At 69.8% G+C, this 230686-nt stretch carries 229 protein-coding genes, 4 pseudogenes and 3 riboswitches (2 of these 236 cut by a window edge); of the genes and pseudogenes, 97 read left to right on the forward strand and 136 right to left on the reverse strand.

Features of this window, described 5'->3' with window-relative positions:
- Positions 1-159: the end of a GTP-binding protein gene (locus tag EDD93_RS23095; protein ID WP_123526967.1), read on the forward strand. The gene continues 927 nt to the left of window position 1, outside the view; 159 of the gene's 1086 nt are visible here — the last part of the coding sequence; its start codon lies beyond the left edge, outside the window; the stop codon is at positions 157-159.
- 45 nt (positions 160-204) lie between these two features.
- On the opposite strand, the gene EDD93_RS23100 is transcribed toward EDD93_RS23095, so the two are convergent.
- The gene (locus tag EDD93_RS23100) at positions 205-2655 is read right to left on the reverse strand and encodes a DNA topoisomerase (ATP-hydrolyzing) subunit A (protein WP_123526968.1); all 2451 of its coding nucleotides are present in this window, start codon (positions 2653-2655) and stop codon (positions 205-207) included.
- A 271-nt stretch (positions 2656-2926) separates the two neighbouring features.
- Between EDD93_RS23100 and EDD93_RS23105 the strand changes: the two genes are divergently transcribed.
- The 4 genes from EDD93_RS23105 to EDD93_RS23120 all read left to right on the forward strand — a co-directional run bounded on the left by EDD93_RS23105 (position 2927) and on the right by EDD93_RS23120 (position 7831).
- The gene (locus tag EDD93_RS23105) at positions 2927-4303 is read left to right on the forward strand and encodes a pitrilysin family protein (protein ID WP_185092410.1); all 1377 of its coding nucleotides are present in this window, start codon (positions 2927-2929) and stop codon (positions 4301-4303) included.
- 26 nt (positions 4304-4329) lie between these two features.
- A complete protein-coding gene (locus EDD93_RS23110; protein ID WP_123526970.1) occupies positions 4330-5712 on the forward strand; it encodes a pitrilysin family protein in 1383 nt (460 codons plus the stop codon).
- A 211-nt stretch (positions 5713-5923) separates the two neighbouring features.
- Positions 5924-6090: riboswitch (cyclic di-AMP (ydaO/yuaA leader) on the forward strand.
- Positions 6091-6102: 12 nt separating this feature from the next.
- Positions 6103-6900 (forward strand): M23 family metallopeptidase, encoded by a 798-nt coding sequence (locus EDD93_RS23115; RefSeq protein WP_123526971.1) that lies wholly within the window; start codon positions 6103-6105, stop codon positions 6898-6900.
- Positions 6901-7120: 220 nt separating this feature from the next.
- Positions 7121-7831, forward strand: a complete 711-nt coding sequence (locus tag EDD93_RS23120) for a GntR family transcriptional regulator (protein WP_123526972.1) — start codon at positions 7121-7123, stop codon at positions 7829-7831.
- Positions 7832-8030: 199 nt separating this feature from the next.
- On the opposite strand, the gene EDD93_RS23125 is transcribed toward EDD93_RS23120, so the two are convergent.
- Positions 8031-8312: an HPr family phosphocarrier protein gene (locus EDD93_RS23125; RefSeq protein ID WP_123526973.1), complete on the reverse strand. Its 282-nt coding sequence runs from the start codon at positions 8310-8312 to the stop codon at positions 8031-8033.
- 172 nt (positions 8313-8484) lie between these two features.
- Here EDD93_RS23125 and EDD93_RS23130 point away from each other — a divergent pair, with 172 nt between their 5' ends.
- The 5 genes from EDD93_RS23130 (at position 8485) to EDD93_RS23150 (ending at position 15654) form a co-directional block, all read left to right on the forward strand.
- On the forward strand, positions 8485-11370 hold the full coding sequence (locus tag EDD93_RS23130) for a bifunctional GNAT family N-acetyltransferase/acetate--CoA ligase family protein (RefSeq protein ID WP_123526974.1): 2886 nt from the start codon (positions 8485-8487) through the stop codon (positions 11368-11370).
- A gap of 92 nt (positions 11371-11462) precedes the next feature.
- Complete coding sequence (locus tag EDD93_RS23135) at positions 11463-12059, forward strand: DUF5998 family protein (protein WP_123526975.1); 597 nt, start codon at positions 11463-11465, stop codon at positions 12057-12059.
- Positions 12059-13246 carry an alkaline phosphatase family protein gene (locus tag EDD93_RS23140; RefSeq protein ID WP_123526976.1) on the forward strand — a complete coding sequence of 396 codons (1188 nt, stop codon included), beginning with the start codon at positions 12059-12061 and terminating at the stop codon, positions 13244-13246. Before EDD93_RS23135 ends, EDD93_RS23140 begins: the two co-directional genes overlap by 1 nt.
- Positions 13247-13296: 50 nt before the next feature.
- Positions 13297-13947 (forward strand): thymidine kinase, encoded by a 651-nt coding sequence (locus EDD93_RS23145; protein WP_123526977.1) that lies wholly within the window; start codon positions 13297-13299, stop codon positions 13945-13947.
- Positions 13948-14220: 273 nt separating this feature from the next.
- Positions 14221-15654, forward strand: a complete 1434-nt coding sequence (locus EDD93_RS23150) for a LamG domain-containing protein (protein WP_185092411.1) — start codon at positions 14221-14223, stop codon at positions 15652-15654.
- Here the strand turns inward: EDD93_RS23150 and EDD93_RS23155 are convergent.
- Genes EDD93_RS23155 through EDD93_RS23210 form a run of 13 tightly spaced genes read right to left on the reverse strand, consistent with a single transcriptional unit; the run spans position 15641 to position 28825 of the window.
- Positions 15641-16390, reverse strand: a complete 750-nt coding sequence (locus tag EDD93_RS23155) for a DUF6390 family protein (RefSeq protein WP_185092412.1) — start codon at positions 16388-16390, stop codon at positions 15641-15643. The two genes, EDD93_RS23150 and EDD93_RS23155, sit on opposite strands and share 14 nt — an antisense overlap.
- Before the next feature lie 33 nt (positions 16391-16423).
- Complete coding sequence (gene hypE / locus EDD93_RS23160) at positions 16424-17533, reverse strand: hydrogenase expression/formation protein HypE (protein WP_123526979.1); 1110 nt, start codon at positions 17531-17533, stop codon at positions 16424-16426.
- 8 nt (positions 17534-17541) lie between these two features.
- Positions 17542-18645 carry a hydrogenase formation protein HypD gene (hypD, locus tag EDD93_RS23165; RefSeq protein WP_123526980.1) on the reverse strand — a complete coding sequence of 368 codons (1104 nt, stop codon included), beginning with the start codon at positions 18643-18645 and terminating at the stop codon, positions 17542-17544.
- Positions 18642-18938, reverse strand: a complete 297-nt coding sequence (locus EDD93_RS23170) for a HypC/HybG/HupF family hydrogenase formation chaperone (RefSeq protein ID WP_123526981.1) — start codon at positions 18936-18938, stop codon at positions 18642-18644. Before EDD93_RS23170 ends, hypD begins: the two co-directional genes overlap by 4 nt.
- A 48-nt stretch (positions 18939-18986) precedes the next feature.
- The gene (hypF, locus tag EDD93_RS23175) at positions 18987-21551 is read right to left on the reverse strand and encodes a carbamoyltransferase HypF (protein ID WP_123526982.1); all 2565 of its coding nucleotides are present in this window, start codon (positions 21549-21551) and stop codon (positions 18987-18989) included.
- A gap of 2 nt (positions 21552-21553) precedes the next feature.
- Positions 21554-22099, reverse strand: coding sequence for a hydrogenase maturation protease (locus EDD93_RS23180; protein ID WP_123526983.1), 546 nt, complete (start codon positions 22097-22099; stop codon positions 21554-21556).
- Positions 22100-22112: 13 nt separating this feature from the next.
- A complete protein-coding gene (locus tag EDD93_RS40835; RefSeq protein WP_393609240.1) occupies positions 22113-22232 on the reverse strand; it encodes a DUF6893 family small protein in 120 nt (39 codons plus the stop codon).
- Complete coding sequence (locus EDD93_RS23185) at positions 22229-23623, reverse strand: hypothetical protein (RefSeq protein ID WP_123526984.1); 1395 nt, start codon at positions 23621-23623, stop codon at positions 22229-22231. Before EDD93_RS23185 ends, EDD93_RS40835 begins: the two co-directional genes overlap by 4 nt.
- 34 nt (positions 23624-23657) lie before the next feature.
- Positions 23658-24341 carry a DUF6084 family protein gene (locus EDD93_RS23190; protein WP_123526985.1) on the reverse strand — a complete coding sequence of 228 codons (684 nt, stop codon included), beginning with the start codon at positions 24339-24341 and terminating at the stop codon, positions 23658-23660.
- On the reverse strand, positions 24338-24991 hold the full coding sequence (locus EDD93_RS23195; RefSeq protein WP_185092413.1) for a DUF5947 family protein: 654 nt from the start codon (positions 24989-24991) through the stop codon (positions 24338-24340). The genes EDD93_RS23190 and EDD93_RS23195 overlap by 4 nt, the downstream gene beginning before the upstream one ends.
- Positions 24988-25929 (reverse strand): NifU family protein, encoded by a 942-nt coding sequence (locus tag EDD93_RS23200; RefSeq protein ID WP_123526986.1) that lies wholly within the window; start codon positions 25927-25929, stop codon positions 24988-24990. The genes EDD93_RS23195 and EDD93_RS23200 overlap by 4 nt, the downstream gene beginning before the upstream one ends.
- Positions 25929-27722, reverse strand: a complete 1794-nt coding sequence (locus EDD93_RS23205) for a nickel-dependent hydrogenase large subunit (protein ID WP_123526987.1) — start codon at positions 27720-27722, stop codon at positions 25929-25931. Before EDD93_RS23205 ends, EDD93_RS23200 begins: the two co-directional genes overlap by 1 nt.
- A 47-nt stretch (positions 27723-27769) precedes the next feature.
- Positions 27770-28825, reverse strand: a complete 1056-nt coding sequence (locus tag EDD93_RS23210) for a hydrogenase expression protein HypE (RefSeq protein WP_123526988.1) — start codon at positions 28823-28825, stop codon at positions 27770-27772.
- A gap of 259 nt (positions 28826-29084) precedes the next feature.
- Between EDD93_RS23210 and EDD93_RS23215 the strand changes: the two genes are divergently transcribed.
- Positions 29085-29414, forward strand: coding sequence for a hydrogenase maturation nickel metallochaperone HypA (locus EDD93_RS23215; protein WP_123526989.1), 330 nt, complete (start codon positions 29085-29087; stop codon positions 29412-29414).
- 3 nt (positions 29415-29417) lie between these two features.
- Positions 29418-30188, forward strand: a complete 771-nt coding sequence (gene hypB, locus EDD93_RS23220) for a hydrogenase nickel incorporation protein HypB (protein WP_123526990.1) — start codon at positions 29418-29420, stop codon at positions 30186-30188.
- Between the two features lie 69 nt (positions 30189-30257).
- On the opposite strand, the gene EDD93_RS23225 is transcribed toward hypB, so the two are convergent.
- Entirely contained in the window at positions 30258-31034 is a 777-nt protein-coding gene (locus EDD93_RS23225) for a VOC family protein (RefSeq protein ID WP_185092414.1), read from the reverse strand.
- 232 nt (positions 31035-31266) lie between these two features.
- Between EDD93_RS23225 and EDD93_RS23230 the strand changes: the two genes are divergently transcribed.
- On the forward strand, positions 31267-32097 hold the full coding sequence (locus EDD93_RS23230; RefSeq protein WP_123526992.1) for a sulfurtransferase: 831 nt from the start codon (positions 31267-31269) through the stop codon (positions 32095-32097).
- Between the two features lie 94 nt (positions 32098-32191).
- Here EDD93_RS23230 and sepH read toward each other — a convergent pair whose 3' ends face one another.
- Positions 32192-33256, reverse strand: coding sequence for a septation protein SepH (sepH, locus tag EDD93_RS23235; RefSeq protein ID WP_123526993.1), 1065 nt, complete (start codon positions 33254-33256; stop codon positions 32192-32194).
- Between the two features lie 496 nt (positions 33257-33752).
- Here sepH and EDD93_RS23240 point away from each other — a divergent pair, with 496 nt between their 5' ends.
- On the forward strand, positions 33753-34871 hold the full coding sequence (locus EDD93_RS23240) for a hypothetical protein (protein ID WP_123526994.1): 1119 nt from the start codon (positions 33753-33755) through the stop codon (positions 34869-34871).
- A 13-nt stretch (positions 34872-34884) separates the two neighbouring features.
- On the opposite strand, the gene EDD93_RS23245 is transcribed toward EDD93_RS23240, so the two are convergent.
- Entirely contained in the window at positions 34885-36207 is a 1323-nt protein-coding gene (locus EDD93_RS23245) for a D-arabinono-1,4-lactone oxidase (RefSeq protein ID WP_123526995.1), read from the reverse strand.
- The gene (locus EDD93_RS23250; protein WP_123526996.1) at positions 36164-37411 is read right to left on the reverse strand and encodes an MFS transporter; all 1248 of its coding nucleotides are present in this window, start codon (positions 37409-37411) and stop codon (positions 36164-36166) included. Before EDD93_RS23250 ends, EDD93_RS23245 begins: the two co-directional genes overlap by 44 nt.
- A 196-nt stretch (positions 37412-37607) precedes the next feature.
- Between EDD93_RS23250 and EDD93_RS23255 the strand changes: the two genes are divergently transcribed.
- On the forward strand, positions 37608-38735 hold the full coding sequence (locus tag EDD93_RS23255; RefSeq protein ID WP_123526997.1) for a ferrochelatase: 1128 nt from the start codon (positions 37608-37610) through the stop codon (positions 38733-38735).
- Positions 38736-38769: 34 nt separating this feature from the next.
- Positions 38770-39588: an inositol monophosphatase family protein gene (locus EDD93_RS23260; RefSeq protein WP_123526998.1), complete on the forward strand. Its 819-nt coding sequence runs from the start codon at positions 38770-38772 to the stop codon at positions 39586-39588.
- A gap of 109 nt (positions 39589-39697) precedes the next feature.
- On the opposite strand, the gene EDD93_RS39670 is transcribed toward EDD93_RS23260, so the two are convergent.
- A complete protein-coding gene (locus EDD93_RS39670) occupies positions 39698-39871 on the reverse strand; it encodes a hypothetical protein (protein WP_185092415.1) in 174 nt (57 codons plus the stop codon).
- A gap of 394 nt (positions 39872-40265) precedes the next feature.
- Between EDD93_RS39670 and EDD93_RS23270 the strand changes: the two genes are divergently transcribed.
- The 4 genes from EDD93_RS23270 to EDD93_RS23285 all read left to right on the forward strand — a co-directional run bounded on the left by EDD93_RS23270 (position 40266) and on the right by EDD93_RS23285 (position 43852).
- Complete coding sequence (locus tag EDD93_RS23270; RefSeq protein ID WP_024490544.1) at positions 40266-40919, forward strand: response regulator transcription factor; 654 nt, start codon at positions 40266-40268, stop codon at positions 40917-40919.
- 5 nt (positions 40920-40924) lie between these two features.
- A complete protein-coding gene (locus tag EDD93_RS23275) occupies positions 40925-42160 on the forward strand; it encodes a HAMP domain-containing sensor histidine kinase (RefSeq protein WP_123526999.1) in 1236 nt (411 codons plus the stop codon).
- Positions 42161-42564: 404 nt separating this feature from the next.
- Entirely contained in the window at positions 42565-42861 is a 297-nt protein-coding gene (locus EDD93_RS23280) for a DUF4193 domain-containing protein (protein ID WP_003965732.1), read from the forward strand.
- 13 nt (positions 42862-42874) lie between these two features.
- Complete coding sequence (locus EDD93_RS23285; protein WP_123527000.1) at positions 42875-43852, forward strand: hypothetical protein; 978 nt, start codon at positions 42875-42877, stop codon at positions 43850-43852.
- Between the two features lie 4 nt (positions 43853-43856).
- Here the strand turns inward: EDD93_RS23285 and EDD93_RS23290 are convergent, their stop codons facing one another.
- Positions 43857-44315 (reverse strand): DUF3093 domain-containing protein, encoded by a 459-nt coding sequence (locus tag EDD93_RS23290; protein ID WP_123527001.1) that lies wholly within the window; start codon positions 44313-44315, stop codon positions 43857-43859.
- Positions 44316-44373: 58 nt separating this feature from the next.
- Between EDD93_RS23290 and EDD93_RS23295 the strand changes: the two genes are divergently transcribed.
- The 12 genes from EDD93_RS23295 (at position 44374) to EDD93_RS23350 (ending at position 56782) form a co-directional block, all read left to right on the forward strand.
- Positions 44374-44958: a PaaI family thioesterase gene (locus EDD93_RS23295; protein WP_123527002.1), complete on the forward strand. Its 585-nt coding sequence runs from the start codon at positions 44374-44376 to the stop codon at positions 44956-44958.
- Positions 44958-45491: a dUTP diphosphatase gene (gene dut / locus EDD93_RS23300; protein ID WP_123527003.1), complete on the forward strand. Its 534-nt coding sequence runs from the start codon at positions 44958-44960 to the stop codon at positions 45489-45491. The genes EDD93_RS23295 and dut overlap by 1 nt, the downstream gene beginning before the upstream one ends.
- A 1-nt stretch (position 45492) precedes the next feature.
- The gene (locus EDD93_RS23305; RefSeq protein ID WP_123527004.1) at positions 45493-46266 is read left to right on the forward strand and encodes a DUF3710 domain-containing protein; all 774 of its coding nucleotides are present in this window, start codon (positions 45493-45495) and stop codon (positions 46264-46266) included.
- A gap of 332 nt (positions 46267-46598) precedes the next feature.
- Positions 46599-46688, forward strand: a complete 90-nt coding sequence (gene kdpF / locus EDD93_RS23310; protein ID WP_037777601.1) for a K(+)-transporting ATPase subunit F — start codon at positions 46599-46601, stop codon at positions 46686-46688.
- Positions 46689-46695: 7 nt separating this feature from the next.
- Positions 46696-48360 carry a potassium-transporting ATPase subunit KdpA gene (gene kdpA / locus EDD93_RS23315; protein ID WP_123527005.1) on the forward strand — a complete coding sequence of 555 codons (1665 nt, stop codon included), beginning with the start codon at positions 46696-46698 and terminating at the stop codon, positions 48358-48360.
- A 26-nt stretch (positions 48361-48386) separates the two neighbouring features.
- Positions 48387-50483, forward strand: coding sequence for a potassium-transporting ATPase subunit KdpB (kdpB, locus tag EDD93_RS23320; RefSeq protein ID WP_123527933.1), 2097 nt, complete (start codon positions 48387-48389; stop codon positions 50481-50483).
- 6 nt (positions 50484-50489) lie between these two features.
- Entirely contained in the window at positions 50490-51167 is a 678-nt protein-coding gene (locus EDD93_RS23325; RefSeq protein WP_123527006.1) for a potassium-transporting ATPase subunit C, read from the forward strand.
- 111 nt (positions 51168-51278) lie between these two features.
- On the forward strand, positions 51279-52016 hold the full coding sequence (locus tag EDD93_RS23330) for an ABC transporter ATP-binding protein (protein ID WP_123527007.1): 738 nt from the start codon (positions 51279-51281) through the stop codon (positions 52014-52016).
- 181 nt (positions 52017-52197) lie between these two features.
- A complete protein-coding gene (locus tag EDD93_RS23335) occupies positions 52198-54741 on the forward strand; it encodes an ATP-binding protein (RefSeq protein ID WP_123527008.1) in 2544 nt (847 codons plus the stop codon).
- Positions 54742-54803: 62 nt separating this feature from the next.
- A complete protein-coding gene (locus tag EDD93_RS23340; RefSeq protein WP_123527934.1) occupies positions 54804-55496 on the forward strand; it encodes a response regulator in 693 nt (230 codons plus the stop codon).
- Positions 55497-55582: 86 nt separating this feature from the next.
- Complete coding sequence (locus EDD93_RS23345) at positions 55583-55999, forward strand: OB-fold nucleic acid binding domain-containing protein (RefSeq protein ID WP_073737652.1); 417 nt, start codon at positions 55583-55585, stop codon at positions 55997-55999.
- A 3-nt stretch (positions 56000-56002) separates the two neighbouring features.
- On the forward strand, positions 56003-56782 hold the full coding sequence (locus EDD93_RS23350) for a DUF3159 domain-containing protein (RefSeq protein ID WP_123527009.1): 780 nt from the start codon (positions 56003-56005) through the stop codon (positions 56780-56782).
- A 73-nt stretch (positions 56783-56855) separates the two neighbouring features.
- Here EDD93_RS23350 and EDD93_RS23355 read toward each other — a convergent pair whose 3' ends face one another.
- Both EDD93_RS23355 and EDD93_RS23360 read right to left on the reverse strand, forming a co-directional pair.
- Positions 56856-57533 (reverse strand): TrkA family potassium uptake protein, encoded by a 678-nt coding sequence (locus EDD93_RS23355; protein WP_123527010.1) that lies wholly within the window; start codon positions 57531-57533, stop codon positions 56856-56858.
- Positions 57533-58201 carry a TrkA family potassium uptake protein gene (locus EDD93_RS23360; RefSeq protein WP_024490560.1) on the reverse strand — a complete coding sequence of 223 codons (669 nt, stop codon included), beginning with the start codon at positions 58199-58201 and terminating at the stop codon, positions 57533-57535. Before EDD93_RS23360 ends, EDD93_RS23355 begins: the two co-directional genes overlap by 1 nt.
- A gap of 340 nt (positions 58202-58541) precedes the next feature.
- On the opposite strand from EDD93_RS23360, the gene EDD93_RS23365 reads away from it, so the two are divergent.
- From EDD93_RS23365 to EDD93_RS23400, 6 genes are all read left to right on the forward strand, one after another.
- Positions 58542-60590, forward strand: coding sequence for an APC family permease (locus EDD93_RS23365; protein ID WP_123527011.1), 2049 nt, complete (start codon positions 58542-58544; stop codon positions 60588-60590).
- Positions 60591-60738: 148 nt separating this feature from the next.
- A complete protein-coding gene (locus tag EDD93_RS23370) occupies positions 60739-62112 on the forward strand; it encodes a class I SAM-dependent RNA methyltransferase (protein WP_123527012.1) in 1374 nt (457 codons plus the stop codon).
- Between the two features lie 736 nt (positions 62113-62848).
- On the forward strand, positions 62849-63739 hold the full coding sequence (locus tag EDD93_RS23375) for a DUF5655 domain-containing protein (RefSeq protein WP_123527013.1): 891 nt from the start codon (positions 62849-62851) through the stop codon (positions 63737-63739).
- 1474 nt (positions 63740-65213) lie between these two features.
- Positions 65214-66071: a helix-turn-helix transcriptional regulator gene (locus tag EDD93_RS23390; RefSeq protein ID WP_260255821.1), complete on the forward strand. Its 858-nt coding sequence runs from the start codon at positions 65214-65216 to the stop codon at positions 66069-66071.
- 94 nt (positions 66072-66165) lie between these two features.
- Positions 66166-66576: a sigma factor-like helix-turn-helix DNA-binding protein gene (locus EDD93_RS23395; RefSeq protein ID WP_185092416.1), complete on the forward strand. Its 411-nt coding sequence runs from the start codon at positions 66166-66168 to the stop codon at positions 66574-66576.
- Positions 66577-66811: 235 nt separating this feature from the next.
- Positions 66812-67594, forward strand: coding sequence for an SAM-dependent methyltransferase (locus EDD93_RS23400; RefSeq protein ID WP_123527017.1), 783 nt, complete (start codon positions 66812-66814; stop codon positions 67592-67594).
- A gap of 3 nt (positions 67595-67597) precedes the next feature.
- Here EDD93_RS23400 and EDD93_RS23405 read toward each other — a convergent pair whose 3' ends face one another.
- The 55 genes and pseudogenes from EDD93_RS23405 to EDD93_RS23670 form a co-directional block, all read right to left on the reverse strand.
- A complete protein-coding gene (locus EDD93_RS23405; RefSeq protein ID WP_123527018.1) occupies positions 67598-68524 on the reverse strand; it encodes a helix-turn-helix transcriptional regulator in 927 nt (308 codons plus the stop codon).
- Between the two features lie 84 nt (positions 68525-68608).
- On the reverse strand, positions 68609-68848 hold the full coding sequence (locus EDD93_RS23410) for a DUF397 domain-containing protein (RefSeq protein WP_123527019.1): 240 nt from the start codon (positions 68846-68848) through the stop codon (positions 68609-68611).
- 926 nt (positions 68849-69774) lie between these two features.
- A complete protein-coding gene (locus tag EDD93_RS23415) occupies positions 69775-71124 on the reverse strand; it encodes a DUF317 domain-containing protein (RefSeq protein WP_123527020.1) in 1350 nt (449 codons plus the stop codon).
- A 49-nt stretch (positions 71125-71173) separates the two neighbouring features.
- Complete coding sequence (locus EDD93_RS23420) at positions 71174-72277, reverse strand: DnaB-like helicase N-terminal domain-containing protein (protein ID WP_123527021.1); 1104 nt, start codon at positions 72275-72277, stop codon at positions 71174-71176.
- On the reverse strand, positions 72278-73543 hold the full coding sequence (locus EDD93_RS23425) for a DNA cytosine methyltransferase (protein ID WP_260255822.1): 1266 nt from the start codon (positions 73541-73543) through the stop codon (positions 72278-72280).
- Positions 73540-74412 carry a hypothetical protein gene (locus EDD93_RS23430; protein WP_185092515.1) on the reverse strand — a complete coding sequence of 291 codons (873 nt, stop codon included), beginning with the start codon at positions 74410-74412 and terminating at the stop codon, positions 73540-73542. Before EDD93_RS23430 ends, EDD93_RS23425 begins: the two co-directional genes overlap by 4 nt.
- A 201-nt stretch (positions 74413-74613) precedes the next feature.
- On the reverse strand, positions 74614-74775 hold the full coding sequence (locus EDD93_RS39675; protein WP_185092417.1) for a hypothetical protein: 162 nt from the start codon (positions 74773-74775) through the stop codon (positions 74614-74616).
- Entirely contained in the window at positions 74768-75568 is an 801-nt protein-coding gene (trpA, locus tag EDD93_RS23435; protein WP_123527022.1) for a tryptophan synthase subunit alpha, read from the reverse strand. Before trpA ends, EDD93_RS39675 begins: the two co-directional genes overlap by 8 nt.
- 34 nt (positions 75569-75602) lie before the next feature.
- Positions 75603-75908, reverse strand: coding sequence for a hypothetical protein (locus EDD93_RS23440; RefSeq protein WP_123527023.1), 306 nt, complete (start codon positions 75906-75908; stop codon positions 75603-75605).
- A gap of 42 nt (positions 75909-75950) precedes the next feature.
- Positions 75951-76814 (reverse strand): hypothetical protein, encoded by an 864-nt coding sequence (locus EDD93_RS23445; protein ID WP_123527024.1) that lies wholly within the window; start codon positions 76812-76814, stop codon positions 75951-75953.
- A gap of 68 nt (positions 76815-76882) precedes the next feature.
- The gene (locus tag EDD93_RS23450; RefSeq protein ID WP_260255823.1) at positions 76883-77614 is read right to left on the reverse strand and encodes a hypothetical protein; all 732 of its coding nucleotides are present in this window, start codon (positions 77612-77614) and stop codon (positions 76883-76885) included.
- A 120-nt stretch (positions 77615-77734) separates the two neighbouring features.
- Positions 77735-78445: a DUF317 domain-containing protein gene (locus tag EDD93_RS23455; RefSeq protein ID WP_123527025.1), complete on the reverse strand. Its 711-nt coding sequence runs from the start codon at positions 78443-78445 to the stop codon at positions 77735-77737.
- A complete protein-coding gene (locus tag EDD93_RS23460; RefSeq protein WP_123527938.1) occupies positions 78442-79212 on the reverse strand; it encodes a hypothetical protein in 771 nt (256 codons plus the stop codon). Before EDD93_RS23460 ends, EDD93_RS23455 begins: the two co-directional genes overlap by 4 nt.
- 102 nt (positions 79213-79314) lie before the next feature.
- Positions 79315-80079 carry a hypothetical protein gene (locus tag EDD93_RS23465; RefSeq protein ID WP_123527026.1) on the reverse strand — a complete coding sequence of 255 codons (765 nt, stop codon included), beginning with the start codon at positions 80077-80079 and terminating at the stop codon, positions 79315-79317.
- Positions 80080-80159: 80 nt separating this feature from the next.
- The gene (locus tag EDD93_RS23470) at positions 80160-81953 is read right to left on the reverse strand and encodes a type IV secretory system conjugative DNA transfer family protein (protein ID WP_123527027.1); all 1794 of its coding nucleotides are present in this window, start codon (positions 81951-81953) and stop codon (positions 80160-80162) included.
- 42 nt (positions 81954-81995) lie between these two features.
- Entirely contained in the window at positions 81996-82787 is a 792-nt protein-coding gene (locus EDD93_RS23475) for a DUF317 domain-containing protein (protein WP_185092419.1), read from the reverse strand.
- A 5-nt stretch (positions 82788-82792) separates the two neighbouring features.
- A complete protein-coding gene (locus tag EDD93_RS23480) occupies positions 82793-83383 on the reverse strand; it encodes a hypothetical protein (protein WP_260255824.1) in 591 nt (196 codons plus the stop codon).
- A gap of 68 nt (positions 83384-83451) precedes the next feature.
- On the reverse strand, positions 83452-84264 hold the full coding sequence (locus EDD93_RS23485) for a DUF317 domain-containing protein (protein WP_123527029.1): 813 nt from the start codon (positions 84262-84264) through the stop codon (positions 83452-83454).
- Positions 84261-84611 (reverse strand): hypothetical protein, encoded by a 351-nt coding sequence (locus tag EDD93_RS23490; protein WP_123527030.1) that lies wholly within the window; start codon positions 84609-84611, stop codon positions 84261-84263. Before EDD93_RS23490 ends, EDD93_RS23485 begins: the two co-directional genes overlap by 4 nt.
- Before the next feature lie 354 nt (positions 84612-84965).
- Positions 84966-85772, reverse strand: coding sequence for a DUF317 domain-containing protein (locus EDD93_RS23495; protein WP_123527031.1), 807 nt, complete (start codon positions 85770-85772; stop codon positions 84966-84968).
- Entirely contained in the window at positions 85769-86158 is a 390-nt protein-coding gene (locus EDD93_RS23500; protein WP_123527032.1) for a hypothetical protein, read from the reverse strand. Before EDD93_RS23500 ends, EDD93_RS23495 begins: the two co-directional genes overlap by 4 nt.
- A gap of 29 nt (positions 86159-86187) precedes the next feature.
- A complete protein-coding gene (locus EDD93_RS40330; RefSeq protein WP_260255825.1) occupies positions 86188-86316 on the reverse strand; it encodes a hypothetical protein in 129 nt (42 codons plus the stop codon).
- Between the two features lie 220 nt (positions 86317-86536).
- On the reverse strand, positions 86537-86941 hold the full coding sequence (locus EDD93_RS23510) for a hypothetical protein (RefSeq protein ID WP_123527034.1): 405 nt from the start codon (positions 86939-86941) through the stop codon (positions 86537-86539).
- 13 nt (positions 86942-86954) lie between these two features.
- On the reverse strand, positions 86955-87287 hold the full coding sequence (locus tag EDD93_RS23515; protein WP_148083887.1) for a hypothetical protein: 333 nt from the start codon (positions 87285-87287) through the stop codon (positions 86955-86957).
- An 8-nt stretch (positions 87288-87295) separates the two neighbouring features.
- The gene (locus EDD93_RS23520; RefSeq protein ID WP_123527036.1) at positions 87296-88042 is read right to left on the reverse strand and encodes a hypothetical protein; all 747 of its coding nucleotides are present in this window, start codon (positions 88040-88042) and stop codon (positions 87296-87298) included.
- A 184-nt stretch (positions 88043-88226) separates the two neighbouring features.
- A complete protein-coding gene (locus EDD93_RS40700; RefSeq protein ID WP_311318326.1) occupies positions 88227-88400 on the reverse strand; it encodes a hypothetical protein in 174 nt (57 codons plus the stop codon).
- Positions 88401-88804: 404 nt separating this feature from the next.
- Positions 88805-89701 carry a hypothetical protein gene (locus tag EDD93_RS23530; protein WP_123527037.1) on the reverse strand — a complete coding sequence of 299 codons (897 nt, stop codon included), beginning with the start codon at positions 89699-89701 and terminating at the stop codon, positions 88805-88807.
- Positions 89698-90474, reverse strand: coding sequence for a hypothetical protein (locus tag EDD93_RS23535; RefSeq protein ID WP_185092420.1), 777 nt, complete (start codon positions 90472-90474; stop codon positions 89698-89700). Before EDD93_RS23535 ends, EDD93_RS23530 begins: the two co-directional genes overlap by 4 nt.
- The gene (locus EDD93_RS23540) at positions 90471-90887 is read right to left on the reverse strand and encodes a hypothetical protein (protein WP_123527038.1); all 417 of its coding nucleotides are present in this window, start codon (positions 90885-90887) and stop codon (positions 90471-90473) included. The genes EDD93_RS23535 and EDD93_RS23540 overlap by 4 nt, the downstream gene beginning before the upstream one ends.
- A gap of 109 nt (positions 90888-90996) precedes the next feature.
- Entirely contained in the window at positions 90997-91446 is a 450-nt protein-coding gene (locus EDD93_RS23545) for a hypothetical protein (protein ID WP_123527039.1), read from the reverse strand.
- 240 nt (positions 91447-91686) lie between these two features.
- The gene (locus tag EDD93_RS23550) at positions 91687-93486 is read right to left on the reverse strand and encodes a hypothetical protein (RefSeq protein WP_123527040.1); all 1800 of its coding nucleotides are present in this window, start codon (positions 93484-93486) and stop codon (positions 91687-91689) included.
- Positions 93483-94637, reverse strand: coding sequence for an AAA family ATPase (locus tag EDD93_RS23555; RefSeq protein WP_185092516.1), 1155 nt, complete (start codon positions 94635-94637; stop codon positions 93483-93485). The genes EDD93_RS23550 and EDD93_RS23555 overlap by 4 nt, the downstream gene beginning before the upstream one ends.
- A 160-nt stretch (positions 94638-94797) precedes the next feature.
- A complete protein-coding gene (locus tag EDD93_RS23560) occupies positions 94798-95016 on the reverse strand; it encodes a hypothetical protein (RefSeq protein WP_123527042.1) in 219 nt (72 codons plus the stop codon).
- Between the two features lie 230 nt (positions 95017-95246).
- Complete coding sequence (locus EDD93_RS23565; RefSeq protein ID WP_123527043.1) at positions 95247-95954, reverse strand: hypothetical protein; 708 nt, start codon at positions 95952-95954, stop codon at positions 95247-95249.
- Positions 95955-96011: 57 nt separating this feature from the next.
- A complete protein-coding gene (locus EDD93_RS23570; protein ID WP_123527044.1) occupies positions 96012-96497 on the reverse strand; it encodes an MFS transporter in 486 nt (161 codons plus the stop codon).
- A 49-nt stretch (positions 96498-96546) separates the two neighbouring features.
- Positions 96547-97281 (reverse strand): hypothetical protein, encoded by a 735-nt coding sequence (locus EDD93_RS23575; RefSeq protein ID WP_148083889.1) that lies wholly within the window; start codon positions 97279-97281, stop codon positions 96547-96549.
- 331 nt (positions 97282-97612) lie between these two features.
- Positions 97613-97963, reverse strand: a complete 351-nt coding sequence (locus EDD93_RS23580; protein WP_123527046.1) for a hypothetical protein — start codon at positions 97961-97963, stop codon at positions 97613-97615.
- Positions 97960-98361: a hypothetical protein gene (locus EDD93_RS23585; RefSeq protein ID WP_123527047.1), complete on the reverse strand. Its 402-nt coding sequence runs from the start codon at positions 98359-98361 to the stop codon at positions 97960-97962. The genes EDD93_RS23580 and EDD93_RS23585 overlap by 4 nt, the downstream gene beginning before the upstream one ends.
- Positions 98362-98429: 68 nt before the next feature.
- The gene (locus EDD93_RS23590; protein WP_123527048.1) at positions 98430-99614 is read right to left on the reverse strand and encodes a hypothetical protein; all 1185 of its coding nucleotides are present in this window, start codon (positions 99612-99614) and stop codon (positions 98430-98432) included.
- Positions 99615-99668: 54 nt separating this feature from the next.
- Positions 99669-100478, reverse strand: coding sequence for a DUF317 domain-containing protein (locus tag EDD93_RS23595; RefSeq protein ID WP_123527049.1), 810 nt, complete (start codon positions 100476-100478; stop codon positions 99669-99671).
- Positions 100479-100537: 59 nt separating this feature from the next.
- Positions 100538-100672 (reverse strand): annotated as a pseudogene (locus tag EDD93_RS40335) (glycosyltransferase); the annotation flags it as partial.
- A 130-nt stretch (positions 100673-100802) separates the two neighbouring features.
- Positions 100803-101240 carry a hypothetical protein gene (locus EDD93_RS23605; protein ID WP_260255826.1) on the reverse strand — a complete coding sequence of 146 codons (438 nt, stop codon included), beginning with the start codon at positions 101238-101240 and terminating at the stop codon, positions 100803-100805.
- Between the two features lie 882 nt (positions 101241-102122).
- A complete protein-coding gene (locus tag EDD93_RS23610) occupies positions 102123-102518 on the reverse strand; it encodes a hypothetical protein (RefSeq protein ID WP_260255827.1) in 396 nt (131 codons plus the stop codon).
- Between the two features lie 17 nt (positions 102519-102535).
- Positions 102536-103333 (reverse strand): hypothetical protein, encoded by a 798-nt coding sequence (locus EDD93_RS23615; protein WP_260255828.1) that lies wholly within the window; start codon positions 103331-103333, stop codon positions 102536-102538.
- Positions 103334-103625: 292 nt separating this feature from the next.
- Positions 103626-104222: a hypothetical protein gene (locus tag EDD93_RS23620; protein ID WP_260255829.1), complete on the reverse strand. Its 597-nt coding sequence runs from the start codon at positions 104220-104222 to the stop codon at positions 103626-103628.
- Complete coding sequence (locus EDD93_RS23625) at positions 104219-104986, reverse strand: hypothetical protein (RefSeq protein WP_123527051.1); 768 nt, start codon at positions 104984-104986, stop codon at positions 104219-104221. The genes EDD93_RS23620 and EDD93_RS23625 overlap by 4 nt, the downstream gene beginning before the upstream one ends.
- 28 nt (positions 104987-105014) lie before the next feature.
- Positions 105015-105467, reverse strand: a complete 453-nt coding sequence (locus tag EDD93_RS23630) for a hypothetical protein (protein WP_148083890.1) — start codon at positions 105465-105467, stop codon at positions 105015-105017.
- Positions 105468-105518: 51 nt separating this feature from the next.
- On the reverse strand, positions 105519-107024 hold the full coding sequence (locus EDD93_RS23635; RefSeq protein WP_123527053.1) for an ATP-binding protein: 1506 nt from the start codon (positions 107022-107024) through the stop codon (positions 105519-105521).
- Positions 107025-107069: 45 nt separating this feature from the next.
- On the reverse strand, positions 107070-107612 hold the full coding sequence (locus EDD93_RS23640; protein WP_123527054.1) for a hypothetical protein: 543 nt from the start codon (positions 107610-107612) through the stop codon (positions 107070-107072).
- 23 nt (positions 107613-107635) lie between these two features.
- Positions 107636-108106, reverse strand: a complete 471-nt coding sequence (locus EDD93_RS23645) for a DUF6238 family protein (protein ID WP_123527055.1) — start codon at positions 108104-108106, stop codon at positions 107636-107638.
- A 60-nt stretch (positions 108107-108166) separates the two neighbouring features.
- Positions 108167-109639, reverse strand: coding sequence for an SCO6880 family protein (locus EDD93_RS23650; protein WP_123527056.1), 1473 nt, complete (start codon positions 109637-109639; stop codon positions 108167-108169).
- An 86-nt stretch (positions 109640-109725) separates the two neighbouring features.
- Entirely contained in the window at positions 109726-111096 is a 1371-nt protein-coding gene (locus EDD93_RS23655; RefSeq protein ID WP_123527057.1) for an ATP-binding protein, read from the reverse strand.
- A gap of 36 nt (positions 111097-111132) precedes the next feature.
- Positions 111133-111813: a hypothetical protein gene (locus EDD93_RS23660; protein WP_123527058.1), complete on the reverse strand. Its 681-nt coding sequence runs from the start codon at positions 111811-111813 to the stop codon at positions 111133-111135.
- A complete protein-coding gene (locus tag EDD93_RS23665) occupies positions 111813-112130 on the reverse strand; it encodes a DUF6112 family protein (protein ID WP_123527059.1) in 318 nt (105 codons plus the stop codon). The genes EDD93_RS23660 and EDD93_RS23665 overlap by 1 nt, the downstream gene beginning before the upstream one ends.
- A gap of 140 nt (positions 112131-112270) precedes the next feature.
- Positions 112271-113395 (reverse strand): C40 family peptidase, encoded by a 1125-nt coding sequence (locus tag EDD93_RS23670; protein ID WP_123527060.1) that lies wholly within the window; start codon positions 113393-113395, stop codon positions 112271-112273.
- A gap of 524 nt (positions 113396-113919) precedes the next feature.
- Here EDD93_RS23670 and EDD93_RS23675 point away from each other — a divergent pair.
- The 19 genes from EDD93_RS23675 (at position 113920) to EDD93_RS23760 (ending at position 127322) form a co-directional block, all read left to right on the forward strand.
- Positions 113920-114675 (forward strand): site-specific DNA-methyltransferase, encoded by a 756-nt coding sequence (locus EDD93_RS23675; protein WP_123527061.1) that lies wholly within the window; start codon positions 113920-113922, stop codon positions 114673-114675.
- 172 nt (positions 114676-114847) lie between these two features.
- Positions 114848-115507, forward strand: a complete 660-nt coding sequence (locus EDD93_RS23680) for a DUF4913 domain-containing protein (protein ID WP_123527062.1) — start codon at positions 114848-114850, stop codon at positions 115505-115507.
- Complete coding sequence (locus EDD93_RS23685; protein WP_123527063.1) at positions 115504-115989, forward strand: hypothetical protein; 486 nt, start codon at positions 115504-115506, stop codon at positions 115987-115989. Before EDD93_RS23680 ends, EDD93_RS23685 begins: the two co-directional genes overlap by 4 nt.
- A complete protein-coding gene (locus EDD93_RS23690) occupies positions 115986-116690 on the forward strand; it encodes a DUF3631 domain-containing protein (RefSeq protein ID WP_123527064.1) in 705 nt (234 codons plus the stop codon). The genes EDD93_RS23685 and EDD93_RS23690 overlap by 4 nt, the downstream gene beginning before the upstream one ends.
- Before the next feature lie 38 nt (positions 116691-116728).
- On the forward strand, positions 116729-117190 hold the full coding sequence (locus tag EDD93_RS23695; protein WP_123527065.1) for a GNAT family N-acetyltransferase: 462 nt from the start codon (positions 116729-116731) through the stop codon (positions 117188-117190).
- A 143-nt stretch (positions 117191-117333) separates the two neighbouring features.
- A complete protein-coding gene (locus EDD93_RS23700) occupies positions 117334-118053 on the forward strand; it encodes a hypothetical protein (protein WP_260255830.1) in 720 nt (239 codons plus the stop codon).
- Between the two features lie 195 nt (positions 118054-118248).
- Entirely contained in the window at positions 118249-118596 is a 348-nt protein-coding gene (locus EDD93_RS23705) for an SH3 domain-containing protein (RefSeq protein WP_123527066.1), read from the forward strand.
- A 60-nt stretch (positions 118597-118656) separates the two neighbouring features.
- Entirely contained in the window at positions 118657-119115 is a 459-nt protein-coding gene (locus EDD93_RS23710; RefSeq protein ID WP_123527067.1) for a hypothetical protein, read from the forward strand.
- A complete protein-coding gene (locus EDD93_RS23715) occupies positions 119112-119540 on the forward strand; it encodes a hypothetical protein (protein ID WP_123527068.1) in 429 nt (142 codons plus the stop codon). The genes EDD93_RS23710 and EDD93_RS23715 overlap by 4 nt, the downstream gene beginning before the upstream one ends.
- 12 nt (positions 119541-119552) lie before the next feature.
- Positions 119553-119972 carry a hypothetical protein gene (locus EDD93_RS23720; protein ID WP_123527069.1) on the forward strand — a complete coding sequence of 140 codons (420 nt, stop codon included), beginning with the start codon at positions 119553-119555 and terminating at the stop codon, positions 119970-119972.
- A gap of 30 nt (positions 119973-120002) precedes the next feature.
- Positions 120003-120896 (forward strand): helix-turn-helix domain-containing protein, encoded by an 894-nt coding sequence (locus EDD93_RS23725; RefSeq protein ID WP_123527070.1) that lies wholly within the window; start codon positions 120003-120005, stop codon positions 120894-120896.
- Positions 120893-121408: a hypothetical protein gene (locus EDD93_RS23730; protein WP_123527071.1), complete on the forward strand. Its 516-nt coding sequence runs from the start codon at positions 120893-120895 to the stop codon at positions 121406-121408. The genes EDD93_RS23725 and EDD93_RS23730 overlap by 4 nt, the downstream gene beginning before the upstream one ends.
- Positions 121405-122646, forward strand: a complete 1242-nt coding sequence (locus EDD93_RS23735) for an MFS transporter (RefSeq protein ID WP_260255831.1) — start codon at positions 121405-121407, stop codon at positions 122644-122646. The genes EDD93_RS23730 and EDD93_RS23735 overlap by 4 nt, the downstream gene beginning before the upstream one ends.
- Before the next feature lie 40 nt (positions 122647-122686).
- The gene (locus tag EDD93_RS23740) at positions 122687-123025 is read left to right on the forward strand and encodes a hypothetical protein (RefSeq protein ID WP_123527072.1); all 339 of its coding nucleotides are present in this window, start codon (positions 122687-122689) and stop codon (positions 123023-123025) included.
- 54 nt (positions 123026-123079) lie between these two features.
- Positions 123080-124303: an ATP-grasp domain-containing protein gene (locus EDD93_RS23745; protein WP_260255832.1), complete on the forward strand. Its 1224-nt coding sequence runs from the start codon at positions 123080-123082 to the stop codon at positions 124301-124303.
- A 42-nt stretch (positions 124304-124345) separates the two neighbouring features.
- A complete protein-coding gene (locus EDD93_RS23750) occupies positions 124346-125230 on the forward strand; it encodes a DUF317 domain-containing protein (protein WP_123527073.1) in 885 nt (294 codons plus the stop codon).
- A 31-nt stretch (positions 125231-125261) separates the two neighbouring features.
- The gene (locus EDD93_RS23755) at positions 125262-125738 is read left to right on the forward strand and encodes a hypothetical protein (RefSeq protein WP_123527074.1); all 477 of its coding nucleotides are present in this window, start codon (positions 125262-125264) and stop codon (positions 125736-125738) included.
- A gap of 212 nt (positions 125739-125950) precedes the next feature.
- A complete protein-coding gene (locus EDD93_RS39440) occupies positions 125951-126262 on the forward strand; it encodes a hypothetical protein (protein WP_148083891.1) in 312 nt (103 codons plus the stop codon).
- A 49-nt stretch (positions 126263-126311) separates the two neighbouring features.
- Positions 126312-127322, forward strand: a complete 1011-nt coding sequence (locus tag EDD93_RS23760; RefSeq protein ID WP_123527075.1) for a SpaA isopeptide-forming pilin-related protein — start codon at positions 126312-126314, stop codon at positions 127320-127322.
- 117 nt (positions 127323-127439) lie between these two features.
- On the opposite strand, the gene EDD93_RS23765 is transcribed toward EDD93_RS23760, so the two are convergent.
- On the reverse strand, positions 127440-128417 hold the full coding sequence (locus EDD93_RS23765) for a twin-arginine translocation signal domain-containing protein (protein ID WP_260255833.1): 978 nt from the start codon (positions 128415-128417) through the stop codon (positions 127440-127442).
- Positions 128418-128884: 467 nt separating this feature from the next.
- On the opposite strand from EDD93_RS23765, the gene EDD93_RS23770 reads away from it, so the two are divergent.
- The 8 genes from EDD93_RS23770 (at position 128885) to EDD93_RS23805 (ending at position 136890) form a co-directional block, all read left to right on the forward strand.
- Positions 128885-128998: a lasso RiPP family leader peptide-containing protein gene (locus EDD93_RS23770; RefSeq protein WP_123527077.1), complete on the forward strand. Its 114-nt coding sequence runs from the start codon at positions 128885-128887 to the stop codon at positions 128996-128998.
- Between the two features lie 189 nt (positions 128999-129187).
- A complete protein-coding gene (locus tag EDD93_RS23775; RefSeq protein ID WP_148083892.1) occupies positions 129188-130951 on the forward strand; it encodes an asparagine synthase-related protein in 1764 nt (587 codons plus the stop codon).
- Positions 130948-131664, forward strand: a complete 717-nt coding sequence (locus EDD93_RS23780; RefSeq protein WP_123527079.1) for a lasso peptide biosynthesis B2 protein — start codon at positions 130948-130950, stop codon at positions 131662-131664. The genes EDD93_RS23775 and EDD93_RS23780 overlap by 4 nt, the downstream gene beginning before the upstream one ends.
- Positions 131665-131720: 56 nt before the next feature.
- The gene (locus EDD93_RS23785) at positions 131721-133667 is read left to right on the forward strand and encodes an ABC transporter ATP-binding protein (RefSeq protein ID WP_123527080.1); all 1947 of its coding nucleotides are present in this window, start codon (positions 131721-131723) and stop codon (positions 133665-133667) included.
- 465 nt (positions 133668-134132) lie between these two features.
- Positions 134133-134504: a DUF317 domain-containing protein gene (locus EDD93_RS23790; protein WP_123527081.1), complete on the forward strand. Its 372-nt coding sequence runs from the start codon at positions 134133-134135 to the stop codon at positions 134502-134504.
- A gap of 92 nt (positions 134505-134596) precedes the next feature.
- A complete protein-coding gene (locus EDD93_RS23795) occupies positions 134597-134878 on the forward strand; it encodes a hypothetical protein (protein WP_123527082.1) in 282 nt (93 codons plus the stop codon).
- Positions 134879-134956: 78 nt separating this feature from the next.
- The gene (locus EDD93_RS23800; protein ID WP_123527083.1) at positions 134957-135643 is read left to right on the forward strand and encodes a DUF317 domain-containing protein; all 687 of its coding nucleotides are present in this window, start codon (positions 134957-134959) and stop codon (positions 135641-135643) included.
- Positions 135644-135816: 173 nt separating this feature from the next.
- Positions 135817-136890: a hypothetical protein gene (locus tag EDD93_RS23805; RefSeq protein WP_185092421.1), complete on the forward strand. Its 1074-nt coding sequence runs from the start codon at positions 135817-135819 to the stop codon at positions 136888-136890.
- Between the two features lie 82 nt (positions 136891-136972).
- On the opposite strand, the gene EDD93_RS23810 is transcribed toward EDD93_RS23805, so the two are convergent.
- From EDD93_RS23810 to EDD93_RS23855, 10 genes are all read right to left on the reverse strand, one after another.
- Positions 136973-137662, reverse strand: coding sequence for a hypothetical protein (locus EDD93_RS23810; RefSeq protein WP_123527084.1), 690 nt, complete (start codon positions 137660-137662; stop codon positions 136973-136975).
- A gap of 93 nt (positions 137663-137755) precedes the next feature.
- Positions 137756-138199: a hypothetical protein gene (locus tag EDD93_RS23815; RefSeq protein ID WP_123527085.1), complete on the reverse strand. Its 444-nt coding sequence runs from the start codon at positions 138197-138199 to the stop codon at positions 137756-137758.
- A gap of 426 nt (positions 138200-138625) precedes the next feature.
- Positions 138626-140377: a relaxase/mobilization nuclease domain-containing protein gene (locus tag EDD93_RS23820; protein WP_123527086.1), complete on the reverse strand. Its 1752-nt coding sequence runs from the start codon at positions 140375-140377 to the stop codon at positions 138626-138628.
- A complete protein-coding gene (locus EDD93_RS40340) occupies positions 140374-140730 on the reverse strand; it encodes a plasmid mobilization protein (protein ID WP_260255834.1) in 357 nt (118 codons plus the stop codon). The genes EDD93_RS23820 and EDD93_RS40340 overlap by 4 nt, the downstream gene beginning before the upstream one ends.
- 302 nt (positions 140731-141032) lie before the next feature.
- Positions 141033-141305 carry a hypothetical protein gene (locus EDD93_RS23830; protein ID WP_123527946.1) on the reverse strand — a complete coding sequence of 91 codons (273 nt, stop codon included), beginning with the start codon at positions 141303-141305 and terminating at the stop codon, positions 141033-141035.
- 58 nt (positions 141306-141363) lie between these two features.
- Complete coding sequence (locus EDD93_RS23835) at positions 141364-141555, reverse strand: hypothetical protein (protein WP_123527088.1); 192 nt, start codon at positions 141553-141555, stop codon at positions 141364-141366.
- Complete coding sequence (locus EDD93_RS23840; RefSeq protein ID WP_260255835.1) at positions 141552-143192, reverse strand: hypothetical protein; 1641 nt, start codon at positions 143190-143192, stop codon at positions 141552-141554. The genes EDD93_RS23835 and EDD93_RS23840 overlap by 4 nt, the downstream gene beginning before the upstream one ends.
- A 125-nt stretch (positions 143193-143317) precedes the next feature.
- Positions 143318-143947 carry a WhiB family transcriptional regulator gene (locus EDD93_RS23845; RefSeq protein ID WP_123527090.1) on the reverse strand — a complete coding sequence of 210 codons (630 nt, stop codon included), beginning with the start codon at positions 143945-143947 and terminating at the stop codon, positions 143318-143320.
- 148 nt (positions 143948-144095) lie between these two features.
- Complete coding sequence (locus EDD93_RS23850) at positions 144096-144782, reverse strand: hypothetical protein (protein ID WP_123527091.1); 687 nt, start codon at positions 144780-144782, stop codon at positions 144096-144098.
- 5 nt (positions 144783-144787) lie between these two features.
- A complete protein-coding gene (locus EDD93_RS23855; RefSeq protein WP_123527092.1) occupies positions 144788-145693 on the reverse strand; it encodes a helix-turn-helix domain-containing protein in 906 nt (301 codons plus the stop codon).
- A gap of 858 nt (positions 145694-146551) precedes the next feature.
- On the opposite strand from EDD93_RS23855, the gene EDD93_RS23860 reads away from it, so the two are divergent.
- The gene (locus tag EDD93_RS23860; RefSeq protein ID WP_148083893.1) at positions 146552-147379 is read left to right on the forward strand and encodes a helix-turn-helix transcriptional regulator; all 828 of its coding nucleotides are present in this window, start codon (positions 146552-146554) and stop codon (positions 147377-147379) included.
- A 17-nt stretch (positions 147380-147396) separates the two neighbouring features.
- On the opposite strand, the gene EDD93_RS23865 is transcribed toward EDD93_RS23860, so the two are convergent.
- Entirely contained in the window at positions 147397-148659 is a 1263-nt protein-coding gene (locus EDD93_RS23865; RefSeq protein ID WP_221217329.1) for an MAB_1171c family putative transporter, read from the reverse strand.
- A gap of 9 nt (positions 148660-148668) precedes the next feature.
- A complete protein-coding gene (locus EDD93_RS23870; protein ID WP_123527095.1) occupies positions 148669-149253 on the reverse strand; it encodes a hypothetical protein in 585 nt (194 codons plus the stop codon).
- A gap of 409 nt (positions 149254-149662) precedes the next feature.
- Here EDD93_RS23870 and EDD93_RS23875 point away from each other — a divergent pair, with 409 nt between their 5' ends.
- From EDD93_RS23875 to EDD93_RS23895, 5 genes are all read left to right on the forward strand, one after another.
- Positions 149663-149977 (forward strand): hypothetical protein, encoded by a 315-nt coding sequence (locus EDD93_RS23875; protein ID WP_123527096.1) that lies wholly within the window; start codon positions 149663-149665, stop codon positions 149975-149977.
- A 1636-nt stretch (positions 149978-151613) separates the two neighbouring features.
- Positions 151614-151868: an amidase family protein gene (locus EDD93_RS40345; protein ID WP_260255945.1), complete on the forward strand. Its 255-nt coding sequence runs from the start codon at positions 151614-151616 to the stop codon at positions 151866-151868.
- 250 nt (positions 151869-152118) lie between these two features.
- On the forward strand, positions 152119-152775 hold the full coding sequence (locus tag EDD93_RS23885; protein ID WP_148083894.1) for a 2'-5' RNA ligase family protein: 657 nt from the start codon (positions 152119-152121) through the stop codon (positions 152773-152775).
- A 296-nt stretch (positions 152776-153071) separates the two neighbouring features.
- On the forward strand, positions 153072-153494 hold the full coding sequence (locus tag EDD93_RS23890; RefSeq protein WP_123527098.1) for a hypothetical protein: 423 nt from the start codon (positions 153072-153074) through the stop codon (positions 153492-153494).
- Positions 153495-153743: 249 nt separating this feature from the next.
- Positions 153744-154154 carry an NUDIX hydrolase gene (locus EDD93_RS23895; protein WP_123527099.1) on the forward strand — a complete coding sequence of 137 codons (411 nt, stop codon included), beginning with the start codon at positions 153744-153746 and terminating at the stop codon, positions 154152-154154.
- A gap of 108 nt (positions 154155-154262) precedes the next feature.
- Here EDD93_RS23895 and EDD93_RS23900 read toward each other — a convergent pair whose 3' ends face one another.
- The 31 genes from EDD93_RS23900 to EDD93_RS24060 form a co-directional block, all read right to left on the reverse strand.
- On the reverse strand, positions 154263-155075 hold the full coding sequence (locus EDD93_RS23900; RefSeq protein WP_123527100.1) for a methyltransferase domain-containing protein: 813 nt from the start codon (positions 155073-155075) through the stop codon (positions 154263-154265).
- Positions 155076-155136: 61 nt separating this feature from the next.
- Entirely contained in the window at positions 155137-155988 is an 852-nt protein-coding gene (locus EDD93_RS23905) for a phytanoyl-CoA dioxygenase family protein (protein ID WP_123527101.1), read from the reverse strand.
- Positions 155985-158102: a phosphoketolase gene (locus tag EDD93_RS23910; RefSeq protein ID WP_123527102.1), complete on the reverse strand. Its 2118-nt coding sequence runs from the start codon at positions 158100-158102 to the stop codon at positions 155985-155987. Before EDD93_RS23910 ends, EDD93_RS23905 begins: the two co-directional genes overlap by 4 nt.
- A complete protein-coding gene (locus EDD93_RS23915; RefSeq protein ID WP_123527103.1) occupies positions 158092-158745 on the reverse strand; it encodes an L-threonylcarbamoyladenylate synthase in 654 nt (217 codons plus the stop codon). Before EDD93_RS23915 ends, EDD93_RS23910 begins: the two co-directional genes overlap by 11 nt.
- 14 nt (positions 158746-158759) lie before the next feature.
- On the reverse strand, positions 158760-159530 hold the full coding sequence (locus EDD93_RS23920; protein WP_123527104.1) for a phytanoyl-CoA dioxygenase family protein: 771 nt from the start codon (positions 159528-159530) through the stop codon (positions 158760-158762).
- Positions 159531-159606: 76 nt separating this feature from the next.
- Positions 159607-160386 carry a trans-aconitate 2-methyltransferase gene (locus EDD93_RS23925; protein ID WP_123527105.1) on the reverse strand — a complete coding sequence of 260 codons (780 nt, stop codon included), beginning with the start codon at positions 160384-160386 and terminating at the stop codon, positions 159607-159609.
- On the reverse strand, positions 160383-161084 hold the full coding sequence (locus EDD93_RS23930) for an HAD family hydrolase (RefSeq protein WP_260255836.1): 702 nt from the start codon (positions 161082-161084) through the stop codon (positions 160383-160385). The genes EDD93_RS23925 and EDD93_RS23930 overlap by 4 nt, the downstream gene beginning before the upstream one ends.
- Complete coding sequence (locus tag EDD93_RS23935) at positions 161081-161533, reverse strand: hypothetical protein (RefSeq protein ID WP_123527106.1); 453 nt, start codon at positions 161531-161533, stop codon at positions 161081-161083. Before EDD93_RS23935 ends, EDD93_RS23930 begins: the two co-directional genes overlap by 4 nt.
- The gene (locus EDD93_RS23940; RefSeq protein WP_123527107.1) at positions 161533-162582 is read right to left on the reverse strand and encodes an enolase C-terminal domain-like protein; all 1050 of its coding nucleotides are present in this window, start codon (positions 162580-162582) and stop codon (positions 161533-161535) included. The genes EDD93_RS23935 and EDD93_RS23940 overlap by 1 nt, the downstream gene beginning before the upstream one ends.
- The gene (locus tag EDD93_RS23945) at positions 162569-163687 is read right to left on the reverse strand and encodes a hypothetical protein (protein WP_123527108.1); all 1119 of its coding nucleotides are present in this window, start codon (positions 163685-163687) and stop codon (positions 162569-162571) included. The genes EDD93_RS23940 and EDD93_RS23945 overlap by 14 nt, the downstream gene beginning before the upstream one ends.
- 101 nt (positions 163688-163788) lie before the next feature.
- Positions 163789-164961, reverse strand: coding sequence for a bifunctional class I SAM-dependent methyltransferase/NUDIX hydrolase (locus tag EDD93_RS23950; protein ID WP_123527109.1), 1173 nt, complete (start codon positions 164959-164961; stop codon positions 163789-163791).
- A 325-nt stretch (positions 164962-165286) separates the two neighbouring features.
- Positions 165287-166777, reverse strand: coding sequence for an NUDIX domain-containing protein (locus EDD93_RS23960; RefSeq protein WP_123527110.1), 1491 nt, complete (start codon positions 166775-166777; stop codon positions 165287-165289).
- Between the two features lie 57 nt (positions 166778-166834).
- The gene (locus tag EDD93_RS23965) at positions 166835-167974 is read right to left on the reverse strand and encodes an NUDIX hydrolase (protein WP_123527111.1); all 1140 of its coding nucleotides are present in this window, start codon (positions 167972-167974) and stop codon (positions 166835-166837) included.
- A 25-nt stretch (positions 167975-167999) separates the two neighbouring features.
- Positions 168000-169988 (reverse strand): ABC transporter ATP-binding protein, encoded by a 1989-nt coding sequence (locus tag EDD93_RS23970; RefSeq protein WP_123527112.1) that lies wholly within the window; start codon positions 169986-169988, stop codon positions 168000-168002.
- The gene (locus EDD93_RS23975) at positions 169985-170455 is read right to left on the reverse strand and encodes an NUDIX domain-containing protein (protein WP_123527113.1); all 471 of its coding nucleotides are present in this window, start codon (positions 170453-170455) and stop codon (positions 169985-169987) included. Before EDD93_RS23975 ends, EDD93_RS23970 begins: the two co-directional genes overlap by 4 nt.
- Positions 170452-171327, reverse strand: coding sequence for an aminoglycoside phosphotransferase family protein (locus EDD93_RS23980; RefSeq protein WP_123527114.1), 876 nt, complete (start codon positions 171325-171327; stop codon positions 170452-170454). Before EDD93_RS23980 ends, EDD93_RS23975 begins: the two co-directional genes overlap by 4 nt.
- Before the next feature lie 464 nt (positions 171328-171791).
- Positions 171792-172043 (reverse strand): helix-turn-helix domain-containing protein, encoded by a 252-nt coding sequence (locus tag EDD93_RS23990; RefSeq protein WP_123527115.1) that lies wholly within the window; start codon positions 172041-172043, stop codon positions 171792-171794.
- Positions 172044-172076: 33 nt separating this feature from the next.
- On the reverse strand, positions 172077-172895 hold the full coding sequence (locus EDD93_RS23995; RefSeq protein WP_123527116.1) for an endonuclease/exonuclease/phosphatase family protein: 819 nt from the start codon (positions 172893-172895) through the stop codon (positions 172077-172079).
- Positions 172892-173101, reverse strand: a complete 210-nt coding sequence (locus EDD93_RS24000; protein WP_123527117.1) for a DUF5999 family protein — start codon at positions 173099-173101, stop codon at positions 172892-172894. The genes EDD93_RS23995 and EDD93_RS24000 overlap by 4 nt, the downstream gene beginning before the upstream one ends.
- A gap of 87 nt (positions 173102-173188) precedes the next feature.
- Positions 173189-173764, reverse strand: coding sequence for a DUF6624 domain-containing protein (locus tag EDD93_RS24005; protein ID WP_123527118.1), 576 nt, complete (start codon positions 173762-173764; stop codon positions 173189-173191).
- Positions 173761-174402: a hypothetical protein gene (locus EDD93_RS24010; RefSeq protein WP_260255837.1), complete on the reverse strand. Its 642-nt coding sequence runs from the start codon at positions 174400-174402 to the stop codon at positions 173761-173763. The genes EDD93_RS24005 and EDD93_RS24010 overlap by 4 nt, the downstream gene beginning before the upstream one ends.
- Positions 174399-174947, reverse strand: a complete 549-nt coding sequence (locus EDD93_RS24015; RefSeq protein ID WP_260255838.1) for a DNA-binding protein — start codon at positions 174945-174947, stop codon at positions 174399-174401. The genes EDD93_RS24010 and EDD93_RS24015 overlap by 4 nt, the downstream gene beginning before the upstream one ends.
- Positions 174948-174955: 8 nt before the next feature.
- Positions 174956-175471, reverse strand: coding sequence for a LuxR C-terminal-related transcriptional regulator (locus tag EDD93_RS24020; RefSeq protein ID WP_185092422.1), 516 nt, complete (start codon positions 175469-175471; stop codon positions 174956-174958).
- A 51-nt stretch (positions 175472-175522) separates the two neighbouring features.
- Positions 175523-176788: an acyl-CoA dehydrogenase family protein gene (locus tag EDD93_RS24025; protein ID WP_123527120.1), complete on the reverse strand. Its 1266-nt coding sequence runs from the start codon at positions 176786-176788 to the stop codon at positions 175523-175525.
- Between the two features lie 81 nt (positions 176789-176869).
- Positions 176870-177508, reverse strand: a complete 639-nt coding sequence (locus EDD93_RS24030; RefSeq protein ID WP_123527121.1) for a GAF domain-containing protein — start codon at positions 177506-177508, stop codon at positions 176870-176872.
- Entirely contained in the window at positions 177508-178173 is a 666-nt protein-coding gene (locus EDD93_RS24035; protein ID WP_185092423.1) for an ATP/GTP-binding protein, read from the reverse strand. The genes EDD93_RS24030 and EDD93_RS24035 overlap by 1 nt, the downstream gene beginning before the upstream one ends.
- On the reverse strand, positions 178145-178558 hold the full coding sequence (locus tag EDD93_RS24040) for a DUF742 domain-containing protein (protein WP_123527122.1): 414 nt from the start codon (positions 178556-178558) through the stop codon (positions 178145-178147). Before EDD93_RS24040 ends, EDD93_RS24035 begins: the two co-directional genes overlap by 29 nt.
- Positions 178555-179061, reverse strand: coding sequence for a roadblock/LC7 domain-containing protein (locus EDD93_RS24045; RefSeq protein ID WP_123527123.1), 507 nt, complete (start codon positions 179059-179061; stop codon positions 178555-178557). Before EDD93_RS24045 ends, EDD93_RS24040 begins: the two co-directional genes overlap by 4 nt.
- 74 nt (positions 179062-179135) lie before the next feature.
- Positions 179136-180656, reverse strand: a complete 1521-nt coding sequence (locus EDD93_RS24050) for a sensor histidine kinase KdpD (RefSeq protein ID WP_123527124.1) — start codon at positions 180654-180656, stop codon at positions 179136-179138.
- A gap of 27 nt (positions 180657-180683) precedes the next feature.
- Positions 180684-182579 carry a glycoside hydrolase family 15 protein gene (locus EDD93_RS24055; RefSeq protein ID WP_123527125.1) on the reverse strand — a complete coding sequence of 632 codons (1896 nt, stop codon included), beginning with the start codon at positions 182577-182579 and terminating at the stop codon, positions 180684-180686.
- 221 nt (positions 182580-182800) lie between these two features.
- On the reverse strand, positions 182801-183178 hold the full coding sequence (locus tag EDD93_RS24060) for a DUF6415 family natural product biosynthesis protein (protein ID WP_260255839.1): 378 nt from the start codon (positions 183176-183178) through the stop codon (positions 182801-182803).
- Between the two features lie 311 nt (positions 183179-183489).
- Here EDD93_RS24060 and EDD93_RS24065 point away from each other — a divergent pair, with 311 nt between their 5' ends.
- The 3 genes from EDD93_RS24065 (at position 183490) to EDD93_RS24075 (ending at position 185895) form a co-directional block, all read left to right on the forward strand.
- On the forward strand, positions 183490-184878 hold the full coding sequence (locus EDD93_RS24065) for a Tat pathway signal protein (RefSeq protein ID WP_185092518.1): 1389 nt from the start codon (positions 183490-183492) through the stop codon (positions 184876-184878).
- Positions 184879-184950: 72 nt separating this feature from the next.
- Positions 184951-185433 carry an SAM-dependent methyltransferase gene (locus tag EDD93_RS24070; protein ID WP_123527126.1) on the forward strand — a complete coding sequence of 161 codons (483 nt, stop codon included), beginning with the start codon at positions 184951-184953 and terminating at the stop codon, positions 185431-185433.
- A gap of 63 nt (positions 185434-185496) precedes the next feature.
- Positions 185497-185895, forward strand: a complete 399-nt coding sequence (locus tag EDD93_RS24075) for a formylglycine-generating enzyme family protein (RefSeq protein ID WP_260255840.1) — start codon at positions 185497-185499, stop codon at positions 185893-185895.
- 119 nt (positions 185896-186014) lie between these two features.
- On the opposite strand, the gene EDD93_RS24080 is transcribed toward EDD93_RS24075, so the two are convergent.
- The gene (locus tag EDD93_RS24080; RefSeq protein WP_260255841.1) at positions 186015-186431 is read right to left on the reverse strand and encodes an ATP-binding protein; all 417 of its coding nucleotides are present in this window, start codon (positions 186429-186431) and stop codon (positions 186015-186017) included.
- Between the two features lie 1173 nt (positions 186432-187604).
- Here EDD93_RS24080 and EDD93_RS24090 point away from each other — a divergent pair.
- The 5 genes from EDD93_RS24090 to EDD93_RS40360 all read left to right on the forward strand — a co-directional run bounded on the left by EDD93_RS24090 (position 187605) and on the right by EDD93_RS40360 (position 192543).
- Positions 187605-188645: a hypothetical protein gene (locus tag EDD93_RS24090; RefSeq protein ID WP_148083895.1), complete on the forward strand. Its 1041-nt coding sequence runs from the start codon at positions 187605-187607 to the stop codon at positions 188643-188645.
- A 16-nt stretch (positions 188646-188661) separates the two neighbouring features.
- Positions 188662-189216 (forward strand): GNAT family N-acetyltransferase, encoded by a 555-nt coding sequence (locus tag EDD93_RS24095; RefSeq protein ID WP_123527129.1) that lies wholly within the window; start codon positions 188662-188664, stop codon positions 189214-189216.
- A 14-nt stretch (positions 189217-189230) separates the two neighbouring features.
- On the forward strand, positions 189231-189716 hold the full coding sequence (locus EDD93_RS24100; protein ID WP_185092424.1) for a gamma-glutamylcyclotransferase family protein: 486 nt from the start codon (positions 189231-189233) through the stop codon (positions 189714-189716).
- 1428 nt (positions 189717-191144) lie between these two features.
- On the forward strand, positions 191145-191366 hold the full coding sequence (locus EDD93_RS24105; RefSeq protein ID WP_123527131.1) for a helix-turn-helix domain-containing protein: 222 nt from the start codon (positions 191145-191147) through the stop codon (positions 191364-191366).
- A 439-nt stretch (positions 191367-191805) separates the two neighbouring features.
- Positions 191806-192543: a site-specific integrase gene (locus EDD93_RS40360; RefSeq protein WP_260255947.1), complete on the forward strand. Its 738-nt coding sequence runs from the start codon at positions 191806-191808 to the stop codon at positions 192541-192543.
- 1001 nt (positions 192544-193544) lie between these two features.
- On the opposite strand, the pseudogene EDD93_RS24115 reads toward EDD93_RS40360, so the two are convergent.
- Positions 193545-194426: pseudogene (locus EDD93_RS24115) on the reverse strand (IS5 family transposase).
- Positions 194427-194479: 53 nt separating this feature from the next.
- A complete protein-coding gene (locus EDD93_RS24120; RefSeq protein WP_123527133.1) occupies positions 194480-196015 on the reverse strand; it encodes a gamma-glutamyltransferase in 1536 nt (511 codons plus the stop codon).
- A gap of 849 nt (positions 196016-196864) precedes the next feature.
- Between EDD93_RS24120 and EDD93_RS24130 the strand changes: the two genes are divergently transcribed.
- From EDD93_RS24130 to EDD93_RS40365, 5 genes and pseudogenes are all read left to right on the forward strand, one after another.
- Positions 196865-197818: an IS481 family transposase gene (locus tag EDD93_RS24130; protein WP_123527135.1), complete on the forward strand. Its 954-nt coding sequence runs from the start codon at positions 196865-196867 to the stop codon at positions 197816-197818.
- Positions 197739-198113 carry a transposase gene (locus tag EDD93_RS24135; RefSeq protein WP_398905133.1) on the forward strand — a complete coding sequence of 125 codons (375 nt, stop codon included), beginning with the start codon at positions 197739-197741 and terminating at the stop codon, positions 198111-198113. Before EDD93_RS24130 ends, EDD93_RS24135 begins: the two co-directional genes overlap by 80 nt.
- A 12-nt stretch (positions 198114-198125) precedes the next feature.
- Positions 198126-199372, forward strand: a pseudogene (locus EDD93_RS24140) (IS3 family transposase).
- A 77-nt stretch (positions 199373-199449) separates the two neighbouring features.
- Complete coding sequence (locus EDD93_RS24145) at positions 199450-199845, forward strand: type II toxin-antitoxin system death-on-curing family toxin (protein WP_123527136.1); 396 nt, start codon at positions 199450-199452, stop codon at positions 199843-199845.
- Positions 199846-200378: 533 nt separating this feature from the next.
- Positions 200379-200720, forward strand: coding sequence for a hypothetical protein (locus EDD93_RS40365; RefSeq protein WP_260255842.1), 342 nt, complete (start codon positions 200379-200381; stop codon positions 200718-200720).
- A gap of 376 nt (positions 200721-201096) precedes the next feature.
- Here the strand turns inward: EDD93_RS40365 and EDD93_RS24155 are convergent, their stop codons facing one another.
- The 3 genes from EDD93_RS24155 to EDD93_RS39680 all read right to left on the reverse strand — a co-directional run bounded on the left by EDD93_RS24155 (position 201097) and on the right by EDD93_RS39680 (position 202585).
- A complete protein-coding gene (locus EDD93_RS24155) occupies positions 201097-201333 on the reverse strand; it encodes a helix-turn-helix domain-containing protein (RefSeq protein ID WP_078992515.1) in 237 nt (78 codons plus the stop codon).
- 35 nt (positions 201334-201368) lie between these two features.
- Positions 201369-202136, reverse strand: a complete 768-nt coding sequence (locus EDD93_RS24160) for a hypothetical protein (protein WP_148083897.1) — start codon at positions 202134-202136, stop codon at positions 201369-201371.
- Positions 202137-202426: 290 nt separating this feature from the next.
- Complete coding sequence (locus EDD93_RS39680; protein WP_157854403.1) at positions 202427-202585, reverse strand: hypothetical protein; 159 nt, start codon at positions 202583-202585, stop codon at positions 202427-202429.
- A gap of 246 nt (positions 202586-202831) precedes the next feature.
- On the opposite strand from EDD93_RS39680, the gene EDD93_RS24165 reads away from it, so the two are divergent.
- Entirely contained in the window at positions 202832-205591 is a 2760-nt protein-coding gene (locus EDD93_RS24165; RefSeq protein ID WP_185092425.1) for a tetratricopeptide repeat protein, read from the forward strand.
- Between the two features lie 30 nt (positions 205592-205621).
- On the opposite strand, the gene EDD93_RS24170 is transcribed toward EDD93_RS24165, so the two are convergent.
- The gene (locus tag EDD93_RS24170; protein WP_185092426.1) at positions 205622-206524 is read right to left on the reverse strand and encodes a serine/threonine-protein kinase; all 903 of its coding nucleotides are present in this window, start codon (positions 206522-206524) and stop codon (positions 205622-205624) included.
- Between the two features lie 39 nt (positions 206525-206563).
- Here EDD93_RS24170 and EDD93_RS24175 point away from each other — a divergent pair, with 39 nt between their 5' ends.
- The 7 genes from EDD93_RS24175 to EDD93_RS24205 all read left to right on the forward strand — a co-directional run bounded on the left by EDD93_RS24175 (position 206564) and on the right by EDD93_RS24205 (position 218126).
- The gene (locus EDD93_RS24175; protein WP_123527140.1) at positions 206564-208126 is read left to right on the forward strand and encodes a PD-(D/E)XK nuclease family protein; all 1563 of its coding nucleotides are present in this window, start codon (positions 206564-206566) and stop codon (positions 208124-208126) included.
- Between the two features lie 56 nt (positions 208127-208182).
- On the forward strand, positions 208183-209268 hold the full coding sequence (locus EDD93_RS24180) for a hypothetical protein (RefSeq protein WP_148083898.1): 1086 nt from the start codon (positions 208183-208185) through the stop codon (positions 209266-209268).
- A gap of 58 nt (positions 209269-209326) precedes the next feature.
- Positions 209327-212767, forward strand: coding sequence for a hypothetical protein (locus EDD93_RS24185; RefSeq protein WP_260255843.1), 3441 nt, complete (start codon positions 209327-209329; stop codon positions 212765-212767).
- A 32-nt stretch (positions 212768-212799) separates the two neighbouring features.
- The gene (locus tag EDD93_RS24190; protein ID WP_185092427.1) at positions 212800-215568 is read left to right on the forward strand and encodes a pPIWI_RE module domain-containing protein; all 2769 of its coding nucleotides are present in this window, start codon (positions 212800-212802) and stop codon (positions 215566-215568) included.
- Positions 215569-216082: 514 nt separating this feature from the next.
- Positions 216083-216748, forward strand: coding sequence for a deoxynucleoside kinase (locus EDD93_RS24195; protein WP_123527143.1), 666 nt, complete (start codon positions 216083-216085; stop codon positions 216746-216748).
- Positions 216749-216857: 109 nt separating this feature from the next.
- A riboswitch (cobalamin riboswitch) is annotated at positions 216858-216980 on the forward strand.
- Positions 216981-217041: 61 nt separating this feature from the next.
- Positions 217042-217434, forward strand: a complete 393-nt coding sequence (locus EDD93_RS24200) for a (2Fe-2S) ferredoxin domain-containing protein (RefSeq protein WP_123527144.1) — start codon at positions 217042-217044, stop codon at positions 217432-217434.
- Positions 217431-218126 carry a (2Fe-2S)-binding protein gene (locus tag EDD93_RS24205; RefSeq protein ID WP_123527145.1) on the forward strand — a complete coding sequence of 232 codons (696 nt, stop codon included), beginning with the start codon at positions 217431-217433 and terminating at the stop codon, positions 218124-218126. The genes EDD93_RS24200 and EDD93_RS24205 overlap by 4 nt, the downstream gene beginning before the upstream one ends.
- A 180-nt stretch (positions 218127-218306) precedes the next feature.
- Here EDD93_RS24205 and EDD93_RS24210 read toward each other — a convergent pair whose 3' ends face one another.
- From EDD93_RS24210 to EDD93_RS24220, 3 genes are read right to left on the reverse strand one after another with little or no spacing between them, the layout of a single operon-like run.
- On the reverse strand, positions 218307-219107 hold the full coding sequence (locus tag EDD93_RS24210) for an ABC transporter ATP-binding protein (protein WP_123527146.1): 801 nt from the start codon (positions 219105-219107) through the stop codon (positions 218307-218309).
- On the reverse strand, positions 219104-220195 hold the full coding sequence (locus tag EDD93_RS24215) for an iron ABC transporter permease (protein WP_123527147.1): 1092 nt from the start codon (positions 220193-220195) through the stop codon (positions 219104-219106). Before EDD93_RS24215 ends, EDD93_RS24210 begins: the two co-directional genes overlap by 4 nt.
- Positions 220192-221259, reverse strand: coding sequence for an ABC transporter substrate-binding protein (locus tag EDD93_RS24220; protein ID WP_123527148.1), 1068 nt, complete (start codon positions 221257-221259; stop codon positions 220192-220194). Before EDD93_RS24220 ends, EDD93_RS24215 begins: the two co-directional genes overlap by 4 nt.
- Positions 221260-221288: 29 nt before the next feature.
- A riboswitch (cobalamin riboswitch) is annotated at positions 221289-221431 on the reverse strand.
- 567 nt (positions 221432-221998) lie between these two features.
- On the opposite strand from EDD93_RS24220, the gene EDD93_RS24230 reads away from it, so the two are divergent.
- Positions 221999-222511 (forward strand): transposase, encoded by a 513-nt coding sequence (locus tag EDD93_RS24230; protein WP_260255844.1) that lies wholly within the window; start codon positions 221999-222001, stop codon positions 222509-222511.
- Positions 222512-222808: 297 nt separating this feature from the next.
- Here the strand turns inward: EDD93_RS24230 and EDD93_RS24235 are convergent, their stop codons facing one another.
- Both EDD93_RS24235 and EDD93_RS39445 read right to left on the reverse strand, forming a co-directional pair.
- Positions 222809-223705, reverse strand: a complete 897-nt coding sequence (locus tag EDD93_RS24235; RefSeq protein WP_123527149.1) for an alpha/beta fold hydrolase — start codon at positions 223703-223705, stop codon at positions 222809-222811.
- A gap of 740 nt (positions 223706-224445) precedes the next feature.
- Positions 224446-225000: a hypothetical protein gene (locus tag EDD93_RS39445; protein WP_148083899.1), complete on the reverse strand. Its 555-nt coding sequence runs from the start codon at positions 224998-225000 to the stop codon at positions 224446-224448.
- Between the two features lie 885 nt (positions 225001-225885).
- Between EDD93_RS39445 and EDD93_RS24245 the strand changes: the two genes are divergently transcribed.
- The 4 genes from EDD93_RS24245 (at position 225886) to EDD93_RS24260 (ending at position 229561) form a co-directional block, all read left to right on the forward strand.
- Positions 225886-226695, forward strand: coding sequence for an alpha/beta fold hydrolase (locus EDD93_RS24245; protein ID WP_123527151.1), 810 nt, complete (start codon positions 225886-225888; stop codon positions 226693-226695).
- Positions 226695-227954, forward strand: a complete 1260-nt coding sequence (locus EDD93_RS24250) for a SpoIIE family protein phosphatase (protein ID WP_123527152.1) — start codon at positions 226695-226697, stop codon at positions 227952-227954. The genes EDD93_RS24245 and EDD93_RS24250 overlap by 1 nt, the downstream gene beginning before the upstream one ends.
- A complete protein-coding gene (locus EDD93_RS24255) occupies positions 227951-228307 on the forward strand; it encodes an STAS domain-containing protein (protein ID WP_123527153.1) in 357 nt (118 codons plus the stop codon). The genes EDD93_RS24250 and EDD93_RS24255 overlap by 4 nt, the downstream gene beginning before the upstream one ends.
- A gap of 171 nt (positions 228308-228478) precedes the next feature.
- Positions 228479-229561, forward strand: a complete 1083-nt coding sequence (locus EDD93_RS24260) for a beta family protein (protein ID WP_123527154.1) — start codon at positions 228479-228481, stop codon at positions 229559-229561.
- Positions 229562-229670: 109 nt separating this feature from the next.
- Here EDD93_RS24260 and EDD93_RS40370 read toward each other — a convergent pair.
- Positions 229671-229795 (reverse strand): annotated as a pseudogene (locus EDD93_RS40370) (aminopeptidase); the annotation flags it as partial.
- A gap of 177 nt (positions 229796-229972) precedes the next feature.
- Positions 229973-230686: the 3' portion of an agmatine/peptidylarginine deiminase gene (locus tag EDD93_RS24270; RefSeq protein ID WP_123527155.1), read on the reverse strand. The gene runs 444 nt beyond the window's last position; 714 of the gene's 1158 nt are visible here — the last part of the coding sequence; its start codon lies off the right edge, out of view — the gene reads right to left on this strand; its stop codon occupies positions 229973-229975.

Consider the following 230686-nt stretch of genomic DNA (forward strand, 5'->3'; position numbering starts at 1 on the left):
CTGACCCGGCTCGTGCTGATCGGCTCCGGGATCGACGCCCGCGCCCTGCGCAAGGAACTGGAGGACTGTCGCACATCGGGGGAGGCACAGGACGCCGCACACGAGCGGTCCATGTGGGGCGTCCTGCGGTACGTGCAACAGCCCGGCGACGACGCGTAGGGCCTGTCCGCCAGACAGGCCCTACGCGTCGTCGCCGGGCCGGGCCTACACGGGGCCGGCGATCACCGCGACCGGGGACTCCAGCGGCGTCCCCGAACCGTCGCGCCGGGGGTCGGGCTCGGGCAGCGTGGCGGGTGTGCCGTTCTTCTGCGCGGCGCGGGCGGGAACCGGGCCCGCCCAGGCGAACGTCAGCACGTCCTCGCCCTTGAGGAACCGCTGACAGCGCACCCCACCGGTGGCCCGGCCCTTGCGCGGGTACTGGTCGAACGGGGTGAACTTGCAGGTCAGCGCGGAGTCGTCGAGCGTGCCGTGCGAACCGGCGACGGTGAACACCATGGCGTCCGAGGCCGGATCCACCGCGGCGAAGGAGAGCACCTCCGCGCCGTCCGTGAGCTTCACGCCCGCCATCCCGCCGGCCGGACGTCCCTGCGGGCGCACCTGCGCCGCCGGATAGCGCAGCAGCTGGGCGTCCGAGGTGATGAAGACCAGGTCCTCCTCGCCGGTGCGCAGTTCCATCGCGCCGGCGATCCGGTCACCGTCCTTGAGGGCGATGACCTCCAGCTCGTCCTTGTTGGCCGGATAGTCGGGCACCACGCGCTTCACGACGCCCTGCACGGTGCCGATCGCCAGCCCCGGCGAGGACTCGTCGAGGGTGGTGAGGCAGACGACCTCCTCGTCCGCGTCCAGAGTCAGGAACTCCGCGACCATGGCCCCGCCCGAGAGGTTGGGCGCCGCGTGGGTGTCAGGCAGCTGCGGCAGATCGATCACCGCGAGCCGCAGCAGCCGTCCCGTCGACGTCACCACGCCGACATCGCCGCGTGCCGTGGCCGGCACGGCCGACACGATCACGTCGTGCTTGGCGCGCTTGGCACCCTCGTCGAAGACGATCGGCTCGCCGTTGGCCGTACGGGCCAGCAGACCGGTCGAGGACAGCAGCACCCGGCACGGGTCGTCCGCGACCTCCAGCGGCACCGCGGCGATCTGCGAACCGGCCGACTCCAGCAGCACCGTACGCCGGTCGGTGCCGAACTTCTTGGCGACCGCGGCCAGTTCCGTGGAGACCAGCTTGCGCAGCTCGGTGTCCGATTCGAGGATCGCGGTCAGCTCGTCGATCTCGGTGTTGAGCCGGTCCTGCTCGCTCTCCAGCTCGACCCGGTCGAACCGGGTGAGCCGGCGCAGCGGGGTGTCCAGGATGTACTGCGTCTGGACCTCGCTCAGCGAGAAGTGCTCGATGAGCCGGTCCTTGGCCTGCGCCGAGTTGTCGCTGGACCGGATGAGCCGGATGACCTCGTCGATGTCGATCAGCGCGACGAGGAGGCCCTCGACCAGGTGCAGCCGGTTGCGGCGCTTGGTCCGGCGGAACTCGCTGCGCCGGCGCACCACGTCGAAGCGGTGGTCGAGGTAGACCTCCAGAAGCTCCTTGAGGCCCAGGGTGAGCGGCTGTCCGTCGACCAGCGCCACGTTGTTGATGCCGAAGGACTCCTCCATCGGCGTCAGCTTGTAGAGCTGTTCCAGTACGGCCTCGGGCACGAAGCCGTTCTTGACCTCGATGACCAGGCGCAGTCCGTGCGCGCGGTCGGTGAGGTCCTTGACGTCCGCGATGCCCTGGAGCTTCTTCGCCGAGACCAGGTCCTTGATCTTGGCGATCACCTTCTCCGGACCGACGCTGAAGGGCAGTTCGGTGACGACCAGGCCCTTGCGGCGTGCCGTGACGTTCTCCACGGCGACGGTGGCGCGGATCTTGAACGAGCCGCGCCCCTTGGCGTAGGCGTCCTTGATGCCGCCGAGTCCCACGATCCGGCCACCGGTCGGCAGGTCGGGACCGGGGACGAACCGCATCAGGGTGTCCAGGTCCGCGCCCGGATGCTTGATCAGGTGGCGGGCGGCGGCGATGACCTCGCCCAGGTTGTGCGGCGGCATATTGGTCGCCATGCCGACGGCGATCCCGGTCGTGCCGTTGACCAGGAGGTTCGGATAGGCGGCCGGGAGGACCACCGGCTCCTGCTCCTGGCCGTCGTAATTCGACTGGAAAGCGACGGTCTCCTCGTCGATCGACTCCGTCATCAACGACGTCGCGTCGGCCATCCGGCACTCGGTGTACCGCATGGCGGCCGGCGGGTCGTCGTTGCCGAGCGAGCCGAAGTTCCCGTGCCCGTCGACGAGGGGGAGCCGCATGGAGAACGGCTGTGCCATCCGCACCAGCGCGTCGTAGATCGACGCGTCGCCGTGCGGGTGCAGCTTACCCATGACCTCGCCGACGACACGGGCGCACTTCACATAGCCGCGGTCCGGACGCAGGCCCATCTCGTTCATCTGGTACACGATGCGTCGGTGCACCGGCTTCAAGCCGTCACGGGCGTCCGGCAGGGCCCGTGAGTAGATCACCGAGTACGCGTACTCAAGGAAGGAGCCCTGCATTTCGTCGACGACGTCGATGTCGAGGATCTTCTCCTCGAAGTCGTCCGGCGGCGGGGTCTTCGTGCTGCGGCGGGCCATCGCGGCTGCGACTCCTTCACGGATTCAAGTTCGGGCAACCTCAGGTTCTGACGCGGACCATTGTGGACCGCCGCACTGACAACTCCGACCTCGACCCGTCCCAAAGGCGGTTCCCGACCCGTTCCGAGGAGGGTTCGGGGCCCGCCCCGAGGGGGCGGGGACCATCTTTTCCGATGACTTGCGCGGCACGGGAACTTCGCCAGGCGTCGGTGCGCTTGCTTACAGTGGCAGGTCTCGCATCACATCCAGTATCGCGATCGAAGGGACGTACATGCCCATGGGTCACACGGCCACAGCCCAGGCCGGCTCCGGCGGCTTGACAGCGACCGAGCACCGTCTGGCCAACGGCCTGCGCGTGGTGCTCTCCGAGGACCATCTGACCCCGGTCGCCGCGGTGTGCCTCTGGTACGACGTCGGCTCGCGCCACGAGGTCAAGGGACGCACCGGTCTGGCTCACCTCTTCGAGCACCTGATGTTCCAGGGCTCGGGCCAGGTCAAGGGGAACGGCCACTTCGAGCTGGTGCAGGGCGCCGGCGGCTCGCTCAACGGCACCACCAGCTTCGAGCGGACCAACTACTTCGAGACGATGCCCACGCACCAGCTGGAGCTGGCCCTGTGGCTCGAGGCCGACCGGATGGGCTCGCTGCTCGCCGCGCTCGACGAGGAGTCCATGGAGAACCAGCGCGACGTCGTCAAGAACGAGCGCCGCCAGCGCTACGACAACGTCCCGTACGGCACCGCCTTCGAGAAGCTGACCGCCCTCGCCTACCCGGAGGGCCACCCGTACCACCACACCCCGATCGGGTCGATGGCGGACCTGGACGCGGCGACCCTCGACGACGCGCGGGCCTTCTTCCGTACGAACTACGCGCCCAACAACGCGGTGCTCTCGGTCGTCGGTGACATCGACCCCGAGCAGACCCTCGCCTGGATCGAGAAGTACTTCGGCACCATTCCGTCGCACGACGGCAAGCAGCCGCCGCGGGACGGCACGCTGCCCGAGGTGATCGGCGGTGAGCTGCGCGAGGAGGTCCGCGAGGAGGTCCCGGCGCGTGCGCTGATGGCCGCCTACCGGCTCCCGCACGACGGCACCCGCGAGTGCGACGCGGCGGATCTCGCGCTGACCGTGCTGGGCGGCGGCGAGTCGTCCCGGCTGCACAACCGGCTGGTCCGCCGCGACCGGACGGCCGTCGCGGCCGGATTCGGGCTGCTGCGGCTGGCCGGCGCGCCCTCGCTCGGCTGGCTGGACGTCAAGACGTCCGGCGGCGTCGAGGTGGCGCGGATCGAGACCGCGGTCGACGAGGAGCTCGCCCGGTTCGCCGAGGAGGGCCCCTCGCCCGAGGAGATGGAGCGCGCCCAGGCACAGTTGGAGCGCGAGTGGCTGGACCGGCTCGGTACGGTCGCGGGCCGCGCCGACGAACTGTGCCGGTTCGCCGTGCTGTTCGGTGACCCGCAGCTCGCCCTGACCGCCGTGCACCGGGTGCTCGACGTCACCGCCGAGGAGGTCCGGGCGGCCGCCAGGGCCCAGCTGCGGCCCGACAACCGGGCGGTGCTGGTCTACGAGCCCGTCGAGTCTGCGGAGCCCGCAGAAGAGGCGGGGACGGACGCCGCCACCGACACCGACGCGCACGAAGGGGCGGACAAGTGAGCGACACTGCCGCGACTGGAGTTTCGATGGAGTACCACCCCCAGCCCGCCCCCGGGACGGCCAGGCCCTGGGCCTTCCCCGCCCCCGAGCGCGGCGCCCTGCCCAACGGGCTCACGGTGCTGCGCTGCCACCGCCCCGGCCAGCAGGTCGTCGCCGTCGAGGTCTTCCTGGAGGCCCCGCTCGACGCCGAGCCCGAGGGCCTGGACGGGGTTGCCACGATCATGTCGCGCGCCCTGTCCGAGGGCACCGACAAGCACAGCGCCGAGGAGTTCGCCGCCGAGCTGGAGCGGTGCGGAGCCACTCTGGACGCCCACGCCGACCACCCCGGCGTCCGGGTCTCCCTGGAGGTTCCCGCCTCCCGGCTCGCCAAGGCGCTCGGCCTGGTCGCCGAGGCCCTGCGGGCACCGGCCTTCGCGGACAGCGAGATCGAGCGGCTGGTGAACAACCGGCTCGACGAGATCCCGCACGAGCAGGCGAACCCCGCCCGGCGCGCGGCCAAGCAGCTCTCCAAGGAGCTCTTCCCGGCCACGGCCCGCATGTCGCGCCCGCGTCAGGGCACCGAGAAGACCGTCGAGCGGATCGACTCCGCGGCCGTGCGCGCCTTCTACGACGCCCACGTCCGCCCGTCCACCGCGACCGCGGTGGTCGTCGGTGACCTCACCGGCATCGACCTGGACGCCCTGCTCGCCGACACCCTGGGCGATTGGTCGGGCAACACCGCCGCGTCCCGGCCGGTCCCGCCGATCACCGCCGACGACACCGGCCGGGTGGTGATCGTGGACCGCCCCGGAGCGGTGCAGACCCAGCTGCTGATCGGGCGGATCGGCGCCGACCGGCACGACAGCGTCTGGCCGGCCCAGGTGCTCGGCACCTACTGCCTGGGCGGCACGCTGACCTCCCGGCTCGACCGGGTGCTGCGCGAGGAGAAGGGCTACACCTACGGCGTACGCGCCTTCGCCCAGGTGCTGCGCTCCTCGGCCCGGGACTCCGCCTCGGGGTCGACCGGCGCCGCGATGCTCGCCATCAGCGGCTCGGTGGACACGGAGTCCACCGGACCGGCGCTGGACGACCTGTGGAAGGTGCTGCGGACCCTGGCCGCCGAAGGCCTGACGGACGCCGAGCGCGAGACGGCCGTGCAGAACCTCGTGGGCGTGGCACCGCTGAAGTTCGAGACGGCCGCGTCCGTCGCGGCCACCCTCGCCGACCAGGTCGAGCAGCACCTCGCCGACGACTACCAGGCGCAGCTGTACGCGCGCCTCGCCGAGACCGGCACGGTCGAGGCGACGGCAGCCGTGGTCAACGCCTTCCCGGAGGACCGCCTCGTCACGGTCCTGGTCGGGGACGCCGCGCAGATCGAGGAGCCGGTCAGGGCTCTCGGCATCGGAGAGGTCTCGGTCGTCACCGGCTGAGCCGCCACCGCCCCCGACTGCGGGGCGGGAGCGGGGCCCTGGCGGGTCGTCTGCCGCCAGGGCCTTCCTTTTTGCCCGCTTTGGTGGAGAGGTTGCCTGTCTGCCCTGTGGGATGCGCTACAAAACCGCCTGTCCGTTTGGTGCGCGGAAGTGCCCCCGCTTAGCGTCGGCCCGGCTGTCCGTCACTCGTATGCCGCATCCGCGACGTACCGGGCAGTCATCGCCGAGTCCCCGTCAGGCGCGAGCCCGGGGAGCCGGGGACCCACACAGTCCCTGGGGTGAATCGGATGACCGTGCCTCCATGGGGCCGGGGATCCGTAGGAGACCTTCCTGCTCCGAACCCGTCAGCTAACCCGGTAGGCGAGAAGGAAGGAAAGGACCAGCCACTTCATGGCGTTCACCCGTGCCACGGGGAAGCACCGTGCCCCGAGCCGTATGACGTGCCGGGGCGCGAAGGCCGTCGGCATCGCGACCCTCGCCACCGCCGGTGTCATCGGCTCCCTGGCCTCCCCGGCCCTCGCCGCGGACACCGAGGCCCCTGCCGCAGGCGACACCGGCCTCTCCCAGATCATCGCCATCGAGGGCGGCCTGGCCGCCCGGATCGAGGCCCAGGCCGACGCGCAGCGGCACCAGGCCGCCGAGGCGAAGGCGGAAGCCGAGGCGAAGGCGAAGGCCAGGAAGAAGGCCGAAGCGAAGAAGAAGGCCGAGGCCGCCGCCAGGGCCGAGGAGGCCCGCGAGAGCCGGGCGCGCGCCGCCCGCTCCGCCGAGCGCGCCCGGCTGGGCACCTTCCGGCTGCCCGTCGCGGGCTCCTACGTGAGCACCGGCTACGAGTCCAGCGGATCCCTGTGGTCCTCCGGCAGCCACTCCGGCATCGACTTCCACGCCGCCTCCGGCACCCCCGTCGTCGCCGTCGGCGGCGGTACGGTCGTCGAGGCGGGCTGGGGCGGCGCGTACGGAAACAACATCGTGCTCCGGATGTCGGACGGCACGTACACCCAGTACGGCCACCTCTCCTCGATCGACGTCTCCGTCGGCCAGAGCGTCGACGTGGGACACCGGATCGGGCTCTCCGGCGCCACCGGCAACGCCACCGGGCCGCACCTCCACTTCGAGGCCCGCACCACCCCCTCGTACGGCTCCGACATGGACCCGGTCGCGTATCTGCGCGCCCACGGCGTCAGCGTCTGACCGGTACACCGCACCCCACCGAAGGCCCCGGCAGCGCGCCGGGGCCTTCGGCCGTACCCGGCCGCCGGACCGCCGCCGGCACCCGTTCCCGAACGTCTCCGGGGCCGGCAGATATTCATGAATTTCGGCCCGGCATCGGAAATGCGTCCGCATTGCAATAGAGTCACAGGGCAGGCGTCGATCGGCCGCGTTTCGCGGGGATTAAGGCGGAGGTTCGGACATGCGCATTCCGGCGCATTCGGTATGCACGGCAATCCGTGACGACATCGTCTCCGGTGTCTTCGAACGCGGCAGCCGGCTCACCGAGGAAGTGCTCGCACGCCGTTACGGGGTCTCTCGCGTCCCGGTGCGCGAAGCGCTGCGCACCCTGGAGTCCGAAGGCTTCGTGGTCACCCGCAGGCACGCCGGGGCCTGCGTCGCCGAGCCCGACGAGCAGGAGGCGGCGGACCTCCTGGAGGTCCGCATGCTCCTGGAGCCGCTCGGTGCGGCACGGGCCGCCCAGCGCCGCACCGACGCCCACCTCAAGGTCCTGCGCGGGCTGGTCAGATTGGGCCAGGAGCGGGCCCGCCGGGGCGAGGGCGAGGACCTGCGCTCACTGGGCGGCTGGTTCCACGAGACCCTCGCCCAGGCCTCCGGCAGCCCCGGCCTGATCGCGCTGCTCACCCAGCTCCGGCACAAGATCGCCTGGATGTACGCGGTCGAGCAGCCGGCCCGCCCCGCAGAGGCCTGGGCCGAGTACGGGGCCATCGTGGACGCCGTGGCGCGCGGCGACGCCGAACGGGCGAGGGCGCTCGCCGCCCAGCACGCCGAGCGGGCCACCGCCGCGCACCGGCTGCGCCGCCCCGGCCGGCCGGGCGCCGCCGCCGTACCCCCGGCCGCCCGGGTGAGGACTTCGCAACATGCCGTAAACACCCCCGGCGGCCGTCATTAACAATTACGCCGTATACAAGGAGCAGTTATTCGGCGGGGCATTCTTTCTGCTGCCCGTTTCGTCGAATATTCGCCGCCCTGCATTGTTCTCGGCGGTCTGCCCGATGGAAAGCTTTCCCGTGAAAACGAAAGAGCCGCGGCACCCGGTCGGGGGTGCCGCGGCTCTTTCGCGGGAAATCCTGGCGGTCGTGACCGCTGGGTCAGACGGTCTCCGGGAGCTCGTCGAGCCCCTCGGCGACCAGCTTGGACAGACGGTCCAGAGCGGCCTCGGCGTCGTCGGCGTCGGACGCGAGGATGATCTCCTCGCCGCCCTGGGCGCCGAGCCCGAGCACCGCGAGCATGGACGCGGCGTTCACCGGGTTGCCGTCGGCCTTGGCGATGGTCACGGGGACGCCGGAGGCCGTGGCGGCACGGACGAAGATGGATGCGGGGCGGGCGTGCAGGCCCTCGGCCCAACCGACGTTGACGCGGCGCTCAGCCATGGTTCTGCCCTTCACGAATCAATGGTTGTCTAGACCAGTCTCTCATGCAGTGCGCGATGCTACGGCCGACCCGCAGACCCTCCGCGGCCCGGTCCCGCCGGCGGCCGGCCACCCCCAGACTGCCCCGGCCCCGCCCCCCACGCGACCGCTGACGGAGCCGTAGGCTTTGCCCATGGAGCCCTCTGTGGAGCAGAGCCCGCATCACGCCTACCCCGGTCACTGGGAGGCCGACGTGGTGCTCCGCGACGGCGGCACCGCCCGGATCAGGCCGATCACCACGGACGACGCCGAACGGCTGGTCAGCTTCTACGAGCAGGTCTCCCCGGAGTCGAAGTACTACCGCTTCTTCGCGCCCTACCCCCGGCTCTCCGCCAAGGACGTCCACCGCTTCACCCATCACGACTACGTCGACCGGGTGGGACTCGCCGTCACGGTGGGCGGCGAGTTCATCGCCACCGTCCGCTACGACCGGATCGACGCCACGGGCCGGCCCGCCTCCGCCCCGGCCGACGAGGCCGAGGTCGCCTTCCTCGTCCAGGACGCGCACCAGGGCCGGGGCGTCGCCTCCACGCTGCTCGAACACATCGCGGCCGTCGCCCGCGAGCGCGGCATCAGGCGCTTCGCCGCCGAAGTGCTGCCCGCCAACAACAAGATGATCAAGGTGTTCCGGGACGCCGGGTACACCCAGCAGCGCAGCTTCGAGGACGGCTCCGTCCACCTCACCCTGGACCTCGAACCCACCGCCGAGTCGCTCGCCGTCCAGCGCGCCCGTGAACAGCGGGCCGAGGCGCGGTCCGTGCAGCGGCTGCTCGCCCCCGGCTCCGTCGCCGTCATCGGCGCCGGGCGCAACCCCGGCGGGGTCGGCCGCACGGTCCTGCGCAACCTCCTGGGCGCGGGCTACACCGGCCGCACCTACGCGGTGAACAGCGCCTACGCAGCCGATCAGGCCACCATCGACGGGGTACCCGCCCACCGCTCCCTCGGCGGGATCGGCGAACCGGTCGACCTCGCCGTCGTCGCCGTACCCGCCGAGCGGGTGCCCGAGGCCGTCGCGGACTGCGGGGAACACGGCGTCCAGGGGCTCGTCGTCCTGTCCGCCGGATACGCCGAGTGGGGCGCCGAGGGCCGCGAACGCCAGCGCGAACTGGTGCGCCAGGCCCGCTCGTACGGCATGCGCATCATCGGCCCGAACGCCTTCGGGGTCATCAACAACTCCGAGGCGGTCCGGCTGAACGCCTCGCTCGCCCCGGAACGGCCCGCGTCCGGGCGCATCGGCCTGTTCACCCAGTCCGGCGCGATCGGCATCGCGCTGCTCTCCGGGCTCTACCGGCGCGGAGCGGGACTCTCCACCTTCATCTCGGCCGGGAACCGCGCCGACATCTCCGGCAACGACTTCCTCCAGTACTGGTACGAGGACCCGGACACCGATGTCGCCCTGCTGTACCTCGAATCGCTCGGCAACCCCCGCAAGTTCACCCGCCTCGCCCGGCGTACCGCCGCCGTGAAGCCGGTGGTCGTGGTGAAGGGCGCCCGGCACAGCGGCTCCACCCCGCCGGGCCACGCCGTACCCATCAGCCGGATCCCGGACGCCACCGTCTCCGCGCTGATGCGGCAGGCGGGCGTGATCCGCGTCGACACGGTGACCGAGATGGTCGACGCGGGCCTGCTCCTCGCGGACCAGCCGCTCCCGGCGGGCGGCCGCGTCGCGATCCTCGGCAACTCCGAGTCCCTCGGGCTGCTCACGTACGACGCCTGCCTGGCCGAGGGGCTCCGCCCGCGTCCGCCGCGCGACCTCACCACCGCCGCCACCCCGCAGGACTTCCGGGACGCGCTGGCCGAGGCGCTGGCCGACGAGGGCTGCGACGCGGTGATCGTGACGGCGATCCCCTGGGTGGGCGAGGACGGCGAGGCCGAGCAGGGCGACGGCGAGGTGCTGGCCACCGCCCTGCACACGGCGGCCGCCGCGGGACCGGCCAAGCCGGTGGCCGTCGTCCACGTGGAGATCGGCGGCCTCGCGGAGGCCCTTGCCGCGGCCACCAGCACGGTGGCCCAGCAGCGCCCCGGCCAGGCGCCGCCCCCGGCCACGACACCGCTCACCACAGCGCCCCCGGCGGACCCCGCGCCGCCCGGCGGACCGGACACCGAGCCTGCGGCGACCGCCCCCGGGGGAGCCCGCGCCACCGGCCGGATCCCCGCGTACCCGGCCGCCGAACGCGCCGTCCGCGCGCTCTCGGAAGCCGTCAAGTACGCCCAGTGGCGACGCCAGGCGGCGGTCCCCGGCAAGGTGCCCGAGTTCCTCGACGACACCATCGACGAGCCGGGCGCCGCAGCCCATATCGAGGCCCTGCTCGGCGAGGACCCCGATCCGCGCGGCAGGCCGCTGTCGCCCGACGAGGCCCGCGAGCTGCTGGCCCGCTACGGCATCACCGTCCGGCCGACGCTGCCCGCCCCCGACGCCGAGGCGGCCGTCGCCGCCGCAGCGCGACTCGGCTACCCGGTCGCGCTGAAGACCACCGCACCCCACCTGCGCCACCGCGCCGACCTCGGCGGTGTCCGGCTGGACCTCGCCAACGAGGCGGCACTGCGCCGCGCCTACGGCGAGCTGACCGAACTGCTGGGCAAGCCAGCCGAGCTCCGGCCCGTGGTGCAGGCCATGGCGCCGCGCGGGGTCGACACCGTCGTACGGGCAACGATCGACCCGGCCGCGGGCGCCGTCCTCTCCTTCGGCCTGGCGGGCGCGCCCTCCGAGCTGCTGGGCGACACCGCCCACCGGCTGGTCCCGGCCACCGACCGGGACGCCGCCGAGCTGATCCGCTCGATCCGGGCCGCCCCGGTCCTCTTCGGCTGGCGCGGCTCGGCGCCCGTGGACACCGCGGCCCTGGAAGAACTCCTGCTCAGGGTCTCGCTGCTGGTCGACGACCACCCCGAGGTGGTCGCCGTCGCCCTGGAGCCCGTCGTGGTCGCCACCCAGGGGCTGACGGTCCTCGGGGCGAGCGTCCGGCTCTCGCCGCCCCCGGCCCGTACCGACCTCGGCCCCCGCCGGCTCTCCAACTACTGACCAGCCCCGGTCCGCGCCGCCCCCGGACGCCGTCCGGCGCGGGGCGGGCGGGACGTCCCCGGCAGCCACCAGCCCCCCGTAGGATGGTCCGTATGGCTAAGACCGGTACGACGACCCAGGGGCTGCGCGCGGCGATCGAGCGCAGTGGCTACTACCCGGCCCTCGTGGCCGAGGCGGTGGAGGCCGCCGTCGGCGGGGAGCCGGTCGCTTCGTACCTGGTGCACCAGGAGACCACCTTCGACTCCAACGAGGTGCGCCGGCACGTCACCGTCCTGGTGCTCACGGACAACCGTTTCGTCGTCAGCCACACCGACGAGCAGAACGCCGACACCAGCTCCCCGACGCCCTACGCCACCACCTCGACCGAGTCGGTCAAGCTCGACCGGATCTCCTCGGTCGTGGTGAGCCGCGTCGTGGCCAACCCGGAGAAGTACGTCCCCGGCACGCTGCCCCGCGAGGTCGTCCTGACCATCGGCTGGGGCGCGGTCTCCCGGATCGACCTGGAGCCCGCCGCCTGCGGTGACCCCAACTGCGAGGCGGACCACGGCTACACCGGCAGCTCCACCGCCGACGACCTGAGCCTGCGGGTCAGCGAGGCCGGCGACGGCCCCGACACCGTGCGCCAGACCCTCGCCTTCGCGCAGGCGCTCTCGGAGGCCACGGCCGCGACCGCCTCGGCCGACCGCTGATGGCCCAGCCGGCCTGGCAGGACCCGGAGCCGCTGGGCGTCGACACCGCCCCCGTGCCCGAGTACGGCAGCGGCTCGCTGGCCGATCTGCTGCCCACGCTCGTCGCGGGACAGGGTGTGCCGGGGTTCACGCAGGCGATCGCGGAGCTCACGCCCGCCGACCGCAACTGCGTCTTCCTGATCGACGGCCTCGGCTGGGAGCAGATCAGGGCCCATCCCGACGAGGCGCCCTTCCTGTACTCGCTGCTGCCCACCTCGCGCGGCGGCACCGGCCGCCCGATAACAGCCGGTTTCCCGGCCACCACGGCGACCTCGCTGGCCTCGGTCGGTACCGGGCTGCCCCCGGGCGAGCACGGCCTGCCCGGGTACACCGTGCGCAATCCGGCGACCGGCGCGCTGATGAACCAGCTGCGCTGGCGGCCCTGGGCGGAGCCCAAGGTCTGGCAGCCGCATCCCACCGTCTTCACGCTGGCCGACGCGGCCGGAGTGCGTACCGCGCAGGTGTCCGCGCCCTCCTTCGAGCAGACCCCGCTCACCAAGGTCGCGCTCAGCGGCGGCTCGTTCCTCGGCCGGCTGACCGGCGAGGACCGGATGGACGTCGCGGCCCAGCGGCTGGCCGCCGGTGACCGCTCGCTCGTCTACACCTACTACAGCGAGGTCGACGGCATGGGGCACCGCTTCGGCGTCGACTCCGACGCCTGGCGCGGCCAGCTGATGCACGTCGACGGACTGGCCAGGCGGCTGGCGGAACAGCTCCCGCCGCGCTCGGCCCTGTACATCACCGCCGACCACGGCATGATCGACATCCCGTTCGACGAGCAGTCCCGGATCGACTTCGACGAGGACTGGGAGCTGCGCGCCGGTGTCGCGCTGCTCGGCGGCGAGGGCCGCGCCCGCCATGTGTACGCCGTCCCGGGTGCCGAGGCCGATGTGCTGACGGTCTGGCGCGAGGTGCTCGGCGAGCAGTTCTGGGTGGCGAGCCGGGACGAGGCGGTGGCGGCGGGCTGGTTCGGTCCCCGCGTCGACGACCGGGTCGTCGGCCGGATCGGTGACGTGGTCGCCGCGGCCCACGACGACGTGGTGATCATCGCTTCCGACAACGAGCCCCACGAGTCCGCGATGGTGGGCATGCACGGTTCGATGACCCCCGTCGAGCAGCTCGTCCCGCTCCTCGAAGTACGCTCCTGAACTCGGTCCTCCGACCCTCCACGCCCGTCCCGAAAGGTGCTCGACCCCTCATGCCCGAGCTGGTCTTCTTCTCCGGAACCATGGACTGCGGGAAGAGCACACTCGCACTCCAGATCGGGCACAACCGGTCGGCACGGGGCCTCCAGGGCGTGATCTTCACCCGGGACGACCGGGCGGGGGAGGGGAAACTGTCCTCCCGGCTGGGCCTGGTGACGGACGCGGTCGAGGCGGACGAAGGGATGGACCTGTACGCGTACGTGGTGGCCCGGCTGTCCAAGGGCGCCAGGGTCGACTACGCGATCGTGGACGAGGCGCAGTTCCTGGCCCCGGACCAGATCGACCAGCTGGCCCGCGTCGTGGACGACCTGGAGATGGACGTCTTCGCGTTCGGGATCACCACGGACTTCCGTACGAAGCTGTTCCCCGGTTCGCAGCGGCTGATCGAGCTGGCGGACCGGGTCGAGCAGCTTCAGGTCGAGGCCCTGTGCTGGTGCGGGGCCCGTGCGACGCACAACGCCCGGACGATAGAGGGCGAGATGGTCGTCGAGGGCGCCCAGGTCGTGGTCGGTGACGTGAACCGCGCGGCGGGCGAGGTCGGTTACGAGGTCCTGTGCCGCCGCCACCACTCGCGCCGGGTGACCGCCGCGTCCGCGAGGGCCGGGGCGCTGTCGCCCGACGTCCTGCCGGTGTCGCCCTCCTGACTCCGGGTGCGGCTGCTCCGTGCGGTGACCTGCGGCGGCGCCGATGGCTGATTTTCGGCCGGTTTCGCCGTGCTCGGCGCGCGGAGTGATCCGTGGCATAACGGTTCCGGAAATCGCTGGCCGAAAACCGCCGTGCGACCCCTCTCGTAGTGCCGAACTCCTGTTCTAGAGTCGCGGGTTGTACGGGGGGTGGCCGGGCCGGTGCCGGGACGGGGGATGTGTGTCGGGGAGAGCTCTGCCCACCCTCATCACACACTGGGAGGGACCTTGCACGTGCGATTCGTGGCTCGTACCGCTCTGGTCGTCGCACTGCTGTCGGCGACCGTCACCGCGACCCCCTCGGCGTCGGCCGCCGAGCACCTGACACCCCGGCCACCCGCCGGGGCGCCGTCCGCCGCCGTCACCGAGACCCAGCCGGTGGCCGCCTGGCGGCTCGACGACCGCAACGGCTCGGCGTACGCGGCGCAATGGGCGGGGATCTTCCGGGGCCTGCCCGGCCCCGGCGTCCGCTTCGGGGACGAGGGCCCCGACGGCAGGACGCCGGGCACCGCGCACTTCGACGGGGGCTACTTCAGCTACGTGAACACGGACGCCGGGGCCGTGGATACCCGACAGGCCTTCACCGCCGGCGTATGGGTGCGCCCCGATGACACCGGGCGGGACATGACGGCCATCAACCAGGCCGGTATTTCGACCGTGCCCAACTTCTCCCTCGGCACGACCACCGACGACGCGGGGAAGCCCGCCTTCGCCTTCACGCTGCCGTCGGCCGACGGTGGCCGCACCGTCGTCACCGGCGGTACCCCGCAGGCGGGCGAGTGGGCTTACCTCGCCGGGGTCTACGACCCCGCGAACGGCACCGCGCGGCTCTACGTCGACGGCGCTCAGGCGGCCGCCGGGGACGCGGCGGTGCCCGAGGACACCGTCCTGTGGAACTTCGTGATGGGGCGCGACGGCAACGACCGCTCGAAGCAGTGGGAGGGCTATCTCGCGGACGTCAGGCTGTGGGACTCCGTCATCGATCCGGCCGAGCTCGCCGAGCTCGGCCGCCGCAAGCCGCGGCTCAGGGCCTACTGGCCGCTGGAGGGCGCCGAGGACTGGGGCGACGGGCAGCCGGTTTTCCCCGAAGTGAACCACCGCGCGCACTTCCTGGCCGGCGGCGACGCCCATGTCATCACTGATGACGCGCTGGCGGGAGGCGGCAGCGTCTCGCTGGACGGCGACGGTGACTTCCTCGAAAGCGACATCCCGCCGTTCGACACGTCCAGGAGCTGGGCCGTCTCCGCGAAGGTCCGGCTGCACGGAACTCCCGACCGGGACATGGCCGTGCTCTCGCAGATCGGCTGGCAGGCGGACGCCTTCACCCTCCGCTACCGGGCGGCGGACCGGACCTGGCAGGCCGTCCTCGCCCACGCCGACGAGCCGGACGCCACCACGACGCGGATCGGCGCGCCCGCCCGGGGCGGCATCCAGACGCTGCTGCTGCAGTACGACGAGAGGGCCGGCAACGTCCAGCTCTGGATCGACGGCACCCTCGCCGGCAGTGCGCCGTACGCGGCGGCCGACGCCTGGGAGGCCGCGAGGTACCTCCAGGCAGGCCGGGACTCGGCGGCCGACGGGGTCGGCGCCCACTACCTCGACGGCGACATCGACGAGGTGCACACCTGGGCCGGAGTGCTCTCGCAGGGGGAGATCAACGCGCTCTGACCGAGGCGTGGGGCAGCGCCTGCCCCGCGAGCAGGCCCAGCCCGCCACGCGTGCGCGCCTCGAAGGACTCGATGCGCCGGGCCTGTTCGTCGCTGAGCACGTCGCACACCCAGTCCCAGTGCAGCGCCACCCGGTCACCGGGGCGGACGCCGTCGATCAGCGTCCGCCCGCCGGCCGCGAGGCGCACCGTCTCCTCCCGCCAGTCACCGGCGGCGGTCCCGCTCCCGTCCCAGACCAGCGGGCGGGACCGGACGGTCGCCACCTCGCCGCCGCCCGTGAGCACCACGCCCGTCCGGATGCGGCACCGGTCCAGGACGGACAGCGCCGTCGGGTTCCCGTCCGGCCCGAGCATCCGCGCCCACGGGTACACCTCGAACACCTGGAAGCTGTGGTGGGCCAGCGCCCGCCCCGCCGCCTCCCGCCAGGTGCCGCCCAGCTGGCCGCGGAACCGGTCGGACAGCCGCTCGACCAGGGCGGCCGGATCGGCGAGGTCCAGCAGCTCGTTGCCGATCCAGTAGGCCTCGACCACCCGCACATCGAGCGGGTCCGGGATCCCGGCCGCCTCCGCGAGGAACTGGAGATAGCACCAGGCCCCCTCGAACTGCCGGGCCCGCCGCTCGATGCCCGCGGTCTCCTCCCGGCGCAGGAGCGCGGCGGCGTCGGCGGGCCCGCAGTAGCCGAGCTCGTTGGGCGGGTAGGCGTATCGCGCGAACAGCAGCGCGCCCTCAGCACTCACTCGGCCGGTCCTCGGTAGTCGTCCGCCACGGTCTCAGCAGATCCTCGGCAGTTGCTCACCGATCGGCAGCCCGATCACCCGGCTCCCGCCCAGGCCCGTCCGCGCCACCACCATCCCCGCGTGGTCCGGCACGCAACTGCCGATCGAGCACGCGGACCGCCCCAGCGGATGAGCCCGCATCGCCGCCAGTACCCGGTCCGCGTCCTCGGCGGGAACGAGGGCGATCAGTTTGCCCTCGTTGGCCACCTGGAGCGGGTCGAGCCCGAGCAGACTGCACGCGTCCCGGACCTCGGACGGCACCGGCAGCAGCCGTTCCACCAGCTCGATGCCCACCTCCGAGGCGCGGGCGATCTCGTTCAGCGAGGCGGAGACGCCCCCGCGCGTGGGGTCCCGCAGCACATGGACGTCGGCCCCCGTGGCGAGCATGGCGGCGACCAGCCCGTGCAGCGCGGCCGTGTCGCTCTCGACCGCCGTACCGAACTCCAGGCCCTCGCGGCAGCTCATCACCGCCACTCCGTGCACCCCGATGTCGCCGCTGACGAGCACGGCGTCGCCGGGGCGGGCCCGGCGCGCGTTGATGTCGACGCCGGCCGGCACGACACCGATGCCCGAGGTGTTGAGGTAGACACCGTCACCGCTGGCGCGTTCCACGACCTTGGTGTCCCCGGTGACCAGGCGCACGCCGGCGTCCTCGGCGGCCCGGCCCACGGCCTGCGCGATCCGGCCGAGGACGCTCAGTTCGGTGCCCTCCGCCAGGATGAAGGCGGTCGACAGGAACAGCGGCGTCGCACCGGACATCGCCAGGTCGTTCACCGTCCCGTTCACCGCCAGGTCACCGATCGACCCGCCGGGGAAGAACATCGGCTTCACCACGAACGAGTCCGTCGAGAACGCGAGCCGGGTGCCGGCGCCGACCGACAGAACGGCCGAGTCTCCGAGGTCGGTGGCGGCCGCGGCCCCGTACGCGGGCAGGAACAGGTGCTCGATCAGCTCGCCGGACATCGCGCCGCCGCCGCCGTGGCCCATCACGACCGTCGGGACGTCCCGCAGCGGTACCGGGCACGACCACCCCTCGAAGTCCAGCCCGGCCTGTCCCGGCAGCGCGCCGGGAACGCCGCTCGCCACGTCCGTCAGGTCCTGCATCGCGTCAGTCACTTCGCATCGACCAGTTCCAGGCGGCGGTGGGTGTAGTACGCGGCGCAGGCGCCCTCGGACGACACCATGGTCGCGCCGAGCGGGTTGCGCGGCGTGCACTCCTTGCCGAACGCCTCGCACAGGTGAGGCTTGATCAGGCCCTGGAGGACCTCGCCCGAGCGGCAGAGCGACGACTCTGCGGTGTGGATGCCCGTCACGTCGAAGCGCTGCTCCGCGTCGAACTCGCGGTACTTCTCCGAGAGCCGCCAGCCGCTGCGGGGGATCTCCCCGATGCCGCGCCAGGTCCGGTCCGTCACCTCGAAGACGTCCGCGAGCATCTTCATGGCGGGCGCGTTGCCCTCGTCGCGCACCGCCCGGGGGTAGGCGTTCTCCATCTCGTGGCGGCCCGATTCGAGCTGGAGGACGGTCCGGCGGACGCCTTCGAGGATGTCCAGCGGTTCGAAGCCGGTGACCACGATCGGCACCTTGTACTTCTGCGCCAGCGGCGGGTATTCGGCCGTTCCCATCACACTGCACACATGGCCGGCGGCGAGGAACGCCTGCACCCGGCAGGCCGGGGACTCCATGATCGCGGCGATCGCGGGCGGCACCAGGACGTGGGACACCAGCAGCGAGAAGTTCCGCACGCCGAGCTGCTTGGCCTGGTACACCGTCATGGCGTTGGCGGGGGCGGTGGTCTCGAACCCGATCCCGAAGAAGACGACCTCGCGGTCCGGGTTCTCGCGGGCCAGCTTCAGCGCGTCCAGGGGCGAGTACACGACGCGCACGTCGCCGCCGGCGCTCTTGACGGAGAACAGGTCCTGGCTGCTGCCGGGCACCCGCAGCATGTCACCGAACGAGCAGAAGATGACGCCGGGGCGGGCGGCGATCGCCAGCGCGCGGTCGATCATCTCCAGCGGGGTGACGCAGACGGGACACCCCGGGCCGTGGATCATCTCCACGCTCTCGGGCAGGAGCTGGTCGATGCCGTGCCGGATGATCGAGTGGGTCTGACCGCCGCAGACCTCCATCATCGCCCACTTCCGTGTGGTGGCCGCGTGGATCTGGTCGACCAGCTTCTTCGCGAGGTCGGGGTCGCTGAACTCTTCGAGGTACTTCACCGGCCGGCTCCTTCGGGTGACGTGCTCTGCTGTGCGGCGAGTTCGAAGCCGTCCCCGAACTCCTCGGCGAGGATGCCGAGCCGTTCGAAGTTGGCCAGGGTGTCCAGGGCGGAGGCCTCGTCGAGGCGCTGGATGGCGAAGCCGACGTGCACGATGACGTACTCACCGACGGTCACATCGGGGATGTACTGGAGGCAGACCTCCTTGCGCACGCCGCCGAAGTCGACCTCGGCCATCACGGTGCCGTCGACTTCCGCGGTACTGAGGACACGCCCCGGAACAGCCAGACACATGGTTCCTCTTCTCTGTGGGTCCCCCGGGGTACGGGAGGTGCGAGGCGGTCAGCCCGCCGCGGCGATCATGAGCTGGCCGAGCGCGATCCCGCCGTCGTTCGGCGGCAGCAGCCTCGGCCGCAGGACGGTGAAACCTCTCTCGGCCAGACCGTGTTGCGCCGCTTCGAGCAGTACCGCGTTCTGGAAGACACCGCCGCCCAGAGCCACGGTGCCGAGACCGGTCTGCGTGCGGCAGCGGTCCGCGAGTTCGGTGATCAGCGTGGCGACGGACGCGTGGAAGCGTGCGGCGACCAGCCCGGCGGGGACGCCCGCCCGTACGTCGGACACCACGGCCCGCACGACCGGGCCCGGGTCCGCGACCGAGGGCTCCTCGCCCGCGCCGGGCCGGATCCCGAAGCGGTAGCCGTCCTCGGGGGCCACCGGGGAACCGGCTGCGCCGCGGGCCGCGCCCTCCAGCTCCATGGCGGCCTCCGCCTCGTACGCCACCTCGTGCCGGAGGCCGGCCAGGGACGCGACGGCGTCGAAGAGCCGGCCCATGCCCGACGTGGGCACACAGCCGAACCCGGTGGCGAACTGATGCGCCAGCACCTCGCGTTCGGCGGGCGGGCACGCGGCGACCGGCGGAATGTCCCCGTCCCAGGGGATGCCGGCCGTGTGCAGGTGGGCGAGGGCCATCCGGTACGGGCGCAGCACACTCGCGTCGCCCCCGGCCAGCGGTACGTAACCCAGGTGCGCGGCCCTGCGGAAGGAGGCGTAACCCGCCACCAGGACCTCACCGCCCCAGGCCGCCCCGTCGTCGCCGTGCCCGGTGCCGTCGAAGGCGATGCCGATCACGCGCTCGTCCTTGCCCAGCCCGTGCTCGGCCATCACGGAGGCGATGTGCGCGTGGTGGTGCTGGACCGTGCGGACCGGCCGCCCGGCCGCGTGCGCGCGGGCCCAGCCGGCGGAGTGGTAGCCGGGGTGCCGGTCGGCCACCAGCTGGGCGGGCGCCACCCCGGTGAGGTCTTCCAGGTGCTTCTCGGTCCTGGTCAGCGCGTCCACCGTGGCCAGGTCGTCCATGTCGCCGATGTGCTGGCTGAGCCAGGCGTAGCGGCCCTCGCCCAGCGCGCAGGTGTTCTTGAGGTCGGCGCCCACGGCGAGCGTCGGCTCCACCTCGAAGGGCAGCGCGATCGGCAGGGGCGCGTATCCGCGAGAGCGGCGGACCGGCAGTTCGGCGCCGGCCACCCAGCGGCTGACCGAGTCGTCGCACGGCACGTGGATGCGCCGGTCGTGCCGCAGCCAGCCGTCCACCAGCGGGGCCAGCCGGGTCAGCGCGTCCGCGTCGTCCGTGACGATCGGCTCGCCCGAGAGATTGGCCGACGTCATCACCAGCGCGTCCGGCCCCGGCCGGTCGTCCCCGAGGCCGAAGAGCAGCACGTGCAGGGGGGTGTACGGAAGCAGCAGCCCGAGGTCGGGGCTCCCGGGCGCCACGGCGGCAGACACCCCGGAGCCGTCCCCGGCCCCGTCCCCGGAGAGCCGGGGCAGCAGAACGATGGGCCGGCGGCCGCCGGTCAGGAGTTCCTCGTCCTCGGCCGTCACGGTCACCAGCTCCCGCGCCACGTCGAGCCCCGGCACCATCACCGCGAAGGGCTTGCCGCCGCGCCGCTTGCGCCGGCGCAGCTCGGCCACGGCCGCGTCGTCGCGGGCGTCGCACACCAGGTGGTAGCCGCCGAGCCCCTTGACCGCGAGGATCCCGCCGTCGGCGAGCAACTCCCGGGCACGGCGCAGCGCGTCCTCGTCGCGGCAGCGGGACACCCCGTCGCCGCCGACCAGTTCGAGCCGGGGCCCGCAGTCGGGGCACGCGATCGGCTGGGCGTGGAAGCGCCGGTCGCCCGGGTCCTCGTACTCCGCCCGGCAGGCCCCGCACATCTCGAAGTCCGCCATCGTGGTGGCGGCCCGGTCGTACGGGAGGCCGGTGACGATCGTGAAGCGGGGGCCGCAGTGCGTACAGGTGATGAACGGGTGGCGGTGGCGCCGGTTCGCCGGGTCGGCCAGCTCGTCCAGGCACTCCCGGCAGGTCGCGGTGTCCGGCGAGACGAGCGTCCTGGCCCGGCCGCCGTCACCGCCGGACACCTTGATGGTGAAGCCCGTACCGCCGCGCGTCGGCTGCTCGCTGGTGCGCACGTCCACGACGACCGCGAGCGGCGGGGCGTCGGCACGGAGCCGGCGGCCGAACTCCTCCACCGCGTCGGCGTCGCCCTCGACCTCGGCGAGCACCCCGTCGCCGGTGTTCGTCACCGTGCCCGTGAGCAGCAGCTCGGACGCGGTGACGTAGACGAAGGGCCTGAAGCCCACGCCCTGCACGACCCCGCACACCTCGAACCTGCGTCGGACGCGCTCGGCCCGGCCCCGGCCCATCATCTCCAGGCCCGACAGCGCCTCGCGGGCCTTCGCCCGGTCGATCAGCTCGACGGCGAAGCCCATGTGCAGAAGCACCCAGTCGTCGCGGCCGGGTGCCTCGTCGAGCATGCCGATGTTGACGCGGCGCCTGGCGCCCTCCACATCGACCAGAGCCAGCTGGCCCGCATACCCGTCCACGATCTCCACGACGCGACCAGGAATGCCCAGGCACATGATCAGGATCTCCGGGGTTCGGCGCCTTTCACGGACGCGGTGGGTACGGGCGGCCGGTCCGGCACGAGCTGTCGGACCAGGGTGTGCACTGTCTGTACGGCCTCGGGCAGCGCGTTCTCGACGGCTTCGCTGAGCCCGATGCCCTCCTCGACTCCGGCGGGTGTGCAGCCGACGAGGTAGGTGAGCGGAAGAGTACCGCCCAATTGATCCAGGTTTGCAAGGACAGCGACCGGATTCATCCCATGGGCATCGAATTCACCCGTACCGAGGTCCTCCGCGCCGATGCGCAGCACGGTCAGCTCCCCGGGCGCTCCGCCACCCGGGTAGGCGTCGACCAGCACCAGCGCGTCGTACCCGTCCAGCAGGTCGTACGCGAGGTGCATGCCGCGGATGCCGTAGTCCACCACCCGTGCCTGCGGCGGCAGTCCGCCGTCCCGGGCCAGCCGGCGGACGGCCTCCGGGCCGAACCCGTCGTCGCCGAGGAACAGATTGCCGATGCCGGCCACCAGTACCCGCTGGGCCGTGCCCGGTTCGCTTGTCGTCGTCATCGGTGCCGGCGGCTCACATCGAGCGGATGCGCAGATAGCGGCGGACGTCGGGGATCGACTTGACGCCGACGCACACGGCGACCAGCGCCACGGCCGCCGCCACGCCGGCGGTGATGATGCCCAGGGTCTTCACGATCGGTTCTCCTCTCGGTGCCGCGCCGTCTCCTCGACGGTCAGCGGGGTCAGTTCGTCGGGTGCGAAGTAGAAGTAGCGGCCGTACCAGTCGTGCAGGTCCGACGCCGGGTCGTCGACGAGGACCAGGGCGACGTGCGTGCCGCCGTCCACGTCCGAGAGCACCGCGGTCACCCGGGCCACCTGGCCGGCGAAGAACAGGTCCTGCGCGTCGGCGCGCCGGGACGGATGTACGCGCACCAGGCTGTCCTTGGCCACCCGGACCCCGTCGATCACCACCGCGTCGCTGTCCGGCCGCACCGAGGCATCGGCCGCCGGGTCCCACCACGGGGCGCCCGCGGTGTCGAAGGCGGCGGACCCCACGTCGTCCGGGGGGCGCACCTCGGCTTCGGGACGCGGCAGGTGCGGGTCGCGCAGCAGCCCGTGCAGCTCCTGGAGCGCGGAGGGCGACATGCCGTCGCACCGGTCGATGATCTCCCGGGCGCGCGGGTCGGTGGCCCGCGCCTCCGCCTTCTCCGCCTCCGTCATGGTCATCACCCGGAGGGTCAGGATCTCGTCGATCTCGGTCGAGTCGAACAGGGCGCCGGGGCTCTGCTCGGCGACCTCCGGGTAGTCGTACAGGATGATCGGCGCCCCGAGCAGGACGTCCGTCGTCCCCTTCGGGCCGGCGAGCACCGGCCAGCACCTGTTCTGCCGGCAGCGCCCCGCGGCGGCCGCCGCCCCGGCGGGCGGTTCGAGCAGCGAGACGAACTCCGCGTCGTGCGCCCGCAGCAGCAGATGCGCGCCGATCAGCGAGGACCGGATCGCGGCGTCCTTGGTGTCCACCGGCTCCTGGTGCTCGTTGCTCACCGCCACCGTGAGTCGCGTGCAGCCGTCGTCCACGACGGCCTCCGTACGGATGCGGACCGCCAGCGGCAGCCGCCGCCGCACGATCCGGCCCACCACCGCGCCATGCGCGTCGGTGAGCGGCTCGCTGTCCTCCCCGCCGGAGACCTCGTGGACGGTGTCCACCGCCTCACCCAACGGCAGCGCGGCCAGCACGATCTCCCGCTCGACCGCCTCGTCCCACGACATCACTTCGGCCCCGTCCACGGTCAGCCGCTCGACCGGCTCCTCCACCCCGTCCGCGTCCCGGCTCCGCACTTCGCGGACCTGGAGCTGGAGGAAGCGCAGATGCACGGTGACGGCGGCGGGTCCCTCGTGCGGTGCCAGCAGGACCTGGGTCTCCATCCCCGGCCGCTCACCGAAGCTCGCCGCCGAGGCGTTCGGCGGGCCGAGCACCCCGAACTGCCAGCGCGAGCGGTTCTTGTGCGAGCTCGCGCGGTACGGGTAGAGCAGATAGCCCTCGTACAGGACGGCGTCCGCGATCGAACGCACCTGGTCAAGGCTCACAGGACCACCTCTTCCGAACCCGCCCGGTCAGGGCTCATCGTGGGACCGCCTCGTCCGGGAGCGCCGGTCCGACGCCCACCGGACCCATCTCGTCGTGTCCGGCCAGGAGTGCCTGGACCGTCTCGTCCCAGCTGATCAGCCCGCGCCGGGCCCGGAAGTCCGCGAAGCGCGCCAGCACCTCGTGGTCCAGCCTGATCCACCCGGTGTTCGGGAAGTGCGCGGCCACCATTTGCCGCCACACCTCGACCGGCATGGCGTAGCGGGCCTCGCAGTCCCACGGCACCTGCTCGACCCCGAAGCCCTTGCTGCCGCGGGTGAAGACCGTGCCGGAGAACATCAGGGCGAGCGGCACCGAACCCTCGCCCAGGGCGTGCAGATAGCGGGAGCCGATCACATCGAAGTCGTAGGTGCAGGGCAGCGCGAGATCGACCTCAGCCGACCCGCTGAACCCCTGCACCGTGGTGTCGCAGCTCATCCACTGGAACGGTTTCAGGGTGTCCGTCCAGCGCTCCCGGCCGCCGAACAGGGCGTGCAGACCGCTCTGTTCGGCATCGTCGTAGTGGCGCCGCTGCGGCTCGATGCGGACCTGGCAGTGCAGCGCGACGGCGTGGATGCGCCGGCCCGTCCGCTCCTCGATCCGCAGCCTCGCCGTCAGCTGCGGCGATGCCGCGTACGGCTCGGCGAACATGTCGAGCACGGAGAACGCGAAGTCGTTCACGGCGCCCCGATCCCCTCGGCCGGCCGGCTGCGGTCCGCCACCCGGGCGAAGAAGGCGTCCATCGCGGTGCGTGCCTCGGAGCCGCCGTCGAAGCCGCGCCACAGCGTGCGCAGCTGCCCCACCAGCTCGTAACAGGCGTCGATCGGCACCAGGTGGCACGAGCCGCCGCCCCCGGCCGTGCGCCGGATCAGCAGCGCCTCGACATCGGGGCGCAGGCCGGCCAGCTCCGGGCTCGCCTCGACGACGGCCTCCCAGGCGTCCAGCGGCAGTTCCGACTCGGTGGCCCCGGCCGGACCCGGGTAGAACGCGACCATCCGGTCCTGCACGGAGTTGCGGAAGAGGAAGGCGAGCCCGACCGGGATCTGCAGCTCGTCCCAGGCCCGCCCGTCGACCGTCAGACCGGCGAAGTGCAGATAGCGCTCGGGCACCGCCCGGTAGCGCAGCTGCGCCCCCTCGTCGGTGAACAGCAGGTAGCAGGCCCGGCAGCCGCACATCAGGGCGCGGCTGTCGAGGTTCACCACATGCGAGTGCTCCTGGCCGATCGGCTCGGCGCACATCTCGCAGCGCTCCCCGGCGGCCGGCTGCGGCCGGTTCCGGCTGAGCCGCAGCAGCGTCGACGCCGGGGACGCGGAACGCCCTGCCGCGATCACGGCGCCACCGTCACGGGCACCGAAACGGAGACCTCGCCGCCCTCCGACAGCAGCGGCAGCGGGGCCAGGTGGGCGCCGTCCTCGTCGAGGCAGACACCCGCCCGCCGCACGTCGTAGTGCGCCCGGCAGCCGGCGCAGCGCAGGATCGCGTCGCCCGAGCCACCGCCCAGCCGCCGCGCCAGCGCCGCACCCTCGAACGGCCGCTCGCAGCGCGCGCACCGGTCCTCGAAGGCGAAGAGATCCCTGCCCACCCGGCAGGCCACCACCGGCATCCGGCCGACCTCGACCCGGGCCACGGTGCCGGACTCAAGACCCGACAGCTCCGGGACGACCTCCCAGGACGCGCCGTCCCCGGGGGCCGCCCCGGCGTCGGTGTGCAGCCGCGCGAACAGCGAGTCCACCGGCACCAGCGGCTCCGCCGCCCCGGACTCCTCGGCGGCGGTCTCGACCTCGATCGAGGTGATCTCCGGAGCCGCCGCCTCCACCGCGCCCTGCACGGCCAGCTTCAGCGTGACCGAGGACGACGGGCAGCCGTCGCAACTGCCCAGCAGCCGCAGCCGGACGGTGCCCTCGTCGGTGACGGCGAGCAGCTCGACGTCACCGCCGTGCGAGCCCAGATAGGGCCGCACGCTCTCCAGCGCCTGCTCGACCCTGGTCTCCACGCCGTACGGGTGCAGCCCGTGCACCAGCAGGACACTGGCCACCAGATCGTCACCGGCCAGCGCGGCCAGCACGCCGTCGTCCAGCCGCCCCTGCTCGTGCACGAGGTCGAGCAGCCGCTCGAGGCCCGCGCCGTAGAAGTCGACGACCAGCCGCACCAGTTCCTCGCTGCGCTCGCGGGCGACCGCGCCCCCCGAGCCGCTGGCGGCGATCAGGGTGTCGATACGGTCACCGGTGGCCCGCCAGTCGGGCGCCGGCGGGGCGTCCTGCCGCGCCATCACTCGCTGCCCGCGGACTGGGTGGGGGAGTGCAGGAGTTCCAGCTTCTTGCCCTCGCCGAGATACATGTGCACGCCGCACGGCAGACAGGGGTCGAAACTGCGCACCGTGCGCATGATGTCGATGCCCTTGAAGTTCTCCCGGTCGTTCTCCTCGAAGATCGGCTGGCCCTGCACGGCGTCCTCGTACGGGCCGGGAGTGCCGTAGGTGTCGCGGGGACTCGCGTTCCACGGGGTCGGCGGGTACGGGTGGTAGTTGGCGATCTTGCCGTCCCGGATCACCATGTGGTGCGAGAGCACTCCGCGCACCGCCTCGGTGAACCCGCAGCCCACGCCCTCCTCGGGCACCTCGAACTTCTCCCAGGTCTTGGTGTTGCCGGACCTGATCTCGGCGAGCGCCTTCTCCGCGAAGTGCAGCGCGCAGGCGGCGGCGTACGCCTGGAAGTAGCTGCGCGCCCGGTTGCGCTCGATGGTGTTGCTCCACTTCGGGACGTGCCACTCCAGCTCGACCGGGCCCTTGAGCGCGGTCTTGGGGAGGTTGATCTTGACGCTGTGGCCGGTGGCCTGGATGTAGCCGATGTCGACCAGGCCGGCCAGCGCGGTGGCCCACAGCCGGGCGAGCGGCCCGCCGCCCGTGTCGAGCGCCAGGTAGTCCTTGCCGTCGAACCACCGCGGCGACATGACCCAGCTGTACTTGTCGTCCAGGTCCCGCTTCTGGGGCTGCGGGTTGGTGTGCTGGTTCCACGGGTGGCGCCGGTCGACCGGGTTGCCGAGCGGGTCGTGGGACACGAACGTCTCCTGCTCGTCCCAGTCGTTGTAGTACGACGAGCCGAGCAGGATCCGGATGCCGAGGTTGATCTCCACCAGGTCGGTGGTGACCAGCTTCCCGTCGACGACGATACCGGGGGTGACGTACATCTTCCGGCCCCAGTCGGTCATGTCCTTGTACTCGAAGTTGCAGTGGTCCGGGTCCTGGAAGGAGCCCCAGCAGCCCAGCAGGATGCGCCGGTTGCCGACCTGCTCGTACCCGGGCAGGGCCTCGTAGAAGAAGTCGAAGAGGTCGTCGTGCATCGGCACGACCTTCTTCATGAACTCGACGTACCGCTGGAGCCGGGTGATGTAGTCCGTCATCAGCTGGATGGTCGCCACGGTGCCGACGCCGCCGGGATACAGGGTGGAGGGGTGGACGTGCCGCCCCTCCATCAGGCAGAACATCTCCCGGGTCATCCGGCTGACCTGGAGCGCCTCGCGGTAGAACTCCCCGGTGAACGGGTTCAGCGACCGCATGATGTCGCCGATGGTCTTGTACCCGTGGGCCTCGGCGTGCGGGGACTCGGTGCGGTTGGCCTGCTCCAGCACCCCGGGGTTGGTCTCCGCGACCATCTTCTCGCAGTAGTCGACCCCGACCAGGTTCTCCTGGAAGATGTTGTGGTCGAACATGTACTCAGCGGCCTCGCCGAGATTCACGATCCATTCGCCCAGGTGCGGCGGCTTCACTCCGTACGCCATGTTCTGCGCGTAACAGGAACAGGTGGCGTGGTTGTCACCGCAGATTCCGCAGATGCGGCTGGTGATGAAGTGCGCGTCCCGCGGGTCCTTCCCCTTCATGAAGACCGAATAGCCGCGGAAGATGGAGCTGGTGCTGTGGCACTCGGCCACCACCTTCTGCTTGAAATCGATCTTCGTGTAAATGCCCAGGCTGCCGACGATCCGGGTGATGGGATCCCATGCCATTTCGACCAGGTCGTTCTTTCCCTGGCCTCCCCGGGCACCCTTGTGCTGCGTCGCGGTCATGTGCGCCGCCTCATCTTTCTGTCCGTTGCGGTGATGTGCGCGGTCACTTACCAGGTGCGTGTGGCGCCGGTGATGAGTTCCCTGCCGGGCTTACGCCATTTCGGTTCGCGGTCCAGGGTGTGGGTGGTGATACGGCGCAGCCGCCGCATCGTCGACCCGTACAGCCCGACCGCGTTGGTCGAGAGTTTTCCGCCCGGGGGCTCGTCCATGAACGGCATGAACTTGTCCGGGAACCCCGGCATGGTGCAGCCGATGCAGATGCCACCGACGTTGGGGCAGCCGCCGATGCCGTTCATCCAGCCGCGCTTGGGCACGTTGCACTTGACCGTCGGGCCCCAGCAGCCGAGCTTGACGATGCACTTGGGCGAGCCGTACTCCGTCGCGAAGTCCGCCTGCTCGTAGTACCCGGCGCGGTCGCAGCCCTCGTGCACCGTCGACCCGAACAGCCACGCCGGCCGCAGCGCGTCGTCCAGCGGGATCATCGGCGCCTGCTCGGTCGCCATGTAGAGCAGGTAGGTGAGCGTCTCCGACAGGTTGTCCGGCTGGATCGGGCAGCCGGGAACGCACACGATCGGGATCCCGGCCTTGGACTTCCAGTCCCAGCCCAGGTAGTCGGGCACCCCCATCGCGCCGGTCGGGTTGCCCGCCATGGCGTGGATGCCGCCGTACGTCGCGCAGGTGCCGACCGCGACGACAGCGGTGGCCTTCGGGGTCAGCCGGTCGAGCCACTCGCTGGTGGTCATCGGCTGCCCGGTCGCGGGGTCGTTGCCGAATCCGCACCAGTAACCCTCGTCGTGCAACTGCTCGTTCGGAATGGATCCCTCGACGACCAGGACGAACGGTTCCAGCTCTCCGCGGTCGGCCTTGAAGAACCACTCGAGGAAATCATCGGCACCGCCGTTGGGGCCGCACTCGAAATCGATGAGCGGCCAGTGGACGGCGATCTTCGGCAGTCCGGGGAGGGCGCCGAGCGCGATCTCCTCGATGCTCGGCTGAGTGGCGGCGGTCAGCGAAACGGAATCGCCGTCGCAGCTCAGTCCCGCGTTGATCCACAGAACGTGGATCAGGGTGTCCTCCGCTTTTACCGCTTCCTCTGTCGGCATGGAAGTGCCGCCTTTCAGGATGACGGCCCACCGGCCATCGGCCCCCACGGATGGGTACGCGCACATTGCTACCATCACGCCTCGTTTCGGATGGACCGGCAACACGGGGAATTCACGGCCCGCCCCGTTCCCGGGGGCCGAATGACCGCAGGCCGTGGACCGGTCGGGTGATCCCGCCGGGCGCCGGTCCGGTCGGACGCGGACGGGCGCCGTCGCCGCCCTACGGTCGGGACCACCCCAGGAAGGACGAGGCGAACCGGTGCACGAGCTGGCCATCACACAGAGCGTCGTCGACTCGGTGTGCGAGCGGGCCGAGGGGCGTCCGGTCCGCACGGTCCGCGTCCGCGTCGGTGCGCTGACCGCCGTGGTGCCCGACTCGATGCGCTTCTGCTTCGGCCTGGTCACCGAGGGAACGGCCGCCGAGGGCGCCGAGCTGGAGATCGAGCAGCGGCCCGGCGCCGGACGCTGCCGGACCTGCGCTGTCGAATTCACCCTGACCGACCTGATTCTGCTGTGTCCCTGCGGCAGCGCGGATGTGGAGATCACATCGGGACAGGAACTGCAGATCGTCTCCATGAGAGTGGGCTGAACCATGTGCGGCACCTGCGGTTGTTCCGAGGAGTCCGGCGGCACCCGGATCACGATGCTGCGGGAGGACGAGCCGGATCACGGACATCCGCACCCGCACCCGCACCCCGGCCCTCAGCCGGGCGGCGCCGTGGAGACCGTCACCATCGAGCAGAAGGTCCTCGCCAAGAACGACCTCCTCGCGGAGCACAACCGGACATGGCTGACCGGGCGCGGCGTCGTGGCCGTGAACCTGATGAGCTCACCCGGCGCGGGCAAGACCACCCTGCTCGAGCGCACCATCACCGATCTCGCCGGCCGCCGCCCGGTCGCGGTCATCGAGGGTGATCAGGAGACCAGGCTCGACGCCGACCGGATCGGCCGCACCGGCTGCGCCGTGGTGCAGGTGAACACCGGGGCGGGCTGCCACCTGGACGCGGAGATGATGCGGGACGCGCTCACCGCGCTGTCGCCGGCGCAGGGCTCGCTGCTCATGGTGGAGAACGTCGGGAATCTGGTCTGCCCGGCCATGTTCGACCTGGGCGAGCGCGCCAAGGCCGTGATCATCTCGGTCACCGAGGGCACGGACAAACCGCTGAAGTATCCGTACATGTTCGCCGCCGCCGACCTGATCCTGATCAACAAGGCCGATCTGCTGCCCTACGTCGACTTCGACGTCGAGCAGTGCACCCGGCACGCGCGCTCGGTCAACCCGGACGTGCGCGTACTGACGGTCTCCGCGACCAGCGGCGAGGGCCTGACCCACTGGTACGACTGGCTCGCGGCGCAGAGCTAGCCGGACCGTGGGGACGGACGGGGGCGGCGGCGGTCGCCGCCCCCCATACCCGGCCCCGCCCCCGCCGCGTCAGCGCTTCGTGGACTGCACGATCGTGAAGGCGGCGCCCTCGGGATCGGCGACCGTCGCCACCCTGCCGGAGGCGCCCTCCCTGGGCGCCTGGAGGATGTGCCCGCCGAGCTCGACCACCTGGTGTGCGGCCTCGTCGGTGTCCGCGACCTCGAAGTACGTCATCCAGTGCGGGCCGCGGTCCCTCGGCAGCCCGTGGCCGACACCGTGCAGCGAGGCCACCGGTCGGCCGTCCAGGTGCAGGGTCTGGTAGTCGAAGTCGGCCGAGACCACGGCCTCCGTCCCATAGCCGAAGACCGCCTGGTAGAACTTGGCGACCGTCGCCGTCTCCCGGGTCACCAGCTCGTTCCAGACCGGCATCCCGGGCGCTCCCGCCGTCGAGGTGCCGATGTGCCGGCCGGCCTGCCAGATCCCGAAGACGGCCCCGCTGGGGTCGGAGGCGATGGCCATCCGGCCCGCGTCGCCCGCGTCGAGCGGCCCGACACCGACCGTGCCGCCGCAGGCACGGATCGCCTCCGCCGTGAGATCGGCGTCGTCGGTGGCCAGATACGTCGTCCAGGCGATCGGGAGGTGGCGGTCGGGAGAGAGCTGCCCGATGCCCGCGACCTCCTCGCCGTCGATCAGGGCCCGGACGTACGGGCCCAGCTGCTCCGGGCCCGGTCCGAACTCCCAGCCGAACAGTTCGGCGTAGAAGTTCTGGGTCGTGTCCAGGCCGTGCACGATCAGGCTCACCCAGCAAGGTGTTCCGGGTGTACGCCGAGCGGCAGCCTCGGTCATCGTCACTATCTCCTCGGACCATCGTGGTGGCCGTACGGGGGAACGGGCCTGCGCGCCGTCGTGCGGTACGGGATGTGTACGCCCCGTGCAGATGCTCGCACCACCCGGCGCCCGATGCGCCCCGGCCGCGCCGCACTTTCCGTGATCTCGACGGACGAGGTTCCGCTTTGTGCTGGTACGACCATTTCGTCGTTGTTACGGGTGGGCAGGCCACTGCGCGAGGATGGCTCCCATGAAGCCCATCATCTCCGCATCCGAATGTGCGAGCGAGTCGGCAGGGCCTCGGCCGCCGGTGCTCCTGGACGTACGTTGGCAACTGGGCGGCCCGCCCGGCCGGCCCGACTACGAGGCCGGGCACATCCCAGGTGCGGTCTTCGTCGACCTGGAGGGCGAGCTCGCGGCCCCGCCGGGCGGCGGGGGCCGTCATCCGCTTCCCGACCCGGCGGAATTCGGCGCGGTGATGCGCCGCGCCGGGGTCGGCCGGGACAGTTCGGTGATCGTGTACGACGGCGGCCAGGGATGGGCGGCGGCCCGCGCCTGGTGGCTGCTGCGCTGGACGGGGCACCGGGATGTCCGGGTGCTGGACGGCGGTCTCGCGGCCTGGACCGGCGAGCTGTCGAAGGAGATCCCGGCCCCCGCCGAGGGCGACTTCGTTCCCGAGCCGGGGGCGCTGCCGCTGCTGGACGCGGACGGCGCGGCGGCTCTGGCGCGGTCGGGCCTGCTGTTCGACGCGCGGGCCGCCGAGCGCTACCGGGGCGAGGTGGAGCCGATCGACCGGGTGGCCGGGCACATTCCCGGCGCGGTCTCGGCCCCCACGACGGAGAACGTCGGGGCGGACGGACGCTTCCTGCCCGCCGGGGAGCTGGCCGCACGCTTCGCGGGACTGGGCGCCGAGGGGGACGCTTCGGAGGTCGGCGTCTACTGCGGATCGGGGGTCTCCGGCGCGCACGAGGTGCTGGCCCTGGAGGTCGCCGGGTTCACCGCAGCGCTCTACGCGGGCTCCTGGTCGCAGTGGTCGGCCGACGAGTCCCGGCCGGTCGCGACGGGCCCCGAACCCGGGTAATGGTACGGCCGGCCGTGACCGGGACGAGGAGGTCCGGCCACGCGGCGTGACCGGGCCCGTACGTGCTCGCGTACGGGCCCTCGTCATGCCTCGGTCAGTCCTGCTTCTTGCGGCGCGTGCCGAAGACGATCTCGTCCCAGCTGGGCACCGCGGCCCGGCGGCCCGGCCGGACGCCGTCCGCCTCGGCCTGGCGGTCGGTCGTCCCGGTCAGCCGGTCGCGGTGACCGGCCACCGCGCGGGGCATCAGTACGTCCGCGTAGGCGGAACCGGCGCCTGCGGAGGCCGCCGGGGCGGGCGGCTCCTCGGCCTCCGGCTCCTGCGCGGCCGGTTCGATCGCCGGGGGCTCGGGCGGTGCGGGGCGCTCCGGTACGACCATGTCGCCGCGGAAGCTCGGTACGGCCTCCAGGAGGCTGGTCAGCGAGTCGCGTTCGCTCGCCGTGACCCCGCCGACACGCTCCTCCGGCTCCGGGGCCGGAGGCGGCGCGGGGCGTTCGATCTGGCGGTCCAGGGCGCGGTCCAGCGGCCGGTCGCGCGGCAGCCGGGCGATGCGGGGCACGAACGGGAAGCTCGGTTCGGGCGCGGCGACGTCGTCGGTCTCACCGATCAGCGAGCGCGCCTCGTCGTCCACGGCCTGGACGAGCCGGCGCGGGGCGTCGTACGTCCAGCTCGCGGAGTGCGGTTCACCGGCGACGCGGTAGACGAGGAGGACCTCCCAGGTGCCGTCGTCGCGGCGCCACGAGTCCCACTGGACGGTTTCCTTGTCGGCGCCGCGCAGCAGGAGGCGCTCCTGCACCGCCTCACCGAGCTGGGGGCCGGTGTTCTCGCCGGGGCGCCGGACCGGAGTCTTCCGGGCCCGCTCGGCCATGAAGGCGCGCTCCGCGAGAACGGGGCCCTCGAAGCGGCGGACGCGGTCGACCGGAATCCCGGCGAACTGGGCGACTTCTTCCGCCGATGCGCCGGCTCGTATCCGCGCCTGGATGTCCCGGGGGCGGAGGTGGCTCTCCACCTCGATCTCGATCTGGCCGAGCCGCGCGCGGTCGTTGCGCACGGCGGCTCGCAGCCGCTCGTCGATCGGGAGGGTGTACTCCGTGCTGTCTGCAGCCTTGAGCACCAGTCGTGTGCCGTCGTTGGAGACGGCCACGACACGCAGTTCGGGCATGGGGACCTCCCGGGTGGTGCCTGCCGACGTCACGTGCGTCGCTGCTTCCGCTAGTCGAGTGTGACCTGCCCGGGTGCAGCCTGCCACAACATTGCCGTGTTGCCCGGCGTGTCGGGCGTGAGCCCTTGATCGCCGGTGTGACACGGTGACCCCTTACGCAACACAAAGTGACTGTTGGTCACTCAGTGTAGCCTGCCCCGTGCGATGCCGCGGCGCCGCCGGATCGAGTGCCTCCTTCGGCCCCCTCCCGAAGGTTCCGGACTTCCACGCGGGAGTCCGGCCCCAGGGCTCGCCACAGTACTCCATTCGGGCCATGTGGGTGGACCGCCGCGCCGCCGAAGTTCTCGTGAGGTACGGGAGTTGACCCGCCCCACTGGGGGCGGGGTGGCCCTCCCGCGTGTCCTGCTTCACAGAATCACCGTAAGCGGAACTATCGGCTTCGCTCAAATGTCCCTTCTTGTTGCATGGTGGGAGCGATGTCAATCAAGGGCTGGAAATGGTGCAGAAGCCGGAAAGTGACATAGAACCCAGAGAAAGGCGGATCGATCTCAGCCTGCCCCAGGTCGCGGGCAGTGCCGTCGCGGCGGTCGCGGCGGCGGTGGCGGCCTCACAACTCGGCGTGTACGGAACGATTCTCGGCGCCGGGGTGATGAGCATCGTGGCCACCTGCGGGGGCTCGGTCTTCCAGCACTTCTTCCGTCGTACGGGTGAGCAGATCCGCGAGGTCACGGTCCAGGTGAAGCACCCGGACCGCGAGGTGACCGTGCACACGCGCCAGACGCGTGATGCCGGCGACCCGGACGGGACGTGGGGGACCCCCGAGACGCGGGTGGCCGTGCGGGAGGCGGCAGGGTCCGCCGACGCCGCCGCGGTGCCGCGCGCGACGGACGCCACGACGGTCCTGCGCGCGGTCGACGCCACGACGGTCCTGCGCCGGGCGGACGCGACGGCCGGGCCCGAGGAGGCGGACGCCACCACGATGCTGCGTGCCGTGGACGCCACCACCGTCCTGCGCAAGGCGTCCGGCGACCCGGGGCGCACCCAGCTGATCAGGGCGGTCGACGGAACCCGGCCGCTCGGGGCGGTCACCGGGGCCGGTGACGAGGAGTTCTCGCAGGCGACCACACACGGCACCCGGATCCGCGGCTGGAAGCGCTCGGCGCTCGGCGCCGCGGTGGTCTTCGCGGTCTCGATGGCCGGGATCACCACGTTCGAGCTGGTCTCGGGCAACGACCTGAGCGGCGGTCAGGGAACCACCGTGGGCTCCGTCGTACGCGGCGAGCGCGGCTCCGCGCCCGCCGACCCCGCCCCGTCGCACAGCACCGACCCGGGCCAGGACCGGCCCACCCCGGGGCAGGACGGCAGCTCCGCTCCCGGCACCGGCCAGGAGCCGGGCGGACAGAGCCGGAGTCCGGAGACGGACCGGGGCGAGAGCCCGGCGGCGGAACCGACACCCACGCCCACCCCGTCGGACTCCGCGGGCGGCGCGGACCCGTCGGCCACGCCCACCCCGTCGGCGACCGACGGCGGCGCCGGCACCGCCCCCGACCCGGCGGGCACGGGCAGCGCCCCGGCGCAGGACAACCCGCCGGCCGGCACGGACACCGGGGAGTGAGCGCGGGCGGCGGTCAGTCGCCCAGGACCCGGCGGAGGTAGTCGTTGGCGAAGAGGCGGTCCGGGTCCAGCCGGTCCCGGACCGCGGCGAACTCCCCGAAGCGGGGGTACACCCCGGCCAGGTACCCGGCGTCACGGGTGTTGACCTTGCCCCAGTGGGGGCGGCCCTCATGGGCGGTCATGATCCGCTCCACCGCCGTGAAGTACGACTGGTAGGGCGTGCCCCGGTACAGGTGGACGGCGATGTACGCGCTCTCGCGGCCCGAGGCCGTGGAGAGCGCGATGTCGTCCGCGGGCGCGGTACGCACCTCCACCGGGAAGCTGATCCGCAGCGGTGAACGCTCCACCATCGCCTTGACCTCGCGCAGCGCCTCCACGGCCGCCTCGCGCGGCAGGGCGTACTCCATCTCCACGAACCGCACCCGGCGCGGGCTGGTGAACACCTTGTACGGGATGTCCGTGTAGGTGCGGGCCGACAGGGCGCGGCTGGAGAGCTTGGCGATCGAGGGGATCGTGGCGGGTACCGCCCGGCCGAGCGCGCAGGCCGCCTGGAAGATCCCGTTGGAGAGGAGCTCGTCCTCGATCCAGCCGCTGACCTTTCCGGGCGGGGCGGCGGGGCCCGCGCTGCGGTTGTTGCGCTTGGTGTTGCAGTTGCCGGTGTGCGGGAACCAGTAGAACTCGAAGTGCTCGTTCTCGGCCACCAGCTGATCGAAGTCGGCCGTGACCCGGTCGAAGGCCATCGGCTCCTCGCGGGCGGTCAGCAGGAACACCGGCTCCACGGCGAAGGTGATCGCCGTGATGACGCCCAGGGCGCCGAGCCCGATCCGGGCGACGGCGAACACCTCCGGGTTCTCGGTCTCGGAGCAGGTCAGCACCGTGCCGTCCGCCGTGACCAGCTCCAGGGCGCGGATCTGCGCGGATATCGACGCCGAGTCCCGGCCGGTGCCGTGGGTGCCGGTGGAGGTGGCCCCGGCGACCGTCTGATCCATGATGTCGCCCATGTTGGTGAGCGAGAGGCCCTCGCGGGCCAGCGCGGTGTTGAGGCGCTTCAGCGGGGTGCCGGCCTCGACGGTCACCGTCATGGCCGCCCGGTCCATCTCCCGGATCCCGGTGAGCAGCTCGGGGCGTATCAGCAGCCCGTCGGTGGCCGCGGCCGCGGTGAAGGAGTGACCGGTGCCCACCGCCTTCACCTTCAGGCCGTCCTCGGAGGCCCTGCGCAGCTCCTCGGCCAGCTCGTCCACGGAGGCGGGCGACACGGTCCGTACCGGACGGGCGGTGACGTTTCCCGCCCAGTTACGCCACGCGCTCGTCGCCGTCCGTGCGTAGGTGTCGGTCATCTTCCCCGCGCCCTTCCGTAGGAACCGGCCCACTGAGCCGGCGGTACCCCAGGAACGCCACCGCGGCCGCGACCGCCCCCGCCACTGCGGGCACCGCGTACCCCGCCTCGGCCCCGGACGCGTCGACCACCCAGCCGGCGGCCGAGGAGCCGAGCGCCACACCTACGGCGAGCCCGGTGCTGGTCCAGGTCATGCCCTCGGTCAGTCTCGTGCGCGGTACGTGCTGTTCGACGAGAGCCATCGTGGTGACCATCGTCGGTGCGATGGCGAGGCCCGCGACAAAGAGCGCCACGGCCAGGAACGGCAGGCTCCCGGCCAGTTGGAGGGGGATCATACTCACGGCCATCGCACACACTCCCACCAGCCACCGGGTGGACGGCCTGCCCTTCAGGTGCAGCAGCCCGAACACCGCCCCGGCGAGGCAGGATCCCAGCGCGTACACGGCCAGCACGAGGCTCGCTGCGGCCTTGTGGCCGCGCTCCTCGGCGAAGGCCACCGTCACCACGTCGATCGCCCCGAAGATCGCGCCGGTGGCCACGAAGGTCACCACCAGGACCTGGAGGCCGCGGGAGGACAGCGCGGAACCCCTGGTGTGGCGGGCGTGCGGGTGCGGCACCGGTTCGGTGGCCCGCTGCGCGGTCAGCCAGAAGACGCCGACCAGCAGGAAGCCGGCGGCCAGCAGCGGGCCCGCCTCCGGGAACCAGGCGGTGGAGAGCCCGATCGAGATGATCGGGCCGAAGATGAAGCACACCTCGTCGACGATCGACTCCCACGAGTACGCGGTGTGCAGCTGCCGGGCCGAGCCCCGGTAGATCTCCGCCCAGCGGGCCCGGACCATCGAGCCGACGCTGGGGACGCAGCCGGCGCCCGCCGCGAACACGAACAGCGTCCAGTCCGCCAGCCCCTGCTGCGCGCAGACCAGCAGGCCGGCCACGGATGCCAGGGCGACGAGGGTCACCGGGCGCAGCACCCGGCGCTGCCCGTACCGGTCGACCAGCCGGGACACCTGCGGCCCCGCCGCGGCGGCGGCCATCGCCAGCGTCGCGGAGAGCGCGCCCGCCAGCCCGTACCGGCCGGTCAGCTGGGAGACCATGGTCACCACGCCGATGCCCATCATGGACAGCGGCATCCGGCCGAGGAAGCCGGCCGAGGAGAACCCCTTGGAGCCGGGGGCGGCGAAGATCGCGCGGTAGGGACTGGGCACGGGGTACTCCGGTACGCGTGGTGCGGTCACACGCGGTGTCAGGGGTGAATACGGCTTGCACAGCTTACGACCTCATCCGCGTCCGCCGACGGGGCCACGGGCGGGGAGCGGCGGGCGGCCCGGACCGGGGGACAGCGGGCGCGCGGGGCGGATGTCGGTGGGAGCGGCGCAGGGGGCGGGTGGCAGGATCGATGCCATGTCCGATCTGCATGAGCCCGCTCCCTACGACGCCCTGCTGCTGCTCTCCTTCGGGGGTCCCGAAGGCCCGGAGGACGTGGTCCCGTTCCTGGCGAACGTGACCCGCGGCCGGGGTATCCCCGAGGAGCGGCTGAAGGAGGTCGGCAAGCACTACTTCCTGTTCGGCGGCGTCAGCCCGATCAACGGCCAGAACCGGGCCCTGCTCGACGCCCTGCGCAAGGACTTCGCGGACCACGGACTCGACCTGCCGGTCTACTGGGGCAACCGCAACTGGGCGCCCTACCTGACCGACACCCTGCGCGAGGCGGCCCGGGACGGACGCCGTCGCATCGCCGTCCTGGCGACCAGCGCGTACGCCTCGTACTCCGGCTGCCGGCAGTACCGCGAGAACCTCGCCGAGTCCCTGGCCGTCCTGGAGGCCGAGGGGCTGCCGGTGCCGCGCGTCGACAAGCTGCGCCACTACTTCAACCACCCCGGCTTCGTCGAGCCGATGGTGGACGGCGTGATCGCCTCCCTGGCCGACCTGCCCGAGGACGCGAGGGCCGGGGCTCACCTCGCCTTCACCACGCACTCGATCCCCACCTCGGCGGCCGACTCCTCCGGCCCCGCCGAGGCGCACGGCGACGGCGGTGCGTACGTCGCGGAGCACCTCGACGTCGCCCGGGTGATCGTCGAGGCGGTCCGGGAGCGGACCGGGGTCGAGTACCCGTGGCAGCTCGTCTACCAGTCGCGCAGCGGCGCCCCGCACATCCCGTGGCTGGAGCCCGACATCTGCGATCACCTGGAGCTGCTGCACGGTGAGCGCGTGCCCGCCGTGGTGATGGCGCCGATCGGCTTCGTCTCGGACCACATGGAGGTCCTGTACGACCTCGACACCGAGGCCACACAGAAGGCCGCCGAGCTCGGCCTGCCGGTCCGCCGGTCCGCGACGGTCGGCGCCGACCCGCGGTTCGCCGCGGCGGTGCGCGAGCTCGTGCTGGAGCGGGCCGCGACCGAACAGGGCCGCGGCCCGCAGCGGTGTGCCCTCGGAGCGCTCGGGCCGAGCCACGACCTCTGCCCGGCCGGCTGCTGCCCGGCCCGTACGGCCAGGCCTGCCGCGGCGGGCGCCGACAGCCCGTACGCGTAGCACCCCCGTCCCCTCACCCCCCCTTGGGAGCGCCGTGACCGACCCCCTGCTGTCCGAACTGCTCGACCTCGCCCTGGACGTCGCCCACCGGGCCGGCGCGCTGCTGCGCGACGGACGCCCCGCCGACCTGGGGGTGGCCGCGACGAAGTCCAGCCCGGTCGACGTCGTCACCGAGATGGACATCGCCGCCGAGAAGCTGATCACCGGCTTCCTGTCGGGACGCCGGCCCCACGACGGCTTCCTCGGGGAGGAGGGCACCAGCTCCGAGGGAAGCAGCGGCGTCCGCTGGGTGATCGACCCGCTCGACGGCACCGTGAACTACCTGTACGGGCTGCCCACCTGGGCCGTCTCCGTCGCGGCCGAACGGGACGGCGAGCGGGTCGTGGGCGTGGTGGAGGCCCCGATGCGCGGGGAGACCTACCACGCGGTCCTCGGCGGCGGCGCGTACGCGAAGGGCGGCGCCTACGGGGCCGGTGCCGCACTGCGCCACCGGCCCGCCCCGCCGCTCGACCAGGCGCTCGTGTCGACCGGCTTCAACTACGTGGCCGACGTCCGCGCGCACCAGGCCGAGGTCGCGCGGGTCCTGGTCCCGCAGGTGCGCGACATCCGGCGTGGCGGATCCGCCGCGATCGACCTCTGTGACGTCGCCGCGGGCCGCCTCGACGGCTACTACGAGCGCGGCCTGCACCCCTGGGACCTGGCGGCCGGCGACCTGATCGCGCGGGAGGCCGGCGCGCTCACCGGCGGGCGGCCGGGGACGCCCGCCGACGGCGGCCTGACGGTGGCCGCTTCACCGGGCGTGTTCGAGCCGCTGCAGGCCCTGCTGGAGGAACTCGGCGCCTGGCACGACTGACAGGGTGCCGGATGCCCGCGCGAGCCGCTGTGCGGGCCGTGGGCGGCACCGGAACGAGGAAGGCCCCGCCCGGCGCCGGTACGGCACCGCGGGGCCTTCTCGTGACGGCTCAGACGCTTGTGGCGCCGATGTGGACTCCGTGCTCCGCGGCGAGGCGGTGCAGATCCTCCAGCTCGCTCTGCTCGACGTCCGCGAGGAAGTCGTCACCCGTCTCGCGGGCTTTCGTGAGGTCGGACTCGGTGGTCTGGATGCGTTGCAGCAGACCTGCGGTGAAAGCGTCCATGAGGCGCCCCCTCATCGTGGGTCGGTGGCACGGGGGTGTGCCCGGGTTTCCCTCCGCCGAAGCGGTAGGGCGGGTGATCACGCGTCCTCCGGGGGAACGGAGGGGCCAGTGGCACGCCATAAACGAGACGTGATCGCGGGTGTGAATTCGTCCTCCCCAGCCCGACCCTCAGAGAAACCTCAACTGGCCCGGAAAACCGCCGCCTTCCGGGAAGCCGCAGGTGGGACCGCGCCGTCTTACCGCCGGTTTATACGCGTTACGGGCAGGATGGAGGCGCACAGGCCGGGTCCGGGTGCGGCCCGGACCACGGGCCACCGGTCCGATTCGAACGTTCCGCCGGTCCCTTTCGGACACTGCGCGGCTCCGTTGTGGAAGTTCTAAGGAAGGAAGCGCCGTGCGCGTACTCGTCGTGGAGGACGAGCAGCTGCTCGCCGATGCGGTGGCCACCGGATTGCGCCGGGAGGCCATGGCCGTCGATGTCGTGTACGACGGTGCGGCGGCACTGGAGCGCATCGAGGTCAACGACTACGACGTCGTGGTGCTGGACCGGGACCTCCCCCTGGTGCACGGCGACGACGTGTGCCGCCGGATCGTCGAGCTGGGCATGCCGACCAGGGTCCTGATGCTCACCGCCTCCGGAGACGTCAGCGACCGGGTGGAGGGACTGGAGCTCGGCGCCGACGACTACCTGCCCAAGCCCTTCGCCTTCAGCGAGCTGACCGCACGGGTACGGGCCCTCGGGCGCCGCACGACGGTCGCGCTGCCGCCCGTCCTGGAGCGCGCCGGGATCAAGCTCGACCCGAACCGCCGCGAGGTCTTCCGGGGCGAGCAGGAGGTCCAGCTCGCCCCCAAGGAGTTCGCGGTGCTGGAGGTCCTGATGCGCAGCGAGGGCGCCGTGGTCTCGGCCGAGCAGCTCCTGGAGAAGGCCTGGGACGAGAACACCGACCCGTTCACCAACGTCGTCCGGGTGACCGTCATGACGCTGCGCCGCAAGCTCGGCGAGCCGCCGGTGATCGTCACCGTGCCCGGCTCGGGCTACCGGATCTGACGCGGGTGCCCACCGTCCCGCCGCCCGCGACGGCGCCACCCAAACCCACCTGGGAGCCCAAGCAGCAGGAGCCCCCGTACCCGTGGCTGCGCCCGACCATCCGGATACGTCTCACCCTGCTGTACGGCGGCATGTTCCTGATCGCGGGCATCCTGCTGCTGTCGATCATCTACATGCTCGCCGCACAGGCCCTGCACGTGGGCAGCGAGCTGCCGTTCGAGATCGTCGACGGCCATGTGTCCAGCAAGATCTGCAACCTGCTGGGGGAGGGGAGCTCACCGAGCTCGGTCAACGCGGCGATGAACTCCTGCGTGAACCACCAGCGCCAGCAGGCGCTCGACACGCTCCTCAACCGGTCGCTGCTGGCCCTCGTGGGCCTGAGCATCATCGCCTTCGCGTTCGGATACGCGATGGCGGGACGGGTGCTTTCGCCGCTGGGCCGGATCACCCGCATCGCGCGGCGGGTGGCCGGCACGGACCTGTCCAGGCGCATCGAGCTGGACGGCCCCGACGACGAGCTCAAGGAGCTCGCGGACACCTTCGACGACATGCTGGACCGGCTGGAGCGGGCCTTCACCGCGCAGCAGCGGTTCGTCGGGAACGCGTCGCACGAGCTGCGCACGCCCCTGGCGATCAACCGCACGCTGCTGGAGGTCCACCTCTCCGACCCGCAGGCGCCCCCCGAGCTCAAGCAGCTCGGCAAGACGCTGCTGGCCACCAACGAACGCAGCGAGCAGCTGGTCGAGGGCCTGCTGCTGCTCGCCCGCAGCGACAACCAGATCGTCGAGCGCAAACCCGTCGACCTGGCCGAGGTCGCCTCGCGCGCCCTCGACCAGACCCGGGCCGAGGCCGAGGCCAAGGACGTGGAGATGCGCGGCGAGCTGGCTGCGGCCGTGGTCCAGGGCAACGGTGTGCTGCTGGAGCGGATCGCGCTGAACCTCGTACAGAACGCGGTGCGCTACAACGTCCCGGACGGCGGCTGGGTCGAGGTCACCACCGCACTCCTGCCGGGCCAGGCCGTGCTCGTCGTCTCGAACACGGGACCGGTGGTGCCCGCCTACGAGATCGACAACCTTTTCGAGCCGTTCAGGCGGCTGCGTACGGAGCGGACAGGCAGCGACAAGGGGGTGGGGCTCGGCCTGTCGATCGCGCGGTCCGTCGCGCGCGCTCACGGAGGCCGTATCATCGCGGAGCCCCGCGAGGGCGGTGGTCTTGTGATGCGCGTCTCACTGCCTGTCTGACAGGCCGGACGAAGCGATTTTCGCGAAGATTATTTTGTTCGCTTTGAGCGGAATTTTCGGGACCCGCTCCCGAAGGGCCCGTGTGTGATCGATCACAAGAGCGAATTATGGGCCGTCCACGCTCCGTGATCAGGGCCCGCACCGAAAATCCGGCAAAAGTCGGGGTTTTCGGGGGCCATTATCACGGGAAGTACACGGGGTGGTGCCGGTCAACGGCGCCGCCCGGACCGTGTACGGTCCCCATCGCCACCCAAGCCGATCACTATCGAGCGGTCCTTTTGGGTGTCGATTGAGTAACAGACCTTGATGTGAGGCAAAATCTCCGCCTCGGGTCGGGCACAAGTCCGGCCTCTCACGCGTTACGTGCGCTGAGACACCGCAGACACCCAGAGGGGGAGAGCGACATGGCAACGGATTACGACACCCCACGAAAGACCGACGACGACGTCGATCAGGACAGCCTTGAAGAGCTCAAGGCTCGTCGGAGCGACAAGACGGCATCGGCCGTCGATGTCGACGAGTTCGACGCGGCCGAAGGACTGGAGCTGCCCGGCGCAGACCTGTCCAACGAAGAGCTGGCCGTAAGGGTCCTGCCCAAGCAGGCCGACGAATTCACGTGCATGAGCTGTTTCCTCGTGCACCACCGCAGTCAGCTGGCCCGCGAGAAGAACGGCCAGCCGATCTGCCGCGACTGCGACTGAGGTCCGGTCGGCCGTGGCAGGGAACACACCGTTCCGGAAGCGGCGCCCCCGGCGCGGAAAGCAGTCGGAGGCGTATGAGGGCGGTACCGGCCCGGCAGAAGGCCTGACAGCGCCTGCCGAGCCGTCCGCCCTGCCACCCTCGCCGGGCGGGCAGGATGAGGAGCGGGGCCTGCCGGCCTCGTTCGAAGCAGCGAACGCAGCGGACGCAGCCGATGCGGCCGCGGAAGTCGACACGGCCGACAGGGCCGAACAGGTCGACAGGACGGAGCCCGTGACCGGGGCAGGCCGTCTGAAATCAGTGAAACGGGGCGTACGCAAGGGCGGGGAGAGCGCAAGGGCGGCGATCGGTCATATCGCGGACCGGATCATCGACATCGCTCCCCGCGTCCCTGTGCGCGATCTCGCCACCCTGCGCAAGCAGTTCCCCGGCCTCGGGCCCGAAGAGCTGGCCGACCGGCTCATCGCGGGCGCCGGCAAGGCCACCGCCACCGTCGGCGCCGGAATCGGCGCGGCGGCCATGATGCCCGTACCGCCCGCCATGCTCGCCGAGCTGGCCGCGGAGATCACCGGCGTGGCCGCGATCGAGATGAAGCTCGTCGCCGAACTCCACGAGGTGTACGGACTGCGCCCGCCGGGCGGCCTCCCGCAGCGCTCCACCGCCTACCTGACCTCCTGGACCGAGGAGCGGGGTATCGACGTCACCCGTCCGGTGACCGTCAACGCGGCACTCGGCGGCCAGATGAAGCGCGAGCTGCGCCAGCAGATCATGAAGCGCACCGTGCGCGATCTGCCGAACCTGATTCCGTTCATGATCGGCGCCACCGTCGGCGCGATGATGAACCGCCGCGACACCAGAAGGCTCGCCGAACGCATCAGGAAGGATCTGCGCGAGCGCCAGGTCCCCTGGGACCGGCTGCCCGAGCTGCCGCCGCTGGAGCGGCCCGCGCTGCCCTACGAACCCCCTCGGGGCGATCCGCCGGACAGCCCTTGAGGCCTTAGGCCCGTACGGCCGCCTTCAGTGCCGCCACCAGTGCCTTCGGCTCGCGCGTCGACAGATAGACGTACGGGGTCGGGTCCTCGGGATCGGTGACCTTCACCCGCACCGCCGTCGGGATGTAGCTGCGCAGCAGCATGAAGGCCCGGGTGTCCGCCTTGTACGAGCGCCAGGCCCGCGCCTCCTCGGCCTCCAGCGCCTCGGCCTCACCGAGCGCCGAGACCGGGATCCGCGCGTCCCCCGCCACCAGGGCGTCGCCCACCACCCGGATCCGGACGGAGCCGTACGAGCTCACCACCACAGCCGACGCGACCGTGCCGCCGACCAGGCCGGCGAGCAGCGGCAGGGTGCCCAGGGGCAGCAGCATCAGCGCGCACGCGATGCCGAACAGGAGGCAGATCACCCACCAGGAACGGGGTGCGGTGAGGCGTTCGTCGAAGGGCGGGGCGGAAGGCTGCATGAGCCCAAGCTTGGCACGGCGCGACCTGCGGGTAGCCGCGCGGGTAAGGTCTGCGGCTGTGAGTGGAACATCTGCGGCTCTGAAGCCCCCGGCCGACGCGGTGAAACCGGTCCGGCATCCCGACGCGCCGGCCCCCGGCGAACTCCTCGGCGCGCACTACGAACACTGTTTCGGCTGCGGCGAGGGACAGCCGCACGGGCTGCACCTCCAGGCGCGGGCCGGCGAGGGCGTCGAGGTCACCGCCGAATTCACCGTGCAGGCGGCCCACCAGGGCGCCCCCGGCCTCGCGCACGGCGGGGTGCTGGCCACCGCGCTCGACGAGACGCTCGGCTCGCTGAACTGGCTGCTGCGGGTGATCGCGGTGACCGGACGGCTGGAGACCGACTTCGTCCGCCCGGTGCCGGTCGACACGGTGCTGTTCCTGGACGCCGAGATCACCGCGGTGCACGGCCGGAAAATCTACTCCAGGGCCACCGGCCGGATCGGCGGCCCGGACGGGCCCGTGGCGGTCCGCGCCGAGGCCCTCTTCATCGAGGTCAAGGTCGACCACTTCATCGAGAACGGCCGCCCGGCCGAGATCCAGGCGGCGATGGCCGACCCGGACCAGGTCAAGCGGGCCCGCGCCTTCGAGGTGAACCCCTGATGCGCCATCCCGTGGACGTGCTGATCCGCCGGACCGACCCGGACGTGCCGATTCCGTCCTACGGTCATCCCGGCGACGCCGGAGCCGACCTGGTGACCACCGAGGCCGCCGAGCTGGCGCCGGGCGAGCGGGCCGTGCTGCCCACCGGGGTCTCGATCGCGCTGCCCGACGGGTTCGCCGCGTTCGTGCACCCCCGGTCCGGGATCGCCGCGCGCTGCGGAGTCGCACTGGTGAATGCCCCGGGGACGGTTGATGCCGGGTACCGTGGAGAGATCAAGGTGATCGTCATCAATCTCGACCCGCGCGAGTCCGTGCGGTTCGAGCGGTTCGACCGGATTGCCCAACTGGTCGTGCAGCAGGTCGAGAAGGTGCGCTTCCACGAAGTGTCGGAGCTTCCCGGTTCGGCGCGGGCCGAAGGGGGCTTCGGGTCCACCGGCGGTCATGCCGCCGTTGATGTTGATGGCGTCCGGGGCGGGGTTCCCCAGGGCGGGAACAGCTACGCTTCGGTCGAATCCGACCGGGAAGGACAGTGACGTGTTCGGACGTCGCAAGGACAGTGGTTCCGCCGAGGACAAGGCGGACGAAGCGCGCGAGGCCGAGCAGGTCGTCGACGAGCTCGATGACGCCGATGCCGCCGAGGGCGGATCGCGTCGGATGAACCTTCCGCCGGCGCCGCGGCCGGACGGCCCGTGGGACATCGAAGAGGTCTCCCAGCCCGGCGAGGGCCGGGTCGACCTGGGCGGCATCTTCGTGCCCGGCGTCGAGGGCATGGAGCTGCGTGTCGAGGTCGCCGGTGACGCGATCGTCGCCGCCACCGTGGTGCTGCGCGACAGCGCGATCCAGCTGCAGGCCTTCGCCGCCCCCAAGAAGGAGGGCATCTGGGGCGAGGTCCGCGACGAGATCGCCTCCGGCATCACCCAGCAGGGCGGGATCATCGACGAGGTCGAGGGCCCGCTGGGCTGGGAGCTGCGCGCGCAGGTCCCCGTACAGCTTCCCGACGGCGCGAACGGCGTGCAGCTGGTCCGCTTCGTCGGCATCGACGGCCCGCGCTGGTTCCTACGCGGTGTGATCTCCGGCCAGGGCGCCGTGCAGCCGGAGGCCGCCGGTCTCCTGGAGACGGTCTTCCGGGACACCGTGGTGGTCCGTGGCGACGGCCCGATGGCCCCGCGCGACCCGATCGTCCTGAAGCTCCCCAACGACGCCCAGATGGTGCCCGAGGGCGTGCAGCAGGAGGAGCAGGAGAGCTCCAAGTTCTCCGGTGGCATGGCCGGCCTGCAGCGCGGCCCCGAGATCACCGAGGTGCGCTGACCCCGCACTCGTAAGCACCGGCCGGTGGGCCGTACTCCTTCCCAGGGGTACGGCCCACCGGCTTTCGTATGTCCGGCGGCTTCGCGGCGCCCGGGGGAGCGCGGCCCGTATGGGGCGCGTATCGGGCACGTACAGGCGCCGTCAAGGGCCGGCCCATCTCCGTATGGAAGGCATCAACGCAGGTCAAAGCGGTGTCTGTGACGGGTTTGCTCATGAGGTCCGAGAAATCCGCACCTCATCCAGGAGCACCCGATGGCCGATCTGGCCTTCGTCGTCACCACGATCGCTGTCTTCGCGCTGGTGGCATTCATCGCCAAGGGGGTGACGAAGCTGTGACCGCCGAAAACGTGGTCGGCCTCGTCGTGGCCGTCGCCCTGCTGGGCTATCTCGTCCTCGCCCTCCTGTACCCGGAGAGGTTCTGAGCCCGATATGAGCCCCGTCCTCGCAGGCGTGCTCCAGCTGCTCGCGCTCGTCGTGGCGCTGGGTCTGGCGTACCGCCCGCTCGGTGACCACATGGCCCGCGTCTACACCTCGCCCCGGCATCTGCGGGCCGAGAAGTGGATCTACAAGGCCATCGGTGCCGATCCGAACACGCAGATGCGCTGGCCCGCCTATCTCCGCGGCGTCCTGGCCTTCTCCGCCGTGAGTGTCCTCTTCCTGTATCTGCTGCAGCGGCTCCAGGGCTCGCTGCCCGGCTCCCTCGGCTTCGTCCCGATCGACCCCGACCAGGCGTTCAACACGGCGGCGTCGTTCGTCGCCAACACCAACTGGCAGTCGTACTCCGGCGAGCAGGCCATGGGCCACGTCGTGCAGACCGGCGGCCTCGCGGTGCAGAACTTCGTCTCGGCCGCCGTCGGCATCGCGGTCGCGGTGGCGCTCGTACGGGGCCTCGCCGCCACCCGTACCGGTGAACTCGGCAACTTCTGGACCGACCTGGTGCGCGGCACCGTGCGCATCCTCCTGCCGATCTCGGTGATCGGCGCGATCGTGCTGGTCGCCTGCGGGGTGATCCAGAACTTCTCCGGCATTCACGAGGTCGGGCAGTTCATGGGCGGTTCGCAGCAGTGGAACGGCGGCGCCGTCGCCTCCCAGGAGGTCATCAAGGAGCTGGGCACCAACGGCGGCGGGTACTTCAACGCCAACTCGGCCCACCCCTTCGAGAACCCCGACGGGCTCTCCAACCTCTTCGAGATCTTCCTGATCCTGCTCATCCCGTTCGCGCTGACCCGCACGTTCGGCCGGATGGTCGGCTCGCTCAGGCAGGGCTACGCGATCCTCGCCACCATGGGCGTCATCTGGCTCGGCTTCACCGCGCTGATGATGTGGACCGAATTCGCCCACCACGGGCCTGCGTTCGATATCGCGGGCGGCGCCATGGAGGGCAAGGAGAATCGTTTCGGCGTTGGCGGCTCGTCCCTCTTCGCGGTGGCGACCACCCTCACCTCGACCGGTGCGGTGAACTCCTTCCACTCCTCGTTCACCGGCTTCGGCGGCGGCATCACGATGCTCGGCATGCAGCTCGGCGAGATCGCCCCCGGCGGCACCGGCTCCGGCCTCTACGGAATGCTGATCATGGCGGTCATCGCCGTGTTCATCGCCGGTCTCATGGTCGGCCGCACGCCCGAGTACCTCGGCAAGAAGATCGGCACCCGCGAGATCAAACTCGCCGCCTGCTACATCCTGATCACCCCGGCCCTGGTGCTCGGCTTCACCGCCGTCGCCATGGCCCTGCCCACCCCGGCCGGCTCGATGACCAACACCGGCGCGCACGGCTTCTCCGAGATCCTGTACGCCTACACCTCGGGCGCCAACAACAACGGCTCCGCGTTCGCCGGACTGGCCGCGGACACCCCGTGGTTCAACACCACCATCGGACTGGCGATGCTGCTGGGCAGGTTCCTGCCCATGGTGTTCGTCCTCGCGCTGGCCGGCTCGTTCGCCGAGCAGCGGCCCGTACCGGCGACCGTCGGCACACTCGGCACCCACCGGCCGCTCTTCAGCGGGCTGCTGGCCGCCACCGTCATGATCGTCGCCGGTCTGACCTACTTCCCGGCCCTGGCTCTGGGCCCACTGGCCGAGGGGCTGGCGTCATGACCCTCCGTACGAAGCAGGAGGACGAGATGTCCACCGTCACACCGGTCGGCGCACCGCACCGGGACACCCCGTCCGGTCACGGCCCCGAAGGGCGCGTCGGCGCCGGTCTGTTCGACCCCGGCATGATGATCGCCGCGTTCCCCGACGCGATACGCAAACTGCGTCCCCGGGTGATGATCAAGTCACCGGTGATGTTCGTGGTGCTGACCGGCTCCGTGCTCACCACCGTGCTGGCCGCCATGGACCCGGGGGACTGGTTCGGCTGGGCGATCACCGTCTGGCTCTGGCTGACCACGGTCTTCGCCAACCTCGCGGAGGCGGTCGCCGAGGGGCGCGGCAAGGCCCAGGCCGACACCCTGCGCCGGGCCAGGACGGACACCGTCGCCCGCCGGCTCACCGGCCGGAACGAGGAGCGGACGGCGGGCACCGAACTGCGCGTCGGCGACCTGGTGGTCTGCGAGGCCGGCGACATCGTCCCGGGCGACGGAGACGTCGTCGAGGGCGTGGCCAGCGTCGACGAATCCGCGATCACCGGCGAATCCGCACCCGTCATCCGGGAGTCCGGCGGCGACCGCAGCGCCGTGACCGGCGGTACGAAGGTGCTCTCCGACCGCATCGTCATCAAGATCACCACCAAGCCGGGCGAGACGTTCATCGACCGGATGATCGCCCTCGTCGAGGGCGCCGCCCGGCAGAAGACGCCCAACGAGATCGCGCTGAACATCCTGCTCGCCTCGCTGACCATCGTCTTCCTGCTGGCCGTGGTCACCCTCCAGCCGTTCGCCGTCTACGCGGGCAGCGAGCAGTCCATGACCGTGCTGGCCGCACTGCTGGTCTGCCTGATCCCGACCACCATCGGCGCGCTGCTCTCCGCGATCGGCATCGCCGGCATGGACCGGCTGGTGCAGCGCAACGTGCTCGCCATGTCGGGACGCGCCGTCGAGGCGGCGGGCGACGTCTCGACCCTGCTGCTCGACAAGACCGGCACCATCACCCTCGGCAACCGGCAGGCCGCCGGGTTCCTCCCGGTCGCGGGCGTGACGCAGGCCGAGCTCGCGGACGCCGCCCAGCTCTCCTCACTGGCCGACGAGACACCGGAGGGCCGCTCCGTCGTCGTCCTGGCGAAGGAGGCGTACGGGCTCCGGGAGCGGCATCAGGGGCAGCTGGCCACCGCGGACTGGGTGGGCTTCACCGCCCAGACCCGGATGTCCGGCGTCGACCTCGACGGCCGCCGGATCCGCAAGGGCGCCACCGGCTCGGTCACCGCCTGGGTCCGGGAGCGCGGCGGCACGGTCCACCCGGACGTCACCGCGCTCACCGACCGGATCTCCCGCGAGGGCGGTACGCCGCTGCCGGTCGCGGTCGACGACGGGGACGGAGCCAGGGTCCTGGGCGTCATCCACCTCAAGGACGTCGTCAAGGAGGGGATGCGCGAGCGGTTCGACGAGCTGCGCCGGATGGGCATCCGCACGGTCATGATCACCGGTGACAACCCGCTGACCGCGAAGGCCATCGCCGAGGAGGCGGGCGTCGACGACTTCCTCGCCGAGGCGACCCCCGAGGACAAGATGGCCCTCATCAAGCGGGAGCAGGCCGGCGGCAAGCTCGTCGCGATGACCGGCGACGGGACGAACGACGCGCCCGCGCTCGCCCAGGCCGACGTCGGCGTGGCCATGAACACCGGAACCTCGGCCGCCAAGGAGGCCGGGAACATGGTGGACCTGGACTCCGACCCGACCAAGCTCATCGAGATCGTCGAGATCGGCAAACAGCTGCTGATCACCCGGGGCGCGCTGACGACCTTCTCCATCGCCAACGACGTCGCGAAGTACTTCGCGATCATCCCCGCCATGTTCGCCGTGGTCTATCCGGGCCTGGACCGGCTCAACATCATGGATCTGTCCTCGCCCCGGTCCGCGATCCTGTCCGCCGTGATCTTCAACGCGCTGATCATCGTCGCGTTGGTGCCGCTCGCCCTGAAGGGCGTGCGCTACCGGCCGGCGGGCGCCGACTCGATGCTCCGGCGCAACCTCGGGATCTACGGGCTCGGCGGCCTGGTCGCCCCGTTCATCGGCATCAAGATCATCGACCTGATCATCTCCCTCATCCCCGGAATCGGCTGACCTGCCATGAACCACTCCGTAGTGAACTCCGCCCGGCCGCTCTGGGCCGGACTGCGCGCCCTGCTCGTCCTCACCCTGGTCTGCGGCGTCCTCTACCCGCTCGCCGTCACCGCGGTCGCCCAAGGCCTCATGCCCGGCCGGGCCAACGGCTCCGAAGTCACCGCGAACGGCGGGACCGTCGGCTCCGAGCTCATCGGGCAGCGCTACGACCTGCCGCTGAAGAAGGGCCAGGAGACCCCGGACCCCGACCTCAGATGGTTCCAGCCGCGCCCCTCCAACGGCCTCGGCACCAACAGCGTCAACACGCGGTACTCGCTGCTCGTCTCCGGCGCGACCAACCGCTCCGGCGACAACAAGGAGCTGATCGACTGGGTCACCGCCGCCAAGGCCGCAGTGGTGAAGGACAACTCCGTCCCCGGCCACCCGGTGCGTCCCGCCCAGGTGCCGGCCGACGCCGTCACCTCGTCCGGCTCCGGGCTCGACCCGGACATCTCCCCGGCGTACGCACGGCTCCAGGTGCGACGGGTCGCCGAGCGCAACCACCTGGACCCGGGGCTGGTGGCGAAACTGGTGGACCGGCACACCGACGGCCGGATCCTCGGCTTTGCGGGCGAGCCGAGGGTCAACGTCCTCCGGTTGAACATCGCCCTGAAGCAGCTGGTGAGCCCCGCCCCGGGGCACTGACCGCACACGACGCCCGGGTCCGGCCGCCGCGGCCGGACCCGGGCATTGCCCGTTCCAGGGCCTCCCGCACATACTGGCGGCCGACAGGACCGAGTACGTACGGGGAGCGACATGACCGAGAGCATCGACGCGGCGGGCACCGGCGCGAAGGGCGGCACGACCGTCGCGGAGCGTCCCATGGTCCGGATCGAGGACCTGCACCGGTCGTACGGCTCGGGCGCCGGGGCCGTGCACGCGCTGCGCGGGGTGTCCTTCGAGGTGCCGCGCGGGGAGCTGGTCGCGCTCAAGGGCCGCTCCGGCTCCGGCAAGACCACCCTGCTGAACCTCGTCGGCGGGCTCGACAGCCCCGACAGCGGCCGGATCACCGTGGACGGCACCGACCTGTCCTCCCTCGGCGAGAACGGGCTGCTGGAACTGCGCCGCGACCGGATCGGCTTCATCTTCCAGTCGTTCGGCCTGATTCCCATCCTGACGGCGGCGGAGAACGTCGGCGTGCCCATGCGGCTGCGCAAGGCCGATCCGCGCGAGCGCGAGGAGCGGGTGTCGCTGCTGCTCTCCCTGGTCGGCCTCGCCGACCACGCCGCCCAGCGCCCCGGCGAGCTCTCCGGCGGCCAGCAGCAGCGGGTGGCGATCGCCCGCGCGCTCGCCAACAAGCCCGCCCTGCTGATCGCGGACGAGCCGACCGGACAGCTCGACGCGGAGACCGGCCTCGCGGTGATGGAGCTGCTGCGCGCGGTCGTGCACAGCGAGGGCGTCACCGCGCTCGTCGCCACCCACGACGCCCAGCTGCTCGGCCTCGCGGACCGGGTCCTGGAACTCAGCGACGGGCACATCATCGAGCACCCCTGACCCGGGCCCGGCCCTGCCGGGGCGGCGGACCACGCCCCGGGCGGGCGGGGGAGCGGCATCAGAATTACGTCAATACGGTCCGCTCCAGCACCCCCCGCCCGATATGCCGGAAATTCACGAGGTAGCTTCGACAGAGGCTGCCGCATCGGCCGCAGCCGGGTTTCGGGAAGACAATGGGGCCATGGCGCGCGGCAAACTTCGGATCTACCTCGGTGCGGCACCGGGCGTCGGCAAGACGTACGCCATGCTCTCCGAGGCGCACCGCCGGGTGGAGCGGGGCACCGACTGCGTCGTCGGCTTCGTCGAGCACCACGACCGCCCGCGCACCGAGGTCATGCTGCACGGCCTGGAACAGACGCGCCGCCGCGAGATCGAGTACCGCTCCGCGGTCTTCACCGAGATGGACGTCGACGCGGTCCTGGAACGGGCCCCCGCCGTCGCCCTGGTGGACGAACTGGCGCACACCAATGTGCCCGGCTCCCGCAACGCCAAGCGCTGGCAGGACGTCGAGGAACTCCTCCAGGCCGGCATCGACGTGGTCTCCACCGTCAACATCCAGCACCTGGAGTCACTCGGTGACGTCGTCGAGTCGATAACCGGCGTACGCCAGCGCGAGACCGTGCCCGACGAGGTGGTCCGCCGCGCCGACCAGCTCGAACTCGTCGACATGTCGCCCCAGGCGCTGCGCAGGCGGATGGCCCACGGCAACATCTACAAGCCCGACCGGATCGACGCCTCGCTCTCCAACTACTTCCGCCCCGGCAACCTCACCGCCCTGCGCGAGCTGGCCCTCCTCTGGGTGGCCGACCGGGTCGACGAATACCTCCAGCAGTACCGGGGCGAGCACAACATCCGCACCACCTGGCAGGCCCGCGAACGCATAGTCGTCGGACTCACCGGCGGCCCCGAGGGACGCACCCTCATCCGCCGCGCCTCCCGCATGGCGGCCAAGGGCTCCGGCAGCGAGATCCTCGCCGTCTACATCGCCCGCAGCGACGGACTGACCTCGGCCTCGCCCAAGGAGCTGACCGTCCAGCGCACGCTCGTCGAGGACCTCGGCGGCACCTTCCACCACGTCATCGGCGACGACATACCCTCGGCCCTCCTCGAATTCGCCCGGGGCGTCAACGCCACCCAGATCGTCCTCGGCTCCAGCCGCCGCAAGGCCTGGCAGTACATCTACGGGCCCGGCGTAGGCGCCACCGTCGCCCGCGAGTCCGGCACCGACCTCGACGTCCACATCGTCACCCACGACGAGGTCGCCAAGGGCCGCGGCCTGCCCATCGCCCGCGGCGCCCGGCTCGGCCGGGCCCGCATCATCTGGGGCTGGATCGTCGGCGTGGGCGGCCCGGTCCTCCTCGCGCTGCTCCTCAAGGGCCTGGAGAACGGCCCGGGGCTCGCCAACGACGTCCTGCTCTTCCTCTTCATGACCGTCGCCGCGGCCCTGCTCGGCGGGCTGCTGCCGGCCCTCGCGTCGGCCGCCGCGGGCTCGCTGCTGCTGAACTACTGGTTCACCCCGCCCACCCACACCCTGACCGTCCAGGACCCCGAGAACTTCGTCGCCATCGTGATCTTCTTCGCGGTGGCCGTCGCGGTGGCCTCCGTCGTCGACCTGGCGGCCCGCCGCACCCACCAGGCCGCGAGACTGCGCGCCGAGTCAGAGATCCTGTCCTTCCTGGCCGGCAGCGTGCTGCGCGGCGAGACCACCCTGGCCGCGCTGCTCGACCGGGTCCGCGAGACCTTCGGCATGGAGTCCGTCGCGCTGCTCGAGCGGCAGAGCGACGTCGACCCGTGGACGTGCGCCGGGAGCGTCGGGCCGGGGCCCGTCGCCCGGCCCGAGGAGGCCGATGTGGACATGCCCGTCGGCGACCACATGGCCCTCGCGCTCTCCGGCCGGGTGCTGCCCGCCGAGGACCGCCGGGTGCTCGGCGCCTTCGCCGCCCAGGCCGCCGTCGTACTGGACCGCCAGCGCCTCGTCGGCGAGGCCGAGGAGGCCCGCAGGCTCGCGGAGGGCAACCGGATCAGGACCGCGCTGCTGGCCGCCGTCAGCCACGACCTGCGGACCCCGCTCGCCGCGATCAAGGCCGCCGTCAGCTCCCTGCGCTCCGACGACGTCGCCTGGTCCGAGGACGACGAGGCCGAACTCCTGGAAGGCATCGAGAACGGCGCCGACCGCCTCGACCACCTGGTGGGCAACCTCCTGGACATGTCGCGCCTGCAGACCGGCACCGTCACCCCGCTCATCCGCGAGATCGACCTCGACGAGGTCGTGCCCATGGCCCTGGGCGGGGTGCCCGAGGACAGCGTCGACCTGGACATCCCCGAGACCCTGCCGATGGTCGCCGTCGACCCCGGGCTGCTGGAGCGGGCCGTCGCCAACATCGTCGAGAACGCCGTCAAGTACAGCCCCGACGGCGACCGCGTCACGGTGGCCGCCAGCGCGCTCGGCGCCCGCGTCGAGCTGCGGGTGGCCGACCGGGGCCGAGGCGTCCCCGACGACGGCAAGGAACGCATCTTCGAACCCTTCCAGCGCTACGGCGACGCCCCGCGCGGCGCCGGCGTCGGCCTCGGCCTCGCCGTGGCCCGGGGCTTCGTGGAATCCATGGGGGGCACGCTGGACGCCGAGGACACCCCCGGCGGCGGCCTCACCATGGTCCTGACCCTGAGGGCGGCACCGGGACACGTCCCGGTCGCCCCCGACCTGCCCGCGCGGGTCACCTCATGATCCGCGGCGAACTCCACGGAGAGCTCCGCGGCCCCGACGTACAGCAGAGAGGCAGGACCGAGATGACCCGGGTGCTTGTGGTCGACGACGAGCCGCAGATCGTACGCGCCCTCGTGATCAACCTGAAGGCGCGCAAGTACGAGGTGGACGCCGCGCCCGACGGGGCGACCGCCCTCCAGCTCGCCGCCGCCCGCCACCCCGACGTCGTCGTGCTGGACCTCGGGCTGCCCGACATGGACGGCGTCGAGGTGATCAGGGGGCTGCGCGGCTGGACCCGGGTGCCGATCCTGGTGCTCTCCGCCCGGCACACCTCCGACGAGAAGGTCGAGGCGCTGGACGCGGGGGCCGACGACTACGTCACCAAGCCGTTCGGCATGGACGAGCTGCTGGCCCGGCTGCGCGCCTCGGTGCGACGCGCCGAGCCCGTCGGGCAGGACGGGGGCGACCAGGCCGTGATCGTCGAGACCACGGGCTTCACCGTCGACCTGGCCGCCAAGAAGGTCCAGCGCGAGGGCCGGGACGTACGGCTCACCCCCACCGAGTGGCATCTGCTGGAGGTACTGGTCCGCAACAGCGGCCGGCTGGTCAGCCAGAAGCAGCTGCTCCAGGAGGTCTGGGGGCCGTCGTACGGCACTGAGACCAACTATCTGCGGGTCTACATGGCGCAGCTGCGGCGCAAGCTGGAGGCCGATCCCTCGCACCCCCGGCACTTCGTCACCGAACCGGGCATGGGCTACCGCTTCGAGCGCGCCTGACGTCAGCCGGCCGCCTCTCCCCGTAACCCGTTCGAGTGAGACGGTGGCCACCCGCCACCGCCCCCGGGGACCGGTACCCTTCGGTTATGAGTGCTGTTCCTCGATTCGAGAAGGCCGGGAAGGCCGAGCGGCCGTCCGGGCGCTTCCGCCGGATGCTCGACCGGCTCTCCAGCTCCCAGGAGGACCTGGAGTGCGAGGAGCTGGCGGAGGACTCGCACGCCTCGGGATGCACCCGGATCTCCGAGTGCAGCGACCGCCAGATCGTGAAGGTCACTGGTACCTTGCGGACGGTCACCCTGCGACCGCGCGCCGGAGTGCCCGCCCTGGAGGCGGAGCTCTTCGACGGCACCGCTCCGCTGGACGTGGTCTGGCTCGGCCGCCGCTCGATCGTGGGCATCGAGCCGGGCCGCAAGCTCATCGCCTCGGGCCGGATCTCCATGAGCCACGGGCGCCGGGTGCTGTTCAACCCCAAATACGAACTCCGACCGCTCGGCAAGGAGTAGCCGGTGACGTCTCTTGACAAGCCGACGTCCGACACGGACCCCACCACCCGCACCGACCAGCAGGAGGCCGACGCGAAGGCGGTCACCGAGGCCGCGCTCTTCGAGGCCTTCGGTGGCATCCGGGGCATGGTGGAGACAGTCCTGCCGGGACTGCTCTTCGTCACGATCTTCACCATCGACAAGAACCTCACGTACTCGGCCATCGCGGCCGTGGCGGTGTCGCTGGTGCTCGTGGCCGTCCGGCTGATCCGCCGGGACACCGTCAAGCACGCCTTCAGCGGCGTCTTCGGTGTGGCCTTCGGTGTCGTCTTCGCGAAGATGACCGGCAACGCCAAGGACTTCTACCTCCCGGGCATGATCTACACGCTCGGGCTGGCCCTCGCCTACCTGGTCACCACGGTGGCGGGACTGCCGCTGATCGGCCTGATCCTGGGCCCGGTCTTCAAGGAGAACCTCTCCTGGCGCACCAGGAACCCCGGCCGCAAGAAGGCCTACGCCAAGGCCAGCTACGCCTGGGGACTGATCCTGCTCGCCAAGTGCGCGATCCTCTTCCCGCTGTACTGGTGGGGCGACACCACCCAGTTCGGCTGGGTCCTGGTGGCGCTGAAGATCCCGCCGTTCCTGCTGGCCGTCTACCTCACCTGGGTCTTCCTGGCCAAGGCGCCGCCGCCCATCGACGTCTTCGCCGAGATGGAGGCCGAGGAACAGGCCGAGAAGGACCGCAAGGCCGAGCAGACCCGCGCGGCAGCCGCCGCCGAGACCGCCCGCGGCCAGGAGTACTGAGGCCCGCGTACCACGTGAAGGGGCCCGGTAGCGCTGATGGCGCTACCGGGCCCCTTTCCCGTGTGTACGCGTGTCAGCTCTCCGGGTCCCCCCGGCGCACCGACAGCAGGTCCTCCAGCTGCTCCTCGCGCGCCTGGGCCGCCACGAACAACAGCTCGTCACCGGCCTCCAGGGCCTCCTCCGCGCTCGGCGTCAGCACCCGCTGCCCGCGGATGATCGTCACCAGCGAGGTGTCCTCGGGCCAGGCCACCTCCCCGACCTGGGTGCCGGCCAGCGCCGACTCCGGGGGCAGCGTCAGCTCGACCAGGTTGGCGTCACCGTGGCTGAAGCGCAGCAGCCGGACCAGATCACCGACGCTCACCGCCTCCTCGACCAGGGCCGACATCAGCCGAGGGGTCGAGACCGCCACATCGACGCCCCAGGACTCGTTGAACAGCCACTCGTTCTTCGGGTTGTTCACCCGGGCGACGACCCGCGGCACGCCGTACTCCGTCTTGGCGAGCAGCGAGACGACCAGGTTCACCTTGTCGTCGCCGGTCGCGGCGATCACGACGTTGCAGCGCTGCAGCGCCGCCTCGTCCAGCGAGGTGATCTCGCAGGCGTCCGCCAGCAGCCACTCGGCCATCGGCACCCGCTCCACCGAGATGGCGGTCGGCGCCTTGTCGACGAGGAGCACCTCGTGGCCGTTCTCCAGCAGCTCGGCCGCGATGGAACGGCCCACCGCACCGGCCCCGGCAATCGCGACACGCATCAGTGACCGCCCTCCTCAGGGCCCTCGGCGAAGGCCGCCTCGACCTTCGCGATCTCGTCCGTCCGCATCATCACGTGGACCAGATCACCCTCCTGCAGCACCGTCTGCGACGACGGCAGTATGGCTTCGCCCAACCGGGTGAGGAACGCCACGCGGACGCCCGTCTCCTCCTGCAGTGTGCTGATCTTGTGGCCGATCCAGGACGGGGTGGTGTGCACCTCCGCGAGCTGCACACCGCCACTCGGGTCCCGCCACAGCGGCTCGGCACCCGAGGGCAGCAGCCGGCGCAGCATCTGGTCCGCGGTCCAGCGCACGGTGGCGACCGTGGGAATACCGAGACGCTGGTACACCTCGGCGCGCCGGGGGTCGTAGATCCTGGCCGCGACGTTCTCGATGCCGAACATCTCGCGCGCCACCCGGGCCGCGATGATGTTCGAGTTGTCGCCGCTGCTCACCGCCGCGAACGCACCGGCCTCCTCGATCCCCGCCTCGCGGAGGGTGTCCTGGTCGAAACCGACCCCGCTGACACGGCGGCCGCCGAAACCGGAGCCGAGGCGCCGGAATGCGGTGGGGTCCTGGTCGATGACGGCGACCGTGTGCCCCTGCTGCTCCAGGGTCTGCGCGAGAGCGGCTCCGACTCGCCCGCAGCCCATGATGACGATGTGCACCTTGCGCCTACCTCGCACTCCTGGTCGTCCGGCTGACCTGCGAAAACACCCTGCTCACACTCTTTCCTCGGCTGGCCGGGCAAACAATGGGGCAACGGTTCGTCCCGTTGCCCAGGATGAGCTTATGCGGCGCCGGGTCGGTTGCCTCATTCGAGTGTCCTTTCCCCGGGCCCGCGATGGCAAAGGGGCGGCTCGCGGACTGTTCCGGTGTGTTTTCGAGGGTCACGGCGCAAGGATTGCGTTAAGGATTTCGTGGCTTTTCCGTCCGAGTGCAGGAGATTCAAGTGATACGGGGGTGGTGCGTGGGCGGGCCCCATACGGAACCCTTACGATCCACAGCGTGTCCAAACTGACCGACGTGCCCAAACGGATCCTGATCGGACGGGCCCTGCGCAGCGACAAGCTGGGGGAGACACTCCTCCCCAAACGCATCGCCCTGCCCGTCTTCGCATCCGATCCGCTGTCCTCGGTGGCCTACGCGCCCGGAGAAGTCCTCCTGGTGCTGTCCATCGCAGGCGTGTCGGCGTACCACTTCAGCCCGTGGATCGCGGTCGCCGTCGTGGTCCTGATGTTCACCGTCGTCGCCTCGTACCGGCAGAACGTGCACGCGTACCCGAGCGGCGGCGGCGACTACGAGGTCGCGACCACGAACCTCGGCCCGAAGGCCGGACTGACCGTGGCCAGCGCCCTGCTGGTCGACTACGTCCTCACCGTCGCCGTGTCGATCGCCTCCGGGGTGGAGAACCTCGGCTCCGCGATCCCGTTCGTCGTCGAGCACAAGACCGCCTGTGCCGTCGCGGCCATCGTGCTGCTCACGCTGATGAACCTGCGCGGAGTGAAGGAGTCCGGGAAGCTCTTCGCGATCCCGACGTACCTCTTCGTGGCCGGCGTCTTCATCATGATCATCTGGGGTGCCTTCCGCGGACTCGTCCTCGGCGACACCATGCACGCTCCGACCTCCGGCTACACGATCAAGGCCGAGCACCAAGGGCTGGCCGGCTTCGCCCTCGTCTTCCTGCTGCTGCGGGCATTCTCCTCCGGCTGCGCCGCCCTCACCGGCGTCGAGGCGATCAGCAACGGCGTCCCCGCGTTCCGCAAGCCCAAGAGCAAGAACGCCGCAACCACCCTCGCGGCGATGGGCCTGCTGGCCGTCACCATGTTCTGCGGCATCATCGGCCTGGCCATGGCCACCGACGTGAAGATGGCCGAGAACCCGGCGAAGGACCTGATCAACAACGGTTCCCCGGTCGGTTCGGGCTTCGTCCAGGACCCGGTGATCTCCCAGGTCGCGGCCGCCGTGTTCGGCGACGGAACGTTCTTCTTCGTCATCCTCGCCGCCGCCACCGCACTCGTGCTCTTCCTGGCCGCGAACACCGCGTACAACGGCTTCCCGCTGCTCGGCTCGATCCTGGCCCAGGACAGCTACCTGCCCCGCCAGCTGCACACCCGGGGCGACCGGCTCGCCTTCTCCAACGGCATCGTGCTGCTGGCCGGCGCCGCCATCCTGCTGGTCGTCATCTACGGCGCCGACTCGACCCGGCTGATCCAGCTCTACATCGTCGGCGTGTTCGTCTCCTTCACCCTCAGCCAGACCGGCATGGTGCGGCACTGGAACCGTCACCTGCGGGCCGAGAAGGACCCGCTCAAGCGCCGCCACATGATCCGCTCCCGCGCGATCAACACCTTCGGCGCCTTCTTCACCGGCCTGGTGCTCGTCGTCGTCCTCGCCACCAAGTTCACCCACGGCGCCTGGGTCGCGCTGCTCGGCATGGTGATCTTCTACGGCACGATGACCGCCATCCGTAAGCACTACGACCGGGTCGCCGCGGAGATCGCCGCCGACGAGACCCCGTCCGACGAGAGCATCCGGCCCTCCCGGGTCCACTCGATCGTCCTGGTCTCCAAGCTCCACCGCCCGACCCTGCGCGCGCTCGCCTACGCCAAGCTGATCCGCTCGGACCACCTGGAGGCGCTCTCCATCAGCGTCGACCCCGCCGAGACGAAGGTCCTCAGGGAGGACTGGGAGCGGCGCGGCATCAACGTGCCCCTGAAGATCCTCGACTCGCCGTACCGCGAAGTGACCCGCCCGGTGATCGAGTACGTCAAGGGCCTGCGCAGGGAGAGCCCGCGCGACGTCGTGAGCGTGTACATCCCCGAGTACGTCGTCGGCCACTGGTACGAGCACCTGCTGCACAACCAGAGCGCCCTGCGGCTCAAGGGCAGGCTGCTCTTCACCCCGGGTGTGATGGTCACCTCCGTCCCGTACCAGCTGGAGTCCTCCGAAGCGGCCAAGAAGCGCGCCCGCAGGCGCGCGGACTGGACGGCCCCTGGCTCGGTGCGCCGTGGCCCGGTGGAACGCAGGTCCAAGGAGCACTCGCACAAGAGCTGACCGGCATCGGCTGTCGCGGTTCGCTCCTTTCCTCTCCTGTCCCGTCCCGCCCTGGTAAGCGGCCGTACGACACCCACGTAGACTCGTAGGTTGTTGTCCGGCCGTTCGCCGTTCGCCTTTACCCCTTGATCTCTGGAGCCCTCCCCTCATGCAGAACGAATCCACTTCGCCGCAGACCGGGGAGACGCAGGCCGCACAGGCGCAGGCGGAAGAGTCTCTGGTGGGGCAGGAGTACGAGGTCGAGGTCGGCCCGGTCGCACACGGCGGCCACTGCATCGCCCGGACCGCCGAGGGCCAGGTCCTGTTCGTCCGCCACACGCTCCCGGGCGAGACGGTCGTCGCCAGGGTCACCGACGGCACGGTCGGCGCCCGCTTCCTGCGCGCCGACGCGGTGCGGATCATCGAGGCGTCCAAGGACCGGGTGAAGGCCCCCTGCCCGTTCGCCGGCCCCGGCAAGTGCGGCGGCTGCGACTGGCAGCACGCCAAGCCCGGCGCCCAGCGGCGGCTCAAGGGCGAGGTGATCGCCGAGCAGCTCCAGCACCTGGCGGGCCTCACCCCGGAGGAGGCCGGCTGGGACGGCACCGTTATGCCGGCCGAGGGCGACAAGCTCCCGCCGGGCGAGGTCCCGGCTTGGCGCACCCGCGTCCAGTACGCGATCGACGAGGACGGCCGGGTCGGCCTGCGCAAGCACCGCTCGCACGAGATCGAGATCATCGACCAGTGCCTGATCGCCGCCCCCGGCGTCACCGAACTGGGCATCGAGAAGCAGGACTGGCCCCAGATGGCCACGGTGGAGGCCATCGCCGCCACCGGCTCCAACGACCGCCAGGTCATCCTCACCCCCCGCACCGGCGGCCGGCTGCCCCTGGTCGAGCTCGACAAGCCCGTCTCGGTCCTGCGCGTCGACGAGCACGACGGCGGCGTCCACCGCGTCCACGGCCGGGGCTTCGTCCGCGAACGCGCCGACGAGCGCACCTACCGCGTCGGTTCCGGCGGCTTCTGGCAGGTCCACCCGCAGGCCGCGTACACCCTGGTCAAGGCCGTCATGCAGGGCCTGATGCCGCGCAAGGGCGAAATGGCCCTCGACCTGTACTGCGGCGTCGGCCTCTTCGCCGGCTCCCTCGCGGAACGCCTCGGCGACAAGGGCGCGGTCCTCGGCATCGAGTCCGGCAAGCGCGCGGTGGAGGACGCCCGCCACAACCTCAAGGACCTGGAGCGGGTCCGCATCGAGCACGGCAAGGTCGACCAGATCCTGCCCCGCACCGGCATCACCGAGGCCGACCTGATCGTCCTCGACCCGCCCCGCGCGGGCGCCGGCAAGCAGACGGTCAAGCGCCTCGCCGCCCTCGGCGCCCGCCGCATCGCGTACGTGGCCTGCGACCCGGCGGCCCTGGCACGGGACCTGGCGTACTTCGCGGAGGGCGGCTACAAGGTGCGGACGCTGCGGGCGTTCGACCTGTTCCCGATGACCCATCATGTCGAGTGCGTCGCGATCCTTGAGCCTGCCGCAAAGGGTGTCTGACCTGCGGTTTCGCCGAGTGTGCATTATGTGCGCTGTGGGCGTTACGGGCGATATCTTGACGCATATTCGACGCACGTGACGCACGTTTGACGCACGTTCTGATGGGTAGTCAGGTGGCTGTTCGTGCAGTTGACTTGCCGTCAGGATTTCGCGGGGGAGGCTTCGGCGCTGCCATCTCCGGGACAGTGGGGGTGGGACGCGCTGTCGCTCCGGCGGCCGAGGCCCGGCGTGAACATCCGCGTGGACCAGCGCTCTCGCAGCTTCCCTCCCCTGCCTCGCGTTCCAGGCCAGCGCAGGTGCGTGCGTGGGATTCGCCGGCCTTCCAGTGGCGGAGGCCGCGGCAGTCGGCGTGGTGGAATTCCGCTTCAATAACTAGCGGCTGACATATCACCACTTTGCCGATCTGGCAAACATGCAGGTCAAATAGGGTCCGACTCTTGGGGGTCGGGCCCTTTGTTCTTTCCCGTGCTGGGATGGTGCTGGGATAGCTGACCCCTCGTCACCTGTCATCACCCCTGATCATCCCTGCCGTGCTGGGATCGTGCTGGGATGGGATGGGAATGCCCGTGCTGGGTTTCGGGCAGTGCGCTGCCCAGTGTGGCGGGTGAGTCAGGAGAGGGTTCATCCACACGCTTTCTTCACGGCTTCACGGCTTCACGGCTTCGCGGCCTCGTGCGGAAATAGATCTGCACCCGCCCGACGTTATGGACCTCCTAGCCGAGGGGGCGTTGCGAAGGTGTCGGGACTGAAACTTTTTCACACGACGAAAAGCGGCGTGACTGAGGTCACGCCGCGTCTTGCTGACGTCGAGGCGGATGTGCAGGACCTCGTCGAGGCGCACATGGAGGCGATGCTGGGCGTCACGTTCCTTGCGAGCGAGTACGTGATCGACTGCGTCGACGGCGGGCGTATCGATTCGCTCGGGCTCGACGAGAACGGTGCGCCCGTGATCGTGGAGTACAAGCGTGGCACGGACGCCGGTGTCATCAACCAGGGCCTCTTCTATATGGCCTGGCTGATGAGCCACAAGGACGCTTTCCGGAGTTTGGTGCGCGACCGGCTCGGAGTGGCGGCCGCGTCCCAGATCCTGTGGAGCGCACCGCGGCTTATCTGCGTGGCCGGCGACTTCACCCGCTACGACGCGCACGCCGTACGCGAGCACCGGCGCTCGATCGACCTGGTCCGCTACCGGTACTTCGGCAGTGACCACTTCGGCCTTGAGACCGTGGCCTCGGTCACGGGGCGCTCGACTGAGGCCAAGCGGGTACGCCGCAGGGCGCCCGGCACGCCGCCGGTTCGGCAGCAGGGCGCTGCGATGGCCGATCTGGCGGAGGCGGTCGACGAGGTCCTCGTCGGCCTCGGCAGTGGCGTCACTCGGGTGCAGCGCAAGCAGTACCGCGCCTATCAGCGGCTGCGGAATTTCGCCTGCCTCATCCCGCCCCAGCAGACCAAGGTGCTGGTCTACCTGAAGGCTGATCCGACGGCTGTGGATCTGGCCTCCGGGTTTACCCGGGACGTGACCGGGCTCGGCCACCATGGCACGGGCGACCTGGAGGTCCAGCTGCGCACCGAGCGGGACCTGGAGCGCGCCCAGGACCTGTTCCGGCTGAGCTACGCCTCGGCTTAACGGGCCAGGACCGGGTATTGCGTGCCGTGTGGCGGTGACGTCATGGATCGTCGCTGTGCTGCCTTTCGTCGGGCGGTCAGGAGTGGCGGTGGAGCTACAAGTATTCGGTGGATCCCCGGTTTCGGTAACCGGGGATCCACCGCTATATTGCGCCTCGACCTACCGAGGCGTATTCGCCCAGGCGGCGTGAGCGGCTCGAACGCTCGTCCAATAGTGGGTGAACTGTTCGTCATTCAGCCTTCGGATCGCGTAGCCGGCGCATTTGCTGCACCAGCCCGAACCGGTCCAGTCGCCGCCTTTGCCTCCTCGCTCGACGCGCCCGGCCCGGTACCGCGCTGCACGCTGCCCGAAGGCGCGAAGGGTCGCCTCACCGTCGTCCACATGGGGTGAGGCGCGCCCTCTCCAGGCCCGGTGTTTCCACTCTCCCTGCGGGAGCGGAACCACCGGGCCTTCGGTGATCTCGGCGTGAAGCCGCTGATCGCCCGCCGCAGCAGTGAGTACGGCTTGGATCTGGGCGCCCAAGGACGTTCGGGAGACCTCAGGCCGGGTCGGTCCCATAGATTCCGTTTTCAAGAGCGACGCACTACGACGGGCATATCGGGGCATAAGGATCTAGTGCGAGATAAACGCAAAGTGGCGTGTATCACACTTAATTGCTGTGTGATGCTCCGGATTGGGTCGGTCCAGCCCGATATCGATCACTGAAATTCAGCTTCGATCGAAAATGGCCTTGGCGGGGTCAACTTCTCTCCTCGCGACCCGTTTTCACGGGATTCCCGCCCCGCGTGCTGACGGCAGGAGGGGTAGCTTTCCGTGGTGTCGCCCTTCCGAGGCCACCACGACGGAGGGAGCCCCGATTGCCCTCAGGACTCCCGCCTGGTGTGCCCATCCAGATCTCCATAGGAGAGAGAACATGCGCCACCTTCTCCGCCGACTGCACGGTGCTGTGCAGACGACTTCGACCGAGACTACCCTTCCGTCATTTCTGCTACCGCAAACCACACTGTTCAGCATTTTCGCCATCCGATTCACGTGGGGCTCAGTGCTTCTGAGCGTGCTGGTCGCCATGGCGCCGGTGAAGGCGAACCCCGTTCCGTCGGGCGTTTTGTGGGTGCTGGCCGCGGCATGCGCCGCTGACCAGTCCGTACTGGTGTACCGGCGGTACCGCCGCCGTTAGCCCACGAGCCGGGACCCTGCCTGCGGGCAGGGTCCCGGCTCGCGCCTTGTCGTGACGGGGGCGCTCCGCGCCCCGTTGCTCCCTGACGAAGTGGAGAAGAGTGTGGTTCAGCCAAAGACCCATTCCCGGGGTAGTCAGTACGACTATGCCCTGTGCCGTTACGCGCTTTGCCGCCGGCGCTTTCGCCGCCCGCGCGGCCCCGGCCGCCCCCGGTCCTATTGCTGCCCGGCCTGCCGGCGACTGGCACAGCACTTGCGGGACGGCCGCGGTGCATCTGCCGCTTCGCGGCACAACCCGGTGGGGAACGGCAAGGCCGCTGCTGAGCATCTGCAGCTGCTGACCAGTCAACTGCTCGACGGCGAACACCGTGATGCGCAGTTGGAGGACCTCGTGAAGGCTGCTGCCGCTGTGGCCGAGGGTGTCGAGCGTTACGTCGGAGCCGCTGTCCAGGATGCCCGGGAGCAGAATCACAGCTGGGACTTCGTCGGGCGGGGAGTTCGATTGCGCCCGGACATGGCTCGCCGGAAGTGGCCGGACCGCGTGAGCCAGGACGCCCCTCCCGCACTCGGCGATCAGACGATCGAGAGCGCCGGGCTCAACCGTGCCGAGAAGAAGACGGCCGCGTCCCGCACGGCAAAGGAGCAGCTGGGATCCGCTCTACGGGTCCTTCTCGGAGCCAGCGGACGCACCGCCGGTGCCGTAGCAGAGCAAGCCGGAGTGCCGGTCGGAAGCCTTTCCCAGCTTCTGACCGGGAAGCAGGTTCCGGAGTGGCCGACCGTCTTCACCCTCACGACCATCCTCGACGGCTGCCCCGAGGATCTAAGGGCACTGTGGGAATGGGCCAAAGGCCGGGCTTCGACGACAGCGCCCGCAGGAGCCACCGCGCTGGCCCGCTTCCGCAGTGCGATGCGCGGACAGCATCTCGCTGCGGGTCGACCCACTTTGGGGGAGCTCCGTCTGCCCAGCGGTCTCGGTCTCGACAGGCAGCGGATCCTGGAGTCTGCTCTCACAGGCGACTCGATGGCCGGCTGGGAGGACACCGAGCTGCTTGTCCGTCACCTCGGAGGTCAGCCGGAGCAGTTCCGCCACCTGTGGGAAGACGTGCAGTACAGCATCTTCACTCTGTCCGTGAAGGCGGCATCAGATGGGCGGTGAGCCGCGCTTGGCGCCTCCGAGAATCCTCTGCGGCACGCGAACACCCCACCGCCGCCCACTCATTCCCGCGAGGTTGGTTCAGAGTGCCATACCGATGGGTGGCATCGAAGTGCTGGAAGTGCTGATCCCCGCCGATCTCGCGGCGTTCTGCTCCCGCCGGTGCCCGCTCTACGCCCGGTACAGCTCCCTTCGTACGAGCAACTGGGCGGCAGGCACTGAGATTGCCGCAGCCGCGCTCGGCGACCTGGCCCTGCTGTGGCAGGAAGCTCTGGAAAGCCCGTCGCCTGCAGCGTTGTCCTGGCACCTGCTGTCGCGGAGGGTCGCTCGCTCCGTCCGAGGTCAGGCTGCAGACCGGCTCCACAAGTCGTTGTCCGCACGGCAGGCCGACGTAGTGCTTCTGCGCTACCGCCTCGGGCTGACGGCACGAGACGCAGCCGACATCATGGGGATCGCAACTGCCGACGTCCTGGTGGCCTCCCGTGCGGCGCTGAGATCTCTTCCCTAGCGCCGCACCGCTCTCTGCCCCCTCGCAGTGCCCGTGGGACACACGTACAGCGGCCTCGCCGTAGCCGCCGGTGCGGGGTTGGCGAGTTTTGCTCCACCTTTCGGGGAACCGACCGGCATTCGTGTGGCTGAGCTGGGTGATAACTCCTACGATGGGCGCCACCAGGGCGACAGCCTGCGCTTTCCGACCACACGGACGGGGATATCGCGCGGGCATATGACAGCGGGGGCTCACCATGGAGGACGTCACCAAGGCTAGTGTCGCGCGCATGTACGACTACTTGCTGGGCGGCACAGACAATTACGAATCGGACTGGGCCGCCTGCGAGGAACTGCTGCGTGTCGCTCCCAGCACGCAGCAGATCGCATTAATCAACCGTCAATTCCTCGTACGGGCCGTCAAATATATTGCGGGCACCGGAGAAGTGGACCAGTACATCGACCACGGATCCGGTCTGCCGACCCAGAACAATGTCCATCAGGTCGCCCAGCGCGCTGACAGTGGCGCGCGTGTCGTGTACGTGGACAACGATCCAATAGTTTTAGCGCACGGGCGCATGATGTTGGAGGAGAATCCAAACACCACAGTCATCGAAGCCGACATGCTCCAGACGAAGCAGATCTTCGATCGTGCGGAAAAACTGAAACTCTACAAACCAGGTCGCCCCACAGCAGCTTTGTTCGTCTCAGTCCTTCACTGCATTCGCGACGACGACGATGCGCGGCAGATGGTCCGCAGAGTGGTCCGTGAACTCCCCTCCGGCAGCTATATCGTGCTCTGCCACCTGGCCAGTGATGATGCTCAACTCCGTGACGATGTGACCGCGCTTATGCGGCGTGTCACTGGGGATAAGTGGGGGCGAGTCAGGTCCTTCGAGGAAGTGGACCGCTTCTTCGAGGGCCTTGACGTCGTTGGTGAGCTCTGCGACGTGTCGCGATGGCGGCCGGACAGCGACCTGGCACCACGGCAAGAGCAGACAGAGTGGGTCGAGTACGGAGGAGTGGCCCGGATCCCGTAGGGGTCAGCCCTCCATGCTCCTGATTCGGCGGTCCAAAATCGCCAAGGTCTCAGTCCGGCTCGCCGCCAGCTTCCAAAGTGACGTCAGGGCGAGCTTGTAGCGGTGCAGGTCCTGCGGGTTCGTCACATAGGTTCCGCCATCAGGCACTTCGAGATACATCATGTCCATCTCTCGCCCTGGGGGAAATGCTAGATGCGTCATGGACGCAGCTGGGGCGAGAGCCTCGGCGCCCCGGTCGAAGGGAATTATGCGGAGGTGTACGTGCTCCCTGTTCTCTTCCCAGCTGTACAGCTGGCGGAGCTGTTCACGCATGACCGCAGTTCCGCCCACGTTTCTGACCAAGACGTTCTCATCCATCACCGCGTAATACTGTGGTGGCGAGGAGCCCTGGAGAAGCCTCTGCCGAATGAGGCGTACGTCGGACCGCCGCTCGACATTCCGCTGGATCTGGGCTGCGTCCATCCCCGGTTCGCAGTGAGCCTGCATGAGAGCCCTCGCATACGGGCCTGTCTGCAGAAGTCCGGGGATGTACTGCAGTTGGTATGTGCGGATTGACCTGGCGGACGCCTCGACACTGATCAGCCGTTCCATCCAGCCGGGCACCACATCGTGGAACGCACCCCACCAGGCGTCGGTGCGTGACTTCTCGACGAGGCCCACCATGATGTCAAGCTCTTCGGTATCGCTGATGCCGTAATGCCGGGCCAGGACAAGCACGGTCTCTTCACGCAGGGGAGTAGCTGCGTTCTCGATGCGGCTCAGTGTCGCGACGGAGCCGATGGCGCCGGCCGCAACCACATCCGCAAGGCGAAGCCCCTGGCCTTCGCGAAGCCGGCGCAGGCGGGCACCGAGTACCCGACCTGCGCCCGCTTGAATGCTGGACGGCTTACCGTCGTCCGGCACCACAAAAAGAGGCTGCCCGCTCAACATCCCACCCCTTGATCGCTGTATCGCTCATAGCGTCTCAGAGTGAGGATGCCACACAACTAGGCACCGCTTGCCCCGCAGAGGGAATCAGACAGCCATGCCATCGAACTCTCCCTGACGCACCCCGGCCAACATGGCCGCGATTTCCGAACGCGTGAACACCAGCGCCGGCCCCTCCGGGAAGCGTGAATTGCTCATCGCGACCTCGCCGTTCGGCAGCTCCGCAAACCGCACGCAGTCCCCTCCGGCGGGGTTGCTGGCGGAGCTTTTCACCCACTGGACGCCGCTGATTGAAGACGCCGTAGCACCGTTCTGAAAATGGATCATCTCAGCCCTCTCCTTCAGTGACCTGCACGTATCAGGCCACCCTGTCCCGAACCTGCCCGAGCCCCATCGGCTTGCCCGTGGAAATATCAAGGCTGATGAAATTTCACGGCACGATGGAACGAGTGATGATCGTAGGCCCATAAGGAGGGGCGACACCGTCCCCCGAAAGGGCTCTCTTTCGGTGTGCTAATACGAGGAAGCGTTCGAATTAACGTAAAAGCGGATTTGGTCCTTCCGCAGGGAATTAATGGCCTGAACTCCACCCATAGCGACGGGGTGGCTCAGGTTGGCGAAAGAGTGGCTATCCGCCACTACTGCCCTTACGCGGGCCGCCCTGGCCGCCATCGCACGCGGGCTCGTCGGACGAACCGGCTCGATGACTATCGTCGAACTCGCCGACGGCGCCTGTCGGAGGCCGTTCACCATCAGATCCCGGTGACTCGCTACGCCCTGGACTCGGTAGCCCTCTGACTGATCAGCGTCGCGGCCGGTCCAGGGGACGCCACCGCTGGGTGGGGGCAGCAACTCACCTGTAGCGGGCGATTGTTGTGCTGTATCGCGGGTGCACGGCAGCGCATTGCCCACCCGGTCGCCTGCACCCGGACCGACAATGGCCGAAGGAGCAGCAGCAATGCGCCAATATGCGGCGCCAGAAGACGGGCGAACGCAACCTCCGTCCCCCGGCGGCGCCATCCTCAAGATCGATGCTGTGGCACGCACATGATCACCTGGCTGCTCGGGGGCCTCGGACTGCCGACGAGCGGCCCCTTACGGCGGATCAAGTGAGCGGAAGCGGGGCGAGGCCCCCGAGCGGAGTCCCGGCTCGGCGGCTTCGCCTCCCTAGGATGCTCGCTTCCTAGGGAATGCGGGTGCGACTCGGTGGATCCGGGAATGCGGACGGGTGTCGCGACGGGGTGCTGGTGCTGTCAGCGCGTCTTGGCCGGGATGCCAGCGGTCGGGTACGGGATGGGCGATGCGCTGTGCAGACCGCTCTGCCGCTGGGCGCCTGCCGGCGCAACGGCGTATTGGTCGCCCAACTCGAAGGCGACGTCCCGCAGTACGGAGGCGGCGGCGTGGGGTGAGAGGCGCAGGGCCCATCGGGGGTTGGCAGGGTCGCTGCCCGCCCAGATCGTCCACGCGGGCAGAGCGCTGTGGTGCGCGTGGGCAGCGAAGGCGTCGAATGCCACACCGACGGGGTGATTTCCGGGGGCCTGCCAGCGAATCCATCGGCCGTCGAGGGTCTGCTCCCAGCCGGCGTCGGCGATCGGGCGGGTGGCTGCTTCGATGGTTACCTGGGAGATCTGGTTGCCTGCCGCGATTTCTGCAGCGTCCCCGGAGGCGAGGCTGTCGAGGAGGACTCGCATCATCTCGACGGGGACATTGGTAGTCGCGGTGGCGTGCCACAGGCGCTCGCCGACCGGGCTCTCGTACGCCGCGATCTTCCACTGGACGTCGCCGGCTTCGGCCTCGTGAACGAACTCGGCACGCAGGACGAGGGATTCGTGGACGGCATGCGTGGTGTCGTCCGGCCAGGTGCGCCACTTCTCCCACTCTCCGTGCGACGCGAGGAAGTCGTTCAGGAGTGCTTCGTGGTCGTCAGCCTCGGTTGTGGGGGATTCGGTGGTGGCGAGAGACGGCTCGGCGCCAGCCTGGGCGTCCGGGGACGGTGGGGTGCGTGCTTGTTCGGCCTCGCGTTCGGTGTCCGTGGCTGGGGCGGGGCCGGGGCGTACGGCGTCGCCGTAGAGCCGTTCGAACTCGGCGATGGCTTCAACGGGGTTGTCGTACCGGGACGATTCGGTGCGCAGGTGGTTTTCCCCGTGGAGGTGGATGCTCGGGCCGTCGAGGTAGGTGCCGACGGCGACGGTGGTCCAGCCGTCGTGGGCGTGGGCGTGGACGATCAGGCGCCCGTGCCGGATGTCGTCGTAGATCTTCTGGGCGTCGCCGGAAACCTCGCGGATCTCCTCGCGCGAGCACCAGGGCATGGGGTAGTTGGCCCAGGTCCATTCGGTGTCGATCTCCTCGCGCAGCTCGGCGGTGATGTCCACGGGGATGTTCTCGGCGCGCAGGGCGCGCGCGGCTCGCTCGGCGTAGTGCGGTTCCTCGCGGTCGATGCGTGCCATGACCATCGTCTGATCGTCCAGCGGCTCGAAGCCGTGGACGGCGAGAAGGGCGTGGATCGTGCGGGTGGGGGTGCCCGTGATCGTGGCGGCGACGGCGCTTGAGCGGACCTGGTACAGGTCGAGGCGGATGTGAGGGGTGGCTTCGGGGTGCGGCAATCTGGTCTCGTTTCGCGGCTCCGCCCTGCGCGGGTCGGTCGGAGCGGGGTTATCGGAGTGCTCGTGTTGTGGTGGCTCGGGGCGGCGGACCAGCGCGGGCGACGGCCGGGCTGCGCGGTGCACGAGGCGCTGTCGGTGGTGTGGGGGCGGTGCTGCGCTGCCAGCGGGTGCGCAGGGCGGTGAGGTCGGCCAGCGCACGGCGGCTACCGTTGATCAGCTGGTGCGGGGTGTTGGCCGGATCCTCGGCGTAGGCGGCGACCCGTGTGGCGACGTCGCACGCGCGTGTCAGCAGGGCGCGTTGAAGGATGCGTTCACCCCAGTACTCGGCTGACCCGACGGGGGCGGTGACCAGAGCCATCAGGTCACCGGCGGCGAGGTCGCCGGCGAGGAGTCCGCGGTGCTGGGCTTCCCAGAGCACGGTGACCGGATCCACGGGCTCCGCGCGGTGGACCAGCGAGGTCAGGCACTGCCACAGGGCTGCGTGCAGGGAGCGCGTGAAATCGTCGGGCTGGAGCCAGCGCATGCCCTTCAGAGCTGCCGGATGCGCCGTGGCGGTGGAGAGGAGGATTCGTTCCTCGTCGAGGGCTTCCTCGCTGCTGCGCGCCGTGGGCTGTTTCGGCAGGACGGTGCGTGGTAGGGAGCCGGGGTGCGGGGTGAACTGTCCGGCGAGCGTGTCCAGGAACTGTGCGAGGGCGTCGGCCTGGCCCAGAGTGGCGACGGCCCGGTTGGGCAGGGCGGCGTCGGCCGCGGTCTGGGCGAGGCGCTGGGCGCGTATGAGCAGCGTGCGCCGGGCGTGATCGGATTGGATCATCCGGGCGTACGTCGGTGCGTGCTGGGGCCACTGGCAGACCTGGACGAGGGTGTGGAGGTAGGAGATGGTCAGCCCGGGGGCCTGGGGTCGGGCCGCGTCGAGGACGGCGTTGAGCCAGGCGGGATCGGAGCGGTGGGCCTCCGGGTCGGGCAGCGGCACCGTGCGCATGGCCTGAAAGAGAGCGCCGTGGGTGTGGTTGCTGAACTGGTCCGCTTCCAGGACACGGATGTCGGGAAGCCGGTGGGGCTCCAGGAGGAGCGCACCGAGCAGGGACTGCTCGGCGTAGTGGACGGGCTGCGGAGAGGGCAGGTCGTCCTCGTACGGGTCGGTGGAATGGGGCATCTAGGCGGCCAGGGTGAAGTCGTCGGGGCGGAGGGTCTTGCCGAGGTGCGGGGCCAGCAGATGGGCGGCGAGCCGGGGCGGCACCGCGTTGCCGATCTGAGAGAACTGCTGCCCCTTGTTCCCGGCCCAGGGGTAGGTGGCGGGGAAGGTCTGCAGGCGGCCGGCTTCCTGGGCGGTGATCCGGATGGACTCCGGCGCCGGCTGCTTCTCGCCCGTGGTGCTGGGAGCGGGTTCGGCGATCCAGACGCATTCATTGGCGCGATGGCCGAAGAACAGGGTGCCGGCCGGCTCGTCGGACCGGCGTACGGTCGCGTTGGACTGGTTGTTGCTGCGCAGCGACCATGACCAGCGGTGTGCTTCGCCGGTGAACGTGGGGGCCGGCTCGTCGGCAGGCCGGTTCCCGCGGGCTCCGTGCCGAGCCGTCCGCTCCGCGCCTTCCTGGCGGGACTGCAGGATGCGGGTGCTCTGGGGCTTCCAGGTTCCGCGGTCGCGGGCGTCGCTGAGGGTCTTGCGGGATCCGGACGGGAAGGGCTCCGGGCCGCCTCCCGGGCCTCCGCCGGCGCACACGGTCGGCACCGGGCGGTCGGTGGCGCCCCAGCCGAGGGCTTCGGCCATGGACACCCACCGGGCGCGGCCCGGCCCGAACAGCGACTCCGGCTCGGCGGCCTTGGCGTGTGTGGGCGGCGGGGGCTCGGCGGTGCGGGTGCGGGAGGCGAGCAGGATCGCGCGTCGCCTCGTCTGCGGCACCCCGTAGTCCGCCGCGTTCAGGATCCCCGTCCACACCGAGAAGCCCCAGCTGCGCAGGATCGCGGCGTACTGACGCCACAAGGGCAGGACGTCGGGGACTTCCTCCATCGCGATCCACTCGGGCTGGCCGTGCTGGTGCAGGGCGTGCAGGTAGCGCATGGGCTCGGCGGCGAGCAGAGAGCGCTTGTCCTGGCAGGCCGTGAGGAGCTGTTCACGGGTGTCGCGGCCGACGGCGAGGTCGGCGACGGCCTGGTGGACCAGCGGCTGGTCGAGGAGCCCGAGACGTTTGCCGGCCATCGACCATGCCTGGCAGGGCGGGCTGGCGATGAGCCCGGTGGTCCTTCCGAGGAAGGGCCCCACCGGGTACATCGCGACGTCGGTGCGGATGGTCAACTGCTGGGCCGCCGAGCGGGTCTTACAGGCCCACTCGTCCCATTCCATGCCGACGTCGCGCACCCCGAGGATCGTCAGGGCGTGGCTCCAGCCGCCGGGCCCGGCGAACAGGTCGAGCACGATCACGTGGCCAGCCCGAAGTCGTCGCAGGCCAACGCGTCCGCGTCGCCGCGGCAGGCCCAGGGCGAGCAGCCGTCCGGGACGCCCTCCTCCAGCACGGCGACGTCTTCGGCGCTGCCCAGCTCCTGCTGGAGAGCGGCCCACTCGGCGGCGGTGACGTGATCGATAGGAGCGTCGGCCAGGGGCACGCGGGAGCGGTGCAGGAATGCCTCGCCCAGCAGCCGGTTGCCGCTGGCGTTCGCGCGGGCGTTTCCCTGGCGGATGGCGGCGTCGAAGGCCACCACGTCCGCCCACTCGGCAGGCGACGTGTCGCGGATGTGACGCCATTGCGCGTTGCCGTGGAACGGGCATCCCAGACAGCTGCTCTTGGGGGTGTTCGCCAGGTTGAGCGAAGTCAGGTACCGGATGCAGTCGGTGCGCGACCAGCCCAGGTCGATGAGCGGGTGCCGGTTGCGCATGTACTTCACGTCCGCGTCCTTGGCGCGGTGGAACTCGTCGGTCGAGATGCCGACCCACTGCTCGACGAACACCTCCGGCGGGATCCGTGCGGGGTAGGGGTAGCCGAGGAGGGTCCTGGCCTGCTTCTTTATTGGTTTGATCTTATATTCGCCGGTGCACTGCCGTCGGGTCATCCCGGCCTTGCCGTCCTGGTTGAGGATGTGGAGCGGCATGGAGGCGAACCGGTGGTGCGGGTCGAGGGCGTCATCGCGGATGTTGCCGGTGGACACGCGCAGGACCGGGATGCCGGCCGGGGCGGCTATCTCACGCTCCAAGCGGGCGAGGTGCTCATAGACGGCGCGGGGTTCCCATCCGGTGTCGGCGAAGATCGCGTAATCGACCTTGGGAAGGACACCTTCGGCGGACAGGGCGAGCAGGGCGCTGGACTGGACGCCGGCGCCTAGCGAAAGGACTCTCAGGGTGGGTGTGTTCATGGAATTCCAGGGGTGAGGGTGGTGACCCGTGCGGTGAAGGCGCAGCCGGGGCCGGTCAAGGCGGGGCGTGAGTTCGCCGATCAGACGGGCTGTCGATTGCGGAGGACCTGCGTCCCTCCGGGGTGGACCGATGCCGGATTCGGGTCAGCGGGTGCGCGGCGTGGCTGCGAGTGCCTGTGCCTCGGTGGCCCGGTCGGTCAGGACCCGGGCGCAGTCGATGGGGGTGTGGCGCAGAGACTGCCGCAGGGCGCGTGCGTCGGCCGCGATGTGGGCCAGACCCTCGTGCGGGCTGGAGGACTCAGACATCGGGTGCCGTGCCGATCCGGGTGCGTAGCGCCTGGGCGAAGGAGGCCGTCACGGCGGCGGCCGGGGCTGGGTCTGACAGCAGAGCCCGGACGATGGGCGTGCCGATGACGACGGCGTCGACCATGGGTGCCACGTGGGCCGCGAGGCCGGGGCTGGAGATGCCTACCCCGGAGACCACGGGCAGCGGGCTTGCGGCGCGCAGCCGCTGGGCGAATGCGTTGAGGGCCGACAGGTCGAGGGGGCCGCGGTAGCCGGTGTGGCCGGTGCTGGCGGGTGCGTACAGCCAGCCGGACGCACCCTCGATCGCGGCGCGGAGGCCGGCGTCTGCGGTGGCGCGCGGGACGAGGTGCGGCGCGGACAGTCCTGCGGCGTGGGCGGCGTGGTGCCAGCGGAGCGTCTCGTCGTGAGGAAGGTCGACAACCATCATTCCCGCAGCGCCCGCGTCGGCGAACAGGCGAGCCAGGTGTTCGGGGCCGTGGCGGCGGACGGGTTCCCAGTAGGTCATCACCACCGTCGGACGCAGCGACGCGGCGTGCGCGACGGCACCGACGGCGCGGTCGATGACGTCCCCCTTGACCAGGGCACGGTGATAGGCGGACCGGATGAGGCTACCGTCGAGGGCCGGGTTGGCGCAGGGCAGACCGATCTCGAACAGGTCAGTCCCGGCCTGGGCGAGGTGATCGAGCTGACGGCGTTGGATGTCCGGCTGATGTACGCCGGCGGGTACGAACACCCCAAGGGCGCAACGGGGTTGGATGAGGAGCGTGTGGAGGTGGGTGGCGGCGGTTGCCAGGGCGTGTCCTTCTCAGTGGAGGGGGCGTCGCAGGTCAGCGGCGATGGCCGGCCGACGGGACGGGCGTAGTTGCGGCGGGATGCGGGACTGGCTGGGGCGGCGCCGCGCGTGCAGGCGGTTCGGCGGTGTCGAGGCCGTCGGCGAGGTCGCGCGTACGGTCCGTGGCGTCGCGCAGCCATTCCCATGTGGGGCCGGGGAGTTGACGCCAGTAGGCGTGGTTGCGTGCCCATTCGAGGATCTCGGCGGCGTTGCGGAGCTGCTCGGCGAGCTGCTGTAGGACCGCGCCCTGCTGTTCGGCGCCGGGGATCTGGTCGGCGAGCACACGGGCGAAGTCGTGCACGGAGGGAGTGTCGGAAGGCGTAGGAAGTCCAGAGGTGAATGTTCAGCGCCCGGCTGAGCGTCGAGCAGGTTGCGGACCGAGCGGTGGGGTGGCCGGCCTTTGTGCCATCGGGCGTGAAGCGTGCCGAGGGGGCGGGGTGTCCACGTGGTGACGGCGCACGGTGATCTCGCCGGAAGGTGCCTCGGCTGAAACGATCAGGTCGCCCGGCTGTAGCTGGTGGACCTGTACGGTCAGCAGCGATGTGGCGGTGGCAGAGGCTTCGGGGGTCCAGCCAAGGGAGTGCAGGGCGGATTCGAGGGTGAGTTCGTGGCCGTGCATCCGGCCACGGATGACCTCTTCGGGGATGCCGGACAGGCGACCCCAGTCGGGCAGACTCATCCGCTTGCCCCACGCACTGTAGGGCTGTCCGGTACCGAGGGTGGACCGGTTCTCGGGTTCCTCGGTGATGGCAATCTGCGGATTCCAGCCCGCCTTGATGCGCTTCCGGATGGTGCTGGTCGAGGCGTTGGCCCGCGGGTCCACTCCCCACTGGTAGACGGGCTTGGTCTCGCCGAAGGCGGTCACGGGCTGACGGAAGTGGTCACCGTCGGGCCCCTTGTTGAGGGCTTCTTCGAGGGATAGGCCCTGGGCGCGGATGCGACCGTAGAGCGTGTGGTACTTGATTCCAGACTGCTCGGCCCAGCCGCGAAGGGTCAACGTCCGCTCGCCGTGCCTGAACTGGAGGGTGGGCTGCTCGTGTTTGGACCGGGTGAGGGCCTCCTCGGGGACCCAGCCCAGGGCGAGCCGTGTCCGAAGTGCTTCCTTCTTCACCTGGCAGCGCGGATCCTCGGCCCACGAGCTGAGCGCCTTGGATTCGCCGAATGCGGTGATGGGACCGCGGGCCTTCTCCCAGTCGTAGCGGCCCATCCGTGTGTCCGGGGTCCGCGCGGCAGCGGCTGCGCCGCCCGCTGCCTTCTCGGGATTCGGTGGCCGGGTCATCGGATACGGGCCGGTTTCGGAGCGCCGCTCGGCCGCAGGGCCGCGGGGCGCGTGGTGGTCAGGGCGGCCGGGTGGGGATAGGCGAAAGAGGCGGAGAGGTCGCGGCGCCCGGCCGGGCTCAGGTGCACGCGCTCGTCCACGAGCCACAGCTGGCAGTCCTCGCGCATGATCAGGTCGCGGCTTTCCAGCGCGCGGATGGTGCTGATGCTGAAGTTGTCGAGCTCGCGGCGGTTCCACGGCCGGCCGTTGCTGATGGCGACTTCCCCACGGGCGACCGCAAGCAGTGTGCTGCTCTGGGTCCGCGACAGGGCGGGCGGCTGATGCGCGGGCAGGTAGCCGTAGTGGCGGCGTTCGGCGACGTACTGTTCGGCGGTCACCACGGCGTCGGAGGCGCCGAGAGCGGTGAGCTGCGAAACGAGGGTGAAGCGCCGTCCGATCTCCTGGCGGGCGTCCTGCTCACTCGGGACGGCCAGGAAGCCGTCGCCCAGCTCCATGGGCAGTCCCGCCTGTGCATGGATGAGGACGTCCTCGGCGTCGATCAGATGGGCGGCCGCGTCATAGGCCAGGTGGGCGAGCTGGCGAATCCGGGCGTAGACGGCGCTGATGACGGGGCTGTGGTACATCGACTCCTTGTTGAGCGTGGTGACGATGTCGAGCGCAGAGTTAGCCAGGTCTTGGGCACGCGCCGCCTGCGCGTTCAGAATGTCGGCGGGCCGGTTCCCGTTCACCGCGTGTCGCAGATGGAGGTCGTGGAAGCGGGTGAAGTCGGCAGCCAGGGCTAGGAGGTGCTCGGCCGGCTCAACGGAGAGGGTCTTCTCGGAGAGGGGTGGCTCCGTAACAGGAGATGGTTAGCGACGGCGGGGGCGGCCGAGCTGGGCGAGGGCGTGAGCGACCTGTGGGTTGATCGCAGCCCCGCGGACCGGGGTGATCAGGCCGCTGTTCTCGTACCGGGTGCTGAGGGGGATGTCGGCGAAGGCGCGCTCCACCGCGATCGGCGTGGCGAGATGGGCGAAGAAGTTGCCGACGAGGTGCTCTGGTGTACGCCGCATGAAGGTGGCCAGCGGATCCTTCTCGAAGTAGACGTGCTCGACTTTCCAGGCATCGTCCGCGTCCGGCGTGTGCTCGATTCGGCAGTACAGGTCGGGCGAGACGAAGGAGCTGCCCTCGGCAGACCAGCCGTTGAGGGCGGCGACCTGGTCCAAGGGCTCGCGTGTGAGCGGGATCTGCTCGGCATGGCGGTCATCGCCGAGGAGCTGGGGCAGGGCCTGGGTGAACGCGGCCACTGCCTCCAGCGGTGCCTGTCGGCTGAACACCGCTTCCCAGTAGGGTTCGTGGTGGACGACCTTGCACCAGCGTCCGAGTGGGTGCAGCGGGACGAAGTCGACCGACACGCTGCCGTCGGGGCTGTTGATGCCGACGTCGCCGTTGCCGGCGTCGTGTTCGACATTCCAGCCGAAGAGGTGGATAAGGGGGCCGATCACGTCGGCGATCCGGTCCCCGGCGCCGGCCATGTACCGCGGGGAGACCATGACCCGCTCGTCCGGCGGGTACGGGCTCATCGGCGAACACCCTGCGCCGCTGCGGCCTTCGGGGCGGTGGACGCCGCCGTTGACAGGGCGGCGCGAGGCCGAGGCTCGGCCAGTGCGCGTTGCCCCTCGCCGGTCACGGTGATCTTCTGGCCCTGGAACAGTGAGGTGCCGGTGTCGGAGCAGACCAGGCCGCGCTTGGCCAGAGCGCGGTAGGTGGCGATGGAGACGCGGGTGCCGTCCTGGGTGGCGACCCGGGTGACGCCCAGCCCCCGCGTCGAACTCTCATACAGTTGTCCGCCGGCGGCCAGCGCGGTGAGGGCGTCGTACTGGGCGGGGCTGAGCGCGGCCCCTGTCGTCTGCTGTACGGCCGGCGGCCTGTGATCTTGAGCGGAGACGTGGTTCTCGGCGATGCCGTGGGCGAGGTAGCGGCAGCCTGTCGCGCACAGGTCGAGCTGATGGACGGCATCGTTTAGGTGCTCGCTCATCTTCGGAAGGGCCTCGGCGTGCCGGGCGGTGCGTACCGCTTCGTTGTCGGCCGGGTGCCCAGCGAACTCCGCCCCTTCGTAAGGGTTGGCGAGGAGCTCGTGGGCCAGGTCCGTGCCGGCGAGCGACGACGAGGACACGACCGAGGCCAGCAGGTCCAGACTGGCGCGGCTGCCGGCGGCGTCGGTGTAGGCGCTGTTGTAGAGCGAGGTCAGGCGCACCAGGGCAGTGGCGGTGAGGTCTTGGGCCTGGAGGAGGAGGGGGCCGATGTGGCGTACTGCTTCCGTGCGAGGCGCGTAGGAAACATCGCGCACGCGTGCCTTGAGGTCTTCGAAGTCACGCGCCAACTTGCGGAGTTGGCGGACTTGTTTGTGAAGGTCGACCGGGGGTGTAGGGATGGGGGCTCCTGGGTTGGTTCAGCGGCTTCGGGCGGTGGCCGGTGCGGGGGACGGAAGGGGGCGGGGCGTCGTTCCGGGAGCGGTCATCGGCCGTGCCGGGGGCAGGCCGATGACCGAGGCGAGGGCGGTGATGCCTGCTGACGTAAGGCGAACGCGATCCAGAGGCGGACCGCCGACGTAGGCGGCGTGCGCCGAGTTCGCGGTTCGCTCGACCAGGCCCTTCGCCTCCAGGGCGCGCAGGGTGCTCATCAGTACCCGCGGCTCGCGGGAACGCGTGAACTCGCGGCCCAGAGAGCTGCTGGCCACGACGTGACCGCGGGCGATCTCGCTCAAGGCGTCGCACTGAACGGAACTCAGTTGTTGGTCGGCGTCCGGGGCTGATGCCCAGCGGCGCCGACGCGTCTCGGTGGCCAGGGTCACCGCGCAGTTGACGGCGGCTTCCGGGGCCAGGGCGGTCAGCTCGCGGGCCGCCCCGGTGCCGAGGTCCGTCGAGGCGGTGGCGAGGAAGGCGAGCTGCTGCAGCCGCATGACCGTCTCGGTCAGCTCCACGCTCTCGTAGCGCCGTTCGCCCTGGATCGCCTTGGCCGCGGACTGGGTGTCGGCTGCCAGGCGCAGCGCCGAGTCGGCGTGGGTATCCCGCCCGGACGGGGCGGCGGTGCGCAGGAGGAGATCGAGCGCGTCGTTGTGCTGGGTGTACTGGTCGGCCAGGCGAAGCAGCCGCTCGACGGGTGTGGGCGGCGGCGGGACGTCGAACAACAGGGCTTCGGCGGGCGGCTCGGTCATGAGAGCCGCCGTACGGGCGGGCAGGGGGCGATGAGTCTCTTCTCCAGTCGAGTGGGACGGGATCGCAGGCGCGGTGACGGTTAAGCGGCCTGGCCGAAGTCGGCCTGCTTCGGCGCAGCCTTGGCGACGGCGCGTTCGGTGATGCCCTTGGAGGTGCGGGCGGAGGCGGCGGAGAGTTTGTCGGCGCCGGGCTCGAGATACCAGGGGCGCAGATCGAGCATGGCCGCGCGCATGCCGGTGGCGAACGCGAGCGCGGTGCCCTTGGGCAGGGCGCGGATGGCGTCGGCTGCCAGGATCCGTTCCTGCCTCATCGAGACGGAGGTGGACTTCCCGGACTCCGAGGTCGAGGTGGATTTCGTCTCGACATCGTGGTCGCCGATCAGGCGGGAGAGCTTGTCCGCGAAGTCCGGGTCATCGATGCCGGAGCCGATGACCTTGATCGTGGAGGCGGACCACATGGCGTCCATGCCCGCGTCGCCCCAGACTTTCTGGCCCTGGCGGTAGGACTGCAGGATCGTGATCGGGATGATGCCGCGCGAGCCGAGATGGGAGTACAAGTCGGGCAAATCGCTGATCTTGCACACGTTTGCGGCCTCGTCGAGGATCGCAAGCATCGGGGGGTCGAGGCGTCCACCAGCACGTTCGGCCTGGGCGGTCGCGGCCCGCATCACGCTGTCCGCACACGCGGCGATCAGCGCACTGGCGCCGCCTCCACCGTCCTTCGAGAGCAGGTAGAGCGTGTCCGTCGAAGTGACGAACGTGCTCGGTTTGAACTCCGGCACGCCCTTCTGTGGGGTCACCCAGGCGGCGATCTGGCTGTTGAGCAGGGCGGCGGCGTACTGCCTGGCCGTCTCAAAAATTCCATCCCTCGTTTCCGGCGGCCCCTCTACTGTTCCCTTGAGCTGCGCGGCGACTGCGGCGAAGCCGTGGTCACGCAGCACGTCCAGCGGGGTCCGGTCGGCGGGAAAGGCCAGCCAGGCCATCACGTCGGTGATCGGCCGGTCGTCGAGTGCGGCGGCCAGAAGCAGCTGCGACAGGATGTTGCTGCCGGCCTTGGACCAGAAGTCGCCCTGCTGGCTGGCGTCGACGCTCGCGGCGAGAAAGTGGCCGGCAAGGCGCCCGGCGCCGTCGAGGGTCTTGGCGTCGGCCAACGGGTTCCACCACATGGCCCGCTCGGCGTGGGCGATCTGCTGTGGGTCCATGGACCAGGTCTGGCCGACGGCGGCCCGAGCATCGAGGGTCGCGGTGTACGCATCGCCGGCGGCCTTGTTGGAGGTGAGTAGGACGGGACCGGGCGCTGCCAGAATGGACGGGATCGCCAGCGATGTGGTCTTCCCGGATCGGGGCGCCATGATCGCGACGGCCACGTCCTCGTAGCCCATCCGCACCTCGTACTTGGTGCCCTGGAGGTTGCCGAGCAGGATGCCGGAGTCGGCCGCGCTGATGTGCTTGGCGTCCTTCAAGCTCGGGCGCAGAGAACGGGCCTTGGCGGTGATGGCCTTGGACATCAGCGGTTCGATGTCCTTGTGCTTGGCCATACCCACGACACGCTTCTTACGTCCGCTTCCGCCGCCCTTGTATCGCTTGTAGAGCATGGCGGCGGTGACGGCGAGGCACAGCAGAAGGGCGCCGGGAACGATGCGCGTGCCGATCAGCAGGGACGCTTCGCCGAGGTGGGGCCACAGCTGATCGGGTTGGAGCAGGGCCTGGACGGGCTGGTAAGGGGCGCCAGGGCCAGCGTCGGTGACCCGGGCGGCGATGGTGCCGCCCAGCCAGGCAAGGTTGGACAGGGGGACCGCGATGGCAAGGGCGACGCCCAGGACGCGGAAGGCTATGTCGTAGCCGTCGGTGGATGAGGGGTTGGGCTGGGGCAAGGGGCTTGTTCCAGGGAAGGGGCAGTGGGGTACGCGGCGAGGTCAGCGGACGCGGCGCGGTGCCTTGGCCGACGGAGGTGCGGGCACCGGTTGGGTGACTGGGGCAGCGCGCCGCTGGGCGAGCATGGTCGTGCGGTCTTCCAGCGCGAGGTCGACGTCCTCGGCGCTCACGGGCCGAATGCTGGTGGCGCCGTGTGTGGTGGCCTGGTGGGGCACGCGGTTCGGGGCGCGCATCAACGGTGTCGTGTCGGCGAGGGCGTGCAGGAGCGCTGAGACCAGGTGGGTCGGGGTGCTGCTGTCCAGGTAGCCGCGCCAGAAAGCGGGCAGATGATGGACGGACGCCTCGACGATCCAGCTGGCCGTGTGGTCCTTGTCGCGGATGCGGTCGACGCGAGCCAGCCCATCCGGGGAGGACATGCCTTCGGTCGAGGTGAACCCGTCGTGGTGACGCGGTGCATACCAACCGGCAGTGCGCAGCGGTGTGTACAGGTCGTCGTTCGGAACCGACGGCGGTGCACTGGGGTCGGTGAGGGTGTCGGTGATCGCAGCGATGATCTCGACTGGAGCCTGTGCGTCGAACACGATGGACCATGGGCGCTGCTGGCCGTCTCCGGTGTGGCGAAGGCTCCACCACGGCTCGCCCGGGGTCGGGGTCGGTTCGAGCCGCAGCTGGGCACGCCAGTCGGGGCTGGTCAGGATGACCCGCGGCATCAGCAGGTCATTGCCGCGGCTCCAGCCGCAGGCACGGTTCAGCGGCACGGTGACCCATGCGGGATCACCGCCACCGGCCAGATAGCGCGGCGCGATGAACGCCTGCTCGACGGTGTCGGTCACGGCACTCATCGCCGTACGGCAGCAGCGGCGGCGGGAGCCGGAGGCGCGGCGACCGCAGTGGGTGCGCCGGCCCTCGACTGTCGTTCGGCCAGCGCGTTGACGGCGAACAGGGCCTGGCCGTGGATCGCCCACTGGTCCAGGTAGGACCAGGCTTCTGCGTAGCTCTCGGCGAGCGGTTCCTCGTACGCCCTCGTGCCGGGCCGCGCGTTATCAGGCAGCGCGGCGCGTTCAGTACGCCAGTCGGCATGGACGGCATACAGGTGCTGGGTCGCCTCGTGCAGCTCCCCTACCTGCCAGGCGTAGCGCCGGGTCCGGTCGGAGGGAGCCAGTAGAGCGAGCTGCTGCTCGGCGACGTGCACGAGTTCGTCGGCGTGGTAGTACACGCGGCCGAAGGCGGCCAGGGTGTCGGCGTCGCGTTGCTGCTGGCGCAGGCCGTACGCGTCCTCGTCGTGGGGCTGGAACGTTTCGGGGTCGGAGTGGCGGGTGGAGTACTGGTCCCAGGAGGCGAGGATCTGCCGGCTGTGCCGCAGGTAGATGGCGCACCGGCTCAGGTAGAGCCGGTGCGCCGGGCTCCCGGGTTCGAGTGAGATGGTCAAGAAGGGCCTTCGGGAGAGCGGTTGTGATCGGGACGTGGTGCGGAGCGGCTCGGGCCGCTCCGCACCGTTCAGCGGCCTCGGGCCGCAGGCTTGGTCGCCTGCCCGCCGGGGGCCGAGGTCGGGTGCGTGGTGAGCGCGGAAGCGCGGCGCGCCTTGCGGGTGGCGGACCGTATGGCCTTCAGTCGCGCGTCGTGGGCGGCGGAAAGCTGATCCCCCTGGGCTCCGCGTTCGACCTGCGTGACCAGGTGGGAGTGCGGGACGTCGTAGTGGCCGCGGGAGACGGGGGCTGGGGCGGCGAGGGCGGTGGCGAAACCGGCGAGCAGGTGGCGAGGAGTGCCGTCGTCGAAGTACGCGTGCCACAGCCGGTTGCCGAGCGCGCTGGGCAGGGCGACTTCGGCAGTCCAGGTGAAGTGGTCGCTGGTCAGCGTCGTCCGCCGCTCCATGGTGGTGATGCCGTCCGGGTGGTGCGCGTGCTCGTTGCCTCGTTCGTCGCGCTGGTACGTCCAGCCGGCCGCTTGTAGCGTCGGCCAGACGTCCGGTTCGACCTCGGGTGTGGTCTGCAGGAGCGCATCGGTGAATCCGGCGATGATCTCGGCGGGGGTGTTGCCGCCGAAGGACGCGTGCCATTGCTTTGACGAGATGTGCCACCAGGAGCTGTACGTCTCCGGCGTGGGTTCCAGGACGAGCGTGTGCTGGTAGTCGGGGCTGGCCAGGACGACGTGGGGGAAGTCGGGGTCGCCGAAGTTCTGCCATCCGCCGGCCCGTAGCGCCTGGGTGACATGGCGCGGGTCGCCGGGACCGGCGAGTTGGCGGGGCGTGGTGTCGCACCAGATACGGGACCAGGGATCGTCGGCCTTGCTGGCGATGTAGGGACGCGTCACGTGGTGGTCGGCGGTCCGGCTGTCTCGAACGCGTAGCCGCGCAGGCGCTGCACGTCCCAGTGCAGGACATGCCAGTCCGTTGCCTCTTGGGCGGCTTCCCGGAGTCCGGTGATGATCAGGCGGATCTCGTCGGTGTCGGCGCTGGTTTGCTGGTCGACGAGGCGGGCGGCGCTGCGCAGGACATCGCCGAGCAGGATGGGCACGCCCGTGTCCTCGTCGAGAAGTCCGGCGAGAAGCGGCAGTACGTCGGATACGGGTGGACGGGTACGCAGGTAGTCCTTGGTCTGGGCCAGGGTGGCGGTCGCCTGCGCGACCTGGTCGGCGCTGGGCACAGAGGGGTTGGGCATCAACGTCCTTCGTGGAGGGGCAAGATGAGGGAGTGCGGGCGCCTGGTCAGCGGTTTTTCTTGTGGCGGGGCTGGCCGCGTGGCGGGGATGGGGGCGGCGTTGCCAGCGACGGGTCCGAAGGGCCGGGACGCTGAACGGATTCGAGGTACTGCAATTGCTGGCGACGGTGCTGTTCTGGGGTGACGACGCTCCGATGGGAGTCGAGGTATCCGAAGGTGAGGGTCAGGGTCTGGCCCTCGTCGGGCATCAGCGGGCCCGGCTCGGTGAGCGCAGTGAACCCTCATCCAGCCAGCGGACGGTGTTGACGCGATGCAGGGTGGGGCCCGTTGACGCGGGAGTGGAAGCGTTCGTGGCTCACCGCATCCGCCCGGCCTTTGCGTACGGGCGTGCTCCCGGGCCTTGAGGGCGCGCCTTGTTGGCGGCGAAGGCGTTGCTGGCCCAGGTGCTGGCGCGGGCCGCGGTGATGCGGGCCTGCTGCCAGGCGCTGAGCTGTGAGGGCAGCACCGACACGGAGGTGGTGCGGATCCTCTGGGAGGGCGGGACGTGGCCGAGAGGTCGCATCAGGGGCTGTGGATCGGCGAGCGCGGTGCTGAACGCCTGCACGAGGTGCATCGGCGTGGTCGGAGTGAACACGGCCTCCCACACCCGGCCGTGTTCATTGCGGGCGCCGGCCCACCAGTGCGCTTGGCCGGGGGCGGACTGGTGGAAGCGGACGAACGCGTCTCCGTCCGGGCTGCGTGCGGTGAAGTGCTGTCCCCGCTCGGTCTCCCAGTCCTGTTCCTGCAGAGGTTCCCACACGTTTGGGGCGTGTGCGGATCGCGGGCGAGTGAGCGCGTCGGTGATGCCGGCCACGATCTCGACGGGGACCTGGCGGCCGAGGGTGGCGTGCCATGCCTCCTGCTTCTTAGTCTGCTTCCCGCTGATGGTCCAGCCGCCGGGCTGCGTGAATGGGTCGTATCCGATGCGCACGGACTTGTCGGGGCTGTCGAAGACGACAGGTCCGCCGGTCTTGGACTTGTCCTTCCACCCGGAGGCGCGCAAGAACTCGGTGACGTGGCGCATGTCGCCGCCGCCTGCGAGGTGGCGGGGCTCGACGAGGTAGTACTGCTGGGCCTGCTGACTGGTGGGGCCCCAGCCGGCCCACTGCTGGTTCTTCTTCACCGGCGCCGCCTGATGACCATCGCGGACTCAACCGGCGCAGCGATCGGCCTGCTGGAGGGGGCGGTGGGCTTGGCTACCTGCTTGATCGTGCCGGTGTGCTCGGCGAGGTCTCCGCCCACGCTGTCGAGTTCGTTGGCGGCGCGGCCGAGGGCCAGCCAGACTTCGGGGGGCAGGAGGCCATGCTCGGAGTGGACCTTCGCGAAACGCGATCCGGTTTCGACGAGTTGGGTGACCTCGCCGAGGATGCCGGTGTCGTAGTCGAGGACGCCGGCGAGGATCCGGGCCGCCTCGTGCGGCGGCGCCAGGGCGAGGAGGCGACGGAGCCGGCCGAGTTGCCCGGCGATGGCTTCAGCCAGTTGTACGGAGGGGAGGTTCGAGTCGGTCATGGGCCTCCTGAACAGGACGGTTCGGGGTGTTAGTCGTGGTGGCGGAGGCGGTAGCTGTCGACGAGGAGGATGGCGTCGCGGCGGCGGGCTTCGTCGAGTGCTGCCTGGGAGCGTCCGTCGGCCAGTGGGATGGCGCGTTCGCGGCTACCGACGGTCACGGCGCGCAAGTATCGGCGGAACAGGGCTGTGGCCAGGCGGGGTTTGCGGCTGGTGCTGATGGGTGGTGGTGTGCGGCCGGGTTCGTCGGTGACGGGGGCTCCTGGTGAGGGTGGGTGGCGGCCCGGTGGTACGGGGCCGGCGCGGTCGGGTGGCCGGCGGGTACGGCGCGCGCAAGCAGAGCGCGGTGTGGGTGCTGGCGCGCTCCTGGTGCTGGTCGTCTCACCGGCGGCGGGTGCTTGGCTGACGGTCGGTGATCCGGACTGCGGCCACGGTCGGCGGCGGGGCCGGGACGCTCTGGTTGCGTATCGCCATGACGGCCTCGGTATAGGCGGCGGAGTCCCAGACGTCATCGGTGATGTGGACCATGTATCCGGCCTTGTGTAGCCAGGGCACCGCATGGGTGGCGAGCTGCTTCTTCGCGGCCTCGTCGAGGTGGCCGGGCGCTTCGTGCCAGATGTAGTCGGGCCCGGCGGTGGCCAGGGTCTGGCGTTCGAAGCCGAGGCGGTCGAGCAGGGCCAAGAGCTGTTCGGGCGCGCCGGTTGGGGTGTCGGCGTGGACGGTGCCGGTCAGGGCCTTGAGGTAAATCGTGACGTCGGTGCCTTCGTCGTCGGCACGGCTTCCCACGTGAAGGTGGCTCCTACGAGTCGGGGCTACCGCCGTCGCGCAGACGGAGCGGCCGAGGGGGCTGGAGGCGGGAGGCTCTTTCCGGGAGCGGCGGTTGGCGGGTGTGCCGGGCGGCCTGGTTGCGGATCTGCGTGATCTGCTGGGCGTGGTTGGACAGGCTGCTGGTGGTCTTCATCAGCTGGTCCGCCGGTCCTTCATCCAGCCCGGCTTGGCGTCGGTGCTCGCCCCACGTCACCCACGTGGTGATCAAGGACTGCACCAGATGCGGGAGCAGCCCCTCCTCCGGGGCGGAGATCTCGGTCAGGACCGCGGCGAAGTCCTGCTCGGTCTCGGCGGCACGTGGCACGCGGCGCGTCATCGGCCTCGGTGCCGAGAGACGGCCGTCGGGGTCGGCGGCGCGACCGAGGCGGTGCCCAGCGCCGACCGGGCCTGCGGGTGACGCAGTACGACGCCGATGCCCAGTTCGTCCAGGCGGGCTCCGGCGGCTCGTGCGGAGGCGGCCTGATGGGCGGTGTCATCACCGGACAGTACGAGGACGCCGCGGGTCGGGTCGAAAGTGAAGCCGCTGTCGGTCAGGGCCCGAGCGATGTCGGGGCGGTCGGGCTTGTCGACGACGAGGGAGCCGTCAGACCAGGTCATGACGATGCGCTGTGGGGCGGACTGCGGCAGCGCAAGCCGGTCGGCGTTGCCGCGCGCCTGGGCGAGCGCTACGTAGTATCTGGGCAGCAGGTCGAAGGTGACGTCCTCGGCGGCGCTGAACGGATCGGCGTCGACCGCGAGGCCGTCGGGCTCGCGTACGCCGCGGAACGCCTCGTCCGGTGCGTCGTCGGGGGCCATGGCGGCAATGAGGTATCCCTCGCCGTGGCCCGGCTGCTCGGCGACGAAGAGGCGGGTGCCGTCATGGCGACGCAGCACGGCGCAGTGGTCCACGGTGTGGTTGGCCAGGGCGTCGGCGACGTCATCCATGTCCCACACGCGGTCGGTGAGGACGTTGAGGCCGCCACGGTCCGGGTGGTACGTGCTGGTCCAGTCGCCGGGCAGTTCGCCGGCGAGGACGGCAGCGAACGAGCCGAGGCCGGTGTCGGGGGTGGGGTCGTGCATGGTCTCCTCAGACAAGGAAGGGGGAGCGGGGTCAGTGCCGGGGACGTGCCGCGGGGGCGGGTGCTCCAGGCGGTGCGACGGGGCTGGTGGCCAGGCGCGGCGGAGGCGGGCAGGCGCAGACGGCGGATGCTTCGCGTTCGTCCGGTCCGACCTCGGTGGCGCAGGCGCGGCGCTGGGGATGGTCCTAGTGGCGGTCGGCGAGGTCGTTGCGCATGGGCGTGAGGTCGGACCAGAGGACGCCGAGCTGGTGCTCGACGAGGTACTGCAGCCGCTTGGCGGTGTGCGGATCCAGGGCCTGGCCGAGATCGGAGTAGAACGCGGCAGCCGCGGTGAGGACCTCGCCGAGGGCGATGAGCACGCCGTCGTGGGAGGCCGTCAGCTCGGTCAGTACGTCGGCGACCTCGTCGCTGGTGGTGGCTTCGCGGATCTGCTCGGCGAGGTGCGCGACCTGTGATCCAAGCGGCAGGTAGTGAGGCTCGCGCGTCTCGTGTCGAAGGCTTCGTCGGCCTCGACGTGGTATCTGACGGCGCGGAGCCGGGCGACGGCGCGGATGGCGAGGCGTTTCTCCTCAGCCTCGTCGAGGGCGACAGGTAGACGGTGATAGGTCTCGTGGAGGCGGACGACGGGGACGAAGTTGCTGCGTTGCAGAATGCTGTGGGCTTCGGGATCGCCGCCGCGGGCGAGGACTTCCCCGGAGTGCTCGTCGCGCCCCAGGGTCAGGCAACGATCGGCAAGGGCCAAGTCGGGGTTCTCTCTGACGGGTCAGCGGGCAAGACGGGCGCCGGGCGGGACGGGGGCTGCCGCTGCCCGGTACGGCGCGGGTGTCGGTCGCGCCGGGACCGCTGGAGCGGTGGGCAGGGCGGCGACTGTGGCGTCGAGATCCTGCTGAATGCCGTGCAGGCGGCGTGCAATCAACTCCAACTGATGTGCGCTGCCTTGGGCATGAGCGTGTGAGAGACGGCCGAGGCGATGAGCCGCGTGCTCGACGAGACCGCGGACGGTGGACAGCGGCCCGGTGTTCTCGTCGGCGAGTTGCCTCAGCAGCCCGGCGAGTTGCGTGGCGGCGCCAGCAACGTCGGCCTGCGGGGTGGCGCGCCGGGCGAACCGAGCGGCCGAATCCGGGTCAGGACCTCCGGTCCGAGGCGAGATGAGGTCCAGTTCGGTCTCGATGCGTCGGCTCTCGGCGGCCAGGAGCGCGAGAAGCCAAGGTGGCTGCGCCGTCCATGTGTCGTCCGGCCGGATGAGGTTGGCGAGTAGATCGAGACGGCCGGGCCGTGCCTGAACGGCGATCCAGCGGCAGCCATTATTGTCGCCGGGGCGCTGGATGCCGGCCGTGCGGGCGGTCCGGTGGGCGATCTCGGACCACTCGGGTCCGGTGAGGTCGCGGTCGTCGCGGGCCAGGCGCACGTCCGCGTGCCAGATGGCGCGGCGGTCACCGTGCGAGCTGGCAGCGAAGGGGTGCTCCCAGGTGGGGGCGTCCAGGTGCTCGGCCCACTCGACGGACATCCAGTGATCGTCTAGGGGTGTGTAGTCGTCCAGCCCCAGCCAGTGGGCGACCACTGTTTCGTCGGACAGGATCTGGCCGCTGGAGGGGCGGCCGAGGGCCTCGGTGAGCGGCGCGTGGGAGCTGAGGTCGCGCGGGTTGATACGGATGATCATGGAGAGGGGTCCGGGAGGTTGCGGTTGAGGAGGGGCAGGTCGTGGGCGGCGGTGATCAGGGAGCGTTCACGCGCCAGGTCGGCGTGGACGGCCAGCTCGCCCGGGGGTAGGAGTTCCAGCGCGCGGCCGATCGCCGTGTACGCCTGGCGGTAGTGGCCGTGGGCGCGATGCGCCGATGCCTTGCGGAACTGCGCGACAGCATCGTTGCTGCCGTGCTCCGGCAGCCGGTCCACGAGGGCGAGCAGCAAGGCTGCCCGGTCGGGCAGCAGGCCGCCGAGCCATACCCCGTGCAGCAGGACGTGCAGCGTCTTGGGGTGATCCGAGGCTGTGGAGAGAACCCGCTCCATCACCGCCAGCCCGTCGGATCGGGACTGTCCCAGGCGGGCGAAGGCGTACAGCGCCCAGCTGTAGGGGTCCGCGTTCAGTACGCTCAACGGCACCTGATTCAACAGGGTTTCGATGGAGCGGCACCGGAAGTCATAGCGAAGACCTGTCAGGTAGAGGTGCCGATACGTCTGCTGGACGACCGGGTCGGGCCCCTCGTCGGTGACGTATTCGGCAGTGAGCAGCACGAGCGGACTGTTCCCGGCGGCGCGGGCCTGCCATGCGATATCGGCGCAGATGTCGGCCGACTCCTGCCAGGTCGAATCCAGTTCACGCAGCGCCTCGGCGAGGCGTGCCAGCCACTGAGAGCCGGAGATCGTTTCGATGGCGATCGACGCCGCGCGTGCCAGAGCGGCGGCGCGCTCCGGGCTCGGCAGGGCGTGCGTCACTTCCCGCCCCGGGCATCGGCGACGTGCACCACCTGGTTGAGGTGGGTGACCGAGTACCAGCCGCAGTCGATGTCCTCGTCGGCGCCGGACAGGCGCGCCACCAGGTAGGTGCGTAGGGCTTGCTGGTAGATGAGGCAGTCGAGGCATCGACTGGAGAGGTGTACGAGGTAGCGGGGGTGCGCGGTGATGTAGGTGCGCTCGCCGCCGGCCGGGTCGAACAGGCGCCAGCCGTCCTCGTCGGTCGGGGTGTGCCAGGAGGGGGTGACGACCTTGTAGGCGTCGCCCCACAGTTCGCTTCCGGCGACGCCCTTGAGGATCACTACCTGGTCGCCGGGCCGGAAGTGAGCGTGGGTGATGTCGCGTTCGGGGGTGACGATGTCACCCAGGGCATGCGGGTGGCGGGAGACGGGCACAGCAGGAGGTTCCTTCCACGAGGTGCGCGGGGAGGCGGTGGGAGGAACAAGGATCCGGACGATCCCCGGTTTCGGTAACCGGGGATCGTCGGGTATATGACCCCGCGTTCTACCGGAACGGGTTCTCGGTACCGATGTCGTCGGACGTTGCGGCGTCCAGGAGTTCGGGCAGGTCAGAGCCCTCGGCGTCGCGCTGGTCTATCCACCATCCCGCCCGCGTGACGGTGCGGATTGTGTCTTCCAGGACGGCCCAGTCGGCCTCGTCCCAGGTCCCCTCGTTCACCAGCGCGCCGTACGCGGTGGTGACGAGCTGGTGGCGGGAGCGCTCGCCCCATTCGAGGGCCCGCTCGGGTCCTTCGAGCGGCGGCATGTCGAACTGCTCGGCCCACTCCGTTGCAGCCTGCTGCTCCTTGGCACGCTTGGCGGCGAGCCATGCCTGCTTGGACTCCGTGTCGGAGTCGCGTGCGGTCTTCCAGCAGGCGGTGCAGTCGCGGCCTTCGAGCCAGCGTGCGAATCCGGCGCGCCGGTCGGCCGGACGGTTGGACAGGTCGTGCGTCACTTCATGTCCACAGCTGTGGGCAATTTTCCAGCTCGTGGGGACCCCCGGGGAATTCCGTTTGATGGGCGTTGCGTTCGAGGTCGAGCTGCTGGTCTGGGGCTTCAAATCGAGTGCCCTTCGGTGGCGGTTGGGGTGGTGGCCTGCGTCGTTGCGGAGGGTGGTGCATCAGATGCACGATTCGTGCGGCGGACGGAGGTGGTCTGGAGTGCTTGGCAGTGGTCTCGGGGACGCTTCCGCGCCTCAGCGTGTCCTGCGGATGGCGTCTGTGGCCGCCGTGGCGATGGCGACGGGAGCGCTGGAGGGCTGGGGCAGGTGCAGCAAGGTGGTCCCCGGCAAGTGGCTGGACTTCGCGGTGAGGATGAGCTGGAGCACGGCGCAGCCGGCGGTCGTGAGCTGCTTGACGCGGGTGACGGCTTGAGCGGTTTCGTCGCTGCGGTACCGGGCGTCGGTGACGATCACGAGGAGGCGGCCGGCGCCGGGGCGGCTGAGTTCGAGGCCGTGGTCGAGTGCGTCGATGGCGGCGCCGAGGTTGTGGTGGCCGCCGGTGGCATCGAACTCCGTCACGCGCTCTGGTGCTCGGTGGGTGGGTCGGGTCAGTGCGGTCAGGTGCCTGTCGTAGGCGATGGTGGCGGTAAGGGAGTCGGGGCCGGTCAGGGCTGCTGCGCGTGCCACGATCCAGGCAGCGGACGCGACGGGTGCGCAGGCGGCACGCATGGAGCCGGAGACGTCGACGGCGATACCCACGCGCAGCGGTGGGGTGGGGGAGTTTCGGCGGCGGGTGTGGGTGAACGGTTCCGCGGTGGGGACCGATCCGGCCGCGCGCTGAGCGTCGCGGGCGAGGGCCGCGCGCATGTTGAGGCGGCCGGGCGGGGTGGGGCTGGTGGTCCGCTCCTCGGTCCGCTCGCGGTAGGCGGCGGCGCGCAGGGCGCGGCTCAGGCGCGCGGCGGCCTGTTGCTCGGCGGCTGTGGGCCTGCGGGTGCCGGTGACCGGGTTGCTGTTGGGCGCCGGTGTGCCGTCGGGGGTGACGGTGGTGCGACGGGTGTTGAAGACCGACTTGGCGGTGGCGGCGGCTTTGCGTCGCTGGCCGGCCCGCTGGGCGCGGTCCTGGGCCTGTGCCTTGGACTTCGTGGCCATGGCGTTGGTCGCTGCGGCCTGGGCCGCGAGGTCGGCGGCGTCGGTGGCTGCCGTGCTGTCCATGACGACCCCCACGGCGCCGGACAGTAGATCGGCGAGGTTCTCCGGCACGGGCAGGGCGGGGACCGCGGTGTCCAGAGCGTCGCACCACTTTTGAGCGTGCGCGAGCATGGTCGTGGCGTCGTGGTCGGCGCACTGGTGGGATGCGGTCCAGATGCGGGTGAGTGTGGCCAGCAGGTCTGCGCCCAGCACTCTTTCGCACAGATCGGCGACGGCCCGGGTCTCGTCGGCGTCCAGGATGCCGACGTCGCGGCGGCCGAGGATCAGGGCCGCCACGCCGGCGGCGTGCTCGATGCCCTGGAGGGTGGGGTGGGCGATGTCGGGCATGACCAGGGTTCGGGCGCTGGTGCGCAGGTACGTGCGGTCCGTGGGCCGCGTGATCAGGTGGGCGCCTTCGACGCGGCTCTCCTCCAGCAGGAGCGCGGCTTCGACGACACGGGGGTCCGCTCCGGCAGGCTGTGTCCAGACGGAGTGGGCCGCGTGGGCGGCCTCGTGGACGAAAACGCCCCAGGCGGCGGGATACCGCTCCTCGTCGCCCACGATCCGCGGATGGATCTCGTGTGGCTGGAGCGGGGCGAACAGGGCGGCGTCGAACTCGACCTCGCCCAGCGTGGGGAAGTAGACGGCCGGTGCGCCGCTGCGCGTGCCGGGGCGGCAGGTGACGAGGAGGTCCTGGCGGCCGGAGAGGGCGACCAGCCGGTCGCCGAGTTCGGCTCCCACGCGCAGCCACGCGGCCGGGGAGGAACGGGGTTGCGCGGGCGGGGCGCCGTCGTCGTCCCAGCGCGCGAGGTCGGCGTCGTCGTCCCGGGTGGTGGCGGGGGACTGGACGTGGTGGTGGGCGCTCATCGCGGGCGGCTCCGGTGTGCGGAGCCGGTTCTCGGAGGCTGCCGGGCGGCTGAGGCGGGGAGCTGCTTGCCGAGGGTGAGGGGCGCGATCTTCTTGACGCCGACAGCCTTGATGACGGCGTCGGCGACGGCGTCCCGATCCTCCACAGGAGCGATGCCGACGAGGTTCGCGAGCGCGGCATTGGTGCCGAGGACGGCCTCGGTCTTCTGGTAGCTGAGCAGCTCCCGCAGTTGGGGGGCCCAGCCCAGCTCGCCGAGTTCGACTTGGTGGGAGAGGTTCCGGGCGACCCGGACCACCCGGGCATCGATCCTCAGCGCCTGGGCGAGGTCATAGTCCGTGCCGATCTGGATCTGCACGCTGAACCGGGACGACAGCGCCTCCGTCAACACCGCCCCGTGGACGCCGGGATTGTGGCCCGCCACCACGTAGAAGCCCGGCTCGGCCTTGATGGTCTCGCCCTTGTGGGCCTTGACCTGGATCTGCCTGCGCCCGTCCATCGCGGGATACAGCGCCGCCAGGACCTTCGGTGAGATCAGGGTGGCATCGTCGATCAGCAGGGCGCGGCCCTCGGTCATCGCGGTGACCAGCGGACCGTACTGGAAGACGTATCCTCCGCTGTCGGCCTGTGTGTACTCGCCGATCAAGTCGCCCACCGTGGTGTCGCCGTCCCCGGCGACGGTGAGCAGGTTCGGGAACGCCGCCTCGACCAGACTCGTCTTGCCGGTGCCCGGAGGGCCGTAGAGCAGCACCGGCACGTCGGCGTCGCGCAGGCGATTCAGAGCTTCGACGTCGGGCAGGTCGGCCAGCTCGCGGGGGTGGTAGAGCTGGCCCCCCGCGCGGCGGATCGGGCCGGTCTGCCTGGGCGTGGTTGCGGCGGTAATGGTCGTGCGGGCAGTGGCTGCCTGGGCGCGGGGAGAGTGGGTGCCCGGTGGGCTGATCACAGCGGTCTGCGCGGCTGCGGCGGTTTTCGCGTTCGCGCGGAACTCCGGTTGCCCGGTTCGGCCTTGTCTGGTTCCGCCTTGGTCGGCCTCGCCGCGTCGTACCAGGGTGAGGGCGGCGTTGCGGACGGCGCCGTGGGAGTGGCCCAGCTGCCTGGCCATGTCCCCGATGGTGAGCGTGTCTACCGGCCGGTCTGCCAGCAGTCGGGCCACCTTGGCGCGTAGTTCGCCGCCCTTGGTGCGCGCTGGACTGGTGGGCGGTCCGGGTGTGGTCAAAACGAGGGTCCTTGCTGGAGAGGTTGGCCGCTCTCGGAGCGGATCACGGACTGTGCCGACATCGGCGACCGGGCCAACCGGGGCGTACCGTCGGCGTTCACCGGCCGACCGAGGGCTTGGTCCAGGTGCAGGGGGTGGCCGGCGACGAGCAGCTCGCTGGCTGCCGAGCAGGCCCGGTCCACTCCGTACCGGGTTCTGTCGCTCGGCAGGCGCAGCCTGGCGTCTCTTCGAAGCCGTCCTGGAGCAGGATCCGCCGGGCGGCGGCGTTGTAGCCGGTGGTGGTGATCTCGCCGGTGATGGTGTGCCGGATCGGCATGAACGGCTCTGCTGCTTCGGTCAAGGCGGATCTCCAATCGGTGGTGGCGGGAAAGAGGTGGGTGTTGGGTGAAGGCGAGGCGGGCCCGGAGCTACCTGACTCGCCTTTCCGCACGTTCTGATAGCCGGGTGTACCAACAACAGCCATGTGCTTGGTGATCTGCTTGCGGTGAAGGGCAGTTCAGGGGGGAAGGTAGGGTCTGGCCGGGGCGCGAAGTCGTCCCGCGAGGGTCAGCGATGCGCGGCGTGGGCCGGGGCGTGGCGGTGCCGTCCACGGGGACGCGTGGTGCCCGGAGTGGCGAGGCGGTGGCGGGCGCCGAGCACTACTCCCAGGCAGGCGACGGCTCCAGCGGTCGGGAGCGCTGCAGCGGCCGGGCCGGTGGACAGGACGCCCGCGAGGGCGGTGCCTGCGGCCTGCCCGGTGCCGACCGCGGCGATGAGCCAGGCGTACGCCTCGGTGCGGGTGCCGGCGGGGGCGAGCGCGTCCACGGTCAGGAAGGCGCTGGTGATCAGCGTGGTGAGGAAGAGGCCCGGCAGTGCCGTGAACGCGGTCGCGGCGAGCGGGCCGGGGTCCAAGGCGAGCGGCACCCAGGCGGCGGCGAACAGTATTGCCGCAGTGACGAGTTGACTGCTCAGACGGCCCGGCCAGTGGCGTCGGCCGTACAGGATGCCGCCGACAAGGCTGCCGATGGACAGCGCGGCGGGATCAGTCCGGACAGCAGTGCCGTGCCGGTCGGCCATCGCCACCGCCCACACGTTCATCGATCCCAAGGCGAAGCCGACACCGCCGACGGCGAGGAACAGCAACCGCAGCCCGCCGTGCTGCAGGGGCCCGAGGAATCCGCCGGCACGTGCCAGGGCAGGACGCCACGCCCTGGACGGCGCGGTACTGAGCACCGCGGCTGCCCCGAGCAGTCCCAGCACCGCGGTGACCGTCATGGCCACGCCGGGGCCATGCACGGCGGACAGCAGGGCGACCAGCGGCGGCCCGGCGACCTAGATCAGCCCTTGGGCTCCCGTGTCGAGTGCGAGGGCGGCGCGCCGCCGCTCGGGATCCGTCAGCACGGTGCCCCACAGCGCGCGCAGGTTCGCCTCCAGCGGGGGCGTGCTCAGACCCGCGAGGACCACGAGGCCGGTCGCGAGCGCCGGCTGGAGGACAGCGTCGATGTACGGCGGCAGCAGGAGACAGACCGTGGTAATCAGGACGGCGGCGGCCGTGACCCGGGTCTGCCCGCGTCGGTCGACCATCCGTCCCAGGGCGGGCTGTCCGATGGCGCTGGCCAGCCCGTACAGCGCGCACAGCAGCCCGCCGACCGCGAGGGATCCGCCCTGCTCGGCGATCAGGAGGAGGATCGCGACGGGGACCATGCCGTTGGGCAGCCGCCCGGCCAGGGTGCCCACCAGCAGCCGGGCAATATGGCGTTCGGCGAGCAGCGGCCGGGAGGCGGAGCGGGCCGGCGGACGGCTGGTACGGGAATTCAACGCGGGTGCTTTCCGTGATCGGTCTGGACAGGGCGGCGCCAACGGAAGGTCAGCGGGCCCATCCGGGAGCAGCGACTGCTGTCGGCGGCTTGGGCGGCGTGGCAGTGGCGATGGCTGGGCGGGCGGTCTTCTCGGCCGGGCCGACGATGGTGGCCCGGACCACGTCGACCAGGTCTTCGTCGGACTCAAGCCACAGCGCCATCGCTTCACCCATGCCGCCTGGCTCCCCTCCGTCTCGGGCGCCGGCGTCGGCCTGAACCCCGGAAGGGAGGATTTCGAGGCGGACGAGGGCAGCCGTCTCCGGTACGGCCAGGGGCTTGCCGTCGGCCCAACGAGTGCCCTCGATCAGGTAGGGCACGTGGGTGAGGAATCGGTCCAGCGCGGCTTCCAGGTCCACGGTGGGCACGGTCCCCGGCTCGGCGTCTCGCACCCAGCGCAGGTCCTCCTGCACCTCGTGAAGCCGCGCCAGGAGCACCAGTTGCTCGAATTCCGGCAGGAGGCGTGAGCACACGTCGGCAGCGGCCCCATGGGCGGTGGTGGCAACGACGGTGCGCGGCGCGCCGGTTCCGACTACGTCGACGTGGTCCGGGGAGGGCAGCAGGGTGCCGACCAAGTAGCTGCCGTCCCAAGGGTGTTCGGCCAGGAGGAGTTCGGTGCCGCCGCCGTCGCGGAGGATCGCCGCACAGGAGGTGCGGTACTTCGGCAGCGCGGACAGCACTGGGCTGGCCTCCCACACCCAGTCCAGCAGGCGGCTAGGTATGGATCCGTTCGGGTAGTGTTCCACGTCCACCTCCCACGTGCCGGGCAGGCCCTCGGAGACGACGTGTGCGATGTCGCCGAGATAGCGGCGGTCACTGGTGATGACCTTGGCGTGGCAGCCGCGGGCCGTCTCGTGGAGCTGGGTGAGCGCCGCACGTGCTTGGGCGTGGTCGCCTAGGGGCAGTCGATGGGCCTCGTCCTGGTGCCGGGTGAACCCGGCCAGTTCCAGGGCGGTGGTGGCCCACCGGTGCCTCTCGCCGCTGGGGAGCGCGACGATGGTGTTGCCTGAGGCAAGGTGGAGGGTGATGGCGGCGGAGGAAGTCAGGACGGCGGGCTTTCGTGTCGGGGGCGTCGGATCAGCGGCGCTGCCGCCGCAAGGTGCCCCGGGGTGCGGACTGCGCGGTCATGGCGGCCTTCCTACGGCGCTGCGCCGATGGTGCGCTCGCCGAGGGCGGGGCGGTGCGCAGGTCCTGGTCGAGGTCGACGCTGTAGCGGGCGGCGGTGAGCATCTCGGCTGCCCAACTGGCGTGCTCGTTCTCCCAGGTGCGGCCCAGGTCGAAGGGCAACCGGATCCACACGCCCCCCAGCGTGGGGTAGGTGTCGAATCCGGCGCGGGTCAGGACGCTCGCGGCGGAGGCGTCGACCGCACCTTCGACTTCGACTTGGCCGCCCCGGCCGCGGATGATGCGGATCGGTTCGCCGTTCATCGGCCTCGCCCCTTCCCGGCCGACTGGGCCCGGCTGTTGACGGGGACGAAGGCGGGTTGCGGCGCAGCCCCGGGGATCGTGGTGGTCGGGGCGGTGAGCCGCTGCGAGGATCGTGTGGCTGCGGCCTGCGCGATGCGGTTGCGGCGCTCCATCAGCCCGTTGCGTACAGCGGGCTGCGGTGGACTGGCACTGCGGCCCGGGTCGAGGGAGTAGTCGGCCTGGACCTCGTATCCGTGCCGGCGAAGGTCGTGCACGGCCTGGCGGGTGCGGCGGACACCGTCCTTCTCCGGGTGGGTGAGCCGATACAGACCTGGGGTGTCGGGGACGGGCTCGAACTGTTCGCGGACCAGGAACCAGTCGGCGAGGTGCGCGGGGATGTTCGCGGTGGCGGCGGCCACGAAGCCGTGGTCGGGATGGGCGCCGAAGCGGAAGTGGTCAGACAGAGGCGAATCCTTTCTGTGAGCGGTCAGCGGTGCGCTGCCGCGGAGCGCAGGGCAGCCAGCGGCGCGGGGCGGGCGGTAAGAAGTCGCGGGGAGGGCGCGGACAGTGAGGCAGGCCCACCCGGTACGGCGGCTCGGGCCTGGCGCTCGAACGCTTCGCTGTCGGCGAGCCACGTCTCGATCGCAGGCAGGACAGTGAGGCCGAGCTGCCCGCGGACCTGGCTCCATTCGTGGGCCGGCAGCGTGCTGGGAATCGAGTACAACTCGTGACGCAAGTCGTTCCATTCGTCCCAGGCGTCCTGACTGAATGCGAGCGCCTCGCGCAGGCGGGTCAGGGCCGCGGCGTCTTCGGGCCAGGGGGTGGCGGTGGGACGGCAGCGGCTGAGCAGGAGCGGTGCGTGTTCATGGACGGCGCGGTAAGAGAGCCAGGCGTGGTCGGCGAAGTCCCGTTCCATTCCCGCGATCAGGCGGGAGTCGCGGAGCGGGACGCCGTCGCTGTACCGGCCGGATCCCTTGATCACCTGAAGGGTCTGGTGTTCTTCCCGGATGTGCTCCAGTGCACGCAGGACGTTGTTCAGGTCCTGGTGGTGCAGGGCACGCCGGTAGGCGGGCAGGAACGTGTCCGCGACGGCGCGGGCGGCGAGAGCGGGATCGGCGGGCAGCACGATGCTGTGCGGCGTGGTCGGGTCATCGTGCGGGTCCTCTTGCTCCCGGTCGGTGAGCGCGCCCAGAAGGTAGCCGCTGCTGTGGCCGGGGCGCTCGATCAGCAGCAGCTCGGTGCCCGAGCCGTTCTTCAGGACGGACGCGAACGGTATGCGGTGGTCTTCGAGGGCCCGGTACATCTCGCCGGCCTCCCACAGCATGGGCCAGAGGTCTTCCTGCCACAGCGGGTGGCTGTAGATGTGCAATTCGGCGCTCCATGTGCCGGGCAGTTGTGCGGCGATCTCCGTGCCGATGTCGCCGAGGTAGGGCCGGGTGCTGGTGGTGATGGTGGCGCCATGTGCGTGGGCCTGGTGCACCAGAGCGCGGGCGGTGCGTCGAGCTGCCTGCGGATCGGTCAGCGGGGCGGTGAACGCACCGTTGGGCAGGCGCGCGAATCCGGCTTCTTCCAGGGCCCGTTTGGCCTGCTGGTACTTCTCGCCGTGTGCGATGGCGACCAGGCCCAGGTGGCGGCTGGTGGTGAGGGCGATCTCGGCGGTGGGGTTGGGCATCAAGGTCCTGGTCGGTCGAGTCCGCAGGAGCGTGTTCCTTCGGAGGAACAGGACTCAGCGGGTCTTCGGGGTGCGCTTGGGCTCGGGGCTGCGGGGCAGTCCGCCGTGGGGAGGCTGCGCCGTGGGACGGCGAGGTGGCGATGAGATGCGTTCGATGGTCACCAGCGGGACGACCGCGGCGGGGAACGGGAAGGACGTGGAGCGCAGAGTGGGCCGGGGATCGAGCGTTTCGGCGGCGACCGCGTGCAGGAGCAAGGGCGGCGTCTTGTCCGTGAACGAGATGTCCCACAGGTGACCGAGGTCTTCTGGGGAGGCGGCCAGGTGCCAGGTGACGGATGCGTCTCCGTGGATGGGCGGAGCCGGGGAGTCCACGGGGCGGCTGACCACGGCAGCGTGTCCGTCGTGCGAGATGAACCCGGAGAGTCCGAAGTCGTCGAAGTGGGTCCAGGAGTCGGCGTCGACGTAGAGCTCCAGCAGGCCGGGCTCGGTGCCGATCCCGTAGACGACGTGATCCGGATCGGTGGCCAATTCGCCGGCCAGGGTGCCGAGGAGCGTGGCGACGCATTCGATCGGCACGTTGCCCGCGATATCCGCACGCCAGCGTTCAGCCGCTTCTTCGTCAGTACGGGCCGAGATCACCATGTGAGGGCCTCGGCCCACGGCTGTTTGGTCGTGGCGGATCGTGATGCGCCGGCAGGGGCTGGTGACGGTCAACGACGACGCATCAGTGTGTGCGCTCCATGCGGTTTCCTCGGCGAAGATGTCGAGGAGCAGTTGGTGGTCGCTGGGGAGGCTGGCGGCCAGATAGCGGGGAGATATGAGGATCTTCTCCCGGGGCCTGTCCTGTTCGGGGTCGTTGGGCATGGTTCTTCCGGTGGGATCGGGGAGCGGGCGGCGGAACGGGGGCCTCAACTACACGAGGGAGGAAGCGGCATCGCGGCGAGGGTGCGGACGCGGGGGTCGGCGGCGAGGGCGGCAGGCGGCCGAGTGGGGTCGGCGCCGTCGAGGGCGACGACGGCCTCCCACGGGACCCTCTGGCGGCACAGGCTGGCATGCATGTCAGCGAAAAACGCCAACCGCTCTGGGCGGAGTTGGGTCGCGATGACCACAGTGATCTTCGCGTGTGAGTGCGGGGACAGAGAACTTCTCCGGGCGGGCGTCGATCGGGAGGGTGCGGGCTTCCGGGGGCTATCGGCGGGCGGCGTTGCGGGATGCCGGGGCCGATGCGGGGGAGGCGGCAGACAGGCGCGGGGCAGTACGCGGCGGTACGACCGGAGCCGGGGACTCCGGGTTCCATGCCCCGGGGTCGGTGCGGATACGGCTGCGCGGGTCGGTGTCCCACCCGACGACGGGTCCGCGGTCGTACGCCAGCAGGCCGATCACTTCGATGCCGGTCTCGCGTAGGACGTACGCCCACTCCAGCTCGTCGGTACCGTCCTGCGTGATCAGGAGGCGTTCGGCCGGGCTGTCGTCCGCGCTGATCACGATCACGTCGGTGATCTGGCGGCTGGGGTATTCATCGCCTCCGGTCAGGGAGCGGCGCAGGGCGACGGGAGCGCCGTCGAGGAGGTCGGTGCCCAGTTCGTCCCAGCCGTGCTCGACGTCGTCGATCAGGTGCCGGGCCATCGTTTCTAGATCGCCGTCGAACCGGTGCTGGTAGGCGGCCAGGAGCAGCGGGAGTTTGCTGTCGGGGTAACCGTCGAAGTGGACGTATATGCCGGCGTAGCCGGTGGAGGTGGGGCGGGCGATGACCGCGCGGGTGGACAGATCGGTCTCCTGAATGTGGTCGGTTCAGCGCGAGCGGGGACGCGGCGTTGCCGAGATCGGTGTTGCCCTGGTAGGCGTCGCATGGTGCGCGGTGGTCTGGGGAGGGGTGGTGGCCGGGATCGGTTGGTCGGGCCGCCACAGGCTGGCGGTGTCGCGGAACCGCACACGGGGGTCGGTGCTCCACGCGACGATCGGCCCGCGTGCCGCGCCGGACGCGCTGATCACTTCGATGCCCTGCGGGTGGAGGACGTAGCCCCAGTTCAGTCGCGACGCTGTCCGCTCGGTGGAGATCAGCGGCGATTCGTTCGCGCGGGCCGGGTACCGCCTACCGGGCTCATCGTGCCTGCCGGCGAGGTGCTGGCGCAGGGGCTCGGGTGCTCCGTCGAGGAGTTCGGTGCCGAGGTAGGACCAGCCTTCCGGCGCGTCGTCGATGAGGTATGCGGCCAGGGCGTCGGTGTCGCCGGCGAACCGGTTCTGGTGTGCGGCGAGCAGCAGCGGCAGGTGATGACTGGGGTAGCCGTCCCAGTGGACGTACGTTCCGGCGTAGCCGGTGGTGCCGGTGGGGCGGGCGATGACAGAACGAGTGGACAGAGGATCTTCCTGTCGTGGGCGGGTTGGGTCAGCGGGAGGTGCGGCGCGTGGGCGCTGCCGGTGTGGCAGGTGCCGCCGCTACGGACGGCGCGGGTTGCGAGGGTGTTGACCGGTTCGGGCGCCGGTAGATGCTGGCCAGGTGGTCCTCGCTCAGGTAGGCAGCTGATCACCGAGTGCGGACAGCTCCTCGGCGTGCTGGCGGTAGCGCGCGGCGAGGCTCGGTTCGTGGTTGCGCTCGCACCACTCAGCCGCGGTCTCCAAGAACAGGTGCAGCTCGCCGAGACCGCTGTGCCCGTCGCCGAGGACGGCCTGCGTGACGGTGTTCAACTCGGCGGCCGAGCGCGCACGGTAGACCTGGTGGGTCCAGTTGCTGATGCTGTGACCGGCGTCCCCGGTGGGGAGCGATGCGCTGAACTCTCGTGCGTCGTAGGCGGCCCAACGGTGCCGGTCGTCGACGGTCGGCCGGTTCTCCCGATGGGTGGTGACCTGCTCGGTGGTGCGGCCGACGTTGTCGTACAGCTCGAAGTCAGGGTGGGGCAGGGACAAGGGACTATCCCGGTCGGCTAGGCGCGGTCCGTGCGTGCGGAGCCGACGGGCGGGCCCGAGGCGTCGGTGTGGGCGCACGTGTAGCCGATCAGCCGGGACGGGGCGGCCTTCGCCGGCACGGTGGCGGCGTTGGCGCAGACGAACGTGTACGTCACCGACGTGCGCGGGATGCCGTGCAGCCAGGCGTTGTCGTTCTTGTCGGGGTTGATCTGCAGCCCGGAGTGCGCGACGGCGTCGGCCTGCGTGTGGGTGTGGGCGAACAGCACCAGTGCGCCGCCGTCGGCGGTCTTGAGCGCGTAGGCGTCCTTGAAGCGGTTGGTGCCGCCGGTGAAGGAGGTGGTGCCCAACGTCCCGAACTTGCGAGTTGTTTCCTCGTGGACCTTGATCTGCTGCTTGCTGGCCTTGGTCGGGTCGAAGACCTTGGTGCCGGTGTTCGTCCCGCCGGTCGCGAAGTTGTCGATCACCGCAGTGCGCAGCACGTCGGCATCGGCGGCGAGCTGCTTGTTGTCGGTGGCGGCGACCGCGGTGGCGTGGCCGCTTCCGTCGAGGGCGATGTCCGGCAGCTTCGTGCTGTCGAGGTTGACGACGGTGGCCATCTCCCACCGCTTGTCCTTCGGCTGCTCGGCGAAGACGGCGATGCGGCTCGGGTCCTTGCCCTTCTCGCCGGAGAGCTCGGCGGCGAACCAGCGGTCCTGACCGGCGGTGAAGCGCGGGATGTACAGCTTGGCGCCGGAGGTGTCATACGACCACGGCTTGTACGGCTTGCGGTCGGCCTTGGGCAGGCCCTCGGTCTCGGTGTAGTCGGAGACGGACATCGCGTACGTCGGGCCGTCCTCGACGGTGTCGAGCAGGGCGCGGTCACGCTGCGCGTTGGCCTTGTTGTTGATCTTCGAGTAGTTGGCGATGACGGCGCGAGCCTGCGCGTCACTGAGCGCTGGCGTCGACTTCGGAGCGGCAGGCGTGGAGGCGGACTTCGCGTCGGCCGGGGCGTCGTCGCCGCTGGTGCATGCGGTGGCGGCACCAGCGAGCAGCGCGGCGGAGCCGAGCAGGGGCAGGGCGCGGAGGGCGGTGCGGATGGAGATACTCCAGGGAGCTTGTGCGGATGGATCAGCGGGTGCGGGAGGCAGCTGGGCTGGGCCGAAGGTGGGGGGTAGTGACGCTCGGGCTCGTGCTGCGGGGAAGAGCCGGCGGAGCGGTGAGCCGGTCGGCTGCCTGGTGGAGTCGGGCGCCCGTTTTGTTGAGCCGACCGCGGGCGCTGTCGATCCGGGAGTGCAGCAGGGCGCGCGTGGACTCAATGGCCTCGCTGCGCTGTATCGAGCGGGGTGAGGCGGCGAGCTGGTGGAGGACTCCGGCGTGGCCGACGGCTTCACCAAGGTCGGCCAGGGCGTGTCCCAGCGCGCCGACCGCGCGCGTGAGCTGGGTGACCTTGAGCTGGGTGGTGTCCGAATCGGGCTTGCGACCGCGGCGTACCGTGCGGTTGGCAAAGGCTGCTGCGGTGGTGAGGTGGGTGATCAGGCCGGCGATGTCGCGAACCCGATCGTCGAGGTCGTCGAGGTTGTCGCTGCCGGAGGGCACTGCGCTGGTCAGCGGCAGTTCGTCGGCCGTGTTGTGGATGTGCTCGGCCAGCGAGTGCAGCTGGCTGCTGTCGTCGTAATTGAAGTGCAGGAAGGGCTCCTGAACGGGGCAACGGGACGGTGCGATCAACGGACGGCACCGCGCGCGGCCGTCGGTGGAGCGGGCGGTCGGACGGCGGTCGTGGACGGTGCGGCATGGCGCAGGTTCACGCCGATGCCCCGCTCCGCGAGGCGGAGGGCGACTGCCTGGATTCGCAGAGCGCGACCGTCCTCGCCGAACGCGGCGGGCAGCAGGAATGCCGCCTGGTGCGGGTGGTACTGGAAGCCATGGGCGTACAGCGTCATCCGCGCATCTTCCGGCACCCTGCCGTACGGCGTGCCGAGCGCCCCGTCGGCGTACCAGGTCAGCGTTACCACCTGGGCTACCTGCGGCGGAGCCTGCCGATGTGGGGGCTCGGGCTGCTCGGCGGCGTTGCGGCGTACCGCCTGGCGGGCCTGCTCATAGCGGGGCAGAACCCTGCGGGCGATGAGGGCCGCGGCGCGCGCGGGATCGTGGGGGACAACGATGCCGCTCGGCTCGTCGACCCCGTCGAAGTGATGCGGCTTGATGGCGGCGTCGTCGGGCTCAAGCGGGGCGACGACGAACTGGTGCGGATAGCGCGGCCGGTCGGCGAGGTAGAGGCGCTGCTGATCCGAGCCGTGCAGTACAGCGTCGTGTCCCAGCACGAATTCGGTGGCGACGTAGCTGACGTGGCCTGTGTCCCAGATCTGTTCGGCCGCGGGCAACTGGTCGGGGTAGGTGAGGTGACGGTGGTATTCACTGGTCCACGCGCCCGGCAGGCGGTCGGCCAGGCCGGCGGCGAAGGTTTCCAGGTCGGTGCGTGCTGAGGGCATGGGCTCCTGACGGAGTGGTGAGGCGGGCCTACCTGCCACGCGCCACGCGGGCAGGTGGCGTGATCATGGGCGCCGAAGCGGGCACGGCTCTTGGGCGGTATGCCCGGGGGGCGGCGCCCTGGGAGGCTGTCACCCGCCGGTAGGCGTCGATGGTTTCCTTGAGCCGGTCGACTGCGTCGTCCCGACGTGCGGCGAGGATGTCGATCTGTGTGCCTCTGTTCTGCAGGACACCCAGGGAGTTGATCGACGTGTTCCCGGCAGCAGCGTACGTAAGAAGGGATGCCGCGCTCTGGGCGGCGGCGGTGAACTGCTCGTGTACGTGGTCCAGGTGGCGCGCGGCCGTGTGCATGAGCTCGGCGATGACCAGCTCGGGGCCTTCGGTGTGCAGGCGGCCAAGGAATCGAGGCGAGGCACCGAGGGCTTCGTGCACCATATGGGAGCCGGGGCCGGCGGATGGTGGAAGGCTGGTCGGGTTGTCCATGGAGGTGGGGATCCGGGGATTGAGGGACTGTTGGCACATCTCGGCCGGCGATCAGTGCATTCGGGCATCTGTGTCGAAAAGTGCCAGTTCGTGCGGATGTAGCAGATGTTGAACAATGAAGGATCGTCCGGCGACCTTCCACAGGCCCCTGCCGCGGTTGAGATGCGAGATAGCGTCGGCTTCCACCGAGGTCAGTCCCAACAGTGCTGCGGCGGCGTGGAGTTGGTCGGTCTCCTGCCGGTAGATGATGCGGGTGGAGCAGTCGGCGAGCAGGCCCTCGGCCAAGGCGCGTCCGCGGGATCCGGCGTCGCCGGCGGTGAGCAGGTCGGACAGCCGGTGGATCACCATCAAGTTGGCGATGCCCAGGCCGCGGCTCAGTTTCCACTGGGACTGCATCCTCGCGAGCAGGCCGGGGTGGCGCATCAGCCGCCATGCCTCGTCGTAGACGATCCAGCGCCGACCGCCGTTCGGGTCGGACAGTGCGGATTCCATCCACGCGGAGGCGCACGTCATGGCGAGGACCAAGGCGGTGTCGTCGCCGGCGCCGCCGAGACGGGACAGGTCGATCGTCAGCATGGGCGAGTTGGGGTCGAAGGCCACGGTGCTGGGGGCATCGAACATTCCGGCGAGGTCGCCGTGGACGAGGCGGCGCATGGCGTGGGCGAGGTCGCGGGAGGCGTCGCCGAGGCGGCCGGACATGACGCCGCCGGCCACATCGAGTTCGGCGGGGTTGTTGAGGGTCGCGGCGATGTCGCCGAGCAGCGGGGTGCGTCCGCTCGCGGCGGCGCGGGTGACGACGGCGTCCAGGGCGACGTCGAGGCCGGTGTGCTCCATCGGCAGCAGGTCCCGCCCGAGCACGGTGCGGGCCAGGGAGCCGAGCAGCAGCAGACGCCTCTTGCGGATCTCGCCCGCCCAGTCGGTTTCGGAGACGCTGTTGGGCCGTGGCGCTGCGTCCAGCGGGTTCAGCTTGCCTGGCAGCCCCGGTCCGAGCGCGATGGAGGTGCCGCCCAGCGCCTGCGCCACAGGCGTCCACTCGCCCTTGGGATCACATGGGACGTAGACGCGGTAGCCGAAGGCGATGGAGCGCAGCGCGAAGCTTTTGGCGAGCGCGGACTTGCCCTGTCCGATGACCCCGGCCAACAGCACGTTGGGGTTGGTGAAGCCCTCGATCTTGCCGTAGAGCGCGAAGGGGTCGAAACAGAAACTGGCTTCGGCGTGAACGTCGCGGCCGATGTAGATGCCCTCGGCGCCCAGCCCGCCCTCGGCGAGGAAGGGGTACGCCCCGCTCGCGGTGGCCGTGGTCATGCGGTGGGCGGGCAGCTTGATCTTGTTGTTGCGGGAGGACGCAGGGCCGGGGCGGCCTGCGAGTGGGAAGAGCGGTGACGGCATCGCCCGCTCCTCCGTCACGGTTCCGGTGGTGTGGGCGGCTGCTTTGACGCGGGCCTTCGCGGCGGCCTCGGCGAGTTGTCGGCGGGCGGCTTTTCGGGCGGCGCGGTCGGCGCCATGCGGGGTGAACAGGGGGCTGGCGCTGGCTCGGCGCGCGGGCCGGTGACTCATGGCAGGGCAGCTTTCACAAGATGGCGGGCTGGAGCGGAACGGGAATCAGACGACCGGTGAGGCGCTGAACAGGAGCGGCTTGCGGTAGCCCGCGCCGTCTCCCGACCAGTCCAGTTCGATGTAGCCGTCGGCGAGGTACTGGTACCGGCCGCTGGCCTTGGTCTTGAGCGTCCCCGTCTCGTACGAGCCGTTGCCGTTGCCACTGCTGTGTTCGAGCGCGTGTTCCAGGCCGGTGTAGTTGGCGTACTGCACGACCGGGTCCGTGCCCGCGGTGGACTTCTTGGTCTGCAGGTGGAACCTCGCCTTGTTGAAGGTGAGGCTGCTGTGCTGGTTGGCCGCATAGGGGCCGTCCCAGGTGACCTTCGCTGTGGTGTAGATGTTGCTGCCGCTTCGCTTGCCGCAGAGCGTGACGTCGAAGTCCCAGTTGTCGGAATCGGGGCCGTTGTACGACGGGTCGTCGACGGTGTAGCTGCTGGTCTTGCAGTGGTAGCTCGCGGCTGAGGCGGGCGCGGCCGTGGCCAGGGCGGCGGTACCGGAGAGCGTGGCGACGATGAGGGCCGCGGAGGTGGAGCGCTTGAGCTTGCGCATGCAGGGCCTTTCGGTGGAGCGGACTACTGGCTGCAGGTGGTGGTGTGACCGGGCGCCGGAGTGTTGAGGTCGCTCGGCGTGGTCTTGCGGCGGACGACGTGGCCGGCGGCGAGGTGGCGCTGGCAGATGGTCAGGACGGGCGGTCCCTCGGGGAGCCGCTCGGGGTGGCACTCGGTGTCCGTCGGGACCGCGTCCGCCACGGGCAGGAGATGGAAGGCGTCGTGCACGGCGGCGCTGGCCTGCCACAGCCGGGTGTGCGCGGTAGCCAGATGCCGGCCCGCGGCGGGATACGGCGGCCGGGTGGTTTCGGCGAGCTGGTCGAGCAGCTGGTGCAGCGAGGTCAGATGGGCGTGCAGCACGTCGAGGTGCACGCGGTCCGCAGGCGGAGAGGGACGTTCGGGGCGCGGGGCGCGGGCGCGTGTGTGGTGGCGGATGCCGGCGCTGGCGGCCCGCAGGTACGGGTACGCGTCGCCGACGGGGATGGCAGAGGTCAAAGGGGAAGAGTTCCTTCCTGCCGCGGGTGGCAGGACGTCGGCTGGTGCCGGGCGTGGGGGCTACAGGGCCGTGCGGGCGAGCGGGAGGGCGCCGAGCGTGAAGGCGTCGGGCTGCTGGAAGTTCAGTCGCCGCAGGTCGACCTGGGCGGTGACGGCAGCGGTTTCGATCTGCGCGCAGGCGGCGTCGAGCAGGGCGTCGGTCTCGGCGGAGACGGTGAGCAGTCCGGTCAGGGCCACATCGGCATGTCCGGCGATCAGCTGGCGCTCGCGGGTTTTGACGTCCGCGTACTCCACGCTGTCGGCCTCGGAGTCGACCTGTCCGCGCCGCGAGCGCTCGGTTGCGTCGGCGATGATGGCCGCCTTTTTGCGCTGGACGTCGCGCATCGCGGACTCAAGCCCTTGGGGCACGTATATAAGGGAGAGGGTGCGCCGGACTCCGGCGGTGAACATCAGGCCGTGCAGGAAGCCCGCGGATGTCTCGGTGCGGGGCCAGTCCTCGACCCAGTAGGTGGCGTGCCGGGCGGAGTCGGTGGCGAGCCGGTCGTACTCCTCGACCTGGACCACGGGCCCGGCGGCGGCCGGGTCCGCTTCGGCCCTTCCGGACTCCGACCACTGCTGCAGCGCGGACAGTGCCTTGGGGTCGTAGGCGGTGCGGATGACGGCGGCGATCTCGCGCGCCGAGAGCCAGCCGGTCACCATGAGTCCGGCGCTGCGTGCGGCCTGTGCGATGGAGCTGGTGGTCTGTTCGAGCACGGTGAAGGCGCCGGGTAGCCCGCCGCCGGCCTGGTTGATGAGGCGCTTGGCGGCCTTGAGGTCGAGGGATATCGCCACGTATGCCTCGTGCGGGGCGGCGGCGGGCCCTGCGGAGGCGACCAGATCGCTGTAGACCTGTCCGGCGACCGGTGTCTCGGGGTGGCCCTGCTGGCTCCAGTGGCGGGAGAGGGTGTCGCCGCTGTCGGGCACGGTGCGTTCCAGGACCTGCACGGTGGCGACGTGTCCGGTACGGGCGATGCCCGCCAGGGCTCGTCCCCACCCCGCGACGTTGTGGTTCTGCGTCGCGGGGTCGAGGAGAGCGAACGCCCTGCTGGAGACCCGGGCGACGGCGGTCAGGGTCTGATGGTGCGGGTCGTGTACGGCGGCGGCGCCGTTGGCGGAATCGCCTGGGGTGACCACCCGCAGTGAGGCGGCGGTGCCGGGCAGATGCAGGACACCGTCCTGGCGGGGCCGGGTGACGGGCCGGGCGAGCCACAGGGTCTGGCCGGTGCGGCGCCGCTGGGCGAAGCGCAGGACGATCGGTGCCCAGTCGATGAGCGAGCGGCCGTGTCGACGGATGGCGACCAAGGCGGCGACCACGGCCCACAGTGGTGTCAGGGCGATGGCGCCGAGCAGGCCGGTGGAGACCACGGTGGCCAGAAGAAGAGCCAATGCGCACGAGACCAGCACGAGTTGGGGCAGCGACAGGCCGAGCAGGATGCCGCGCTTCGACCGGTGGGGGAATTTGACGGTGAGCGGGGTGACGGTGAGATCAGACAAGGGCCGTTCCGGGGGTGCGCGGGCGGTGGCCGGGGCGGCACGCGGCGAGGAAGTGCGCGGTGTGCCGCCCCGGAGTCGGGCAGGGGCTACAGGCCGGTGGGCGGGGGCGGCGGCGCGCCGGTCCCGCTGGAGGTACTGCCTGAGTCCGGTGCCGGAGGAGCGCCCTGGGGCGGGGGCGAGGATGCGCCGGCACCGGGCTGCGACATGAAGCCGCTGCCTCCGGTTCCGGAGGGCGATCCGGAACCGTTGCCCCCTCCGGGGGCGCCGCCTACCTGACCGCTGGTGTCGTCGCTGGGACTGGTCGGGGGTGGCTGGACGGCCTTCTCCACGCCGTTCTTGAGCCCTTCGGCCCCGGAAGAACCCTGAGAGCCTTGGCCTTCCTTGCCGCTGTCGCCTCCGGTGGGGTTGGCGGCGATGTCGCCCGGGAACCCGCCGCCTCCGGCGGCATCGGGGCCCTGCGGGGCGCCGCCCGCTCCTGCTGCCGCTCCGCCCGTTCCGGCGGTGGCCGCAGCGGCAGCGGCCTTGCGGCCCGCCTTTTCGGCGTGCTGCCGGGCGAGCTGAGCGCCGGCGCCACCAGCACGGTGAATCGATTCTCCGTCCGCGCCCTCGGATGCCCAGTGCACAAATTTGAATGTTGCGTACGGGCAGAGGAGGACCAGAACCATGATCACGATGCCCGCCATGACGTCGGCGAGCGCTCCGAGGCCGTCCTTGGCCTCGGTCTTGCCCATGGCGGCGATGCCGAGCACGAAGATGATGGTCATCAGCAGCTTGCTGACGACGAGGGTGGCGGTGGCTTCGATCCAGCCGCGGCGCCACCGGCGGGTAACCTCCCAGCCGCCACCCGCGCCAGCGAAGATCGCGAGCGTGACCATGACCAGAATGCCCACCTTTCTGACCATCATGACGCACCAGTAGAGGAAGGCTCCACAGGCGGCGCCGAGCCCGGCGAACACTGCGACCAGCCAGCCCAGACCGGATAGGGCGCCGATCTGCGACACCTTCACGATGCGGCGGACGGCTGTTTCGATGGTCAGGTGCGATGTTGCGAACAGGCCGGCGCTCAGGGCGTCGACGACTTCGATGGCGACGGTGGTCAGGGCGATGGCGCAAAACGCGAACAAGACGCCGGATATGGTGCCGGTGAACGCCTGGGTCAGAGCCTGGCCGTCGCGTTTGACGGCGGCTCGGATGAGCTGCGCGCAGAACGTCCCGACCAGGACGACCAGGCCGATTGGCAGCAGCATCTCGTAGTTGTCGCGGAACCAGCTGGCGTTCAGGTCCACCTTGGTGGTGGCGTTGACAGCCTTGGCCGCGAGGTCGGCAGCTACCGCTGCGAGTTCGCCGGTGCTCTTGGCCATCCAGTCGCCGACGGCTTTGACGGGGTTGCTCGCGAAGTCGACGGCGTCACCGGCAGCGCACACTTTGTCTGCGAGGGGGAAGTCACAGAAACCCAAGGGAAGTCGTATTCCTTATCTATTGGCGGGAGTGGGTCACTGCGTGAGGCCGGGCGCGAGGCCGGCCAGACGGCAGTCGTGGTTGGGCCGGCACTGCACGGCGAGGGTCGCGGCGCGTTCCTCGGCTCCGCCGCCGCCCTTCTTCCATTCGATCTGCTGGCGCCCGTTGACGGTGACCACGTAGATGTACGCCTCGGTGATCGCGGAGGGGTTCTCGGCGAGCGCCTGCTTGAACGCGCTGGGGTAGTGGCCTTCGGTGACCGTGCCGGTGGCGTGCTGGTTCTGGTCGGCCATGCGTGACCACAGCAGTGGGTCGGGTACCTGGCCGGAGACGGACGCCCAGTCGGCGTACGTGGTCTCCTTGGTCATCCACGCTCCCATGCCCGCGAGCTGCTGGTCACGGTCGGTGTCGCGGGTGTCGTACGACCAGAGCATCGCCGCTGCCGCCTTGGCGAAGGCGACCGGTTCGCTGATCTGCGGTGGCTTGGGCACCGAACCTGACCCGGTCGCGGGTTCCGGGGTGGCCTCGGAGGGTGAGGAACTGCTCGACGGGGACGGTGCGTCGGTGTTCTGGTCGTGCTCGCTGCGGCCGGTGAACCAGGCGGTGGTGGCGGCGATGATGAGCAGCGCGGTGATGAACAGGGCGACGATCGTGACGCGCTTATTGGCCGACCAGGTCACGCCGTACCCGGGCAGGGAGGGGAATCGTTTCTGCATCAGTGGATCTGCGACCCCAGGTTGCTGAAGAACGCCACGATTCCGTTGGCGGCGCCGAGGCCGAGCGCGGCGCCGGCGGCCACGGTCGCACCTTTCTTTCCGTTGGCCTCGGCCTGGTGGCCACCGGTGTGGTGGCCCCAGGCCCACACGCCGAGGGACACGGCCAGAGCGCCGACGACGGCCACGATGCCGAAGAGATTGATCGAGTTGACGACGTTCTTCAGCACGGCCAGGCCGGGGAGGCCGCCGCCCTTGGGGGAGATGCCTGGGTCGTAGGCGAGGAAGACGACGGCGCGGTCTGCAAGAGGTATGGGTATGGGTATGGCAGGGCTCCTTGCGGGCGCGGGCCGGGCAGAGGCCGGCGGAGAGAGATGAGCGAAGGGGGGAGTGGCGCGCGGGCCGCGAGAGGAGGGCCCGGCTCGGGGCCGCCCGGGTTGTGCCTGGGCGGCATGCGGCGTCAGAGGACGCGGCGCGCGGCGAGGATGTCCCAGTCCTTGATCGCAGTGATCCGGGTGGGCTTTGATGTGCGTGGTGCCTCGATGACGAGGCCCTCGCCCATGTACATCCCGACATGCTCGGGCCGGGCGGCGGTACCGCGGCTGAAGATCAGGTCTCCGGGCTTGAGGTTCTTCGCCGAGACGGCTTTACCCTCGTTGACCTGCGTGTACGTGGTGCGGGTGAGCTTGACGTCGGCATGCGCGTACGCCTGCTGCATCAGCGAGCTGCAGTCGCAGCGCTTCATCGGGTCGGGGCCGTGGGCGTCGGTGCAGGACCCGCCCCACTGGTAGAGCGTGCCGAGCTGGTGCATGGCCCATTCGATGGCCGCGCGAGCCTTGGGGTCGGCGTCCTTGGGGATCTTGTATCCCTTCGGCACCTTGCCCTCGGGGATCCGCCCGAAGGACGTACCGTCCTTGCCCGGTGTGCAGCTGCCGGCGCCGGACGCCGGCTCCGTGTCCTTGTCCTTGGCGGGCTCGTCCTTGCCGGCGTTCGGGAACGTCTTGGCGATGGCCTTTTGCAGCGCGGTGGCGAGGTCCTCCCACTGTGCGTACGCGTCCGGGTAGCCGGAGCGCTGCACGGCCTGCGCGGCCTGGGTGACGTTCATCTGCTGCCAGCCGTTGACCTTGAGCAGATGCTTGTAGAACTGCTCGGACGCGTACACCGGGTCACGGATCTGCTGCGCGGTGCCCCACCCCTGGCTGGGGCGCTGCTGGAAGAGACCGAGGGAATCGTGGTCTCCGGAGCTGAGGTTGCGCAGCCGCGACTCCTGAATCGCGGTGGCGATGGCGACGATCTGGCCCTTCGCAGGCACGTCGAGGCTCAGGCCGGTGGCCACGATGGTCTGGGCGTTGGGGATCTGCTCGGCCGGAAGGTCCAGGCCCTGGATGTGGATGTCCTTGCCGGAGGCACCGTCGAGGATTTTGGTGACTTCCTTGGTCACCTCGGCGGTGTCGAGGCCGGTCAGGCATCCGCTGAATGAAGCGGTGGTCGCGGCTTCGCTGGAGGACGCCATCATCATGGCGGTGCCGGAGAGCAGTAGGGGGGATAGGAAGACGACGCCGATGCCGGCGACTATGCCCTTCAATCCGGCCTGCCTCCCGGCAGACGGTCAGTGGCCGGTGGACGGGGGGCGGGCAGGGGAGGGTAGAGCGATGTCACAAGCGTGGTCCTTGGTAAGGTCCCGGCGGCGCGTGCGTCGTTGAGGAAAGGCGCGACGGCCGGGGTGGTGGGTAGGTCGGGGCCCGGGTGCATGGGTGCGAGTTGCCGCTCGCACCGGCACGGGGCGTCGGGTCAGGTGTGCCAGGACATGGGAAATCTCCGTGAAGGCAGGGACGGGGATGTGCCATCGACGGTGTTCGTCGGGCAGTTCCAAAACAGTAGGGGCGGATCCCCGGTTGCCGAAATCGTCTCTGATCAAGGCCCCATTCTGGGGTTTTCGGCGTCGATAGCGCTCAACCGGGGATCGTGCCCTACAGTTTTGGCTCCTCCCCTCGCCTCCCCGCTGCGCGGACCGCGGAGCCTTCTTGCCCGCATTCGGTCCAATGGGTCTCATCCAGGCGAGCCGGAGCGTCTATCCCCCCGCCTCCCGAACCGAATTGGGGTACCTCTTTGCCTTTTTCCCTGCACCAGGGCGACGCACTCGGCGTCCTCGCCGAGCTGCCGGACAACTGTGTCGACTCCGTCATCACCGATCCGCCGTACAACAGCGGCGGGCGGACGGCGAAGGAGCGCACGAGCCGGTCCGCGAAGCAGAAGTACACCTCCGCCGACGCCGGGCACGAACTGCCTGACTTCACAGGCGAAAACATGGACCAGAGGAGCTACGGCTTCTGGCTGACCCAGATCATGACTGAGGCGCACCGGCTCACCAAGGTCGGCGGGACCGCCCTCCTCTTCACTGACTGGCGACAGCTCCCCATCACCACGGACGCCATCCAGGCCGCCGGCTGGCTCTGGCGTGGGGTGCTCGCCTGGCACAAGCCGCAGGCCAGGCCGCAGAAGGGGCGCTTCACCCAGAACTGTGAATTCATCATCTGGGCCAGCAACGGGCCGATCGACGCGGCCCGTAACCCCGTCTACCTGCCCGGCCTCTACAGTGCTTCGCAGCCCAGCGGCAAGGCACGGCAGCACATCACGCAGAAGCCCGTCTCCGTCATGCGTGAGCTGGTGCAAATCGCTCCGCCGGGTGGCACGGTGCTGGACTTCACCTGCGGATCCGGCTCGACCGGAGTCGCGGCCCTGCTGGAGGGCCGTGACTTCATCGGTGTCGAGAAGAGCCAGACGTACGCCGAGATCGCTGCCGACCGGTTGACCGAAGCACTGCAGCAGAGCCTCACCCAGGATGACTTGACCCTCACGGTCTGAGGCATCGTCTGCTGCGCGTCGTGGCGCGGCTCGGAGTGTGCTCTGTATGCGCCCGCTCGTGCCGCGCGCAGCGTTATAGCAGCCAAGTCCCGGTTACCGAAACCGGGGATTCTCAGGATGGTAGGAGCCGTAATTCACGCCCTATGGCTGCGGCTCAAGGAGGCCCCTTTTCGTGCCTGAATCCATAAATCCCCCGGACGACGGGGAGACGGAACCGGTCCGGCTTCCGGACTCCGAGCTGGAAAGCATCGAGGCGAGCGTCCGCAAACTGTTGGATCAGTCCGCGGAGCAGGCCCGCCAGCTCGACAGCCTCGCCTCCGAGCCACCTCCTGCGGACTTGCCGTTCGGCGCCTTCGGGATGCCGGGCATGTCAGGGTTCGGGGGCCTGCCGTCTCCGGCAGCCCCGCCCGAGGCCCGCCCGATCCTTGAACTGGAGGGCGAGGAGTACGAGGACGAACTGGACTCCCTGTCCGACTGGGTGGATGACTTCCTCGTCCGGGTCTACGGGGCGGAGGTCACGACCGCCGCGCCGTGGTGCGAACAGTGGCAGGAACACGCGGATGTGGTCGCCTGGCTCCATGCCCTCTGGCTGGCTTACCAGCAGCACACGGATCCGGAGGCGGGTCCGGCCGGTCTGTTCGTCTGGCACCGGGACTTCCTCACGCACGCCATGGCCACCGTGCGAGCGGCCGGAGGCCCGCTGTCCGCGTGCATGACCGACCCGGACCGGTCCTCGCACCGCCTGCTGCCCGGCCCGCCGCCCTCGAACCGGACCACCGCCACGGCCGAAGAGCCCGAGGAGAACAGCGAGCCCGGCCAGGCCGACGGATGACGGGCCACGAGGACCGGCCGGCCTTCGGTCTCTCCTTCGACCCTCGCGCCTTGACCGACCTCCTCCAAGCCCCCAGCGACATCCGGGACCTGGCCCTCGCCCAGCTCCAGGACGTGGTCAACGCACGTCTCTCCGGCACCAAGCTCACCCGCGACCTTGTCGGATGCCGCAAGGTCTACATCGATCACCGCAACGCCTGGCGCATCGTCTACGCCCAACGGCCGGCGCCCGCGAACTCCACCCACACCACCGAGATCCACGTCGTGGCGGTACGTCCGCGCGAGGCACACGACGTGTACGACACCGCCCGTGCCCGCCTCGGCATCAGGCGGCACCCGCTCGGAGAGCGCACCCACGCCGCTCGCACCCGCTCACCGCAGCTGACCACGCGCCAGCCCATACCCAAGCCCGGTCCGCCGCCCCATGCGATGCCCGGCCTTCCCCGACCCGCCTCCCCAACCATGAAGGGCCCCGTTCGTTGACGCAGTTCCCCACCCTGATCGACCAGGTTGCCGCCGCCGTACTGGCGCCGACCGAGATCACCGAGAACCCGCACCACCGCGCCATCCTCGACCTGTTCGTCGAAACCCAGGACCTCGACCGTCAGCTCGCCGAGCTGGCCGCCGCAGACCTGCCCGGGGTCAGCGCCGGCGAGCAGCTGGACACGCTGACCGACCTGCTCGTCGAGCGCATGGCAGCGGGTGCCGAGCTGAGCGCACTGCTGTCCACCTCCTGCTGCTGCGCCCTCGCCTTCGAGCCCGAACCGCCGGGTGAGTACAACCCGCCGGAGGACGAGGAGCCCGACTTCGACCCGGACTTCGAGGACTTCGACGACTTCGAGCACCTCGAGGGCATGGACGACTTCGACGACCTCCCCGAGGAGGCGGTCGAGGAATTCCTGTCCTGTCCCAGCCGCCCGGAGACCATCGTCCACGCCTGCCTCGATGTCTTCGACGCCCACGACGCCCCGGAGTACGTCAGCTCCGCGGAACTGGTCGAACGCCTGCGTGAACTGCCCGGTCACGCCGATACGCGCTGGCGCTACGCCGACCTCAACGCGTTGCGGCTGTCCCTGATCCTGCGACGTTCCTACGGCGTCCAGTCCCACAGGCCGCGGGCGGCCGACGGCAGTCGCTACCGGGCGTTCCGGCACGCGGACCTGCTGGCCGCCCTCGCGGGCTGACCCCGCTGACGCACCCCGCCCTTGCGCAGACCCGCCTGGTGACGGCGGCGGACGGGGACCTGGTCGCCGCCTTCCACGCGCAGTGCTCCGAGGCACACCTGCTGCGCCGCTGGGGCCGAACCAGCCTCCTGCCGCGTGACCTGGCACGGCTGCTCGACCAGGCGAGATGCTGGATCGGACTCGGCGCTGACGGGCGGCCACTGGCCCTCGTCTGCGTCGGGCCCGTCAGCCGGGAGCCAGGCGTCGCCGACCTGGGACTGCAAGTCGCCGACGACCACCACCGCCAGGGCATCGGCACGGCCCTCGCCTGGCAGGCGTCAGCCGTCGCCCGCGCACGCGGAGCGCACACCCTCACTGCGTTCACGCAGGCATCCAACACGGCCATGCTCCGCCTCATGAACAGGCTGGGCCCGGCCCGGCACACCCGCGACGGCGCGTACGTCGAGGTCCGCGTCGCTCTGGACGCGTCCGCTCCCGGTCCAGAAATCCCTCCGCCCTGACCGTTCCCCGCCGCGCCGGCCCACCCGGCACCGTGCCCGCAACACCTCTGCCCCCGGCCTTTCCCGCCGTTTCCCATCCCCGCCGCTGAACGGCGCCCCGCGCCACGCGCACGGCGCCCAGGCGTCATCGAACGAAAGCCGCGATGCCCAACTACGAACCCGACTTCCGTCTCGACGGATACGAACCCGTCAACAGCCATGTCTCCGACCAGTTCTGGCTGCGTATCGGCATCGAGCAGGACCAGCTGACCGTGCTCGCCGAACACCACAGTGCCGACGCCAGGCATAGCTTCTTCGTCATGCACAACGGGGCCGTCACCTGGGGAATCCCCGGGGAACCGCAGATCGCCGCCCTGCACCTCAAGCGTGACCCGGAGACCCACACCTTCCGCTTCGCCAGCGAGATGCTGCCGCTTCCGTCCATGGCGCAGTCCTGGCTCGTCGCCCGCGGCTGCCCCGAGGAGGAGGTACTCCTGCCCGACGGTATGGGCACCGCCCCCGCGAACGACGCCACCCGCGCTCTGGAGAAGCGTCTGCGCCGTGACGGCGACCACTTCGCGCTGATCACCAGCTACACGTCCGACAGCGAGCCGATCGAGACCACCGTGCTACTGCGGGCCCTCGACGAGAAGGCGGCGCCACCCTTCCGCGTGCTGCTGGAAGAGGTCGACAACGACGCATGGACACACACGCTGCGCGAAGGCGGCTTCCAGACGTTCGAGGCCGCCACCCAGTGGTGGGAAGCGTACTGGAGCGGTGAAAAGCCGCCGCTACCCGCGGCATCACCTGCGGCCCGGCACACCACAGTTGCGGCCCCCGGCGTGCCGACCCGCCCCGCACCGCCGCGCGGACAGAGCCGCTGAACTCCCGCCAACACACACTTTTCTCTCTTCTAGGCCGGCGGAATGCCGTGAAACCCGTGTGAGGCGGCGCGGAACATAGCACGCAATCCCCGGTTACCGAAACCGGGGATTCTGCGGACTCTTGTTCTCAGCCCGTACGGCCTCCGCCTGGGGCCATTTCCGCATTCCCGCTCCATCGCCAGTTAGGACAACCTCGTGCGCATTCATCGCGTTGCCACTGCCGCAGCGGTCTGTGCGGCCGTAGCGCTGCCCGCCGTCACCGCTACGGCCGCCCACGCCGCAGTTCCAGGCACCGTCGCTGTCTCCACCTCGTGTCACAAGACAGGCCCTTACGAGATGCACGGGACTAGCGCGGTCACCATCCGCTCGAAGGCGTCGTCGAATTCGACCGCCGTCGGAGTTCTCTACCGGCGCCACAAGTTCACCGTCCACAAGAAGACCAAGACCGGCTCGTGGGTCCACATCACGGACAAGAAGACCGGTGTAGCGGGCTGGGTGTCCGGCACGTACGTCTACCGGACCGTCTATATGTGCCTGGACTAACCCGCCACGCCCCAGTTTCCAATTCTGTACCGGATTCCTCGACATGAAGGGAGCCACGCTGTGCCCGACATCAGCGAGGACGTGATGGGCGTCCTCACCGAGCGCATCGAGGACCGATTCCAGATGCCGCTCGCCGACCTGCGCAGGGCGGTTCAGGCGGCACCGCAGGCCAACCCCGAGGCCACCACCATCGTGCACTGGCACGGCCTGCTCACCGAGACGCAGCAGGCACTCGACACCGCGGAGGACGCGCTCGTCGAGGCGCTGGGCACCCAGCCGGCCGACGTACTCGACGATCCGGTCATGGAGTTGGCCCACCAGGTCAACTGCGCTGTCGCCTCCCGCGACGGCCGCGCCGTGGTCGTGAACTACCTCCTCGATCCCAACGCACCTGGCAAGCGAGGCCCCGGCGCGTGGCGTGGCGCGTCCCCCGCCACCCGCCGTGCTCCGGCCTTGCCCACCTCCCCGCCCACGGTGCCCAGCGCGCGGAACACGACAGCGAGAGGGGCAGCACGGTGAGCAGCATCGATAGGTCGACCACCCGCGATGCGGTACTGCAGGAGGCGTTCGGCGCCGAAGTAGCCGCGCTGTACGCGCAGGCCGCCCGCGGTGAGGCGAATGCCGTGCTCCAGTGCGCGCTGGAGCTGCGGAGCTTCCTCACCGTCGCCGAAGAGCATCTGGAGCGGGTGCACAACATTGTCGAGTCCGACAGCCAGATGGGCGAGCTGTCTGGCGATGACTTGAACCGTCACGACCAGTGGATCGAGGCCGCTGTGGCCAGTTGCGACCTCTACGATTCCGCGCTCGACGAGCTGCTCCTCACCATGCCGCCGCCGAGCCACCCGAACGTTCCGCGGGCCGGACTGCGACCCAATGTCGCCGCCACAGCACCGCCTACCCCGGCCGGACTCCGAGCCGGGGCGGTGCGGGCCCAACGCCCCTGAAAGCCAAGCCGATTGCCACAGCCAGACAACCCTGCCCACACCGATTCCCAGACCGTCGCCCAGCGCATCGAGGCGCTGTACGGACAGCCGCTCGCTGAACTCGAAGCACTCGCCGACGTACCCGAGAGCACCCTGCTCGCCGCCCTGACCGGCAACCACAGCGCCCTGGCCTTCGCCGAACGCAACATTGCCTTCCAGCTGGAACGCCTGCGCGAACTCACGTCCCCCGAAAGGGAGATCGGCCGGTTCGACGCCGGTCACATCCTCGACTGCGCCCGCCGTATCGCGGAGTCCGTCGCCACCCGCGACGCCTACGCCAAGAGCACCGGCGCGGTCCTGGGTGGCCTGCGCCGCACCACTGCACCGGACACCCAACCCCCGGCTCCCCCCGTGTCCGCGGCCCCGACGGCCGCCACCTCCCGCACCCGTTGATCCACTCGTACCGCTTGAGGAGCCCTTTCCTTGGCCACCACCGCGCCGCCCCCCTCCGCATTGCACGACCTCTCCGGCGTCACCAAGACCCTGGATCTCCTCGCCCCGCGCTGGAGCGTGTGGGTGCTGATGACCCTCTCCTCGCAGACGCTGCGCTACGCCGAGATCAAGCCCCGGCTCCCGTGGCTCGCGGACGGCCAGCTCCACCCCCGGCTGCGCCACCTCACCAGCGCCGGCGCGGTCGAGCGCACGGAGTACGCCCCGCGCCACGTCACCTACGGCCTCACCAGCCGTGGCGCCGCGCTGATGCCGGTCCTCGCCACGATCGCGTCCTGGGGCGACACGTATCTGGAGAAGGACCTGGTCGCCAACAAGACCACCGGCGAGATGGAGTCCGAGCGGATTCCGCCGGCCCAGAACATCGACGATGCGCTCGCCCTGATCGCGCCGCGCCACGCCACCCCGATCCTGTGGTCCCTGCAGGCCAGGGGCAGCGCGACCGCCAAGGCCCTGGCCGCCGAAGCCATGCCCGGCTACGGGCTGACCGCCGTCTACAAGCCGCTGGAGCGCCTGGCCGCCGATGGCCTCATCACGGCCAGCGGCTCCGGCGACTACCAGCTGTCCGCCAGCGGCCGGGCACTTTCCCCCGTCTTCCAGGCGATCTCCGCCTGGGCCGCCGCCCCGTCCGCCGAGACTGATACCCGTCGGTCTCGGGGGCAGGGCCCGGCCCCGTCGCAGAACCGTTCCGGCCCCTGGGCGACCACTCCGTCGCGGCGTCCGACACCTGCGGCACCCGCAGTACGGTCCGCCGGCCCCGCCCTGACCACCACGGCCCCGAACGGCCCGACATGGAAAGCGGGCGACCTCTTCTCCCACCAGATACCCGCCCGGCCGGTCTCCCCGACAGGAGGCCCGCGCCGATGACCCGCGCCCTGCCCGACAACCTCCTGCACGAACGCCGCGCGATTCGGACCCTCACCCTGCCGGGCCTGATACGCCTGGTCACCGAGATCGACGACAACGGTCCCATCAGCCACCGGCGCGGCAGCCTGCAAGGCGCCTTCGGCGACCTCACTCCCGGGCAACTGCGCCACGCGACCGACACCGCCCGTGCCCTCGACCTGGTCCACTCCGACGAAACGACCCCCGACCGCTACCGGCTCACCGAGAGCGGCGAGGCCCTCGCCGAGGTCTACGACACCGCGGCCCGCTGGGCCCGCGCCCGCCATTTCCCCGACACCACGTCCGACTTCGTCACACGGGTCCAGCACACCCTCCAGCTGCACAGCCGCGACCCGCACCCGAGCGGGTCGACGCCGGAGCCGTCGGCACCGCGGAGAGCCCTGACCGACTGGCTTCAGTCCAACCCCCTCGCCCTGCACCACGCCGACGCCCGCTCCCCTCATGAGTCGGCGGAAGGCGGGCACGCTGCGTGAAGACCCGTTTCGGACCGCGGCATGCCAGCCGCCCGGTCCCCACCCTGCTGCGCGGCATCTACCTGCCACGCAGCATGGATGCCGGCGCGCTGGCCATGAGCACGTACGGCATCCCCCTGCTGGTGCTCGCCACCACCAACTCCGCCGCACTGACCGGCCTCGCGTTCGCGCTGGAGTGGATCCCGCGCCTCGGCGCCTTCGCCCTCGCCGGGGCGATGACCGACCGCTACGGCACCACCCGCGTCTTCCGCCTCGCCTCCGCGACGCGAGCAGCCGTCGTCCTGGCCGCCGCGCTAGCCCTGCCCGAACTGCAGGGCGGTCTCAGTACCACCATCACCGTCATGGCACTCGCCGCCTCCACCGGCGTGCTCACAGAGTTCTCCTACATCGCCGCCGAAACTGCGGGCGGCGTGGCCAGCCGGGCGGCCGGCGAGCGCGCACACCGCGTGCAGTCCGTACTGCTCGGCATCGACCAGGGCGGCTCCCTGGCTGGCCCCGCACTCGCCGGACTGCTCTTGGAGCAGGCCGGGGCATCCGGGATGCTCACCACGATCGCCGCCTTCTCCGTCCTCGCCTGCGCGTTCGCCCCCGGGGAACCCGTCCGGCAGCGCACCGCCGACCCGGAGCCCATCGTCAAGGGGCTCCACACCGGCTGGACCACGCTAAAGTCGCTCCCCGCGCTGGCCTGGCTGATCACCGGGCTGACCCTGTCGAACCTGGCTGTGGGCCTCCTCCAGGCAGCGGCCCCGGTGATCGTGGTCAAACAGCTCGGACACTCCAGCGCGGACGTGGGTGTGATCTGGTCCGTTGCCGCCGCAGCAACACTGGTCACGGTCGCCGTCTGCCGACGCGCCATCGACCGGTGGGGCCTGTGGCCGGTCGGCGCACTCTCTGCCTCCATCGCCGCCTGTGCCTGCCTGGCCGTCTCGCTGACCCACACCTACACCGCGTACCTCGTGCTGATCGCGGTGCTCATGGCCAGCGAGGGCGGCATGACCGTCGTGCTGCGCACCCTGCGCTCCCACCTCATCCCGGCCGAGGTGTTCGGCAGCACCCTCTCGCTGACGATCCTCGTACTCCTGCTGCCCTTTCCGGTGGCCGGAATTCTCATTGCCGCTGTGCCGCCCACCCTGCTCGGCCACGTGATCACCGGCTGCGCCGTTCTGCAGGCCCTGGGCCTGTTCATCGCCTTCGCGCGTCTGCGCACCCTTCCCGGCCTGCGCGCCTCTCTCGCCTGACTTGCCGGCCGCCCCACCGTTCACTTTGGAGATCCATTCGATGCCCACGACCGACGCGACGGCAACCCAGGCCGTACTGCCGGTGTTTCGTCCCTCGCTCCGCGCCGGCTCCCGGCCCACGCTCACCGACCAGTTCCTGGCCTACGACTCCGAGCACCCCTACGTCTACCGGGCCCTGGAGCGGCTGACCGCCGAGCGGATAGCCGCCGGGGCCACCCGCATCGGGCTCAAGGGCCTCTTCGAAGAACTGCGGTGGCGGCTGCCCCAGGGCGTGCGCGGCCTCAACAACAACTACACGGCCTTGTACGCCCGCAAGTTGATCGAGGACCACCCCCACTGGGCTGCCGCCTTCGAGCTGCGCCGCCGCCGCACCCCCTGATCCCCTGCCCGTCATCTCTTAACTACGTCTCAGCCAGACCACCTTGGAGTGCCCTTGTCCTCTCGCACCATCCTCGTCGTGACGACCTCCGGTCCGGAGGCGCAGGCGTACCGCGGCTACTGTCTCGAAAGTGTTGCCGCCTCCTACAACATCGTGCTGATCACTCCCGGCGAGCCCACGTGGGAACGGGAATTCATCAGCGACTTCGAGATCGCCGACCCCGACGACGCCGAGGCGCTCGCCCAGGCCGGCCGGGCCCTGGCCGACCGCCACCAGCTGGCCGGCGTGGCGACGTGGACCGAGTGGTACCTCACCCAGACCGCCCGCCTCGCACGCCGACTCGGCCTGCCCACGAGCAGCCCGGAGGCGATGGAGGCGGCCCGCAATAAGGCCACTGCCCGGACCTTGTTCGCCCGTCACGGGGTACCCTCGGCCTCCTCCATGACCGCCCGCACACTGCTGGAAGCCGCGCTTGCCGCCGAGACCATCGGCTACCCCATCGTCCTCAAGCCCGCGGCCCGTGCCGCCAGCATCGGCGTCATTCGTGTGAACCGCGCGGAGGAACTGCCAGCCGGCTTCGAGTTCGCCTCGGCCGGAGCGCGTGAGGGAATCGAAAGCACCGACGTCCTGGTGGAGGAGTACCTGGACGGTCCGGAGGTGAGCGTAGAGTGCGTCACGCACCGCGGCCACACCACCGCCGTCGCCGTCACCCGCAAGACCCTCGGCGACCCGCCGTTCTTCGAAGAGGTCGCCCACTGCGTGGACGCGGCCGACCCACTGCTCACCCAGGTCGCCCCCGTCGCCGCAGCAGCGGTCAAGGCACTCGGCATCACCGACGGCGTCCAGCACGTCGAGATGCGCCTGGTGAACGGGCACCCACGCCTGGTCGAGGTCAACGCACGCATCGGCGGCGACATGATCGGCCACCTCGTCAGCCTGGCCACCGGCGTCGACCTGCCCCGCGCCGCCGCCGACGTCGCCTGCGGACTGACTCCCGATCTCACCTCGACACGCAGTCGGGCAGCGGCGATCCGGCTGGTCTACCCCGCCTACTCCGGCACCCTCACCGAGCGCCGCCTCGACGAAATCGTCCCCTGGCTTGAGCGCATCAGCTTCCAGCGTGAAGTCGGCGACCGCCTCGTCCTGCCGCAGGACGGCGGCGACATGTTCACCGCCCGCATCGGCTACCTGATCACCACCGGAGCCAGCGCCGCAATCGCGCAAGCCCGCTCCACCGAGGCGTACCGGAACCTGGCCGTCCAGGTCACCCCCGCCTAGAGCCCTCGCCACGCGCCCGCCGCGACCCTCCCGGATGTCCAATTGACCGATCCCGAAATCGACATCGACATCGACGGCGACGTCTACGTCTTCCCCCGCTACCTGGCTGGATCCTCCGCCATCGACGACCCAGGTCTTGAGCCCCTGATGCAGCTCGGCTGGGCGCTGACCCACGACGACCTCGGCAACACCCATCTCAACGCCCCCGACCACAAGGTCCGCCTCGGCTTCCTGCCCGAAGGCGACGACGACGGACTATGGCGGATCAACGCCTATGTGGACCGCTTCGGGCCGCCCGCCTGGGGAGTCAGCTTCAACGACGCCTGCCCCAATGAATTCGTCGCCGCCTTCACCACGGCCCTGGCCCAGGCATACCAGGACGGGCCCGAGCACTACCTCGCCCGACCCGACCCTACGGATCCCGAACTCGACGCCTTCAACGCGCTAGCCCCTCTCATCAACCGAGGCTGGAAGGCCCAGCATCTGCGGTGGGGCGTGTTGGGACTACAGACCCCGGACGGGATGGCCGGCCTGGAGTACACCACCGGCCGGCTCGACGCGGAGAAGGAACTCACCACGCTGCAGGCCCGCTGGTACATGTGGGGCGGCCCGAAGAACGGATACGCCCGCTGGTACGCCACCGCCTCCACCAACACCCCGACCCCGCTGGTGAAGGCCATCACCCAGAGCGTGTCCGACCCCGCGCCGCTGCCGCGCTGGAAGGACTTCCTGTCGCGCGGACTGCGTGATCACGCCCAGCTCGTGCCCGTCACGCCACCGCCGCCCCCGGTGCCCACACCTCTTGACGTCCACCGCACCGCGCCGAGACGGCGTCCCGCGCTGACCACGCGCAGCGTCCCGCGCTGGAGCACCACGACGACCCCGTCGGCGACCGTGCCCGCGCGTCCCTCCAGGCCGCGCCGCTGACCTGCCAGCCCCCCGTTGCCTGTGAGGTCATGTGCCCCTTCACGCACAGCAGTTCTTCGATGACGTCCTCGAAATGTCCTTCTACCAGTACGCCATCGTCGGCGACGCCTTGTACACAATCCCGCAGCCGAACTCGTTGCTTCGGCTGCGGATCGACTTCACCCCGACCATCCGCCACGGCGAGTACGACGGACTGCGCCTGCGCGTCTTCCACCCCGAGCAGGGAGTCCTCGACACCGCGATCCTTCGCTTCGCCGAGCACGGTACCTTCGAACGCCGCGACGCCGCCCGCGACCTCGTGGCCGGTCGCGACGGCTACGCCGTCATCCGCGACTGGCACGCCAACAGCAGCCAGCCGCCGTGGCACGGCGCGGACGGCACGGGGCTGCGCACCGCGATCGAGCAGTACGCCCACGTCTGGTTCCCGCAGCCTGCCGTGTCCCGACCGTCAGCCCGACCGGTCGCCCAGCCCACACCCACCACCAGGCTTTCGCCCCGTAGCCGCTAACCACCCACCTCACCACGGAGTTCCGGATGTCCCCGCCTCGATGGTTCCCCTCGCCCCGACAGCCACCGCCGCCGACCGCTGCGGTCTCTGGCCCGCCTCCGCCGTCGGGTCCGAACGGATTCTGGATCACCGACCCTGCCTTCCGTGACCGGCTGCACAGCGCGACGCTGACCCTCCTAGACATCGTCGAGGACTGTCTGAACGATGACGACGTGCCGCTTACCGAAGTCCTCGGCGGTGCCCGCGACCACGCCGAGCACATGCTCGGCGTCCCCAGCGCCTACGGCGTCCTAGTCGAAGCCGAGGCCGCTGCACAGATCGTGCAGGCCGCCGGCCTGGACGCCGGCTCCCCCTTCGGTCTGGCCATCGCCCAGGGCGTGTCCGGCATCGAGCAGCTGCCCGTACCGCAGCAACAGCAGCTCGTCCGTGCCGCAGCCCGTAGATACGCAATCACTGCGCCTTCCCGTTCGCCGGCCGTTCCAGCAACAGCACCCCCGCGTCCGGTGCCCGGCCGCTCCCGCTGAATCACCCCCTGCTCCGTCAACCACACGTGTTCCCTTGGAGAGTCCCTTCTTGCGCATCCGCTCCGTTCGCACCCTTCCAGCCGCTGTCGCCGTCGCCGCCACGGTGACCGGCAGCCTGGCCTGGGCGCCTACCGCCTCGGCCCAGAGCCCCGATCCCACCCCGTCCACTTCCACGTCCTCGACTCCGAGGAACGCGGCCGAGACGGAGTCCGGCGGCGTGGCCATCCTGAAAAAGGACCCCGGAGGTGACGTCCTCGCCGGGGTGGCCTTCACTCTCTTCGACTCCGCAGGAAAGGAGGCCGCCAGCGGCAAGACCAACGCCCAGGGGCAGCTCGCCCTGAAAGACCTCGCTCCCGGCGTCTACCGCCTCAAGGAGACCTCCAGCGGCAGCCCGTTGCATGACACTGTCGACGACCAGGACGTGATCATCACTCCCGGCGCTTACACGCCGCTGACGATCGTGGATCCGTTCAAGGACGCCTCGGTCCTGCTGAAGGCCAAGGACGACAAGACCGGCAAGCTGCTGCCCGGTTCCACGGTCAACATCGGCAGTGGCGACAAGACGCTCCTGACGCTGACCACCGGTTCCAACGGCACGGCAAGTGGCAAGCTGCCCCTCAATTCCCGTGCCAGCAGCGACTTCTGGGTCAAGCAAGTCAAGGCGCCCGCCGGCTACGAGATCTACAAGCCGTCGAAGGCGTTCAAGGCCAAGCCGGGCGACCCCGTGACGGTGACCGTCACCAACGCCAAGGCAGCTACCACCCCGTCGCCCAAGGAGAAGCCCACCGACAAGCCGAGCGACCGGCCCACCCCGGACAAGTCCGGCAAGGACGAGAACACCCCGACCCCGACTGCTTCGACCTCGGCCACGGACACCCCAACCACCGACGAGACCGCGTCGAGCACCGCAGCTCCCACCCCTGCGGGCTCGCTCGCGCACACCGGCGCGGACGCCACCCCCTGGCTGATCGGTGGTGCCGGAGTGCTGATCGCCGCCGGCGGAGGCGCCCTTTTCGCAGTCCGCCGACGTCGTACGGACGACTTCACCGACGAGAACTAACCTCTGCCACACCCGTACCCTGAAGGCCCCCAGAGTCATCATGATTCTGGGGGCCTTGCCCCATATCCACGACAACGCCCCAGGAACGGGACAGCCACATGACCGGCAAGACAGGTCCTAGCTGCTCAGAGCTTCCCGGAGGTGTTCGTGGGCAGGCCCGTCGAGGCGGTCGAGGAGAACGGTCGCGCGGGCTCGGATGAGCCCGCTGCGATGCTCAACGGGAAGACGGCCCCACACCCCGGCAGCCATGCTGGCCGCCTCGCGGTGGTCGCCGTCAGTGCGCAGGCATGCGGCGGTGTCCAGGGCGAGGAGAGCACGGGTCATCACCGACGGGGAGTGGGTGAGGGCGATGGCGGCGTCCTGGTGGCGGTAGGCGGCTTTCGTGTCGCCGAGGAGGGTGTGCACCTGGGAAAGGTGAACGTGGTGCTTCTGCCCGGGGTAGCCGAACCAGGTGTCGGCGGTCTCGTCGCCGTCGATCCTCTGGAGTAGGGACTCAGTGCTGGCGATGGCCTTGCGTGCGCCGTCGGCGTCGCCAAGGGCGGCGAGCGCGCGAGCGTGCACGGCGCTGGCCAGGGCGGCGGCTCCGGTCGGGGTGCGGCCTGCGGCCTGGCAAGCGGCCTGCGCGTACTCGGCGGCCTGGCGGGGGGCACCGTAGTTGAGGGGCACCATTGCTCGGCGGGCGAGGACCCAGGAGAGGGTACGGCCGTCGCCGGATTCACGGGCGACTTTCCCGGCGATGGCGAACCACCGGTGCGCGTCAGCCCGGTCACCGCGATCGTGCTGGATGATCGCGACGAGCCCAGTGATCCCAGCAGCGGCACGGACTAAATCGCCCCGGTCACCCGCGTGCCTCGTACGGCTCAGCGCGACGGACAGTTCTTCGAGATCCTGCTCCATCAGGCCGAGCACGGCATCGGGGGTCCGGCCGGCATAGCCGCCTCGGTGCCGCTCGAAAACGCCCTCGAAGTAGGCGACGTCGGCCTCACCGGTGGGTGCCAGGGCGCTGTCGATGTGCTCGCGAGCCTGGGCGATGCCGGGCAAGGCCACGGCGCCTACGGTGGCGGCCGCCCCGCCCAGGAACTTCCTGCGCTCCACATCCTCACTCTCCTTCGTCTGCTTGCGGTACCAGCGCGAAGCAGCGACGGCACCTCTTACCTGTTCTTCCCCGAGCCCGTAAACCGACACGATCGCGGGGTACCACACCGGAGACGGGAGCCTCATCTCCACCTCCCACCGCTTCACGTTCTCCTCGGTGCAGTGGCGGCCAGCAGCAGTGAGGCGTCTGGCCTGCTCGGTCCGCGACCGTCCGGCCCTCTCGCGCACCTCGCGGAGTAACTGACCGATCCCGTCTGGAGTCACCATCGACGGCCCTTCCCTATGCGGTCAATGTCGGTGCGTATTTGGCACCCCTTCCGGTCCCAACCTGGCACCCCAGCAAGGAATTGGCACCCCTTTCCGGCACTCCCGACCAGATCTGATCGGCCGTTGAATGTGACCACCGCCCTGTGAGAGCCGGGCGGGGCCAACCGGCCATTTCCATAAGGCAGTCGAAGGGAAAAATCATGGACGAGCAGACCTACTCCACCCCCGCTGTCAGCGAGCTCGGCACCGTCGTCGAGGTGACGCTCGGCTCCGCGGGCAACGACAACGCCGACGACACCCAGTACTGGAGCTAATCCGGCGGCCTGACGCGGGCCTGCTGACCTGACGGGGCGCCCAGGACGAACGGCCATCGGCCGTGCGTGCTGGGCGCTTCCCTTTGTCGAGCACGAGTAGGGAGGAGGACGGTGATGCGGTTCATCATGGGAACCACGGCGGCGGCCGGGTTGGGGTGGCGGCCGAAGGGGGCAGTCGAGGTAGCCGGTGTGGGCGGCCTTGGGGTCTGGGCGAACCAGTTCAGGGCGGGCGAGATCCGGCGAGGCAGTTTCGGGGACGGCACGGTTGTGGTGGCCGGTAGCTGCCTGGCCTCCGTGGTCGAGCTGGAACGGGCCGCCGCGGCGGCGGCGCGCGGCGATTGGGTGGCGGCGGCCCGGCTACCTGGCGTGGCCCTCGTGCTGGTGCGCACCGGCCGGGTCTGGCGGGTCATGGGGGACCGGGCGGGAACGGTCCAGGTGTTCTGGATGCGGTTTGCCGACCGGGTGCTGTGGGGAACGGCGGCGGCACCGCTGGCCGCGCTCGGCGGGCACGAGGCGGATCCTGCGGTGCTGCTCGGGCAGATGATGCTCCAGGGGGTGGATGTGCTCGACGGTGCGTCGCACTTCCACGGGGTGCGGCGGGTACGGCCCGGCCACGCCCTGGTCCTCGAAGAGGGACAGCCGCCGCGTACGGAACCGGTCGCGCCGCCGGTGGGCCGGCTGGCGTTCGACAAGGCCGCGCCGCTCGTACGCGATGCCGTGGTCGAGGCGGTGCAGCGGCGGACGATGACGGGCGGCCTCATCTCATCGGACCTGTCCGGCGGGATGGACAGCAGCGTCGTTGCGTCAGTCGCCGCGATGAGCACGCGGCTGCTCGCGGTGACCTACACCGACGCCCGGATGAAGGACGAGGACGATGTGCACTACGCCCGCCTGGTGGCGGCCGAACTGCCGGGCGTCCGCCATCAGGTGGTGGAGGGCGGCACGGGGGCGGTGCGGCACTTCGGCGGGCTGGACGATCCGCACCTCCTGCCGCTGACCGACACCCCCACCTACAGCCTGGGTCTGCTGGAGATGAAGCGGGTGCAGTTCGCGGGGCCGGTGCAGAGCGGATCGCGGCTGCACCTGACCGGGCGGGGTGGGGACGACGTGCTGGATGCCGTCGGATCGATGCCTCTCGATCAGTTCCGGGCCGGGCAGCGGGCGGCGGCCTGGCGGCGCATAGCCGCGCTGGCCCGGTCCCGGCGCGCCTCGGGCACCGAACTGCTGACCCAGGCCGCACGTACGATCGCTACCCCCTACCCGCACGCGCTGGAGAAGCTTGCCGACCGGGTGGAGGCAGGCCGCATGGACGGCCCAGCGGGAGCAGCACGCATCCTGGCGTGGTGCGGTGTCGGCGGGGCCCTGCCGTGGCTGACCCGGTCGGGTCGCACGCTCGTGGCCGATCTGGTCGGCGCGCGAGCCGTCAGCGCGGATCGGCGCGAGACGCCGGGGCGGCTGCACGAGCGGCTGGCCCTGGAGCTGATGGGTGATGGGCACTCGACCTTCGACCAGATGTCGCGCACCCTGTGGGGTCTGCCGGTGCACGCCCCGCTGCTGGACAGCCGTGTCGTCGACCTGTGCCACGCAATACCCGGGTGGGAGCGGTCACGGCCGGGCGCGTTCAAGCCGCTCGCCCTCGCGGCGTTCACCGGCCTTGTGCCGGACGTGCTGCTGGAGCGGCGCACGAAGACTCCGTTCACCGGCAGCCTGTACGACGGGCTACGGGCACATGCTCCAGCGGTCCGCCGAATTCTGACCGGGTCCGTCCTCGTACAGGCGGGCCTCCTCGACCGGAGCCGGGTGATGGCCGCGCTCGACGCCGGCGTTCGCGGGGAGACGATCCCGCTGGCGGCGCTGCACGGCCTGGTGACGGCCGAGCTCTGGCTGGCACTGCTCCCGCTCGGCCGCTCCGCGTGGTGGGAGCGGACGGACGCGCCCCGGGTGGCAGCGTGACGGCCGCGCGGGTGTTCGCCGCCGACACCAAGGACGGGGTGGCCCTGATGGACCTGCGGACCACCCACGGGAAGTGGCGGTTCCTCGACCCGGTGGGGGCCGGCCTGTGGCGGAAGGTCGTCTCCGGCACGCTGCGAGAGCAGGCCGTGGAGGAGATGGTCGCCTACTGGGCGCAGCGGGGCACCGACCCTGACCGGGTGCGCGCCGACATGAAGGCTCTGGCCGACCAGCTCGACTCCGAGTGCCTGTTCACCGCCGCGTCCCACCCGCCGACGAGCAAGGTCGCCGAGGTCCGGTATGTCGATGCCGTGGCCCGGCCACGCCCGGGGGTGCGTGCGGCCGGGCACGTAGGGCTGGGGACGGCGCTGGTGCTGCTGCGCTGTCTTCCCGTACGGCTGGTGGTGCGTGCCGCCCGGCTCGCGGGCCGCCTGCCGGGCCGACCCGCCTCACCGGAGGAGGCCGACGCGGTGTGCGCGGCGGTACGCCGGGCGGTCGGGTGGTGGCCCGGCAGGGCAGCGTGCCTGGAGGAGTCGCTGGCCGCCTACCTGGCCGCCGCACTGACCGGCCGCCGAGTGGCGTGGGTGCTCGGGGCCCGGTTCGTACCGCAGGGCGCGCACGCCTGGATCGCCACCGCAGACGCCGTACACGGGCAGGAACCCGCCGACCGAGTGTGGCCGTACCGGGCCGCTCTCACGGTGGAATCATCGAACTGAAATTCGCCACCCTTCGCCACCACAACCACCCGTATGGGTGACGCGTTGCGCCCGGTATGAAAACCACGCACCACGAACAGTCCGCCCCTGCACCCCGAGTACCGTGGCGGCGGCGCGCCCGCCCCGCCGCCACGGACGTCATCCCGCAGTACGCGGTCAGCGCCGAACGCCACGACAGCGCCCTCAACGACTCCTTCGCCACCATGGCCCGGCGCCTGCCAGCCCTGTCGGCCACAGCCCTGCGCCTGGCCTGGCAGGCCGACCGGCCCGCACTGCTGCTCACCGCACTGCTCCAGGTAGGTAGCGGCATCGCTACCGCGATCGGCCTGTACGCCACCAAGGGCGCGCTCTCCCCGCTGTTCGCCTCCGGCCCGGCCGCCGACCGGCTGCACTCCGCGCTCCCCGCGATCATCGTCATCATGACGGCCGCCGCCCTCCGCTCCCTGATCGGGGCCGCCACCCTGGCCACCACCGCCCGGATCGGGCCCCGCGTCGACGCCATCGCCGAACTCCGCTACCTCCACGCCGCCACCAGCGTTCCGCTCGCCTCGTACGACGACCCGGCCTGGTGCGACCACAGCGAGGCCGCGAACCGGGCGTCGAAGGACGCCCACCTGATGGTCGACGCGCTCACCGCCGTCAGCACCGCCCTGATCGGGTTGCTCGCCTCCGCCGGCATCCTCGCCGCCCTCCACCCCCTTCTCCTTCCTCTGTTGCTCCTGGCCGTGGTCCCCCGCGGGGCGGCGGCAGTACAGGCGGCCCGCTCGGCATACCGCGCCGAGCGCCACACCCTGGCCGATCGACGGCTGCGGCACACCCTCATCTACAACACCGCCGGGCGGCCGACCGCGCTGGACGTGCGCGCCGCGACGATGCGGCCCTGGCTGCTGAGCCGGTTCACGGAGGTGACCGAGCGGCTGACGGCGCACGCGGCCCGGGTGGGCCGGGAGACCGGCCGCTACCAGCTGCTGGGCGACGCCCTGGCCGGTGCCGCGGCGATGCTGGTGTACGCGGCGCTCGCCGCTCTGGTGATCTCAGGCCGGGTGCCGCTGGCGGCGGCAGGCACTGCGGTGGTGGCGGTGCAGGCCAGCCGCATGATGCTCGCCGGGCTCGTGACCGGGATGAACACCACCTACAAGACCGGTCTCTACCTCGGCGACTGGGCCGACTTCGTCGCGGACGGAGAACAGCGGACGCGGGCCAGGGAGTTCACCGGGACGGTCCCGGCGGAGCCGGACGTGCTCCTGGCCAAGGACATCACCTTCCACTACCCCGGGCACACCACCCCCGCCCTGGACCGGGTGAGCGTGACCGTGCGGCGTGGCGAGACGCTGGCGATCGTCGGGGCAAACGGCTCGGGGAAGTCGACGCTGGCGAAGCTGCTGGCGGGCCTGTACGAGCCGACTCAGGGAGCGGTCGAGTGGGGCGGCGTCGACCTGGCGACCGTTGACCCGGAGGCGGTGTGGGCGAAGCTGGCGATGCTGCCGCAGGACATCGCCCGGTGGCCGGTGGCTGCGCGGGAGAACATCACCCTCGGACAGGGCGACGGCGACGACCAAGCCGTGATGGAAGCCGCAAAGCTCGCAGGAGCCGACGTGGTGATCGAGCAGCTAGCCGACGGGCTGGACACCAACCTCGCGCCGTCGCAATGGGGCGGCCGGGACCTGTCCGGCGGACAGTGGCAGCGCCTGGCCGGCGCGCGGGCCTTCTTCCGCAAGGACGCACCCGTGCTGATCTGCGACGAGCCGACTTCCGCGCTCGACCCCCGGGCTGAGGAGGCGATGTACGAGCGGATCCGGGCGTTGGGAGCCGGGCGAACGGTCATCCTCATCACCCACCGGCTGGGCTCGACCCGGAGTGCTGACCGGATCGTCGTGCTTGACCGCGGGCGACTCATTGAGGAGGGCACCCACGAGTCCCTGCTCGGCCTGGACGGAGAGTACGCGGACATGTGGCGGACACAGGCCCAGACCTACGGAGAGCAGTTGCAACCCCAGCGGTAACGGGGAAGAGCGCAATCCCCCGGCTGGGATGGTCCTGGCCGGGGGATTGCTCATTGAGCCGGGGTGGACTACAGCGTCACCTACCCGCCACTCTGGGTGAAGGCGATTTCACCGTCGGGCGTGATGGTGACGCGGGCGCCGTACACCGGTACCCCCAGCAATTAGGCGGTCGGGGGCCGCCGGGCGCACGGTGGGGGCTTCGCGGCGGTGGTGGCATGAGCGCGGGCCCATGGGCCGTCGGGGTGTGCGCAGGAGGTCTTCGTTGTCTGCAAGTGCCTCGGCCAGGGCGGCCAGATAGCAGTTTTCCGCCTGCCTCGTGCCCAATCGGCAGTCCGTTGAGGGGGCGAGCGTAAGCAGTTCGCCGGGGGCAGACAAGGAAGATCGCCCAAAGGACTGGTGGACGCTGCCACAGCATGTCAACCTAAACGACCTTCCCGAAAACCCCCAGGTCAGAGAGGGGATGCTGTGGCATTGGATGCGGCGCAACCTGGATTCGCCACGACGGTCGCGGCCCTGCGGCTCCGCTCCTGGAAGCTGGGTGCCTATCAGCCGATGGACGTGATCGACCTGTTTCCGGACACCGACTTCACCCACATCGTGGACGACCGGGCCGACGTGCACGTCAGCTCGCGCGACGGCCGGTTCTACCTCGGCTACTTCCAGGACGGCCGTCCCGGCGGCCCTGACGAGGACTGGGTGACGGGCGAGGGCTGGGTGATCGCCGTCGCCGGTACCGCGAATGTGCCGGGGTACCGGATGGCCTTCGGTACGGACACTCCGGCGGAGATCGTCGCAGCTGTCGTGACTCGGATCCTTGCCACCTCCCGGCCATCGTGACCTGCAGTCCCCATCCCCGCGTACGCTGCCTCTGCTCTCGCGGCCCTGTCCACTACCGCTAGGAGAACGCCTTGGGCCCACACTCGCCCGAGATGACCGCCGGCGACATCCTCGACCTGCTGTCCGCCTGCGACCGCGACACGCCTGTCCGGCTCGCCATCAACCCCTTCTTCCCCATGGCCCACCGGATGGGCGCTGTGCACAACACGGTCGACGAGCGCGGCCGGCCGATGGTCTACATCGCCGAGTCCGAGGAGGCCGAGCAGTTCGGCCCCCTGCCGCCTGCGGTCGCCGTGGCTCTGACCTGGCAGGAGTCGGTCGAGGCACCCCGACGCCGCCGACGTGGCGCGACAGGGCCGAACACCGGCCAGTGATCCATCCCCGAGCGTACGGAGGCGCCCCTGCACCCGCACCACCCCATCGAGCCCTCCCACTCCGACTCGCCGGGCCCGCTGTACTGGGTCACTCCGCGCCACCTGGCCGGCGATGACGGAGCCCTTGCCGAGCGGATCGGCGACACCCTGACTGGCCTCGGCTGGCGCATGTGGCCGACCTCCCGCAACACCCTGCTCTATGTGAGCCCGGACGGACTGCGCGGCGCCGAGTGGATCCTCGCCGCCTACCCGTTCGAGCTGGGCGGACTCCCGGTGGCCTGGCAGCTGTCGGCCCGTCCCCACGCCGCCTCGGCGCTGACCGAGTGGAACGCCTACTTCACTGCCGGCGTCCCGCACGAGGCCCTCGCCGACCTCCTGCTCGCACTCGACGCCTGCGCCACACCCGATGCCGGATTCGAGGGCGCCGAGTCGGTGCTCACCGCACTCGGCGCGCGGGGCTGGCTACGCGACATGGACCGCCCGCGCACCACCGCGACGGACCCCGGCTTCTCCGCCAGCGTCTCGCTTGAGATGCTGCCGCCGCTCATCCACGACGCCGACCCCCGGGATGACCTTCTGGGGTGGCAGGCATGGGCGGAACCCGTGCTGGGTTCGCCCTACCTGTGGTGTGCGAGCTTCAGCGCGAGCGCCCCTCACGAGCTGGTCGCCGCCTTCGCCTCCTCGCTCGCCGCACCCGGCCCGGTGCCGCGCCGGAGGCTGCCCGAAGGCACGGAGGGCCGCCTCACCGTCGTCCGCCGCAGCTGACGACGAGCGCGGGCGGTCGAAGAACGGGATAGATGGGGTGATGCCCGCCCCTCCAGGCCCGGTGGTTCCACTCTCTTCATGGGAGCGGAACCGCCGGGCCTTAGCCGTACCTGCGTAGGGAAGGTGGCGGCGCCGGTGAATCCATGATCCGGTCCCTGAATAGGATCGCTCTTGTGGCAGGCAAACTGATAGGCAAAGGACCACTGCGCGGCTACCTCCTGGAGGAGGTGCTGGCCTGGTTGCTGCGATCCAGCGGCTTCGAAGTGCTCACGGCCAATGACGATAAGGACAAGGAGCCTTGGAAGGTCCTTAAAGAGGACAAGAATGGCTTGCTGGTCCGTGGGCGCGGGGCGTGGCACCAGGTTGATGCGCTCGGGCAGTTCCGGTACGTCCCGCCGTTCTCGCTGCCTGTCCGCTTGTTCGTTGAGGCGAAGTATCTGACCGCGACGCGAGTTGGTCTGCCGACCGTGCGTAACGGTCACGGCGTGATTCACGACGTGAACGAGGGCGAGACCACTACGCTCACCGCTGCGGGTACGGGCCGGCCGAGGACGCGGTACCGCTACAACTACGCGATCTTCTCAACGTCAGGGTTCAGCAAGGAAGCCCAGGACTACGCGCTGGCTCATCAGATATCCCTGATCGACCTCTCGGCTCCGGACTTCGCCGTGCTGCGGGATCTTGTCTGGATCGCGGCCGACACGATTCACGCAGCGCTGGAAGCCGCGCCTGCTGGCGAGCGGCCGAAGATGCACCAGATACGCGCGTACCTTCGTGGCCCGCTGCTGGATATGTACGCCGAGGACGCATACCTGCCCGATCAATTCCGCGAGCCGCTCGACGAACTTGCCCAGGCGCTGCACAGCCGGTCCACATTGGGCCTTGTGCTGGCCTTTCCCGCAGCACCGTTCGTTCTGGGACTGGCGTCGAATGACCTGTACGGGTTCGTGAATTACGCGAGAGAACACCCCACGCACGCCGTGCGCGTGCGGCGACTGCATCAGTCGGCTTCGCATCCCGTCTGGGAACTGCGCTCGGCCGAGCACCCGGACGTATACGCGTTGCGGTTCAGCCTGCCGGAACGGGTGGAATCCTGGATCGTCGAGCAGGACGAAGGAATGCCCTCACGAACCCGGTATGTGAAAAGAAGCATGCTCTCGACCATGACCCTGTACTGGATGGACGGGGAGCATGCGCAGACATTCCAACTGCGTTACGAGCCGGGCGAACTGCGCCTGGCGGGCTGATCGGCGCAGAGGCCGAAAACTCGGTGTCCGGGCCTGTCTATCCGGCAGGCCCGGACACCGGGTTTTCGGACGTTGGAGCGGGTCAGTGTGCGCTGCGTGCCTTGCTGAGCGCCTTGTCCAGGTAGGCGTCCACGAGGCCCGGCGAGCCGGAGACGATCACCAGGACGTTGCCGGTGCGGATCGCCGTCTGCTTGACGACGCTGTGCTGTCCGTCGGCGGAGTAGGTGAGCAGCTGACTCCACTGCTCGTCACCGAGGTCGGGCGCGGCCGTCTTCTCCGTGCCCATGCCGATGACGGCGCTGCCCGACGTCACCTGGTAGGACGGGCAGGAGATCATCGCGTTGTAGACCTTCCCGATGCCGTTGGACAGCTTCGTTGCGCTGTCGCTGTACAGCTCCTCGCTCACCTCGGAGTGGGTGTTGCCGGTGTAGGTGAAGGATGCCTTCGCCTTGCGGGTGAAGTCGAGGGTGGCCCCCGTGGCCGTGTCGCTGTCGAGCTTCTCCAGCGCCGGGCAGCCGATGACGGTGACGTCGTCGTGCCGGTCAGCGGCCCGGGGCTTGCGGGTGTAGCCCTGGCCCAGGTCGCTCTCGTTCAACAGCCGCTTGTTCAGCTTGGCCGACGAGAGCGGCGCGGACGCGGAGGCGCTGTTACCGCCCCGGTGTGCGGAGGGCGCGGTCGAGGCGCCGGCGGGCTTGGTGCTGCGGGAGCAGCCCGTCAGGGCGATGACGGTGAAGGCGCTCAGGGCGAGGGCGGTCGTGGCGGAACGGCGCATGCGGAAACCCCTGGTGATGCGAGATGGACGGTCTGACCAGGTCGGCCCCCCGGGTGCCGACGAACGCAGTGCTGGGGAAGGGGTTTCGCGACTTCATTGGCCGAGGTGGCGCAGGCCCTCGTCGAGGGTGGGGTGGAAGTGGTCGACCGGACCGGAGTTGCGGTTGTACCAGGCGGTGTCCAGACGGGGCTCCTTGGCCTCGTGGCCGGCCTCGCAGCGCAGCCACACCGAGTCGTCACGCATGTTGAAGACGATCCAGTTCCGGTACGCGCCGCAGTGGCACTGGTGGACGTCGCCGTCGATGACGAGCGGCAGGTCCCAGCGCATCATGAACCCCGAGACGTCCTGGCGGGACGGAGCCTGGAAGTCCGCCGGCAGGAAGTCGGGCACCACCGTGGACTCCGGCGCGGCAGGTGCTGGCGCTGCGTGGGGGCCGGGGCAGTCCGGCAGCGGCAGCTGGGTGTGCATCGCCAGCACTGCCTGGCCGGCACGCTGGGCTTCACGGAATTCTCGGTCCGCACGGTTGCGTCGGAACATGCCGTCTCCCTCTCTCTCGTCTCGCCTGCACGAGGAGAGTGCCGCAACTCCCTGACCTGCTGCAACTCTAGAAATGTTGAATGCGGACGACTTGTCGGAGAGCTTCGGAACGGCACCCGTGGGCGGGGCGTGGGCCGCCTGTTTTCGTTCCAGATCGGTTGCGGCACGTGCCGTTTTGGGCGGACGGGCGTTGCCCAGAGCATGCGAAGTGCAGGTCCTTCAGCATTCCCGACGCAGCTGAGCGGCGCCTACTGGCTGGAGTCGCCGGTCACGGAGCACGCGACCGGCTACAGGTGCTCCGGCACCCGCGAGCCGCAGCCTGAACTGTGAGGTCGCCGGGTGCCGGAGGCGCGCACCATCATGCTGTGCATCGCAGGCGCCACCGTGGTCATCGCGATGTGCGCCTCGGTGTTGTGAGCGCGGCGCTCAGCGCCGGGGTTCTCTCGTGCCGCTCCGCTTGGCCGAGGCGTTCTGCGACGGTGGCGTCGACTTCTTCCGCGTCTGTCCCTTCGATGCGGCAGCCCTTGCCGTACCGCTCTCCGGCGCAGTCGATGTGTCCGCAGGCAGATCCGCCATCCGCCGCAGCCGCCATACCAGCACGTCACTGATCGATTCTGCGGTCTCCAGCTCGCGGCGCTCCACGGCGCTCGCCAGGAGCGCGGCGGGGTCGTGGCCGACGTTCTCGACGTCGACGAGGGTGGCGGCCAGGGCGTACCAGCCGGGCTCGGCGAGGACCTGGCCGGCCAGCTCCGGCACCGCCTGTCGGAGATAGGCGGCCTGCTTGCGTTGGAGGGGCTGGGACAGGCGGCGACCGCGCTGGTGCATCACGCCGAGGTGCAGGGGCGCGGCGGCCTGGTAGGCGGCACGCAGGTGGTCGGCGGCCTGGCGGGCAGCAGCGGCCTGCTGGGCGTGCTCCTTCTTCCCGTGCCAGTGGGCGGCAGCCGTGACCAGGAAGAACGCCATGTCGATGAGCATGGCGGTGGTGGCACCGTCCTCCCCGCGGCCGAGGGCGGGACCGCCGTAGACGAGATCGCGGGCAGCCTGACGCAGGGCACGGTCGTGGCCGCGCTCGGCCTGGACGTGGGAGCGGGTCGCCCGCTCGAACGCCCAGGCGGCATCTTGCAGTTCACGGCGGGTGTGCGCGGCCGAGGTCTTGGCGAGCGCGTCGAGGACCTCGCCGGCTGCGGCGAGGTGCGCGGCGATCTGCCCGTCGTCGCCCTGGTCGAGGATCAGCACGGTCTGCCAGACCGCTGTCGTCGCCTGCCGCCGAGCGGCCGACGGGCTGATCCGGGGCGAGCCGGGGGAGCGGTCCGTGGTGGCGTCGCTGTGGTGACCGGAGGCGTCGGCAGCCCACCGCTTGCGGATGCGGGGCAGGGAGAGGTCGGGTGCCAGGGTGGAGCCGGAATAGTAGATCGGCTCCTGGTCCTCGTTGCGGTCGTCCACCAACCCGACCTTGTAGCCGAGCAGGTCGCCGGATGGTGCGGTGCGCTGGCGGATCAGGAGGCCGGCGGCGGTCAGGCGGTCGAAGAACTCCTCCTCGCTGGCGACTCCGGCTGCGGCGCGGCGCACGGTCTCGCGCAGCTCCTCGCGTGGGGTGCGTTCCTTGCCCTGGCGGTTCGCCTTGTGGCGTTCGGCGCTGGTGGGGCGCTTGGCGGCGGTTCCGTCGCCGACGTTCAACCGGCGTAGCCCGTAGTCGATTTCGACCTTTCGGGCTTCGGTCTGGGAGCGGGCGCCGTCCTGGCGGATGCGGGCCTGGCGGCCGTCCTCGCGTACGACGGTGGCGACGATGTGGATGTGATCGTCGGCGTGGCGGACGGCCGCCCAGCGGCAGGCGGCGTCGTCGCCTTCGGGGGCGATGCCGGTGGCGGCGACCATGCGGCGGGCGATGTCGGCCCACTGCTCGTCGGTGAGGATCGGATCCTCCGGCGCGGCGCGTACGGACAGGTGCCATACGTACTCGTCGGGCCTGGCGCTCTCGGGCAGAGCCATGACGGGCTGGTCGAGCAGGCGCTGCAGGTCGCCGTACGTGGCCTTCGAATTGTGGACGGGGTCGGGGGCCTGGCTGTCCCACGCGGCGACCAGGTGCGGATTGATGTGCTCCTCGGCCTTGCCGGGGCCGTACAGGTAGGCCACCAGTCCGCGGGTGTCATGGCCCATGTCGTGGACTCTGGGGATCACGTGGCCGGGCGCTCGCTGTCCAGGTAGTGCTGGGTGAAGGTGTCCACGCGTCGAGCGGCACGGTGTACGGCGGAGAGGACCGCGTCGGCGTGCGGGGCGTCACCGCCTGAATTGAGCGTCTTGGCAACCTGGTTGACGTTGTTGCCGATCTGTCCGAGATGGCGCCGTAGGCTGAACAGCTCGGCGAGCATTTCGCGTTCGCCGGCGATTTCGGCGGCGGTGAGGTCGAGGTTGCGGGCGGCTTTGAGTGCGGTGCGTGCGAGGTAGTTGGCGACGCTCATGTTGCAGGCGGCTGCGGCACGGACGAGGAGCTGGTACTCGGTGTCGTTCATGCGGCAGCTCGGCTGGTGCATGCGCTTCTTCTCGTCGCGCAGGCGCTCACGCTGCTGAACACGGGGCTTCGGCGGTACGGCGTGGGTGCAATCGGTGCGGTGGCAGGAGTGGCTCTCCGCCTCCTCAGGATGCGAGCCGCCCTCGGCCGTATCCTGACGGATCGGCGCCCCCCGGTGCCGATCCGCTCCCGCCACCCCAGGGGCGGGAGACGCAAGAGCATTGCTCCCAACGGGAGCAATGCTCTTGCACCAACTTGCTCGCAGTGAGGTCGAGTTGGATTCCGGCTCACCGTGCGTGTGAGTGGGGGATGTCGTGGGGATCGTCATCGGGTGCGGTTCCTCGTAGTGCGGACGCGGTGCTGGATCTCGGCGGCGAGTTCGACCAAGGCGGCCGGGCCGTCGAGGACGCGGACGGGGGCCTCGGGGCGGTCCTGCGTGAGCCACTGGCCATTGGGGGCCAGCACGGCTCCGTGCAGGAACTGGTGCCGTACGAGCACTTCCGCCCAGGCGCCGGCCTCGGCGGTCGACGGGGTGCGCGTACGCGGGTGACTCGCGGGAATGGTGGTCCTCCTTCGCAGGGGGTGGTGGCCCGGCATCGGCCGGGCCACCGGTCGGAATGCGGCATCAGGTGCGTGACCTGCTTCTTTGCGGGGGTCAGCCGCACTCGGGGCAGCGGTCGAGGTGTCTGTTCAAGGCCCGCGCCATGTTCCGCTTCACTGAGAAGGCGTTCTTCGCGCTGGTCTTCGCCGACGTCGATCCCTGGTGACGCTCGGAGTGACCGCGTAGAAAGCGGATGTCCTGCTCAAAGGCGGACTTGATGGTGGCGAACCGATGGCAGGTCTTCACCGTGTCGTGCTCCTTGTCGTGGTGGTGGCCGCCTCGTCGCGCAGCCTCTGCAAGACCGGTGTCAGGCGGTCGTTCCGGCCGCCCTGGATGCCCTGGGCGCGGAGGATCTCCCGCACCTGGGGACGGGTGATCGACGCGTTGCCGTCCCGTTCCAGCAGCGCGGGCACGTGCGGACGAACCCGGTCGACCATCTGCTCGACGGTCAGCCGAGGGCCCTTCCGCGAGCGCTTGGGCTTCAAGGTGACCGGACGGTTTCGGGAGCCGCCCTTCGGCGACTGCTTTCGCCGCTGGGGGACGGTGTGGGGACGGTCCCCTTCGGGCTCGGTCCCCGCTTCGGTGTCGGGGTGTTCCTGGTCCCCGTCGTCGTTGGGGACGGTGTGGGGACGGTCCCCTTCGGGCTCGGTCCCCGCTTCGGTGTCGGGGTGTTCCTGGTCCCCGTCGTCGTTGGGGACGGTGTGGGGACGGTCCCCTTCGGGCTCGGTCCCCGCTTCGGTGTCGGGGTGTTCCCGGCCCTCGTCGTCATTGGGGACGGCCGCCGGGGAAGGGCCGCCGCCCCTCTGCGCTGCGACTTCGTGAACGTTGCCGCCCGCGCCGTCGTCGCTCTCCTCGGTCCCCGGGACCACGACGTGACCCTCCGTCTTCACCTCTTCTCCCTGGCTGGGCAGACGCGAGTCGCGCTCACCGAGGTGGTCCCCGTTGTCGTTGGGGACGGTGTGGGGACCGTCCCCAACGGGTTTGGCCGCCGTTCCCGTCTCGGCTGCGTCCCCGACAGTTCGGTTCCCGATCGAGGCCGCGATTCGGGGACCGGCCTTGGGGACCGTCCCCGAATGGCTCGCGTGTTCCTCGGAGTTCATCCGAGTCCCCGGGGCCGCAGCGCGTGGGGACCGGTCCCCACAGTGGTCGTCCTGCCCCCACGAGGGCTGAGTCCATGGGGACGGCAAGGCGACGGAGGCGAGGGCTGCGGCATGCCGACGGGCGGCCAGCTGCTCCAGAAGCGCCCGACGCTGATCAGGGTCGGTGCCGACCCTGGATCGTGAGAGGGCCGTCTCAAGCCGCCGCTCGATCCGGCGCCCGTAACGATTCGTGCGTTCCTTCTCCGGCATCTTGGCCAGCCGCGAGGCGAGAGCCCCTGCCCGTTCCGTGGCGCGCTCCCGGGTGATCTGGGCGGCGTCGCGGTTGCGCGTGGCGACGCCCAGGCGCGAGAGGAGACGTTCCCGCACTTCGCGCCCGAGCGTCGCCAGCAGCCCCTGCGAGGCGGCGTCCGGCTTGTGCAGTCGCAGCTCGATACCCATGGCCAGATGCCAGAGCATGGCCGCCATGACCGGACCGACGATCGCTCGCACGGTGCCGCCGACCGGCCCTGATTCCGCGTACGCCGGGATGATCTGCACCCCGGTGAGCACCCAGACCAGGGTGCCGGGAACGCCGGGTGCGCCTTGATTGCGCAGGTTCTGGCGGGCCAGGAGGGCGTTCGCGAACAGCGCCAGCTCGGCGGTGGAGAAGAAGGCAGCCCGTTGCACAGTGCCGGCCATGCCGAGGTAGTCAGCGGCGAAGAACCAGCTGGTCTCCGCGCTGTATGCCGTGCAGCCCAGTGCAGCGAGGGCGGCGACCCAGACCGTGGGGGTGCCGGCGCGCAAGCCACCTGCCTGTGTCCGGTTGCGTCGGATCGACCATCCGGCCAGCACCAGGGCTAGCACTCCGGCAGCTGCGACTGTGTAGACAGGATCGATACCGAGGGGCAGAGACATGGCGATGGGGTGAGTCATGCGGCCTTTCGGAGAGCGGCGATCAGGGAGTGGGTCTGAACCTGGCGGGGCACCTGCACCGGCGAGGCGACGTCCTCGTCCTCGGCTGTTTCGTCGTCGTCGGCCGGCTCGGTCTCGTCGTCCTGGTCCCAGTAGCGGTCGCGGTCGGCTACAGCGTGCGCGGCGTTGCGCATCAGGTCACGCGCCCAGTCCAGGTCGAGCCGCAGCGTGAAGGCGAGGCGCTCGGGGCTCCAGCCTCGGACGTACGCGTGGCGGGTGGCGGCCTCGCGTTCGGCCTCGCTGAGGTGGATGTCGCGTCCTTCGAAGGCCGCCTTCACTCGGCTGTAGTCCAGGCGCTTGTTGACCTTGGCGTGCCAGGGGCGGCGCTCGTCCTCAGTGAGGCCGCCCCACATGCCGTGCCGGATCTCGTTGTCGAGGGCGTAGTCGAAGCACGCCTTCTTCACCGGGCACTGGCCGCAGATCGACTTGGCCTCGTCGATGGCCGCGCGGGCGCGGGCCGCGTGGAAGAACAGCGCGTCGATGACCCTGGGCGGCAGGTTGTGGCACAGGCCCCGGGCCTGCCAGCTGTGGTCAGCGATGCCCCGGATAGTCGGGGGCGGCGTGTGGTTGGTGGTGATGTGGCGCAAGGCAGTCTCCAGAGGGCGCCTTCGGAGTGCGCGGGGCGTTCGACACCGGCGGTGGCGGGGTGCGAGGTTGGCGCGGCGAGGCGGGCTCGGGGTACGGCAAGGGGCCGTACGTGAGGCGGAACGTTTTTATGGAGAGGTGAGGGCTGGGTCAGGCGGGTACTGCCTGCGCCTGAGCGGCCAGGGCGCCCTCGACACGGCCCGGATGCGGCTCGATCCGCGGTTTCGTGCTCCGGTCCCGGACACCGCCACCGCTGCGTTCACGGCAGGGCTCGCCTACTGCGGCGCGGCACCTCTCGCACGGGACGCTGAAGAGGTCGGGGCCTCCTGCGGCGATGGCGGCTTCGCGGGCAGCGCGGGCCGGCCGGAAGGGCGCCAGCTCGGCTCGTACGGTGGGTGGGACGTAGGCGCCGACGGTGTCGAGCATGTCCTGCAGACGGGGACTCGGTTCCCCCGACGTGACCTCGCGGTGAGGCGACGGCGCTATCCGGCCGGTCACGACGGCCTTGCGGGTCGCGACAAGCTCCGCTCTCCAGGCTGCCGGATTGTCCGGGTCGGCCATCGGGGTCGGGTCGGTATGCCGGCGCAGCCGGTCGCGGTAGTGCGCGGTCCACTCGCGGGCAACGTCGGCGGCGAGGATCGGGTACCGGGAGGCGATGACGCACTTGCGGACGATGTCGCGCACATCCCAGCCCTGGCCGGTGGCCATGGGCACGCTGCCGAGCAGCTCGTGCCAGTTGTCGAGCTGGGATCGGGCCTCGCCTTCGTCCGTGCGGATGAGGCGGGGATCGATGCGGCCGACGTAGGTGAGCACGGCAGCAACTTCACGACGGTTCAACGCAGTTACTCCGTTCCAGTCGGTTCGTCGACGGCGGCGAGCAGGGCGGCCATGTGCGCGTCGGCGCGGGTCATGCCGGCCTGCGGGGCGGAAGTCCCGCCGGGCAGGGCGTAGAGGCTCGGGCGCTGGGGTGTGGGGCTGTGCTCGCGGGCGATCCAGGACCGCCAGTCGCAAGCCCAGGCTGCGGTGGAGCGCGGGCCCCAGTCGGCTCGGTGGTGGCGCCACTTCTCGTCGGCGGCCTGGAGGCCGGGCTCGCCAAGGCGCGTGAGGTGTCCCTCCTGCTGAGCCCAACTCAGGCTCGCGTCGTCGACCTTCCATTCCCCTGCCGAGGTGAGAACGGCAGCACTACTGCTGCTGTACTTACGGTTCACCTTCGGTTCACTACGGTTCTGGGGGTCAGGGTCCGCCCCCCAGGGGGGTCGGCTTCCGCCCCCGGGAGGGGGCGGGTTCTGACGAGAGGGTGCAGGTTCAGCCCCGGTCAGTTCCTGACGACGGGGGTTGGATTCTGCCCCGGCCCTTGGCCAGATACCGTGCCTTCGCAGCCGTGCCGTGTCCAGCTCGGGTACTGGGTCGCTGTCGGTCAGGGGCTCGACGTACGCGTCGGGGTCGTCCTCCTTCACCGCCGCGACCTTGGCGAGCCACGCGGCGGCACGCGGCAGCCGGTAGACCGTGCTGTGCTGCGGGCCGTAGTAGTCGTCGAGCACCCTCAGCTCGCCGGCATCGGACAGTGCGGCGAGAGCGGCGCGGACGGCGTTGCGGCTGGCGTTCGTCCGCCGCATTAGTGAGCTGAGGGACGCCCAGGCGACGCACTGGTCGTCGGGTATTCGGTCGGCGATGGAGAGCAGGACCAAACGTGCGTTCCCGCGGCTGGTGCTGCTTTCCCAGGCCCACTCGCGCGTGTCCACGCTCATGGGGCCACCGCCGGGTTGAGGTGGGTACTCAGGGCCTGCTCCGCGGCAAGGCTGCCGAGTCCTTGCTGTAGCAGAGCGACCGGTGCAGTAGCGGGGGCAGCTGCCGAGCGGGTCGGCGGCGCCGACCTTTTGCTCAGGGCAGGCGGCATGTAAGACTCTCCTCCGTAGTGATAGCCGCGCCGGTGTGCCCCGTGGAAGGGCCGGTGCGGTGAAGGTGGGCAGTCTCCGCCCTTGCCGGGGCGGGAGTGCCATACGCGTTCGGCGTCCGGGAGTTTGCCGCTCCCTGGCGCCGTCGCCGTTTTCGGGGCCTATGCGGCTCCGGTGGACCGTGCATTCACCATGTGGCTCCTTGCGTCATCTGCCGTCGGGCGGTGCCCGGCGAGGGACGACGAACATATGCACGGTCTGCAGCAAGGTCCAGACCTTCCTAAAGGACTCTCTACATGTCGCCGTCGGCGCCAGTGCCTAGCGGCGGCGGCCGCCTGTCGCGAGGGGTGCCGGTTCAGTGCATCGGCCTGTTCGGAGATGACGTTCACGACCCGGCCTTTCGCGCCCACGGATTGTAGATTTGAGTTGTCGGCCATGTGCTCACATGGCCGACGTGAGTCCCTAAGCAGGAGCGGCAGCGTGGTGCCGCATCTGCTCCTGGAGGGAGGGCATGGATAGCCGGAAGGATCACTTCCGCTTCCCAGTCGAGAAGCTACGTGATGTAGCTTAGTGAGGCAAGGGGCGTTGGTGTGGGTAGCCCAGAAAGGTCTCCTTCACTCCGCCACTGGGGAGTCCGTGATGTAGCTTGTTGAGGCGGGAGGGCATTGGAACCCACCTCCCCTGTTGACCCGCAACTCCAGGAGGCCCACCGTGCCACCACGCCGCTTCGACGGTGAGGAGTTGCGAATCGCACGCCGGAAGACCGGGATGTCGCAGGCGCAGCTGGCCAAGGGGCTGGGGCTGACGGCGCATGTGACCGTGGCGAACTGGGAGAATGGAAAGAGGTTCCCGTCGGCCGAGAAGTTGGGGGGCATCGCTGCCATTCTGGGCGTCGATGTCGACCGTTTGTTTCCGCGTGAGGGGCCGTGCGATCTCCTCGACCTGCGGTGCGACGCGGGATACACCCAGACGGCTGTCGCCCAGAAAGTCGAGGGCCTCAGCAGATTCGATCTCGGTGACGCGGAGGGCGGGCGCCGGCGGCTGGCATCCGGTCTGATCGAACCACTGTCCCGCCTGTACGGCGTCGGGCGGGAAGCTCTGGAGGCTGCGCAGGACCGGAGCTTCCCCGGGCCTCCCACATCGTCATGGAAGCCGCAGAGTCTCGCTGAGAAACTGACCGATATGGCAAGCAACGCGTTCCCCGGCGATCCGGCATCCGAGGCGCTCTCGAATGCGGTCACTGCCAAGACGGGCACCCGGCTCACGGCGGCTCAGGTCGAGGAGCTGCTGGCCGGTCGATCTCCGGAGGACGTCTTTGCGGGGGGAACCGCAGAGGTAGTGCTCACCGCAATTGCCGCAGCCCTCGACGTACCCCGACTCAGTCTGGAGGGCCGGGCAGGTGCCGAAGGCCGCGTTCTGGCCGACCTTCGATACCTGGCCGCTCAGCACGACATTGCGTTGCTGGCGAGCGGCGACAACAGACTGTCACCGGCCATGCTCGCCGTCCTCGCCGACCTGGTCCCGCCAGCGGCGAAGTGAATTGAGCATCCGCCCTACTACCTGGCCGTGGCCTGCATCGATACCGTGCGGCCGTCCAGGTTTTCTGCTGCGCCGGGCTGCCCCGCCCGCGTGTGGAGCGTATGCACGAGCTCCGAGTCGGCGAGCTCGACGTACACGCCGACGACCAGGACTAGCCAGTAGGCTTCCGCTCGCCTGTTTGCCAACGGCTTGCTCGGGAGCGCCCGCACAGCCTTGGGGTTGTGCCTGCCGGCTCTTGCGCTCGCCAATGCGGCGCTGATCCAGTACGCCTCAGCTGCAGGTTCGGGGTCGTCGTGATCTTCCGCCAGGCGCTGGGCGCAGGGGAAGAGTTCGGGCGTGGCGTGCTGACGCAGGTGCTCCACCGCATTGGCGATTTCCTGGATCCGCCGGTCCAGGCGCATGCTCAGCGGGGCCCAGAGCCGGAGAGCCTCCCTGAGCCGAGAGCCTGCCGGCTGCACCGCCAGATGCGGGAACTGCCGCACGAGGTCTGACCACAACGGAAAGAGCTTCTGATAGGTCCGCCATGCCGCCCACCGCTCAGAGAGGACGATCGTTGAAGGGATGGCGGCGCCCACAGCAAAGAGAAGGGCAACGGTCAGCGTCACGGAATCAGCGATCATGCGCATCGTGGCGGCGGTGGCCCCGGTGGGCTCCCACACCGTGATAATCCGCATCGCCGGGTAGACCGTGTAGATCAGCATGGCGGCCGACATGAAGGCCAGACCGATACGCAACGACCGATACTCGGCACGCCAGCCCGCCCTCGCCCATTGAAAGCAGGCCACACCCGCGACAGCGCCGAGATAGGCGTACGCAACGGTCAGGAACAGGCCGGCACCCCACTGCCCGGCATGGTCCGCGGCGAAGTCAGTGCTCGGCTCCGACCGGTCCACGGCCGTGAAGAACAGCACGACAAGGATTGCCAGCCACACGAACGCGAAGCCGTGAGCGATGCGACTCACCCAGCCGCTCACCGTCATGTGCCGGGGCGGCGTCCCTCTGCCCGACGGCCCCCCGTAGGCCCCGATGACGTACTTCAGCCCCGCCGCGAGTGCACCGAAGGATGTCAAATACTTCAGCAGAGCCGAGAGATCGGTGACCGCCGAGTGGTCGAGCGCAAACTTCACCGGCGGAACCCTGCACCAGAGCGCAGCGGCGAAACCAGCGCAGGACATCCACAGCGCCCTCTGCAGCGCATCGCCGTTCCAGAGGGAGGGGAGCCTCCACAGGGTGGTCGCGGTCATTACGACGGGTACGGCCCAGAGCAGAACATCCAGCATGATGTGCACTCACCGCGCTCGGAGCGTACGGCGTCGGCGAGGACCGAGCGGGTGCGACAAGGTGGCCTCCAGGCGACTGATCAGGTCGGTACCTGCGCCCGGTGCACGCACTCGGTGCTTGATCAGATACGCAGTAAGATCTGCTTCACACTCTTCGGCGTATGAGTACCGGGGCCGTGCCGGGATGACCTGGCGCGCTGCCGGTCCGGGGCCGATGGCCTGCCGCAAGGACTCGGACAGCTCGTAGGGCGCCAAGCCAAATGCCGGCTCCGTGCCGTGATCGAGCCACTCATGAGCCAACTGATGCAAAATTCGGTGCTCAGTCTGATGCGGGGTTGGTCTCGGGTGGTAGATCACGTAATCAACGGTCTTCTCCCGGACGCGCAACCCACACGCGGCAGCCCCTGCGCCTTCTTGGTGATCTTCCAGCGCGATCAGCTGGATGCGCCGGCGCATTGATTCCTCGATCGACGTCACCAACGCAGAAATGCTGAACGGGTCAGGGAGCGGGAGAGCGGCAAGGCGCGAGTCGCACTCCTTCAACAAGTCGCGCATTTCGTCCGCCTTGCTCAGGGCCGTCAGCCGCAGCCTCATCTGCCGTGCTCACATTCAGTCGGAAACCACTTGCGGGTGCATGGTGACGATATGCACAGAGGCTCATGGTCATGCGATCGGGGGGTGGCGCTATTCCGTTCTGCCCGGTTTGACCGAAGGGTGGCTGGTGCTAGGGCTGATCGAGTGTGCGGGATTCTGCTTACTGAACGGCTGCTCGGTCATCGACCGCAATCCCTGAACCGGGAAGGTCCAGAAGGCCGCCATTTGACCCCAGCGTGGCCCTGATCAGTCGAAGGGCCCGTGGATCGCGCACGCCGCGGGCCCGCAATTCATCCACGACGAGTCGAGCGGCCGACGCGGCCCCGGCCGCTGTCCGGTCGAAGTTGGCGTCCCACCAGCAGAGCACGGGCGCGAACCCATGCCATCCCCTTGCGATCATTCTGCGCAAGTGATCAGCGTCTCGATCCGTTCCATCTCGACGGTCGGCGAATACCGCAATGTCATCTCGCGGGCTGACCATGGCGATGAGTTGACCGTCGCCGTGGTCGATAGTGAAGCCGGCGTCGTCCTCGCCGATCAATGCCTCCAGGTGCTGGCACCATGCGCCCAGAAGGGTCTCCAGGGCGCCTTGGAGCTCATCCCAGCCTTGCGCGAGGGGGGTCTCTGGTGGGGGCTCGCCCGTTCCGCACGGCCGCAAGCGCCAAAGGTACGGAAGGTCGCCGCGGTTCCCTGCTTCCGGCCCGAGGTCCTCGGCGCCGGTTGAGAACCGCTTGGTGTCGGACGCCTCAACGGCAGGAAGCCCCCGCGCTGAAAGCTGCAGCCCACCACCGGTCCGTACATTCAGTATCACCGTGTGTGATGGAGTGTGCCAACGTATGTCCGGCCCGTTGACGCCCCCGCCGTACTGCGACGGCGGCCCGATTCGCTCAATAAGCGCAGCTAGTGACAGCTGGGATCGGCCGGCGTCGGCGGAATCCGGGAAGAGTGTTTCCCAGTGCCGATCGAGCGTGATCGGATCCCTATGGAGATCTGCCTCCGTAGGGTGATGCAGTAGGCGATGGGCCAGTACCGCAAGGGGAGGCCAGGCGGTTGCAACTGTATTCATGCTGCAACCATGCCGCAAATGGGGTCGCGGATAAATACTGTGTGACGTACAGCGCACCTGCGGACCTTTAGTTCAGCGGTGTGGCGCGTGGTCGTATGTTCGCTCTCGTGCTTACTGGGTGAAAATGGTATGCATCGGACTTCGCGCTGTCGCTGGCGATAGATGGATGCGGATTCCCTGTGGGGATCTTTGATGAATCAGCGGCCACTGGTGCTGGCGTATGTCGCATTGAACTTGGCGCGTGTCGAACGTCTTTGCCTTGCGAACCGAAGGGTGAGGGACCTGAAGGCTGCCGTTGGATGGGGAGTTGGCCTTTAGTTCGACTGGCTGGATTCAGAAGTGTCGCGCTTCTGGCGCACCTGGGGCAGGGGGCTCGTCAGTTTCCTACCGTGAGAGGATCTGGCGAGCGGCGCCAAGTCTCTCTTGCACGAGCGGGATCTCGTTGCCTTGGCGGATGATGCCAAGGACCAACTGCACAGGGGTCTGGGAGTTTATGAGTCCTCTATCTTCATGTCGCAGACCATATTTGATGGTTAGTCTGCGAAAAGACAGGGCTATGGCGTTGGCGAGTGCAGCCACCGTTGATCATCGCAAGCTGTGTGGGCTGACGAAGAGGCGGTGGCCGCAGCTCCTAAGAGAGATCCCGGCCGTTGGCGCGAGGCATTCGAGACGACCGTGAGCCGCAAGGCGGGTCGGTTTGCCCGGGTCTACCCCCGACTACGAGCCCAAGTGGCTCTTGCTGGGCCCGGTGTTGGAAGCCGAGCCGTTCCGCGTACTGCGAGGGCAGCTCGTAGTTGGCGCGGGCGTATTCACGGAACTTCGGGTACTCGCTCAGTGAAGAAGCTCTCCAACCTCGGTCTCCTGATCTCGTAACGCTGCCTTCCTGGGCGGTGGCCGGTGGGTGCGTAGCGTGAAGTGCGCCCCTCTCGTGCCGCGTTCAGAGCGCGCAGGCGTGCTGGAAGACGGAATCGAGCCGCTCTCGCCGTCCTCGAAGGGACTCTCGCCTCCGACGGCGCGAGTGTCCATCGCACGGCGGGGCCGGTCAGCTTCGTCGAATCTCTCCGCCGCTTCGAGCCGCTCCTCCACGCCACCACGACGGCCACCACCGACGACGACACCGGAGCGGCCGAACTCGTCGCCGCCCGTGACCTGCACAAGGACGACGCGAGCCCGCGGGCCGCCATCCTCCGCCACCGCACGCAGACACATCGCGCCTGGCTCCGCTCCATAGGAACGCCTCCGGCTCCAGCAGACGTGGCACCGGTTCTTCGCCGACGGTCAGTGCGACGTCCTCATCACGCCTGCGGCACCCACCGCCGCGATCCCGGCAGGAAGCCGATCCCTTGCGGTCGACGGCACCGAACGGAGCTTCTTCGACCAGGCCGGCTGGGCCAACCTCACCAGCCACGTCGGTCTGCCCAGCCTGGTCATGCTTGTTGCGCACGGCGCCGACGGCCTCCCGATCGGTGTGCAGCTCGTGGGACCGTCCTATTCGGACCGGACCCTGGTGGCGATGGCCGAGCACCTGGTGCCCCTGCTCGGAGGGTAGGCCGGGGGCGTCTTCGCACCATGGAGCCGATGACCTGCGTGCCACCGTCGTGGGTGGGGTGCGGCCACCCCTTCCACGATGTGGGCGGTCGGCGGCACAGGCGGCCGGCCGGCATGTCCTCCCGAGCCCAGTAGCCCTTCTTTCGAAGGTAGTTGCGGGAGATCTGCGAATGTGGCACCCGGGCCTACGCTCGACGGTCACGATGGTCACGAGACGCCGAAACGGCGTCCGTTGTAGCAGGGAGGAACGCGTGGAACCGTTCGTGCCGAGATTCCAAGGTGGCCCGTGGGTCAGTGGGATGCGAGCCCTGCACGTGTACGTGCTGCCTCGGCCTGGAGTGGATGACGAGCTGCTTGGCCTTACTGAGGCGTGCCGGCCGATCCTGGGTGATTACCCGATCGATCCGCAGTGTGGCAGTGACCCGAGCGACGCCGGTCTCCTGCACCTCACGTGCGAGATGCTCGCCGATGCGCCGGCCTCCGAGTACGACGAGGCGGCTCTGACGGAAGTCGTGGAAGCCTTGCGTGCGGAGCTGTCGGGCATGCCCGTGTTCACGACGGAGGTCGGTCCCCCCATCGGGAATGTTGCAGGGGTCGTGCTGGACGTCTGGCCGGAGGCGGACGCCGTTGCCCTCATTGAGCGGGTTCGGTCAGCGATCCGAAAAGCCCGTGGTGACGGGGCCCTTCAACATTCCGGTGGACGTCCGCACATCTCGGGCGGCTACAGCTACGGCGCGGCCTCGTCTGACCCTCTTAACAGCGAGCTACGCAACAAGGTGGTCCCGCGCCGGGCCACGCTCCTCGTCGACCGCGTACACCTCCTCGACGTGGCGTGGACGTTCGATGAGGGCCTCGGCGGGTGGCGCATGACGTGGGAGCCGGTAGCGGAGATCCTCTTGGGCCGCTGAGCGCTTTGGTTCCGTACCGTAGCGGTAGCCGCTCGCGTGGCACGGTGCGGCGAGGCGGTGGCCGTGCGGTGCTCAGGGTGAAGCGGCGGCGCGAGCCGGGTAGCGTGCCGGCAAGTGGACTACATGCAGAGGAGCCAGCGAGGCCAGGCAGGGCTGCTGCAAGGCCGACGTCCATCTCTGCGTCACCATGGTCTTCGGGCTGGACGAAGGAGGGGACGAATGCCTGACTGTGTCGGTAGGAGGGCGCGACAGGCCACCAGGGCGATCGAAGCGAGTCGCGCAGCCATACGGGCGTCATGATGATCACGGTCTGGGCCCTGCTCGGGGCCATCGCCGCCCTGTTCGTCGCGGCCGTCATACGTGGAGCCGTACGCGCGGCCCGCGTCGCGATCAGGCAGGACCTGGTGTCTCTGGGCAGCATGCAGCAGCTCGCCGGCGCGCTGGCGCAGATGACGACCACCGCCTACGCCTTCGCGGCACCCTTCCTTAAGGAGCGGGAGTCCTGGATCGGCTGGCTGTGGTGGCGTACCCGGATAGGACCTGACGGGGAGGTCGAGCGAGACATGGGCTGGGCTCTGACGTACCGGCGGGCGCGGAAAACCGCTGGGGCACCCCTCGACTGGCGGCTGGGCAGCGGCAGTGAGGTCGTTGTTGTCCCCAGGGACGCGCAGCTTCCGGCCGTCGAGGACCCGAGCGGCATCCCTTCACCGAAGCGTTGAAGCCCAGGGCGTGCTGGAATGCACCCCCGTGCGCTGGAGTGTAGCGACGTGCAAAGGCAGGCCCTGGATCTTGGGTGTGCGTACGTCACTCGGCCTTGGAAGAGGTGATCTCCCTGTTGCCGTTGTACGCCACCGCATCTTCGTCGTCAGCGGTTCGAACCGAGTGAAGAGACCATCGAGGACTTGGGGCAAAACGATACCCGCCGACACCATTTACCCGCCGATCCTGGAAGCACTGGAGGAAGACGTATGACCGAACTGACCGCAGCGCAGCGGCCGGGGATCTCCGCCGCGATCGTGGTCCACGAGAACCGCGTCCTGATGGTGCGGCGCAAGATCTCTGAGGGCCAGTTGTCCTGGCAGTTCCCCGCCGGCGAGATCGAAGACGGGGAGACGTCCGAGCAGGCGGCCGTACGCGAGACGTATGAAGAGGTCGGCCTGACCGTGACCCCGGTCAAGTCCCTCGGTGGACGGGTCCACCCCAAGAGCGGAAGGAACATGTCGTACACCGCCTGCACGGTCGTCTCCGGTACCGCTTACGTGGCGGACACCGACGAGCTGGCCGAACTGGAGTGGGTTGCGCTGGCCGACATCCCGGAGTTCGTTCCTTACGGCCTCTTCAAGCCGGTACAGGCCCATCTCGACAGCGTGCTGACGTAGCCACCGGCGGGGAGGCGAGGGCCTACCTCAGCTCCTCGAACTTCGAGGTGCAGGGCAATGTACTGGATCTCAGGTGTGCCACCGCTGCAGGCCGCCCTCACCCGCTCTCTACCAGTCTGACAAGGGCAGCGTGCCCACAGTGAGGAAGAACGTGACGGCATAGGTAAAGCGACCTGCGTGCACGGCATCGTCGAACTGAGCCACGAACCGGTCGGCGTCCACGGTGTGGAGGTACCCCCGGTCTGCGGCGGCGTGGGCCCAGGTCCGCAGGCCCATGACATTGTCGGCCGCCGACGGGTCGCGCACGACCAGAGTCCGGGCTTCCACCATGATGTCGTGGATGCCGCGGGCCGCGAGCAATCCGGCGTGCCGGTGGGCCAGGGAACCGTTGCGCAGGCCCACGTCCGCCCTGAAGCGCAGCACCCGGCGGGCTAGCTCTTGGTCGTCGATGTCGAGTACCTGAGTGTCGTAGTCCGGGTCTGCCAAGGCAACCCGGCCGCCGGGGCGCACCACCCGCACCATCTCATCTAGCAACCGGGCCGGTTCGACGACGTGCTGCAAGACCCGGTCCGCCCAGGCGCCGTCGAACTGACCTGCTGAGAACGGCAGCCGGTGCCCGTCCGCGACAGCGGCGTGGGACAGTCCTCGGTCCCGTGCCTGCGCGATCATCGTCAAGGAGCTGTCGACCGCGACGACCTCGGCCCCACTGCCCGAGCGCAGGGCCACAGCGGCGTCCCCGGTACCCGCTCCGATCTCAAGGAACAGCCCGCCGGGCTCGGCCCGCAGAAACTCTTGCAACCGCTGCTTGTAAGCGGCATAGAAGGGCTCCGCACTTAACCTGTCCAGGATCTGAACCCACTCAGCGGGCCTGGGCTGTGTGTCCACCGACGTGAAACCGTGAGCATCACCGTGATCGTTCATAGGAGCACGCTAAGCGTGCCAACCAAGCCGGTGGAATTATGCGGTCACAGCAATAGCGCTTCTAGGCCGCACCGGAAGTCCACGGGCCGGTCTGCCACCAGGAGCGGATGGGTGCGGCTCCGCTGCCTTTGGCGAGCGATCCGTCCGGTCGGCGGTCGGGTAGGCCCAGGAGCTGCTGCTCGATGGGGGTGAGGGCGGGGTTTTTCCGGAGGTCTGTGGTGGGGTCGTCGACGAGGTGGAGCCAGCGGTATCCGTACTGGAGCATGAGGGCGATGCGAGGGCGGCCGGAACGGTTGATGCCTCCGGTGTGCCAGGTGCGGTTCTCGAAGAGCACTGCGTCGGTTCCGGTGATGTGGGGGGTGGTGGCGCCGGGTGGGTCGATGGCGCCGGCGGGGACGACGGGCTCTTCGGTGAGGCGGTGGCTGCCGGGGAGGAACATGGTCAGCCCGCAGTCGGGGGTGACGGGGGTGAGGTAGTGGGCGGCTTTGATGGCCATGCGGGGGGTGTGGGGGAATCCGAGGTCGGCGGTGACGCCGTACATGTCGCGGTGCCAGCCGTGGCGTTCGGGGATGCGGATGGTGCGGGGCGGGCCGCTGGGCAGGGCGATGAGGTGGGCGGAGAGCAGGTGGATGTTCGGGCTGAGGAGCCGGACGACGGTGGGCAGGACGGCCGGGTTGGCGAGGAGCGGGAGGAAGGCGCGGTCGAGGTTGAGGCATCCGCGGAAGCCGTCCTTGCCGTCGCCTCCTCGGTCGCGGCCCTGGGTGATGTCGCTGGCCAGCAGCTTCTCGGCGGCGGTCAGGAGCCGGTCGCGCAGGTCCGGGGTGATTGCGTCACGGATGACCGCGTACCCGTCGCGTTCGAAGGCGTCGAGGGTGCTGGCGTCGGGGGCGGCGGGCGGCGACGGGGTGCTCATGCCGATAGCTCCTTCGGGGGGTCGGTGAGGGTGGTGGCGAGCTGCCACAGACCGGCGTCGTCGAGGCCGCAGAGTCGGCGGAGGTGTTCCTGGGAGACGGGGCGGCCGGGGTCGCGGTAGCCGAGGACGGTGAGCCGCGGCCCGGGGTGGCGGTGGCCGAGGAGGGCGTGGATGTCGGCGGGGTGTCCGCTGGTGGCCAGGACGATCGGCGCTTGGGTGCCGAAGTGGCGGGCGAACGCGTCCAAGCCGAGGGCGAGGGGGCGGGTGCCGTTCTCGGCGAGGGCCGTGAGGTCGTGGACGTGGACGTACCGCAGGCGCAGGCCGGGGCGTTCGTCGCGGAGTCGTCGGGCGAGGGTGGTCAGGGCCTCGGCGGGCAGGTCGCCGGCGGAGGCGAGGATCAGGTCGGGTTCGCCGGGTCCGGGGTGGGTCAGGTGGGGCCAGGTCGCGATGCCGTGCCGCAGTTCCTCGTCGAGGGTCTCCTGCGGGTGGTGGACGGTCGTGTGCTTGCCGGCGACGACGATGGTGCACCGGTCGAGCTTGCGCAGGGCGAAGGTGAGCGCGGCGGCGGTACGCGCCGGGTCGGCGGGGGTGAGGACATGGAGCGTGGGGTCGCCGCCGGCCAGTAGTGCCGAGGTGAGGCTGGGGTTTTGGTGGGTGATCGTGTTGTGCCAGCTCAGGCTGGTCAGGAGGTAGACGAGGCTGGGTAGCGGTGCGAGCCCGGCGTGCCGGCGCACGGAGCGGTGCTTGAGCTGCTGCTGGATGAGGCTGAGGGTGATGGGCGCGAACGCCTCGTAGGTGGCGACGAGTGCGTGGCGGCCGGTCTCCGTGTAGCCCTGGGCCCAGGCGTGGCAGAGCTCCTCGTTGAGCACTTCCACCGCCCAGGGCACCGGGCGTCCGTGCTCGTCGGTGAGGTCGAGGCGGTTGGAGGCCAGCTCGTCGGGGCTGAACACCCGGAACGGTCCCTGCTCGGCACGGGCCCGCAGGACCTCGGGGACCACCTGCGCGAACGGGCGGCCGGCGGCGTATCTGGCGACCTGGGTGGAGGCGGCGACGCATCCGCGCGGCGCCGGGAGGCCGTCGGGCTCGGGCCGGGGCAGTGGGAGCGCGGGGAGCAGGTGCGGTCGGGGCCGGCCGCTGGGGGTGAGGAGCTGGGTGGGCTGGTAGGAGGCCAGCCAGTCGGAGAGCGCGTCGAACTCGGCGGGTTGGGCGGCCGGGTCGCGCAGCGGTGTCTTGTGGACCGCCGGGGTGCCAGCGAGGTGGGCGGGTGTGCCGTGGCCTTTGTCCAGGGTGAGGACCAGGACGCTGGAGGGTTCCGGAATGCCCAGGGGCTGGGCGGTGCAGAGCGCTTCGGCCACCGCTTGGCGGAGCTGGTGGATGTCGAGGCCGTCGCTGTAGACGGGCCGGTGGCCGAGGCCGGTGAAATAGGCGGTGAGTTCGGCGCGGCTCAGGGTGGACAGCACGCTCGGCCCGCCCATGCGCATCCCGTTGAGCAGGACGACGGGAAGGACGGTGCCGTGGTCGCCCGTACCGTGCAGCGCGCGGGTGGCGATCCAGGATGCGGCGGTTGTCCCGGTCTCGCACTCTCCGTCGCCGATCAGGACCACGGACAGCCGGTGGGGCGCGTCGAGGACGGTTCCCTGCCCGATCGCGAGGGCGGGGCCGAGTTGGCCTCCGGTGTGCGGGTGGCCGGGGATCATCGGGGTGATCTCCCCACCGATGTCGGCTCGGGGGAAGCCGACGACCAGTTCGCGCAGCCCGGCGGCGTCCTGGTGCAGGTGGGGGTAAGCGTGGCCGAGTTGGCCGGTGAGGTAGGCGTGGGCGAGGGCGGAGGGTCCGGCGTGTCCGGCGCCGTGCAGGACGTGCAGCTCGTAGTCGTCGGGGACGGCCGCCTGGAGCGGGCCCAGGGCGGCGAGTATCCGGTTGACGGGCGGGCACACCCCCCAGTGGCCGGATGGTCGGGTCTTGACGTCGGCCGGGGTCAAGGGCCGGGCCAGAAGCGGGTTGTCGCGGAGATAGAGCTGGGCGAGACAGAGGTAGTCGAGCGCGTCGGCGACGGCGGCCACCGAAGCGTCGGGCACCAGGCGGTTCGTGCGGCGGGCGAGGTCAGCCCACATGCGGTTCTCCTGCCGGGGTGAGAGCGGCTTCGACTGCGCGGGCATGGACGGTGCCTTCCCGCTCCAGGCGCGCGGCGGCGCCCGAGGGGCAGTCGACGATGGTCATGTGGCGGCCGTGCGGGCAGATCCCGCCGTCGATGACCGCGGCGATTCCGGCCGCCGTGGTCCGCTGGAAGGCGGAGACCTGGCCGGCGGTGAGCGCCGGGTGGTCTGCGTCTCCGGCGGCGGGGGTGGAGATGCTGCACACGGCGGCGGCCAGCGGTTCGCCGGCCAGAGCGACGAGCTGGCCCAGGATCCCGTCGGGGCATCCAACGAGCGCGGGGGAGCCGACCGCCGCGATGGGCTCGGTGCCCTGCTTCCATGGAAGCCGCAGCGCGAGGTCCCCCGGCCACAGACCGCGGGCCAGCAGGCGTGCGTCGCCGCTCAGGTTGAACAAGGTCTCGGCCGTGGCTGGGGAGTCGAGCAGGAGCAGCAGCGGTTTGGCTGTGGGGCGCTGCTTCGCGCGGAAGACCGTGCTGGTGGCCGCAGGGTCGGCGGCACGGGCGCACAGCATGTACCAGCGGGGCGAAGGCACGGCGACCACCTGCCCGGCGGCCAGGAGCTGGACCGTGTCGGGGAGCTGGGTGGGGGTGAGAACGTCCACGGTGATCTTCCCTTTCACACGGTGTTGGGGCGGGCGAAGGTGGCGAGCGCGGGGTACTCCAGCCACGGGTCCGACAGGGCGCGCAGGGCGAGATCGGGGTGCTGGGCGTGGCTGACGCGGAAGTACGCCATCACCCTGGGTGTGCTGCTGGTGTTGAGGCCGACCCGGTGCGGGACGAGGTGGTGCATCACGACCACGTCGCCGGGCTCGGCGGTGAGGGCGATGCCGTCCTGGGCGTCGATGTCGTTGGGAGTCTGGGCCGGCTGTCCCAGGACCCAGTCCGTGGCGAAGTAGCGGGCCATCCGGCGGTGCCCGCCGGGCACGTAGTGCAGAGCGCCGGCGTCCGCGGTGGCGCTGCCGTCCAGGACGATGCCGACGATGAAGGTGAACGTGCGCAGGTCGCGCGGTTCCAGGTGGGGGCAGGAGACGCCGTCGACGTGCATCGTCTTCACCGGCTGCTGCGCGCCGTCGGGTAGCCGGACCTGGATCTGCGCCCGGGTGACGGGGGCCGTGGTCGCCGGACTTATCAGGTCTCCGGCCAGCTCTGCCAGGCCGCTTCGCTGGTAGAGGGCGAGGAGGTCTGGGTGTTCTTCCAGCTCGGGCGCGAAGCTGCGTTCGGTGTAGGCGGCGAGCCGCGCGGGGTCGTACGCCTCGTTCAGCCAATCGCCGATGAGGTCGCGGGCCTGGGACACGAGGTCGCCGTGGATCAGGCCACGGCGTATGAGAACGCCGTCGTCGATGAATCGGCGCCGATCTTCGTCGTTCCACGTCACGGGTCGGGACATGGTGGATCTCCTTCCGGAAGGACGGAACTGGGCCGGGGCGGCAGGGGAGCCGCCCCGGCAAGGGGCAGGGGTCGGGTCAGCCGCGCCGGCCGAGGACGACCTGGAAGGATGCGTGCTCGATCAGGCCGCCGGCTGCGGCGTGCCTGTCGAGCAGAGCGCGGGCGCGGTGCTCGAAGTCGTCGACTCGCTCGCCGAACAGCGGCCGGGCGGCGAAGGAGGTCGAGTACAGGTAGCCGATTACCGATTCGGTGCTCCACTCCCGCTCGATGGCGATGGTGTGCTCCTCGACCTGGCCGAAGGCGGACTCGGCGAGGATTTCGCTGTACGGCCGGTCGTGCGCCGCGTACTTCTTGCCGACTCCGGCCTGCCGCTCCTGGCCCAGGTACTCCTGGATCAGGGCCCGCAAGGCGTCGGTCCATTCGGTGCGTGCGGTCCACAGACTGCCGTCGCCCATGACCGCGACGGTCGCGTCCGGTGCGGTCATGTCCTCCAGACGCGACAGCACCACGTCCTGGTCCATCCAGTGGAAGGCGCGGCAGACCGTGACGAGGTCGGCCCGGTAGGAGGCGGGCGGGGCGAACTCCTCGGCCGGCGCGTTGTGCAGCCGGACGGTGACCGGCAGACCGGCGAGAGCCTTGTTGGCCTCGCCGAGCATGCCCGGGTCCTGCTCGACGACGTCGATCTCCGTCACCTGTCCGGCCAGGGCCAGGGGGACCTGCCCGGTGCCGGACCCGAGGTCGAGCAAGGCCCGGTGTTCCTTGCCGGCCACCCGATGCGCGAGCAGCTCGACGGCTTCCTTCGGGATGCCGGGCCGGTAGGTGGCGTAGTACGGGGCGGTGGTGTCGAACTGACTCACGATGTAGCGCTCCTGGTGATGCGGGTTGACGGGAGGAGGGTTTGCTCGATGTGTCGGACCGCGTGGGCGAGGTCCGGAACGACCGTGACCTGGCCGGGGTGCTCGGCCAGCAGTCGGATCTCTTTGGCCGTCGGCGGGCGCGAGGTGATCCACAGGGCCTGCGCTTCGGCGGCGAGGGCGCCGTGCACGTCGTAGTCGAAGCTGTCGCCTACGTGCAGAACCTCCGCGGGATCGCGGCCGTGCAGTCGAGCGACAGTCTGCACAGCAGCCGGGTCAGGTTTGGCGAACCCGAGCTGCCACGACGGGTAATGGGCTTGGAGGTGGGGGGCGAGGAGGGCGGCGACGTCGGTCTCCCGTTCGTCCCAGTGGCTCACATTCGACAAGGTGACCACCGGTAGGACTCGGGCGATCCGTGCCACCGCCTCCACCGCGCCGGGCCACAGGGCGAAGCCGGGCGGACGGTGATCGTGGGGGAAGGCGGACGCTGCAATGCCCAGGGCGGCGCACACGCTCTGCGGTCCGGTCGCGTCGCTGCGCGGGTCCAGGGCGTGCAGGATCTGCTGGGCGATCTGCTTCGCCTGCCGGGCCGGTAGCGGGGACAGTTCCACCAGGCGCTGCGTCAGCGTCGTCCCGGACGGCTCGCCCAGGGTGTATCCGACGTCGAGGCTCACCAGCCGCACGAGTGGCGCCGGGCTCACGAAAGACCACCCGCCAGGGCCGCGATGATCATGGCGATCCGCTCGGTGCGCACAGGACCGGAGCTGGCTTCGCCGAGGAAGGTCAGAAGCTGCCGGGCCTCGGCCGGCGACCAGCCGGTGGTGTCGACACCGGCCCCGGCTGCCGCCTGGGCGAGGTCGTCGGGGATCGCCGGCGGGCGCGCACCATGCGGTAGCAGCAGCGTGCCGCTCCACTCCTCGCCGACCTGCGCTGGCGGCAGGACCGCGCCGAGAGGCGAAAGGACGGTGACGTCGTCGAACGTCATTATGCGGACCGGGAGTTCGGGCAGGCGCACCGGCTGGTCGAGGCGCAGGGTCGCGGACAGAAAGGTATCGTGCCCGCGCAGCCGCTCGTCCACGACGAGCAACACCCTCCCTCCGCGCTGCTCCAGGAGGCCGTGGACCGCCAGCTCTCCCGTGTGCATGGGCATTACCGGCGCACCTCCATCCCGAGGCCGGGCCGGTCAGGAAGAGCGACGTGCCCGCCGTCCGGCTGGAGCGTTCCGCGCAGCGCCCGCTGGCGGCGCGGCTCCCACACCACCTGGTACTCCACCGCGCCTGCCGCACGGGGGAAGGCGGCGGCCAGGTGCAGGGCGGGCAGGAACGCCCGGCCGTGCAGGTGGACAGGCACCCCCGCGTCGTGGGCGGCGCCCAGCCAGGACAGGGCTTCGGTGATGCCGCCGCACCACACCGCGTCGAACGTGAACGCTTCCGGCCGGCAGTGCTTCAGCAGGGCCCTGACGTCCTCCACATGGGACAGCCGCTCGCCGAACGCGACCCGCAGTCCTTTCGCCCGCCTGCGCAGATGCGTGTATGCGCATCGGTCGGTCAGCGCGAGCGGGTCCTCCACCCAGCGCACCGCCTCCGGGGCCAGGAGCGGTGCGACCTCCATGGCCCGCAGGTGGCCCCATGTGCCCAGGGCGTCCACCGCCACGCTCTGTCCCGCCCACGTAGCCGCCCGCTCTGCCAGCCGTGCCATTTCAAGGGCTTCCGCTTCCCGCAGTGCCCACTTGGTGAAGGCGAACCCCTCGCCGGCGGTGGCCTTGACCGACTCGGCGGCCGATGTGGCGGCCAGGTCCAGGGAGAGCCAGGACGCGTAGACCGGCACCTGCCGCGCGGGGCGGTCACTGAGCAGGGCCGCGACCGGGAGGTCGGCGAGGCGACCGTGCAGGTCCCACACCGCGCAGTCCAGCGCCCCCACCGCCCAGCGCCCGAGCCCCGCCGAGTGCGGACCGAGTTCGGCCATGAGCCTGCGCAGCACTCTCGTGTGGTCGGTCACGGAGTGCCGCAGCACGCTCTGTCCGAGCCGGGTGGCGACCAGTGCGGCGGGCAGCTCGTCGACCGGGGCGAACACCCCGGCCACTCCGCGGGCCTCGACCACCACCGCGAAGCGGCTGTCGCCCGCTTCCCACGGACCCCCCACGCTGTCATCGAGGCGCTCGACCCGCACACGGTCGATGACCGTGCTACCGAGGTCCATCGATGAGGTCCTCTCCCGCGTAGGTGAAGTACCACAGCGGCCGGTAGCACTCCCAGCCCACCGGCCTCAGCCCGGTCGACGCCATGGACCGCTCGATGGCCGTACGCGCCTGCAGGTAGTAATCCAGGCCCTCCGCACCCGGCGTCCGCATGCCCTGCATCAGCACCGTGTGCGCCTGGAAAATCTGGAAGTTCGGGAACGCGTTGATCACGTCCACCAGCGCGGTCACCCCACGCACGAGGTCCTCCATCGGATCCAGCCCGACGATGTACGTATACGAGGTGTCCAGCCCCGCCACCCGCGCCCGCGCAAGCAGGTCCGGGAATTCCTGCGGCCGCAGATCGGCCTTGGTCGACTTCATCAGGGCCTCCCGCCGGGTGAAGTGCTCCACGGTCAGCCTGAGCACGAACGGCGACACCACCGACGCGATGGTCCTGAACGCCTCATCGCTGCGCAGCACGGAAGTGAGGAAGCCGATCCGGGCTCCGACGCCGGCCCGTTCCAGAGCAGGCCGCAGTGCGGTCAGGTGCGCGACAGCGGCCTCCTCCCGCTCGAAACACCCAGTGGAGACGGTGACCTCGGTCAGTTCGGCCAGGTCGTGGCGGGGGTGCTGCTCGCCAAGGGCACGCAGCAGGTCGTCGAGCCCCTGCTCCTCCTGCAGCCGTGGGTCGGCGGCGGCCTCCAGGGTGTTGGGGCACCAACCACACCCGACGCATCGGCTGCGCGCGTTGGGGTTGAGGGTCGCGGCCCGGCCGCCGTTGCGGAAGTACCCTCCGACCGCCTCGTCGGCGTCGATGCGCTCGACGTGCGCGACCACCTCTCCGTTCAGATACAGCTCGTCGCCCCGGAGCTGGAACGGGCTGGCCGGCCGGTTCAGGGGGACGATGATCTGCCAGGCGACGTCGGGGCGGCGCACGAGGCGGAGGTTGACCCGGGCCCGGTGACGGTCCTGGTCGGAGCTGATCCCGTACAGGTTGACGGCGATCAGCACCACGTCCTCGACAGGTACTCCGTGGCGCAGGGCAGCCCGCTCCAGGTTATGCAGGCGTTCGGAGCCGACGGCGGCGTCGGATGATATGGGTCGGTGTATGGAGAGAGGCGACATGGAGACTCCAACTTGGCGGTGAGCGGTGGGGTGTTGTACCCGGTGGCGCGGCACCTACGTTGTGCCGAGGGAGGGCGTCGGCGGTGTGGCAAATGCGCCGCCTACTTGGTCGGCGCGAAGGCAGTGAAGTGGGTCGGCGGGTGGTCGATGGCCAGGTCGGGTCGCCATGCGGTGAGGATCTGGGCGCTGCATTCGAACAGGCCGTCGGGAAGCTGATCGAGAGGGTGCCAGGCCCAGTCGCCGATGCTCTCGTCCGGTTGTGTGGCCGGTTGCCCCTGCCAGGCGTGGACGAGCGCGCCGACGGTCACCCGCAGGATGCCTTCGACGTGGTCGACGAGCGTGCCCAGGAGCCTGACGTCGCCGGGGCGGGCGATCAGGCCGGTTTCCTCACTGAGTTCGCGGACCGCGGTCTGTTCGAAGGACTCGCCGGCCTCGACGGTTCCGCCGGGCAGTTCGAGGGTGCCGCGACGATGACGGCCGAGGAGGAGCCCCTGCTCGCTGACGAGGATGGCGCCCACGCCGACGGCGGCGTGCGCCACCGGCGGCCGGGTGCTGCGAGGGCGGCTGGAGACCCGCGCCGGCCGGTCGGGAAGGCGCCGGGCGCGGATGAGCTGCTGGACGACTGCGGCGCTCTCGTCGGGGTGCGGGAACAGATCGATGGTCTCGACGCGGAAGCCGTACTCGGTGAGCAGGTCCTCCCACAACTGTGGTGCCAAGACCCACATCTGTGTGGGCAGGGGCGGGTCGTCGCGCATCAGGATCATCTGCTCGCGCGGCGCTACCTCCGTGGACGGGCCGCGGCCGTGCAGGTCGGTGTGAAGGAGCGAGAGAATCAGCGGGGCTCCGGGACACAGCCCGTCGCGCAGCGCCGGCAGCGAGTGGTGCGGGTCGATGAAGGCGAGCGTCCCGATCGCGTACGCGGCTTCGAAGGGCTCGGTTTCGTTCAGGCAGCTGACTACGTCTCCCTGGAGGAACTCCGTACCTTCGACGTCCGCGTGGGTGGAGATGGCGCGTTCGTGCTGGGTCGGAGAGAGTTCGATCCCGGTGACGCGGGCTCCGCAGGCTTGGGCGACGTGAACCGCGTGGTGGCCGGCTCCGGAGCCGACGTCCAAGACACGGCGCCCGGTGATGTCACCAAGGACTTCGGCTCCCGGTCCGACCCCGTCCCAGGGCGTCCAGGCGAGCTGCTCGGGGATGGGCGGGGTGTAGGCACGGGCCAATTGGCGCTGACCGTAGGTCTGCCAGGCCCGGGTGTTGGTCTCCTCGACGGGCACGATTGCCTCCTGAGTGGGCGGGTGTTCGGGGGTCAGGTATGTGTGATCAGGTAGACGGGCCCCGCGCCGCGCCATCAGCTGCTGCCATGTCGCGAGGTCGTGGACGGCGATGCTTGCGCGGCGGTGTCGTGTTCCCTGAGCACGTTCCGGCGGATCACGTCCTGGCCGACGATCGGGATTCCGCGGCCGTGGTGATCTCGCAGGCCCTGGGCCACGCTTGACTCGCCTGACGCCGAGTTGCCGCGAATCAGCACGAGGCGGGTGCCCTCACGGCCGACCGCAGTCGCGGTGGACAGACGACGGAGTGAGCCGCTCGGTGTGCCGCTCACGCGGGCCAGCCCGTCTCGCTGTACAGCTCCCCGTTCCGGATCTTTTCGATGGCCGCTCGGGTGTAGGGGACGAGGTTGTCGGGGAGCGCGGCAGGATCCCAGAATTTCCACTGGGTGCACTTGTCCGGCTCGCGTAGCTCTGGCTCGCCGCTCCAGGCGCGGGCGCGGAAAAACAGGCCCATGCGGGGCCGGTCCCCGGCCTTGTCGATGTGGTGGACGATGTGGACCAGCTCGACATCCTGGCGCTCGATACGCAGACCAGCTTCCTCCCGCACCTCCCTGATCAGGGCGGAGATGGCGCTCTCCTGCTCGCAGTGGCCGGCCAAGGCGTGCCAGGTGGAGGGCGCGAACGCGGAGTTGGGGTGGCGTAGCCCGAGCAGCACCGTTCCGTCGGGCCGCTCCAGGTAGAGGTGGACGCCGATGACGTTGAGGACTGTGCCGTGCGGTGAAGCTCGGTGCTCCTCCTGCGGTGCGCGCCCGCTCTGGGGCGCGGTGTTGGCCGGGCTGCTGGCGGCGTGGCGGCGTACGAGGTCGCTGGTGGTGTCCGCGATACGCAATCGATGGAGGTCGTCGGGGGCGAACCAAGCGAGCATGACCCCTTCCGTCAGGTGGAGTTCGCGGGGATCACCGTTCCAGCGGCTGGCGTAGATGGCGATGGGCACGGTCGCGCCGGCATCGTCGGAGGCGTACTCGGTGCCGACCGGCGTCAGGGCGGAGAGGTGGAGGCCGGCTTCCTCGGCCAGTTCGCGCCGCGCGGTGTGCTCCAGGGTGGCGTCCTGGGGCTCTCGGCCGCCGCCCAGCAGCGACCACATGCCCGGCTCCCAGATCTGGCCGGGGAAGTAGTCGCGCAGATGGAGCAGGTACTCGCCGCGGTCGTTGTAGATCAGGGCCGAGGCGTTGGCCGCCTCCGGTTCAGGTCCAACCTGGAGCGGTAGCTTGAGGAGCTTCTCGCGCAGGGTCGGGGAGGACACCCGGTCCGCGGAGCGCCACTCGATGCCGCCCACCTCTTCCTCCTGCAGCACCACCGGCACTTCGTCCGCGGTGTGCAGACGGAAGAGGAATCGCAGGTCGAAGTGGACGTGTCCGGGCTCGCCTTTGCTCGGGCGGGCGTCCATGTCGTGAATGTCGATGTCCAGCGGCACGGTTTCGTAGCCGGGCCACGGCGTGACGGCCTGGGGTGCGATCCCGGTCTCCTCGTGCAGCTCCCGCAGCGCCGCTGCTGCCAGGGACTTGTCGGAGAGCTCCGTGTGTCCGCCCGGGGGGAGGACCTTCCCGCTCGCCAGGTGCAGCACGTGCAGGACGTGGCCGAGCGGGTCGATGATGATTGCGGCGCAGGTGACGTGCCCGGTGAAGGTGGAACGGCTGGCGATATCGTCGCCGGCCCGATCGAGGGCGGCCAGGAAGGCGCCGAGCTGCTTGCGCTCGTGAGGGTGGCGCGCGAGATAGGTGTCGACGGTGGTGCGGATGTGGTCGTGCGACAGCGGCATGGGGCTACCTCAGAGGTACGTGGAGCGGGACGAGTCGAGGCGGGGTGGTCGTTCGGGTCAGCTCAGCCGCATCCCCTCCGGGGGGATCTCCTCGATGGCGGCGGCGCGAGCGCTGGGCAGGCCCCATCGCTCCCGTGCTGTCTCCACCGCGAGCTGGGCTTGCCGCGCTCCGGGCGGTCCCCAGCCCAGCAGGGCGGCTGCCTGGGCGGGAGTGGCGAGCAGGCGTGCGAAGGGTCGGCCGGTGGCGGGGTCGACGGCCGCCGGCCCGATGGCGGTGACCGGGGCGGCCAGGCGGAGCCGGGCGTTGGGCCCCACCCCGCCGTAGACCTCGCCGGTCTCGTCCAGCACCCACCCCAGGCGTACCGGTTCGGTCAGAGTGAGTTGGGCTTCCTCGGCGGCTTCCCGATGGAGGGTGTCCTCGGGGGTGGCGTCAACCTTCTCGACGGTGCCGCCGGGCAGCATGGGCAGCGCGCCTTGAGACCCGGGATCGGCAACGAGCACTACCCTGCCGTCGGGGACGAAGCACCACGCCCAGGCTTGCTGCACGGGGAGCTGACCGGGCACGGGGGTCCGGTTCAGAGGGCTGTCCCACATGGGGCGGTAGCGGACGTGGACGTCATGGTGATCGAGGGCCGGTACGTCGAGGATGTGCCGGCCGTCGGCGAGGTGGGCGGTACCGGCGCCGCCGAGGCGGGCACGGTAGGCGGCGAGCATGATCTGCCCGTCCACGGGGAGCAGACGGTGCACCGCGTCCCTGGTCTCGAAGAAGGCGAAATCGGAAAGTTCCTTGGGAGGCAGACGGATCGCCTGTACCTCGTCGGGAGTGAGGGTGCCGCCGTCGAAGATGTAGCGGATCTCTCCGGGACAGGGCATGCCGGGCTTGATGTCGGGGTGGTGCGGTGAAAGGGAGTGGATGGCGAGAACGTCCGGCAGGGCCAGGTCCTGGAGGCCCAGTTCCTCGGCGATCTCGCGCCGGCAGGCGTTCAACGGGTGCTCGCCGGGTTCGGCAGCGCCCCCGGGCAGCAGCCACCGGTCGTCCTCGCGGTAGGTGGGATTCACCAGCAGGACCCGGCCGACCTGGTCGGTGACGATCGCGGCGGCGCTGAGCCACACCGCGTGGCGGGACGCGGCGTACTGCGCGTCCGAGAGGGCAGCCTTCGGCGGGACGTGATCAGAAGGCGAGACGGAAGAGGCCACGGGCTCTGCCTTTCGGTGGGGCGGGTCATGCCTTGTCTGCGACGCTGGGTGAAGCAGGCTTGGGGATGTGCGGGGTCGGGGCGTACTGGGCGGCCTGTGTGTCGAACATGGCTGCATATCGGCCACGTGCGGCGATGAGGTCGTCGTGTGTGCCGTGTTCGGCGAGGCGCCCTTGGTTGAGGACGTAGATGTGGTCGGCGTGGCGGACGCCGGACATCCGGTGGGTGACCAGGACGACGGCCCGGTGCGGGGCGGCGAGGCGGCGGATGCGGTCGAAGGCAGCGATCTCGGCTTCGGGGTCGAGCGCGGAGGTCGGCTCGTCAACGATGAGGACGCTGTCCGCCTGCGATGTTGAGCTGCGCCAGTGGGTGCGGGCCAGGCCGACCTTCTGCCATTCGCCGCCGGAGAGTTCGATGGCTCCGCGGAACATGCGCCCGAGCATGCTGTCCAGGCCGTTGGGGAGTTTGGCGGTGACGGATCCGGCGCCGGCGTAGTCGACCGACGTCTGCAGGTCATGCATGGAGGCGACGTGCCCGGGGCGGCCGATGCGGATGTTCATCGCGGCGGTCACGGGCCACCGTTGGAAGTCCTGGGTGAGGAGCGAGACGCGGTCGAAGACCTGGGAGCGCTCCAGCCCGGAGACGTCGAACTCACCCCACCTCACGGATCCGGCGTGAGGGAGGAGCAGACCGGAGAGGATCTTCATCAAGGTGCTCTTGCCGGAGCCGTTTTCACCCACCACGGCGATGACCGACCCCATGGGGAAGGTGAGCGTCACGTCGTCCAGGGCCGGTGCGTCGCGGTCGGGATACTGGTAGGTGACGTGCTCCAGGGAGACCTGCCTGACTTGGTCGGGGACGGGGCTACCGGTCCGCGGGATAGCGCGTTGAGCGGCCTCGATCAGGAACTGTCCGTGATCGCGGACGTAGAGGGACTCCTCGTGCAGCTGGTTGATATTCATCACCAGTGCGCCCAGGCTCGCCGAGCCGGTCCGTACCGCGATCACGGCAGTGCCGGCGACGGCGAGGCTCATGTGTCCGGCCATGATCAGCCAGATCATGGTGCCGTAGGTGGCGGCCATCGCCAGCCCGGACAGCGCGGAGGCGACCCATTCGGTGACGGCCTTGCTGGAGGCCAGCCGCTCCTGCTCCGATTCCGCGCTCGCGGCCATGCGCCGGTACCGCTCAAGGAGGAAGGGGCCGACGGCGTGGATTCGCACTTCTTGCGCGGCGGTGCGCTCGGTGAGGAGGTTGCCGATGAGGCGGCTGGCCCGCTGGTGCTCGATCCAGCTCATCACGGATACGTAGCGTTCCTGCGCTACTCGCATGGCGCCCCATCCGCGGGGGGCTGCGATAACTAGCAGCATCGGCAGGAGGGTGGGGTTCAGGACGGTGAGGACGCCCGCTGTGGCGATCAGTGAGATGGTGCTGTTCAGCGCGGAGACGCAGGCGCCGATCATGCGGCGGGCAGAGGCGGGCCCGTACTGGGCGATGTCGATCAGGCGGCGGAAGTCCGGATCGTCGATGGCTTCGAGTTCGACCGAGGTTGCGGCGGCCAGGTACTGCGTCGTGGCGATCCGCTCCACAACCGGTTCGAGGCGTCCCGCTCGGGATGTCGACCAGCCGGCCAGAGCGGAGTTCACGACGGCGACGCCTGCGGCGGCGAGCAGCCCCGGCAGGAGGGCGTGCAGCCGGTCGACCGTGTCGCCGGCCCCCAGCAGCGCGTGCATGACCGCGTTGATGGCGAGGAGGCCGACCGCGGCGGCGATGCCCTGGCCGAGTTCGCTGACCGCCACGGCGACGAGTGCTCGGCGATCCGCACTCCAGGCCATCCGCAGGGTGGCGCTGACGAGTCCGGGCATCTGGCGCAGGGCCGAGCGCATGGTCAAGTCCAGGCGGGCATGTTCGTGTTGGGACCAGCCCATGTCGTAGCGCAGGGGCCCGCCGAAGAGTTCTCGCTCTGCGTCGGAGACCTGTGGCTCCGCCACGCGGACCTTGCCGAAGAATCGCTTCACTCGCTGTCTCCCTGTGTCGGCCAGTTCAGAGCCCGGTAGGACGGGCCGTGGGTGAGCATGCGGAAGACGGCGGTGGTGTACGGGTGGCAGTCCGGCGGGGGCTTCTCCAATGGCACCCAGAACAAGTCCTCGTGCTTGTCCGGCTCGGCGTTGTGCGGCTCGCCCGCCCACGACTGGGCGACGAAGACCGCGGTGATCCGGTCCGGGCCGTCGCCGGGGTCATGGTGGTGAATGAGGCCGCAGAACTCCTGTTGCCCGGCGCCGATGCGGACCCCCGTCTCTTCCTCTGCTTCGCGCCGCGCGGCGTGGTCGAGGGTTTCGCCCGCTTGCAGATGGCCACCCACGACGGTGAGCTGACCCGGTGCGAGGGCCGCGTCCGGTCTGCGACGTACGCACAGGGCGGCGCCGTTCGCGCGGAGCAGGACCTGGGCCACGTCGGCGATCAGCAGGTGAGGCGCGTCGCTCATAGACGGCCGTCCTGCACCAGGCGTTCGACGGTACGCCGGCCGCGCGCGGTCACGAGCGGGTCGCCGTGCCGGGGGCCGTAGACCAGAGCGCTGGCGGCGTCAGCTGCTGCGAACGCTGTCAGCGCACATTCCTCTGACTCGGACAGAGGCCGGCCGTATCCCTCGAACAGGGCGGTCCGCAGTTCGGGATGATCTGGCCACAGCGAGGTGGCGAGTCTGACGAAGTCCGTGACGCGGGGGCCCGGTTCGCTGCGCTCGAAGTCGATCAATACGCAGCGCCGGCCGTTCCAGAGCAGGTTGCGTTCCCAGAAGTCCCCGTGCCGCCACCCGGCCGGTAGCGGTTCGCACCCGGGCAGCCCGGTCACCAGGTGCCGCAGAACGTTGGCTTCCGTAGTGGACATGTGTTCGCGGGCCTCGGCGAGGTGCTTGTCCAGGCCGGCCACCGTGTTCTCGATGACTGCGCTGGCTTCCGGTTGGCTGAGGGGGCCGGTCATCGCGTCGTGGAAGCGGCGCAGGAGCTGGCCGGCTTGCCGGTGGGCCGTACGTCGGCGCGGTGGTGACTCCTCTTCCTTCAGCGGCTGACCGTCCACGGCGGTCAGGATCAGGGCGAGCAGCTGCGCGGAGCTGTCCCGCAGCTGCGGGGCGTTGCTGTGCCCGAGGTGAGGAACGGCCTCCCGGTAGGCGCGGGTCTCGCGCGTGTAGAGGATCGGCCCCGGCGCCACCTTCACGAAGTGGGCGCCCGCGGGGCCGGTCACCCTCCACACCTGGGAGTTGGCGCGGTCGTGCGAGGAGTCCCGCACATCGTCCAAGGGGCCCAGCACGCTCTCCACCCAGGCGTGGAGGGGCGAGGGAAGGCGAGCCGATTCCGTCACGCCAGGGACCTCATATCCGGTCGTGAACCGTCGGCGAGCAGGGCGCGGCGGCCGGAGGCGAGGTGAAGGCTGGCACCCGAGGAGGCGGCGGTGTTTTCGAACGCAGGATGAACGAGCGCAGGGCGGCGTACGGGATGCATGGGAGCTCCTCGGGGCGAGATGCGGACAGGTGATCGGGTAACGGTGGGTGTGCTGTCGCCGTAACGGGTGGAGGCGGGCGAAATCTAGAACCTGATTTCGAATACCGGGCCCTCTCCTTGTGTGGTCAGGCGGGGCGGGTCGTGATGCTTTGTTCGATCACTCATGTGGGTTGGGGTACCTCCTGCGGGGGATTGCCGGAGGCCGCCTGGTCGGTCACGGCGTGGCGAGGTCCGGGCCGCGGGCGCGGGCGGACGGCCGAGGTCGAGCACAGCGGTCACGGGACTTTTCGGCGGGGCAGCTAGGGGGAACGTGAGCCTTGGCCGTCAGCGCGGCGCCTGTAGACCACCGTCCGCCGATCGACGCGTGGGACGCATGTCGCCGCCCCGCGGGCGGAACTTGACGCCGGAGAGGCCGAGGCGTTGGTGGACGTAGCCGAACGACCGTCCCGATTCCTCAGTGAGGCGGCGAATAGTGGCGCCGTCGTCGTACCGCTTCCGCAACTCGGAGTCGATGAGCTCCTGCTGCTCGGGGGTGGCCCTCTTTCGGCGCTTCGGCCAGTCAAATTCGTCAGGCACGTGTCTATCCCTTGCGAAGAGTGGTGGCCGTCTTCATCGGTTCAGGGCGGTGAGGTTGAGGACGGCGACCGCGGGGAGGTGGTCGCCGAGGGCCTGGGTGATGGGGGTGTCCACCACCAGGTGCTCGTGGATCGCCGGGGCCAGAAGGGGGGACACGAGCACGTAGTCCGACCGGCGGTCCCACTTCTCGTTGCCGCCCCAGTGGCCGGCCGTACGTGGTGGAGTGAGCCCGAGGTACCGCGGGGGGTCAATGAATCCTGCGTTCATCAGCGCGTGCATAGCGCGGCGGTCCGTGCCCCCGTAGCTGCCGTCGGACAGCATCTGCCGGTGTCGGGAGTGCAGGTGGGCCGCAACCTGCTCCCAGTCGGCCGGGTCCGGGTCGCCGAGTCCCGAGGTGTTCAGGTCGCCGATGAGCAGAGAGTGCTCGTCGGCAGAGGCATACTCCGTCAGCCACCCCGCCTCCTTCAGCCGTGCGGAGGGTGCGAAGGGATGAAGGTGTGTGTGCAGGACCTGCATAGCGAACCCGTCGACCTTCAGCAAGGCGCGGGAAGCGGTGTGGTGGAACCGGCCTCCGGAGATGTCCGGCTGGAACCGTGCGCAGCTGACCCGCGGCCATCGGTAGAAGAGCACGAGATGGCAGCCGTGGCTTTTCGACGGCGCGAACAACGCCTGCATCCCCAGCGTCTCCGCAGTGGCGTGGAGCCGGGCATGGTCCTGCCGTTCCCAGTGCTTGGCCTCCTGAATTCCCAGCACGTCGAGGTCGAGGGATGCCAGGAGTTCCATCTGTCCGGCCCAGCGGTCTTCGCCGCCGTCCATGATGTTGTAGGAGCCGACGCGGAGAAGGCTGCTCATGCCGACCTCTGCATCTCCGCGCCCGCGAGCTGCTGGCGGCACGGTGCGACGATGCTTCCGTCCGGCAGGAGCTGACCGGTTTCCTCGAACAGCAGAACGCCGTTGCACGGCAGTTCCCACCCTTGTTCGGGGTGGGCGGCGGAGACGCGGACAGCCTGACGGTCGGGCGCGTCACCCGTGGGACACGGCGGGGTGTGCTTGCACATCGTGCTCATCGTCCTTTCGGAGCGAAGTAGGAAAGGTGGAACTCGCCGGCACCGGGCTGCCGCGAGGAATGAAGGAAGGTCGCTTCGTCATGCGGCCCCCGCGAGTACGACGGTCGGAGCGTCCTCGGCAAGGTGGTCAGGCGCGTTACGGCGACGCGCCCTCTCCAGGGCCGCAGCGATCGATGTCAGCCCGACGGTGGCCCTGCGCTCGTCCAGCGACTCCGGTGCGCGCAGCGGACACAGCGTGACGCCCTCGGGATTCAGCAGGAGCTGGGTTCCGTGCTCCTGGCGGCGCCCGCTGTTGATGAGGGTGCGGTCGTAAAGGTGTGCCCAGTGCTGGATGCGTGCGTCGTGCGCTTGGACTGCGCGCTGAAGCAGGGTGGTGGCTGCCCGCTGAAAGTCGGGTTCATCGTCGGCGTGAAGGGCCAGGCTCCATGCGGCGTGCGCCCCTTCCGGGCCGACGAGGCGGTGGCCGGGCCAGCCGTGCTCGGTCAGGATGCGGCGCAGCACTTTGGTGTCGGCGTGGTCGGCATGCCGGCCCTGGCCGAGTCGGACGGCGTCGAGGTGGTTGCGCACGCGCCCCGCCCGGCGCATTGCCGCTTTCGTGGCTCGGTCGATGAGTTCGCGGGTGAGGTCCGGCAGCTGCGGTTCGGCTGCCGTCACGAGACAGTCCGGCTGTCTTCGGCGGACTGCGGTTCGTGGACCCGACAGTCGATGAGCGCGCCCAGTCCAGGGCGCTGCTCGGCGGTGAGTTCGAGGCGAGCGGCCTGCTCCTCGTGCTGCCCCGTGCCCGACCCCCGTACGTCCCAGCCCATGTCGGTGAGCCGCCGAAGGAACGGGGCGATCGGATCAACGTCGAAGGGACGCCGGGCCAGGGCCTCGGCCCGTACGAGCGGCAGATCGAGTCGGGCGGCGAAGTCGGAGGACCACAGGGTGATCAGCCGGATGGTGTCGTCGGAGCGGCCGGGCAGGGTACGGACACAGCTCAGGAAGAGGCACGGGCCGTCGCCCCATCCGAGGTCGGGGGTGCGCTGCGGGATTATGCAGGCCAGCATCAGCCCGTCCTCGAACAGGCCGGCCGGTCTCGTCTGCGGGTCGCGGTACAGGGCCGAGATGTCGGCTCGGGATACAGGCAGGCCGCGCATAGTGAGCCAGCGCTGCCGGTCCTGGACGAGCGCGGCGGCCTCGTCCCGTTCGGCGTCGGTGTGAAGGGACCGCATCTCGTACACCGCCGGCATCTCCGGCGTTCGCTGGAGCAGGGAAGACGGCTCGGTGGCCGGGGAGTCGAGTGACGGGCTCATCGGCCTGCTCCGCGCTCCACCGTGCTGGTCGGCCGCGCGCCGAGCAGACCCCATGCATGTGCCAGAACGACGAGCTGGGTGACGTCGCCGGCCCCGGTAGCGTCGAGCAGGTCGACGAGTGCGGACCGAACGTCAGCGGGGGCGATCCTGGCGGCGAGCGCGATGTCGCGGGCGGCGGTGTGCTCAGCGACAGCCTTCAACATCTGATGCTGCTCCGGGCTGAGTTCCGGCATTGGCCTGTCCGACGTGGGTAACGCGACCTGCTGCGCCGAGAGCAGGAGGTGCACGAGCACCGGCAGTTTGCAGCGAGGGGGGCAGTGCACGCTCGCGCGGATCTCGTGGACGTACTGGCGGATGGTGTTGGCCGACAGGCCGGTCTCCGCCGCGATGTTTCGGGGGTCCAGGCCGTTCACGAGGTGTTGGGCGATGCTCTGGTGGGTCGGTTTCAGGGGTGTGATCGGCGGGCTGCCGGCTGTTAGGGGTGAGGGCAGGGCGCCGATGCGTCGGACGGACGGGGTGGACAGGTTGATGTCCTTGTACGTCATGTGCTTTCTCACTTCTTCGACTGCAACTGGGGGACAGCGGTTCGCGACCGGGGAAGGGTGCTGTCTGTCTGCGTTTGCGACGCCATGGGTGCGAGCTCGTGCTGCCACAGGCGTGCCACCAGATGGGCGGAGGTTCGGGCCTCCATCAGTTGCCTCAGCTTGTGGCAGTCCGCAATGAGGCGGCTGTATGGGAGACGTCGCTCGTTCGCTATCTCCACGGCTTGCATGCCGTCGGACAGCGGAGCGATCAAGTAGCGCAGGTTCTTGGGGACACGGACCGGCAGGTCAGGTGGTGGCGATACCCAGATGGCGTCGGACATGCAGGCCACCGCGATCAGTCTGGTGTCCGCGCAGGGCGGCGTGCCCAGCCTGGTTCTCGCCCGACAGAGCATCGCGTTGAGGGACTTGGGACTGATGCCCAGCCTGAGTGCGACCTCCTCGCGCCGATAGCCGTCGGCCAGCGCCTGCAGGGTGTCTTCTTGGCGATTAGTCAATAAAATTCGGCGGGTGTGGGTCCTGATCACTGCTCTTCCTCGTGTCGTGGGCTGTACGGACTGGGTACTCAGGGGCGTTGTTTACGGGGCGTCTGCGGCAGTGAGATCGGGTGCTGCAGAGGCCACTTCGGCGGCGAGGCGTTCGGACCACTGGATCGGGTCCTCGCCGAAGGCGGCGTCGGCGAGGCGTATTCGCTGGACTTCGCCGGTACCGGCGGGTGGGTAGGTGTGCTGGATGTCGCGCCACAGGCGCTGGAGGACGTAGTCGCGGTCGAGCGCGTGGGCACCGTGCAGCTCCATGGCGTCCTGGGCTGACGTCATCGCCCACTGGTGACCGAGGTACTTGGCGTTGATCAGGTCGGCGTCGCAGGACAGACCCTGATCGAGGAGGTGCACGGACTGGTAGGCGAGGATGCGTCCGGCGCGCAGACGGGCTTCCATATCACCGACGCGGTCCCGCAGGACCGGCAGATTGGACAGGTGGCCCCGGTAGCGGGGGCGTGCCTGGAGGTGAGCGGTCGTGGTGGCGACGACTGTCTCGTGGATGCCGAGGCTGACCGCGGCCAGGTTGGGCCGGCCATACAGGATGCTGCTGCTCTGGGCCACGCTCAGCCCTTGGCCGATCTCTCCGACCACGTTGTCCGCGGGGACGGTGACGTGGTCGAGGTCGAGGCGGCCGGCGGAAAAGCCGTGCAGGCCGAGGCCGGGACGGTGGCGGGAGACGGACAGCCCGTGGCGGTCGGTTTCGACCATGAACGCGGTCAGCGCCTGCGAGGTGCGTACTCCGGCCTTGGCGGTCCGGGCGACTACGAGGTGAGCTCCCGCGAGGTGGCTGTTGCCGATGTGGACCTTGCTGCCGGTGATCACCCACTGGTTGCCGACGCGCTCGGCGGTGGTTTCGATGCCGCCGATGTGCCCGCCGGCGACCGGTTCGGTCACGGCGATCGACAAGAGCATTGACCCGTCCGCCACCCCCGGCAGCCAGCGGGTCTTCTGCTCATGGGTGGCGAAATGCAGGAGTGCTCCGACGGGGATCAGGGTGGCCTGCAGGATGGTCGCGGCAGCCGCCGAGACGCAGGCGATGCGGTGGATCAGTACCGTCTTCGCCACATGGCCGGCGCCCAGACCGCCGTAGTCGGACGGGACGGTGACGGCGAACCAGCCCCGCGCGGCCATCAGAGCGGCGACCTTGCGCTCCACCCTGCCCGGGGCAGCTTCCATCCGCACGGCGCGCGGTGCTACGTGCTCGGCTGCGAAGGCATCCGCCTCGGTCCACAGAAGTTCGTGGTGGGCGGTGAGATACGGGCGCAGCGCCGGAGGCGGTGTGGTGGGTGTGGCGGGCGGCATGGTCGTCCCTCTCCCTGGGTGAAGGTCGCACGGTGGGGCGGCCGGGGGTTGCGGCTCCCTGGTGGGGGTGGTGGAACGGGCCTATCGGGCGAGTGCGGGGGCCATGCGGGCCATGGCCTGAGCGCCGGCGGTGATGGTGACGTCCCTGATCCGTCGGGCTTCGCGCAGAGGCCGGCGCTCGGGGTCGATGACACACACCGTGCCCAGCACGAGCCCGCTTTCGTGGATGAGGGGCGCGCCGAAGTAGGAGCGAATATTGACCGCGTCGACCACGTGGTTGCCGCTGAAACGAGGGCTTGCGTGCACGTCGTGCAGTGGGAGGGCCTTCTTGCGGGCCACGACCTCCGGGCACCAGCCGTGGTCGTGGCTCATGGTGCGGCCGACGATGACGTACCCGCTGTCCGCGGGTGGCTGATGCAGGCCGACGAAGGTCTGCCTTTCCAGGAACAGATTGACGAACCCGTACAGGAACCCGGCCAGCGTGGCCATATTGCGGGCCAGTTCGTCGAAGTCGTCGCTGGCAGTGGTGGGCACGCCCAGGCGCTCAAGCAGCTCGTACCGTTGCTCCAGCTCGGTTGTCTGCTGAGTCTGGTGGCCGGTGACGGTGGCGCCGGTCGGGATGGACAGCCCCTGGTCGGTGTCCCGCATACGGTGTGGCAAGGACAGCGCGGGCGCGGCAGCTAGGGGTGCGAGGTAGTGGTCGCTGGGCTGATGTGGCATCAGGCGTCCTGGAGGGTGGTGGTGGGCGCGCGGTGAACGCGGCTCGCCGCCGTGTTCCTCGCTGCGTGGTCGACGAGGGTCAGCAGGACGCCTGCGACGTGGTCCGGGTCGCGGGCGTCGCAGGTGAGTACCGGTACGGAGGGGTGAAGTTCGAGTGCGGTGCGGACCTGTTCGGGCGGGTAGCGGTGTGCTCCGTCGAACTGGTTGATGGCGACGACGAAGGGCAGAGCGATGTCTTCGAAGAAGCTGACGGGAGTGAAGCTGCTCTCCAGGCGGCGGGTGTCGACCAGGACGACCGCGCCGACGGCTCCACGGGAGAGGTCGTACCAGAGGTCGACGAACCGGTCCTGGCCGGGCGTGCCGAACAGGAACAGCTCCAGGGCATCAGGGCCGGGCAGCGTGAGGCGGCCGAAGTCGAAGGCGACCGTGGTGGTGGTCTTGGCCTCGACGCCCTGCAGGCTGTCCACGTCGGTGCTCGCCTCGGTCAGGTATTCCTCCGTGCTCAGGGGCGGGATCTCGCTGATCGCTCCCACGGCGGTGGTCTTGCCCGCGCCGAAGCCCCCAGCGATCACGATCTTCAGCGCGACCGGTGCGTCGGCGTGCGGGCGCGACGGAATCCGGGGCGCCACGGCCGGGTCAGCCGGCTTGGGGGTAGGCGTTGGCATTGGGCCACTTCCTCTTCAGGCCCGCAGCGAGGGCCGCCAGTAACTGGGTGGAGGGACCGGCATCCGATTGCGTATCGGATGCGGCATACGGGGTGGTGATGGGGACGACCAGGGCGTTGGCGTCCAAGAGGTCCGAGACGAGGATCTTGACGGTGGCGACCGGGCGGCGGAGCCGGCCCGCCAGCTCGGTCACCGAACGCCGACGCTCTCGACACAGGGCGAGGATCTCTTCGCATGCCTCGGCCTGTGCCGGGCCGGGCCGCCCCGGTCCGGTGTACAGCACGGTTTCCAGCCCGAGCAGGTGCCGGGACCTGGTACGCCCGCCCGTCAGGGTGTAGGTCCGCACGAACGCTGCTTCTTCGGCCGTGCGGCCGTGCACGGTCACCGGACCTCAGGACCCGTGCCGACGCGGACGGGGACCAGCATGGACTTGGCGAACTTGCCGACGAGGCGACCCATCTCGAAGCCCACCAGGCCGGCGTCGGCGTCCGTGCCGGCGATGACGGCGAGGATCGTCTCCACCTGACCGCGTGCGTCGCCGGGGCTGTTGTCGAAGGCCGCGCTGCGTCCGGCGCTCTGGACGAAGATCAGGCAGTCGTCCCGCTCGATCACGACCTGCTTGGCCGGGTTCCTCCTGTTGCTGGGGCCTGTGATGCTCGCTGCGAGGGAAGCCACTCCGCTGAGTCCGGCCGACAGTTCGTCCGCCCAGTCCTTGTCGACCTCGCTGTCCAGCAGCCGCAGCCCGTCCCGCGACAGCAGGACGGCGTGCGTGACGCCGGGAGTGTCGGAGACGAACTGACGGAGCAGCCAGGCCGTTTTGTCCTGTTGCTCGCGTGGCGTCATCTCGGATACGGGCGTCGCGTTGTTCATCTCGGGTTGGGTGCTCATAGGGGTCGCTCCAGAAGAGGAAGGGCCATTGGATGCCGACGGGCACCCAGGAACGTGGAGGGGAAGGAAGTGGTTCAGGGGCTGGATCGCTCTGTCGAAGCGGTCGGGGAGCCGGCGCTGCCGCCGGTCTGGATGCCGTTGCGGAAGGCGCCTGCGAGCCCAGGCGTCGGCGCGGCTACGGGGGCTTGCTCCCGCTCGCGTGGTGGACGGAACGAGCCGGCCTGCCGCCTACGCGTGGGAAGAGCGGGCACACGAGCAGAACGGCCTGTCGGCCCGGCACCCGGTGCCCCAGTCGTGCCCGGGTGCGTGACCTGGCCTGCTGTCGGGACGGCCGGTGCCGCGGCATCCTGCCGCACCGACGGCTTGGAGAGGCCGACTTCCCCGGCGAGTGCGTCAGAGTCCTCGACGGAGGGAACCTCTGTGAGAAGCCGTGCCGGAATGACGACCAGCGCCGTGGTGCCACCCGTGACGTTCTCCTGCAGGAGAACGTCCATCCCGTGCGCGGCGGCGATCTTCGCGGCGACCAGCAGGCCGAGCTGCCCTGCCCGCACCTGGCCGCTGACGTCGACTGCATCGGGGGCCTTGAGCAAGTGGTTCATCTGTGCGCGGGTCTGCGGGTGCATGGGGATGGCCCGGTCCTCGACCTCGACCGCCAGCCCGGCCGGCACCCGCTGCGCCCGCACAATCACCTTCGTCGCCGGATCGGAGCACTCGCACGCGTTCTCGATCAGTTCGGCCAACAGGTGCGTCAGGTCCGGGCCTACGTGTCCGGGAAGGCCCAGCTCACCGCCGACGGAACCGGCCGCGACCACCACGCGCGGGTACTGCACCACCTCGGAGACCGCGCCGCGCAGCGTGGTCGTGACGGAGACCGGTCGGCGCACGCTGCGCAGGGACTGTCCGCCCAGCACCGCCGTGCTCTCCACCTGACGACGCATTCGCGTCACGAGGTGATCAATCGTGAAGATCTCCGAGAGCAGCTCCGGGTCATCGGTCTGCATCTCCAGCTGACTGAGTGCTTCCAGAGCTTTCCCGACCAGGGCGTGCTCCCTCATCGCCAGGTGGCGCAGCACGTCCAGGAGGACAACGGACTGGGACTCGTCGTGCACACGTATCAGCGAGGCGACGGCCTGCACTTGGAGCGCACCCAACGCCTTGCCGAGCTCGGCGGTCGCACTGGCCGGCTGCGGCCTCTGCATGTCCGGCAGCGGCGGCCGCGCCCCTCGGCACAGTTCCTCCGCCGACCACAGCATCGACTTCTCGACGGCCGCCGCAACCCCTGCGACCGCGGTCAGCTCAGCTGTCCGTCGTTCTTCTACGGCCGCGTGCACGGCGCCAGCGGCCGTTCGCACTCCGCGGGCCGCCACCAGCGCGACGACGGTCAGCCCACAGACCAGGCCGACCATCAGCCAACCGAGACCCACCACGGCTGTCGACCACACGGCGATCACGGCGCCCAGCAGGACCGTATGGAACAGCAGGGGCAACACCACGGCACGACGGACGCGGTGCTCCGTGAAGGCGTCGGTCCGCTGGGGCCGACGTCTGCGGTGGCCGGTACCGGCCGGCCGTGCTGGGAAGGCGCTGTCAGGCATGGGAATCCTCGTCAGAGTGGGGTGTGGCTAGGCGTGCTGCGGAGTGAGGCGTATGCCGGTCTGACCCGTTCCGCGAGAGGTCGCCAGGGGTGCCGGAACCGTGCCCAAGTCCTGGGTGGACGGGGTCGACAGCCGATGAAGGAGCAGAGCACTCGCCACCACGCCCATGTGGCTGAACGCTTGGGGGAAGTTCCCGAGCTGGCGCAGTCGGACGGGGTCGTACTCCTCGGCGAGGAGCCCGAGGTCGTTGCGCAGCGCGAGAAGACGTTCGAACAGTGCGTGTGCGTCGTCCAGTTGGCCGGTCAGGGCAAGGGCGTCCACGAGCCAGAAGGAGCAGAGGAGGAAGGCGCCCTCATCGCCTTCCAGCCCGTCAACTCCTACGTGTTGGCCGGCAGTCCGGTACCGGTACACGAGCCCGTCCGCTGTGGACAGCTCACTGCGAACGGCGTTCACGGTGCCGATGACGCGCGGGTCGTCGGGCGGAAGGAACCCGACGCGGGGGATCAACAGCGTGGCGGCGTCCAGCTCCATCGAGCCGTAGGACTGGGTGAAGGTATTGCGCTCCGGGTCGAACCCCTTGGTGCACACCTCGTGGTGGATCGTCTCGCGCAGCTCGACCAGAGGATCCAGGTCCATGTCCAGGGCGCCGGCCTCCACCAGGCGAACGGTCCGGTCGATGGCCACCCAGGCCATCACCTTGGAGTGCACGAAATGCCGGCGTTTCCCGCGGATCTCCCAGATTCCCTCATCGGGCTTCTGCCAGCGTTGGACCAGGTGCTCGACGAGCCGCTGGTGCAGGGCCGCGGTGTCGGCGCAGTGGGCGACACCGTTCTCGTGCGCGAGGTACAGGGTCTCGATCACCTCGCCGTACACGTCGAGCTGCAGCTGGTCCGCCGCCCCGTTACCGACCCGCACCGGGGCTGATCCCTCGTATCCCGGAAGCCACGGCAGCACCCGCTCCGGCACATCGCGCTCCCCGGTGATCCCGTACATGATCTGCAGGTTCTCCGGATCACCGGCCACCGCACGCAATAGCCACCGCCGCCACGCCTCGGCCTCCTGCCGGTATCCGGTCCCCAGCAGCGCGGCCAGGCTCGTGGAGGCATCCCGCAGCCAGGTGAAGCGGTAGTCCCAGTTCCGGCCGCCGCCGATCTCCTCGGGCAGCGACGTGGTCGGCGCCGCGACGATTCCGCCGCTCGGCCCGTAGGTCAGCGCCTTCAGGGTGATCACGGACCGCACCACTGCCTCGCGGTAGGGCCCGTCGTAGGTGCATTCCCGCGTCCAGTCCCGCCAGAAGGAGAGCGTCTCGGCGAGCGCGGCCTTCAGGTCAGGAACTTCGGGCGCAGCGCCGTGTGAAGGGCACCAACTGAGTACGAACGCCACGCGCTGGTCGGCGGCGACCTTGAAACTGCTGACGACGACGCCGTCCTTCTCGACCTGCTGGACGTTGGTGTCGAGCCACAGCGCGTCCGCGCCGGCCTCCGAGACCATGCGTGCGCCCACTGCGTGAATCCACGGGCTGACGCTGCCGTATCCCGGTTTCGGACGCATGGCCGAGACCATCGCCACCTCGCCGGTCACCCCCTCGACGATCCGGACTATCTGAGGGGCCCCGTCACGCGGCGGCATCAGATCGAGCACCCGGGCCGACCCCGTCGGGGTGCGCCACACCGATTCGAGGACGAGCGAGTCGCCGCAGTACCCGCGCTCGGCGACCGCACCGGCGTTCGGCTGGTCAGCAGGCGGGGCCGGAGCGATCTGCCAGGAGCCGTGCTCCTGCGTGCCGAGCAGGCCGGGGAAGACTGCTGGCGAATCGAAGCGGGGCAGGCACAGCCAGTCGATCGAGCCGTCGTCGCAGACGTGGGCACTGGTCTGCATGTCGCCGATCAGGCCGTACTGCTCGATACGCGGAAGACGTTTCATCGTGCGGATCTCCGTAGGCCCCGTGATTCCGGGGGGCGGTTTCGGGGCCGTGAAAGCGGCCGGGAACGATAGATATGGATGACCGGGGCGGCGGAGGTTCGATCCGTCCCAGCGCGCGTCCTCGTCCTGGGATACTGCGCGGCCGGTTGCTCGGGCACTGCGCAGGATCGGCCATGCCGTCGGGCCGAGGAGCGCCCCGGTCAGAACGACCCCGGTGACGGTCAGGTCCTGGGTAGCGACGCGGCCAGCACGAGGCAGCCGATGGCGACGGCGAAGACCGAGCCGCGCACCACGTTGATCCGCGGCTTCCACCAACGCCGCCTCCGGGGCAACGTTGTGGACGAGGCACCACCGTGAGTTCGCACGGTCGTAACGAGTGCCTGGGTAGCCTCGGCCAGCTTGACCAGGTGCACCCTGCTGGACATGTGGCCCTCGGGAACGCTCGCCGAAGCGAGCTGCTGCGCGGCGACCAAGGCGGGCGCCCCCGGTGGAGCCACCACTCCGAGTTGGCTGATGTGACCGCGAAGACGCCTGACGAGGTCCTCCACGTCGCCGGCGGTCTCCGGCAGCGGCGAGTCCTCGTCCAGCACGAGCGCCACCGTCTCCGCCGCGGCAACGGCTCGATCCCGCTGCCCAGTCGCCGACCCCGTAGTGATGTGGCCACGACTGCTTCGACCACCGCGGTGACAGGTCTCCCGATGCGGGGCCAGCGAGGGATACATGACCAACTCCTGTATGGATCAAGCCAAGTTGAATGAGATCTGCCGTGAGCTGTCGACGACTGACGTGCAATCTGAGTGACCCGGCCGCTACGTTGAGCGAACCGCAATTCCCCGCCGAGGGGTATGCCTGCACGGTCCGCAAGGCCGTCAAAGGCGTCAAAGATCATTTCGGACCCGAGGGGCAGACCATGGCCCGTGAGCGAAACGTCGCCCTTGCCGCGCTCCTGCGGGAAGCAGGCTGGTCGCAGCCCCAAGCTGCTGCTGCGGTCGCCCGCGTCGCAGCGGAGGGCGGGGTACGAGAGCTGGAGGCTGTCTCCCGCTCGCACATCGCCATGTGGGTCCAGGGCACGAAGCCCAGCGGAAGAGCGCGGCATATCCTGCGCGAGACGCTGTCCCGTAGGCTCCGCCGCCCACTCACGCTGGCAGACCTCGGGCTGGAGGAAGAGCCGACAGGCACGACTGACAGCAGTTCCGACTGGAGCGTCGACCCTCTGACCGTGCTGGCTGAGCTGGGAAGCGACGATCTGGACATGCACCGACGCAAGCTGCTGGCAACCGCCGCGTACTCCGCTGCCGGCCTCGCATTGCCCACCGCCTCGTGGTGGGCAACCGCCCCTGCCGCAGCGGCGAAGCGCCCTGCGGTCACCCCCCGGCAGGTGGCGCAGGCCGACATCGACGACGTCCGCAACCTCACGACCTTCTACTCCGCCCGCGACCAACAGCGCGGCGGAGCCTCCGGGCGCTCGGCCCTGGCCGGCCACCTCCGCGACGAAGCAGTTCCCCTGCTCGGCAGCCGATTTCCTACGGTCAAGCACCGCCAGGACACCTACTCCGCAGTTGCGGAGATGACCTATCTCGCCGGCTGGATGGCCTTCGACGCCTCCGAGCACCGCACGGCCCAGCGATACCTCACCCTTGCCGCCCGCATCGCGGCCGAAGCCGGGGATGGGCCCCTCGGCGGCCACATCCTGCGCGCCCTCGCACACCAGGCAGTGGACCTCGGCCACCCACGCAGAGCACTCGCACTGGCCGATGCCTCCATGTCCCAAGACCGCTACGGCCAGGCAAGTCAACGTGAGAAGGCCCTGCTCGCGATCGTTCACGCCAGAGCCCTCGCGGCCGACGGCGACGGAGCCGGCACCCTCGCAGCCATCAGCCGCGCGGAGCGGGATTTCTCCCGCGCCGACCTTGACGAAGCACCAGGCCGTGTCGGCTTCTTCCAGGAAGCCTCCCTCGCCCACGAGACCGCCTGTGCTTTGCGTGACATGGGCCAGCCACTCGATGCGGAAACCCATTTCCAACGCAGCGTCACTACTCGCCGCCGACAGCAGTACGCCCGCACCCACAGCGTGACTCTCGGCTACCTCGGCGCCGTCCAGGTGCAGCAAGGACATCTCGACGAGGCGTGCGCCACGTGGAACCGGGCTCTCGATGCCATGGCCGGCGTCCAGTCCGGCCGCGCTCGCGACGTCATCGTCCGGATGCAGAGCGACCTCTCGCCCGTTCGGCAACGCGGCGGCCGCCATGTCACCGAACTGGACCGCCGAGCGCGGGAGATGCTGCGGGCCATATGCTGACCGTGGAACGTGCTCGTCGCCTGGCGTGGCGGCTGCCAAGAGTGCAACTTTGAAGGTGAGGACGGAGCCTCGATGGCGATGTACGAGGTCGAATCGATTGCCACCGTGGTTGGGGGCCACACTCGCGTTCAGGACGACTACCAGGGCGGGGTCGAATCTGTCATCCGGTTCAACGACGCCTACCCCCTGGAAACGCTGCAGGGCATCGAGGAGTTCTCGCACCTGACGGTCACGTGGCGCTTCCACCTGGCGCGGCCCGAGGACGTCCAGCTGCACGCGCGCAGCCCACGAGGAAACCCGAAGTGGCCTGCGACCGGAACGTTCGTTCACCGCAACCACCGGCGACCCAACCAACTGGCCGTCAGTTACCCAAAGCTGCTCGGGGTGGAGGGCCGGGACCTTCTCGTCACGGATCTCGACGCCGTCGAAGGCACGCCGGTCATCGACCTGGCCCCCTACTTCGAGCAGATGGGGCCCCGAAGCTACGTCCGCCAGCCGGCATGGCCAGGCGAGATGCTTGCAACCTACTGGCTGGACACAACGGAACGTCCCTAGCCTCCCGCGTACTGGCCCGATGGCCACTGCCCCGTCACGCTGGCTACCCACCCCGTGGTGTGGGTGACGTGGCACGACGCGACGGCGTACGCCCGATGGGCAGGCAAGTCCCTTCCCTCCGCGAGGCAGTGGGAGAAGTCGGCTCGTGGACAGCGCGGTCGCATCTACGCCTGGGGTATCGAGCCGACGGCCGCGAAGGCGAATACGGCTGAGGCCGGCATCGATGCGACGACCCCGGTCTCCCGCTTCCAGTCCGGCGCCAGTCCGTTCGGGATCTTCGACATGTGCGGCAAGGTCTGGGAGTGGTGCTCCAGCGAGGAGGATCCCGGCAGCAGGCAGTACCAGCTGAAGGGCTCCGCGTTCACGTCTCCGTTCGAACGGGCAGCGCCGTCCCTGCTGAACGCCGCCGCTGCGTCGATGAAGGAAAACGACACAGGATTCCGCTGCGCTGCGCTCGCGTAACTCGGGCACCGTGACGGACTCGCAGATCCGACGCCGACGGTCGCGAACCATGGCGCCAACCACCAACGCGCTGCCAGAGCCGGGCGAGTCCCCGCTCCTCGTGGTGCGGTTGCCGGTCATCAGCCTGCCGCCAATTCCAGCTCGCACCATGTGGTGGCGCCGCCGTTCTCGACACCCCAGGTACCTCGCCCCACTTCGGCGAGCGACTGCACGAGAACAAGGCCGCGGCCGTCTTCGTCGGCGTCACGGGACACCTTGGGACGGGCGTGGCAGCTAGGTACACCGTCGTGAACGTCGATGCGTAGGAAGCCCGCCCGGAGCGAGAGAATCACAGCGACCTCCCGGCCGCCACTGTGCACGATGGCGTTGGTGACCAGCTCGGAGACGATCAAGACCGCCTCGTCAGCGACGTAGGCCAACCCGCTGGCGCTCAGGCGCTGCCGGGCCCGACGTCGCATGACGCCGACCATCTCGGCGTCCTCGGGCGGCGGAAGCTCACCTGGCGGCCGTTGCCTGATATCGAACGTGGAACGCATGAGGTTGCCGTTGCGGTGGGGGCCGCAGTGCGGTCGTACGGTAGCCGTTGTCATCACGTCCTCTGGGGGGCTCGGAGGACCACTCGGACCGCGGATACCGCCCTGCTGAGGGGGCTCCGCTCGTCGTCGAGGGCGAGAAGGGAACGTGCTTCGGCAAGGCAGCGGACCAGTTGCACCGGAGCGGTGAGCAGAGGGGCGCCGCCTATGGCCGAATCGGTGCTGGGTGCCTCTAGCCACTCCACCGGCACGCCCTGCGCCGACGGCGCGAGCCCGGGGATACGAACCGCGTGGCCGGTCCCGAGGCACGTCGGAACGGCACTCCGGTTGAGCCAGGAATCCCCGGCGACCAATCTGCCCCAGCGGGCTGCTGTGCCGGACGGGACGAGGACTGCTGCCGTGGTCAGGTTTGTGAAGCGGACCGCCGGCCCGACGGTCTGTTCGTACCGGTACAAAATGTCGTACGCCAGCTCAATGAGGGGGCGGGGTGCCAATACGACATCGAAGGTGATGCCGGTCGGCAGCCGCCGTGGGAAGTTGGGCGTACGACGCCAGGCGCTCATGGATTCCGCTGGGGAGGGAGTGGCTGAGGCGAACCACTCGGACAGGCGCTCGGGCTCGCCAGCCACGGTGCAGGTGTCCATGAGCCCCTCCCCGGTCGGCATCCGATCCTTGAGGACGCGCAGTGCGTCCGGCGTCACCTAGTGCATCTGAAGGGGTGGGGGCGGGAACAGGTCTTTTCACCTGAACCTTGGCCGCCCCCTACCCGCCTTTCACCCGCCCTTTTGCCTGCCATTTCCGTCTCACCAGCGCTTTCGCTGACGACGCCTCACGAAGCCCGCGCGATCCCCGCTACGGTGAGCAGAGACCAGTCGGTAAAGGGGGTATCCGGTGAGCCGTAGCCCGATGAGAGCGTTACGCGAGAGGCGCAACCGAACCCAGGCAAAGGCGGTCGACGAACTGAACTCGCTAGCGGAGCGGCTTGCCGCCGAGAAGCGGGTCTCGAAGTGTCCGACCTTCACCGTTCGCCAGCTGTCAAAGTGGGAACGCGAGACGAAGCCGCGCCCGTATCCGCACCCAGACACACGGGTGGTCCTTGAGCTGTACTTCCGGCGCTCAGTTGAGGAACTGGGGCTCCGTCCGGGCACCGGAGAAGACCCTCCTTCGGCTGCTGCTGTGCCTGTCGTGACGCCGGCCCCGCTCATCGAGCAGTCGGCAGCTGCGGTCCCGCTATTCGGCGGAGGCGACCTGGACTCGCCACCATGGCTGGCTCAAATGGCGACCGACGCGGCCAGCTCCGCGGACTGGAAGATCGCCGAGGACGAGGTCGATCTCCTCCGTGAGGCTGCGGATGACATGGACGCGCAAGACCAGCAGTTCGGCGGCAACCGTCTCTGGCGGCCGACGCGTGCTCATCTGCTGTGGGTACATCACATGATCGACCGCGGGATCTACGACGATCGGCTCGGCGAGCAACTGCATGCCCTGGCAGGTAAGTTCACTACCAGCCTCGGCTGGTTCTCCTACGATGCGGGGCTCCAGGCTAAGGCTCGCCAGTACTTCTCCGAGGCTCTGAATGCCGCGATGTTGACAGGCGACGATGTGCTCGCCAGTCGCACGTTGAGCAACATGGCTCGTCAGGCCGTGGACCTGGACAAGGGGCGAGAAGCGATCCGCTTCGCCCGGCTCGCGCAGACGCACGCAGGTTTGTGGCGGGCGCCGACGCGTGTCACGGCGCTCTTGGCTATCCGTGAGGCACAGGGGCACGCCCGGGTCGGAGACGCCTTTAACTGCGAGTCTGCGATCAAGCGGGCCTGGAAGGAATGGGAACGCGGGTCAGGCGACCGCGATCCTGATTGGACAACATTCCTCAACCAGGCCGAATTGGTGTGCCTGGAGGGGATGTGTCGACTTGATCTCGGACAGACTGCCCGCGCCCAGCAGCTTCTGGCGAAGTCGGAGAAGCTGCAGGACGTGGCGCACTCGCGGAACAGAGGGATGTGTCTCGGCCGGCTCGCGACCGCGGCCATCGGCGCGGGGGACATCGACCACAGCGTTGATGCCGCGAGGGAGGCCATTGCACTGATCCGGACCGCTGGGATGTCTTCCGCTCGGGCAGTCCAGCAACTGAAGATCGTCCACGATGGACTGGCCCCTCAGCACCGCGCCCGCGGGGTAGGGGACCTGCTCGAAGAAATCCGCGCAGTCGTCGCGTGATGCGGCAAGAGGAGAGATGAAACCAGTGGATGCGGAGTACCAGCGGTACGACGGGGCGTCGGTTAAGGCCATCACCGACGAGCTGGTCGAGGTGTACGCCAGGGTGTACGACACGCCCCGGTATATCAGCGACCCGTTCTTCTCTGTCGACTCCTTCAGGGAGCGGCTGGAGGCTTCCTTCGGAAGCGAGGGCTTCGAGACGGTAACTGCGCGCAGAGAAGGGCAGATCATCGGGTACGTGCACGGCGCTACGTTGCCCGCCGACAAGCCCTGGTGGCTCTCCCTCGGCGACCGGAGGCCGGTGCAGCTCAAGGCCCTTGCCGGCGACCGTCAGGTCTTCTGGCTCCGAGAGCTGATGGTCCTCCCCGAGTACCAGGGCCAGGGCCTCGGTAGGAAGATCCATGACACGGTGATCTCGGGACGCGCGGAGAGTGCAACCACCCTGACATGCATCATCGACAACCAGCCGGCGCACGATGCCTATCTGCGATGGGGGTACATGGTGATGGGTGAGATCAAGCACGCCCCCGAGTCGCCGAACTACAACGCCATGTACCTGCCCAGCTCGTGACGACCGGAATGATCATGTATCAAGCAACCGCACAGACGACCCCGGCCACGGCGACTTCCGGTAGCCGTTGCAGACTCTCCCCGGACGCCGCGACCCTGTTCGCGTACGGGACGCTCCAGTTCGATGTCGTCCTCGAAGCGCTGATCGGCCGGATACCGCAGCAGGTGTCGGCCAGCGCGCCTGGCTGGCGCGCGGCGTCCCTGGAGGCGCGTGTCTACCCCGGGCTCGTGGCGGCGCCCGACTCCGTGGCACCCGGCGTACTGTTCACCGACCTCAGCCGGAGAGAGTGGGCGATCCTCGACGCCTTCGAGGATGACCGCTACGACCTGAACGAGGTGACGCTGTCCTCCGGCGGGCGAGGACTCGCCTATATCTGGCCGGACGGCGAGGTCCTCGACGAGGACTGGAACGCCGAGCAGTTCCGTACCCGTCACCTTGAGGAGTACGCCGCGCGGTGTGCACGGATTGCCCCGGGGTTGATCGCCAGAGCTGCCCACTGAACCGGGTGACGAACGTACGCGCAGCCACCCCGGAGCGTCAGGGGGAGTGGCTGCTGCATGCCATCCCGCGGCTGTGAGACGGCTTCTTCAGGGGCGGCCCCTGTCCACTAGGCGACGGGGGACTGCGGTACGAAGGGCGGCGTCGGCCGGGTGTGGCTGTCGCGCGCTGCATGGGCTCACCCATCTCATTGCGGGTGGGTAGCTGAACTGTTTGGCCCCGTGTGAACCTCCAGGTGGGAGCGCGCAACTCCCCTGAGGGACTCGCAGGCTTGTGTCGCCGAGACGGATTCCGGACCGGCAGCGAGCCCGAGGTCCTGGAGCGCGGCCGGCCGCGGACGGTCCAGCTATCGAGTTCCTTCTCTACGTCTCCCCGCAGGTCCCTGGGACCTCGCGGATGATCGTCGAACACCGCGCTGTCGCCCCGATCGCCGCTCGACTACGTGAGCCCGTCAACGATCCCGCCGCCCAGCGGTTGCTGCGTCTCGACCGAGGCGTGAACTGTGCGGCGACTGCCACACCGCTTGCTCGGTGCGTGCCGCCTACGACGAGGCCGAATCCCACCTGCTGTCGCACCGGCGGTGTTCGGACCGATAGCAGACCTGCTGCAAACGTGAGGATGAGTGGTCCCGTCGATGATGACCAGGCCCTGGTCGACGAGGTCGCGCGGATGATCCGCGCCGAAGGCGCCGACCTCCTCCCGCCAAGGTAGGCGAAGCCCTCACCGTGGCAGGCCCAAGGGCGGATTCGCCCACGGCAGACGAGAAAGAGCCCCGAAGGACTGGAACCTCTCCCGGAGACCATGTCAACGTACAACCTCCCCGAGAACCAGAAATACCAGGTCAGAGACGCTCCAAGCAGAGCGGGTGTCAGCGTCCGGCGCTGGCCCCGTACCCCGTCTCGCTCCATGGTCCCTAACAGGGAGGCCCACCTGCTGAATGCCGTACTTCGATCGGCCCGCGTCACCGCTTCGATCCTCCCAGCGCTTGGCGCCACGAACGTATAGACCCCTCAGACGAAAGCTGACTACGCCGTCCTGTCCACGGCCCCGTGCCTTGGCGTCTGCGCCGTCGGCCCTATCGGCGAGGACCGAGTGCAGCGCGGGCATTGCCAAGACCTGCGGGTCGCGCACTTCGCGGCTGAGTCCCGTCGCATCAGCCGAGCCCTTGGTACCCCGAACGCGTCGCGAACCGCAACCTTGGCCCTCCCACCGAGGGCGGCTGGTGGTCCCGGTCGAAGACGCTATCCACCCCGCGCTCACGCCTTACAGGCTGACCTTTCAACTGTCGTGCGCGGGGCGGAATATAGCCCACGATCCCCGGTTACCGAAACCGGGGATTCTCCGGATCGTTTAGGGCGTCCTCACCGACTGCTTGGCGGTGGATCGAGTGCGGACTGGTCGTCGTCCTGCCCTATCCATCGGAGCCTGCCGTGTGTGAAAAATTGCTATCGATACAGAGCGTTGCGGAAATTTTGGATGTCAGTCGACGCTCGGTGTATCGGTACATAGCTCTGGGTGAGCTTTCGGCTATCGATCTGCGCACGGGCACGGAACGCTCTCGCGTAAGAGTTTCCGGAAGGGACGTAAAGGCTCTCGTTGAGCGGCGCACTAGCTCGTCCGGTTCGTCTTCCTCCGCCTCTCAGGCAAGTTAGCCCCGCATGTCTAATAGCTAGATGAATTGAGAAAGGTGAGATGGCTTACCTGCGTAAACTTCCATCGGGGAAGTGGCAAGCGACCGTAAGGACGCCGGCGGGCGATCGGGATACGGAGACCTTTACGCTTAAGGACCAGGCGCGTGATTGGGCGGCTGGGAGAGAGGCTCAATTCCGGCGGGGTGTGCACCGGGATCCTCGTGCTGGAAAGATTAAGTTTCGCGAGTGGCATGACCGCTGGTGGGATGCGCGGATTGCCGAGCCTCATACGCTGCGCGGGGACGCCTCGGCCATGCGCAACCATGTCATGCCCCATTGGGCGGACTGGGAAATGCGGACTATAGGTCGCATTGACGTGCAGACGTGGGTCCGCAAGCTGATGCTCGAGAAAAAGGGTGCATCAGCAATTCGGCGATCGTATAACTTGATGCACTCGCTGATGCAGGCTGCAGTCGATGAAGACCTAATCCCAGTTACGCCATGCAGGCGCATAGACTTGCCGCCGGTAGTAGTAAAACCTCCGGAGTGGTTTACGCTCAATCAAGCCCAGGCGATTCTTGATGGGCTTTCACGGCCGTGGCAGACGATGGCCCTTTTGGGCTTCTATACCGGCCTCCGGTGGGGGGAATTGGCAGGGCTCCATGGTAAGAGGATTGACTGGCGTAGGTCGCGGCTATTCGTTGTCGAGGTCAATACGAAGTCGGGCATCAAGGAGTATCCCAAGACTGCAAAGAGTCGCCGGGAGGTTCCCCTGCCAGACCACGTGCTAGATGCCCTGGCAAGTCACATGCATGGGAGGGATCGTGACGGTGTCGTCTTCACCACTGTCACTAAGGGGCGTGCCGGCCGATTGCTTGACGACGGAAATTGGCGGCGCCAGACGTGGTGGCCTGCTGTACGTGCGGCTTGCTATCTCGAAGCGGGTGGCAGGCAGCGAGCTGTCCCCGAGTATCCGCCGCACTCGATGCGTCACACGTGCGCTTCGTGGCTTGTGCAAAAGGGGGTGTCCCTATACGAGGTGCAGCACCTGTTGGGGCACGAGAGCTATCAGACGACCCAGCGCTACGCCCACCTCGCACCTGATGCGCACGAGGCGGTTCTCGGGGCGTGGACACGGCTCGAATCGCAGCTCATAGTTCCCACGGGAACTTCCCGCGTATTGGCTGGGGCGCAGTGATTGCAAGCCGGTCCCTTGATGCTTCGTATATTGTCAGCCCTGCCGGTTCGTTCCGAAACGGCAGGGCTTTTCATGTGGTCGTGGGGTGGGCGGGCCTACGTGTTTCGCTGGTCGAGCAGGCAGCAGTGCGATACCTCCCGCTGCCACGCATCGCCATGAAAGTGACGCACGTATGACGCACGGGGCCTATGGGCGCAGGCGGGATACGCCTTCTGACCTGCACGTTCCCTTGTGATTGACCCACTGCACATCTTCCCGATGACGCACCATGTGGAGTGCGTGGCGATCCTTGAGCCGGTGAAGAAGGACGACTGACCTGCCGTTTCGCTTGTGCGCGCCAGGTGCGGTGTGGGCGTTACGGGCGATATCTTGACACTGAAATGGCGCTCGTTCTGATGGGGCGCCAGGTGCGCATTGGGCGGGTCAGGTGGCGCCAATGCTGCGAGTGACGATGTGACGCCGAGGGCTGGTGACGCTCAATGCGGGGGCCCCGGATCGTGCAGATCAGATGTCCCGGAAAGGGCTCGGCGGCCCTGTGAGCTGTGCAGACTCGTGGCACAGGCTGTCTGACTTGGGGAAACGCTCTTTCTCTTCTTTCACCCTCGTACCGTTTGATGTAGCCAAAAGTCCTAGAGGAGTCCCACGCGCGAGTGGCGAACGAAGCGACAGGGGTAGATGTGACGCCACGTGGGGCAGAACGGAGCGTCGCCGCCCGAGAGGGCGGTGGCCAGGGCGCCCCTCAGTGCCTGTCAAAGCACCGCGCTCTGTTGAGCCTGCGGCTAAGTCGTTCGTCTGGGGCGCGGGTTGCAGAGGAGGCGCTGACAGAGGGGAGGGGCTGCCGTAGCCTTGAAGTACACCGGCTCCGGAGGCTGTCGCTCTTCTGTCTTTACCGCACGGGAGCGGTGTATCTGATAGACCGTTAGATGTGCGGTCCCAAGCGTGCCCAGGAGGTCTAGATGTCCCTTTTGGGTCGTATGTCAGCCTAGGCGCTGTCCGGCGGATCATGGGCGGAGCCGTAAGCGGACTGCCGCTGCGGTGACCGTGCCGTGGAAGACGTAGGCCCTCTTGTCGTAACGGGTCGCGACAGCGCGGCAGTTCTAGAGTCGGTTGATGGTCCGCTCGACCTCGTTGCGCCGCCGATAGCGCTCGCGGTCGAAGCCGGCAGGTCTGCCGCCCGCGCTGCCTCTGCGCCGACGGTCGGCCCGCTGGTCCTTCGGCTCGGGGATCGTGTGCTTGATGCGCCGTCTTCGCAGGTAGCGGCAGTTTCGGCGGGAGCTGTAAGCCTTGTCGCCGCTGACGTGAGCGGGCCTGGTCCGGGGATGCCCGACCAGCGGGCGGGGAACCCGAATCCGGTCCAGGACTTCGATCATCTGCGGGGCGTCACCCCACTGACCTGGAGTGATCAGTAGAGCCATGGGGCGGCAGCCGCCTTCACCGGCGAGGTGGATCTTGGAGGTCGGACCGCCCCGGGACCGTCCGAGTCCCTCATCGGGGCGGTGGTGCCGGGGCGTCGTCCTTTCTTCGGGACCCGCAGCCTGGCCTTGCGGGCGCCGGCCGCGTGCTGGTGGGCCCGGCAGGACGTCGAGTCGACGCCGACCATGCCCCAGTCGATCCGCCCCGCCAGGTCGGCGTCGGCCTGGACCGCGCGCAAGAGCCGGTCCCAGGTGCTGTCCGCCGACCAGCGGCGATGCCGTTCATAGATGGTCTTCCACGAGCCGTAGCGTTACGGCAGATCACGCCACGGAATACCGGTGCGGACCCGGAACAGAATCCCGTTCAGCACGGTCCGGTGATCCTTCCACCGGCCGCCCCTGGCCACCCGGCGAAGGCAGATGCGGCTCCAGCAGCGACCACTCGCGATTCGTCAGATCCCCCCGACCCATGACCCAACCAACGAGCGACCGGTCGGAAAGTCACATGATCCGCCGGACACGCCCTAGGCATGGATCGGGGGGAGGCCGTAGCGACTGACGGCCAGGTAAGTTTCCGGGGTGGCCGCCTCGAGAAGACCTTGGTCACCCGTCAGGTCGAGCTCCGGTTCCTCGGGACGGCGCAGCAGGTCGCTCCAGTCGCTCGTCGCTCCACCCTCGTAGGCTTCCCGGAGCAGGGAGCGCAGCCGAGGGCGGGCTTCCTCCTGCTGTTCGTGGAAAATCCGCCGCTGGGTAAGCCGCTGCTCGTCCTGAGCGTCTTCGCTGCCCCGCTCGTCGACGGCCAGCTGGTTCTCGGCGCGCAGCCCCGGGGTGCGCCAAGCGATCGCGAGATCTTCCTCGTGGAGGCGCGCGCAGACGGCGAACAGCTTCCGGGACATACCGAGATGTACCTCGGTGCTGGGGATACGACAGGTGAGGAAGTCGTCGATCCCCCAGGAACGGATCTGGGCACGTGAGAGGTGCGACTTGCCGTGAAGTGCCGCTCCGCGGAGGTCGTCCCGCATGGCGAGGGTGCGGTCGTCCTTCTCCAGCGGTGTGGTCAGTCCGTGGCGTCGGTGGCGCGAAGTGCGGTCGGCCGGCACCGGCACCGTGCGCAACTGCGAGGCCGACGCGGAGCGCAGCGCCAGGTAGACGAGCATCTGGGCGCGGGCCGCGCCGATGAGCGCGTCGTCGTTCTCGCCGAGGTGGTCTTCGAGGTTGCCCTCGCCCACTGCTGCCTCGCCGTCGGGGTCGGATCCGGCCGGGGGAAGGGGCGGCTGGCCGGGGTACAGCGCGTGGTCGATAGTCAGGAACAGGTCGTCCCCGGGCCGCACGGCGGCTCCAACCAGGACGCTGCGGTGCGCGTACGAGCCGAGGACCTTGCTCCCGGCCCCCAGCTGCGCCCACCCGTCGCGCAGGGTTTTGAAGTCGCAGATACCGCCCTTGGCCTCGATCAGCCAGTACACCTTCTCCGCCTCGTGCCGTCCCCACAGGTCCGGCAGCTTCCTCTTGGGGTCCTTGAAGGTGGCGCTCAGGGCGGGGATGGGGCCGCCGAGTTCGAGGTGCTCGGTCTGCCCCAGACCCAGCAGCGAGCGGCAGACCCACTCGGTCATCGTCATGCCCAGCCGGTAGGCGGCAGCGCTCTTCGCGGTGCGCTCGGTGCCGTACGCGTAGACCGGGTTCAGCGTCAGGCGCTGGCCCGTGGCACCCGGCACGGGGGGCTGATGCTCGAAGGGGTGCGCACCGAGGTAGGCATACAACGGGGCGACTCGGGCGACGAGCTCCCCGTGTGCGTACTGCGGCTGGTTCTGCAGGTGCGGGGTGATGTCGCGGCCGACCTCAGTGGCCGCCTTGATGATCTCCCGCCACGTGGTGGTCGGGGCATACCAGCCGTCCGCCTTCGGGAACCCGTCCGTCGCGCTCCACGCCTTGTGCTCGGCCGTCCGCCACTGCTTCCTGGGCTTGGCCGCAGGCCCGGTACGAAACAGGACCGGTATGTCGAAGCTGTCGGCGTAGGTGAGTGGCGGCTCGTCGGGGACGTGCGCGGGGATCATCGGCGTCATGGGGCAACCCTGGCACGAGCCTCGACGCCCCGGGGACCAGGCGGCGGGCTCCGGCCCCGCTCGACGGCTACCCGCCGCCGTCTTTGGGCTGCTTCGCGTGGCTAGGCCTTGGGAGTGACCGACCTTTCCACGCTGCTCGGAGACCCCTCCGAGCAGCGTCTGTGTATCTCCTACACCGACGATCTCGCGATGCCCCACAGGCCGACACGCTGGAGCGGTGGGACGTGGCCGTCATCCATGAGGAGAGGATGGTTGGGTCGATCAGCTTCTATCGGGTGCATCTCGACCGGGGCATGAACGCGGTCCGGGTCATGGAGGAGGCGTCCGAAGAGCTCGACGAGATTGCCCAGGCCCTGCTGGATTCCGAGGACAGGAAACTTCACCGAGGACGCTGGCGGGTGGCTTCCGTATGTGGGTTCCTCCCTGCTCGTCATGGACAAAGTGACCCTGGATGAGCCGTGGCGCGGGCACGGCTCGGCACCATCCTCGCCACGGAGGCGATCCACAGGCTCACGACTGGCTGCCGGGCCGTCGCGTGCCCGCCCGGTGTGACCGACTTCAGCAGCGACCGCCTGAGGAACCGGACGGAGTGGAACCGGGTGACCGCCAAGATCGCCAAAGGATGGGCCAGCATCGGGTTCCGCCTCTACCAGGGCAACATCTACCTCCTCTCCCCGGGGCTCGCTGGAGCTGGAGGAGCAGCGCGGGGCGATGAGAGAGCGACTTGCAGAGCTAGTTGTTCTGTCCACGGAGGTTGGTGACAGGTTCACGGTGGGGTGATCTTGAACGAGTGAGGGCCTTCCGGGTTCGGTGTGGATTGCGACGTCTACACCGACCAGAAAGGCCCTCGTGCCCCACCGTAATGCACCCCTGACCGAGACCGGACGTCTGCGTCTGGCCCGCTGCGTCGTGGACGACGGCTGGCCTCTGCGTCGGGCCGCCGAACGCTTCCAGGTCTCCCCGACCACCGCCCAGCGATGGGCTGTCCGCTACCGCGAGCAGGGCGAGGCCGGGATGGCCGACCGCTCGTCCCGGCCCCACCACAGCCCGTCCCGGACCCCGACCCGCACCGAATGCCGGATCATCAAGGTCCGCGTCCTGCGCCGCTGGGGGCCGGCCCGCATCGCCTACCTCCTCGGCCTGAACCCCGCCACCGTCCACCGCGTCCTGACCCGCTACCGCCTCGCCCGGCTCACCCACCTGGACCGGGCCACCGGCCGGGTGATCCGACGCTACGAGCGTGACCGGCCCGGCGAGCTGGTACACGTCGATATCAAGAAGCTCGGCAACATCCCCGACGGCGGCGGCCACAAGACCCTCGGACGCCCGGCCGGCCGCAAGACCCGCTCCGGCGCCGGCAACAGCTACCTCCACAACGCCGTCGACGACCACTCCCGCCTCGCCTACAGCGAGATCCACCCCGACGAGAAGAAGGAAACCGCCGTCGGCTTCTGGACGCGGGCCCACGCGTTCTTCACCCGGGCCGGGATCACCGTCGAACGTGTCCTCACCGACAACGGCGCCTGCTACAAATCCCACCTCTGGCGCACCTCCCTTGCGGAGGAAGGCATTTCACACAAACGCACCCGCCCCTACCGGCCCCAGACCAACGGGAAGGTCGAGCGCTTCAACCGCACCCTCCTGGACGAATGGGCCTACGCCAAGCCCTACCGCAGCGAGGCCGAACGACGCGCCGCCTACCCCGCCTGGCTCCACACCTACAATCACCACCGCGGACACACCGCGCTCAAGGGCCAACCACCCGCCAGCCGCGTCCCCAACCTCACAGGACAGAACACCTAGGCCGCTTCCCCTCCCGCACTTCCCGGTGAACGCGGCCTGGCTGGAGCTGTCCCTGGCCGCTATCGACCTGCTCGCGTGGACCCGCACTCTGCTGCTGGACGGCGACCTCGCCGCCGCCGAATCCAAGAAACTCCGCTACCGGCTCCTGCCCGTCGCCGACCGCCTCACCCGCGGCGGCCGCCGCCTGCACTTGCGGATCACCAGAACCTGGCCCTGGCGGAATGAACTCGCTGTCGCCTTCCACCGTCTTGCCGCATTGAACCGTTCCGGGTTCGATAGAGACTCGATTCCGTGAAGGGATCGAGTCATGGCGCGTCCTTCCTCCTATCTCGTTGAGCTGCGCAAACGAGCGGTCCGTATCCTCACCGAGGCCCGTAGTGACTATCCGAACGAGTCAGCCGCCGTGAGGGCGGTAGCCCAGAAACTCGGGATCGGTTCGGCCGAGACCCTGCGGAACTGGGTGAAGCGGGACGAGATCGACTCCGGGAAGCGTCCAGGGACGACCACGGAGGAGTCCGCGCGGATCAAGGCGATGCAGAAGGAGATCGCCGAGCTGAAGCGGGCGAACGACATCCTGAAGGCTGCGGCGTCTTTCTTCGCGGCCGAGCTCGACCGGCCACACGCGCGCTCGTAGCGTTCATCGACGAGCACCGGGCCCGCTTCGGCGGTGTCGAGCCGATCTGCCGCGTGCTCACCGAGCACGACTGCAAGATCGCCCCCTCCGCCTATTACGCCCACCGCAAGCGGCTCCAGCCCCGTCCGCCCGCACGGTCCGCGATGCCGAGCTGAAGCCGCTCATCCGGGAGATCTTCGAGTCCAACTACCGTGTCTACGGGGCCAGGAAGGTCTGGCGCGAGCTGCATCGCCGGGGCCACGTCGTGGCCCGGTGCACTGTTGAACGCCTGATGCGGGAGCTCGGCGTCTCCGGCGCGGTTCGCGGAAAGAAGGTCATCACCACGATGGCGGACAGCTCCGTCGAGCGGGCGCCGGACCTGCTGGACCGCAAGTTCGTCGCGCCGGCTCCGAACCGCTGCTGGGGCGCGGACTTCACACACGTCAGTACCTGGTCGGGAGTCGTCTACGTCGCCTTCGTCGTGGACACCTTCTCCCGCCGGATCGTCGGCTGGGCCGCCGCCCTGTCGAAGGAGACACGGCTCGTCCTGGACGCCCTGGACACGGTGGCAACGCGACCGCAACGAACAGCCGCATCAGCGGCGCGAGTTGATACATCATTCCGATGCCGGGTCGCGATATACGAGTTTCCGGCTCGCCGAGCACCTGGACGCCGTCGGCATCGCGGCCTCGATCGGCTCGGTCGGCGACGCCTACGATAACGCTCTCATGGAGAGCGCGATCGGTCTGTTCAAGACCGAGCTGGTCAAGCCCCGACGTCCATGGAAGACGCTTTCCCAGGTCGAACTCGCCACCGCCGAGTGGATCGACTGGTACTGCCATCGCTGACTCCACGGTGAGATCGGGCACATCCCACCAGTCGAATATGAGAACAAATACTACCTCGCGACCCCGGAACCCCAGGTCACGACCACAGTCTGAAGTCTCTAAAGAACCCGGAACGGTTCAGTCCTGGCCGAGCTGATGGACAGCGATGCGGAGATCCTGGACTACCTGAAGTGACCCACGTGCGCTACATCCATATCGACGAGATCCTGGCCATCGCTCGCACGGTCAACGACACCGAGCACAGCGTGGGTGACATGGGACTTTTGGTGTCAGCGATCGAACGGCCCCGGACGAACGTATTCGGGGCCGAGCTGTATCCCACGCTGCACGAGAAGGCGGCGGCGGCACTGCTGCACTCCGTCGCTCGCAATCACGCGCGGATCGACGGCAATAAGCGCAACGCCTGGCTTGCCATGCGTGTCTTCTTGCGGTTCAACGGTGGCAGCGCCAGTACCGCCCCGCCACCCGTCTCCGCGGCTGGCCCGTTCGTTGAGGGAGTCGCGCAGGACAACATCGATGTACCGGCTATTACCAAGCGCCTGTCGACCTGGTTCCCCGTTTCCTGACGTTAGACGTCGGGGGTACGGGGCCGAATGAGGTTCTGGGAGCGGTGCTGGCTTCCGGCAGTCCGCCGGGGGACTGACCCGTTCGTTCAGCGGGTGGATTCGTGTGCTTTCGCGAGACGGGGCAGCGGGTCCGCTCGGCGCGCGAATGGCGTCCCACGCGCCTTCTCGTTTGGGCGGCAGGCAAGGCCCACATTGGCTACGGCGGTCTCTTCCCAACCAACACCCGCCCCTGCTTTCCCGGCGGTTACGGAACGCGCTGTCAGTGCCCCTCACACCCCCGTGCGCACTGAGCCGGTCCTCTCGCCTCCAACAAGTTGTGTCTGCGGTATCCACCGTCCACGTCCACAGCTTGGAGGGGGGACAAGGTGCCGGGGGAATGGATACGGGCTCTCGTGGCGGACTTTGGATCCGAGTGCAGGGAGCGTCTGCGGGTCAGCGACACGGAGGCGTCCATCAGCCAACCGGTGGCGAAGCTTGTGGGAACATTCGGGGCGCGCCGGAAGCTGAGTCCTCGCCTTCTTCCTGAGTATCCCTTGCCCGAGGCCCGGGTGCGTCCGGACTACGCGGTGGAGACATCGGGGCGCATCACCGGCTTCCTGAAACTGGAGGTGCCAGGGCACGACGTCACACTCGACGGCTATACGAAGCGGGACCGGGAGCAGTGGGAGCTGATGCGGACCGCGGTGGCCCGGTGCCAGTCCGGTTCCTGCGGGCACAACTCTGGCGCGCAGGTGCGCCGGGACGAGGGCTCGTGCGGCGGGTCGGGGTTCTCATCGGTGGCCTCGGCAGCGTCGAAGGCCGGGACGCAGCCCGGCCCGTGCTCCGCGTCGTCGAAGTTGTCCAACCTGGCCTTCGGTGCGGGAGACGCCGTGTAGGCGTCGCTTCCCCAGTCCTGCAGGTCGGAGAAGATTGGGTGCGTGCCAGTCCTTCGTGCCCACGACGACGAGGACCTTCGGGGTCATCCCCTCGAAGGCGGTCGTGGCGAGCGGTGCGTAGGGCTGGGCCGCCGAGCCGTTCAGATCCGCGCCCCGGCCGGGCGCGGCGATCGCCGGCGGGCTCACGAACTGGTCGGCGCGCGCGACCAGTCGGCCGCCGAACCGCTCGGCGAAGAAGGAGGGTATCCCTTCGCCCTCCGATTGCCGAGCAGCCGTGGAGAACCGTACGGCGCACGTCGGCGGCGAACAGCCCGTCGTAGGAGGCAGGGCCGCACGGCTCCGTGGCCGATGCCACGGAGCCGCACGGCGGTTACCGTCAGAAGCCGACGCTCGGATCGTCCGTGTCCTCTTCCGGGTCCACGCTGTACAGCGGGCGGTCCTCGATCCCCAGGGCGCGCATCAGCTCGTTGGTCGGAATCCTGTACCTACGTCCGATGCGGAGGACGGGGCAGGGGAACTCGTGCTCGCGGATCAGCCGGTACGCGGTCGTTGAGCCGATTCCGAGTGCTCGGGCCGCCGTGCGCAGGTCCACTGCGACGGGCAGGTCGAACATCTCCGTGAAACTGAGGCGGCGCTCTGCCGGGTCCTTCACCCTCGCCTCCCCGCAGGGCGGACCGGCCGGGTGTCCGCGCGGCGCCCGAGCCGTCGCCTCTTCCCGGGGCTGTGACCCGCCGAACGGCCCTGCGATCCCTCGTCGGTGTCGATGAAGATTCCCTGTCGGCGCAGATGTTCCGGACGCACCCGGAAACGCAGCGGTGCGCACAGCCCGTCCGGGCCGTCCGGACGGTCGACCCGTACGTCCAGGCTCTCCGCCGCCGGAGCGTCCGCCTCCTCGCCGGACGCAGTGAGAGCGTGCTCCTCGGTGATGCGTTCGATCTTGGTGGAGGGAAGCTCCCGCAGCCCTTCCCGGGCGAGACGCCACGCCCTGGCGCGCGCCGCGTGCAGCAGGGAGGAGTCGGTGAGACAGCTCGCGCCGTCCCGATCCGCCAGCTTCTCCAGGAGAGTCAGGACCATCTCGGCCTCCACGTCCGACTGGTCGGCCCGCAGGCGAGTGCAGACCCGGTGGACCGTCCCGGTCAACCGGGGCAGGGTCAGCCAGATCGCCAGGAGTTTCCCCGTGCTGTCTGGAGTCAGGTCGCTCTGCGCCGTGCGGATGACCTCCTTCCAGACCGCGGTGGCGAACTTCGGGTCGAAGCCGGGGCCGTACAAGGCTTCGTGCGTCTCGGCGGCGGTCAGCCGGACCGGATCAGCCTCGTCGGCGTCCGTGGGGACGAGCACGAAGACCGCGTCACTGGTCCGGGGATCGTCGAAGTGCCGCCTCACCGAGGCGAACGCACTGCTATGCGGTGGATACATCAGGAAATGTCCTTTCTTCGGACTGCGAAAACCTGAGTCCGGAGGTGCTGGAGATACCGAGACGCTGGACGAGTGGGGGCGTACCGCCTTATATCCGCGTCAAGCGGAGACGAGTCCCATCAGCCTCGCTTTGATGCGTGAGCATGCGGTGGTGGTCTGCTCGACCAGGTAACGCCGCCTTTGACCATGAGCGTGTAACAAGCGAGGCATCCAGGCCGCGTGCTCGCCGTGACGAAGTTCGCGAGGCTCGTGGGTGCCCGTACAGAACGGGCACCCACGAACTGTTGTACTCAGGCGGTCTCGGAGGACGAGGTGTCCGGCGCCTCGGTGGGCGGGGTCGCCGGGGTGGTGTCCTCGGTCCGGACGGCCGCCCGCCGGCGGCGGCTCGGCGGCCAGTCGGGGGACTGGCGCAGACGGGCTGCCCGGCGGTTGCGCTGACGGCTGTTCATCGGGTTCGCGGTTCCTCTCTGATGAGTCGATGGATGACTAAGCCGCCGTTTCGTGCCTCTGCGAGCGGCTGGTGCCATCGTGCCCGGGGGTGAAGCGGGGCCGCAGAGCGAAAACTGAGGGATAACTGAGTCCCCGGGGGGCGTGAAGAAGCAAGCGCGTGTGAAGCAGCGCAGCGCGGCGCACAGATGAAGGAGCGCCGGCGAGAGGCCGGATCACTGATCTGCGACGCGGTGAGGGGGAGGGCGATGGAGGGGTACGTGCTGGGCCCGGTGCGAGCCGAAGGGGACGGTGGCAGGAGGGTGGTCGAAGGGTCGAAGGTGGCGGCCCTGTTCGCCCTCCTGGTGACCTCCCCGGACTGCCGATGCAAGAGGAAGGACGTAGCCGAAGTCCTCTGGGAGGGCGTCGAAGACGTCGGCGATCTGGTCAACCGCGTCGTCGCCGACCTGCGGAAGCGGCTGGGCCAGGAGTCCGTGCCCCATAGCGGCAAATCGGGTTACTGCACGCTCCGCGTGCCGGTGGGAGACGTCGACCTGCTCCGTTTTCGCGCAAAGGTGAAGCAGGCTGAGGGGCTGACCTGCAAAGCGCAGTTCGAGCTGCTCGGCGCGGCCTTGGGGGAGTGGGACGGCGAGGACGAACCGCTGCACGGACTGTCCGAGACCGGCTTCCACTTGCGTCGGGATGAGCTGCGGGCCGAGTTGATGGCCGCCGTGTACGCGCGGCTGGATGCAGCCTACAAGTCCAGGGAGGTCAAATGGCTGCGCGAGGAGACGGAGAAATGGTTCGAGCGCACGCCGGAATCGCCCCAGATCTTCCGGTTCTACCTGCTCGCCCACGCAGACCTGCCGGAGTCCCAACGTGAGCGGCTCATCGAGAAGTGGGAGAAGCGCAACGGAAAGGCGGATGTCGATGTACAGAGCGCCATTGACCAGGTCCGGGGAGAGAGCCGCCGGCCAGGCGGGGCGCTCCTGCCCCCCGTTCCCGACCAGTTGCCCGGCGGTAGGCGCGAGCCGATCGGGCAGGACGAGCTGATCGGCGACCTCTTCGAGGCCGTGTGCGAGGAACAGGATGCCGGCAATCTGGCGCTGGTCCTGATCAGCGGCATGGCGGGTGTCGGGAAGACAACGGTGGCCGAGAACCTCGCCGGTCGGCTGCGGGAGCGGTTTCCCGACGGGGTGCTGCGCGGCGCACTGAACGGATTCGTCGACGGAGACGTGCGGCCCACCGAACCGGACGAGGTCCTGGACGGCTTTCTGGCCGCGCTGCCGCCCTACACCACGGTGACCGGAACGGAGAGCAAGAGCAACGCGCTGCGGTCGGCGCTGGCGCACCGGTCGGCGCTCATCGTCCTCGACGACGCGCTCAGCGCCCAGCAGGTGCTGCCGCTGCTTCCCGGAGACGGTACCTGCGCCGTGATCGTCACCAGTCGTAACGACCTCTTGCGGCTGCAGTCCGAGAGAAAGGTGCTGTTCCGCAAGATGGAGCCGCTGCACGAGGCGGACGCGCTGGAGGTGCTCCAGGAGAAAGTGTCGGCCGAGGACCGGGCCAAGCACGCCATGGCCTTCAGCGAACTTGTCGGCCTCTGCGGCGGACTGCCGCTGGCCCTTGTGGTGGTGGCCCGGCTCCTGGACGTTGGTGCGCGTCCGCTGCACACCCTCCCTCTCCTGGTGCGAGAGATGAAGGAGGAGCGGAAGCGGGCGATGTTGGACACCCTGGACCTGCCCGAGCACGAACTGTCGGTCCGCGCAGCACTCAACTGCTCCGTGCGCGTGCTGAATGAGGAAGCCCGACTGCTGCTGTGGCAGCTCGCCGTCCACCCGGGGCCCAGCGCTTCCTGGGAGGCGGTGATGGATCTGGGACGGGCAGTGGACGAAGGGACGCGTACCGACCGGGCCCTGGTGGACCTCGTGGCGGCGAACCTCGTGGAACATCACGGCGACCGCTACGGGCTGCACGACCTTGTGCGGGCCTTCGCCCTTCGGTACGTGCGGCCGGTGCCGGACGGAGAGAGCGCGGAGATCGAGCGCGCGACCGAACGGCAGGTGCTGGAACACCAGCTGCACAACGTCCGAGCCTGCGACCGGGTGCTCGACCGCGAACGCACCCTGCCCACCGGCGAGCCCGGAGCGGTCGGGGTCACCGACCCCGCGGACCTCGCGGAGGCGATGGCGTTCCTGGACGAGGAGTACCCCGCCGTCCAGCGAGGCATTCGCTTAGCGATCAATCGGCGTATCGACCGGTACGTGTGGCTGCTTCCGATGACGCTGGTCATCTACCAGTGGCGCCGTCGCCTGCTCGATGATGCGCGGCAGAACCTCCAGTGCGCCGCAGAGGCGGCGGAAACCGTCGCCGGCCCGGTCGATTGCGCCATGGTCTACCGGTCGCTTGCAGGGACCCATTGGCGGCTCGGTGAGTACGGCTTGGCTGTGGGCAACCTGCGCAGGGCCGTCCGTCGCAGCGAGGAGGACCGCAGCACGGAAGGCCGGCTGAGTCTGGCCCGTACGCTGCACCGGCTCGGGCTCACCCTGCGCAGGCAGGGCGACCGGACGGGAGCGGAGGAAGCGCTCAGTCGCGCACTGGAGTTGTGCCGAGAGCTGTCCGACCGGGTCGGGGAGGCGGCTGTTCTGAACGTCCTCGGCGCGATCGACCTCGACCGGGGCGAGCACGAGCAGGCGCTCCGTCGGTGCGCCGACGCCCTGGGCGTGGTGGAGCGCACGACGGAGCGCAGCGGCCTGGCCGATGTGCTGTTCACCCTGGCCAAGGTGCACCTGGCCCGTTCCGAACGGGACGAAGCCATCACCCTGTACCGGCAGGCCTCCGACATCTACCGCGAACAGGAGAACTGGCCCAACGAGGACAAGGTACGGATGCTCTTCGCTGAGGTCCTGGTGTCCGCCGGCGACACCGACGCGGCGGTGCGGGAGCTGGAGAGAATCATCGTGCTGCGTGAGCGGATGGACAGTGAGGGGGCTCGGGAGGTCCGAGAGCGGCTGGAAGGGCTGAGGTGACCCGCCCGGTCGGCGGTCGTCGGCTCACCGTCAAAGCCGGGGCGGATGCGTGCGGTAGTACTCGGTCGGGTCCGGGCGCAGAGGCTTCGACGGCCGTCGCGAGCCGAGCTGGGGTAGGTAGCAGCGGAGCCGTTCGAACACTTCACGGACATCCGCAGGGCGCTCCACCGCCTTCCACCGGACCATCCACAGCGCCAGGGAGCCGAACTCCGGGGGTAGTTTGGCTAGCCGGTCGGCCGGCAGCACCGGGGTGCCCTCTTCCGCCCGCTCTTCCTGTCCGCCGTAGGGCAGGCGCATCACGGTCATCTCCAGCAGGATGCAGCCGAGTGCGAAGATGTCCGCTTGCCGCGTCAGACCTGAAGGACACGCGTCGGACTGCTCGGGGGAGGCCCAGCCGCGCGTGCCGCGTGCGCATTCCGTCTCCTGATCCGCCACGACCGCGTGGCCCATGTCGATCAGCCGGAGACGGCCGTCCGGCTGCACGATGACGTTCTCGGGCTTGAGATCGCAGTGCACCAGATTCCGGTCGTGGACTTCTGCCAGAATTTCGCACAATTGGCCGATGACGGCCGCAACGGTCCCAGGATTCTTGACGGGCAGGGCCGCCGACAGGACCTTCTGCAGTTGGTGCCCTTCGACGAATTCCATTACCAGGCACCGGCGTCGCCGGTGTGTCCCCGTGGCGATGACTTCGGCAATCGCCTGGATTCCCGTCAGCATCATCATGCGTGATCCCTCTTCGAGGAGTTCATCGCCGGCCCAGCGGAAATCGCTCTCGGGTCCGAGGTCCCGGGCCTTCTGAAGCTTCAATGCCACCTTCTGCCCGCTGTTGCGGTCACGCCCGAGGAATAGGTCACCTTGGCCGCCGTCGCCGACCATGTCCAGCACTTCATAGCGCCTCTCCACATCGCCGACCTCCTCGATCTCCCTCACGGCCATCCACCTTTCCTCCGCACGGAAATGGAGCATGAAATGTCACAGCCATGGCTGCCCCCCAACGGGGTGACCCGCACGTCCGACGTCATCACGGTATCCGCCGGAATGTTCAAGGGGGGAGAGTTCCGATGCCCCGCCGCTGACGCACTCAAGACCCGCGGGTACCACACCACCGACCCCGTACCGCGCCGCCGTGAGCGGTTGGAGCACTTCGCTCTGGGCCCCTTCATGGCTGCCTGCGACATCTGTTCCGGACCTGCCGGCCACCCGCCCCGGACACGTACCGGGCCCTTGCACGACGGTCTGCGGACCTGGTCGGAGCACGGCGTGACGTTGTACGAGGCGGCCTTTCCCTCCGACCCGGAACGCCCCCTGCACGAGGTGCCCGAGCCGTGGACGTACCGCTACCGGCCGACCGGTCCCGACCCGCGCGACGCCCGGGAGTACCGCCTCACCGTGTGGGGCCGCTGCCTGGCCTCCCCCGACGGTGCCTACCGCGAGCTTCGTCTGCCCGTGCACCGCCTGCGGGACCTGCCACCCGACGGGTTCACCGCGGCCGTCGCCCTGGTGCTTGCCGAGGGCGCCCCCGGACCACCGCCGGAGCACGTACGGATCGTGGAGTTTGCGCTCTTCGACGGCCGTACGCGGGAACTCTTCGCGGGAAGCCGGGAAGAGGCGCGCGCCCGGTACCGCGAACACGGACCCGCTGCCCTGGCCGGCGTGCTGGACGGACGGGAATACCGCCCAGGGTCCGCCTGTGGCGGATGCCCCTACCTGTCGGTGTGCCCGGCCCTGCGCACAGCGCCCGGACTGTTGGGCATCAAGGCGCACGACCGACCCCGCCGCACCTGGTCGGTCACCAACGGACGGGCCTACCGAGCCTGCCCGGCGCGTGACCATATGCGCCGGTTGCACCTGCCCACGGCGGATTCCGTCGAACGCGAGGTGACGGCCGAGCGCGGCCGGGCGCTGCACGCCTACCTCGCCGAACGGCACGCCCACGGATCGCCTCGGCCCTGCACGGTCGAGGTCCCCGAGGAGTGGGTACCGGAGGGATTCGACCTGCCCGCACACGAACGCGCACTCGGCGCCCTGCTGTTGCGGCGGCACGCCGCGGTCTGTCCGCTGCGGTACGTCGGGGACGGTACGGATGTGCGGACCGAGCCCCGGGTGGTGCGGCACGACACAGCCGCCGACGTGGTGGTCCTGGCCGCGCCCGACCTGCTCTACCGGGATGCCGGGTCATGGGTGTGGCGCGAGACCAAGACCTCCGTCATCGATCGGCGGTCCGATCGCCCCCTGCTGGAGCGTTATCCGCAGTTGGCCCTGGCCGTCGTGCTGATCGCCCGCGGTGACCTGGGCGGTGATCCGTTCCGCGCACGGGTCGAGCTGGAGGTGCTGCGCCCCGGCGGCGCCGACCTGGAAATCATCGATCCCTTCGCCCCGGCCAATCGGGTCACCGCCGAGAAGGTACTGCGGGCGATGGTGGCCGACTGGCACGGGGACGACCAGTACGCGGCCCGGCCCGGACGCTCCTGCGAGCGGTGCGAAGTGGCCCGCTGGTGCAAGGCGTCGTCCGTCAGCGAGGCCGCGGCATGAAGGCGGGGTCGGCCGGCCGGGCCGATCGGCCGGACGCAGGCGAGGCGCCCGAGGGCGTGGGCAGTGACCTCTTCGGCGAACTCGCCCGCATGGTGGCGGCTCTCTCCGAGATCCAAGGGCTCCGCTCCTTCACCCTGCCCTATCCCGGCCTCGCCCAGCAGGCGCTGGATCACACGGTGATGCGCTGCCTCGATGCGGGGGAGGCGCCGCCGAGGAGTCTTCCGGAGCTGTGGGAGTGGTGTCGGACCAGGCCGTCCGACGACCCACTCTTCGCGGTTCGCTCCTCCCTGGTCTCGCCGGGCACCACGCTGGTGCACCGGGTCGGCCGGATGCCGACCCGGTCGTGTCTCGAGGTGGCCTCGCACGGACCGGACGGAGGCATGGCGGGATACGCCCGCGCGCTCCTCGGAGACCTGCACGCGCGGAGTGGAACGGAGGAGCGCTACCGGCAGTGCAGGGCGTTCCTGGCGCGTCACCCGGTCGTCCACCAGCAGGACCGCTTCGCGCCGGGTTGGAACAGGGCGGTCTGGAGCCGGGTCAAGAACCTCTACGGTCCGTTGCCCGAGTTCCTGCTCGTCGACGGAGACTTCCTGTACTGCCCCTCGTGCAGGCTCCCCGCGCTGCCCCGGGACAGTGCCGTGCCCGTACCCGGACCGTTCGGCACCGGCGCGGAAGTCTGGTGTGAGGGGGAGGACTGCCCGCGCGACGCCCCTCCGCGGCTCATCCGTGAGCCGGACCAGGCGTGGATCCTGCAGCGCTCGCTGCGGTGGTACCTCGTACTGCCGCACCGCACCGACGTAGCCGCCCGGGAGGCACTGGAGCGCTCCGAAGTCGTGTACGAGACCCTGGCCGGTTTTCTGCCGGCCTACCGGCTCAGGGACACCGGCCCCCGCATCGTGGACATCCACGTGTACGACCGCCTGCAGCCGGCGCTCCTGGCAGCCCACCTCACCGACAACACACCCCTCGCGGACCGCACCCTCGTCGTGGTCCCCGACGCGCTTGCCGGACGGGACGGCTACCGGCGGGCCTTCACCGACGCCCTTCCCGTGCTCCTGCGGGACCGGCTGGTGCTCACCACCCCCATGGATCTCGTGCCCGACCTGGGACGGGCCCGGCGAGAGGAGAAGGACGATGCGTAGCCTCACCCCGCCCTTGACCGACGTGTTCAACGCGCTCAAAGGATTTCTGGGGTCCTCCGTGCCCCAGCCTGCACTGGAAGCCCTCTGCCAGGTCGAACTCGGCCTGTACCTCCAGCAGAAGATGATGCCGGGCAGCCCCGCGGGCAGCGCCTGGGTGCTGTTCAGCGGGTACGGGTTCGCCGAGGCGCACCGGGCACCGCTGCCGTCCGATGCGGCGAAGACCCTGCGCATCGCCAGGTACTCGCTGTGGACGCTGCGCCGGAGCCGCACCTGGCTCGAGGCGCTGGACACCTACCAGAGGTTCGACGCCAGGGTCCGCGCCTACGACGTACCGGACGCCGAGACACCCGCTGCCCGCCGCGACCTCTCCGTCGCCGGCGACCGCTTCTCCGTCTACGAACAACTGCTGCGTGCCGCACCGCCGCTGGCGGGCCGGCGCCTGCAGGTCGCGGGTCAGGGCCCGCACGCCTTCCCCGTCAATCGCACCATGGCCGTTGTCGACCTTCCGCCGGCCCCCCGCATCCCCCTCGTCGCCCACGACATGGACCTGGAACCGGCCGGCGGCGGCGAGCCCCTGATCTTCACCAGGGAGAATCTGGAGGGCACGGCGGCGGAGATGGACGCCCAGCACGCTCGCTCCGGCAAGGGCCGCGCACCACGGTGGCTGGAGCGGCTACGGTCGTTCGACCTGTCCACCAAGTCGAACGGAACCTTCCACAAGGCGAGGAAGGACGAGGACTTCGCCTTCACGGTCGACGGCATCCAGCACCTGCTCGGCATCGTCGGCGCCGGCAAGAGCACACTGCGCGACATCATCGCCGTCTATCTCGCCAAGCTAGGCAAGCGCACCACCATCGTCGTCACTGATGTCGCGGAGGTGCTGAAGCTTGTCCGGCTCTACGACCTCTACACCGACGGCGCCGCCGCACCCGTGCTCGGCTCCTCCGGCCGTGAGCGGCACGCCCAGCGGCTGCACCGCCGGCTGGCGGGCCGGGGCGAGCACCGACTGCTCGCCCACGACGACCCTGCCTTCGCCTACCTCGGCACGTCCTGCCTGCTCAACGTCAGGCGGCTGGGCGCCACGTCAACGACCGAACCACTCGCCTACGGCGAGGCACCCTGCTCCCGACTCCGGCCCCCCTCGGCCCTGCGGCGTGACCCGAGCGACGGACGATACTCCGAGTGGCAGAAGAGGGTGACGAGCTGCCCGTACTGGTCCGCCTGTCCCCGTCACCACGGAGCTCGCACCCTGGTCGGCGCCCTGATCTGGGTGGCCACGCCGGCCGGGCTGATCGACGCCTCGCCGCCCCGCCCTCAGAACGGCGAGCGCATCCGCTTTCTCGAACTCGCCTGCCGCCGTAGTGACCTCGTGATCATCGACGAGGCCGACCGTGTCCAGATGCAGCTCGACCGGACCTTCGCACCCGCCGTGGTCCTCGCCAGCGATGAGGACAAGGGCCTCATCGACCAGCTGAGCCGGCACAAGATCCGGGAACTCGCGGCCGGCGGACGCACCCAGCTCTCCGAACGGGACGTCGAGACCTTCGCCGCCGCCCTCAACACCGCAGGCGCGGCCACCGACCGGCTGTACGCGATGCTCGTCGCTGGGTACGAGCTGCGCAAGTGGGTGCGGACGGGCTACTTCAGCGCCTGGACGCTCCAGTTGGGGCTCCTCGACGAACGCTACGAACACCCCTACGACAGCGGTCCGGACCACCCTCACCACGCCCCCCGCGAGGCTCTCGGGAAACTGCTCGACGCGTTCCGGGACAACCCCTTCGGTGACCGTCACCGCAGGACGGAGGAGGACTTCAGCCGGCTGACCGCCCTCCTCAACGAACTGCTCCACACCGGCAACCCGGAGAACACCCGGCGCCGCCTCACCGAGGTCATGGACGAGGTCTTCTCCATCGACTCGAAGTACATGGCCGCCCGGCAGCGGAAGTACCAAGAGGCGTACGCCGAGTGGCGGCGCGAGGAGGAACAGGAGGGGAAGCGCGGACACCGCAGGAAGCCCAAGCCTCCGCCCCAGACTCCCGAGGAGTGGCGGAAGCAACTCGCGGAGCGCTTCGAGTTCACACTGTTGCTCAGCGCCCTCGAACCGCGGCTCGCCATGATCAACGCCATGTGGCCCCGCGTCGAGGCTGCCCTCAGCCTGGGCTTCAACACGATGTACCGCCGGCCGCTCGACTACGGTCCGATGGTGCCCGAGGCCCCGATGGGCAATGTGCTCGGCTTCCAGTTCCGGGTCCCGGGTGAGGATAAGGGCGGAGTCCGCAGTGGCGAACTGACCTTCTTCCGGTGCAGCGGCGTCGGACGTGAGCTGCTGCGCACCATCCCCTATCTCACCTCCGTCGACGGCAGGCCCGGTGCCCACTTGCTGCTCATGTCGGGCAGCAGCTGGGCGGGCGCGTCCAGCCGCTACCACGTCTGCGTCCCGGTCGGTGTGGTCATCGAACCGCCGGCCGAGGTGACCGAACGCATCGCCGACGGGAGCTCCATGCGCTTCGAGTTCATCGACGACGGCGACGAGAAACTGCGCATGTCGGGAACCCATCCGGACGACCGCCCGGAGAAGTTGCGCCGTATCGCGTGCCATCTGGGTGAGGGCGGAGACGAGTACGAGGTCACTGAAGGTGGTCCGCTCCAGCAGGAGTTGCTCTCTCTTCCTCCAGGGCGCGACCAGATCCTTCTGCTGGTCGGCAGCTATGCCGAGGCACGTGTGGTGGCCGACACACTGCACAACCTCAACGTTCGCTGGCACAGCAAGGTGCTGTGCCTGGTGTCGGACGACGAGGAGATCACCGCGGAGGACGAGGCGCCGTCCGCCTACCACGCCCGATCACTGCGCCGGGGCGACGTCGAGCACCTGAAGGACCTCGAAGCGGACATCCTGGTGGCGCCCCTGCTCGCGCTGGAACGCGGCCACAACATCCTCAACGAGGACGACGAGGCGGCCATCGGCACGGTCTACTTCCTGGCACGCCCCCATCCGCACCCAGAGGACCTCCACCTGGCCGTCAACGCCGTCAACGACTGGGTCGTCCGCGCCGTCACCGGCGGTGACTTCGCCACCCTGGTACGGGGACAACCCACCGTCGAGGAAGGAGCGGAGGAGTTCCACCGCCTCGCCCGTTCGTACTGGTACCAGGTACTCGCCCGTTCGATGGCGTGGAGCCGTCTCGACGATGATGTACGGAAACAGGTCACCTGGGACATGCTGGTCCTGTTGTGGCAGGTGATCGGGCGACTGGTACGCGGTGGCGTACCGGCCCGGGTGGTCTTCGTCGACGCCGCCTTCGCCCCCAACCGCGGCGCCGTACCGGCGCGGCCCGACACCCCCGAATCCAGTCTGCTGCACAGCGTCCTCGCCGTCCTGGACCCGTACTTCGACGGCGGCACGAAGACCGCGGAGGAGCAGTTCATCGTCCGCGCCCTGTACGCGCCACTGCGCAGCATGCTCACCCGCCTGCTCGCCACCGTACCCGCCCACCCGTAAGCGCCGAACCCCCTGTCCCAGGAGGTAATTCCGTGTACCACCACATTCGCGTCACGGCCTATGAACCTGACCCGCTCCACGGACCCTGGCGGGAGGAGATGAAAGTGCTGCGGCTCGGCGAGGACCTGCACGCCGAGCTCACCGGGATGCATGCCGAGGCGGGCAAGAACTCCGTCCACCCCCACCGGCTCCCCGTGCGCAGGTTCAACTCCCTGCTCCAGGCGATGGCGCCAGGCGTCATCGCGACCGGCCGCAACGCCGGGACGGATGGCCGTCTGCCGTGGCTCTACGCGCGGGAAGCCGTCCCGCCGGACGTGCTGGCCCCGGTGGTAGGAGCTTGGGCGGCGGGCATGCACCGGGAGGACGACGACTCGGAGGGCGCCGATTTCGAGGAGAGGCTCCGCTCTGGTGACCCGACCGAGACGGTACGTCTGCCCCACTGGGAGACAGAATCGGTCGACCTCGCCGAGAGCGTGCTCTCGGCGGGCGGAACCGCCGAACCCGCCGCGCGACTCTACAGCCTGCTGCCCGAGTGGATCGCCTTCCGGCTGGCCGCCCGGACGTTCCGCACGGGCGGCACCACACTCCACTTCCGCGTTGAGAGCTCGGGTGACGGCGCGCGGCTTGTCTCCTGGCCGCCTCAGCGATACGAGCGCCGACGGCAGACCTGGTACTACTCGGCCTGCCTCGCCATCACCGTCCACACCGTGCCGTTCGCTCCGCGGTTCCGCGTCCATGTGTCCACCCAGGTACGCCGGTGGGCCACCCGACTGGACGCACGCCCCCACCAGCTCGGCGGTACGACCGTCCTGCTCGACGCTCCACTGCCGTGGCCGGAAGGGCCGGACCGGGGCCACCGGCTGATGGTGAACACACTGGGCTACGACCGGCGGTCGAAGGAACTGGCATGGCGCCGGCACAGTCCCGCACCGCTTGTGCCCGAGCTGGACATCGTGCGCAACTATCCCCGGCCCGAAGCGCTCTTCTCCGACCCTGAACGCTGGATCAACGGTTCCGGGGACGTGGCCGCCGGCATCGTCTACCACCCGTCGATCGGCCCGCACGAGGTCGGACCCGGGCTGATGCCACAGGAGCGGGCGGATCTGGACGCCTGGGTCGAGGAAGGGCTGCGTCCCCTGCTGACCCGGGTCCCCGACCTCACGCGCGTCTCCCGGAGCAACACACCCTCCCTGCTGCCCCGTTCCGGCGCCGGACGCGTCCCGGGCGTCCGCGACGCCCAGCTAGCTCTGCAGCGGCGGGCGGCGCTGACACGCGCACTGAACGGCCGCCCCCTGGAGATCGACGTCTTCTGGCAGTCCCCGGAAACCCGTGCGGCGCTGCTCGCCGAGCTGCCCAAGCTCATTGGTCTTCCCGCCGGGCAACAAGTGCCGTCGGCCGACGGGGAGACCTGGCAGTGGCAGTGCGAGGGGGTCGATATCCGCGTCCGGGCCCGGCCCGCGGGACTCTTGGCCGACGCACTGCCGACCACCCGAGCCCGCGGGCGCCTCAGGGCCGTCCGGTTGGCCGAGGCCATTGAAGTGCGCTGCGGGCTCGTGGCGGACCGGGGGCGCCCGCTTCTCGGCGGGGCCGGAGTCGTGATCACGGAGATCGCCGGCAAGGAGCGCTTCGCTGCCGTCCCGGACTCCGACCCCAAGCACGCGCTGCGCATCGCCTGGGCACGGCAGGGACGGCTGACCCAGTTCGTGAACTCGCCCGACGACACCGACAGCGCTCTGGAACACCGGGCCCGGTGGACCTGGCTGGACGCCTTCCGGCAGCTGGGCGCGATCAGCCCGCCCGCCCACCGGGTGGGAGCCGGCATTCCGGGCGACCTTCAGTACGCGGCGCTCTGGCTCGTACGCCACACCAGGAAGGGGCCCACGCGATGCCCCGTCCACCGGCTGGTGGCGGTGCGGGTGCGCCTCGGGGACGGACCGGGCGTCATCGAGGGGTGGGACGCAGAACGAGCCGAATGGGTGCCGTATCCGAAGCTGTTGCTGCTGCTCTCCCAGGCACGGGAACCGGCGGCGAGTGGCGGGAAGGAGACCGGCACGGGGAAGCTCGTCGAGGACTCGGCAGCCCCGGGAGGATCCCGGCCCGCTGCCCGCCCGGGCGTGGAGCAGGACAGGCAGCGGGAGACCGAGCGGCAGATCCGGGCACTGCTCTTCCAGCTCCGCGACCGCCCGACGCTGCTGCTGGCGGACGCCGGTAATCTGCGCCAGTGCTGGCCTGGCCTGCGCAACGGTGCACTGGACCGCGACACGCTCGGCTTCGGGGCCGAACCCGCCCAGCGGCACACGCTCTACGGCCACGACCTGCGGGTGCTGCTCGTACGGGACGCTAACGCCCGGGGTGAGGTGGCGGAGTGGTACGCCCACGATACCGAGGACGGGGTCGGCTTCGCCGAGGGTGTGTGGGGGACGGCGGATACGGAGGGCCGTGTCTTCGCGAGTACGGCCTCGAAGCCGCACACGGTGGTGAAACTGCCGAAGGGGCTCATGAAGCTGGTGCCCACGGCACAGGGCCGGACAGCGCCCGGGAAGACCGCGTGGAACCCCGGGCAACTGGAGATCACCGTGCTCGGCTGTCTGTCGGAGAAGGCGCTGACGGATTCGGGGCGTGCGGGTGACCCGCCCGACTGGCCGGCGGAGTGGGCGACGCTCACGCACCAGCTGCGCTACCACGACGATTATCCACCGCTCGCCCGGCCTCTCCCGCTGCACTGGGCGCGTCTCGCCGGTGAGTACGTACTTCCGGTGGCTGGAACGAAGTCAGCGGGGAGTACGTCATCCGCTTCCTGAGCGAGGTGCCGCCTGCATGGGGTGTCCCAAACGATCGACGCTGATAAGGATCAATGCTTCCCTCGTGTGAGCATCGAAGCCTGAACCTGACCACGGGGACGGCATCTGGTGCACTCCTTGCTGGGATCACTGGGCGTCCGCCGTGACGCTCGTTTGACGCTCCCAGCGCATGGTGGCCCCAAGACGGAGACGAGACGGACCTGACCTGGGGTTTTCTCTGAGTTCACCCGGGTGACGTGCTTCCGATGACGCACCATGTGGAGTGCGTGGCGATTCTGGAGCCGGTGAAGAAGGAGGACTCACCTGCCGTTTCGCTTGTGCGCGCCAGGTACGGTGTCCGCGTTGCGGGCGATATCCAGACACTGAAGCGGTGCTCGCGAGGCTCGTTCCGATGGCGTGCCAGGGGCCTCTTCCCGCCGTCCCCTGTCGGGCAGCGAGCATCGACGGGGCCGGCATCACGCTCCGCACCCTGTGCACTCCCTCCGGCATGGGCAGCTCCCGGAAAGATTGAGGTATGGCAGTGATCTGCGTCGGCGGCATGATCGGGATCGGCAAGACGAGTGTCGCCGAACTGATCGCCAAGGAACTTGGGAGCAAGGTCTTCTACGAGAGCGTGGAGGACAATCCGATCCTGCCGCTCTTCTACACGGCCGGCCCCGAAGAGATAGAGGCGAGGCGGTACCCCTTCCTCCTCCAGCTCTACTTCCTGCAGACGCGTTTCGCCGCGATCAAGGACGCGTACAAGCAGGACGACAACGTTCTCGACCGCTCCATCTACGAGGACTGGTACTTCGCCAAGGTCAACCACGACCTCGGCAGGATCAGTTCCCTGGAGATGCGGGTGTACGAGGGGCTGCTCGCGGAGATGATGCGCGAGATCGACGGCCTGCCCTACCGCAAGGCACCCGATCTCATGGTGTACCTGCGGGCGGACTTCGAGACGGTTCTGCACCGCATCGGGCTGCGGGGACGCGACTTCGAACAGGACCGGAGTCTCGTCGGGTACTACCGGACGCTGTGGTCGGGGTACGACGACTGGGTGCGCGAGCACTACCGCGCCAGTGACGTCCTCGTGGTCGACATGAACGACACCGACGTGGTCAACAGTCCCGAGGACGCGGAGCGCGTGGTCCGGGAAGTCACAGACGCCCTGGCACTGGCGAGGTCACGGCGCGCCTGATGCCGCCCGGTGGCCGGACACGACGGTGTCCCGGTACGCCGTCCGGCCGGGCTCCCGTCGCCGTGGGGCGGGTGACATGATGGGCGGCGGACATGGGCGACGGCGGCCCGAGGAAACCGGTGGGAATCCGGTGCGGTACCGCCACTGTGATCGGCGAGCGGATCCCGACGCGCCACTGCCCCGCGAGGGCGGGAAGGCCGGGACGAGCACGGACCCGAGAGCCAGGAGACTCACGCTGTCGCCTCCTCGAATGACCCCGGGGCGGAACTCCCCGGCTAGAGGGAGGATGCGGCATGCCTGAGCGGCCCGCCGACAAGAACGCGCCGACGCCGGACCGGGCGGTCCCCTGCCGGGTGGTGGTGTGCCGCGACTGCTGCTGCGGCACGGCCAAGGTGCGGGGCGATCACGCCGCGCAGACCGCGCGGTTGCGGGAGATCGCCCCGGTGCGGACATCCGAGTGCCTGGACCTCTGCGAGCAGGCCAACGTCATCGTCGTACAGCCCTCGGCCGTCGGACGGGCGGCAGGGGCCCGGCCGGTCTGGCTCGGCCTGGTCAACGACCCCGATGCCACCGAGGACATAGCGGACTGGGTGCGGGCCGGCGGGCCGGGTGTCGCGGACCGTCCCGGGATCCTCGACCTCTATCTGATCGACCCGCCGCGCCGCGTCGGGACGGCGATCTCATGACCAACGGTTGGGGCGCGGCGGACGCGGTACCGGCCCACGAGGTCGTCGGGGCGCTGCGCGACGTGGCGCGGATGGGCGGATTCTTCGACCTGGACACGGCCCAGGGGCCCGGGTCCGGTGAAGGAGGGCTCACCGGGGAAGGGTTCGCCGCGCGGGCCAGGACTGTCAATGAACGCTACGACACCGCCGAGGCCCGCGTCGGAGTCTCCATCGCCCATCTCGGGCTCGCGGCACGCCTGTGGTCACCGGTTCTCGCCTGCGCGCTGTTGCACGGGATCGTGCCGGAGACGGCCACCGTGGAGTGGGCCGGTGACAGTCCGACGCTGCGGCTGGCCGAGCCCCGGGGCAGCCGTGCTCCGCAGTCGACGTCGTCGCTCGCCGATGCCGTCCGCGCTCAGGCGGACGGCGTCCTGGAGGGTGTCGAGCGGGGTCTTCCGGTGAAGGTGGCTCCCCGCCTGCTCGCGGGCAACTCGGCTTCCGCGCTGGTCGGTTCGGCGGCGCAGCTGCTGAGGTCCCGGCCCGGCCTGCGGGCACCGCTGACCGGGCTGACGAGGGAACTCCTCCAGACGGGGCGGCTGCTGGGCACGGGTGAGGTCACCGGCCCCGAGCTGACGTTCCGGCGGCGGAGCTGCTGTCTGTACTACCGGGCCCTGAACGGCTCGAAGTGCGGTGACTGCTGCCTGGCCCGGTGACCGGAGCGGAGCGGAGCGGAGCAGGCCGTCGGGGCCCGGCCCGCCCGTTTCCGAACGCGTCCGGGATCTGCTCACCGCGACGCAGGCAGCCCGCGTCGCGGTGAGTCCGGCGTCCCGGATCCGCCGCCGCAGGCCGGCTCGTACCCCGGTACCGGCGTCCAGCTGACCGAGGGCGCCCGGTCACCGGTTCGCGTCGGGCACAGGTGCGTCCGCCGGCAGGAACGTCACCTGGGGACGGCCCGTGCGAGGATGCACCGCGACCTCGGCGGTCACCTCGTAGACCTCCGCGAGCAGGCGCGGAGTGAGTACCTCGTGCGGCGCTCCGGAAGCGACGACACCGCCGTCGCACAGAACGAACAGGCGATCGCAGTAGTACGCGGCCAGGTTGAGGTCGTGCAGGGCGACGAGGACCGTCGCGGGCAGTCTGCGCAGTACGGTCAGGATCTCCAACTGGTGCCGGATGTCCAGGTGGTTGGTCGGTTCGTCCAGGACGAGCAGCGACGGCTCCTGGGCCAGAGCACGGGCGATCAGAACCCGTTGGCGCTCGCCGCCGGAGAGCCGGTCGAAGGCGCGGTCGGCCAGGGGGACGGCGTCGACCGAGGTGAGTGCCGCCTCGATCAGCGCGGCGTCCTGCGTCGTGTCGCCCGACAGCAGTCGCTTGTGCGGGGCGCGGCCCATCGCGACGACCTCACGCACGCTCAGATCGAGGCCGGAGGGAGCGTCCTGCACCACTGCGGCCAGGGTGCGTGCCAGTTGGCGCGGTGGCAGTGACCAGGCGTCTTCGCCGTCGACGCGGACCGTTCCGGCTGCCGGCCGCAGTATCCGGTAGACGGCGCGCAGCAGGCTGGACTTGCCGCTGCCGTTCGGTCCGACGAGGCCGATCGTCTCCCCGGGGCGGGCCGTGAGCGTGACGTCGTGGACCAGCCGCCGTGCCCCGGCCGTGAGCGTGACGCCCTCGACGCGCAGTTCGGCCGCCGTCATGCCGTGCCTCCCGCGTTCTTACGGGCGTCGCGTCGCATCAGCCACAGGAAGAAGGGCCCCCCGCACAGGGCGGTGAGGACCCCGACCGGCATCTCCTGCGGTGCCGCTACGGTCCGTGCCGCGATGTCCGCCAGGACCAGGAAGGACGCACCCCCGAGCGCGGCGGCGGGCAGCACCCGCCGGTGGTCGCCGCCGACGAGGAGCCGCACGGTGTGCGGCAGCATCAGTCCGACGAAACCGATCGGTCCGGCCGAGGCCACCAGCACCCCGGTGACCAGCGAGACGAGCACGAACATCCGGGCCCGGAACCGGGCGACGTCCAGGCCCATGGTGGCGGCGGCCTCCTCGCCGGCGAGCAGCAGGTTCAGGTTCGGGGACTGCACCATGAGGACGGCGATGCCGAGCAGCAGCGCCAGGCCCGGCAGCCACAGCGAACCCCAGGACACGCCGCCCAGGCCGCCCAGCGTCCAGGCGAGGACGGTGCGTGCCTCGTTGCCGTTGTCCGTCGTCAGGAGCATCAGGTTCAACAGCGCGCTGAGCACTGACGCCACCGCGACCCCGGCCAGGATGAGCCGCAGCGAGGTGATGCGGCCGCCGGTACGGGCGGCGGCGTAGACGAGCACGAGTGCGCCCAGTGCCCCGGCGAACGCGGCCGCCGACAGGGACACCGTCCCGAAGAAGCTCACCCCGAACACGATCACCGAGACCGCGCCGAGCGAGGCGCCGGAGGACACTCCGAGGAGGTACGGCTCGGCGAGCGGATTGCGCACCAGAGCCTGCAACGCCGTGCCGACGACGGCGAGACCCGCGCCGGTGACCGCGCCGAGCAGGACGCGGGGCCCGCGCACGTCGAGGACGATCGTCTCCCGCGCTCGGCTCCAGGTGGGTTCCGTCCAGTCGGCGCCGAGCGCGTGCGTGACGATGCCCCACACCTGGCCGGGCGGCACGTGCACCGAGCCGAAAGCGAGTCCCGCGGTCAAGCAGGCGGCCAGGAGCACGGTGAGCCCGACCAGGGTGAGCGCGAACGCGGCCCGGCGGCGCGGCTTCACCAGGGCGGTGTTCTCGGCGTCCGTGGTGGACGCGGTCACTTGAAGCTGTCCGGGTGCAGTCCGCGCGCCAGGTCGCCCACCGCGTCCGCCGAGCGGACGCCGACGAGGGTGTCGGTCAGCGGCAGCACCACGAAACGCCTGTTCTTGATCGCGGGCACATCGGCGAGGGCCGGCTGGGAGAGCAGGAACTTCTTCTTCTGCGCGACGCCGGTGCCCGCGTAGTCGTAGATGGCGATGACGTCGGGCTTGCGGTCGACGACCTGCTCCCAGGAGACGTCGCCGAACACGTCGTCCAGGTCGGAGAAGACGTTCCTGCCGCCTGCCAGTCTGATCAGTTCGTTGCCCAGGCCCTTGCCACCGGCCGTGAAGGCGGACTTGTCGCCGCTGTCGTAGACGAACACGGAGACGTCACGCGCGTCCTTCACGGCCTCGCTCGCCTTGCGGGCGCGGGTGCGCAGCTCGGAGACGAGGGTGGAGGCGCGGTCCGAGACGCCGAAGATCTTGCCGATCGTGCGTATCTCGGTGTACGTGTCCTCCATGGTCACCCCCTTCTCTCCGGCGCAGTTCTCCCGGTTGAGGTAGGTGTCGATGCCCGCGTCCTGGAACGCCTTGCGCGAGCGGCCCTCCTTCTCCGCGAACGCGCTGGCGTAGCCGCCGTAGACGAAGTCGGGATCGGTGTCGAGGGCCTTCTCGAACGACGGCGCCCCCTTCGACAGCTGCGGGATCGACGCGAAGTCCTTGCGCAGAGCGGGCAGGACCGCCGAGTCCGGGTACGACGTACCGGCCATCCGGTCCTTGAGCCCCAGCGAGAGCATCACTTCGGTCGGATGCTGGTGGATGGTCACCGCACGGGACGGCGGCTCGGTGTACGTCGTCCTGACACCACAGTTGTCGATGGTGACGGGGAAGCCCTTCGCCGCCGAGGCGCTCGCCTCCGGGGGGCCGGCGGTGGCGCCGGACGAGCCGCAGCCCGACGTCAGCGCAATCGCCGACAGCACGGTGAGGGCTGCGGTGAGGCGCACGAGCCCGCGGCCGCGTGGGGCTGCGTACACCGCAGGCGAGGGGGAGAGCGAGAAAAGGGGACGGCTGTGACCGTCGTGCATGGGAAGCCTCCTGCGGAGTCCGCGCTCCTCGGATCGGGCCCGCGGCAGGTCAGTGACCTGACTTCCGCACACGCCCCGTGGGACATGCGCGGTCACAGTGGCGGGACCGCGCCGGACTCGCACCGGCTTCCTGGCTCCTGCTGCGGCATTGACCTGGTGATCGTACGTAATGACCGGGTGAACGAGGAAACCGGTCCGTTCCTGGGGAGAGGTTCCTGGAAGACCGCGCGAGCGAGTACCGAGTACGGAACAGCGCGCGATCATCGCCATCGCCACGACATCGGGGCAGGTGATCTCCATCAATTGACCCCTTTTGACCCTTCAAGCCGTGAAGGCGATACGGTGCGCCGACATCTTCTTCATCGTCGGCAAGGGACCCCACGAAGCGAAGCGGCCTGCCCGACCGGTGCCACCAGATGATCGGGGAGCACGCGCGGGGTCCGTACCGCGTGGTGAAGGTCGAAGACCCCGGCCGTGACCGGCGCCCAAGGGACCGCTCCGATTACACGGCGGCCGTGCAGGACCGGGGGGGGCTTGCCCCCGGGCACGTAGGTGGGGACCTGCGGACCGCCGGCTCCCTCTGCGCCTGGCACGTCTGCTGCCGGAGTCGACACAGGATTCAACCGTGAAACCGGGTGCACGCTGAACTCCATGACTCGCGGGGAGAGGAACTGCTACTGACGAGCTCGTGCATGGTTGGCGGTGAGACGTCGAGCTCTGGATAGTCGATCATGGTTGCGTGGTGACGAACGTGACGCGTACCGCGATCATCAGCAACCGGAGGATCACGGGGCTTTCGGCCGCTGTGGTCGCTGAACTCGTTTCAGAGGTTGGGCCGTTGTGGCACGAATGTCACCAAGCCAGGCTCGTGCACCTTCGCCACGGGGTCACTCATGGTGTGCTGGCCTGCTGGTTCGGCGTGGACCGCTCGTCTGTCCCCCGGGCCATCGGCGAAGTGCGGCCCCTGCTCGCCGAGCGGGGATGCACTATCAGCCCCGGCGTGCGGCTGCGATCCCTGGCCGAGGTCGTTGACCATCTCGGCACGACCGGGAAGACCGGCATCATCGACGGCACTCGGATTCGTGTCCGCCGCCCGGCCGTTGGCAGCAAGAACCGGGACCGGTTCATCTCCGGCAAGAACAAGCAGATCGCCGTGAAGGTCATGGTGTTCACCGACGGGGACGGGCGGCTGCTGTTCTGTAGCCTGACCAGACCCGGGAGTTGCGCGGACATCACCCACACCCGAGAGTGAGGGCTGGTCAAGTTCCTGGCCGACGGGTCAACGGTCGAGATCCTGGCGGATGGCGGCTACCAAGGACTCGGAGCACAGACCGGCGGACGCGTCGTGACACCACCGCACCCCGGCCCACTGCCCCAGCAGCAAACCGCAGGCCGAATCCTGGCTCGGCAGATGTAAGCACCGAGACGCCGCCCTGGCCTTCGATGTCCCACTGCTAACCGTGCACGAGCTCATTAGCTCCGGCATTGAGGGGCCAGCCGACGGGCGGCTGGCCCCTCAACCCGGGATGAAGGGTCGGGTGTTACTCGGTCAGACGGCCAGGTGCTCCAGGATGTCGACCAGTTTCGCGGGCTGGAGCACGAACCCGGTGTGGCTGGTGTTCATCGTGTGTACGTCGTACGGATTGTCAGGGGTCAGCGCGTCGCATTCGGCGATCAGACGGTCCTGCATGGCCACGGGGATCGTCCGGTCGTCGGCCAGACGGATGTACGTGCGTGCGATGGTGCCCCAGGTGGCGGCGTCACCTCGCGCGTCGGCCGTCATCACCGCCAGCGATTCGTCCGGCTGGAGGATGTTGAGGAAGGCACGGAACTGTTCATCGGTGCCGTCCGCCATTATGGCCGCCTTGAGCAGGGCGAGCAGAACAGGGTCGGACGTACGGTAGTTGGCCCGGCCGGCACCCAATTCGGCGGGATCGCCGACGTTCAGTGCTGCCAGCGGTGCCAGCAGGTTCTCGCTGAACTCGGGCTCCTGCATGTACTCGATGGGGTTCGCGCGCTGTACGCACGACCACGCGGAGACGTAGACGAGCCGGTTCACCAGGTCGGGGACGGTGTTGCCCACCCCGGTGATAGTGGTCCCGCCGAGGCTGGCGCCGACGAGGACCACCGGCCCGTGCTCGGCCACCTGCCGGACGACGTCGACGACCATGTCGACGTTGTCTTCCAGGGTGACCGCAGCAAGGGTCGACGGCACGGCCGCCCACGCTTCGAGGTCCTGCGGCGCCTGGTAGGCGGCCGGATACTGTGCGTCGAATCCGTGGCCCGGAAGGTCGACGGCGAAGCTCCGATGGCCACGCAGCGCCAGTTCGCGCTGGACGGGAGCCCAGAGCAGCGAACTGGAGCACGAGCCGTGCACGAGCACGAACGTCGTATCCGCCTCGCGGGCCTGCCGTGGGCGCAGAGAGGTGCTGGGAACAGAAGTCATACGGGTCAGTCCTATGTCCGATGTGCGCTACGGCAGGCATGGCCGAGGGGCTGATGCCGCCGAAGCTGAGTGAGAAACGGACGCGCCTGTGATCAGGCGCATCCGGTTCAGTGGCCGTGCACACCCGTGCCGAGGGCAGCGGCAACCACCGCGTGCCGACCAGTGGCAGCACGCGTAGGGATGCGCTCACCGCAAAGGGGCGCGCGTCGCCTTGGGGTCGATCGGCACCCGCAGGGCAGTGGACTCCGTGAGACCGCGGTGGTCTCCTGCGGGTTGCGCGACTGGTCCCGGTCGCGGAGCAACTAAGGCGACAGGCGGTTCTCAGACGGTCCGGAGACGGACGTAAATGTAGGACATGACAAGCACCCTAACCGATGTTCGATCATTGGCGAGGGCATTAATTTGGCAGCCTCGGTGACGATCCAACTCCGCCGCTGCGTTGGGAAGTGGCTCCGAGATCGTCACAGTCGGCCTGACGTCCACGCGGTCATTGAGGGTGGGGCAGCTCGCTGGGGGCTTGATGAGACACGTGTGGGAGACGCCAGGGCGGTGAAGACCCGCTCCCAGACGTCCGGTCCGCGAGCAACGGCTCGGTCCGCGAGCATGGTGCATCAATTAACGGCATACTCGGGCCGACGACCGACTGATCCAAACGAAACGTCTAAGGGCTGTTCCTGGGCTGCTTACGCGTGTGCCCCCTCGGACCTGTTGACCGAGAGGGCACACGCGTTGCGGCGAGGCTACTGCTCGACCTTGAGTTCCAGTTCGCAGTCGAGGATCTGCGTGAATTCTTCATTTCCCTGACGGTACTCGAACCGGCAGCGCTTGATGTTTTTCTCGGGTGGTGAGGTGATGTGAAGTTTGGCCTGGAAGAACATTTCGCTTTCCTTCTTGGCCGGGACCTTCACCGGCGAGACCGCGTAGTTCTTCAGGCGGGCGAAGTCGGGTGTGTCGGATTCCCCTTCGAGCGCCAGCAGGGGTAACCCATCGGTGTCCTGCAGGTTGTAAGCGGCGTAGCTGACCACCTTGAGTCCCTTGGGGGAGTCGACGACACTCGCTCCGGTGATCTCGATGGGCCGGCTACTCACATTGCGGGGCACGGGGAGTGCGAAGTACCACGTCTGCCCAGTCTTCGCGTGGGTGTTGCCGACCGTGCCGCTCGACTGTGTTCCTTCCGTGTCCAGCGCCTTGCCCTGGCTCTGCGAGTCGGAGCAGCCGGCGAGGAGGAGAAGGATCAGCAGCGCCGCACCTTCAGTACGAGTAGAAGACGCCCGGCTTGCCCGAAAGAATGTCATTCTTTCCCCAGATGTAGTGCTTGGAGTTCTTCCTGTCACCGGCGAGGATGCGCTGCCTGGTCCGTGGGCCGCACGATATGGGACTAGGTGTCCTGTCCGTTGACGAGGTGGGGATCGAAGCCGGTCGGCAGGTCCCCGGTCGCGTTCCGCCACTTGGTGAGGTAGTCCGACACATTGGTCTGGCACGTCGACAAAGCGAAAGTCCTGGCGGATTCCGCCGTGGACTGCGGAGCCGCGATCGCGCCCGCAGTCAAGGTCCGCCATGTGAAGGATCTTCAGTGGCGCAACGACGGGTAGGCCTGTTCGTGCCGAGTCGGCTGTTCGAAATGAATGAGGGAACTCATGGAAAATATTCTGACACTGGCGGCGGCTGGGCAGGGCAGGAAAGAGTTGCCCCCCTGGGGGATTGCGGTCTTCCTGGTGATAGTGGCCATGGTGGGGGTTTTCCTTCTCTTCAGATTCAAGAAGCGCCGGTAATGAGGAGTCCGGCATCGTCTTCTGTCGCGTAACTCACTGACGGGAAACACGGGAAGGAGTAGACCTCGTCGACGGCTGGGTGAAACGCCGAGACCGTTGCCATGGGGCGGAGGGCGGAACCGCTCCGGTTCGTCAAAAGCTCGTAACGCGATCATGGTCGATTCTTCTTGAGGCACCTCCAGCAGATGAGGGCAAGAGCCCCGATCTCGGTGACAAGGTCCTACGGCTCCGCCCCGAACCGCGACGCGCTGTTCTGCGTTGCGCACGCGCAGTGATCCCGCCCGGCACCTCCTGCAAGGATCGTCCCAACGGCTCGAGGGCCTGGGCAGGGTCCGCTGTGCATGTCTCTTCGATTCGCAGATGATCGAGAAGTTCTACCGCCCGGCCCGCTCTGCGAGAATGAGCCGTATGAGCGTGCGTAGGAGGAACCGGGTGCGGGTGTCAGGCCGCCCAGGCGCACCGGTGGTGGTGCTGGCGCACGGCTTCGGGTGCGACCAGAACATGTGGCGCCTGGTCGCGCCGACTCTGGAGCGGGACTTCACGGTGGTGGTCTTCGACCACGTGGGCGCCGGCCGGTCCGATCTGGAGGCATGGAACAGGGACCGGTACTCCAGCCTGGACGGGTATGCCGAGGACGTCCTGGAGATCTGCCGCGACCTGGACCTGGGGCCGGTGACGTTCGTGGGGCACTCGGTGAGCGCGATGATGGGCGTGCTGGCCGCCGCCCGGCACCCCGAGCTCTTCGCGGGCCTGGTCCTCCTCGCCCCGTCGCCCTGCTTCATCGACGACCCCGCGGTCGGCTACCGCGGCGGCTTCAGCGCCGAGGACATAGAGGAGCTCCTCGAGTCCCTGGACGCGAACTATCTCGGCTGGTCGGGCGCCATGGCCCCGGTCATCATGGGTAACCCCGAGCGCCCCGCGCTGGGCGAGGAGCTGACGAGCAGCTTCTGCGCCACGGACCCGGAGATCCAGCGGGTCTTCGCCCGGGTGACGTTCCTGTCCGACAACCGCGCCGACCTGGAGCGGGTGACCGTGCCCACCCTGGTCGCCCAGTGCTCCAGCGACGCCATCGCCCCGCCCGAGGTCGGCGTCTTCGTCCAGGCCCAGATCAAGGGCAGCCGCCTGATCACCCTGACCGCCACCGGGCACTGCCCCCAGCTCAGCGCCCCGGAGGAGACCGCCGAGGCGATCGGCCGCTTCGCGGGAGCCCTGGGGTGATGTGCCGGACCCAGGGCGACCAGGACCGCGAACCGGAGTCCGGCGGACGCCCCGACGACGACCAGACGTTCTCCGCCCTGCTGGAGGACAGCGCCGAGGACCTCTACGAGCACGCCCCCTGCGGCTACCTGTCCACTCTGCTCGACGGCCGGATCGTCAAGATCAACACCACGCTCCTCGACTGGCTCGGCCACCGGCGCGGCGATCTGGTGGGCCACAGGAAGTTCTCCGATCTCCTCACCGTCGGGGGCCGGCTCTACCACGAGACCCACTTCGCCCCGCTGCTGCGCCTGCAGGGCGAGATCAGCGGCATCGCCCTGGAACTCAAGGCCGCCGACGGCCGGCGTCTGCCGGTCCTGGTGACCTCGACGGTCAAGACCGGCAGCGACGGGCAGCCGCTGCTGATCCGTACCACCGTCTTCGACGCCCGCGACCGCCGCTCCTACGAGGAGGAACTGCTGCGCGCCCGCCGGGAGTCCGAGCGCGAGCGCGAACGCCTGCAGCAGCTGACCACGACGCTCCAGCAGACGCTGCTGCCCCCGACCCTGGCCGACGTGCCGGGCCTGAACGTGGCCGCGCACTACCACATCGCCTCGGTCGACGAGGTCGGCGGTGACTTCTACGACCTCTTCCCCCTCGCCGACGGAACCTGGGGCATGTTCCTGGGCGATGTGTGCGGCAAGGGCGCGGCCGCCGCTGCCGTCACCTCCCTGGCCCGCTACACCCTGCGCGCGGCCGCGGTGTACGACCCCGACCCGGCCGCGGTCCTGAGCAACCTCAACACCGTCCTGAACCACGAGTACAACGGCATCGATCCCAGGTTCTGCACCGTCCTGTTCGGCCTGCTCACCCCCGACGGCGACCTGGGCGGGTTCGAAATCACCCTGGCCAGCGGCGGGCACCCGCCCGCGCTGCTGATCCGCGCCGACGGCACCGCCGACTACCTGCCCACCCCCGACGGCCAGCTCATCGGCGTCCTGCCCGACGCCCACATTTCCACCACCACCTTCCACCTCGATCCAGGCGACACCCTGCTCCTGCACACCGACGGCCTCACCGAGGCGCACACCGCCATCGCCGGCGACCGCTACGGCGACGAGGCGCTCCTCGACTTCGGCCGCGCCCTGGCTCCCACCACCGCCGAGACCACCGTCTCCGCGATCCGTGAACTCCTGGACACCCTCGGCACCGGGGTGGACGACGACACCGCCGTCCTGGCCATCCATGTGCCCCGGCCCGACCGTGAAGAGCAGCAGTGACCCAGCTCAGCACCACCTCGCGCACCACCCCCGCCGGGCCGGTTGTCACTCTCAGCGGCGAACTCGACCACCACAGCGCACCTCAGGTCCGCGCCGTGCTGCCCGGACTGGACATCGGACCGGGACAGCAACTCGTCGTCGACCTCGGCGGTCTCACCTTCTGCGACTCCAGCGGCATCACCGTCCTGATCGCCGCACGCAACCAGGCCCTCGCCAGGAACGCCGGCATCGTCCTGGTCGCCGTCCCCGAACGCGTCAGGCGGATCTTCGCCATCGTCGGCCTCGACCAGGTCTTCCCGACCCACCCCACCGCCCAGGCGGCCGAAGCCGCCTGGACACCCCCGGCCGGTTGAGCGAGCCGGCCGACGCGGGAGGAGCTCGACGCAGGGGCGTCGGTCACGGCACTCCCCGGCACTTGAGGGTTCGCGCCACCTGGGCTGAAAAGGCGTCGTTCCGCCAGGACTTGAGCTGGCAGACCCTGAAAGGAGAGGGAAGAGGGCACGGGCTGAGCAGAGGGAGCCGCCATGTCCGGACCGCTGTACGTTCCCGTCCTGCCGGCAAGGCGCCATGCCACGGCGGCGTACCGGAGTCTGAGTCCCGCCGTCCAGAGCACCGTGATCCCGCTCTGGAACCTTCCGCCTCGCCACGGACTCGGGCCCGACGCGCTGACCGTCTTCGTGCGGCGGGAAGCCCATGACGTCAGCAGGGTGCAGCGCCACCATCCGGCCTGGGTCGACGCCCCGTTCGCCGATGAGATCCAGATGCGGGTCTTCGCCTCGGTGCTGGCCGATCTGGGGGAGATGAGCGCGCTCCGGCCGGTCACCGGGCCCGACCGGCCCGAACAACAGCAAGCCATGGCGCTGCAGTTGGCACGTCGCAGCGCGAGCGGAGTCGGGATACGGCTCGCCCTGGCGGGCGAGTGGGACGACAGCCGCATCCAGACCGTCCGGGAACTGCTCGCCCGCCTGGACCCTGCCGACGAGGTGGATCTCCTGCTCGACCTGGGGGCCGTACGCAGTGACCGCCCCGATGCGGGAAAGGAGACGATGCGCGCGCTCGACGCGTTGATTCCGCTGACGCCTTGGCGGACGTCCGTGGTCCTGGCCGGCGGGTTCCCCGAGGTGACCGCGCAGATGCTCGAGCAGGGGCTGTGCGCTGAGCCCCGCACGGACTGGAGCACCTGGAACGAGCTGAGTTCGAGCGGCCGAAGCTACGTCCCCCTGCTCAGCTACGGCGACTACGGCATCCAGCCCGCCCGAGCCATCGGCCGCGAGCCGGCGTCGGGCAGTGGCGGTCCTCCCTGGGGTGTACTCCGCTACACCACCGCCGAGTCGTTCGTCCTCGCCAAGGTGCTGGGGCGCGGCGAGGACAGGATCGCCGTCAACCGGGCGGCGGCCCGGCAGCTCCTTGAACTGCCCGATTTCCGCGGCGCGACGGCCGGCGCGGGCGAGAGCTGGTTACGGGACTGCGCGCACGGCCACGGCCCGACCGGCACCGGCAACGCCTCGGATTGGCTGCGCGTCGGCAACGTCCAGCACATGACATACGTCGCACGGAGCCTGGGCCTCGGGCCCGGACCTCAAGCACCGGGCAGTCCGCTCGGCTGAACAGCGGCGCCGGGCCGCAGCCGAGGCCGTCCGCGGCACGGCCGTGGCCTGTTGACCGAACGGTCCCGGAACCGCCGACGGCTTCAAAGGGACTGGCGAACCCTCGGGCGAGGTCGAGCAGTTGCTCGTAGAAGCCGCCGAAACCCCGGGCGCGGTCCACGAGGTGGAGTTCGAGGATCCAGGGGCAGACCCGGCTCCGGCCTTGTCGGTTCGCCGCAGTGGGGTGTCGTTCTCGTCCACTACTTTCCCCAGGGCTCGCTGACCCTCAACAAGCCCTCCCTGGAAGCTACTTGGACCTCGGGCTACGAGCACTTCACCGTCGGCGCCGACGCCCGCCTCGCCTTCGCCCAACGAGCCAGGAACGGCCAACCTCGTCCCGGCTCCGGGTCCCCCCCCGGCGCGGAGCCGGGCTCAGTCCGCCGGCTTGCCGGGCTGGTCGTGGGTGGAACAGTGGATACCGCCGCCGCCGGAGGCGATGGTGTCGATCCGGACCGGTACGACGTCGCGGTCGGGGAAGTGCTCCCGCAGGATGCCCCGGGCCCGGTCGTCGGCCTTCCGGTCGCCGAACCGGGGCATGAACACGGAGTCGTTGGCGACGTAGAAATTGGCGTAGGACGAAACGAAGTCGTCGCCCTCGCCGGTGATCCTGTCCAGGTCGGGCTGGGGGAGGTCGATGACCTCGAAGCGTCGGCCCCTGGCGTCCGTCGCCTTCGCGAGTACGGAGCCGGCCTGGTCGGCGGCGCGTGACCAGGAGTCGGCGGGCATGCCGGGGAAGGCCTTGTCCAGCAGGACCACGCCGGGGGCGGTGAACCGCGCGAGGCTGTCCACGTGCGCGTCGGTGATGTCCTGGCCCCGGACCCCGGCCAGCCAGATCACCTTCTCCACACCCAGGGTCTCGATGAGCTCGGCCTCGACCTGGTCGCGGCTCTTGCCCCGGTTGCGGTTGTTGTTGACGATCGAACTCTCGGTGATCAGGAGCGTGCCCTCACCGTCGGTCTCGAACGAGCCGCCCTCGGCGACCAGGGGAGCCTGGACGCGGGGGATCCCGTACTTCGCCAGGAGGGTGCGGGCCACCCGGGCGTCGTTCCCGTGCTGCTGCTTGTTGCCCCAGCCGTTGAAGTTGAA

Source organism: Streptomyces sp. 840.1, from assembly GCF_003751445.1.
In the GTDB taxonomy this organism is placed as follows: Bacteria; Actinomycetota; Actinomycetes; order Streptomycetales; family Streptomycetaceae; genus Streptomyces.

Bases quoted from the DNA above. Each gene is read 5' to 3' on its own strand.
- EDD93_RS23100 (WP_123526968.1), bottom strand. From the start codon at position 2,655: ATGGCCCGCCGCAGCACGAAGACCCCGCCGCCGGACGACTTCGAGGAG.
- EDD93_RS23105 (WP_185092410.1), top strand. From the start codon at position 2,927: ATGCCCATGGGTCACACGGCCACAGCCCAGGCCGGCTCCGGCGGCTTG.
- EDD93_RS23110 (WP_123526970.1), top strand. From the start codon at position 4,330: ATGGAGTACCACCCCCAGCCCGCCCCCGGGACGGCCAGGCCCTGGGCC.
- EDD93_RS23115 (WP_123526971.1), top strand. From the start codon at position 6,103: ATGGCGTTCACCCGTGCCACGGGGAAGCACCGTGCCCCGAGCCGTATG.
- EDD93_RS23120 (WP_123526972.1), top strand. From the start codon at position 7,121: ATGCGCATTCCGGCGCATTCGGTATGCACGGCAATCCGTGACGACATC.
- EDD93_RS23125 (WP_123526973.1), bottom strand. From the start codon at position 8,312: ATGGCTGAGCGCCGCGTCAACGTCGGTTGGGCCGAGGGCCTGCACGCC.
- EDD93_RS23130 (WP_123526974.1), top strand. From the start codon at position 8,485: ATGGAGCCCTCTGTGGAGCAGAGCCCGCATCACGCCTACCCCGGTCAC.
- EDD93_RS23135 (WP_123526975.1), top strand. From the start codon at position 11,463: ATGGCTAAGACCGGTACGACGACCCAGGGGCTGCGCGCGGCGATCGAG.
- EDD93_RS23140 (WP_123526976.1), top strand. From the start codon at position 12,059: ATGGCCCAGCCGGCCTGGCAGGACCCGGAGCCGCTGGGCGTCGACACC.
- EDD93_RS23145 (WP_123526977.1), top strand. From the start codon at position 13,297: ATGCCCGAGCTGGTCTTCTTCTCCGGAACCATGGACTGCGGGAAGAGC.
- hypE (WP_123526979.1), bottom strand. From the start codon at position 17,533: ATGCAGGACCTGACGGACGTGGCGAGCGGCGTTCCCGGCGCGCTGCCG.
- EDD93_RS23170 (WP_123526981.1), bottom strand. From the start codon at position 18,938: ATGTGTCTGGCTGTTCCGGGGCGTGTCCTCAGTACCGCGGAAGTCGAC.
- hypF (WP_123526982.1), bottom strand. From the start codon at position 21,551: ATGTGCCTGGGCATTCCTGGTCGCGTCGTGGAGATCGTGGACGGGTAT.
- EDD93_RS23180 (WP_123526983.1), bottom strand. From the start codon at position 22,099: ATGACGACGACAAGCGAACCGGGCACGGCCCAGCGGGTACTGGTGGCC.
- EDD93_RS23200 (WP_123526986.1), bottom strand. From the start codon at position 25,929: ATGGCGCGGCAGGACGCCCCGCCGGCGCCCGACTGGCGGGCCACCGGT.
- EDD93_RS23205 (WP_123526987.1), bottom strand. From the start codon at position 27,722: ATGACCGCGACGCAGCACAAGGGTGCCCGGGGAGGCCAGGGAAAGAAC.
- EDD93_RS23210 (WP_123526988.1), bottom strand. From the start codon at position 28,825: ATGCCGACAGAGGAAGCGGTAAAAGCGGAGGACACCCTGATCCACGTT.
- hypB (WP_123526990.1), top strand. From the start codon at position 29,418: ATGTGCGGCACCTGCGGTTGTTCCGAGGAGTCCGGCGGCACCCGGATC.
- EDD93_RS23225 (WP_185092414.1), bottom strand. From the start codon at position 31,034: ATGACCGAGGCTGCCGCTCGGCGTACACCCGGAACACCTTGCTGGGTG.
- EDD93_RS23230 (WP_123526992.1), top strand. From the start codon at position 31,267: ATGAAGCCCATCATCTCCGCATCCGAATGTGCGAGCGAGTCGGCAGGG.
- sepH (WP_123526993.1), bottom strand. From the start codon at position 33,256: ATGCCCGAACTGCGTGTCGTGGCCGTCTCCAACGACGGCACACGACTG.
- EDD93_RS23240 (WP_123526994.1), top strand. From the start codon at position 33,753: ATGGTGCAGAAGCCGGAAAGTGACATAGAACCCAGAGAAAGGCGGATC.
- EDD93_RS23245 (WP_123526995.1), bottom strand. From the start codon at position 36,207: ATGACCGACACCTACGCACGGACGGCGACGAGCGCGTGGCGTAACTGG.
- EDD93_RS23255 (WP_123526997.1), top strand. From the start codon at position 37,608: ATGTCCGATCTGCATGAGCCCGCTCCCTACGACGCCCTGCTGCTGCTC.
- EDD93_RS39670 (WP_185092415.1), bottom strand. From the start codon at position 39,871: ATGGACGCTTTCACCGCAGGTCTGCTGCAACGCATCCAGACCACCGAG.
- EDD93_RS23280 (WP_003965732.1), top strand. From the start codon at position 42,565: ATGGCAACGGATTACGACACCCCACGAAAGACCGACGACGACGTCGAT.
- EDD93_RS23290 (WP_123527001.1), bottom strand. From the start codon at position 44,315: ATGCAGCCTTCCGCCCCGCCCTTCGACGAACGCCTCACCGCACCCCGT.
- dut (WP_123527003.1), top strand. From the start codon at position 44,958: ATGCGCCATCCCGTGGACGTGCTGATCCGCCGGACCGACCCGGACGTG.
- kdpA (WP_123527005.1), top strand. From the start codon at position 46,696: ATGAGCCCCGTCCTCGCAGGCGTGCTCCAGCTGCTCGCGCTCGTCGTG.
- kdpB (WP_123527933.1), top strand. From the start codon at position 48,387: ATGTCCACCGTCACACCGGTCGGCGCACCGCACCGGGACACCCCGTCC.
- EDD93_RS23325 (WP_123527006.1), top strand. From the start codon at position 50,490: ATGAACCACTCCGTAGTGAACTCCGCCCGGCCGCTCTGGGCCGGACTG.
- EDD93_RS23330 (WP_123527007.1), top strand. From the start codon at position 51,279: ATGACCGAGAGCATCGACGCGGCGGGCACCGGCGCGAAGGGCGGCACG.
- EDD93_RS23335 (WP_123527008.1), top strand. From the start codon at position 52,198: ATGGCGCGCGGCAAACTTCGGATCTACCTCGGTGCGGCACCGGGCGTC.
- EDD93_RS23340 (WP_123527934.1), top strand. From the start codon at position 54,804: ATGACCCGGGTGCTTGTGGTCGACGACGAGCCGCAGATCGTACGCGCC.
- EDD93_RS23345 (WP_073737652.1), top strand. From the start codon at position 55,583: ATGAGTGCTGTTCCTCGATTCGAGAAGGCCGGGAAGGCCGAGCGGCCG.
- EDD93_RS23355 (WP_123527010.1), bottom strand. From the start codon at position 57,533: ATGCGTGTCGCGATTGCCGGGGCCGGTGCGGTGGGCCGTTCCATCGCG.
- EDD93_RS23370 (WP_123527012.1), top strand. From the start codon at position 60,739: ATGCAGAACGAATCCACTTCGCCGCAGACCGGGGAGACGCAGGCCGCA.
- EDD93_RS23395 (WP_185092416.1), top strand. From the start codon at position 66,166: ATGGGTGGCATCGAAGTGCTGGAAGTGCTGATCCCCGCCGATCTCGCG.
- EDD93_RS23400 (WP_123527017.1), top strand. From the start codon at position 66,812: ATGGAGGACGTCACCAAGGCTAGTGTCGCGCGCATGTACGACTACTTG.
- EDD93_RS23405 (WP_123527018.1), bottom strand. From the start codon at position 68,524: ATGTTGAGCGGGCAGCCTCTTTTTGTGGTGCCGGACGACGGTAAGCCG.
- EDD93_RS23410 (WP_123527019.1), bottom strand. From the start codon at position 68,848: ATGATCCATTTTCAGAACGGTGCTACGGCGTCTTCAATCAGCGGCGTC.
- EDD93_RS23420 (WP_123527021.1), bottom strand. From the start codon at position 72,277: ATGCCCCATTCCACCGACCCGTACGAGGACGACCTGCCCTCTCCGCAG.
- EDD93_RS39675 (WP_185092417.1), bottom strand. From the start codon at position 74,775: ATGTCTGAGTCCTCCAGCCCGCACGAGGGTCTGGCCCACATCGCGGCC.
- EDD93_RS23445 (WP_123527024.1), bottom strand. From the start codon at position 76,814: ATGGGCCGCTACGACTGGGAGAAGGCCCGCGGTCCCATCACCGCATTC.
- EDD93_RS23455 (WP_123527025.1), bottom strand. From the start codon at position 78,445: ATGAGCCCGTACCCGCCGGACGAGCGGGTCATGGTCTCCCCGCGGTAC.
- EDD93_RS23465 (WP_123527026.1), bottom strand. From the start codon at position 80,079: ATGACCGAGCCGCCCGCCGAAGCCCTGTTGTTCGACGTCCCGCCGCCG.
- EDD93_RS23490 (WP_123527030.1), bottom strand. From the start codon at position 84,611: ATGCCCAACCCCTCTGTGCCCAGCGCCGACCAGGTCGCGCAGGCGACC.
- EDD93_RS23500 (WP_123527032.1), bottom strand. From the start codon at position 86,158: ATGACCGACTCGAACCTCCCCTCCGTACAACTGGCTGAAGCCATCGCC.
- EDD93_RS23520 (WP_123527036.1), bottom strand. From the start codon at position 88,042: ATGCACGACCCCACCCCCGACACCGGCCTCGGCTCGTTCGCTGCCGTC.
- EDD93_RS23530 (WP_123527037.1), bottom strand. From the start codon at position 89,701: ATGATCATCCGTATCAACCCGCGCGACCTCAGCTCCCACGCGCCGCTC.
- EDD93_RS23550 (WP_123527040.1), bottom strand. From the start codon at position 93,486: ATGAGCGCCCACCACCACGTCCAGTCCCCCGCCACCACCCGGGACGAC.
- EDD93_RS23560 (WP_123527042.1), bottom strand. From the start codon at position 95,016: ATGCCGATCCGGCACACCATCACCGGCGAGATCACCACCACCGGCTAC.
- EDD93_RS23565 (WP_123527043.1), bottom strand. From the start codon at position 95,954: ATGACGGTCACCGCGGTGCTGGGACTGCTCGGGGCAGCCGCGGTGCTC.
- EDD93_RS23580 (WP_123527046.1), bottom strand. From the start codon at position 97,963: ATGAACGGCGAACCGATCCGCATCATCCGCGGCCGGGGCGGCCAAGTC.
- EDD93_RS23590 (WP_123527048.1), bottom strand. From the start codon at position 99,614: ATGCCCAACCCCACCGCCGAGATCGCCCTCACCACCAGCCGCCACCTG.
- EDD93_RS23595 (WP_123527049.1), bottom strand. From the start codon at position 100,478: ATGCCCAACGACCCCGAACAGGACAGGCCCCGGGAGAAGATCCTCATA.
- EDD93_RS23605 (WP_260255826.1), bottom strand. From the start codon at position 101,240: ATGGCCCGGCACCTGATCGACGACGTCGAGCACGGCTGGGACGAACTG.
- EDD93_RS23615 (WP_260255828.1), bottom strand. From the start codon at position 103,333: ATGTCCGTCTCCGACTACACCGAGACCGAGGGCCTGCCCAAGGCCGAC.
- EDD93_RS23625 (WP_123527051.1), bottom strand. From the start codon at position 104,986: ATGCCCTCAGCACGCACCGACCTGGAAACCTTCGCCGCCGGCCTGGCC.
- EDD93_RS23630 (WP_148083890.1), bottom strand. From the start codon at position 105,467: ATGGACAACCCGACCAGCCTTCCACCATCCGCCGGCCCCGGCTCCCAT.
- EDD93_RS23635 (WP_123527053.1), bottom strand. From the start codon at position 107,024: ATGAGTCACCGGCCCGCGCGCCGAGCCAGCGCCAGCCCCCTGTTCACC.
- EDD93_RS23640 (WP_123527054.1), bottom strand. From the start codon at position 107,612: ATGCGCAAGCTCAAGCGCTCCACCTCCGCGGCCCTCATCGTCGCCACG.
- EDD93_RS23660 (WP_123527058.1), bottom strand. From the start codon at position 111,813: ATGCAGAAACGATTCCCCTCCCTGCCCGGGTACGGCGTGACCTGGTCG.
- EDD93_RS23685 (WP_123527063.1), top strand. From the start codon at position 115,504: ATGACGGGCCACGAGGACCGGCCGGCCTTCGGTCTCTCCTTCGACCCT.
- EDD93_RS23700 (WP_260255830.1), top strand. From the start codon at position 117,334: ATGCCCAACTACGAACCCGACTTCCGTCTCGACGGATACGAACCCGTC.
- EDD93_RS23730 (WP_123527071.1), top strand. From the start codon at position 120,893: ATGACCCGCGCCCTGCCCGACAACCTCCTGCACGAACGCCGCGCGATT.
- EDD93_RS23740 (WP_123527072.1), top strand. From the start codon at position 122,687: ATGCCCACGACCGACGCGACGGCAACCCAGGCCGTACTGCCGGTGTTT.
- EDD93_RS23770 (WP_123527077.1), top strand. From the start codon at position 128,885: ATGGACGAGCAGACCTACTCCACCCCCGCTGTCAGCGAGCTCGGCACC.
- EDD93_RS23785 (WP_123527080.1), top strand. From the start codon at position 131,721: ATGAAAACCACGCACCACGAACAGTCCGCCCCTGCACCCCGAGTACCG.
- EDD93_RS23795 (WP_123527082.1), top strand. From the start codon at position 134,597: ATGACCGCCGGCGACATCCTCGACCTGCTGTCCGCCTGCGACCGCGAC.
- EDD93_RS23810 (WP_123527084.1), bottom strand. From the start codon at position 137,662: ATGCGCCGTTCCGCCACGACCGCCCTCGCCCTGAGCGCCTTCACCGTC.
- EDD93_RS23815 (WP_123527085.1), bottom strand. From the start codon at position 138,199: ATGTTCCGACGCAACCGTGCGGACCGAGAATTCCGTGAAGCCCAGCGT.
- EDD93_RS40340 (WP_260255834.1), bottom strand. From the start codon at position 140,730: ATGCACCAGCCGAGCTGCCGCATGAACGACACCGAGTACCAGCTCCTC.
- EDD93_RS23830 (WP_123527946.1), bottom strand. From the start codon at position 141,305: ATGCCGGGCCACCACCCCCTGCGAAGGAGGACCACCATTCCCGCGAGT.
- EDD93_RS23855 (WP_123527092.1), bottom strand. From the start codon at position 145,693: ATGAGCGTGGACACGCGCGAGTGGGCCTGGGAAAGCAGCACCAGCCGC.
- EDD93_RS23865 (WP_221217329.1), bottom strand. From the start codon at position 148,659: ATGCTGGATGTTCTGCTCTGGGCCGTACCCGTCGTAATGACCGCGACC.
- EDD93_RS23870 (WP_123527095.1), bottom strand. From the start codon at position 149,253: ATGAGGCTGCGGCTGACGGCCCTGAGCAAGGCGGACGAAATGCGCGAC.
- EDD93_RS23890 (WP_123527098.1), top strand. From the start codon at position 153,072: ATGATGATCACGGTCTGGGCCCTGCTCGGGGCCATCGCCGCCCTGTTC.
- EDD93_RS23895 (WP_123527099.1), top strand. From the start codon at position 153,744: ATGACCGAACTGACCGCAGCGCAGCGGCCGGGGATCTCCGCCGCGATC.
- EDD93_RS23900 (WP_123527100.1), bottom strand. From the start codon at position 155,075: ATGAACGATCACGGTGATGCTCACGGTTTCACGTCGGTGGACACACAG.
- EDD93_RS23905 (WP_123527101.1), bottom strand. From the start codon at position 155,988: ATGAGCACCCCGTCGCCGCCCGCCGCCCCCGACGCCAGCACCCTCGAC.
- EDD93_RS23910 (WP_123527102.1), bottom strand. From the start codon at position 158,102: ATGTGGGCTGACCTCGCCCGCCGCACGAACCGCCTGGTGCCCGACGCT.
- EDD93_RS23920 (WP_123527104.1), bottom strand. From the start codon at position 159,530: ATGTCCCGACCCGTGACGTGGAACGACGAAGATCGGCGCCGATTCATC.
- EDD93_RS23935 (WP_123527106.1), bottom strand. From the start codon at position 161,533: ATGCCCATGCACACGGGAGAGCTGGCGGTCCACGGCCTCCTGGAGCAG.
- EDD93_RS23940 (WP_123527107.1), bottom strand. From the start codon at position 162,582: ATGGACCTCGGTAGCACGGTCATCGACCGTGTGCGGGTCGAGCGCCTC.
- EDD93_RS23945 (WP_123527108.1), bottom strand. From the start codon at position 163,687: ATGTCGCCTCTCTCCATACACCGACCCATATCATCCGACGCCGCCGTC.
- EDD93_RS23960 (WP_123527110.1), bottom strand. From the start codon at position 166,777: ATGCCGCTGTCGCACGACCACATCCGCACCACCGTCGACACCTATCTC.
- EDD93_RS23975 (WP_123527113.1), bottom strand. From the start codon at position 170,455: ATGAGCGACGCGCCTCACCTGCTGATCGCCGACGTGGCCCAGGTCCTG.
- EDD93_RS23995 (WP_123527116.1), bottom strand. From the start codon at position 172,895: ATGAGCAGCCTTCTCCGCGTCGGCTCCTACAACATCATGGACGGCGGC.
- EDD93_RS24000 (WP_123527117.1), bottom strand. From the start codon at position 173,101: ATGTGCAAGCACACCCCGCCGTGTCCCACGGGTGACGCGCCCGACCGT.
- EDD93_RS24010 (WP_260255837.1), bottom strand. From the start codon at position 174,402: ATGAGCCCGTCACTCGACTCCCCGGCCACCGAGCCGTCTTCCCTGCTC.
- EDD93_RS24015 (WP_260255838.1), bottom strand. From the start codon at position 174,947: ATGACGTACAAGGACATCAACCTGTCCACCCCGTCCGTCCGACGCATC.
- EDD93_RS24025 (WP_123527120.1), bottom strand. From the start codon at position 176,788: ATGCCGCCCGCCACACCCACCACACCGCCTCCGGCGCTGCGCCCGTAT.
- EDD93_RS24030 (WP_123527121.1), bottom strand. From the start codon at position 177,508: ATGCCACATCAGCCCAGCGACCACTACCTCGCACCCCTAGCTGCCGCG.
- EDD93_RS24035 (WP_185092423.1), bottom strand. From the start codon at position 178,173: ATGCCAACGCCTACCCCCAAGCCGGCTGACCCGGCCGTGGCGCCCCGG.
- EDD93_RS24045 (WP_123527123.1), bottom strand. From the start codon at position 179,061: ATGAGCACCCAACCCGAGATGAACAACGCGACGCCCGTATCCGAGATG.
- EDD93_RS24050 (WP_123527124.1), bottom strand. From the start codon at position 180,656: ATGCCTGACAGCGCCTTCCCAGCACGGCCGGCCGGTACCGGCCACCGC.
- EDD93_RS24055 (WP_123527125.1), bottom strand. From the start codon at position 182,579: ATGAAACGTCTTCCGCGTATCGAGCAGTACGGCCTGATCGGCGACATG.
- EDD93_RS24065 (WP_185092518.1), top strand. From the start codon at position 183,490: ATGGCCCGTGAGCGAAACGTCGCCCTTGCCGCGCTCCTGCGGGAAGCA.
- EDD93_RS24070 (WP_123527126.1), top strand. From the start codon at position 184,951: ATGGCGATGTACGAGGTCGAATCGATTGCCACCGTGGTTGGGGGCCAC.
- EDD93_RS24080 (WP_260255841.1), bottom strand. From the start codon at position 186,431: ATGCGTTCCACGTTCGATATCAGGCAACGGCCGCCAGGTGAGCTTCCG.
- EDD93_RS24095 (WP_123527129.1), top strand. From the start codon at position 188,662: ATGAAACCAGTGGATGCGGAGTACCAGCGGTACGACGGGGCGTCGGTT.
- EDD93_RS24100 (WP_185092424.1), top strand. From the start codon at position 189,231: ATGTATCAAGCAACCGCACAGACGACCCCGGCCACGGCGACTTCCGGT.
- EDD93_RS40360 (WP_260255947.1), top strand. From the start codon at position 191,806: ATGCAGGCTGCAGTCGATGAAGACCTAATCCCAGTTACGCCATGCAGG.
- EDD93_RS24120 (WP_123527133.1), bottom strand. From the start codon at position 196,015: ATGACGCCGATGATCCCCGCGCACGTCCCCGACGAGCCGCCACTCACC.
- EDD93_RS24155 (WP_078992515.1), bottom strand. From the start codon at position 201,333: ATGTTCGACCTGCCCGTCGCAGTGGACCTGCGCACGGCGGCCCGAGCA.
- EDD93_RS24160 (WP_148083897.1), bottom strand. From the start codon at position 202,136: ATGTATCCACCGCATAGCAGTGCGTTCGCCTCGGTGAGGCGGCACTTC.
- EDD93_RS39680 (WP_157854403.1), bottom strand. From the start codon at position 202,585: ATGAACAGCCGTCAGCGCAACCGCCGGGCAGCCCGTCTGCGCCAGTCC.
- EDD93_RS24165 (WP_185092425.1), top strand. From the start codon at position 202,832: ATGGAGGGGTACGTGCTGGGCCCGGTGCGAGCCGAAGGGGACGGTGGC.
- EDD93_RS24175 (WP_123527140.1), top strand. From the start codon at position 206,564: ATGTCACAGCCATGGCTGCCCCCCAACGGGGTGACCCGCACGTCCGAC.
- EDD93_RS24195 (WP_123527143.1), top strand. From the start codon at position 216,083: ATGGCAGTGATCTGCGTCGGCGGCATGATCGGGATCGGCAAGACGAGT.
- EDD93_RS24200 (WP_123527144.1), top strand. From the start codon at position 217,042: ATGCCTGAGCGGCCCGCCGACAAGAACGCGCCGACGCCGGACCGGGCG.
- EDD93_RS24205 (WP_123527145.1), top strand. From the start codon at position 217,431: ATGACCAACGGTTGGGGCGCGGCGGACGCGGTACCGGCCCACGAGGTC.
- EDD93_RS24210 (WP_123527146.1), bottom strand. From the start codon at position 219,107: ATGACGGCGGCCGAACTGCGCGTCGAGGGCGTCACGCTCACGGCCGGG.
- EDD93_RS24220 (WP_123527148.1), bottom strand. From the start codon at position 221,259: ATGCACGACGGTCACAGCCGTCCCCTTTTCTCGCTCTCCCCCTCGCCT.
- EDD93_RS24235 (WP_123527149.1), bottom strand. From the start codon at position 223,705: ATGACTTCTGTTCCCAGCACCTCTCTGCGCCCACGGCAGGCCCGCGAG.
- EDD93_RS39445 (WP_148083899.1), bottom strand. From the start codon at position 225,000: ATGACATTCTTTCGGGCAAGCCGGGCGTCTTCTACTCGTACTGAAGGT.
- EDD93_RS24245 (WP_123527151.1), top strand. From the start codon at position 225,886: ATGAGCGTGCGTAGGAGGAACCGGGTGCGGGTGTCAGGCCGCCCAGGC.
- EDD93_RS24250 (WP_123527152.1), top strand. From the start codon at position 226,695: ATGTGCCGGACCCAGGGCGACCAGGACCGCGAACCGGAGTCCGGCGGA.
- EDD93_RS24260 (WP_123527154.1), top strand. From the start codon at position 228,479: ATGTCCGGACCGCTGTACGTTCCCGTCCTGCCGGCAAGGCGCCATGCC.